The sequence below is a fragment of the Pseudoalteromonas sp. APM04 genome, assembly GCF_022809815.1.
Classification (GTDB): domain Bacteria; phylum Pseudomonadota; class Gammaproteobacteria; order Enterobacterales; family Alteromonadaceae; genus Pseudoalteromonas; species Pseudoalteromonas marina.
This window is the reverse complement of the sequence record NZ_CP094442.1, coordinates 230,686-461,371: the sequence shown is the minus strand read 5'-3', so window position 1 is coordinate 461,371 and position 230,686 is coordinate 230,686. Positions and strand designations below refer to the sequence as shown.

The 230,686-nt window shown below is 40.5% G+C and carries 192 protein-coding genes, 3 rRNA genes and 2 pseudogenes (1 of these 197 cut by a window edge); 101 read left to right on the top strand and 96 right to left on the bottom strand.

All coding sequences use genetic code 11. The features are described from left to right. From MTP24_RS17950 to MTP24_RS17930, 5 genes are all read right to left on the bottom strand, one after another. Positions 1 to 67, bottom strand: partial view of a serine hydrolase domain-containing protein gene (locus MTP24_RS17950; RefSeq protein ID WP_243533913.1) — the beginning only. The gene continues 1,343 nt to the left of window position 1, outside the view; only the first 67 of its 1,410 coding nucleotides appear in the window; the start codon lies at positions 65 to 67; its stop codon lies off the left edge, out of view. 127 nt (positions 68 to 194) lie between these two features. After that, entirely contained in the window at positions 195 to 578 is a 384-nt protein-coding gene (locus MTP24_RS17945; RefSeq protein WP_243533911.1) for a hypothetical protein, read from the bottom strand. 133 nt (positions 579 to 711) lie between these two features. Then, positions 712 to 1,083, bottom strand: a complete 372-nt coding sequence (locus MTP24_RS17940; RefSeq protein WP_243533909.1) for a DUF4288 domain-containing protein — start codon at positions 1,081 to 1,083, stop codon at positions 712 to 714. Positions 1,084 to 1,413: 330 nt separating this feature from the next. Beyond that, positions 1,414 to 2,502 carry an IS91 family transposase gene (locus tag MTP24_RS17935; RefSeq protein ID WP_243533907.1) on the bottom strand — a complete coding sequence of 363 codons (1,089 nt, stop codon included), beginning with the start codon at positions 2,500 to 2,502 and terminating at the stop codon, positions 1,414 to 1,416. Next, entirely contained in the window at positions 2,499 to 3,332 is an 834-nt protein-coding gene (locus tag MTP24_RS17930; protein ID WP_243533905.1) for a tyrosine-type recombinase/integrase, read from the bottom strand. The genes MTP24_RS17935 and MTP24_RS17930 overlap by 4 nt, the downstream gene beginning before the upstream one ends. A 675-nt stretch (positions 3,333 to 4,007) precedes the next feature. Between MTP24_RS17930 and MTP24_RS17925 the strand changes: the two genes are divergently transcribed. From MTP24_RS17925 to MTP24_RS17915, 3 genes are read left to right on the top strand one after another with little or no spacing between them, the layout of a single operon-like run. Continuing rightward, the gene (locus MTP24_RS17925) at positions 4,008 to 5,861 is read left to right on the top strand and encodes a CIA30 family protein (RefSeq protein ID WP_243533903.1); all 1,854 of its coding nucleotides are present in this window, start codon (positions 4,008 to 4,010) and stop codon (positions 5,859 to 5,861) included. Positions 5,862 to 5,888: 27 nt separating this feature from the next. Continuing rightward, a complete protein-coding gene (locus tag MTP24_RS17920) occupies positions 5,889 to 6,929 on the top strand; it encodes a histidine kinase (protein ID WP_010556810.1) in 1,041 nt (346 codons plus the stop codon). Then, a complete protein-coding gene (locus tag MTP24_RS17915) occupies positions 6,926 to 7,714 on the top strand; it encodes a LytTR family transcriptional regulator DNA-binding domain-containing protein (protein ID WP_243533901.1) in 789 nt (262 codons plus the stop codon). Before MTP24_RS17920 ends, MTP24_RS17915 begins: the two co-directional genes overlap by 4 nt. A gap of 17 nt (positions 7,715 to 7,731) precedes the next feature. Here the strand turns inward: MTP24_RS17915 and MTP24_RS17910 are convergent, their stop codons facing one another. After that, positions 7,732 to 8,136: a hypothetical protein gene (locus MTP24_RS17910; protein ID WP_243533899.1), complete on the bottom strand. Its 405-nt coding sequence runs from the start codon at positions 8,134 to 8,136 to the stop codon at positions 7,732 to 7,734. A gap of 195 nt (positions 8,137 to 8,331) precedes the next feature. On the opposite strand from MTP24_RS17910, the gene uvrA reads away from it, so the two are divergent. Further along, positions 8,332 to 10,914, top strand: a complete 2,583-nt coding sequence (gene uvrA / locus MTP24_RS17905; protein ID WP_243533897.1) for an excinuclease ABC subunit UvrA — start codon at positions 8,332 to 8,334, stop codon at positions 10,912 to 10,914. 53 nt (positions 10,915 to 10,967) lie between these two features. Here the strand turns inward: uvrA and MTP24_RS17900 are convergent, their stop codons facing one another. Both MTP24_RS17900 and MTP24_RS17895 read right to left on the bottom strand, forming a co-directional pair. Continuing rightward, entirely contained in the window at positions 10,968 to 11,585 is a 618-nt protein-coding gene (locus tag MTP24_RS17900; protein ID WP_008129686.1) for a LysE family translocator, read from the bottom strand. A gap of 71 nt (positions 11,586 to 11,656) precedes the next feature. Next, positions 11,657 to 14,119: a prolyl oligopeptidase family serine peptidase gene (locus tag MTP24_RS17895; protein WP_203988007.1), complete on the bottom strand. Its 2,463-nt coding sequence runs from the start codon at positions 14,117 to 14,119 to the stop codon at positions 11,657 to 11,659. Positions 14,120 to 14,283: 164 nt separating this feature from the next. Here MTP24_RS17895 and MTP24_RS17890 point away from each other — a divergent pair, with 164 nt between their 5' ends. The 7 genes from MTP24_RS17890 (at position 14,284) to MTP24_RS17860 (ending at position 24,712) form a co-directional block, all read left to right on the top strand. Continuing rightward, positions 14,284 to 15,288, top strand: a complete 1,005-nt coding sequence (locus MTP24_RS17890) for a LacI family DNA-binding transcriptional regulator (RefSeq protein ID WP_138739574.1) — start codon at positions 14,284 to 14,286, stop codon at positions 15,286 to 15,288. Beyond that, complete coding sequence (locus tag MTP24_RS17885) at positions 15,285 to 16,514, top strand: glycosyltransferase (protein WP_138739573.1); 1,230 nt, start codon at positions 15,285 to 15,287, stop codon at positions 16,512 to 16,514. Before MTP24_RS17890 ends, MTP24_RS17885 begins: the two co-directional genes overlap by 4 nt. A gap of 107 nt (positions 16,515 to 16,621) precedes the next feature. After that, on the top strand, positions 16,622 to 17,848 hold the full coding sequence (locus MTP24_RS17880) for a threonine/serine exporter family protein (protein WP_243533895.1): 1,227 nt from the start codon (positions 16,622 to 16,624) through the stop codon (positions 17,846 to 17,848). Between the two features lie 145 nt (positions 17,849 to 17,993). Further along, positions 17,994 to 20,042 (top strand): S9 family peptidase, encoded by a 2,049-nt coding sequence (locus MTP24_RS17875; RefSeq protein WP_243533893.1) that lies wholly within the window; start codon positions 17,994 to 17,996, stop codon positions 20,040 to 20,042. A 139-nt stretch (positions 20,043 to 20,181) separates the two neighbouring features. Next, positions 20,182 to 21,834 (top strand): RluA family pseudouridine synthase, encoded by a 1,653-nt coding sequence (locus MTP24_RS17870; protein ID WP_243533891.1) that lies wholly within the window; start codon positions 20,182 to 20,184, stop codon positions 21,832 to 21,834. 284 nt (positions 21,835 to 22,118) lie between these two features. Further along, a complete protein-coding gene (locus tag MTP24_RS17865; protein WP_243533888.1) occupies positions 22,119 to 24,038 on the top strand; it encodes a tetratricopeptide repeat-containing diguanylate cyclase in 1,920 nt (639 codons plus the stop codon). A 248-nt stretch (positions 24,039 to 24,286) separates the two neighbouring features. After that, positions 24,287 to 24,712, top strand: coding sequence for a hemerythrin domain-containing protein (locus tag MTP24_RS17860; RefSeq protein ID WP_006792655.1), 426 nt, complete (start codon positions 24,287 to 24,289; stop codon positions 24,710 to 24,712). Between the two features lie 85 nt (positions 24,713 to 24,797). Here the strand turns inward: MTP24_RS17860 and MTP24_RS17855 are convergent, their stop codons facing one another. Continuing rightward, positions 24,798 to 25,211 carry a hypothetical protein gene (locus MTP24_RS17855; RefSeq protein ID WP_006792654.1) on the bottom strand — a complete coding sequence of 138 codons (414 nt, stop codon included), beginning with the start codon at positions 25,209 to 25,211 and terminating at the stop codon, positions 24,798 to 24,800. Between the two features lie 246 nt (positions 25,212 to 25,457). Between MTP24_RS17855 and MTP24_RS17850 the strand changes: the two genes are divergently transcribed. The 10 genes from MTP24_RS17850 to MTP24_RS17805 all read left to right on the top strand — a co-directional run bounded on the left by MTP24_RS17850 (position 25,458) and on the right by MTP24_RS17805 (position 42,091). Next, the gene (locus MTP24_RS17850) at positions 25,458 to 27,812 is read left to right on the top strand and encodes a TonB-dependent receptor (RefSeq protein WP_243533886.1); all 2,355 of its coding nucleotides are present in this window, start codon (positions 25,458 to 25,460) and stop codon (positions 27,810 to 27,812) included. A 191-nt stretch (positions 27,813 to 28,003) separates the two neighbouring features. Beyond that, on the top strand, positions 28,004 to 30,157 hold the full coding sequence (locus MTP24_RS17845; RefSeq protein WP_243533883.1) for a bifunctional TVP38/TMEM64 family protein/FAD-dependent oxidoreductase: 2,154 nt from the start codon (positions 28,004 to 28,006) through the stop codon (positions 30,155 to 30,157). Position 30,158: 1 nt separating this feature from the next. Beyond that, a complete protein-coding gene (locus tag MTP24_RS17840) occupies positions 30,159 to 30,965 on the top strand; it encodes a DUF547 domain-containing protein (protein WP_243533881.1) in 807 nt (268 codons plus the stop codon). Next, positions 30,952 to 32,229 carry an ABC transporter substrate-binding protein gene (locus tag MTP24_RS17835; RefSeq protein ID WP_243533879.1) on the top strand — a complete coding sequence of 426 codons (1,278 nt, stop codon included), beginning with the start codon at positions 30,952 to 30,954 and terminating at the stop codon, positions 32,227 to 32,229. The genes MTP24_RS17840 and MTP24_RS17835 overlap by 14 nt, the downstream gene beginning before the upstream one ends. Next, the gene (locus tag MTP24_RS17830; RefSeq protein ID WP_243533877.1) at positions 32,226 to 33,980 is read left to right on the top strand and encodes an ABC transporter permease subunit; all 1,755 of its coding nucleotides are present in this window, start codon (positions 32,226 to 32,228) and stop codon (positions 33,978 to 33,980) included. Before MTP24_RS17835 ends, MTP24_RS17830 begins: the two co-directional genes overlap by 4 nt. Positions 33,981 to 34,002: 22 nt before the next feature. After that, complete coding sequence (locus tag MTP24_RS17825; protein WP_008131847.1) at positions 34,003 to 34,641, top strand: ATP-binding cassette domain-containing protein; 639 nt, start codon at positions 34,003 to 34,005, stop codon at positions 34,639 to 34,641. 27 nt (positions 34,642 to 34,668) lie between these two features. Further along, positions 34,669 to 35,313, top strand: a complete 645-nt coding sequence (locus MTP24_RS17820) for a CDP-alcohol phosphatidyltransferase family protein (protein ID WP_058553062.1) — start codon at positions 34,669 to 34,671, stop codon at positions 35,311 to 35,313. Continuing rightward, complete coding sequence (locus tag MTP24_RS17815; RefSeq protein WP_243533875.1) at positions 35,306 to 36,097, top strand: sterol desaturase family protein; 792 nt, start codon at positions 35,306 to 35,308, stop codon at positions 36,095 to 36,097. Before MTP24_RS17820 ends, MTP24_RS17815 begins: the two co-directional genes overlap by 8 nt. Before the next feature lie 262 nt (positions 36,098 to 36,359). Continuing rightward, the gene (locus MTP24_RS17810) at positions 36,360 to 39,023 is read left to right on the top strand and encodes a glycoside hydrolase family 16 protein (RefSeq protein WP_243533873.1); all 2,664 of its coding nucleotides are present in this window, start codon (positions 36,360 to 36,362) and stop codon (positions 39,021 to 39,023) included. Positions 39,024 to 39,097: 74 nt separating this feature from the next. Then, positions 39,098 to 42,091, top strand: coding sequence for a TonB-dependent receptor (locus MTP24_RS17805; RefSeq protein WP_010556831.1), 2,994 nt, complete (start codon positions 39,098 to 39,100; stop codon positions 42,089 to 42,091). Between the two features lie 54 nt (positions 42,092 to 42,145). On the opposite strand, the pseudogene MTP24_RS17800 reads toward MTP24_RS17805, so the two are convergent. Next, a pseudogene (locus tag MTP24_RS17800) lies at positions 42,146 to 42,607 on the bottom strand (peptidase); the annotation flags it as partial. 62 nt (positions 42,608 to 42,669) lie between these two features. Next, positions 42,670 to 42,969 (bottom strand): hypothetical protein, encoded by a 300-nt coding sequence (locus MTP24_RS17795; RefSeq protein ID WP_008130696.1) that lies wholly within the window; start codon positions 42,967 to 42,969, stop codon positions 42,670 to 42,672. Positions 42,970 to 43,169: 200 nt separating this feature from the next. Here MTP24_RS17795 and MTP24_RS17790 point away from each other — a divergent pair, with 200 nt between their 5' ends. Further along, positions 43,170 to 44,831, top strand: coding sequence for an asparagine synthase-related protein (locus MTP24_RS17790; protein WP_243533871.1), 1,662 nt, complete (start codon positions 43,170 to 43,172; stop codon positions 44,829 to 44,831). 54 nt (positions 44,832 to 44,885) lie between these two features. Here the strand turns inward: MTP24_RS17790 and MTP24_RS17785 are convergent, their stop codons facing one another. Further along, positions 44,886 to 45,302 carry a nuclear transport factor 2 family protein gene (locus tag MTP24_RS17785; RefSeq protein ID WP_243533869.1) on the bottom strand — a complete coding sequence of 139 codons (417 nt, stop codon included), beginning with the start codon at positions 45,300 to 45,302 and terminating at the stop codon, positions 44,886 to 44,888. A gap of 24 nt (positions 45,303 to 45,326) precedes the next feature. Further along, on the bottom strand, positions 45,327 to 45,629 hold the full coding sequence (locus MTP24_RS17780) for a hypothetical protein (protein WP_008127797.1): 303 nt from the start codon (positions 45,627 to 45,629) through the stop codon (positions 45,327 to 45,329). A 225-nt stretch (positions 45,630 to 45,854) separates the two neighbouring features. Between MTP24_RS17780 and MTP24_RS17775 the strand changes: the two genes are divergently transcribed. Beyond that, entirely contained in the window at positions 45,855 to 46,886 is a 1,032-nt protein-coding gene (locus MTP24_RS17775; RefSeq protein WP_006792638.1) for a LacI family DNA-binding transcriptional regulator, read from the top strand. Between the two features lie 52 nt (positions 46,887 to 46,938). On the opposite strand, the gene gtfA is transcribed toward MTP24_RS17775, so the two are convergent. Then, a complete protein-coding gene (gtfA, locus tag MTP24_RS17770) occupies positions 46,939 to 48,408 on the bottom strand; it encodes a sucrose phosphorylase (RefSeq protein ID WP_243533867.1) in 1,470 nt (489 codons plus the stop codon). A gap of 176 nt (positions 48,409 to 48,584) precedes the next feature. Here gtfA and MTP24_RS17765 point away from each other — a divergent pair, with 176 nt between their 5' ends. From MTP24_RS17765 to MTP24_RS17755, 3 genes are all read left to right on the top strand, one after another. Next, positions 48,585 to 49,814, top strand: coding sequence for an MFS transporter (locus MTP24_RS17765; protein ID WP_006792636.1), 1,230 nt, complete (start codon positions 48,585 to 48,587; stop codon positions 49,812 to 49,814). A 167-nt stretch (positions 49,815 to 49,981) separates the two neighbouring features. Next, positions 49,982 to 52,378: a TonB-dependent receptor gene (locus MTP24_RS17760; RefSeq protein ID WP_008127784.1), complete on the top strand. Its 2,397-nt coding sequence runs from the start codon at positions 49,982 to 49,984 to the stop codon at positions 52,376 to 52,378. Positions 52,379 to 52,505: 127 nt separating this feature from the next. Beyond that, positions 52,506 to 53,453 carry a carbohydrate kinase gene (locus MTP24_RS17755; protein WP_243533864.1) on the top strand — a complete coding sequence of 316 codons (948 nt, stop codon included), beginning with the start codon at positions 52,506 to 52,508 and terminating at the stop codon, positions 53,451 to 53,453. A 95-nt stretch (positions 53,454 to 53,548) separates the two neighbouring features. Here MTP24_RS17755 and MTP24_RS17750 read toward each other — a convergent pair whose 3' ends face one another. From MTP24_RS17750 to MTP24_RS17735, 4 genes are all read right to left on the bottom strand, one after another. Further along, positions 53,549 to 53,953 carry a hypothetical protein gene (locus MTP24_RS17750; protein ID WP_243533862.1) on the bottom strand — a complete coding sequence of 135 codons (405 nt, stop codon included), beginning with the start codon at positions 53,951 to 53,953 and terminating at the stop codon, positions 53,549 to 53,551. 170 nt (positions 53,954 to 54,123) lie between these two features. Next, the gene (locus MTP24_RS17745; protein WP_243533860.1) at positions 54,124 to 54,504 is read right to left on the bottom strand and encodes an STAS/SEC14 domain-containing protein; all 381 of its coding nucleotides are present in this window, start codon (positions 54,502 to 54,504) and stop codon (positions 54,124 to 54,126) included. Between the two features lie 103 nt (positions 54,505 to 54,607). Then, complete coding sequence (locus MTP24_RS17740) at positions 54,608 to 55,300, bottom strand: cupin domain-containing protein (RefSeq protein ID WP_243533858.1); 693 nt, start codon at positions 55,298 to 55,300, stop codon at positions 54,608 to 54,610. A 77-nt stretch (positions 55,301 to 55,377) separates the two neighbouring features. Next, positions 55,378 to 56,001, bottom strand: coding sequence for a glutathione S-transferase (locus MTP24_RS17735; protein ID WP_008128566.1), 624 nt, complete (start codon positions 55,999 to 56,001; stop codon positions 55,378 to 55,380). Between the two features lie 204 nt (positions 56,002 to 56,205). On the opposite strand from MTP24_RS17735, the gene MTP24_RS17730 reads away from it, so the two are divergent. Continuing rightward, positions 56,206 to 56,733: a TetR/AcrR family transcriptional regulator gene (locus MTP24_RS17730; RefSeq protein WP_008128564.1), complete on the top strand. Its 528-nt coding sequence runs from the start codon at positions 56,206 to 56,208 to the stop codon at positions 56,731 to 56,733. Positions 56,734 to 56,800: 67 nt separating this feature from the next. Here MTP24_RS17730 and MTP24_RS17725 read toward each other — a convergent pair whose 3' ends face one another. The 5 genes from MTP24_RS17725 to MTP24_RS17705 all read right to left on the bottom strand — a co-directional run bounded on the left by MTP24_RS17725 (position 56,801) and on the right by MTP24_RS17705 (position 63,574). Then, positions 56,801 to 58,267: a carbon starvation CstA family protein gene (locus MTP24_RS17725; protein ID WP_006792628.1), complete on the bottom strand. Its 1,467-nt coding sequence runs from the start codon at positions 58,265 to 58,267 to the stop codon at positions 56,801 to 56,803. A 301-nt stretch (positions 58,268 to 58,568) separates the two neighbouring features. Further along, a complete protein-coding gene (locus MTP24_RS17720) occupies positions 58,569 to 59,486 on the bottom strand; it encodes a carbohydrate kinase (RefSeq protein WP_008128560.1) in 918 nt (305 codons plus the stop codon). A gap of 2 nt (positions 59,487 to 59,488) precedes the next feature. Beyond that, the gene (locus MTP24_RS17715) at positions 59,489 to 61,009 is read right to left on the bottom strand and encodes a mannitol dehydrogenase family protein (RefSeq protein WP_243533856.1); all 1,521 of its coding nucleotides are present in this window, start codon (positions 61,007 to 61,009) and stop codon (positions 59,489 to 59,491) included. A gap of 40 nt (positions 61,010 to 61,049) precedes the next feature. Continuing rightward, positions 61,050 to 62,771 carry a hypothetical protein gene (locus MTP24_RS17710; protein ID WP_243533854.1) on the bottom strand — a complete coding sequence of 574 codons (1,722 nt, stop codon included), beginning with the start codon at positions 62,769 to 62,771 and terminating at the stop codon, positions 61,050 to 61,052. 134 nt (positions 62,772 to 62,905) lie between these two features. Further along, positions 62,906 to 63,574 carry an HAD family hydrolase gene (locus tag MTP24_RS17705; protein WP_243533852.1) on the bottom strand — a complete coding sequence of 223 codons (669 nt, stop codon included), beginning with the start codon at positions 63,572 to 63,574 and terminating at the stop codon, positions 62,906 to 62,908. A gap of 364 nt (positions 63,575 to 63,938) precedes the next feature. Between MTP24_RS17705 and MTP24_RS17700 the strand changes: the two genes are divergently transcribed. The 10 genes from MTP24_RS17700 to MTP24_RS17655 all read left to right on the top strand — a co-directional run bounded on the left by MTP24_RS17700 (position 63,939) and on the right by MTP24_RS17655 (position 74,811). Beyond that, positions 63,939 to 65,471, top strand: a complete 1,533-nt coding sequence (locus tag MTP24_RS17700; protein ID WP_243533849.1) for a catalase — start codon at positions 63,939 to 63,941, stop codon at positions 65,469 to 65,471. 63 nt (positions 65,472 to 65,534) lie between these two features. After that, positions 65,535 to 66,029, top strand: a complete 495-nt coding sequence (locus tag MTP24_RS17695; protein WP_243533847.1) for an ankyrin repeat domain-containing protein — start codon at positions 65,535 to 65,537, stop codon at positions 66,027 to 66,029. A 119-nt stretch (positions 66,030 to 66,148) separates the two neighbouring features. Further along, positions 66,149 to 67,018, top strand: a complete 870-nt coding sequence (locus MTP24_RS17690; protein WP_010556851.1) for an alpha/beta fold hydrolase — start codon at positions 66,149 to 66,151, stop codon at positions 67,016 to 67,018. A 171-nt stretch (positions 67,019 to 67,189) separates the two neighbouring features. After that, positions 67,190 to 67,843: a TetR/AcrR family transcriptional regulator gene (locus MTP24_RS17685; protein WP_058429912.1), complete on the top strand. Its 654-nt coding sequence runs from the start codon at positions 67,190 to 67,192 to the stop codon at positions 67,841 to 67,843. A gap of 3 nt (positions 67,844 to 67,846) precedes the next feature. After that, a complete protein-coding gene (locus tag MTP24_RS17680; RefSeq protein ID WP_243533845.1) occupies positions 67,847 to 68,329 on the top strand; it encodes a putative 4-hydroxy-4-methyl-2-oxoglutarate aldolase in 483 nt (160 codons plus the stop codon). A 340-nt stretch (positions 68,330 to 68,669) separates the two neighbouring features. Continuing rightward, positions 68,670 to 69,878: an amidase family protein gene (locus MTP24_RS17675; protein ID WP_243533843.1), complete on the top strand. Its 1,209-nt coding sequence runs from the start codon at positions 68,670 to 68,672 to the stop codon at positions 69,876 to 69,878. Next, entirely contained in the window at positions 69,875 to 71,440 is a 1,566-nt protein-coding gene (locus MTP24_RS17670) for a gamma-glutamyltransferase (RefSeq protein WP_243533841.1), read from the top strand. The genes MTP24_RS17675 and MTP24_RS17670 overlap by 4 nt, the downstream gene beginning before the upstream one ends. Before the next feature lie 11 nt (positions 71,441 to 71,451). Further along, positions 71,452 to 72,276, top strand: a complete 825-nt coding sequence (locus MTP24_RS17665; protein ID WP_243533839.1) for a sulfite exporter TauE/SafE family protein — start codon at positions 71,452 to 71,454, stop codon at positions 72,274 to 72,276. Positions 72,277 to 72,279: 3 nt separating this feature from the next. Then, on the top strand, positions 72,280 to 73,509 hold the full coding sequence (locus tag MTP24_RS17660; RefSeq protein WP_243533837.1) for an alanine--glyoxylate aminotransferase family protein: 1,230 nt from the start codon (positions 72,280 to 72,282) through the stop codon (positions 73,507 to 73,509). Positions 73,510 to 73,524: 15 nt separating this feature from the next. Then, positions 73,525 to 74,811: an allantoate amidohydrolase gene (locus MTP24_RS17655; RefSeq protein WP_243533835.1), complete on the top strand. Its 1,287-nt coding sequence runs from the start codon at positions 73,525 to 73,527 to the stop codon at positions 74,809 to 74,811. A gap of 424 nt (positions 74,812 to 75,235) precedes the next feature. Here the strand turns inward: MTP24_RS17655 and MTP24_RS17650 are convergent, their stop codons facing one another. The 4 genes from MTP24_RS17650 to MTP24_RS17635 form a co-directional block, all read right to left on the bottom strand. After that, on the bottom strand, positions 75,236 to 75,469 hold the full coding sequence (locus tag MTP24_RS17650) for a hypothetical protein (RefSeq protein WP_243533832.1): 234 nt from the start codon (positions 75,467 to 75,469) through the stop codon (positions 75,236 to 75,238). A gap of 132 nt (positions 75,470 to 75,601) precedes the next feature. Beyond that, the gene (locus MTP24_RS17645; protein WP_138739542.1) at positions 75,602 to 75,988 is read right to left on the bottom strand and encodes a hypothetical protein; all 387 of its coding nucleotides are present in this window, start codon (positions 75,986 to 75,988) and stop codon (positions 75,602 to 75,604) included. 319 nt (positions 75,989 to 76,307) lie between these two features. Continuing rightward, entirely contained in the window at positions 76,308 to 76,559 is a 252-nt protein-coding gene (locus MTP24_RS17640) for a Rho-binding antiterminator (RefSeq protein WP_243533831.1), read from the bottom strand. Between the two features lie 15 nt (positions 76,560 to 76,574). After that, positions 76,575 to 77,414 carry a DUF417 family protein gene (locus MTP24_RS17635; protein ID WP_243533829.1) on the bottom strand — a complete coding sequence of 280 codons (840 nt, stop codon included), beginning with the start codon at positions 77,412 to 77,414 and terminating at the stop codon, positions 76,575 to 76,577. Positions 77,415 to 77,887: 473 nt separating this feature from the next. Between MTP24_RS17635 and xdhA the strand changes: the two genes are divergently transcribed. From xdhA to puuE, 8 genes are read left to right on the top strand one after another with little or no spacing between them, the layout of a single operon-like run. After that, positions 77,888 to 79,396 carry a xanthine dehydrogenase small subunit gene (gene xdhA, locus MTP24_RS17630; RefSeq protein WP_243533827.1) on the top strand — a complete coding sequence of 503 codons (1,509 nt, stop codon included), beginning with the start codon at positions 77,888 to 77,890 and terminating at the stop codon, positions 79,394 to 79,396. Then, positions 79,383 to 81,722, top strand: coding sequence for a xanthine dehydrogenase molybdopterin binding subunit (gene xdhB, locus MTP24_RS17625; protein ID WP_243533825.1), 2,340 nt, complete (start codon positions 79,383 to 79,385; stop codon positions 81,720 to 81,722). Before xdhA ends, xdhB begins: the two co-directional genes overlap by 14 nt. Further along, on the top strand, positions 81,715 to 82,605 hold the full coding sequence (xdhC, locus tag MTP24_RS17620) for a xanthine dehydrogenase accessory protein XdhC (RefSeq protein ID WP_243533823.1): 891 nt from the start codon (positions 81,715 to 81,717) through the stop codon (positions 82,603 to 82,605). Before xdhB ends, xdhC begins: the two co-directional genes overlap by 8 nt. Next, positions 82,602 to 83,102: a 2-oxo-4-hydroxy-4-carboxy-5-ureidoimidazoline decarboxylase gene (gene uraD / locus MTP24_RS17615; protein WP_243533821.1), complete on the top strand. Its 501-nt coding sequence runs from the start codon at positions 82,602 to 82,604 to the stop codon at positions 83,100 to 83,102. Before xdhC ends, uraD begins: the two co-directional genes overlap by 4 nt. Next, entirely contained in the window at positions 83,099 to 83,449 is a 351-nt protein-coding gene (gene uraH, locus MTP24_RS17610; protein WP_243533819.1) for a hydroxyisourate hydrolase, read from the top strand. The genes uraD and uraH overlap by 4 nt, the downstream gene beginning before the upstream one ends. A 2-nt stretch (positions 83,450 to 83,451) precedes the next feature. Next, positions 83,452 to 84,816 carry a guanine deaminase gene (gene guaD, locus MTP24_RS17605; RefSeq protein ID WP_243533817.1) on the top strand — a complete coding sequence of 455 codons (1,365 nt, stop codon included), beginning with the start codon at positions 83,452 to 83,454 and terminating at the stop codon, positions 84,814 to 84,816. Between the two features lie 4 nt (positions 84,817 to 84,820). Next, positions 84,821 to 86,032, top strand: a complete 1,212-nt coding sequence (locus tag MTP24_RS17600; protein ID WP_243533815.1) for a urate hydroxylase PuuD — start codon at positions 84,821 to 84,823, stop codon at positions 86,030 to 86,032. 1 nt (position 86,033) lies between these two features. After that, entirely contained in the window at positions 86,034 to 86,966 is a 933-nt protein-coding gene (gene puuE, locus MTP24_RS17595; protein WP_243533812.1) for an allantoinase PuuE, read from the top strand. An 86-nt stretch (positions 86,967 to 87,052) separates the two neighbouring features. Here puuE and MTP24_RS17590 read toward each other — a convergent pair whose 3' ends face one another. Further along, a complete protein-coding gene (locus tag MTP24_RS17590) occupies positions 87,053 to 89,554 on the bottom strand; it encodes a S8 family serine peptidase (protein ID WP_243533810.1) in 2,502 nt (833 codons plus the stop codon). 505 nt (positions 89,555 to 90,059) lie between these two features. On the opposite strand from MTP24_RS17590, the gene MTP24_RS17585 reads away from it, so the two are divergent. The 4 genes from MTP24_RS17585 to MTP24_RS17570 are packed head-to-tail and all read left to right on the top strand — an operon-like array spanning position 90,060 to position 93,189. Further along, on the top strand, positions 90,060 to 91,562 hold the full coding sequence (locus MTP24_RS17585) for a curlin (RefSeq protein WP_243533808.1): 1,503 nt from the start codon (positions 90,060 to 90,062) through the stop codon (positions 91,560 to 91,562). A 43-nt stretch (positions 91,563 to 91,605) separates the two neighbouring features. Continuing rightward, positions 91,606 to 92,001, top strand: a complete 396-nt coding sequence (locus MTP24_RS17580; RefSeq protein ID WP_006792600.1) for a curli production assembly/transport protein CsgE — start codon at positions 91,606 to 91,608, stop codon at positions 91,999 to 92,001. Next, a complete protein-coding gene (locus MTP24_RS17575) occupies positions 91,991 to 92,416 on the top strand; it encodes a curli assembly protein CsgF (protein WP_006792599.1) in 426 nt (141 codons plus the stop codon). Before MTP24_RS17580 ends, MTP24_RS17575 begins: the two co-directional genes overlap by 11 nt. Beyond that, the gene (locus MTP24_RS17570; RefSeq protein WP_006792598.1) at positions 92,416 to 93,189 is read left to right on the top strand and encodes a CsgG/HfaB family protein; all 774 of its coding nucleotides are present in this window, start codon (positions 92,416 to 92,418) and stop codon (positions 93,187 to 93,189) included. Before MTP24_RS17575 ends, MTP24_RS17570 begins: the two co-directional genes overlap by 1 nt. 80 nt (positions 93,190 to 93,269) lie before the next feature. Here the strand turns inward: MTP24_RS17570 and MTP24_RS17565 are convergent, their stop codons facing one another. The 6 genes from MTP24_RS17565 to MTP24_RS17540 all read right to left on the bottom strand — a co-directional run bounded on the left by MTP24_RS17565 (position 93,270) and on the right by MTP24_RS17540 (position 98,176). Then, positions 93,270 to 93,959 (bottom strand): LuxR C-terminal-related transcriptional regulator, encoded by a 690-nt coding sequence (locus tag MTP24_RS17565; RefSeq protein WP_138739532.1) that lies wholly within the window; start codon positions 93,957 to 93,959, stop codon positions 93,270 to 93,272. 274 nt (positions 93,960 to 94,233) lie between these two features. Beyond that, positions 94,234 to 94,752 (bottom strand): hypothetical protein, encoded by a 519-nt coding sequence (locus MTP24_RS17560; RefSeq protein WP_243533806.1) that lies wholly within the window; start codon positions 94,750 to 94,752, stop codon positions 94,234 to 94,236. A 67-nt stretch (positions 94,753 to 94,819) separates the two neighbouring features. Then, complete coding sequence (locus MTP24_RS17555) at positions 94,820 to 96,376, bottom strand: EAL domain-containing protein (RefSeq protein ID WP_243533804.1); 1,557 nt, start codon at positions 96,374 to 96,376, stop codon at positions 94,820 to 94,822. 130 nt (positions 96,377 to 96,506) lie between these two features. After that, positions 96,507 to 97,127 carry an SGNH/GDSL hydrolase family protein gene (locus MTP24_RS17550; protein ID WP_243533802.1) on the bottom strand — a complete coding sequence of 207 codons (621 nt, stop codon included), beginning with the start codon at positions 97,125 to 97,127 and terminating at the stop codon, positions 96,507 to 96,509. After that, positions 97,127 to 97,636, bottom strand: a complete 510-nt coding sequence (locus MTP24_RS17545; RefSeq protein WP_138739529.1) for a DsrE family protein — start codon at positions 97,634 to 97,636, stop codon at positions 97,127 to 97,129. Before MTP24_RS17545 ends, MTP24_RS17550 begins: the two co-directional genes overlap by 1 nt. Before the next feature lie 66 nt (positions 97,637 to 97,702). Then, complete coding sequence (locus MTP24_RS17540; RefSeq protein WP_243533799.1) at positions 97,703 to 98,176, bottom strand: NAD(P)H-dependent oxidoreductase; 474 nt, start codon at positions 98,174 to 98,176, stop codon at positions 97,703 to 97,705. Positions 98,177 to 98,254: 78 nt separating this feature from the next. On the opposite strand from MTP24_RS17540, the gene soxR reads away from it, so the two are divergent. From soxR to MTP24_RS17520, 4 genes are all read left to right on the top strand, one after another. Beyond that, entirely contained in the window at positions 98,255 to 98,716 is a 462-nt protein-coding gene (soxR, locus tag MTP24_RS17535) for a redox-sensitive transcriptional activator SoxR (protein WP_243533797.1), read from the top strand. 250 nt (positions 98,717 to 98,966) lie between these two features. Further along, entirely contained in the window at positions 98,967 to 99,476 is a 510-nt protein-coding gene (locus MTP24_RS17530; protein WP_243533795.1) for a hypothetical protein, read from the top strand. Further along, positions 99,466 to 99,594, top strand: coding sequence for a zf-TFIIB domain-containing protein (locus MTP24_RS17525; protein WP_239104518.1), 129 nt, complete (start codon positions 99,466 to 99,468; stop codon positions 99,592 to 99,594). The genes MTP24_RS17530 and MTP24_RS17525 overlap by 11 nt, the downstream gene beginning before the upstream one ends. Beyond that, positions 99,591 to 100,550 (top strand): rhomboid family intramembrane serine protease, encoded by a 960-nt coding sequence (locus MTP24_RS17520; RefSeq protein WP_243533793.1) that lies wholly within the window; start codon positions 99,591 to 99,593, stop codon positions 100,548 to 100,550. The genes MTP24_RS17525 and MTP24_RS17520 overlap by 4 nt, the downstream gene beginning before the upstream one ends. A 57-nt stretch (positions 100,551 to 100,607) precedes the next feature. Here MTP24_RS17520 and MTP24_RS17515 read toward each other — a convergent pair whose 3' ends face one another. Beyond that, positions 100,608 to 100,994 carry a DUF1294 domain-containing protein gene (locus MTP24_RS17515; protein WP_243533791.1) on the bottom strand — a complete coding sequence of 129 codons (387 nt, stop codon included), beginning with the start codon at positions 100,992 to 100,994 and terminating at the stop codon, positions 100,608 to 100,610. 52 nt (positions 100,995 to 101,046) lie between these two features. On the opposite strand from MTP24_RS17515, the gene MTP24_RS17510 reads away from it, so the two are divergent. Further along, positions 101,047 to 101,577, top strand: a complete 531-nt coding sequence (locus MTP24_RS17510; RefSeq protein ID WP_006794431.1) for a hypothetical protein — start codon at positions 101,047 to 101,049, stop codon at positions 101,575 to 101,577. 63 nt (positions 101,578 to 101,640) lie between these two features. On the opposite strand, the gene MTP24_RS17505 is transcribed toward MTP24_RS17510, so the two are convergent. After that, positions 101,641 to 102,183 (bottom strand): carboxymuconolactone decarboxylase family protein, encoded by a 543-nt coding sequence (locus MTP24_RS17505; RefSeq protein ID WP_006794430.1) that lies wholly within the window; start codon positions 102,181 to 102,183, stop codon positions 101,641 to 101,643. A gap of 111 nt (positions 102,184 to 102,294) precedes the next feature. On the opposite strand from MTP24_RS17505, the gene MTP24_RS17500 reads away from it, so the two are divergent. Further along, the gene (locus MTP24_RS17500; protein WP_138739527.1) at positions 102,295 to 102,882 is read left to right on the top strand and encodes a TetR/AcrR family transcriptional regulator; all 588 of its coding nucleotides are present in this window, start codon (positions 102,295 to 102,297) and stop codon (positions 102,880 to 102,882) included. A 77-nt stretch (positions 102,883 to 102,959) separates the two neighbouring features. Here MTP24_RS17500 and MTP24_RS17495 read toward each other — a convergent pair whose 3' ends face one another. From MTP24_RS17495 to MTP24_RS17475, 5 genes are all read right to left on the bottom strand, one after another. Beyond that, positions 102,960 to 105,080 carry a methyl-accepting chemotaxis protein gene (locus MTP24_RS17495; RefSeq protein ID WP_243533789.1) on the bottom strand — a complete coding sequence of 707 codons (2,121 nt, stop codon included), beginning with the start codon at positions 105,078 to 105,080 and terminating at the stop codon, positions 102,960 to 102,962. Positions 105,081 to 105,183: 103 nt separating this feature from the next. Further along, positions 105,184 to 106,401, bottom strand: coding sequence for an organoarsenical effux MFS transporter ArsJ (arsJ, locus tag MTP24_RS17490; protein ID WP_006794427.1), 1,218 nt, complete (start codon positions 106,399 to 106,401; stop codon positions 105,184 to 105,186). A gap of 29 nt (positions 106,402 to 106,430) precedes the next feature. Beyond that, complete coding sequence (locus MTP24_RS17485; RefSeq protein WP_243533787.1) at positions 106,431 to 107,441, bottom strand: ArsJ-associated glyceraldehyde-3-phosphate dehydrogenase; 1,011 nt, start codon at positions 107,439 to 107,441, stop codon at positions 106,431 to 106,433. Positions 107,442 to 107,479: 38 nt separating this feature from the next. Next, a complete protein-coding gene (locus MTP24_RS17480) occupies positions 107,480 to 107,833 on the bottom strand; it encodes a metalloregulator ArsR/SmtB family transcription factor (RefSeq protein WP_006794425.1) in 354 nt (117 codons plus the stop codon). Between the two features lie 186 nt (positions 107,834 to 108,019). Then, the gene (locus MTP24_RS17475; protein WP_029773654.1) at positions 108,020 to 108,448 is read right to left on the bottom strand and encodes an organic hydroperoxide resistance protein; all 429 of its coding nucleotides are present in this window, start codon (positions 108,446 to 108,448) and stop codon (positions 108,020 to 108,022) included. A 134-nt stretch (positions 108,449 to 108,582) separates the two neighbouring features. Here MTP24_RS17475 and MTP24_RS17470 point away from each other — a divergent pair, with 134 nt between their 5' ends. Next, on the top strand, positions 108,583 to 109,041 hold the full coding sequence (locus tag MTP24_RS17470; protein WP_243533785.1) for a MarR family transcriptional regulator: 459 nt from the start codon (positions 108,583 to 108,585) through the stop codon (positions 109,039 to 109,041). Here the strand turns inward: MTP24_RS17470 and MTP24_RS17465 are convergent. Then, positions 109,030 to 109,929, bottom strand: coding sequence for a LysR family transcriptional regulator (locus MTP24_RS17465; RefSeq protein WP_243533783.1), 900 nt, complete (start codon positions 109,927 to 109,929; stop codon positions 109,030 to 109,032). The two genes, MTP24_RS17470 and MTP24_RS17465, sit on opposite strands and share 12 nt — an antisense overlap. A gap of 110 nt (positions 109,930 to 110,039) precedes the next feature. Here MTP24_RS17465 and MTP24_RS17460 point away from each other — a divergent pair, with 110 nt between their 5' ends. From MTP24_RS17460 to astB, 3 genes are all read left to right on the top strand, one after another. Continuing rightward, positions 110,040 to 111,056, top strand: a complete 1,017-nt coding sequence (locus MTP24_RS17460) for a zinc-binding alcohol dehydrogenase family protein (RefSeq protein ID WP_243533780.1) — start codon at positions 110,040 to 110,042, stop codon at positions 111,054 to 111,056. Then, entirely contained in the window at positions 111,053 to 112,156 is a 1,104-nt protein-coding gene (locus tag MTP24_RS17455) for a major royal jelly family protein (RefSeq protein ID WP_243533778.1), read from the top strand. The genes MTP24_RS17460 and MTP24_RS17455 overlap by 4 nt, the downstream gene beginning before the upstream one ends. A 412-nt stretch (positions 112,157 to 112,568) precedes the next feature. Continuing rightward, entirely contained in the window at positions 112,569 to 113,915 is a 1,347-nt protein-coding gene (astB, locus tag MTP24_RS17450) for an N-succinylarginine dihydrolase (protein ID WP_243533775.1), read from the top strand. A gap of 77 nt (positions 113,916 to 113,992) precedes the next feature. Here the strand turns inward: astB and MTP24_RS17445 are convergent, their stop codons facing one another. Beyond that, complete coding sequence (locus MTP24_RS17445) at positions 113,993 to 114,847, bottom strand: mechanosensitive ion channel domain-containing protein (protein ID WP_243534518.1); 855 nt, start codon at positions 114,845 to 114,847, stop codon at positions 113,993 to 113,995. Positions 114,848 to 115,192: 345 nt separating this feature from the next. Between MTP24_RS17445 and MTP24_RS17440 the strand changes: the two genes are divergently transcribed. Together MTP24_RS17440 and MTP24_RS17435 are read left to right on the top strand one after the other, a co-directional pair. Next, entirely contained in the window at positions 115,193 to 116,191 is a 999-nt protein-coding gene (locus MTP24_RS17440; RefSeq protein ID WP_243534516.1) for a DUF4382 domain-containing protein, read from the top strand. A gap of 227 nt (positions 116,192 to 116,418) precedes the next feature. Beyond that, on the top strand, positions 116,419 to 117,099 hold the full coding sequence (locus MTP24_RS17435) for an SDR family oxidoreductase (protein WP_004587015.1): 681 nt from the start codon (positions 116,419 to 116,421) through the stop codon (positions 117,097 to 117,099). A gap of 109 nt (positions 117,100 to 117,208) precedes the next feature. On the opposite strand, the gene MTP24_RS17430 is transcribed toward MTP24_RS17435, so the two are convergent. Further along, positions 117,209 to 117,742: a HEPN domain-containing protein gene (locus MTP24_RS17430; RefSeq protein WP_243534514.1), complete on the bottom strand. Its 534-nt coding sequence runs from the start codon at positions 117,740 to 117,742 to the stop codon at positions 117,209 to 117,211. A gap of 57 nt (positions 117,743 to 117,799) precedes the next feature. Further along, a complete protein-coding gene (locus MTP24_RS17425; protein WP_243534512.1) occupies positions 117,800 to 118,243 on the bottom strand; it encodes a hypothetical protein in 444 nt (147 codons plus the stop codon). A gap of 470 nt (positions 118,244 to 118,713) precedes the next feature. Between MTP24_RS17425 and MTP24_RS17420 the strand changes: the two genes are divergently transcribed. Then, entirely contained in the window at positions 118,714 to 120,027 is a 1,314-nt protein-coding gene (locus MTP24_RS17420) for a M20/M25/M40 family metallo-hydrolase (RefSeq protein WP_243534510.1), read from the top strand. A 65-nt stretch (positions 120,028 to 120,092) separates the two neighbouring features. Here the strand turns inward: MTP24_RS17420 and MTP24_RS17415 are convergent, their stop codons facing one another. The 3 genes from MTP24_RS17415 to MTP24_RS17405 all read right to left on the bottom strand — a co-directional run bounded on the left by MTP24_RS17415 (position 120,093) and on the right by MTP24_RS17405 (position 122,753). Beyond that, positions 120,093 to 120,890, bottom strand: a complete 798-nt coding sequence (locus MTP24_RS17415) for a response regulator (RefSeq protein ID WP_243534508.1) — start codon at positions 120,888 to 120,890, stop codon at positions 120,093 to 120,095. A gap of 133 nt (positions 120,891 to 121,023) precedes the next feature. Next, the gene (locus tag MTP24_RS17410) at positions 121,024 to 121,740 is read right to left on the bottom strand and encodes a Sir2 family NAD-dependent protein deacetylase (protein ID WP_243534506.1); all 717 of its coding nucleotides are present in this window, start codon (positions 121,738 to 121,740) and stop codon (positions 121,024 to 121,026) included. After that, the gene (locus MTP24_RS17405; protein WP_243534504.1) at positions 121,740 to 122,753 is read right to left on the bottom strand and encodes a kelch repeat-containing protein; all 1,014 of its coding nucleotides are present in this window, start codon (positions 122,751 to 122,753) and stop codon (positions 121,740 to 121,742) included. The genes MTP24_RS17410 and MTP24_RS17405 overlap by 1 nt, the downstream gene beginning before the upstream one ends. Positions 122,754 to 123,234: 481 nt before the next feature. Between MTP24_RS17405 and MTP24_RS17400 the strand changes: the two genes are divergently transcribed. Genes MTP24_RS17400 through MTP24_RS17390 form a run of 3 tightly spaced genes read left to right on the top strand, consistent with a single transcriptional unit; the run spans position 123,235 to position 127,848 of the window. Continuing rightward, positions 123,235 to 125,295, top strand: coding sequence for a TonB-dependent receptor (locus tag MTP24_RS17400; protein ID WP_243534502.1), 2,061 nt, complete (start codon positions 123,235 to 123,237; stop codon positions 125,293 to 125,295). Between the two features lie 9 nt (positions 125,296 to 125,304). Continuing rightward, positions 125,305 to 125,835, top strand: a complete 531-nt coding sequence (locus MTP24_RS17395) for a YfiR family protein (protein WP_006794400.1) — start codon at positions 125,305 to 125,307, stop codon at positions 125,833 to 125,835. Next, a complete protein-coding gene (locus tag MTP24_RS17390) occupies positions 125,836 to 127,848 on the top strand; it encodes an EAL domain-containing protein (RefSeq protein ID WP_243534500.1) in 2,013 nt (670 codons plus the stop codon). A gap of 7 nt (positions 127,849 to 127,855) precedes the next feature. Here MTP24_RS17390 and MTP24_RS17385 read toward each other — a convergent pair whose 3' ends face one another. The 6 genes from MTP24_RS17385 to yegQ all read right to left on the bottom strand — a co-directional run bounded on the left by MTP24_RS17385 (position 127,856) and on the right by yegQ (position 136,996). Beyond that, positions 127,856 to 128,491 (bottom strand): isoprenylcysteine carboxylmethyltransferase family protein, encoded by a 636-nt coding sequence (locus MTP24_RS17385; protein ID WP_243534498.1) that lies wholly within the window; start codon positions 128,489 to 128,491, stop codon positions 127,856 to 127,858. 791 nt (positions 128,492 to 129,282) lie between these two features. Next, positions 129,283 to 129,397: ribosomal RNA gene (rrf, locus tag MTP24_RS17380) — 5S ribosomal RNA — on the bottom strand. Between the two features lie 141 nt (positions 129,398 to 129,538). Next, positions 129,539 to 132,425 (bottom strand): 23S ribosomal RNA (locus MTP24_RS17375). Between the two features lie 295 nt (positions 132,426 to 132,720). After that, positions 132,721 to 134,256: ribosomal RNA gene (locus MTP24_RS17370) — 16S ribosomal RNA — on the bottom strand. Together the 16S, 23S and 5S rRNA genes form the textbook arrangement of a ribosomal RNA operon. 689 nt (positions 134,257 to 134,945) lie before the next feature. After that, complete coding sequence (locus tag MTP24_RS17365) at positions 134,946 to 135,191, bottom strand: YfhL family 4Fe-4S dicluster ferredoxin (RefSeq protein ID WP_006794873.1); 246 nt, start codon at positions 135,189 to 135,191, stop codon at positions 134,946 to 134,948. A 416-nt stretch (positions 135,192 to 135,607) separates the two neighbouring features. Next, on the bottom strand, positions 135,608 to 136,996 hold the full coding sequence (gene yegQ, locus MTP24_RS17360; protein WP_243534496.1) for a tRNA 5-hydroxyuridine modification protein YegQ: 1,389 nt from the start codon (positions 136,994 to 136,996) through the stop codon (positions 135,608 to 135,610). Between the two features lie 227 nt (positions 136,997 to 137,223). On the opposite strand from yegQ, the gene ndk reads away from it, so the two are divergent. From ndk to der, 9 genes are all read left to right on the top strand, one after another. Then, a complete protein-coding gene (gene ndk / locus MTP24_RS17355; RefSeq protein ID WP_008111339.1) occupies positions 137,224 to 137,655 on the top strand; it encodes a nucleoside-diphosphate kinase in 432 nt (143 codons plus the stop codon). A gap of 183 nt (positions 137,656 to 137,838) precedes the next feature. Next, positions 137,839 to 138,972, top strand: a complete 1,134-nt coding sequence (locus tag MTP24_RS17350; protein ID WP_006793574.1) for a bifunctional tRNA (adenosine(37)-C2)-methyltransferase TrmG/ribosomal RNA large subunit methyltransferase RlmN — start codon at positions 137,839 to 137,841, stop codon at positions 138,970 to 138,972. Between the two features lie 116 nt (positions 138,973 to 139,088). Further along, on the top strand, positions 139,089 to 140,960 hold the full coding sequence (gene pilW / locus MTP24_RS17345; RefSeq protein WP_243534494.1) for a type IV pilus biogenesis/stability protein PilW: 1,872 nt from the start codon (positions 139,089 to 139,091) through the stop codon (positions 140,958 to 140,960). Then, a complete protein-coding gene (locus MTP24_RS17340) occupies positions 140,957 to 141,817 on the top strand; it encodes a RodZ domain-containing protein (protein WP_006793572.1) in 861 nt (286 codons plus the stop codon). The genes pilW and MTP24_RS17340 overlap by 4 nt, the downstream gene beginning before the upstream one ends. Positions 141,818 to 141,822: 5 nt before the next feature. Further along, positions 141,823 to 142,941, top strand: a complete 1,119-nt coding sequence (gene ispG / locus MTP24_RS17335; protein WP_006793571.1) for a flavodoxin-dependent (E)-4-hydroxy-3-methylbut-2-enyl-diphosphate synthase — start codon at positions 141,823 to 141,825, stop codon at positions 142,939 to 142,941. A gap of 260 nt (positions 142,942 to 143,201) precedes the next feature. Next, a complete protein-coding gene (gene hisS / locus MTP24_RS17330; protein WP_243534492.1) occupies positions 143,202 to 144,482 on the top strand; it encodes a histidine--tRNA ligase in 1,281 nt (426 codons plus the stop codon). A 19-nt stretch (positions 144,483 to 144,501) separates the two neighbouring features. Next, a complete protein-coding gene (locus MTP24_RS17325) occupies positions 144,502 to 145,122 on the top strand; it encodes a tetratricopeptide repeat protein (RefSeq protein ID WP_006793569.1) in 621 nt (206 codons plus the stop codon). A gap of 10 nt (positions 145,123 to 145,132) precedes the next feature. Further along, a complete protein-coding gene (bamB, locus tag MTP24_RS17320) occupies positions 145,133 to 146,311 on the top strand; it encodes an outer membrane protein assembly factor BamB (RefSeq protein ID WP_243534490.1) in 1,179 nt (392 codons plus the stop codon). Positions 146,312 to 146,385: 74 nt separating this feature from the next. Further along, a complete protein-coding gene (der, locus tag MTP24_RS17315) occupies positions 146,386 to 147,852 on the top strand; it encodes a ribosome biogenesis GTPase Der (RefSeq protein WP_010556037.1) in 1,467 nt (488 codons plus the stop codon). 78 nt (positions 147,853 to 147,930) lie between these two features. Here der and MTP24_RS17310 read toward each other — a convergent pair whose 3' ends face one another. Next, entirely contained in the window at positions 147,931 to 148,434 is a 504-nt protein-coding gene (locus tag MTP24_RS17310; RefSeq protein WP_243534488.1) for a zf-TFIIB domain-containing protein, read from the bottom strand. A 27-nt stretch (positions 148,435 to 148,461) separates the two neighbouring features. Continuing rightward, positions 148,462 to 149,049: a DUF4202 domain-containing protein gene (locus MTP24_RS17305; protein ID WP_243534486.1), complete on the bottom strand. Its 588-nt coding sequence runs from the start codon at positions 149,047 to 149,049 to the stop codon at positions 148,462 to 148,464. A 218-nt stretch (positions 149,050 to 149,267) separates the two neighbouring features. On the opposite strand from MTP24_RS17305, the gene MTP24_RS17300 reads away from it, so the two are divergent. The 4 genes from MTP24_RS17300 (at position 149,268) to MTP24_RS17285 (ending at position 153,678) form a co-directional block, all read left to right on the top strand. Further along, positions 149,268 to 150,995 (top strand): DUF885 domain-containing protein, encoded by a 1,728-nt coding sequence (locus MTP24_RS17300; protein ID WP_243534484.1) that lies wholly within the window; start codon positions 149,268 to 149,270, stop codon positions 150,993 to 150,995. Positions 150,996 to 151,042: 47 nt separating this feature from the next. Next, complete coding sequence (locus MTP24_RS17295; RefSeq protein WP_243534482.1) at positions 151,043 to 151,753, top strand: winged helix-turn-helix domain-containing protein; 711 nt, start codon at positions 151,043 to 151,045, stop codon at positions 151,751 to 151,753. A gap of 155 nt (positions 151,754 to 151,908) precedes the next feature. After that, positions 151,909 to 152,247 carry a transcriptional regulator gene (locus MTP24_RS17290; RefSeq protein WP_243534481.1) on the top strand — a complete coding sequence of 113 codons (339 nt, stop codon included), beginning with the start codon at positions 151,909 to 151,911 and terminating at the stop codon, positions 152,245 to 152,247. Between the two features lie 120 nt (positions 152,248 to 152,367). Beyond that, on the top strand, positions 152,368 to 153,678 hold the full coding sequence (locus MTP24_RS17285) for a DASH family cryptochrome (RefSeq protein WP_243534479.1): 1,311 nt from the start codon (positions 152,368 to 152,370) through the stop codon (positions 153,676 to 153,678). A 26-nt stretch (positions 153,679 to 153,704) separates the two neighbouring features. Here the strand turns inward: MTP24_RS17285 and MTP24_RS17280 are convergent, their stop codons facing one another. After that, positions 153,705 to 154,781 carry a YeiH family protein gene (locus tag MTP24_RS17280; protein ID WP_243534477.1) on the bottom strand — a complete coding sequence of 359 codons (1,077 nt, stop codon included), beginning with the start codon at positions 154,779 to 154,781 and terminating at the stop codon, positions 153,705 to 153,707. 122 nt (positions 154,782 to 154,903) lie between these two features. On the opposite strand from MTP24_RS17280, the gene MTP24_RS17275 reads away from it, so the two are divergent. Further along, on the top strand, positions 154,904 to 155,782 hold the full coding sequence (locus MTP24_RS17275) for a LysR substrate-binding domain-containing protein (protein ID WP_243534475.1): 879 nt from the start codon (positions 154,904 to 154,906) through the stop codon (positions 155,780 to 155,782). Positions 155,783 to 155,990: 208 nt separating this feature from the next. Here the strand turns inward: MTP24_RS17275 and MTP24_RS17270 are convergent, their stop codons facing one another. The 3 genes from MTP24_RS17270 to MTP24_RS17260 all read right to left on the bottom strand — a co-directional run bounded on the left by MTP24_RS17270 (position 155,991) and on the right by MTP24_RS17260 (position 157,736). Further along, positions 155,991 to 156,179, bottom strand: a complete 189-nt coding sequence (locus MTP24_RS17270) for a hypothetical protein (RefSeq protein WP_006793558.1) — start codon at positions 156,177 to 156,179, stop codon at positions 155,991 to 155,993. Positions 156,180 to 156,231: 52 nt separating this feature from the next. Next, on the bottom strand, positions 156,232 to 156,693 hold the full coding sequence (locus MTP24_RS17265; protein WP_243534473.1) for a thioredoxin family protein: 462 nt from the start codon (positions 156,691 to 156,693) through the stop codon (positions 156,232 to 156,234). A 125-nt stretch (positions 156,694 to 156,818) separates the two neighbouring features. After that, positions 156,819 to 157,736, bottom strand: a complete 918-nt coding sequence (locus MTP24_RS17260; RefSeq protein WP_243534472.1) for a LysR family transcriptional regulator — start codon at positions 157,734 to 157,736, stop codon at positions 156,819 to 156,821. 165 nt (positions 157,737 to 157,901) lie between these two features. On the opposite strand from MTP24_RS17260, the gene MTP24_RS17255 reads away from it, so the two are divergent. Together MTP24_RS17255 and MTP24_RS17250 are read left to right on the top strand one after the other, a co-directional pair. Beyond that, positions 157,902 to 158,579, top strand: a complete 678-nt coding sequence (locus MTP24_RS17255) for a glutathione S-transferase family protein (RefSeq protein WP_243534470.1) — start codon at positions 157,902 to 157,904, stop codon at positions 158,577 to 158,579. A 43-nt stretch (positions 158,580 to 158,622) separates the two neighbouring features. Further along, positions 158,623 to 159,750: a zinc-binding dehydrogenase gene (locus tag MTP24_RS17250; RefSeq protein WP_243534467.1), complete on the top strand. Its 1,128-nt coding sequence runs from the start codon at positions 158,623 to 158,625 to the stop codon at positions 159,748 to 159,750. A gap of 383 nt (positions 159,751 to 160,133) precedes the next feature. On the opposite strand, the gene MTP24_RS17245 is transcribed toward MTP24_RS17250, so the two are convergent. The 4 genes from MTP24_RS17245 to MTP24_RS17230 all read right to left on the bottom strand — a co-directional run bounded on the left by MTP24_RS17245 (position 160,134) and on the right by MTP24_RS17230 (position 162,218). Further along, positions 160,134 to 160,520, bottom strand: a complete 387-nt coding sequence (locus tag MTP24_RS17245; protein WP_243534465.1) for a hypothetical protein — start codon at positions 160,518 to 160,520, stop codon at positions 160,134 to 160,136. Between the two features lie 58 nt (positions 160,521 to 160,578). Then, on the bottom strand, positions 160,579 to 161,154 hold the full coding sequence (locus MTP24_RS17240; protein WP_243534463.1) for a hypothetical protein: 576 nt from the start codon (positions 161,152 to 161,154) through the stop codon (positions 160,579 to 160,581). A gap of 190 nt (positions 161,155 to 161,344) precedes the next feature. Further along, on the bottom strand, positions 161,345 to 161,698 hold the full coding sequence (locus tag MTP24_RS17235) for a hypothetical protein (RefSeq protein ID WP_243534461.1): 354 nt from the start codon (positions 161,696 to 161,698) through the stop codon (positions 161,345 to 161,347). A 112-nt stretch (positions 161,699 to 161,810) separates the two neighbouring features. Continuing rightward, the gene (locus MTP24_RS17230) at positions 161,811 to 162,218 is read right to left on the bottom strand and encodes a hypothetical protein (protein ID WP_010556052.1); all 408 of its coding nucleotides are present in this window, start codon (positions 162,216 to 162,218) and stop codon (positions 161,811 to 161,813) included. Between the two features lie 126 nt (positions 162,219 to 162,344). On the opposite strand from MTP24_RS17230, the gene MTP24_RS17225 reads away from it, so the two are divergent. Beyond that, complete coding sequence (locus tag MTP24_RS17225; protein ID WP_138740772.1) at positions 162,345 to 163,499, top strand: IS110 family transposase; 1,155 nt, start codon at positions 162,345 to 162,347, stop codon at positions 163,497 to 163,499. Between the two features lie 401 nt (positions 163,500 to 163,900). On the opposite strand, the gene MTP24_RS17220 is transcribed toward MTP24_RS17225, so the two are convergent. The 3 genes from MTP24_RS17220 to MTP24_RS17210 form a co-directional block, all read right to left on the bottom strand. Then, positions 163,901 to 164,587, bottom strand: coding sequence for a RusA family crossover junction endodeoxyribonuclease (locus MTP24_RS17220; protein WP_243534459.1), 687 nt, complete (start codon positions 164,585 to 164,587; stop codon positions 163,901 to 163,903). A 336-nt stretch (positions 164,588 to 164,923) separates the two neighbouring features. Continuing rightward, positions 164,924 to 166,012 (bottom strand): IS91 family transposase, encoded by a 1,089-nt coding sequence (locus tag MTP24_RS17215; protein WP_243533907.1) that lies wholly within the window; start codon positions 166,010 to 166,012, stop codon positions 164,924 to 164,926. Further along, positions 166,009 to 166,842: a tyrosine-type recombinase/integrase gene (locus MTP24_RS17210; RefSeq protein WP_243533905.1), complete on the bottom strand. Its 834-nt coding sequence runs from the start codon at positions 166,840 to 166,842 to the stop codon at positions 166,009 to 166,011. Before MTP24_RS17210 ends, MTP24_RS17215 begins: the two co-directional genes overlap by 4 nt. A gap of 610 nt (positions 166,843 to 167,452) precedes the next feature. On the opposite strand from MTP24_RS17210, the gene MTP24_RS17205 reads away from it, so the two are divergent. Next, the gene (locus tag MTP24_RS17205) at positions 167,453 to 167,938 is read left to right on the top strand and encodes a hypothetical protein (RefSeq protein ID WP_243534457.1); all 486 of its coding nucleotides are present in this window, start codon (positions 167,453 to 167,455) and stop codon (positions 167,936 to 167,938) included. Positions 167,939 to 167,956: 18 nt separating this feature from the next. Here the strand turns inward: MTP24_RS17205 and MTP24_RS17200 are convergent, their stop codons facing one another. Continuing rightward, positions 167,957 to 169,162 (bottom strand): anhydro-N-acetylmuramic acid kinase, encoded by a 1,206-nt coding sequence (locus MTP24_RS17200; RefSeq protein WP_243534454.1) that lies wholly within the window; start codon positions 169,160 to 169,162, stop codon positions 167,957 to 167,959. Positions 169,163 to 169,309: 147 nt separating this feature from the next. Here MTP24_RS17200 and MTP24_RS17195 point away from each other — a divergent pair, with 147 nt between their 5' ends. The 3 genes from MTP24_RS17195 to MTP24_RS17185 all read left to right on the top strand — a co-directional run bounded on the left by MTP24_RS17195 (position 169,310) and on the right by MTP24_RS17185 (position 171,679). Next, positions 169,310 to 169,798: a GNAT family protein gene (locus MTP24_RS17195; protein ID WP_243534452.1), complete on the top strand. Its 489-nt coding sequence runs from the start codon at positions 169,310 to 169,312 to the stop codon at positions 169,796 to 169,798. A 180-nt stretch (positions 169,799 to 169,978) separates the two neighbouring features. Next, the gene (locus MTP24_RS17190; protein WP_243534450.1) at positions 169,979 to 171,007 is read left to right on the top strand and encodes an NADP-dependent oxidoreductase; all 1,029 of its coding nucleotides are present in this window, start codon (positions 169,979 to 169,981) and stop codon (positions 171,005 to 171,007) included. 54 nt (positions 171,008 to 171,061) lie between these two features. Beyond that, complete coding sequence (locus MTP24_RS17185; RefSeq protein WP_006793540.1) at positions 171,062 to 171,679, top strand: glutathione S-transferase; 618 nt, start codon at positions 171,062 to 171,064, stop codon at positions 171,677 to 171,679. Positions 171,680 to 171,833: 154 nt separating this feature from the next. Here the strand turns inward: MTP24_RS17185 and MTP24_RS17180 are convergent, their stop codons facing one another. Together MTP24_RS17180 and MTP24_RS17175 are read right to left on the bottom strand one after the other, a co-directional pair. Continuing rightward, a complete protein-coding gene (locus tag MTP24_RS17180) occupies positions 171,834 to 172,502 on the bottom strand; it encodes a response regulator transcription factor (protein WP_008130878.1) in 669 nt (222 codons plus the stop codon). Next, positions 172,495 to 173,820 (bottom strand): DUF4118 domain-containing protein, encoded by a 1,326-nt coding sequence (locus tag MTP24_RS17175; RefSeq protein ID WP_243534447.1) that lies wholly within the window; start codon positions 173,818 to 173,820, stop codon positions 172,495 to 172,497. The genes MTP24_RS17180 and MTP24_RS17175 overlap by 8 nt, the downstream gene beginning before the upstream one ends. Before the next feature lie 281 nt (positions 173,821 to 174,101). On the opposite strand from MTP24_RS17175, the gene MTP24_RS17170 reads away from it, so the two are divergent. Together MTP24_RS17170 and MTP24_RS17165 are read left to right on the top strand one after the other, a co-directional pair. Continuing rightward, on the top strand, positions 174,102 to 174,755 hold the full coding sequence (locus tag MTP24_RS17170) for a TrkA family potassium uptake protein (RefSeq protein WP_039037248.1): 654 nt from the start codon (positions 174,102 to 174,104) through the stop codon (positions 174,753 to 174,755). Between the two features lie 2 nt (positions 174,756 to 174,757). After that, entirely contained in the window at positions 174,758 to 176,122 is a 1,365-nt protein-coding gene (locus tag MTP24_RS17165; RefSeq protein WP_203987826.1) for a TrkH family potassium uptake protein, read from the top strand. A 36-nt stretch (positions 176,123 to 176,158) separates the two neighbouring features. Here the strand turns inward: MTP24_RS17165 and MTP24_RS17160 are convergent, their stop codons facing one another. The 4 genes and pseudogenes from MTP24_RS17160 to MTP24_RS17145 form a co-directional block, all read right to left on the bottom strand. After that, positions 176,159 to 176,467, bottom strand: coding sequence for a YkgJ family cysteine cluster protein (locus MTP24_RS17160; RefSeq protein WP_004586962.1), 309 nt, complete (start codon positions 176,465 to 176,467; stop codon positions 176,159 to 176,161). 140 nt (positions 176,468 to 176,607) lie between these two features. Next, positions 176,608 to 177,015: a phosphate ABC transporter substrate-binding protein gene (locus MTP24_RS17155; RefSeq protein ID WP_243534445.1), complete on the bottom strand. Its 408-nt coding sequence runs from the start codon at positions 177,013 to 177,015 to the stop codon at positions 176,608 to 176,610. A gap of 12 nt (positions 177,016 to 177,027) precedes the next feature. Next, positions 177,028 to 178,100 (bottom strand): annotated as a pseudogene (locus MTP24_RS17150) (porin). A 117-nt stretch (positions 178,101 to 178,217) separates the two neighbouring features. Further along, on the bottom strand, positions 178,218 to 180,146 hold the full coding sequence (locus MTP24_RS17145) for a RecQ family ATP-dependent DNA helicase (RefSeq protein WP_243534443.1): 1,929 nt from the start codon (positions 180,144 to 180,146) through the stop codon (positions 178,218 to 178,220). A 237-nt stretch (positions 180,147 to 180,383) separates the two neighbouring features. Between MTP24_RS17145 and MTP24_RS17140 the strand changes: the two genes are divergently transcribed. Both MTP24_RS17140 and MTP24_RS17135 read left to right on the top strand, forming a co-directional pair. Beyond that, entirely contained in the window at positions 180,384 to 181,688 is a 1,305-nt protein-coding gene (locus MTP24_RS17140; RefSeq protein WP_243534441.1) for an NAD(P)/FAD-dependent oxidoreductase, read from the top strand. Positions 181,689 to 181,798: 110 nt separating this feature from the next. Then, positions 181,799 to 183,298: a DUF2235 domain-containing protein gene (locus MTP24_RS17135; RefSeq protein ID WP_243534439.1), complete on the top strand. Its 1,500-nt coding sequence runs from the start codon at positions 181,799 to 181,801 to the stop codon at positions 183,296 to 183,298. Positions 183,299 to 184,000: 702 nt separating this feature from the next. Here the strand turns inward: MTP24_RS17135 and arfA are convergent. From arfA to MTP24_RS17095, 8 genes are all read right to left on the bottom strand, one after another. Beyond that, on the bottom strand, positions 184,001 to 184,201 hold the full coding sequence (gene arfA, locus MTP24_RS17130; protein ID WP_006793520.1) for an alternative ribosome rescue factor ArfA: 201 nt from the start codon (positions 184,199 to 184,201) through the stop codon (positions 184,001 to 184,003). A gap of 371 nt (positions 184,202 to 184,572) precedes the next feature. Next, on the bottom strand, positions 184,573 to 187,113 hold the full coding sequence (locus MTP24_RS17125) for a TonB-dependent receptor (RefSeq protein ID WP_243534436.1): 2,541 nt from the start codon (positions 187,111 to 187,113) through the stop codon (positions 184,573 to 184,575). 247 nt (positions 187,114 to 187,360) lie between these two features. Beyond that, the gene (locus tag MTP24_RS17120) at positions 187,361 to 188,272 is read right to left on the bottom strand and encodes an ATP-binding protein (RefSeq protein ID WP_243534434.1); all 912 of its coding nucleotides are present in this window, start codon (positions 188,270 to 188,272) and stop codon (positions 187,361 to 187,363) included. 120 nt (positions 188,273 to 188,392) lie between these two features. Beyond that, positions 188,393 to 189,520 (bottom strand): HDOD domain-containing protein, encoded by a 1,128-nt coding sequence (locus MTP24_RS17115; protein WP_243534432.1) that lies wholly within the window; start codon positions 189,518 to 189,520, stop codon positions 188,393 to 188,395. After that, complete coding sequence (locus tag MTP24_RS17110; RefSeq protein WP_243534430.1) at positions 189,517 to 191,523, bottom strand: EAL domain-containing protein; 2,007 nt, start codon at positions 191,521 to 191,523, stop codon at positions 189,517 to 189,519. The genes MTP24_RS17115 and MTP24_RS17110 overlap by 4 nt, the downstream gene beginning before the upstream one ends. 296 nt (positions 191,524 to 191,819) lie before the next feature. Next, positions 191,820 to 193,097: an ATP-binding protein gene (locus MTP24_RS17105; RefSeq protein WP_243534428.1), complete on the bottom strand. Its 1,278-nt coding sequence runs from the start codon at positions 193,095 to 193,097 to the stop codon at positions 191,820 to 191,822. Beyond that, positions 193,097 to 193,672: a chemotaxis protein CheX gene (locus MTP24_RS17100; protein ID WP_006793514.1), complete on the bottom strand. Its 576-nt coding sequence runs from the start codon at positions 193,670 to 193,672 to the stop codon at positions 193,097 to 193,099. The genes MTP24_RS17105 and MTP24_RS17100 overlap by 1 nt, the downstream gene beginning before the upstream one ends. Next, the gene (locus MTP24_RS17095) at positions 193,669 to 194,034 is read right to left on the bottom strand and encodes a response regulator (RefSeq protein WP_008133194.1); all 366 of its coding nucleotides are present in this window, start codon (positions 194,032 to 194,034) and stop codon (positions 193,669 to 193,671) included. Before MTP24_RS17095 ends, MTP24_RS17100 begins: the two co-directional genes overlap by 4 nt. 245 nt (positions 194,035 to 194,279) lie before the next feature. On the opposite strand from MTP24_RS17095, the gene MTP24_RS17090 reads away from it, so the two are divergent. Together MTP24_RS17090 and hemH are read left to right on the top strand one after the other, a co-directional pair. Further along, entirely contained in the window at positions 194,280 to 195,614 is a 1,335-nt protein-coding gene (locus MTP24_RS17090) for an HD domain-containing phosphohydrolase (RefSeq protein WP_243534426.1), read from the top strand. 74 nt (positions 195,615 to 195,688) lie between these two features. Further along, on the top strand, positions 195,689 to 196,708 hold the full coding sequence (hemH, locus tag MTP24_RS17085; RefSeq protein ID WP_243534424.1) for a ferrochelatase: 1,020 nt from the start codon (positions 195,689 to 195,691) through the stop codon (positions 196,706 to 196,708). Positions 196,709 to 197,204: 496 nt separating this feature from the next. Here hemH and MTP24_RS17080 read toward each other — a convergent pair whose 3' ends face one another. The 3 genes from MTP24_RS17080 to MTP24_RS17070 form a co-directional block, all read right to left on the bottom strand. Continuing rightward, positions 197,205 to 198,188: an IS110 family transposase gene (locus tag MTP24_RS17080; RefSeq protein WP_243530847.1), complete on the bottom strand. Its 984-nt coding sequence runs from the start codon at positions 198,186 to 198,188 to the stop codon at positions 197,205 to 197,207. Between the two features lie 503 nt (positions 198,189 to 198,691). Further along, positions 198,692 to 198,853 carry a hypothetical protein gene (locus MTP24_RS17075; protein ID WP_243534422.1) on the bottom strand — a complete coding sequence of 54 codons (162 nt, stop codon included), beginning with the start codon at positions 198,851 to 198,853 and terminating at the stop codon, positions 198,692 to 198,694. Positions 198,854 to 199,033: 180 nt separating this feature from the next. Continuing rightward, the gene (locus tag MTP24_RS17070) at positions 199,034 to 200,191 is read right to left on the bottom strand and encodes a benzoate/H(+) symporter BenE family transporter (RefSeq protein ID WP_243534420.1); all 1,158 of its coding nucleotides are present in this window, start codon (positions 200,189 to 200,191) and stop codon (positions 199,034 to 199,036) included. Positions 200,192 to 200,545: 354 nt separating this feature from the next. Here MTP24_RS17070 and MTP24_RS17065 point away from each other — a divergent pair, with 354 nt between their 5' ends. Then, positions 200,546 to 201,244 carry a hypothetical protein gene (locus MTP24_RS17065; protein WP_039037271.1) on the top strand — a complete coding sequence of 233 codons (699 nt, stop codon included), beginning with the start codon at positions 200,546 to 200,548 and terminating at the stop codon, positions 201,242 to 201,244. A gap of 159 nt (positions 201,245 to 201,403) precedes the next feature. Next, the gene (locus tag MTP24_RS17060) at positions 201,404 to 202,147 is read left to right on the top strand and encodes a reprolysin-like metallopeptidase (RefSeq protein ID WP_006793508.1); all 744 of its coding nucleotides are present in this window, start codon (positions 201,404 to 201,406) and stop codon (positions 202,145 to 202,147) included. A gap of 125 nt (positions 202,148 to 202,272) precedes the next feature. On the opposite strand, the gene MTP24_RS17055 is transcribed toward MTP24_RS17060, so the two are convergent. After that, entirely contained in the window at positions 202,273 to 203,496 is a 1,224-nt protein-coding gene (locus MTP24_RS17055) for an ectonucleotide pyrophosphatase/phosphodiesterase (protein ID WP_243534417.1), read from the bottom strand. A gap of 191 nt (positions 203,497 to 203,687) precedes the next feature. Here MTP24_RS17055 and dgt point away from each other — a divergent pair, with 191 nt between their 5' ends. After that, positions 203,688 to 205,154, top strand: a complete 1,467-nt coding sequence (gene dgt, locus MTP24_RS17050; protein ID WP_243534415.1) for a dGTPase — start codon at positions 203,688 to 203,690, stop codon at positions 205,152 to 205,154. A gap of 168 nt (positions 205,155 to 205,322) precedes the next feature. After that, positions 205,323 to 206,939 (top strand): cell surface protein, encoded by a 1,617-nt coding sequence (locus MTP24_RS17045; protein ID WP_243534413.1) that lies wholly within the window; start codon positions 205,323 to 205,325, stop codon positions 206,937 to 206,939. 704 nt (positions 206,940 to 207,643) lie between these two features. On the opposite strand, the gene MTP24_RS17040 is transcribed toward MTP24_RS17045, so the two are convergent. The 6 genes from MTP24_RS17040 to MTP24_RS17015 all read right to left on the bottom strand — a co-directional run bounded on the left by MTP24_RS17040 (position 207,644) and on the right by MTP24_RS17015 (position 215,784). After that, a complete protein-coding gene (locus MTP24_RS17040) occupies positions 207,644 to 208,627 on the bottom strand; it encodes an IS110 family transposase (protein ID WP_243530847.1) in 984 nt (327 codons plus the stop codon). A 692-nt stretch (positions 208,628 to 209,319) separates the two neighbouring features. Next, the gene (locus MTP24_RS17035) at positions 209,320 to 210,417 is read right to left on the bottom strand and encodes a Fic family protein (RefSeq protein WP_243534411.1); all 1,098 of its coding nucleotides are present in this window, start codon (positions 210,415 to 210,417) and stop codon (positions 209,320 to 209,322) included. A gap of 379 nt (positions 210,418 to 210,796) precedes the next feature. Next, positions 210,797 to 212,343 (bottom strand): IS3 family transposase gene (locus MTP24_RS17030; protein ID WP_086007399.1). Its coding sequence is split into 2 segments (ribosomal slippage): positions 210,797 to 211,863 and positions 211,863 to 212,343, totalling 1,548 coding nucleotides; the frame shifts between segments, so codons are not numbered across the junction. A gap of 664 nt (positions 212,344 to 213,007) precedes the next feature. Further along, complete coding sequence (locus MTP24_RS17025) at positions 213,008 to 214,075, bottom strand: hypothetical protein (RefSeq protein WP_243534409.1); 1,068 nt, start codon at positions 214,073 to 214,075, stop codon at positions 213,008 to 213,010. Positions 214,076 to 214,168: 93 nt separating this feature from the next. Further along, positions 214,169 to 215,299 carry a DUF1570 domain-containing protein gene (locus MTP24_RS17020; protein ID WP_243534407.1) on the bottom strand — a complete coding sequence of 377 codons (1,131 nt, stop codon included), beginning with the start codon at positions 215,297 to 215,299 and terminating at the stop codon, positions 214,169 to 214,171. A 2-nt stretch (positions 215,300 to 215,301) separates the two neighbouring features. After that, a complete protein-coding gene (locus MTP24_RS17015) occupies positions 215,302 to 215,784 on the bottom strand; it encodes a hypothetical protein (RefSeq protein WP_243534406.1) in 483 nt (160 codons plus the stop codon). Between the two features lie 461 nt (positions 215,785 to 216,245). On the opposite strand from MTP24_RS17015, the gene MTP24_RS17010 reads away from it, so the two are divergent. Beyond that, complete coding sequence (locus MTP24_RS17010; protein WP_243534404.1) at positions 216,246 to 219,371, top strand: DEAD/DEAH box helicase; 3,126 nt, start codon at positions 216,246 to 216,248, stop codon at positions 219,369 to 219,371. A gap of 9 nt (positions 219,372 to 219,380) precedes the next feature. Here the strand turns inward: MTP24_RS17010 and MTP24_RS17005 are convergent, their stop codons facing one another. The 3 genes from MTP24_RS17005 to MTP24_RS16995 all read right to left on the bottom strand — a co-directional run bounded on the left by MTP24_RS17005 (position 219,381) and on the right by MTP24_RS16995 (position 224,353). Then, positions 219,381 to 221,471 (bottom strand): hypothetical protein, encoded by a 2,091-nt coding sequence (locus tag MTP24_RS17005; protein ID WP_243534402.1) that lies wholly within the window; start codon positions 221,469 to 221,471, stop codon positions 219,381 to 219,383. Positions 221,472 to 222,161: 690 nt separating this feature from the next. Continuing rightward, positions 222,162 to 223,757, bottom strand: a complete 1,596-nt coding sequence (locus tag MTP24_RS17000; RefSeq protein ID WP_243534400.1) for a S24 family peptidase — start codon at positions 223,755 to 223,757, stop codon at positions 222,162 to 222,164. Further along, positions 223,754 to 224,353 carry a class I SAM-dependent methyltransferase gene (locus tag MTP24_RS16995; RefSeq protein WP_243534398.1) on the bottom strand — a complete coding sequence of 200 codons (600 nt, stop codon included), beginning with the start codon at positions 224,351 to 224,353 and terminating at the stop codon, positions 223,754 to 223,756. The genes MTP24_RS17000 and MTP24_RS16995 overlap by 4 nt, the downstream gene beginning before the upstream one ends. Before the next feature lie 332 nt (positions 224,354 to 224,685). Between MTP24_RS16995 and MTP24_RS16990 the strand changes: the two genes are divergently transcribed. The 3 genes from MTP24_RS16990 to MTP24_RS16980 all read left to right on the top strand — a co-directional run bounded on the left by MTP24_RS16990 (position 224,686) and on the right by MTP24_RS16980 (position 228,024). Continuing rightward, complete coding sequence (locus MTP24_RS16990; RefSeq protein WP_243534396.1) at positions 224,686 to 225,429, top strand: transporter substrate-binding domain-containing protein; 744 nt, start codon at positions 224,686 to 224,688, stop codon at positions 225,427 to 225,429. 39 nt (positions 225,430 to 225,468) lie between these two features. Beyond that, positions 225,469 to 226,206, top strand: a complete 738-nt coding sequence (locus tag MTP24_RS16985; protein ID WP_243534394.1) for a transporter substrate-binding domain-containing protein — start codon at positions 225,469 to 225,471, stop codon at positions 226,204 to 226,206. 219 nt (positions 226,207 to 226,425) lie between these two features. Continuing rightward, positions 226,426 to 228,024 (top strand): ABC-F family ATPase, encoded by a 1,599-nt coding sequence (locus MTP24_RS16980; protein WP_010556085.1) that lies wholly within the window; start codon positions 226,426 to 226,428, stop codon positions 228,022 to 228,024. A 211-nt stretch (positions 228,025 to 228,235) separates the two neighbouring features. On the opposite strand, the gene MTP24_RS16975 is transcribed toward MTP24_RS16980, so the two are convergent. After that, complete coding sequence (locus tag MTP24_RS16975) at positions 228,236 to 229,219, bottom strand: IS110 family transposase (protein ID WP_243530847.1); 984 nt, start codon at positions 229,217 to 229,219, stop codon at positions 228,236 to 228,238. A gap of 287 nt (positions 229,220 to 229,506) precedes the next feature. Between MTP24_RS16975 and MTP24_RS16970 the strand changes: the two genes are divergently transcribed. Beyond that, a complete protein-coding gene (locus MTP24_RS16970) occupies positions 229,507 to 229,953 on the top strand; it encodes a transposase (RefSeq protein ID WP_083830893.1) in 447 nt (148 codons plus the stop codon). Positions 229,954 to 230,686 lie beyond the last annotated feature (733 nt).

Below are 230,686 nucleotides of genomic sequence, written 5' to 3'. Positions count from 1 at the left end.
CACTGTCCAAAGCCAGTGAATAACTGACAAAGAATAAAAGAAAGATTAAAACTAAATTTTGAACCATTTGGCGGAATCCTTTCTGTCATAACTTCCAAATATGGGACGCAAACACGTGTGCAAAAATGGCGAAGCCGCACACGTTTTTGCGTCCCAACGAGCGCCAGCGAGTGCCATAATTTGTTTGTTATATTTCATTGGTAAAAGACTTCCTTGGTGACATCAAAGCCACAATCCTCACCGAATGTAACGACTATCAAGTGTTTTCGAACTAAGCCTGCGTCGATGTCAAACCAAGTTTTAAATTCACTTCCTTCTTCAAAACTTTCTAGGGCTGCCGCAAACGTTGGTTCGTTAAAACTGTCAGCGACTAAGTGGAAACCTTGAAACGGCTCAGAGTTAAGTGCTTTTGGGGCTGAAATCAACACTGTGTAGTTATGCTCAGATAGTTTTACATCTATTGATATTTGCTCTGCGTACTTGGCGTTATACATTTCTCTCATTTCATCTGAAATACTACACCCTGCTTGGGCGCCAAATGATAGTGAAATTAGAAGTCCAAAAAAGTATTTGAGCATCAATTGCTCCTTGAAATATAACGCCTTGCTCAGTTGCGCAGCGGCTGTAGTGGATTTTTGTGCGAAAATGAGCACCGCGAATGCACAAAAAGGAGCGTAGACCGATACGTCAACTGGAGCAATTTGTTAAGTGTTACCCCTCCAAACATTGACTTTTACTAAGAATATTTGATTTTAGATTCTTGAGTTTACGGGTAGATTCCGACCATAGAATTTCGCCCCCACCTCCAATTTCTTCGTAAATCGCTAGAACCTGTGTAACACCAATGAACTCCCATTTCACATCAACACCTTCGGGGCCACCTTTGTACGGATAGTCATGATCTCGACCAATTTTCTCGACCTTCTCATATGCTTCCGATTTTGAATCCGCTCGTACAAGCACAGTATTCTCCCAGGAAAGAAATCTCTTTTCTGGATCATCTTTTGCTGAGTCCTCAAGCTCAAAAAACCTCAACATATATGAACCTACGTACCATTCAACTGGTGATGTGTGTTGTGTCATAGTTTTTGCACTTAACATTTTAGTATTTATGCGACACGCTGTTTGTGTTGCATAATCGCTTGTTGGACTGAGCCGCTACCTGCTCGGTGTGTCAGAGTTGGTGTTGTTTATGCTATGGGAATTTGCTTTTTGGAGGCTCTCACTTTCCTAGCTGATTTAATCAGCTAGGAAAGTGTTATGTAAGCTTTCCCTGCATTGCTCAGCGCTTATTATGTATTCATTACACCTAAATTTGCCTTAATAAGCAATTATATTTTTTACACGTACAGAGGCCGCTAGCCTGAGCAGTTAAGCAGGTTAACTAATTGATTTTAAGCAGCTACCTAGCTGCTAACTCGTTCGCTCTACTTTGGTCGTTGTTTCATATAACTTGAATACGCCAATTAATCGCATGATACCTACCTTACAATGCTGGCAAGGCCAATGCGGTATCAGTGTTACGTTTTCTGTCTTTAGCTTCTCCACTTTACCTATGTGTGATTCTTGTGACCTTATTAATGCTAACTTTCGCTTGCGACATGCATTAGCTAAAAAACCATAGTGACGAATGCGCATAAACCCTTTGGGCAATACATGTTGTAAGTAACGCCGTAAAAATTCATCACAGCTCAGTGTCATTACTTTATCGCGGTTGTTATCTGCATAATCGCGGTATTTAAAGCTCACTGACTGCTCATTCGCTGACACTAATCGCGATTCTGACATCACGCCTTTTCGTGTATAACGAGCAAGGTAACTAACTAGCTTTTCACTGTACGTTAAACAGGCTTTGCTATACACGCACCATTTGGTTGGCGTGTTTATCTTCGCGAATGAACCATCGCCTTCATTGAGCGCCGCCAGCATTTTACCTCTAAAGACTGTTGATAACGCTTTTACGGGGTATAAATAGCCTTTTTCTATTTCATGCCAGTGCGTTTTTTCAAGTGCACCTGCGGGTATCAAACAATGCAAGTGGATATGCTGACTTAAGTTTTGCCCCCATGTATGCAGTACGCTTGTCATGCCTAACTGACCATGCCTCTTTCGTTTCGCAAATTTACACAGCGTTTGCCATGCGGCTTTAAATAAACACTGGTACAACGCGTTTGGGTTATAGTGCGCAATGATATTCAACTCATGGGGGAGCGTAAAAACAAGGTGGAAATACCGACACGGTAATAAATCCTCTTGCTGCCTTTGCACCCACTTAGCCGTAGCCATGCCTTGGCAACGTGGACAATGACGGTCTCGACAGCTACATCCAATCTTTTGTGACTCACCACAGTTATCACATTGCCATGCTTGGTAACCGAGCTGACCTGTTCTGCATGATTGAAGATGCTGACAGACACGCAGTTGTTGATAGCTCATCGTATGATGCTGGCGATAATTCTCAAGATTCGAGTTTAAAATATCAGCGAGGTGTAAAGCGCTCATTGTTTACCCCAGCTCGCAAGCAAATCAATGCCGCCATGACCTAACTCTGGTAACCAATGTAAGTAACTTTGTGTGGTTTTAATATCACTGTGACCAAGCTGATGTTGCAGTTGATGAAGTGGCATACCTGATTCAAGTTGGTGTGTTGCATAAGCATGGCGTAAAGCATGTGGATTACAGTGCTTTAAGCCACACGCTTGTGCATGTTTTCTCAATGGCTTTCTGAAACTTGAGGGTGACATGGGTTTATCCATTAACCATCGTGAATAAAACATCCAGCCTGTTGGGTGGTACATTTTCCAGTAACTGCGTAATTGGTTTAGTACGCTATCTGAAACTACAACATAACGCGATTTATCTCCTTTACCTTGTTCAATTAAAATGGTTTTACGCTGGCCATCGATGTCTTGCACTTTGATACGTAACAATTCGCCAATACGTAAGCCACACCCATAGCACACCATAATCAATGTTTTTAAGCGCATATCGGTGCAACTCTCTATAAGCCGTCGCATGTCATCGCGCGATAAATACGTGGGTGCACGCAGTTTTACTTTTGGCAGTGTAATATCTAAGTTCAATGGCCGGTGTAAAATATTCTTAAACAAGAACCAAATACTGTTTATCTGTATTTTTTGACTCGATCTGGAAAGTTCACGAATCGCAGGATCGTTAAAAAAGGCGTTAATCTCGTCATCAGTAATCGAATCGAGTGGTTTATTAAAATAATGACTGAGTTTTAGTAAATGTTCACAGTAGCTTTTACAGGTACTTTGCGAATAACCACGATAGGCTATTTCAGTTTTGACTTGTTCAATGAGTGTATTCATGACTTACCTCCAAGTTATGGGATAACCCCAAGGTAAGTGTGGCTCAAATGGTCAGAATAGGATCTCCGCGTAGCGGCTTAGTTCAACAATTTAATAGTGCGCTCATCGCGCATATTTCTACTGACGCCACGCTCAATTATCTACTTTATATAGTTTTAACAAATAACCTAAGGTATTACTATCTCTAAGTATTCTAAATTTTTTAGGTAAAGTTAAGTGAATCAATATGCGCGCAGCGCTCATTTTCATGAATATATGCGCAAAGAGCAGTTTAACGAATCAATTAACGACGATATTTAGCCAATCTACAAAGCCGAGGGTCAAATCTTGACTTCAAAAAAGTCGAGAAAGTCGAGGGTCAAATCTTGACTTCAGACATTGAGACTTTTGACTAACTATTTCTCGCTCATTGCAGCCCTTAATAACCATTCAAACATGATCTAATTTTATAGCTTTGCCTTAAAATAGCCCCCCCGTCTATGTAACCTATCGCTCATTCAAAACACTTAATTTAGTTAGCTTGGGCGCCCCACCACAACGCTTATTTACTTTTGTGTCGGTTCAACTGCCAATAATGTCGATTCAGATAAAAATTAATGAAGCAGGTTATAAAAGTCGCTAACTTTCTTATCAACAAAACGCCAAATACCTATTTTTTTGATAAGGAATACAGTCATGAACATTATTACAAAAACAGTTATAGCACTGAGCTTAGCAAGCCACTTTAGTGCTCACGCCATTGACCTGCGAGTCGATAACATTCGTTTATACCAAAGTAGTTCGCAAAGCTTTTCTGCGCCAAGTTCGCTGTATATTGATGAAGGTAAAATTGTAAGCATTACTAAAGCGACTGACCCACTACAAAACGCAGATAAAACAATTAACGCCAACAACCAGTATGCAATACCCGGTTTAATTGATTTACATGTACATTTAGGCTCATCGGGCAGTAACTTTACTGAATTTCAGTATTTGCCGGTTAAATCGCACTTTAATTCTAATTTGTATTTAGGCGTAACCAACATTGTTGATTTGTTTTCGTTTGAACAAACCCTAAACGAAGCTGCGCAATTAAAAGCAGCCCAACTAACCCCTAACCTTTTTTATGCGGGTACTTTGTTTACCAACCCTGGCGGGCATGGCACGCAGTTTGGTGGCCAAGCATACGAAATTGCCAAAGATGAAGACATAGCAGCGCTGTGGCAAAAACATATAAGCACTAATCCACATGTAACTAAAGCGGTTATTGAAACCTTTGGCGGTGTAGGTAAATCGTTAACTGATAGCCAACTGGCTGAGCTAGGTAAGCGCTCTAAAGCCGCTAATTTACCGTATTTTGTGCATGTTTCTACACTAAATGATGGTAAACGTGCTATCAAAGCCGGTGCAACGGCTTTAGCGCACGGTATTAATAGCGAAGCGATTGACGATGAATTTATTACGCTAATGAAACAACATAACGTAACTTACATTCCTACCCTCGCGGTGTACCACAATCATAGCGATGAAAAGCATAACCATACTATTAGCTCACAAAGCGAGTTACTAAAAACCATTCCTGAAAAGCTTCAAGGCTGTTTGTTTGAAAAGGTGCCTGCACCTTCAAAGTGGAAAGAGCACGCGTGGGATGAGCGCAAAACCGCTTATGCAAATATACAAAAGCTACATAAAGCTAATATTACTATTGGCACAGGCTCTGATGCCGGAAACCCTTACACGCTGCACGGTACAGGGTTACACAACGAGTTAGATGCGCTTAAAAAAGCAGGCCTAACTAATGGTGAAATAATTAACGCAGCAACGGTTAACGGCGCAAAAGCGATTAATAAAGCCGAGAGCATTGGCAAACTTGCTAAAGGTTTTGAGGCAAGTTTTGTACTGCTTAAACAAAACCCACTTAATGATATAAATCATATTCACACTATCTCACAGGTGTATAAAACAGGTTTAAAAGTAGACCGCCCAGCGCTTATTGCTCAAAACAACGCCATTACACCACAAGGCCCTACCTGCAATGAAGAAGTTAAAAGCAGCCAAGCACAGCATACTATTGATGATTTTACCGGTGATACACCATGGCAAGCTATGAGCGATTCGGTAATGGGTGGGCAGTCTGTTGCAACGCTTACCACGCATAAAAATAGCTTAACTATTGATACAACCATTACAAAGCCTACAAGCTTTGGTGCATGGGCAGGCGCTGAAATTAAGTTTTCGTCACCGGCTGATGCCTCAACATTTAAAGGTATTCGCTTAACCTATAAAGGCTCAACTACACCTTTTGCTATGTCTGTTTATCATAGTGATGTAAAAGATTGGGATCACTTTAGTGTACTTTTAAAACCACGCGATGAGTGGACCACGCTTGATATACCTTTCACTACATTTAAACAGTTTGGGTTTGGTAGCCCCGTTACGTGGTCGGCAACAGAATTAACAGGGGTTAACTTAATGTGGCGTAAAATGCCAGGCGCAAGCAACGAGCCGTTAAAAAATACATTACAAATCAAAGAGCTAACTTACTTCTAAATAAGTGACAGTCAAAACACAAACTCTTTGGGTTTTGACTGTTTTTTGTTATGGTTTAATCACTTACAAAAAGAAGCACCTATTATGCTCAAACATCCTTTTTACAAATACAGCTTTTTTATTCTACTTATTGTTGATATTGCTTACGCCCTTGGGCTGATAATTGCTAACTCTGCGCCCTTAACAGGCGGCAGTGCACTCGCCGCAACCGTGTGGTTTATTACTTTTTATTGGGTTCCCGTATGGAGTGCGGCAGCGGTTATTTTTTATCTGCGCAATAAGCACATTAATAAAACAGCACTTGAATGGTTAATTGCCGTTGTATTTATGGCCCTCGGTAATGTGCTTACCGATGTATTACTGACACTGCTTTTTGATGGGCATAAATCAATGGGGATATTTGTTGTATTTAACGGCTTACTTTGGGGCTCGTGTATTTACCTTACCAGTATTTTTATTGAAAGCAAAAAACGCGTAACAGCCGAAAAGCATGCGCTTAAACAAGCCCAGCTTGCTACATTGCGATACCAGCTAAACCCTCATTTTATGTTTAATAGCTTAAATACAATTTCCGCTTACATACACACAAAACCCGATTTGGCCGATGAAGTACTGCATGAACTGGCTGATATTTTAAGGTACTCGCTTGATACCGCAGAGCAACAGCAAATACCTTTACAGCAAGAGCTTACCATAATAGAAAAGTACCTAAATATTGAAAAAGCACGCTTTGGCGATAAGCTTAAGGTTAATTACCACATTCCTAATACCCTTAAAAACAAAACGCTACCACCTCTACTTATTCAACCTATTATTGAAAATGCAATTAAGCACAATGCTAAACAAACTTCACTTACACTTAATATTACCCTGAGTGAAATGTCTAACGGGGTAAAAATTGTGATAAGCGACAACGGAAAAGGCTTTACTGACGATGTATTAAAATGTGGCTACGGAAAAGGTATAGGGATGAAAAACATTATGCTACGCGTTAATCAACTTGGACAAAGTAAAGTATTACTCAGTAATGATAATGGTGCTGTTGTTACGCTGGAACTAGCGTTATGAACAATATAAACCTGCCAAATACAACGGCTAAAATGCGCATACTGTTTGCCGATGACGAGCTCCCTGCTCGCGAAAAATTAAACCATCAATTAAGCTTAATGGAGCATGTTGACGTGGTAGGTATTGCCACTAATGGCAAAGAGGCCATTGCATTAATTAATGAGCTGACTCCTGATGTGGTATTGCTTGATATTCAAATGCCTGAAATTAATGGCCTTGAACTTATTGATTTACTTAACTACCAACCCATTATTATTTACACCACCGCGTACGACCAATTTGCGATTGAAGCATTTGAGCACGCCTCAACTGACTATTTACTCAAACCTTTTCCAATTGCACGATTAAAAAAAGCGTTAGCCAAAGCGCAGCAGCAATTAGAGCAACAACGAGCGCATACTCATGTAACTAGCTGCGCAGGTGAACCCGCTTTTACACTCACCGAAAGTTCATTAAACAAGCTAGTTAGTAAAAGTGGCGAGCGCATATTTTTGCTTTCCCCAAGCGACATTAAATTTATTAAATCAGAGCAAGGAAATAGCTTAGCGTGGAATGGAGAAACGTTTAATCATTTGAGCGACACGCTCGATCAGCTTGAACACGCCCTAGCCACGCACAACTTTGTGCGTATTCATCGCAGCTATTTGGTTAATATTGACCATATAAAAGAAATACAGCGCTGGTTTAACGGCAAATTGATGGTGATTGTAAACGACGATGTAAAATCGGAGCTAAGCACCAGCAGAGCCGGTGCCGATAAGCTAAAACAATTACTGCATATTTAGGCTTATTTTAAAGTTAGCTACTGATCATTATTTGAGTAAACACTTAAAATAGGAAATTTATATTTAGCAAACGAGACAGTTACCGACTGCGTTTCGTTACCCTTAAAACTTAATTTAAAAGGTTGAGGAGGTAGTCGCGTTCCATCAGCGAACAAAGCCAGTAAGTGGTCTTCGTTAAGCTCACGATTACCCGTCGATAAATTAGTGAGTGTTATTACTGCCCAGCGTTCACCCTCGTTATTACTCATTAATATGTAATTTAAAACATTGAAGTCGCCTTTTTTAGGCGTAATGTTAGCATCGTTTGGAAATGCTAAATGCAAGCTATTAGGTATGGCTCTGTCTACGTTTATAACGTTCTCAGTATTTGCCAAGACCGAAGACGACAGTATAACCAACATTAAAATCCATGCTTTAATCATATTAATAACCTCCTTCAAGCGTACTTAATGACGTTTGTATAGTCTACATAGTTAAGCATACTCTCAGCATTTACCTATTATGTAAACATACACAACAAATTCAATAATGCTCACTAAGCGCTCATTCAGCGTTGCTTGTGTAATCTTAGCTTTAATTTCACCTAATAAACATGGCGATTAAACGGAGAAAATTACATGGCAACCACATTTAACAGTTTAGGCGCGATTGAACATTCGCAATCGGCTTTATTAAACACTGAGCACAGCATTCAAGTAAGAGGCGCACGTGTTCATAACTTAAAAAATGTGGATGTAAACCTGCCCCGTAATTCGCTTGTGGTGTTTACTGGTATATCGGGCTCGGGTAAATCATCGCTCGCCTTTGGAACATTATTTGCTGAATCGCAGCATCGTTACCTTGATTCGGTATCGCCTTATGCACGCAGGTTAATCGATCAGGTTGACGAACCCGACGTAGACTCAATTGAAGGACTGCCACCAGCAGTAGCAATGCAGCAACAGCGCGGTGCGCCTTCTGTTCGTTCATCGGTTGGCAGCGTAACTACTATTTCTAACGCGCTGCGAATGCTTTACTCACGCGCTGGCGAATACCCTAAAGGGCAGAGCATTTTGTATGCCGATGCGTTTTCTCCAAATACCCCCGAAGGTGCATGCCCACAATGTTCGGGCATTGGCCGCACTTTTGAGGTAACCGAACAACTACTTGTGCCCGACAATACAAAAACGATACGCGAAGGCGCCATAGAAGCTTGGCCACCAGCATGGCAAGGTAAAAACTTAAGTCGCATACTGGTATCACTTGGTTACGACATCGACATACCATGGTATGAGTTACCGCAAAAAGCACGCGATTGGATTTTATTTTCAGACGATACCCCCACTGTGCCTGTTTATCCAGACTACACTATTTTAGAGGTTAAAAACGCCATTAAAAATGGCGAAAAACCTCGCTATAAAGGTACTTTTACCAGTGCTAAGCGCTTTGTTCTTAAATCTTTTGCTACAACACAAAGCCCTCGTATTAAAAAACGAGTGTCGCAGTTTATGCAAATATCCCCATGCCCAAGCTGTAAAGGTAAAAAGCTTAAAAAAGAGTCGTTATCGGTTAAAGTCGCGGGCCTTGATATAGGCGAAATTTCGCAGTTAACATTAAACGAACTTGCAGATAAATTAAGCATTGCTCCTAATCTACCTGCTAAAAGTAACGCTACACACCCAGAAAAAGCCATCGTCGCTAAGCGTATTACAAGCGATATTATTAAACGTATAGAATCATTGACTAAACTTGGCCTAGGGTATTTATCGCTTGAGCGCACCACCCCATCGTTATCACCAGGGGAGTTACAACGTTTGCGGCTAGCAACGCAACTTCGCTCAAAATTATTTGGTGTTGTGTATGTGTTAGATGAACCTTCTGCTGGTTTACACCCTGCCGATACACAAGCACTTTTAAGCGCATTAGATGAACTAATAGCCGCTGGTAACTCAGTATTTGTGGTTGAGCACGACGTAAGTGTTATTAGACATGCCGACTGGGTAGTCGATGTTGGACCAAATGCGGGCTCCCATGGCGGTAACATAGTTTATAGCGGCCCCGTTGAAGGCTTAAAGCAAATTAGTAGCTCACACACTAGTCAGTATTTATTTAAAAATAACCAACCCCAGCAGGCTCCCATACAAAACAAGCAGCGCCAACCTAAAGCGTGGCTAGCGCTTAAAAATGTTGAACGTAATAACTTACAAAAGCTTAATGTAGAATTTCCGCTTGGGGTTATTACAAGTGTTACGGGAGTATCTGGCTCTGGTAAATCGAGCTTAGTAAGCCAAGCACTTGTTGACTTGGTTTACGATGCACTTGGGCAAAAATCGCAACCACAAATGCCAACCGACGAAGCAGAGTTACTCGAGCAAGAGCTCAACGTAGCAACCGACGGGCAAATAACTCTGGGCATTGAACACATAAAGCGCCTAATAACGGTTGATCAAAAAGCCATTGGCCGTACGCCTCGCTCAAACCTTGCAACGTACACGGGCTTATTCGATCAAGTACGTAAGCTATTTGCAAACACCACTGAGGCAAAAAAGCGAAAATACGATGCTGGTCGCTTTTCGTTTAATGTTAAAAAAGGCCGCTGCGAAAACTGTGAAGGCGTAGGCTTTGTAAGCGTAGAGCTGTTATTTTTACCCAGCGTGTATTCGCCTTGCCCTGTGTGTAATGGCAAACGCTATAACCAAAAAACACTCGACATTACCTATAAAGAGAAAACCATTGCCGATGTGCTTAATTTAACGGTAGAGTCAGCACATACATTTTTTACCAATGAACCCGCTATTTTGCGCGCGCTCAATGCGCTTTTACAAGTGGGCCTTGGCTATTTACGTTTAGGACAACCTGCTACTGAACTTTCGGGCGGTGAAGCCCAGCGCATTAAACTTGCCACTGAACTACAACGTACACAGCGTGGCGATACGCTTTATATTTTAGATGAGCCAACCACAGGCCTACACCCAAAAGATGTAGCCATGCTAATGGCGCAGTTAAATGGCTTAGTTGATGCTGGCAACACCGTCATTATGGTTGAGCACGATATGCAAGTAGCCAGTAACAGTGATTGGGTTATTGATATTGGCCCAGGAGCCGGCGACGAAGGCGGGGTAATAGTTGCACAAGGTAAACCTGAAAAGGTCGCTGAGTCACAAAAAAGTAAAACGGCGCCATTTTTACAAGCACAGTTAAATCACGCAGGTTCTAATTAAAAAATTAATAGTCGTTATACGCAAAATAATAAAGAGCCACGGGCTCTTTATTATTAATCTAAGGCTAACCAAACACCTACAAGCATCATTAAACTGCCTGCAATCCGGTTCATCCATTTAATATTATCGCCTCGGGCTAAAAACAAGCGTAGGCTTTTACCACCTGTTGCATACGCTAACATACTTACAAATTCGGTTATCATAATTACGCTAAGTAAAATAAATAACTGTGGCGCAACAGCCTGGTCAACATTAATAAACGGCGGCAATAGTGAGATCATAAACGCCCACCCTTTTGGGTTAGCAACAGCGGTAATAAACCCTTGCGTAAAAAGCGACTGCCTACTTACATCACTTGGGCTATGTGTATTAACCGACATTTTACCTTTGGCGCGCCACATATTTATACCTATATAAATTAAGTAGGCACCACCGACCCATTTTAAAATAGCGAACGCATCAGGATAATTTAGCATGACACTTGCAACCCCAAGTACCGCCGCAATAGCTACACTTGCAACCCCTAACAGCTCACCTATCATCATCCACAGGGTGCGGCGCACACCGATGCTCATACCTAATGTCATGGCAAGGGTCATACACATACCCGGTGTGATAGATACAAAAAAGAACGTAGGAATAAAAACTGCCAGTGCTGCTACATCAATCATTAATTTACTCTCGTATTCATAACAAAAACGCGGCTATAAGTAGCCGCGCTGTTGCTTACCTATGTGTATTGTTATTGCTGGGTATTAACAGCAGGCTCGCTAACGACCTCTACTGGCTGTGGTGTATCATTTAACAAATACTTATCTAGCCACTGCTCTTGCTCCCACAATACATGTAATAAGCTTTTACGTGCGCGGTAGCCATGAGCTTCGTAAGGCAGCATAACTAAACGGGCATCTTTTCCTAAGCCTTTAAGCGCGGCATACATGCGCTCACTTTGCATTGGAAAAGTGCCTGAATTAGGATCCTCTTTACCGTGTATCATGAGCATTGGCTCATCGATTTTTTCGGCGTGAAAAAACGGCGACATATTAGCGTATACACTTTGCGCCTGCCAAAAATCACGTTCTTCCCCCTGAAAACCAAATGGTGTTAACGTACGGTTATACGCACCACTTCGAGCAATACCTGTTTTAAATAAATCACTATGCGCCAATAAGTTAGCAACCATAAATGCACCGTATGAATGCCCTGCTATGGCTATTTTGTCTTTATCAGCAATCCCTTTATTAACTAACACATCTACTGCTGCTTTGGCGCTAGAAACCAGCTGTTTTCTGAAGTGATCATTTGGCTCGCTGCCATCAATACCAACAATGGGCATTTTAGGATCGTCAAATACGGCAATACCTTTGGCAAGGTACGGCATTGGGCCCCAGTAACCAATATACGTAAACTCGTAAGGCGACTCGCGAACTTGCGACGCTACTGCTTTGTCTTTGTATTCAAGCGGGTAAGCCCACATAAGCACAGGCAAAGTGCCTTGTGTTTTGTCGTACCCTGGTGGTAAATATAACGTGCCAGAAAGCTCAACACCGTCGTCGCGCGTGTAACGCACTTGTTCTTTTGTTACCCCTTTAAAAGCAGGGTATGGGTGTTCAAATTGCGTTAGTTGGGTTAACGAATCGTCATCTAAATCACGAATGAAAAAGTTAGGCTGCTCAGTTTTAGACTCACGAACAGTAATAAAGCGTTCGCCTTCGTCATCAAGCAGCGCCCTTACACGCTCGTAATAAGGCGCTTTAGATTGCCATAAACGCTTGCTGCTATTTGTTTTTACATCGTACCTGTCTAAAAACGGGATGTTACCTTGTTCTGACGCACCATTGCCACGCAGGTAAATATAACGCCCACCAACCACTTTAATTACATTAGCGCCTAAATCGTTACGCTCGTAAATAGCATTACCGGGATCTTTATAAGCATCGTTATAACTGCGCTCTGAAAACAGCACACGGTTACTATCGGCATTACGTGGCTGAATAACATACGTACGCAATTGACGGTCGCTAAAGCGCCAATCGCTCAGCATAGCAATGTCGTTATTAGCCCACTCCATACCCGCATAACGACGTTCTACTTTTGCAAATAACTTTGGCTCGCGTTTAAACGGTGCACGTAGGCTATAAATGTAATCATGGTGCGGTACGTCAGTTTTCATGTCGCCGCCATCTTGCGCTTCTGCCCAAATAACTTCAGCACCCTGGTCTGCTCGCCATTCAAAATTACGTCTTCCTGTACGTACACTGTCGTAACCTTGTGGAATATTATCGGCCAAAGGTTGCTTAGCAAGCTCGGCTAATGCAAAACCACGCATACCCCATATTTGCCACGTTGTCGCAAAGCGGCTGTAAGGCACTTGATACGAAAACGGCTCGTTAATTCCCGCCACCAAAATATTAGTCGAGTCGGGCGACACCGAAAACGATTTAAAAAGTGCAGGACTGCCAATAGCTTGGGCTTTTCCATCAAGGGTAATGTAAGCCAACTGGCCTTGGCCAAAAAACTTAAATTGAGCTTCATCAAATGGGCTCGTTAATAAATTTTGATACGTGCGTGCGGGGGCTTTTTCACCAGTACTTTGCTGAATAACTGGCACAACATTTTGGCTGTTGTTTTCTAGTCGTGGTTTACCCACATTTACAGCTAGGTTTGCAATAATGGCTGTGCTGTCTGGTAACCATTGGTATGGCGATGCCGTTAAAACTGAATTTAACGCAGCACTTGAAAGCATTTTTGCTTGTTTACTTTCAACACTATAAAGCCATAAATTTGCTTCGTTTGTTTGTTCAACAATAAACGCCAAGTATTTGCTATTTGAAGACCACTTAGGCGAGCGAATAATACCATTTGGTAAGTTATTAATATTAATAACAGTGCCACTTTGCACATGTTTAAGTTCTACAGCACTAAAATTTGCGCGCACCCGTGTGCGTGAAAAATTAGCCGGGTTTAGTTTAATCCCCGCAAGCTTTAACTCTTCAATTGCAAGCTCATCAAGCGATACAACACGCCTGCGTTCAAATAGCGCAAGCCACTGACCATCACTTGATAAGTAACTTGTGGGCGCCAATTTAGCATCTACCACTGCCGCTAAATCAGGCGAAGGAGTTTGGTAGCCCTGCTCTGCATGACTAAATGGTAGTAATACAACACAACAAATAAAGGCAACTAACAGCCTAAAAGCGTTCATGTTTTTATCCTTTTGTTATTTTTTACACAATTAAGTGTATATAAACACGTTTTGCTTTGTTCATAAAGCATTAAGGTGGCTCAACACATGGCAAAAGATGACTTAACAGCCCAGTTTAAGCTACACTAACGCGTTTTTAATTTATCACTGCGACAAACACTACTATGCATAACAAAGCTAAATCTGTCACAATTTTTGATGTTGCCGACCTTGCAGGTGTGTCTAAGTCAACGGTGTCTTTGGTGCTGACTCAAAGTAAAAAAGTCAGCGATAAAAGCAAACAAAAAGTATTAAAAGCAATTGATGAATTAGGCTACGTTTATAACCGCGATGCCGCAGCTATGCGCTCAAAGCGCTCTAATTTAATCGCTGTGGTTATAAATGATTTAACTGACCCTGTTATGGCACAGTTGGCCAACGAGCTTGAGCTAACATTAAACAATGAAGGTTTTCAGGCCGTTATTGTTAGCAGTAACAATAACGTTGAGCAGCAAACACAGGCAATTAATAAACTAAAAGAATACAACGCCGCCGGATTTATAATTTGCCCTGTGACTAATACATGCACCCAATGGTTAGACACATTAAGTTCTCAGCATAGCGTTGTTACCTTAATGCAAGAGCTTGCATTTAGTAATGCACCTTGTGTGTTACCCGACTACAAAAAAGCTAGCCATATAGTTAGCATGCATTTACTTTCTCAAGGGGTTACAAACATTGCGTTTATAGGCAGCAATTTACAATTAAGCAGCTGCTTAACACTTCAACACGGCTTTAATACCGCATGTGCACAACACAGTATATCGCCACTAAACGCAATCGAATGTGGTGAAAATTCCGCTCTTAGTGCCAAAAATGCTTTTGCACAGGCTTATAAAAGCACCCCTGCTATTAACGCCATTGTGTGTGCGAATGACATTATCGCCCACGGCGTGCTAGCAAGCATTAACACATTAAACTTAGCAGCTAATCAACGCATTAAAGTAGTAAGCTGTCAGCAAGTTAAAAATAGCGCCTTACTTGACGACACATTAACGAGTGTTGCAATCAGCACGCATGAAATCGCGAAACGTTGCCTTTTAGTACTACAAGAACTATTACAAAATACAGCCCCACCGGTTAAAACACTGGTAAATGTTAACTTACAAATTAAAGAGTCTAGCCAATGAAAAAAGTGCTGGTAATTGGCTACGTATGGCCAGAGCCCAACTCATCCGCTGCGGGTACGCACATGATGTCATTATTGAACGCATTTACAGCACAAAACTGGCAAGTGGAGTTTGCTACTCCCGCTCAACGCACAGAGCACATGGTAAACCTTGACGACTTTGGTATAACAAGCCAAAGCATTGCCCTTAATTGCGAAAGCTTTGACGAATACGTTAAAGCCTATAACCCAGATATTGTAATGTTTGACCGGTTTATGATGGAAGAACAATTTGGTTGGCGCGTTGATAAGCATTGCCCCAATGCCATTAAGATTCTCGATACCGAAGATTTACAGTGCCTGCGAAACGCACGCCATGAAGCGCACAAAGGCGAGCGTGAATTTACAACCAGCGATTTACATTCAGACATAGCTAAACGCGAAATAGCGGCTATTTTGCGTTGCGACCTAAGCCTAATTATTTCAAGCTACGAAATGGAATTACTCAATAGCGTATTTAAGGTCGAACCAAGCTTATTACACCATTTACCGTTTATGGTCGATTTAACCTCGTTGCCCGAAACCACAAAAAGCTTTGATGAACGTCAGCACTTTATGACGATAGGTAATTTTAGGCATGCGCCAAACTGGGATGCAGTACTTTACTTACAAAAAATATGGCCGCTTATTCGCAAGCAATTACCAAAAGCAGAACTACATATTTATGGCTCTTACCCGCCACCTAAAGCCACAGCACTTAATAACCCTAAAACGGGTTTTTTAATAAAAGGCTGGGCCGATAACGCCTATGATGTAATGCAAAGTGCGCGCGTATGTTTAGCCCCTCTTAGGTTTGGCGCAGGGATTAAAGGTAAATTACTTGAAGCCATGATAATGCAAACACCCAGCGTTACCACCAGTATTGGTGTAGAGGGCATGCACAACGATTTACCTTGGTCTGGTAAAGTGGCTAATAATACCGAAGACTTTGCAAATGCAGCTGTTGAGCTTTATACCAATGAAACCGATTTTAATCATGCCCAGCAAGCTGGCAATACGCTACTTAACACCGTATTCGACAAAGTAAAATTAAGCGCGGCGCTCATTAATAAAATAGATGCAATAAGCAGCGATTTAAGCACGCATCGTGAAAAAAACTTTACCGGACAAATGCTCAAACATCACACAATGCGAAGCACACAATACATGGCGCAATGGATAGCGGAGAAAAATAAAAAATTAGATTAAAAATGACTAGACACGCACCAATTAGTCTTTAAAATCGCGCCCATTACATATGGGCGTTTTAGCCTATACTTTTAGCTAATTTATTTACACACTGGCCTAAATAAGATTTGAAAACTGCAACCTTTACAGAAAAACGCAAATTTATCGTTAAGTTGGGTAAAATGCTTCATAAATACGGTACGCCTGCCTACCGCCTAGAAGCACACTTAATGGAAGTCGCCACATACTTAGGCCTCAAATCGTCGTTTGTTATGTCGCCCACCTCGGTCACCTTTGTCATTTGGACCGACGGCCATGAAGATGAGTATACGCATGTGGCACGAGTTGACCCAGGCGATCATGATTTAGGATCACTTGCCGATACCGACGACCTTGTAAATAAAATGCTTAACGAAGAATTGTCTCTTCAAGAAGTAGACCAACAGCTAGATATAATTTTTGATGCCCCTAACCCTTACAATAAATTAACGACAGGTATTGCATTTGCAACCTCGGGCGGCGCATTTGCAATGCTTATGGGCACCAGTTGGACCGATGTAACTTGGTCTGCGTTACTCACCCTTGTGGTGTATATATTTGTATTGTGGTCTATGCGCTCTAAACGTGTAGCGCATATGCTTGAACCACTTGTTGCTATTGTTTCAGCAATTATGGCTTGTGCTGTAAGCGTTTATATAACACCCGAAGTAAACATACGCTTGGTGGTGCTTTCTGCCATTATTGTATTTATACCGGGCCTTGCGCTTGCACTTGGATTGGCAGAGCTTGCAGCTCGCCACTTGGTATCGGGTACAGCAAGAGTAATGGACTCATTTATGTTGCTGTTTAAACTCTATTTTGGTGGCTTTATAGGTATAGGCATTGGCTTTGCACTTTTTGGCCAAGCAGACTTTGTTCAACCGGAGCCTTTACCCAGCTGGACACCTTGGCTTGCTATATTTTTACTGTGTAGCAGCCTAATAGTTATATTTAGAACCAAACTAAAACATGCGGGTTGGTCTATTGCATCAGGCTTTATAGCCTATGGCACAAGTATTGGGTCAGCAATGTATTTAGATTACACATTGGGTACCTTTGTTGGCGCGTTATCGGTGGGTATTTTTAGTAATTTATTTAACCGTGTTGCTAATGCGCCGGCTTCAATTGTGGCAATGCAGGGCTTGATTGTATTAGTCCCAGGTAGCAAAACCTACATTGGCTTAAATTCACTCATTGAAGGCCAAGACTTTATATATGCAGAGCATATAGGCCAGCAAACATTTTTAATATTTATGTCGCTTGTAGCCGGGCTTATATTTGCAAACGTTGCCTTACCGCCTAAAAAAAGTTTATAAAAAGCAGCGCGGTACATTCCGCGCTATTCATTATTTATTTTATCACCTTCATTTAACGCCCTCTTTTGAGCATTAATCGCATTTTTTAGTTTATTAACCTTAGCTTGTTATACTAATCTGGATTTTAAAAATAAAGGATATAACAATGCTTAAGACAAGCTTAGCGCTAGCAATCGGGCTTTCAAGCAGCCTTGCATTTGCGCAATCAGCAATCACAGTTGAAGACATTCCAAAAGTAAAATCGGTAATACAAACAAGTATTAGCCCAGATGGTGAAAGCGTTGCATTTACACGCTCGTTACCACGCAAACTTTACGTTGACGAAAATGGCAGCAATTACAGCGAACTTTACGTTGTAGACGATGAAGGTGTTGAACGCCCATTTATTACCGGCTCGGTTAATATTAAAAGCCTACAATGGTCAAACGACAGCAAAACAATTTACTTTTTGGCAAAGCTTAAAGACGATAAATTTACTTCGCTTTACCAAATTCCTGTTGATGGCGGACAAGCACAAGCAGTTATGTCATTAAAAGGGACTTCTATTTCAAGTTATCAACTAAGCCCTGACAACAAACAGCTTGCGTTATTAGCGATGCCCGCTGCCGACAAATCAGATAAAGAATTAAAAAAACTTGGTTTTAAAGCAGAAGTATACGAACTAGGTTTAAAAAACAAACAACTCTTTGTTGTTGATTTGGCCAAAGAAGATAAACCATTATCGCCAACAGCCATAAACATTGATAGCTATGTAAGCGATGTTAACTGGTCAGCCGACAGTGAAAAGCTACTCGTTAAAACTCAACCTACAGCACTTATTGACGATCGCTATACTAAATCAATGTGGCACCTTTATGATATTGCTAACGAAAAAGTAACTTTATCGTTTAAAACACAGGGTAAATTGGGCGATGCCGAGCTGTCGCATGATGGTAAATACGTCGCTATTTTAGGCGCAGAAGATAAGCATGACCCAGCAACTGGCCGCTTATTTATTGCTGACACTGAAACCGCAAAAATCACTGAGTGGCTACCTAACTTTATGGGCCACGTCGTTGATTTTGAATGGTCGCATAAGCGTAACACGCTTAACTTTATTGCCAATGTAGGTACGCAAAGCTTTGTTGCCAGTATCAAAGCAGGCTCTAATAAATACAAAAAGTTAGTTGATGAAGGCCAATTTATTGCAACGCAGTTAAGTGTTTCTGACTCAGATAAAACATTGGCACTTCGTGGTAACAGTGCTAAGCACCCTAACGAAGTGTTTATTGTGCGTAGTAAAAAAGCAAAGCGTTTAACAGACTCAAACAGCTGGCTGAACGATAAACGTTTTGCTAAACAAGAAACGATTAAACTTAACGCGCGTGATGGCGTTGAACTAGACGGCGTACTTGTATACCCGCTCGATTACAAAAAAGGCACACGCTACCCACTTATAATGTCAGTACATGGCGGCCCAGAAAGTCACGACAAAGATGGGTGGATCACCAATTACTCTCGCCCTGGCCAAATGGGTGCTGCACGTGGGTACGCGGTATTTTATCCAAACTATCGTGGTTCTACAGGTAAAGGCGTTGATTATTCAAAGCTAGGGCAAAACGATTACGCTGGTAAAGAGTTTGACGACCTAGTGGACTTTAAAAACCATTTAGTCGACATGGGTCTAGTTGACAGCAAACGTGTTGGTATCACAGGTGGTTCTTACGGCGGTTACGCCTCTGCTTGGGGTGCAACAAAACTAACTGAACATTTTGCAGCAAGTGTTATGTTTGTGGGTGTCACTAACCAACTTTCTAAGTTTGGTACCACTGATATTTCAAACGAAATGCACTTAGTGCATGCCCGTTCATACCCGTGGGATAAATGGCAATGGTATTTAGAGCGCAGCCCAATTTACTGGGCTGGTCAGTCAGAAACACCGTTGCTTATTATGCACGGTAAAGACGATCCACGCGTGCACCCTGCACAGTCAATGGAGCTTTACCGCTACATGAAAGTACAAGGTAAAGATGTACGCCTTGTTTATTACCCGGGTGAAGGCCACGGCAACCGTAAAGTGGCAGCACAATACGACTACAGCTTACGTTTAATGCGTTGGATGGATAACTATTTAATAGAGGGTAAAAAAGACATGCCTGATTACGAAATAGACCACGCAGCAAAACTTAAAGCAGTAAAAGATGCCAATAAATAATTTGTGGTAAGTTAAAATATCAAGGCCGGCATTGTTGCTGGCCTTTTTTTATTATTTGTAGAACCAATATCCCCTAGCAAGCTCATGCTGTGATAAAATCTAAATTAATTCTTCGCCTCAATTTCATGATTCGACCGCTATGTCTAACAGCCCTTGTTTTACCCCATTTGCTCAACCTGTTTCCACTATTCCTTTACCGGAACAGTTTACTTACCCCTTTTTTTACGAGCCACACCCGTTAACTATTGCAGCAAGCGAACAATTGCAACAGCAGCTCGAAACACTGCCACATTTAAAAGCTGAAAACGCGGGTAAAATGTTTGGCGTGTTAGTGGTTAAAAATGAGCAAAACGAACTGGGCTTTTTAGCAGCCTACTCAGGGCAAGTTGACGCAAACAAGGAAAATATTAACTTTGTGCCCCCTATTTCAAGTATGCAATTAAACGATGAAAATTACTTAGCTAAAAGCAAAATAATAAATGACATAAACGCGCAAATAAACGAACTTGAAAACAGTGAGCAGCTAAAGAGCATTAGCCAATTATTAGCTACCGCCAACGAAGGATTTGAAAAAGAGCTGCAAGCGCAGCATGCTTTAATGCAAAAAAGCAGAAAAAAGCGTAAAAAACAACGCAGCGACGCTGAAAAAAAATCGAGTAAAACCAAAATTCAACAACTCAAAAAAAAGCTAGCAACACAAAGCATTGAAGAAAAAAAGCAGCTTCAGGCATTAAAGCAAAAATGGCAAACACAGCTAGTCACACTTGAACAAGCGCATAGCAAAATAAACGATGAACTTGAACATTTAAAAAAACGCCGTAAAACGCTCTCCAAAAGCTTACAAAAAATACTATTTGCTCAATATCAATTTCTTAATATTGATGGCGAAATAGAAGACCTCAATGCTATTTTTGCCAAATTACCTGAGCATACGCCGGCATCGGGGGCAGGTGACTGTGCAGCCCCTAAATTACTTCAATATGCGTTTAAACATAACTTAACACCTATAGCCATGGGTGAATTTTGGTGGGGAGCCCCGCCTAAATCTGCGGTTAGGCAGCATAAAAACTACTACCCATCTTGCTTTAGTAAGTGTCAGCCTATTTTAGGCCACATGCTAAAAGGCTTAAATGTAGAACCTAGCCCACTGTTGAATAACCCTGCACAAGGTAAAGAGCTTACTGTTGTTTACCAAGATGACGATTTGGTCATAGTGAATAAACCGGCAGAGTTTTTATCGGTCCCGGGCATTACCATAGACGACTCTGTATTCTTGCGTATGAAAACACAATTTCCAGAAGCTACAGGCCCACTTATTGTGCACCGATTGGATATGTCAACCTCAGGACTATTAATTATTGCCCTAAATAAACGGGCACATAAAGCCATTCAAAAACAATTTATTGAGCGCACAATAGAAAAGCGCTACGTTGCTTTAGTCGATGGGAATATAGAACAAGAAAGCGGTACTATAGAGTTACCCCTAACACCAGATTTTGATGATAAGCCGCGTCAAAAGGTGTGTTACCAAAAAGGAAAGCCTGCACTTACAACATGGCAAGTACTTGAGCGAAAAAACAACACAACTCGCTTGCAGCTTTACCCTAAAACAGGGCGCACACATCAACTGCGTGTGCACTGCGCACATGTATTAGGTTTAAACACCCCTATTATTGGTGATACACATTATGGTAAAAAAGCAGACCGGTTACACCTGCATGCTGAGTATCTAGCATTCACGCACCCGATTAATCGCGAGCGCTTAGAGTTTAAAATTGATGCTGATTTTTAACAGATAAATACTAAAACCACCATAAATAAGGCTGCTATCACGCTTATACTAGGATTATAGGCGTAGATATTTTTATAAAATAACTTTTATGGTAATGTAATTGGATAATTAATGGTTAACCAATACTTAATAGAGATTGAAAATGCTAGATATAAAAGTCTCTCAAGGCCACAACCTGCTTAAGTTTTTGATTACTAAAAGTATATGGATGAGGTTTAGCCAAAATTTAACTAACCCTACGTTTTTCAAAAAAGCTACACGTATCAAGTTAGTAAGGGCTTAATATGACTAATAACATGCAATTTAAAGCAAGTTACCTATCGGTGTTGGTTAAACAGCTTGTTGTTGTGTTTTTTTTATTCGCCGCCTTTCAAAGTATTGCTTATTCAAACAATTCCACTCCCCCTGAGCTTAGTCAGCAAGACGTACGCGCGCTGATTAAAAGTGTAAGAACAGATAAACTTGATTACCTGCAAAACAAAAAACAAATCACTCAAGCTTACGAGCAAAGTAAATTAAAACAGAATGACGCTTTGCATTTAGAAGCTGCAGCCATTTATGCCGAACTGCTTTTTAGGGAAGAAAAGTACGAAAAATTAAATAAACACCTCACTGTTTACTTATCAAATCGGCAATTATCTAAACAACCTGACGTATTACTGCTATTTCTGGAGTCACAATTAAAACTGCTTAGCCTACAAAAAGAACTCCAAAAGGCAAACGATGTTGTTAATCAACTAAAAACGCGATTTTCTCAATCTACACCGGCTGAAAAAATCATTATTTTAAGAGCCTTTGCATACTTTTATACCGAAACAGATGAACTGAAAAAAACCTTGAGCGTGGCACTTGATGGATTAGAACTGGCGATGCAAAACAACGATATTGCATCGCAAGGCTATTTTTACAGGAAGATAGCCGATGCGTATAATTATTTAGAAAACAAAGAAAAAGCAATAACATACGCTAAAAAAGCGCTGATCGCATATCAGCAAACTCAAGATGGCTTATATACAGCTAAAGCTTACTGGAGCTTGGGCAATGTATTACTTGAAATAAATAAACCAAACGAATCCCTCATTTATCTAGACAAAGCACTCTCTTACTTTGAATCTGTTAACATGCAAAAAGGACTGTCTTTTGCTCAGTATTCAATTGCTAATATTTTATACAAACAAGAAAACTACGAAGATGCGCTCGCCTTAGCCACAAAAAATATTGAGGTTGCCCACCTAGCCGGAATAGGTGATATGAAACTCGCATCGATGATATTGATGCTAGATATTTATAAAAAACAAGGTTTACTTGAAAAAGCCGATAAAATGAACGATGAAGTATTTTCGATGATCGATGATTTTAGCCGCAGCATTTATAAAGCCGATTACCTTCAAAAGCGATACCAGTTAAAACGAAGTCTCAACAAAACAGACGATGCATTTGACGCAATGGAGCAAATGCTTACATTTATGAAAAAGCATTACGAAGCCACCAGCGAAACAAACATTAAAACGCTGCAAATAAAATTTGAAGTAAAAGAAAAAGAAGAAAAAATACTCCAACTAGAATACGACAAAAACATTAACGAATTACTCGCTAAAGAAGAGTATCAACAAAAAATAATTTGGCGGTTAAGCGCAACAATTGCGTTTATTTTAGTTATTGTGTCGTTATTACTTATTTATAAACAAGTACTACAACGTAAAAAATATTATAACATTGCGCTGACTGACTACTTAACTAGCAGTTTAAATCGACGCGGTATTATGCAAAAAGCGGCTCAAAAACTTAAGCAAAGCAATGCTACAATTGCCATAGTCGATCTAGATTTGTTTAAGCACATTAACGACTCTTACGGCCACGATGTGGGTGACTCCGTTCTTAAAGCTTTTGCTCGTGCAGCACAAAATACACTTGCTGGTGACGACCAATTTGGCCGCTATGGTGGTGAGGAATGGTTATTTATTTTAAACACCGTTGATAAACAAAGCGTTAAAACAACGTTCGATTCTATTGCCAATTCACTGATAGATATTTGTAGCGAAATAGAAGGCTTAAATAATACTGAAACCATTACGTTTAGCGCAGGTGCAGCAATTAGCTCCTCCTCTAACCGCTCACTTGAAAAACTGATCATACATGCTGATGAGCTTCTTTATAAAGCCAAACAAAGTGGCCGCAATCAGGTTAATGTTGAGCAGCCCTAGGCGTATTAAAGCTTAACAAACACATACCCCCCAAATATGTTTTTAACAAGCTAATTGTAAATAGCTGCACGTGAAGTATTAGCTCGTATTAAAAGTAAGAAATTATTTCACCCTCTCGTCTGTAAAAAATACACAAACAATCCAAAAACATAGCCTAAAACCTATAAATCTATTAATTTCAACAACTTAAAATTTGGCACTACGTTTGCTTATTAGTTATTAAGCAACGTAATTGATTAGGATGATTTATGAATATTTTTGAAGCACTACGTAATGATCATGACAAACAACGCAAACTAGTTGACGCGCTTATTCAAACCAAGGGCGACACAAAAAAACGTCATAGCTTAATGGATGAGCTAAAAACAGAGCTAGAAGAACATGCAAAATTTGAAGAGCGCTACTTTTATAATCCATTAATTTGTGAAGATTTAACGCAAGAAAAAGCACGCCACAGTGTTGCAGAGCATCATGAAATTGATGAACTAATTGAGCAACTTGAAGACACCGAAATGAGCTCATCAGCATGGTTAGTCGAAGCTAAAAAGCTTCACCATTTAGTGCATCATCACTTAGATGAAGAAGAACATGAAGTATTTCAACTAGCAGGTAAAGCGCTGTCTGAAGGGCAAAAAGAGCGCTTAGGCGACAAATACAACGACGCAATGCATTAATCGTAAAAGTAAGAATTCATACACCTCCCTGTGTACTTTTGGTTATAAGCTAATTGGCTTATAACCATTTTTTTGTTTGGCTGTTTTATTTAACAGTATATTTTACGTCTTGATCCCGTAATAAATAAAGTGCAAAACACGCTGCCCACATTGGCCACGCAGTAAAAAATAATAAGTTATTAAAGCCATCAATGTACTGATTGTAAGATGAAAGCGTTGATAAGCCGTGCATTATGAAAATAATACCGTAAGTTATACGTTTTTTAATACCTGCTAAAAACGCTAAAACAAGTACTAGCTGCACCGCACCAATAATGTAAGCCACCATATCTGTAGAGCCACTAATCCCATAAAAATGCTCAAAAATACGTGCGCTATGTCCAGGGTTAACAAACTTATCGAACGTCCACATAACCATTACAATAAACACACCTACACGCAAAGATAAAAGTGACCACTGCAAACGATTTTGAACATCACTACTTAAAGAATCCGTCATAAAATTTCCTTTAAAAATATATAAATAAACCAAGAACAGAACAAGACCGTATAAGGTATGATTAATTTCAAACTATTTAGATTTAATCCAAGTAGGTATTCAACAACATTTAAAGCTTAAGACTATAATAAGAATAATTTGCACGCATCCATTCTAAAAATTAAAAAAGTTATACTTTAATTGAAAGATATTTTTATTCCTTTCGGTCTTTATCGCCAATAACTAATTACACTAGAGAGACAACCCTTGAAACACGCATACTTAGCACTATCGTTAGCCACCATATTAAACACTCCCCTTGTTGCTTTTGCAGCTGAAAAAACGCAAGTAAAAGATTCGATTGAACACATAGAGGTGGCTGGTCAAGTTATAAAGTCTCAAGGTCTTTCTGTTAAAAATGAAACAATTGACGGTCCTTTTGGTGATAACTTAGCACTTCAAGACATAGCACGCTCAGTTACGCCTATTTCAAGCGAACTTATAGAACAGCTTAACATTACTACTTTACAAGATGTATTAGCAGTAAGCCCAAACACATACTCTGCAAGTGGCTTTGGCGCGCCAAGTTTACCTACTATTCGCGGTCAATTGGGTGAGCTTTTTCAAGATGGTACACGTCGTCAAGCAGGTAACAATGGGTTTGGCGTGCCGTTATCGTTCAATTCTGTCGAACAAATAGATGTAATAAAAGGCGCACCGCCGGTTTTGTTTGGTTCAAGCCAACGCAACGGTGGGTTTGTTAACTTACAGTCAAAAGTAGCGTCAACGGACGAAAGTAAAGGCAAAGCGAGTTTATCGGCCGGTCGTTGGGACCAATACAGTGCGCAAATAGATTACACTGCGCCAATTATTAAAGACAAAGTTGGGTTTAGAGTAAGCTATGAACATCTTGACCATGGCAGCTACTACGATTATTCAGGTACTAAAAGCGACAGTTTATTTGCAGCACTACGCATTTTGCCAGACGATAAAAGCACTTGGGATATTAACTTTGAGCTATACCAAGTCGAATTTACCGACAACGCCGGTATTAACCGCCCTACCCAAGCTTTAATTGATGATGGCCTTTATATTACTGGCCAAGGCGTGCAAGCAAATGGCAGTACAGTACCGGCGGCGGGTTCGATTGTGTCGCCTACTGGGCAAGTAAACATTGATCGCAGCACTGTACTTACTGACCCTGATAACCAAAACGAAGCTACAACCTATTTAATTCACAGTATTTATAAACGTGAGCTAAGTGCAAATGCCTCACTTAAAAACATCACCTACTTTCAACATTTACAGCGTGAAGAGATTGCCCAAAATAGCTTTGTTGAAATTATTGACGGCGCCGACACGGCGCAAAATCGAACAGAACTAACGTATAGTTGGAACGACGAACAACAAACTATTTTTGCTTTTGACGTACGCTATAACAAAGTGCTTGGCTACAGCCAGTTCACCACAGAGGCCGACTTACCTATTGATTTAACTGGCCCATTATTAAATCGCCGCATTCCTTTAACAGACGCACAAAAGGCACGTTTGGTTGAGCTTCGCCCGGGTGTGTTCGTATCACCTGGTGCACAGTACGATATAGATAACGATGGTAGCGGCGACTTTAACCTGTCAGACACCACTGACTCACGTTCATGGCAAACAGGTTTTGCTATTCAGCAAAACTCGGATTGGACAGATAAACTTCATACAAGCGTAGGTTACCGAGTAGATTATTATGATGTAGAAGCACGTGATCCTATTGCACCACAAGGCCAAACTGCAGCAAGTGATAGCATTAACGACACACTTCAGTCAGGTCAGTTAAGCTTTAATTACAAACTAAATGCTGATTTCACAAGCTACGGTGCTGCAAGTTATAACGAGGCCACATCAAATAGTATGGCTGGCGGTAATGTGCTGGGTGGCGGCAACGTAATTAGTGCACAAAACTTTGCAACAGAAAACACACTCGTAGAATTTGGTTTAAAATATGCCCCAATCGACAGTGATTGGTATGCTGATGGCGCTGTATTTAGTCAACGCCGCAGCTTGCGTAATCGCGATGGCAGCAATACGGGTATTCGTACCACGGGCTTTGAAAGCCAAGTATTTTATGATGCTTACCCTTATTGGCTAAGTGCGGGCTACAGCTACATAGATGCCCGCTACGATAACTCTGCAAGCAGCCAAGATTCAGCTCAAGTCGCTGATGCGTTTGATAACTCACGCCCAGACATTATTGCTGGTACGGGCGTTGGCGCGCCAAGCTTTACACCATTTGCACCGTCAAACAGTCAAGTACAAGGTATTCCAGAGCAATCGTTTAGTTTTAATGGTAATTATTCAATTACCTCGAAATGGCAAACTGGTTTTTCAGGTCTATATACAAAGAGTTACCCATTAGACTTTTTACAAACAGTTAAAATTCGTGATCAATACACGCTAAACGTAAATACTAGCTATGCATTTACGCCTAGTACCAAGTTACGTTTAGATGTAAATAACATCACAAACCAAAAAAATTGGCGTCCTGTTTTTGAAGGCGGCTACTTTGGCGCAACCTTGGCATTCCCTGAATTGCCAATAAATGCCAAGCTGACTCTGACCCATAAGTTTTAAAATTTATGAATATTTAGCTTTAAAGGTTAAATATACATAAATTTGCTTCTTATAAAGCTAGGTAAAGCCTATGTGGTGTGGTTATCCCTCATAGGCGTTTTAAAGTAAAATTACTGCTAAACAGGCGCAGCCCAAAGGATTTACCTAGTGCAATCCAAAAAGGTTAATAGGGCCTAATTAAGAGAGAGAACATGATAAAAAAATTATTATTAATAGTGATTGCCGCCGCTGCTATTGGCGCGTTCTTTCATTTTAATTTACACCAGTTACTAACACTTGATGGCTTAAAAGGGTCAATGGATCAATTTGATCAGTACAAAGCAGAGTCACCGTTGCTTGTTATTGGCGGCTTCTTTTTGCTTTATGTGGTAGTAACGGCTCTCTCTTTACCGGGTGCAGCTATATTAACACTGGCCGCAGGTGCATTATTTGGCTTAGTTGAAGGCTTATTGGTTGCCTCGTTTGCCTCTACGGTAGGTGCTACGCTTGCCTTTTTAGTATCGCGTTACTTACTGCGCGATACAATTAAAAAACGTTTTCCTGAACGCTTAGACGCTATTGACGCAGGCGTTGAAAAAGAAGGTGGGTTTTACTTATTTACCCTTCGTTTAGTACCCGTATTCCCGTTCTTTTTAATTAACTTACTAATGGGTGTTACTGCAATTAAATCGTGGACCTTCTACTGGGTAAGTCAGGTAGGTATGCTCGCAGGTACTTTTGTATTTGTAAACGCGGGTACGCAACTTGCGCAAATTGAGAGCTTATCTGGCATTTTATCGCTCGATCTTATTTTATCGTTCGCTTTATTAGGTGTGTTCCCTTTTATTGCTAAAGGAATCCTAAACGTGTTTAAAAAACGTCGCGTATACAAAAATTACACTAAACCTAAAAAGTTCGACCGTAACATGATTGTTATTGGCGCAGGTGCTGGCGGCTTAGTGACAAGCTATATTGCAGCAGCGGTTAAAGCCAAAGTAACCCTAATTGAAGCCGGCGAAATGGGCGGCGACTGTTTAAACTACGGGTGTGTACCAAGTAAAGCCGTTATTAAAAGCGCTAAAATTGCCGAGCAAATTCGCCACGGTGAACACTACGGCTTAGAAAACATGGCACCGCAGTTTTCGTTTAAAAAAGTAATGGCACGTGTACATAAAGTAATTGCCGACGTAGCACCACACGATAGCGTTGAGCGCTACACAAACCTTGGTGTAGATGTGGTTAAAGGCTACGGTAAATTATTAGACCCGTGGACTGTAGAAATTAAACTTAACGATGGCGGCACGCAAACACTCACAGCCCGTACTATTGTTATTGCCACTGGTGCACGCCCATTTGTACCGCCATTACCTGGTATTGAAGAAACAGGCTATGTAACAAGCGATACATTATGGACTAAATTTGCTGAGCTTGAAGAAGCCCCTAAAAAGCTTGTTGTACTTGGCGGTGGTCCAATTGGGTGCGAACTTGCACAAAGTTTTGCACGCTTAGGCTCAAATGTTACGCAAATTGAAATGAGCGAACGCATCATGATCAAAGAAGACCTAGAAGTGTCTACCTTTGCTAACGAAGCGCTAACAGAAAGCGGCGTAAACATTTTAACCTCGCATCAGGCACTACGCTGTGAAGCGCGCGACGGTAAAAAATTCATTGTGGTAAAACATAACGATACCGAAATCGATATTGAATACGATGAGCTACTATGTGCTGTGGGCCGAAGTGCTCGCCTTAAAGGTTACGGCCTTGAAGAGCTTGGCATAGAAACTAACCGCACTGTAGTCACTAACGAATACCTTGAAACGCTTTACCCTAACATTTTTGCCGCTGGCGATATTGTAGGTCCGTATCAGTTTACGCACGTAGCCGCTCATCAGGGTTGGTACGCAGCTGTAAATGGCTTATTTGGTAATCTTAAAAAGTTTAAAGTCGATTACCGTGTTATTCCGTGGACTACGTTTATTGACCCAGAAGTAGCACGTGTTGGCTTAAACGAGCAAGACGCTATTGATAAAGGCATTGACTATGAAATCACTCGCTTTGAATTTGAAGAGCTAGACCGCGCCATTACCGACAGCGCCACCAAAGGCTTCATTAAAGTAATTACACCAAAAGGCAAAGACAAAATACTGGGTGTTACAGTGGTATCTGAGCACGCTGGCGATTTAATAGCTGAGTTTGTACTGGCAATGAAACACGGTTTAGGCCTTAACAAAATACTAGGCACTATTCACAGCTACCCTACTTGGGCTGAAGGTAACAAGTACGCAGCAGGCGAGTGGAAACGCGCTCACGCACCTGAAAAAGTACTTAACATGCTTGAAAAATACCACACATGGCGCAGAGGCTAATATGTTTAAAACACCTTTAAAAGCGCTATTGTTAGGGTCTGCTTTGCTTGCAACATCGTTTGCAAGCAAAGCTCAAAATATGCACGAGGGCTGGAATACATTATTAAACAACCATGTTGTGGCTATAAACCATGGCCACAGCACTGAGGTTGATTACGCAGCAATAAAAGCTAAGCACAGCGAGCTTAAAACCTATTTAGATTCGCTATCGGCTGTTACGCAAAATGAGTTTGATACATGGGAAAAACCTAAGCAGCTGGCGTTTTTAATTAACGCATATAACGCCTTTACTGTTGAGCTTATATTAACAAAATACCCAGATCTTAAGTCAATTAAAGATTTAGGCAGCTTTTTTAGCTCACCATGGAGCAAAGAGTTTGTGCCATTACTTGGTAAAACGCGCAGCCTTGATGATATAGAACATGGTTTAATACGTGGCAGTGGTAAATACAACGACCCACGTATTCACTTTGCTGTAAATTGCGCAAGTATTGGCTGCCCAGCACTACGTGAAGAAGCTTACACAGCCACTGATTTAGAAAGCCAATTGCAAGCGCAAACGGTACGTTTTTTATCAGACATGACCCGCAATATAGCGCAAGATAACACGCTAAGTGTGTCTTCAATATTTAAGTGGTACGGCGATGATTTTGAACAAGGCTTTAAAGGTGCGCATACGCTGCAACAGTTTTTTATGCAATACCCTGAAGCACTAAAACTGATACCCGCTCAGCAAAAAGCGCTTAAAAATAACGACATGAAAGTTAAATTTTTAGACTACAACTGGGATTTAAATGCTCGCCAATAAATGTTGGCAAACATTATCGCGATACAGCTTTTGCTATGTCGCGTTTTGCATTTGCCTTGTTATTAGCTTTAAAAGCCTAGCAAGTACACAATTACAAAGCCGTTGGCAGCAAGTTGAAAGCTTAGGCAAAGACCAAAGCGTATATTTTTATGCATGGGGTGGAGATTCGCAAATAAATGCGTATATTCAATGGGCTGCGCAGCAAGTAAAAGCCAAATACAACATTAACTTAGTACATGTAAAGCTAAGCGATACCAGTGAAGCAGTAAGCCGCGTACTTGCCGAAAAATCAGCAAACAATAACGATAAAGGCAGCGTAGATTTAATTTGGATAAACGGTGCTAACTTTGCCACCATGAGCGAGCACTCATTATTACTTAAACAATGGGCTAATAAGTTGCCTAATTTTAGCTACACCGACCCTAGCAATAATCCCGCTGTTAATTTTGATTTTGGAATACCCACTAATGGAATGGAAGCACCTTGGGGTCAAGCTTCACTCACCTTTTACTACGACAGTTTAGCAATTGACGGCACTGCAAATAACACACTACCAATAACCCTAAACCAATTACTTAGCTGGAGCGCCCAAAACCCAGGGCGCTTTAGCTACCCAAAGCCGCCTGACTTTTTAGGCATGAGCTTTTTAAAATACGCGCTTGTTATGCTACATCAACAAAGTGATGACACACTTAAAGCACAGTTAAATCAGCCAGCTACTGCACAAAACACAGCCCAAGTATTAAACCCGTTATGGTTTTTTTTAAATAAACTGCACCCAACACTTTGGCGTGGCGGTAAACACTTTATGCAAAGTGGTGCACAAATGCGCCGCTTAGTAGGCGACACAGAGCTAAGCATAGCGTTTACGTTTTCAGCGCCCGAAGTCCCCGCCGCTGTTAAACGTTATGATTTACCTAAAAGTATTCGCAGTTATGCAATGCAAGATGGCAGTTTAAGTAACACTCACTTTGTAGCCATACCTTATAATGCAAGCCACCAGCAAAGTGCGCAGTTAGTGGCTAATTTTTTATTAAGCCCAAAGGCGCAAGCTCAAAAACAAAAAGCGCCTATATGGGGCGATAAAAGCGTACTTATTCAGTCAACGCTAACACCACAGCAACAAGCCTTATTTAACACAACGCAACCGCATCCAAGCGCGCTGCCTTTGAATAGTATTAAACGCACGCTAAGTGAGCCACACCCAAGCTGGGTAAACGCTATTATGCAAGGGTGGCAAACACGTTTTGGAGTAAGCCAATGAGTGTTGTATCAAATAAGCTAGCAGCAAGCCCAACGCTTAAACCACATAAAAGCGCCGACATGTTTAGTAAATTAGTTACATTAAGTCCACGCTTTTTACTGGCATTGCTTATTTTACCTGTAATAGGGGGCTTAATTAGCGTGCTATTACCCGCTTTTGGCTATGCGCCGGTACTTGAGCACACAACACTTGGCCTACATGGCTTTACTATGCTCATGCAAACACCCGGCCTAACACACATGGTTATGCTAAGTGTTGGCAGCGGATTAATAAGTACCTTACTTGCCTTTATCATAACGTTAATGATTTTAGCGGCATTTTTTAATAGCCCGTGGCTTAACCGTATTCAGCGTTTACTCAGCCCAATACTCGTAATACCCCACGCAGCAGCAGCTATTGCGGTTGGTTTTTTAATTGCTCCTTCGGGTATGATCTCGCGCTTAGTATCGCCTTGGCTTAGTGGGTGGGAACTTGCGCCTAATGGCATGTTTCCGCATGACTCGTTTGGTATTAGTATAATTTTAGGCTTAACGCTTAAAGAGTTGCCTTTTTTACTGTTAATGGCGCTAGGTGTGCTTGCCCAACCTGAGCTTGGCAAAAAGCTGCGCCAGCAACATAAAGTCGCGCTTAATTTAGGCTACTGCCCTATGACTGCTTTTTTTAAAGTAGTATTACCAAGCCTTTACCCATTACTGCGCCTACCCATTTTAGCCGTATTGGCTTATGCCAGCGCAAGTGTAGAAATGCCTCTTATTTTGGGGCCAAATACCCCACCTACATTGGCTGTCGCTATTATGCACTGGTTTAACGATGTAGATTTAAACCTGCGTATTAAAGCCTCTGCGGGGGCGTTATTGCAGCTTGTACTTACTGGCGGTTTGCTAGCACTTTGGCTTGGCGGCGAAAAAGCGATAAAAGCATTATTTAGTGATTTACTCACCAATGGCGAGCGAGAATATGGCGGTGTTTATTGGCAAAAAATAACAACCGTATTAACAGTATTTGTAATTGGCTTTATTTTGCTCTCGTTAATTGGCTTAATTATGTGGTCGGTTGCCGGATTTTGGCGTTTTCCGGCGGCACTGCCCGATCAGCTCACGCTACTTCACTTTAAAAGTGCGCTAATGCAAATGCAAAGCCCGCTTTATAATACCCTTGCTATAGGGCTAGTTACTACGTTATTTGCCATTATTATTACCCTTTTGTGCTTAGAGTCAGAGCAGTTAAGTGCAAAACCCATGTCGCGCTTTACCAGCTTAATTATTTATTTACCGTTGCTTGTACCAAGTATTGCGTTTTTATTTGGCCTAGTGTGGCTGCAACAACTAGTAAATAACCAAGCCGCGTTTTTTAATGTGGTATTTACCCATTTATTGTTTGTACTGCCGTATGTGTTTTTATCGCTTGCGAGCAGTTATAGGCGATTAGACCCTCGCTTTGCTCATGTAGCAGCAAGCCTTGGCGCAACACCCTGCAAAGTGTTTTTACAAGTAAAATTACCCCAGTTATTTGCCCCTATTTTAATTGCGGCCGCACTTGGTTTGGCCATTAGCTTTGGCCAATATTTACCGACTCTTTTAGCCGGTGGCGGGCGCATAGCAACAATTACAACCGAAGCGGTTACCCTTGCAAATGGCGCAAGTAGGCGCACCAGTGCAGTGTATGCCATTATGCAAATGGCATTACCACTAATTGGCTTTATACTGGCGTGGGTTTTACCTAAGTACTTTTTTAAAAGCGCACATCGCTAACCCATAAATTAAAAGGTTTTTAATGCAGTCATCTTTAGAGATTAAAAATTGTGAGCTTTATCGTCAACACGAGCAATTACTAAGCTTAAACGAGCAAGTAAAAGGCGGCGAAATACTTACTATTATGGGGCCATCAGGCAGTGGTAAATCCAGTTTATTAAACTGGCTTACCGGCACATTACCCAGCGGCTTTAACGCAAGTGGCGAAGTGTGGCTTAACGGTAAAAGTATTAATGATTTACCCGCACATTTACGCCACATAGGTGTGCTTTATCAAGATGCGTTATTATTTTCGCATTTATCGGTAAGCGGTAACATTGCCTTTGCTATGCCTAAAGGCAATAAAAAACAGCGCCTTGAAAAAATAGAGCACGCCCTTGAACAAATAGGATTAAAAGGCATGGCTAATCGCCACCCCGACAACCTCTCTGGTGGGCAACAAGCACGCGTTGCTTTATTACGTATGCTATTAAGCGAGCCAAAAGCGATTTTGCTTGATGAACCCTTTAGCAAGCTCGATACCCAATTAAGAGTAGATACGCGCGAGCTGGTTTTTAGCCAAATACGCGAGCATAAATTGCCCGCTATTATGGTCACCCACGATCATAGCGATGCAGAGGCCGCAAACGGCAAACTGATCACCTTAAATTTAGCCAAGTAAACGCACAAAAAGCACAAGGCACCAAGCATGTTAGACAAATACATCACCCCAGTAATAAAGCCACTGTTAACTCCCGTTGTAGCGTTAATGCACAAGCGTGGTATAACGCCCGACCAACTCACTGTGGTTGGTTTTTTAATAGGGCTATTAGCTGTACCATTAATTGCGTTTGAAATGTGGTACGCAGCGTTAACAGCTATTGCTTTAAATCGTATTTTAGATGGGCTAGATGGCGCATTGGCACGCCATGCAAATTTAAGTTCAAGCGCTGGCGGTTTTTTAGATATTACCCTCGATTTTTTATTTTACGCGGCAATTCCGCTAGGTTTTATTTTGGCAAACCCGGAGCAAAACGCCATTGCAGGTAGCATATTACTGGCCACTTTTATAGGTACAGGCTCAAGCTTTTTAGCCTTTGCCATAGCCGCCGAAAAATTTAAGCTCGAAAAACCTCAGTTTAAATACAAAAGCTTTTACTATTTAAATGGTTTAACCGAAGGCACAGAAACTATCGCGCTATTTATAGCCTTTTGTATTTGGCCGCAGCACTTTGCCATAATGGCGAGTATTTTTGCCACTGCGTGCGCTATTACTATTTTTACACGTATACATGGTGGTTATAACACGTTAAAACTCCAAGAAGCTGATGAGGTTACACAAGCCAATGAGTAATGAAATTTGGTGGCGTTTAGGGTTCTTTTTTAGCATTTTGGTTATTATGATGCTGCTAGAATCGCGTATGCCCGCACGTAAATCGCCTATAAAAAGTAACACCCGATGGTTTGCTAATTTTGGACTCGTGTTTGCTTCATCACTAATTGCCCGCTTAAGTGTACCCATAGGCTTAACCGCCGTAGCGCTTTATAACCAAGAGCACGGTATTGGTTTATTTAATCAAATAGCCACACCAAGTAGTGTTGCTATTATTTTAAGTATATTACTGCTTGATATACTTATTTATTGGCAGCATAGGTTATTTCATAACGTGCCTATTTTGTGGCGTTTGCATCGCGTACACCACGCCGATGCCCATGTAGATACCAGCACAGGTTTGCGTTTTCACCCTATCGAAATTGTACTTAGCATACTTATAAAATTGATTGCCGTTACCGCTTTAGGGGTACCCGCTATTGCAGTATTAATATTTGAAATAGCACTTAATGGATTAGCATTATTTAATCATGCAAATATACGCTTACCACAAGCAATAGAAAAACCACTTCGGCTCATATTAATGACCCAAATACTACATCGTATTCATCATAGCCAACGCGTGAACGAAACCAATTCAAACTATGGATTTAGCGTTATTTGGTGGGATAAACTGTTTGGTAGTTACAAAAATGAAGCGCAAAAAACCGATAACGACATAGATGTAGGCCTAAAAGAATACCCAAGCGAAAAGCAAAACGCGTCTCTTTGGGCTTTGTTAACCATGCCATTTCATAAAAAGTAACAACTATCCTCTTAAAAAATAAAATCATTAAACAAAATTATGTAGTTTAATGATTTTAGAACTACTATTTATTCGTCAAACAGTAAATTAATTGTAAATAATTTAGACAAATATGTTGACCAAATCACAACTGCACAATACTATTTGTAAGCGCTTACAATTACACACGCAAATGTAAGCGCTTACAGAAAGTATAAAAGCTATAAAATCAACTAAACTTAAACACATATTCTGACAATTATCAGTTGAACGGGGTTCAGTTATGAACATTGAAACAACACGCATTACACGCCTTCTGGCAGCTATTTCATTAGCGTCTTTGGCCGGCTGTGGTGGTGACGCTGCAACAACAAACACAAATACAGAAGTCGTTAATTCTTCAGAGCCAGTCTCAGACTGGCGCATGGTATGGAATGACGAATTTGACGGCACTAGCATTGATACAAACAAATGGAACTTTGAATTAAACTGTGCTGGTGGTGGTAACAACGAAAAGCAATGTTATACCGATAACGAAGAAAATGCCTTTATCAAAGACGGCATGCTGAACATCGTCGCACTCCCTGCAGAAGAAGGCGCAGCTAAACCTTACACATCAGCCCGCTTAAATACCCGTTACAACGCAGACTTTACATACGGCCGCTTTGAAATGCGCGCAAAATTACCGTCTGGTCAGGGTAGCTGGCCTGCATTTTGGATGATGCCAACTGATGAAGAGTATGGCACTTGGCCACGTTCTGGTGAAATTGATATTTTAGAAGCTGTAAATCTAAAAGTAGCCGCTGAAGATGGCACTATTGAATCTTACGTGCACGGTACTCTTCATTACGGTCGTGAGTGGCCAAATAACTCTAGCTCAGGTAAAGCTTATTTGTTACCTGAAGATATGAACCCAGCTGATGATTTTCATACTTACGCTGTAGAGTGGCAAGAAGGTGAAATCCGCTGGTATGTAGATGATTACCTTTACGCTACACAACGTCGTTCTGAAGTTCGTTTCAATTCAAAAGACGAAGCTGTTGGCCTTAAACACAAAGGCTGGTTTGCAGAATACTTTGAACAAGGAAGCGGCGAACTTACAACACATTGGGATAACGCCCCTTTCGATAAAGATTTCTACCTTATATTAAACCATGCAGTGGGTGGCGATTGGCCTGAAAACGTTAACAACCTAGGTATTGATGCAGACGCATTTGCACAAGGCCAAAGCTTTGAAATTGATTACGTTCGAGTATACGAATGTGCATCAGACCCAAGCACAGGCAAAGGTTGTGAAACAGTTCGCCCAGGCTACGACAGCCTAGACGACGCACTTGTAGAAGGTGCAGCACCTGTACCTACCCCACCTAGCGACGGCGTAGCCCGAAACCTTGATGTATTTAACGGTAGCCTAGACGCTAACTGGATTGCATGGGATTGTTGTGGCGGCACTGTACCAGAGGTTATTACTGATGCAGACAAAGGTGACGCAGTTAAATTTAATATAAACGATAACAACGGAACTGTGCTTGGTTTCTCTACTCGCGGCGGTCACTTTCCAGACGACTTTACAGGAACATCGTCTCCATTTGATGCATCTCCATTACTTGAAGTAAACGGCCGTTTAACGTTTGACATGAAAGTAGTAACGCCTCCAACGTCGGATACTACATGGATACTTAAAGCAGAAGCAGGTGACGGTGGCCCAAATACAGGCGACGTACCATTAAGTGAAAGCAATGAAGGTGTAACACCTGTAACTGGTGAATGGCAAACATATACCTTTCCATTATCACTACTTCAAGAAAAAGGCCTAGATTTAAGCGCAATTGATGTGCTTATGGTATTCCCGGCATGGCAAACAGGTGAAGGTGCTGAGTACCTTATTACTAATGTAGCAATTGAAGGTGACTTGGGTGCTTCTCCTGAGGTTGTCTTATTCGACAACGGACAAAGTTTAGATTGGCCTATGTGGGATTGCTGTGGTGGTTCAACACCAGTTGAAGCATTAGACGACGAAGAACACGGTTTAACTGCAGAGTTTAGCATTGGTGAAGCACCTACAGTAATGGGCTTTAACACACGCACTTCTGCAGGCGGAAGCGGCACACCATTCGATGCGACTAGTATTTTAGAAAATGGCGTTCTGCAGTTTGAACTAAAAGTAATGTCAAACCCTAACAACCCTGACTCAACTTGGTTAATGAAAATTGAATCTAATGAGGGTGACTCAGCGGTAGAACTTCCGTTAACAGACGCAGGTGACGCGCCAGTTGCAGGTGAATGGAAAACTTACACTTACACCTTAGCCGACCTAGCAGGTGCAGGTTTAGATGTTAGCGCGATAGATGTTGTCATGATTTTCCCAGCATGGGGAACGGGTGAAGGCGCAGTTTACCGTGTAGATAACGCTAAAATTTATGACCCAAGTGCAGCATCTACTGCAGGAAGTGAAATTACAATATTCCAAGATACTGCTGCTGAGCAATGGAGCATATGGGATTGTTGTGGTGGTTCAACACCTACTGAAGAAACAGACGATAGCGATCACGGTACCGTTGCTGAATTTGTAATTGGCTCAGCGCCAACTGTTATGGGCTTTTTAGCCGATGAAGGTGTTTCTTTTGATGCCTCGTCTATCCTTGCAAATGGGGTTGTACAATTTGAAATGAAAATGGTGACTCCACCTAACGCAACAGACGCTCAATGGTTATTTAAAATTGAATCAACTGGCGCTGCGTCTGCAGTGGAGCTTCCTCTTGCAGAAAGTGTTGAAGGTCAAGTACCGGTTATTGGTCAATGGCAAACGTACACATTTACATTGCAATCACTTTTTGACGCCGGTTTAGACATCAGTGATATCAACGTGTTAATGGTTTTCCCAGCATGGAGTACGGGTGAAGGCGCGGTTTATCGTATCGATAACGTAATTATCGCAAACCCGTAGAACAACCATTGAATGGTAGGTGCCTTTAAATAGGCACCCACTAACTGTAATAAATTTAGAAAAGCAGAGCAATTATGAACACATTCACTTTTAAAAAGAGCCAGTTAGCAGCTTCTGTGTCACTTATCATCGCTGCAAGTACATTTAATTTAGCCTATGCAGCAGAAGAAAATACTGCTGAACCTGAACTAGAAATCATTGAAGTAAAAGGTATTCGCGGATCATTAATCCGTTCAATGGATGTAAAACGAGATGCTTCTGGTGTAGTTGACGCCATCTCAGCTGAAGAAATGGGTAAGTTCCCAGATACAAACTTAGCAGAATCATTACAACGAATTACTGGCGTATCTGTCAGCCGATCAAACGGTGAAGGTAGCCAAATTACTGTTCGTGGTTTTGGTCCATCGTTTAACTTGGTAACACTTAATGGTCGCCAAATGGCGGGAACAGGTTTTACACGCTCATTTAACTTTGAAAACTTATCATCAGAAGGTGTAAGTTCACTTGAAGTAATGAAAACTGCACGCGCTGATTCACCAACCGGTGGATTGGGTGCAACTGTAAATATTGTTACCGCAAAACCATTACAAAAGCCTGGTGAGCGCTTTTCTTTTATGGCTAAAGGTATTCACGATACATCTGTAGAAGAAGGCGATAAAGTAACACCTGAAATTGCAGGTATCTACAGTAATACCTTTGATGACGAGCGTTTTGGTGTGTCGGCTAACTTTTCATATCATCGTCGTGATTTTCAACGACAAGCAGCAAATGTTCGCTCTTGGTTAGTTAATCCAAATCTCTCGGTTGATGCAGCTAATATTGTTGATAACCGCCCAATGGATGCTGAAGGTAACCCGGCTAAACAATTCTTTGACCCAAACGCTGGGGAAAATGGTGAATTTGTTTCAGCCGCTTTCTTTCCGCAAGAAGTTAGTTTTGCAAAAGATGACATTCAACGTGAGCGCTTAAATGCGCAAGCAACATTTCAGTTTGCACCAACAGATAACCTAACTTTTACGCTTGATCATACAATTTCACAAGCAACGACCGGGAATAACTCATTGTCTTGGGGTATTTGGAACGGATCGTTTGGTGGTAATGCCAATGCTTATGAACTTGATGAAAATGGTACAGCTGTTTATTACAACTCTGCAGGTGACGATGCATCCTTTACTGCATTTCGTGAAACATCAGAAGTAGATTCAAAAGCAACAGGTATTAACGTTGAGTGGTTAGCAACCGAAAACCTGAGCTTTAACTTTGATGCTCACACATCTAAAACAACGACCGATAATGGTAAAGATCCTGGCTTAGGCGCTAACGCACGAATCATTTTAGGCTCGGCAGACATTTCAACTAAAGAGTACTCTTTCCGTGAAGGTGACGTACCTGGTTTTAATGTAAATTGGAATAACGGTACGCAAGAAGTTGATCCAAACCAAATTGGCTCTAACTTTAGTATATTTACAAGAACACCCGGTGAATCAGAAGTATCTCAAGTACAACTAGACGGTAAACTATTTACTTACACTGACATTGGTTTAGAAACAGTAAAGTTTGGTGCTGCATACACTAAGCAAACACTTAGTGGCTGGGGTGGCTCTAATAATGCCAATGCACCGGGCTTTAATAACGGTACATTTGCTGAGATATTCCCAGATAGTATGTTCGAGCGAGTTGATTTAAGTGGCTTTCTTGACGAATTTTCATTTGGTCCTAACGGTGTAGCGCCAGGCTATGCTTACACTTATGATCTTGATGAAGCATTTGCTCGCCAAAGCGCTTTTTTAACTGAAGACGTAATAGGCAGTGATGTTTACCAAATAGGCACCTTTGATGGCTTCCCAACTAACAAAGTAGAAGAAGAAACAATCAGTGTTTACCTGTCTACAAATTGGGTATTTAACGTTAGCGACTACGATGTTTTTGTAAATTTAGGCCTTCGCTACGAAGAAACTGACATTGTAAGCCCAGCTAAAAGCCGTGTTGCTCAGCAAGTATATTGGGCAGGTGGTTCTGAGTGGCTAACTGAATTTGCCAGTGGCGGCGAATTAGTTGAGGTTGATTACAAAGGTAATTACGATCTTCTTCTACCTATGATAGATGTAAAAGTCGACCTTTCTGATAACTTAGTGTCACGTGTATCTTGGGGCCAAACAATCACACGCCCTACCCTTGGCGACATGCTTGGCAACTTAAGCTTAACACCGTCACCTAAGTTAAATTCAAGAAGCGGTAGCCGTGGTAACCCAAATTTACAACCGTTTAAATCAACAAACTTCGATCTTAGCCTTGAATATTACTACAATGAAGGTAGCTACGCTGCAGTGGGTATGTTCTGGAAAGATGTAGATAATTGGATTGATAACACACAAGTAACGACCACGTTTGAAGGCCTGCATGATGTTTATTTAGGTCAACGCTGGAATAATGCAGTAACCGCAATTGAAGGACGTGGCGAGCAGGCAACTGACTCTGCTATCTATAATGAGATTGTGGCAAATGGCGTAGGAATTGGCGAAAACAACCGTGTACTTCCTGACTCAGCAACTGATCCATTAATAGAGTGGACAATCAACTCACCAGAAAACGTAGGATCTCGTAAAGTAAATGGTGTTGAGTTTGCGATACAGCACTTATTCGGCGAGTCAGGTTTTGGCGCTGGTTTTAATGCCACTATTGTTGACGGTGATGTAGAGTACGACAACTATTACCTTGCATCTCAAGCTGTATTAGCTGGCCTGAGTGATTCTGCCAATCTACAAGGTTTTTACGAAAAAGATGGCTTATCAGTTAAAATTACTGGTGCATGGCGTGATGAATACCTAATTGCGCAAGGCCTACCAGATTCGGGGGCTACGGCTCCTCCACAATATGCTGAAGAATATTTACAGTGGGACATTAGCGTTAACTACGAAGTGAATGAAAGCACTACCGTATTCTTTGAAGGCGTTAATTTAACAAACGAGACAGAGCGTTCGTTCAGTCGTTTTGAAAGCCAGTTCTTAAGCGCTGCACAATACGGACCGCGTTATGCATTTGGTTTTAGATACTCAATGGGTAACTAAACTTAAATAAATACCAAATAAAAACCGCTCTAAGAGCGGTTTTTTATTTTTGAGCTATGGGATGCGCTTAATCTGCTCTAATAGTATATTCGTTGTCCAATCAACGCCGTTATACGCAATATCTGGCTTGTAAAAATCACCTGCCCCTCGCGCTCTATTTACATATACTTTATTTGGCACTACAACTTTACCTAAGCCTGAAGGTAAATCGGCTAAACGTACCTCCATATACATCGAGTCAGCGCTACTGGGTGCACCAAACAACGTGGTATTTTCAAAAAGCTTAAACTTATCAAGCGCATCTAAACAAGCACTAGCGCATTGCGGCGGCACTATAACAAACACCTTGGTTTTAAAGTCACTCACTAACGGCTCTTCTGGTAGGATATTTAGCGTAGTAGACTCTCGTTATACATAAGATGGATCACCACTTTTAAGCGATAAAGCCATGCCCGCAGCTACAGCTTTAAGTACTTTAAATATTTCGGGTTGATCTTTTATTATGTCCAATAGAGACATTGCATGATACCAAACAGACTGCTGCAAATTTAACCTAAAGGTCAACAGACCCTAATCATTTAATGCTTGAGTAAACGAATCCATTCATCGGGGTTTGCTATAATAAAATCATAAGTATCTTCATTTTCTAAGGTGATTGTTATTGCATCGCTTGTTAGTGGTAAAATGCCAGCACCTGTACCTACTGACTTTTCAATTTTTACGATTGCGCTGCGTGTTAAAGTATAAGGTCCTAAACCAGCACGTTCATTGTATGGCTCAAAACGTACCTCACCTTGCGTTACATAAAATTTACCATCGGCTTTTGCCACACCGCTTTGGTACGTAGCAGTAGATGATTTGAGTATTTCATTGTTCATTCGGTTTTCCTGCTGATTGATAAATTTACTTTTATAAAATGTATGCACCTTAATACGTTATATAATTTTGTGTTGTGAGGCAATTAATTTGTACCCAAAAAGCAAAAAGTTAGCACGGCGTCTCTTTAAAAAAATTTTCATTAATCTTGGTACAAACCTTGATACCTAATTAATATCAAAACGAATTACAGGTACGGGTTATGGCGAAATTTTTTGGAATTTATTATGCATCTGGGCTAACTCAACATCATGATTTTATTATTAATAAATTTAAAGCTGAAGATGCTAAAGTAAACAGTGGCACAATAAACGAAGTACATGAACAGGCTCTTTACTTAGCTAGTTTAGATTATGAAACCTTTGGCCCACATGCTTTTTTGCAAACAGATTCGCATATTGCAACACTGGTTGGTCACCCACTTTTAAGCGCGAACCGAAATAATGATTTAAACACCCTAAACTCACATTATACCAATGCAATGCTTACAGAATGTGAAGGTGTTTTTTGTATGGCACGGTATAACAAGGTTACGAATGTATTAAACTTAGTTACCGATTCCCTTGGGGTTCGCCCTTTTTATTATATGTATTATGAAGGTGCTTTTATTTTTAGTACCCAATATAGCATACTCAAAAACTTAGGCTTACCACTTACCTGTAATCACGAAGGAATGATGGAATATGCAACACTTGGGTATTACCTATTTGAGAATACCCATTACAACGAAATTTCGTGTATTCGCCCAGGAACTCGCCTAGAAGCATCATCTAACGGGGTTACTAAAACACAGTATTTTGACTGGTGCAGCTTTACTAAAAATAATGATAATTACGAAAAAACACTGCATAGCTTAAAGCAAGACCTATCTAACAATGTAAACAAATATATTGATAACGATAATCACGTGCTCACTACGCTATCGGGTGGATTAGACTCAAGGTTGATTGCGTGTTTACTTAAAAGACAAAATGTAAACATCACCGCCCTTAATTTTTCACAGCACCAAACACAAGACTTATACTGCGCAACAGCGTTCGCAAAAAGCCAGAAAATTGAGCTTGATGTTATTCGTGTTAACGATACGCAGGCAAAAACAATTGAAGACAGACTAGGCGAGCATTGGTTAAACGGCAAACATCCAGACCACCCTAAAGTAACACGTCCTCGTTTAGCATGGTCTGGCAATGGTGGAAGTGTTGGGCTGGGTGTTATTTACTACTCAGATGAAGTTTACGAAGGGGCTTTAACACAAGAACCTGAGCACCTTGCTGACGCTTATTTATCGCAACAATTTGCTTATATCCCCAAATCAATAATCCATAACGCTGATAAAATGCAAGCCAGACTAAAAGCTAATATCGTAACTTCATTAAAAGAGTTTGGAGATATTCCTCTTGAAAAAGCTTACTATCTGTTTTTATTACTTAACGATCAGCATCACCATTTAGCCATTCCATTCGAAAAAGTGGACGAGTATCAAATGGATTTTTGCCTGCCCTTTTATTCCTGGAAAGTACTTCGACATGTTTTGTCGCAACCAACGTCACAAGTAAGAAAGCATCGCTTTTATCATGATTTTCTACGCTATGCATTCCCCGAAGCCCTAGATTCGCCTTGGCAAGCATATCCTGGCCATGTTCCATGTTTATTACCAAAAGAAGGTATTGATCAATGGCAAATTAAACGCCCCAAGCAGTTTAAACCCACTAAGGTGTACCAAATTTTCAGTCAGTTAATGACAAGCCAACATAAGCAGTTAGTTAACCTAGCCTCGTTTAGTGCGGTTGCGTTACTACATGCTTCTGGCATTAAAAGCTATAACGATAAGCTAAAGGTTATTGAAAATATGCTTAAGCGGTAACATTAAAACACCTTGCTGTAGGCCTCTACTCAAGGTGTTTTAAGCAAGCTGTTTTTATTTAGTTGGTGGGAACCATACGCTAACAATTTTGCCATTACGCACTTCATACACCGTAACGGCAAACATATCATCTCTACCGTCACCAAGCCTAGTTAACCGCTCATAATCAACAACCACAGGCCCATTCACAATTCGATTTTCAAGAATCACTTTAAATGATTTTGGCGCTGTTTTTAAAAACTGATACGCTTTGATTAAGCTTTCTTGCCCAATAATGTCAGGAGCGCCTTCTTGGCTATTTTTAATTTTTATATCGGCCGAGTGACAGCTTACAAATAGCGCTATATTTCGTGCGTTATAAGCCTCTAGTTGCGCTTGCACTACTTGTTCAGGATCGGTACTTGCCGAGCACGCTGACGCATCACTCGCATAAAAGAGGCTAAATAACATTAGCATTGAGACAGCTTTCATAACAATAAACATCCTTGAAAATGACTACGAAAACTTAAAAAATACAATACTAGCAAGCAAAACAAACACAACATAAAATATAAACAGCTTACCAGCTTGGCGATGCTTAATAGCAAGCCTACACACTCTTTTATCGGTCGCACCTTTTAAGTGATTTAAACCATCCCCTGAGACGAACATTATGGGAATCATTAAAAATTTTGGCTGCCCAAGCGCTTGCCATATTTCAGGCTCAAACATTTTAACTGCTTGATAATATTTATATTCAGCAATTACTGCGCGAGCCATAAATAATGCCCATAGCAAAATAACAATTGTTATAATCATTTGCTTAGCTCCTCAATACTCTAAAAGTAAGTATTCAATCAAGCCTAAATTAAAAACACGAACTTTAATTAATAATTTTTGTGAAAACACGTCCAAACATAATAACGTAACCTCCTTATTAGCCAAATCAATACATATATTAGCGATAAAACCTAAACTTTTTATTATGTTTAACAGTTCAGTATGTTAATTTGTGTAGTGTAGTTTTACGGCAAAGAGTAGTTAATGAGTAAACAAATTCGGTGGACCTTAAAAAGTATTGCCAAAGAGTTAGGTGTGTCTAATGCAACGGTATCTAATGCATTTAATCGACCAGATCAGCTCTCAGAAAAACGCCGAGAAGCGATACTCAAAGCCTGCAAAGAGCTTGGTTACTTTGGCCCAAATAAAGCAGCGCAATCATTAAGAAACGGTACATTTAACATTGTCGCTTTGGTGCTACCCGACAGCGTTGAATACATGGTATCAGACCCAGTTGCCAGCAGCTTTATGCGAGGCGTGACTTCTGTACTCGAAAAAAACAATATTAACGTTTTATTGTTCTCTGGTAGTAACAATAACCTCAATAGTGTTGTTGATTTTGTAGATGGTTTTATTTGCTACGGTCGCCCTCGTAACCACGCATTAGTAGAACAACTTAAAACTACGCCAAAACACGTCGTCACAGTCGATTTTGACATTAACCGCAATGCGTCGGTTAACATTAATAACGAACAAGCTAGCTACGAAATTGCCAAGCATGTTTTGCACAATATAAACGATAAGGTCGCCATTCTAGGGCTAAGACTTCTCGATGAAAACGTATTATGCCGCGTTTATGAACATCACGAGTTTCAAACCGGAGAGTCAATTTCTCATCAGCGTTTACGTGGCTATCAACGTGCATTAGTTGAGGCAAATATTAGTGTTGCTGACGACCGCATTTGGAACATACCTGAAAGCAGTGAGCGCTTTGCTAATATAGCTGCAAAAGAAGTATTATCAGCCTCACCTCGCCCTAACGTTATTATCTGTATGAGTGATTTAATTGCACTCGCCACAATGCGAGAGGCAATCAAGCAAGGTATAAAAATTGGAAAAGACCTACGTATTGTTGGATTTGATGGGATTGATGAAGCAGCACGGTTCGTGCCTAGGTTAAGTACTATTCATCAAAACAGTGAAGAAAAAGGCGTAATTGCTGCAAACTTATTTATTTCTAAAGAAAACAAAATACAAGAAGTCAGCTACGAACTCGACATTGGTGCCAGCAGTTAATAAAAAAGCCAAGCTAACTAGCTTGGCTTTTTGTTAAGCAAAACTCTATTCGTTACAATAAAGAATCTAAACTTATCGATGTTTCTTCTTCACCATTTACTTGCGTTATGAGGGCGGTTCTTGCTTCAAAATCAACACTTAATGAAATAGATTGCTCACCAAGTTGCCATGTTAAACAACACATACTGCCTTCACCTTGCGCTGAAAACTCCCCAGAAAACGCTGGGTGTTCATTTCGGATTTTAATCAGTTCAATTAAACCTTTTACAACGGCCTTATCGAGTGATTCGCTTATTTTATCTGCATTTAAATATGGGCGGTTAATATCACGGCCAACATTTGTTTTAGCTAAAAGCTCCATGTCGTTTTCGCATGCAAATAAACCACCGTAGTAAACTTGTGGAACACCTGGTGCAAAAAACTGAATGGCGCGAGACAATAAATAATCAAAATCTTTAGCCCCCAATGCATTGTAATAAGTACAGTTAACTTGGTACAAATCAACATTACTGGCTGCAGCCCCAGTTGCTTGTCGGCTTTCGTTATTACTATTTGCATGCATTGTTTCAACAAGGTTATCAATTTGCTCAGCGTTTAATAAACCTGGTTTGTCGCCCATTGGCCCAGCATCAATAATACCAATGCCATCATGTGTATCGAGTACAGTTAAACAGTTACGTGGTGATATTTTTAGCCACTTTAAAAGTGCATCAACGTCGTTATTAAACAAGCTATGTAAAATAAGCGGCGGCAGTGCAAAGTCATAAACCATGTTAACGCGTTTAGCCACTTCAACCTGAGTTTGATAATGGCTGTGTATTTCAGCAATTGTTTCCATACCTAATTCATTTGCTTGCTTAGATAAGTTATCTAAGTAACCAAACGTTTCATCTAGCATAAAACAGTTAGTACCCGCTTGCTTAATAGCGTAACCCGCTGCATCTAAGCGAATAATATTTACATTGTTAGCAGAGAACTTGGTGAGTACATTATTTAAATACGCAACGCCAGCCTCTACCTTTACATTAATGTCAATTTGATTATCGGTAAATGTAGTCCAAAAATCATACGTTTCACCATCACCACATTTCATTGGTGTAAAACAACTACCAGGGCGAGGACGATAAATTGCTTTTTGCTCTGCGTCGCTCATGCCATTTGGAAATACGTCTTCTTTGGTTAAAAACAAATCCCAAAATTCAGAGGCTTTACCTTTAGCAAGCACATCCTGAAACTGAAAAGATTGCGCCGAAACATGGTTAACAATTAAGTCAGCCATTAAATCATGGTTGTTACCAAGCGCTTTGATGTCCTCCCAAGAACCTATTCTTGAATCTACTTCACTATGGTCTATTGGGTCAAAGCCAGCATCACTGCCGTCAATTGGGTTATAAAATGGCAACAAATGCACACCGCCAAATACGCCTTTTAAAGATCCATTTAAAAGTGTAGTGAGTGCATTAATGTCTTGGCCAGTGATTCGATCAGCATATGTGATCAATTGAACTTTGTTTTGCATCATTGTGTGATTACCATGTTGAATCTTAATCGATTAAGATATATCTTTAACTAGAGAGTAAGAATTTACAAGTAATTTTTAAAAATTTTACATACAAATATCGTTGCATGAATAATACTTCACTAAGTAACTAACTGACTTAGCGCGTATTAGTCTGCATTTAACGAGGATTAAATAAAATGACAAAACCACACACACAAGTAAGCAGCGATCCGTTGCGACAAATACGCTGGCTCACATACATGATGTTTTTTATGTTTGCCATGACCTCTGATGCGGTCGGCATGATCATCCCTGAGCTTATAAAAGACTTTGGCTTGAGTATGACCCAAGCCAGTGCCTTTCATTATGCGCCAATGGCTTTAATTGCTTTTAGTGGACTATTTTTAGGCTTTTTAGCCGACAGCCTTGGACGAAAGCAAACCATTATGCTGGGGTTACTCATTTTTTCTGCAAGTTGTTTTTTATTTGCAGTAAGTTCTAGTTTTAATTTTTTCTTGGTACTTCTTTGCTGTATTGGTTTGGCAATCGGTTTATTTAAAACAGGTGCATTAGCTTTATTGGGTGATATTTCACACAGTAACGAAGAACACACCAAAACAATGAACAAGGTAGAAGGCTTTTTTGGAATAGGTGCTATTGTTGGTCCTGCACTGGTAGGTGTTTTACTCGTTCAAAATGTTAGCTGGACATACCTTTACATTATTGCTGGTGTTATGTGTTTGATCCTTGCGCTTCTGGCGTGGCGCGCAGATTATCCGCCAGTTGTAAAAACAACCGAAAAACCCGCTTCACTTGCCACCACCATGAAAATGATTAAAAACCCTTATGCACTGGGCTTTTCAATGGCTATCGCACTATACGTTGCAACCGAAGTGGCTATTTATGTATGGATGCCAACACTATTACAAGACTACACAGGTTCATGGCCATTACTTGCAACCTACGCATTAACCATATTCTTTATACTTCGCGCGGCGGGTCGTTTTATAGCGGTATGGTTACTAAATCGCTTTAGCTGGCAAGGCGTAATGACCTACCTAAGCCTTGGCATAGCACTATGTTATGTAGGCACATTAATTGGCGGTGTAGATTGGGCCGTTGGATTGCTTCCGCTTTCAGGTTTATTTATGTCAATGGTTTACCCTACTTTAAACTCTAAGGGCATTTCCTGTTTCCCTGTTCAACAACATGGTGCTGTAGCCGGCGTTATATTATTTTTTACCGCATTGTCAGCAGCATTAGCCCCGCTTTTGATGGGCATGATCAGTGATTACTTTGGTCATGTGCGTTACGGTTTTTACTTAGCAACTGGTTTTGCAGTTATTCTATTTTTGGCTATGCTATTTAATTATTTACGTGACCCATCAGCATCAGCTTTAGAGCAAAATAACGTAGTTACTAATTAATTTGATAATTATTTAACAAAAAAATTACCCTATAAATCAATGGGTGAGTAAAAAAAGAGCAAATTAATAATAAAATAATTTGCATCTTGTAAAAATTTTGTTATTTTTACTTAATCGATTAAGTAAAAATAAATAACCATTTAGGTTCAACATAACGAGGCGTTCACATGACAACACACAACACTCCTTTATATTTAATCAGTGCATTAGCACTTGCAGTAAGCCAAGGCATTAATGCTCAAGAAGCAGAAACTACACAGCCAGAAGCATCACAAAACAAAGGACTTGAAACAATCGTTGTAACCGGTGTTCCACGCCGTACAACAATTATGGCTTCAAGCGTATCTGTAAGCAGTGTTTCGCTTGAACAAGTTCAAGTTTCAACACCTCGCTCTACCGCTGAAGCATTTAGAATCATTCCGGGTATCCGTTCAGAATCTACTGGCGGTGAAGGTAATGCAAACATTGCAGTTCGTGGTCTACCGGTTGCATCAGGTGGCGCTAAATTTTTACAGTTACAAGAAGACGGTTTACCTGTACTGCAATACGGTGACATCGCTTTTGGTAATGCTGACATTTTTATGCGCCTTGACAACACGGTACAAACGGTTGAGTCAATTCGTGGTGGTTCAGCGTCTACAGCAGCAAGTAATGCACCGGGCGGTATCATCAACTTTATCTCTAAAAACGGCGAAAACGAATCGGGCAGCGTTGCAACCACTGTTGGCCTAGATTTCGATAGTGTCCGTACTGATTTTGAATACGGTACTTATTTAACCGACAGCGTTCGCTTTCATGTAGGTGGCTTTGTACGCCAAGGTGAAGGCCCACGTGAAACAGGTTACACGTCAAATAAAGGTGGTCAAATAAAAGCTAATTTGACTAAAGATTTCGAAAACGGCTATGTGCGTCTTTACTACAAACACTTAGACGACAAAAGCGTTGGTTACCTTCCAATGCCAATGTACTCAAATGGTGATTCAGTTCCTGGGTTTGATTCTCAGTCAGATACACCTCATTCAGCACTGTTCACTAAAACAGTTCGCTTAAATGGTCAAAACCAAATTAGCAATGGTGACATTCGCGATGGTATGAACCCAAATGTTGATTCTATTGGCTTTGAAGCTGTATTCGACTTAGACAACGATTGGCGTATTGAAAACCGTTTTCGTAAATCGTCAGTTGGCGGAAACTTTAATTCTATTATTCCAGCTGAAGTAGGCGATGCATCGGCAATGGCTGCAAGCATTGGCGGAGCAGGCGCAACACTGAGCAATGCAAACACAGGTGACGCATTCAATGGCGATTTAGCTATGCGCATTCATACGTTTGACGTAACAATGAATGACTTTGACTCTATTGTTAACGACTTTAAACTAACAAAATCGTTTGACGATGACACAAGCCTTACGTTTGGTTACTACGCATCAACGCAAAACATAGCGATGTCGTGGTTGTGGAACTCTTACGTTATGGAGCTTAAAGGTGACAACGCAGCACTGTTAAATGTAACGGCTGCCGACGGCACTGAGTTTTCAGAAAATGGTTTATACGCATACGGCACGCCATTTTGGGGTAACTGTTGTCAGCGCGACTACGACACTGAATACGACACACGTGCACCCTATGTTGCTTTCTCAACTAAACTTGGTGACTTAAGCATTGATGCAAGTGCGCGTTACGACAGCGGTGAAGCACGCGGTAACTACGCAGGAGCAGTAACATCTACTGTTGATATGAACCGTGATGGTGTTATTTCAGTACCCGAGCAGAATGTTGTCGGTATTGATCATGCTAACTCAAGCCCAGTAAATTACGACTGGAGCTACTCGTCTTACTCAATTGGTGCCAACTACCAAATAGACCCTAGCCTTGCAACATTTGCGCGTATCAGTAAAGGCGGACGTGCAAACGCTGATCGTCTTTTATTTGGTAAAGTACGCTCAGATGGCTCAGTAGCTGATGAAGATGCAGTTGATGAAGTAAACCAATTTGAGTTTGGTGTTAAAAAACGTTTTGACTCACTATCGGTATTCGCAACAGCGTTCTACGCAGAAACTGAAGAACAAAACTTTGAAGCAACATCACAAAAGTTCTTCGACCGTGAATACGAAGCCAAAGGTATTGAGATTGAATCAACGTACTTCATGGATGCGTGGGATTTTCGTGGTAACTTGACGTGGACTGATGCTGAAATTGCTAAAGATGCACTATCTCCCGACGTTGTAGGTAACACACCACGCCGTCAAGCGGATTTAATTTACTCACTAATGGCTCGCTACAGCTATGAGAAAGGGGCAGCAGGTCTGAGCTTTATTGGTACAACTGACGCTTACGCTCAAGATAATAACGACCTTAAATTCGATGGTTACACACAGGTAAATGGCTTTGTAAGCTACGACCTATCTGAAAACCTTAGCCTAGCACTGAATGTAAATAACCTATTTGATACAGTAGGTATTACAGAAGCAGAGGAAGGCTCTGTACCAGCAAACGATATTATACGCGCACGTACAATTAATGGCCGTACAACATCACTAACGCTTAAATACGCGTTTAACTAACCGAGTCTGAGTGTGTTGAGCGCTGAAATGCAGTTTTATTTCAGCGCTTTATTCCCTACTCAACTTAAATTTTATTACTCTCCCTTACATTTAACCTAGCCTTGCTAGGTTTTTTAGGATTTATAACATGACCAAATTACTAAGCCTTGGCGAGCTGCTTATTGATATGTTGCCACAAGACTCACACAACACAGCGTATTTACCTATTCCTGGTGGCGCACCTGCAAACGTAGCAGTAGGCTATGCAAAGTTAGGTGGTAGCGCTGCATTTTGTGGTGGTATGGGTGATGATTACTTTGCCAAACAACTTACCGACGCGTTAAAGCAATATAATGTCGGCACCGAGTATTTATTTACTATAAAAAATGCGCAAACAGCGATGGTTATTGTCAGCTTAGATGAAACTGGCGAACGCAGCTTTAATTTTTACCGCCATAACACCGCCGACCTACTCCTTGCTCCTGAACATTTACAGCAAATTCAGTGGGATGAAATAAGTACCCTACACTTTTGCTCAAATACGCTAACAAGTATTGCCATTGCAAACACAACATTGAGCGCTTTAAAACAAGCAAAAATTCATAATAAACTTGTTAGCTTTGACGTAAATTTACGATACAGCCTTTGGCATAATATTCGTGATATTGAGCCTAATGTGCGTGCCTGCTACGCCCATTGCGACATTATAAAACTATCACGTGATGAGTTAAATTTTTTAGCGGAACAAACCCGTCAATCAGGTGATGAATATTTACAATCGCTATTAGAGTTAGGCGTTAGTTTAATTTTCTTAACCGATGGACCCGAGCCTGCCACCGTTTACCATAAAACGTTTAACGTAAGTGAAGCTGCACCGATTATTAATGCAATAGATACAACCAGTGCCGGAGACGCGTTTATTGCAGGTGTGTTATATCATTTAAATCATTACAACGAGACGCTATTACCAAGCGACAAACTCAATAATAAACAAGTAATTAAAGACGCATTAAGTTTCGGCCTTCGCTGTGGCTCAAAAGCCTGTTTATCAAAGGGTGCTTTTCCTGCATTGCCCGTTTTAGACGATGTACTTTGAGCTAACACACCCTGCAACATTTTAAAAATTAATCTAAAAAAGCCCCTGTAGATAAATACCTACAGGGGCTTTTTTAACTATTGTTAATCTGAGTGCTATAAAGCAAGCTCTTCTTTAGCGCGCGTTAAGTTATGCGATACCATATCGTTGTTAGATAGTTGTTTTGCTTCGTATAGGTCAGCAAGGCCGGCCGTTTCGTTTTTAGCTTTTAGGCGCGCTACACCACGATTGCTTAATGCAAATGATGTAAGCTGACGAACTTTAAATTTAGGGGCATCGGCATCTTGTAATAGTGCAATTGCTTTAGTACAAATTTGTTCTGCTTCAGCATAGTTTTTTGACTTAACATTAAGTGCACAGCTATTAAAAGATTGCTCAAGTGGCTGCGGCGCGATTTGCGCTTCAATAACCATTAATTTGTAATCACTTTGATCAGCCATTGCAGCAGCTGAACATGTTAATAGTGAGCCAAGAGCGATAGTTTTGATAAGTGTTTTCATGGTCATAATCCTGTTAAGTTAAGTCGTGCTTGTTGCCGACAACTGAACTTTAGAGGATCCCTATAAAACCGACAAACGATAAAAACAAAACTAATAAGTGAAGAAATCTAACCTATAGACTTTAGTCTAATAACACTAGCCTAAACCCAAAATAATAGGCCCATTTAAAACTAGTGTTCAAGCCAATCAATTGCCGCAGTGGCATTTTCAAAGTAAGCCATTTCACCACAAATAATACGATTTCCAATGTTTGCAGCGGTTGCTTGCCATGTTTTATTACCGTAAATAGCCACTTTACTTAGCGCTTTATTATGCTTTATCCCTAAATTCAAATCGTCTAATATCGATTTAAAACCCACGCCCTTTAACTCAATGCCGTCTATAAATAAATTAATAATCGGGTTGTTTACCTTTAAAAGCGCGGCTTCAATTTTAGGGGTAATTGCATTGTAATCAGTGTGCTTTAAATTACCCACAGCCTTTAACGTTATAAAAATTTCGCGTCCAGCGCCTTCTATATCAAGTGTTAAACTAGGAATTAAATTTGCCATTACATTTGCTCATTCTTATAGTAAGTTTTGAGCATAAAGCACTTTATATTAATCAATGATGAAGCAAATCAACAAAACCGTATTTAAGCTGAGCTTAAGTTAGTTAAGCTTGCTGCACTCGTGCAATTTGGTTATCTACATCGTTTAAATGCCCTTCTTTAACCCATAACTTAGCACCCATCTTGCCTGCTTTTGCTAAAACATTAGAATTTACAGGCGTACGCAACCAGCTAATTTTTTCAAGCAAATCTTGCCCTTCTATTACGGCGCCTTCTATTACTAACAACTCAGCTCCGCACTCAGCATCTAAAACAAACTGCGCATTAGGCGCTAAATGAATTAAGCTAACTTCCTCAAACTCATCTTTGTATAAAGGTGTTACCGCAACCCCTTGTTGTTTTGAGTGTTCAACGCTTCCCATAAAGTGAGTTTGCAACCGAACGTGTGTTCTATCCTGTGGCTGAAACTGCCAAAGCTTAACAAAAATAATACATCCCTCTTTTGAACCCGGCTTATGTTGTGATTGCGGCGGGTTTCTAATGTACGAGCCAGCAGGAAAATCGCCATGTTCATCCTGAAAAACACCTTCTAACACAACAAACTCTTCCCCGCCGGTATGAACATGTGGCGAAAACTCACTACCTGGTGCATAACGAACAATACTCGTTGCACGCGCAACCTCATCGCCTATGCGATCAAGAGGTCGCCTATCAACGCCTGCCATAGGCGATTTTACCCACGGTAATGTATTACTGTTCACCACTATACGCTGACTAAAATCGGCTGCTATTTTCATGCTTGCCCCTTAAATTTTTGTTTTGCCAATGAAACTCAATATACCGAGTTTAATTGGCCTATTGAACCCACTTTTACTTATAAGCCCGCTACGCTTGGTCGAGCTGCAACTGCTTTTTGCCACGCTAGCAAATGAGTTAAATGACTCGGTAGCGCAATGTTGGCAAACCCAGCAAACACTAATCCAGCATAAAGAGTTATATCGGCAATGCTAAAATTATCGCCCGCAACAAACCTTGATTTAGCAAGTATATCGTTAAAATAATTTAAGTTAGTACGCGCCTTTTCACCTTGCTTTTCGCCCCATGCAATATTTTGATATGTTTCAAGCTCTGGGCCTAATCCATCAGTAGCATGATGAAAATACGTTGCAACAGCATCAAGTACCATAGACTCAGCACGTTTTTGCATCATATTTATTACTGCGCGCTCTTTTGCCGAAATGCCCATCAATGATGGTCCTGTAAAAGCAGCATCAATATATTCAGTAATTGCTGTGCATTCTGATATAAATGTTCCGTCATCAAGCTCTAATACTGGCACACCAGCTAATGGGTTTTTAGCTATAAAAGCCTCTGTCCGGTGTTCACCATTAAGCAAGTCAACCGCAATAAATTCAACTTCAGTTGTCGCATTTTTTTCTGCTAGCGCAATACGAATGCGAAGCGGGTTTGGAAAGTTTTCTACATCATAAATTTTCATTGAGTGTGACCTTTTTTAATTTAACTACCTACTGATAGGTATTTATATTCTTTATACCAAACTAAGTCAAACTTTAAAATAACTACATAAGCAGAGTAGTTGCTAACCGCATGAAACTTAATATTTTATTTATAAAAATAATAAGGCTTGAAAATAACTACCTACTGGTCGATAATTTTATGGTCAACAATAGGATGAAGATGTATGAGCAAAAAAGAGGCCCTACTCAAAGCGGCAGAGAATAAAGTACGCCTAGGCGGATACAGCAATTTTAGCTTTAGAGAACTTGCTAACGAAGTAGGTATAAAAAGCGCCAGTGTACATTATCACTTCCCAACTAAAGCCGACTTAGGCGCAGAGCTTGCACATCAATATACTGATGCGTTTTTGCTTTCATTAGGGGAACCCGCTGAGTTAAAAGCGCAAGGAAAAAATCCTATCGACTTTTATACGTCGCTATTTAGGGGCGCATTGGTGACCGATAAAAAAATGTGCTTATGCGGTTTACTTGGCGCCGAGAGTGACAGCTTACCTGAAAAAGTACGTGAAGAAGTAAAGCGCTTTTTCACTCAAAATTTAACCTGGCTAAGCGCAGCGCATTCGGTCAACGGTGAAATAAACCCACAAAAAGCAGCTATTCAAACGGTAAGTATGCTTGAGGGTGCGATGATGATCAGTAAAACACTCGACGATCACAGCTACTTTGATTTAGCAACGCGAGACAGTATTTAACCAGACGATTTGACGAATAAAAAAGCGAGCTTAATTAGCTCGCTTTTTAGTTTTACACGGAAATAATTTAAACTGCTGGGCTCGCTTTATGCTTAGCATGCACGATGGCAAGTATGATCAGGCCAACCACCGCGACCCCTGCACCTATGGGTTTACCTAAATCGCTCGATAAGTTAAAGCCAATTGCAGCTGTTGTGATATACGACAAGGTCACAGCCGTTGCAATAACCGCAGGTATACTTGCAATCCAATGAAAGGTGCCACGGTCAAACAAATACTTAGTAGCAAGCCATAGTACACTGGTAGAAAGCAACATATTTGAAAACGCAAAGTAACGCCAAATTAATGAAAAATCCAACTTGGTCATAAAGTAAGCAATAGTTAGAATAGGTAAAGCCAACAACAGGCGATTACGTATACTTTGCGGAATATTAAAGGCATCAACTACCGTTAAGCGCAGTGAACGAAATGCGGTGTCGCCTGAGGTAATAGGGAAAACAGCAACCGCAATAATTGCCATAATACCGCCAAATACACCTAAGTAACTATTTGCAATATGGTTTACAACTAAGCCTGGACCACCTTGATCAAGCATTGCTTTTAAACCAGCATAACCTTCAGGGAAAGCCGCAATACCAGCCAATGCCCAAACACAACCAACAATGCCTTCACACATCATGGCACCGTAGTACACCGGGCGTACATATTTTTCGTTTGTTAAGCAACGAGCAATAATAGGCGCTTGCGTTGAATGAAAACCACTAATAGCACCACAGGTAATGGTTATGAATAATAGGGGCCAAGTTGGTAACCCGTCGGGGTTTGGTGCTAAAAAGTCATGCGCGTGATCGGCTTCAAAATACGCCAAAAAGTCGCCAGCAACCGGTAAATGTGGCGCGTTAATAAGTAACGACACGGCAACAGCGACTGTCATAACAATCATTAACAAACCAAAAATAGGGTAAAAACGTGTAATGATCTTATCAATTGGTAGCAGCGTCGCTAAAAAGTAATAAGCCAAAATAGCCAATACCCAAAAAGTATTATTGGCTAAAAATGTACCTTCAAATAAATTTAAGTTACTAAGTAAACCCGCTGGGCTCATTATGAATACTACACCAACAAAAAATAACAGCATTGCGGTGAAAATAAGCATAAAGCCTTTAAATACAACATTGTAATAGTGACCAGCTATTTCAGGTAAGCTTTTACCGTCTTCTTTTATACTCATTACACCTGAGAAAAAGTCGTGAACAGCGCCACCTAATACATTTCCTAACACAATCCATACGAGCGCAACCGGACCATATAAAGCGCCCAGTATAGGGCCAAAAATTGGACCCACACCCGCAATATTTAAAAATTGAATTAAAAAAGCACGAACAGGGTGAATAGCCACGTAATCAACACCTTCACTAAAGCGTTTTTGTGGTGTATCAACCGTTGAATCCATGCCTGCTTGTTTTTCTACAAATGGGCTATAAAACTTATATCCCAGAATTAATATGGTGAGGCAAATAAAAAAGATAATCATAAAGCACGTTTCTCTTTTGTATGGGTATTTAGAAGCGCAGTGTGTATCGCTTCGCATAAATGTGACTTAATAACTTTGGAACAATATCAAAGCTATTTATTACAAACAATTAGACGTTTAGCTAATACCTTAGTCGCAATCGTTCATGATTTGTTCACTTTATGAAGTAATTTGATAACTCGTTTAGAAACCTGACGAATACCGCTGTCTAAACGTTCAAAATGTATGTTTACCACACTATTTTTAGGCAAAAAAAAGCGGCTAAGCATATTGCTTAAGCCGCTTTCAACACACAATTTTTTTAAAGAGGACGCATAAATTCGTTAATTTTTTCATGAGTCAATGTAGGTGTAGCACCTGCACTTTCTGCAACCATAGCCCCTATCGCACAGGCAAAATCAACCGCATACTGAGCACAATCGCTGCTACATAACTGATATATCAATGAACCTAAGAATGAATCCCCAGCGCCCACTGTGTCTACAACACTAATTAAATAGCCTGAATTATAATAATTTTGGCCCTTAACAGTTAACAGTGCGCCGTGACTGCCTTTGGTTACACATAAATATTCAGTGTTAGTTTGCTCTGCAATAAATGCTAGGTTTTGCTCAAGCGAATGGAACTTACACCCCATTGCTTTGGCAATTTCGTAAAGCTCTTCATCGTTTAACTTGATAAAATCTGCTTTATTCATTAAATCTACTAGCGTGTCTAATGTGTAATGCGGGGCGCGTAAATTTACGTCAAACACTTTAAAGTTAGCTACATCAACTAGCTGGTTTAGCGTAGCAAGTGAAGCTTCACTGCGGCCAATTAGGCTGCCAAATACAAATACATCACTGGCTTTTACTTTTTCAATAAGTGAATCAGTAAGAGTAATGTTGTCCCATGCCGTATCAGCGACTATTTCGTAGCTGGCTGAACCACTTTTGTCTAAAGTAACTTGTACGGTGCTGGTTTTTTTGTCGTTATTAACGGCAATATAATCGCAACTAACGCCTTTTGCTTTAATTTCGCCAAGAAGCTCAGTACCTAATTCATCGTTACCTACTGCGCTTATCATGTCGGCTTTAATACCTAATGAGTTAATGCGCACACACATGTTTAATGGTGCACCACCTAAGCGTTTACCTGTTGCAAAACAATCCCATAGCACTTCGCCAAAACAACTTACGCTTACGTCTTTACCTTGTTTAGAATCAATTAAAATGCTCATTATTAGTTACCTTTAGGCTCAAGCACGTTTTTCATAATTGCTTTTATTTTGCTTGCTGGTGCGTATAACGCGTCTACATTGTTTTTGTAGTGAGACGTAAAGGCGCTTTGCGTGTTTAAATCGCCAAATAAGCTTGTTAGCGATAAAAATGCAAGGTTATCAGTCGTCGTTTTAGCAGCAGCTTCATGAAGCTCGCTTTGCATTGCATCAATGACTTCAAGCGTATTGCCTTGCTCATCTTCCCCTTTGTCGCTATAAAAACACCATGCAGCAATAACGAGTGTAGCTAGTGATACATCTCGCCCTTGCGCTAGGTTTTCGTTAATAGTGGCAATTAAAAACTTAGGTAGTTTAGCTGCACTCTCCGAACAAATACGCGATAAGCTGTCTTTAATATTAGGGTTTGCAAAACGCTCAATAAGTGTGTCTTTGTAGATTTCAAGATCAATGCCTTCTAATTGCTCTAGGTTAGGCGTTACTTCTTTATCCATAAACGCACGTAAGTACTTTGCAAATAAGGGATCTGATACTGTTTCGTCAATTGTGCCATAGCCATGTACAGATCCCAGTAAACCCAGTACTGAGTGGCCTGCATTTAATAAGCGAATTTTCATGGTTTCAAAAGGGGTTACATCTTTTACAAATTGAGCACCAGCGTTATCCCAATTTGGCCGCCCGTCACAAAATGAATCTTCAATTACCCATTGTGTAAACGATTCACACGTTATTGGCCATTCATCGCTAACACCGTAAGCATCAACAACGTATTCAATATCACTTTGTTTAGATACTGGCGTAATTCGGTCTACCATAGCATTGGGAAACATTACATTAGCAGCAATCCATTCACTTAATGCTGCATCTTGCTCTGCGGCAAAAGCGAGTAACATTTTGCGCGTTACATTGCCATTATGTTGAATGTTATCGCAAGACTGTACTGTAAACGCATTAAGGCCTTGTTCTTTACGTAGCTTCAACGCAGCTGCTATATATCCAAATGCAGTAATAGGATCGTTTGGATTATTAATGTCATTAATTATGTCTGGGTTTGCATAATCAAACTCACCCGTTACTGGGTTAAAGTTGTATCCGCCTTCAGTAATAGTTAAAGACACAATTTTAGTATCAGGGTGTGCGAGCTTATTAATAACAGCTTGTTTGTTTTCAGGCGCAAACAAAAAATCAATCATAGAACCTATAACGGTATTGTCTATTGTCCCATTTGGGTGTCTTACCGTTAATGTGTAAAGGTAGTCTTGCTGCTTTAATACATCGCGAAGTCCACGATTTGCTTCAAGCAAGCCTACACCACAAATACCCCATTGCTCAGAACCTGGCGTTTTTAATAACTCATTAATATACATGGCTTGGTGAGCACGGTGAAAACCGCCAACGCCAATGTGAACTATACCTGCTTTTACTTTACTGCGGTCGTAGCTAGGGGTGTCTACATGGCTTGGCATATATGCCAAGCTTTGTTGGTTTAGCCCTTTAACAAGGGCATTAGTGTGATGTTGTGTCATGGTGCGGCCTTACTAAAACAAAAATTAAAAAACGTGTAAATTACAATGCAGCATTGAGCGCTTTATGGCGTTTTAAGGACCAATAAGCGGTAACAAAATAGATAACCGTACAGACGAAACACGCTATCTCAAACTGCAATTTGTTTGCGCTATATATGCTCATTGTGTCGCTAAAAAACATGACTTGGCTTGCAAATATACAAATAATGACAAGTGAAATAGTCGAAACCGCATTAAGCACTTTAGTAAACATAGAACCATCAACTACAGGTTTTGGAATGTCTTTCGCCTGCGCTGCTTGATACGCTTTAATATCACGTTGCTCTTGTTCCTCGGCAGCTATATGTTGTTTGTAGTCTTCACCAGCGCCATACTTTTTCGCTAACAGCGTGTAAACAACAATGGTAAAAAACCAGGTAGGTATAAATAAGTAATAAAACGACATAACATCTAGCGCATTTAAACCAAAGCCAAACACTAACGCTAACGCCCAAGACGCAATGGCCGGCACACTTCGAGTTATGTTTTTGTATTTAGCCCAGTAGCGCGTTAAGCCAATTTTAGGAAATAATACATGCTCGGCAAATACAATCGCCCCAACAGGCACAACCAATAAGCCAGCATAAGTAAGTAAAGGTAGCATTTGAGAAAATACGAACGGGAAACATGCAATAACTACGGTCACAATCCCTACAATAGCGGTTGTCCGCTCACGAGAGTGGTTTACAAAAATAGATTGCGCCGCAAGCCCCGCACGATATAGGTTTGCGTTAGCAGTAGTCCAACCGGCAATAATTACAATAACAAACCCAGTCCAACCTAATGCGTGGTAAGCCACATCGCCTGGATCGAGTGATGAAATAGTTGTTTTAAGTAATACCGCAACACCTGCACCCATAATACCGGCAGAGATCCACGCTAAGTAATGACCAAAAAACATGCCTACGCCCGAGAACAAACCATAGCTTTTGCGCTTGGCGAATCTAAAAATCGCCATATCAATTAAACCAAAGTGAGTAATAGAGTTAGCAGCCCACGCAAAACCAATTACCTCAAGAAGGCCAATCCCCTGCTCACCTTCTGCGTTCGTACCGGTCCATATGGATGAGTCGCCAATGGTCATAAAGTCACTAAAGCTGGTTAACGTGGTTGACCCAATTACATGATTTGAAAGTTCAGGGAAAAGTGCAAACGAGCCCGCAATAAAAATAACAAATAGCCAGGGTGCACAAATTTTAGAAAAGTCAGCTACAGTAGAAAAGCCATACATAGCCACAAATACAACAATAGAGCCAACGGCTAAAACAATACCCACAAACGCTAAACTATTTGGGTACCAATCTAACTGTGCAGGAATATCAAATAAAAATCGAACCGCAGTGGACGATACCGTAATCATCGCCGCCGATATAACACTAAAAATAATGACGTTAGCCCAGTTATAGAGCTTAGTCATTGAGTTACCAGCAATTTTGTTCAAATAATTATATAAGCTTAAACGCGTCTCTACTGCAATTGGCGCTGTAATTAGCCACCAAGAACACATTGCTAATAAATTACCAATTAATAGACCTAGTAAAATGTCGATGGTTGATGCACCCAGTGCAACAAATGTTGCACCAATAACAAACTCAGTGGCTGCAACATGCTCACCCGCGTATAATCCGGCAAAATGCTTCCAACCATGAAGCTTATTATTAGCAACGGGAAGTTGCTCTTCGTTTACATCTTTAAATGTGTGTGTGTGTGGACTCGTTGCCATGGTACTTCCTATTGTTTTAACACGATAATAATCACAAAAACGTGCATTTAGTTGTGTGTGCGGCTAAGCACACAACCTCGAAAATTCTTAAACAACGTCATTCATGTCAGTGTGGGACTAAATCAACGCTGTTTTTATATTTTTAGGGTTGGATACATTTCATAAAACGCTTTCCAATCTGTTAAATGAGCAACCTCGGGGTATGCCTTGTGAACAAAATTAACAGCTCCTTGCATATGCCCTCCACCGCTGTAATGAAGTACTTGCATATTTGCGGCAAGCGCCGCACTCACGCCCGCTATAGAGTCTTCTATTACCAAGCAATGGGCTGGACTAACCCCCATTTTTTTAGCGGCGTGTAAAAATAAATCCGGCGCAGGTTTGCCATTTTTTACTTCACTTGAAGTAAACACCTCATCAAAATAATGACTCAATTTAACGACGCTTAATGCTTTTTCTGTTCGTGCAGGGCTACTACTAGTTGCTATACAGCTAGGTGTAGTTAAATTAGCCAATACCTCTTTAATGCCATTTGTGGGCATTAGGGCTGTTTCAAACTCATGTAAAAGTGCATTTCTATAATCAGCTTCAAATCGCTCTGGCAATTCAACATTAAAAGCATCAGCTATCTTTTGAGTAACCGCTTTAAAATTGCACCCTAAAAAATGTTCTTGTACATAAGCACGGTCAATAAACACCGCTTTATCAACAAGCATATCGATGAGCACTTGCGCACTTAAAACTTCGCTGTCAATTACAACGCCATCACAGTCAAAAATAACCAGTTCAATTTTAGGGTTCATTTTTTTACCTTATTGCATTTAGTTTTATGCAAACACAAACCTGAGCATAAGCCCAGAGATTGAGCATATTCTCTTTATTATTATAATATGTCAACACGTTGTGAACTTAAAAACCCGCCACATAGTTCAAATAATCAACACCTCAATAAAAAAGCTGTTGATTTTCATTAGTTTTGATTTTAGCTGTTACGACTAAAATCGCATGCCGTATTCACAACAAGTGTATTTACTGCAGATGCCAATCTACTTTTTTGATTGTTGTAATCTAAACAATCAATTTTACCGAAATAAATTTAACCCATACACTCGTTAACAGTTAAACAGCCAGCAACACTGCCGGCACTTTTAAATAATGAGGTCGACAATGAAAACTCAAATAAACACAACAAAAACTAAATTAACTTTAAGCGCATTAGCCCTTGCAGTGGCATTACCTGCAAGTGCGGTTACCACTCTTACAAAAGACAACGGCGCAGCTGTTGGCGATAATCAAAACTCAATGACCGCCGGTGAGCGCGGCAGTGTATTGCTTGAAGACGTACACCTAATTCAAAAGCTGCAACGTTTTGCACGCGAGCGTATCCCTGAACGTGTAGTGCATGCGCGAGGAACTGGCGCACACGGCGTGTTTGTAGCCTCAAAAGAACTAGACGATTTAACAATTGCGGCGCCATTTGCAGAAGCAGGTAAAGAAACAGACGTATTTGTTCGTTTTTCATCAGTAATTCACTCAAAAGGTAGCCCTGAAACGCTGCGTGATCCTCGTGGTTTTGCTACAAAATTTTACACAGACCAAGGTAACTGGGATTTAGTAGGTAACAACTTACCTGTGTTCTTTATCCGTGACGCGATTAAATTCCCAGATATGGTTCACTCATTAAAGCCATCTCCGGTAGATAACATTCAAGATCCTAACCGTTTATTTGAGTTTTTCTCGTACGAGCCGGGCTCTACTCACATGTTAACGTGGGTATACAGCGACTACGGTACACCAGCAAGCTTACGTAAAATGGATGGTTGGGGCGTGCATGCATATAAAATGATTAATAAATCAGGCGATGTTAAATACGTTAAGTTTCATTGGGTAAGCCAACAAGGTATCGACAACCTAGATTCAAAAGAAGTAGCCGAAGTACAAGGAAAAGATTTTCAACACTTAACACGCGACCTGTACACCGAAATTGGTAAAGGCAACTTCCCTAAGTGGGACCTATACATTAAAACACTTGACCCATCGCAGTTAGATGACTTTGATTACAACCCATTAGATGCAACAAAAATGTGGTTAGACGTTAAAGAAACAAAAGTGGGTACAATGACCTTAAACCGTATGCCAACTAACTTCTTTCAATCTACAGAACAAGTTGCAATGGCACCGGCAAATGTAATCCCGGGTATTGAGCCATCTGAAGACAGACTATTACAAGGGCGTGTGTTTTCATACTCAGATACACAAATGTACCGCTTAGGTGCTAACCACCAACAATTGCCAATTAACCGCGCAAAAGTTGATGTGGTTAACTACAACCAAGATGGCGCAATGAATTACGGCAATACAACAAGTAATGTGAACTACCAACCAAGTCACGAAAACGTAGCAGAAAACCCAATTGCACGTAGAAGCGACACTGAACTTAAAGGTTTTGTACAACAAGCCGCGATTAAAAAGCAGCAAAACTTCGCACAAGCTGGCGTACTTTACCGTGGCTTTAGTAAGCAAGAACGCACTAACTTAGTTAACAACTTAGCCGGCGATTTAGGCAAAGTGAAAGACAGCAAAGTAAAGCACAAAATGCTTAGCCACTTCTACAAAGCAGATAGCGAATACGGTACACGCTTAACTAACGCTGTAAACGGCGACATGAAACAAGTTAAGCAACTAGCCGCTAAACTTTAATATTTTACCCAACCTAGAGGAAGGACCGACTCTCCCTTCCTCTTTTTTTAAAAGGTAAACCGTATGCGTAAATTACTTATAATATTTACTTTAGTGATGAGCTTTTCAAGCTTTGGTAATGAACAACAAAGCACTGTAAATGAGCCAACAACCGCCCAAACACAGTACGAAAGCCTACTTGCTTATTACTTTGCAGCCGCACGCACCGACGACACCGCCGTAATAACGCAGTTTGTTGATGCTGGCATTCCTATTAATAGTTACAACAACAAAGGTTACACCGCGCTAATGATTGCCACTTATCACGGTAATAAAAGCACAGTTAACACGCTTTTACAGTTAGGCGCTAATGCCTGCCTTGAAGATAAGCGTGGTAATACGGCCCTAATGGCCGCTATATTTAGAGGCGAATTTAGTATAGCTAAAACACTTGTCAGCCTTGATTGCGATAACGCCCATCAAAACAAAGCTGGCCAAACAGCAGAGCAATTTGCACAAACTTTTGGTCAACAAAAAGTACTCGACTTACTAGCGCAGGTGAATAGTGACGCAAAATAGCTTGTTTTTGATTTTTTGCCATTAGGACATGAACACGGGAAAAATAGTATTATTGCCTCTACTGGTCTAACCAGCTATTCTTTTCACCTGTGTACTTTATATGGAAAATAATAACTCTAATGGCCACACCACACTTTGATCACATCACTATTACCTGCAATAACAGGCAAACATTAAGCGCGCATGTATTTAAACCAGAAGACACCATAAAAGGCGCAGTAATGATTGCACCTGCAACGGGGATTAAGCAGCAGTTTTATGCAAACTTTGCTACTTACTTGCAGCAAAATGGATTTGCCGTTATTACGTTTGACAACAGCGGGATAGGCCAATCACTTAAAGGCAGCATTAAAAATAGTAAAGCGAATTTGCAATCGTGGGGCGAGCAGGATATGCCCGCAGTGCTAGAACAACTTCAAAAAACATTTCCGAATACCCACTACCATTTGATAGGTCACAGTGCCGGCGGGCAGCTAGTAGGTTTAATGCACAATGCCACTCAACTCAGCTCACTGTTCAACTTTGCGTGTTCGTCGGGCAAGTTAACCAATATGCGCTTAGCGTATCAGGTAAAAGCACACTTTTTTATGAATGGGGTTATTCCGGTGAGTAATGCACTATTTGGCCATACTAAATCACAATGGTTTGGTATGGGCGAGCCTTTACCTAAAGGCGTAGCTCAACAGTGGCAAAAATGGTGTAACGCACAAGGGTATGTTAAATCAGCATTTGGCAATACAGTATTTCAACATTTTTATAATGAACTAGCCATGCCTTCGCTTTGGATTAATGCCAGCGATGATGATATAGCAAATAACGATAATGTTGCTGATATGCTTTCTGTTTTTCCAAAACTTAACGCACAAACGCTACATTTAACGCCCAGTGAATATAACCTGAAAGATATTGGCCATATGAAGTTTTTTAGTAAAAGGTCTGCCGCTTTATGGCCTTTAGCACTAGACTGGCTAAACAAACATAGTATTTAACACCATGGTGTGTTTAGCTCCCTATACGCTAAACACACACCTGCTAACTCCATCTAACCTCTGCATACCTAAGCATATTTACGTGCTGTTAAATTTAAAGCCACTTTAGTAATTGACCTTTCGGTCAGTAAAGCTACAATCAATCAACACGTTAAACACGCACAATCAATAATGACCACACAAATAAAACCAAATAAAAAAGAAGTCACTCGGGAAAAAAACCAACTGCTCATATTAAATGCCGCCGAGCAATTATTTTCTCTTAATGGGTATGACGGCGCAAGCATGAGCATGGTTGCAAAAGAGGCTAGCGTTCCAAAAGCTAACATACTGTATTACTTTAAAAGCAAAGATGGCCTTTACGAAGCGGTAATAGACAGAATAATAGCAAATTGGAACTTAGGCCTTGATAACGTCACCGCTGAAGACGACCCCGCAGCAGTGCTTTATAACTACATAAAAAGTAAAGTAATACTTGCCGTAAACCAACCTCTTCAATCTCGTTTATTTGCCAATGAAATTTTGCGTGGCGCCCCCTATTTACAAAACTACTTTAGAACAAATACACGGCCTTGGGTTAAACAAAAAATTGATGTGTTTCAATCCTGGATGGACGCAAAAAAAATAGACCAAGTGGATCCCCATCACCTTTTATTTACTATTTGGTCAACAACACAATACTACGCAGACTTTCAAGCAGAAGTACTGCTAGTTATGAACAAATTAGAATATGATGAAACCGACGTGGCACAAATAACACAATCAATTGCCCACATAATTTTAAAAGGTATTGGCTTAAAAATACCCGCCCCAAACGAGGCCTAACACATGGAAAACTTTACAACCCCTGACCTATTCGACGATCACCGCAACTCGGTTCAAGTAGCAGATAGTGGCTTGCGCCACTTTGGTAAAAAAACCACCTTTAGTGGCCAAGCAGTAACGGTAACCTGCCCAGAAGACAACTCGCTTGCCGCCGATGTTCTCCATCAAGATGGTAAAGGGAAAGTGTTAGTAATTGATGGGTTTGCTAGCAAACGTTTTGCTTTTATTGGCGACATTATGGCCGAACGCGCGCTACAACATGGCTGGGAAGGTGTTGTAATAAATGGTTGTTGCCGCGATATAGAAATACTTGCCACTATGAATTTACCCGTAATGGCAATTGGTTCAACCCCTCGTAGCACACTTAAGCGCGGTTTTGGCGATCAAGACCAAGTTATTAATATGCTAAATACCGCAATAGCACCAAACGATTGGTTGTATGGCGACGTAAATGGCCTAATAATTAGTAAAGCCCCCCTTATTTAATAAATTCGTGTAAATAATAACAACCAGTTTGGTGCAGCAATGCACCAAGTTGGTTTGTTTTGCGGTTAAAAACACCCACTTTAAAACTTCAAAATTATAAATCCTCCTCTACAACGCCCAAAAACCTGACCAGTCGGACAGGATTTTACTTTTGGCATTTGTTTTGCTTGTATTAAGTTCGCTAAAACCACAACCACCGATGCAAAGTACAATTAGTGCTCAGTTAATAAAAATAAGATATTACGTAGAGAGTCGAAAAAAATAACAACACTATTCTCTTTTACTCAATTTAAAATTAGTAAATAACCATTTGGTCAGTTTTATGTAGATGGGTTACAAAATGAACACGCAATTGAAAACTAAAAACACAGGTATATTTTGTGACCATGGACCCAGTAATTGGCAATCAAGTCAAACGGGCACACTAAGCACTAAGCGCCTAGCCGTAAAAGATGTATTTGCCGTTAAAAAGCAAAAAAACAGTGCAGGTAATCCCTGCTGGTTTAAAACACATCCACCAGCCCAGCAAACAGCAAGTAGTGTAAACAAATTAATGGATGCAGGCTGTATTTTTAAAGGTTTTACCCATACCGACGAGCTTGCCTATAGCTTAGAGGGAAATAACATTCACTATGGCGCAGCACAAAACCCCAAAATAAAAGGGCATGCATGCGGTGGTTCTAGTATGGGAGCAGCCGCCGCGGTAGCCGGCAATTTAGCTGACATAGGCTTGGGCACCGATACTGGCGGCTCTATTAGAATACCCGCAAGTTACTGCGGCTTATTTGGTATTAGACCAAGCCATAACGTGATTGAAAAAGACGGCCTAATTCCGCTAGCTCCCCCTTTTGATACCATTGGCTGGCTTACCCAAAGTGCAGAACTACTAGAAAAAGTAGGCGACGTATTGTTACCAAGCCAAGCTATTAATAGTGTAAATACCTTGGTTATTTGTGAGCCCTTATTTGAGCTAGTCAGCCCAGCTTTACAAGCACCACTTAAACAATTGCTTAAAAAAACCAAACCTTATTTTAAACACCACAAAGAATTTGAACTACCTGACATCAGCTTATTAAGCGAACTCGCTGATAGTTTTAGAATATTGCAAGGACGTGCTATTGCTAAAGCGCACAAAGATTGGCTTCAGTTGCCGGAGCTGCCTCCCCAGTTTGCTCCGGCAATTGCAGCCCGTTTTAAAATGGCATTGGCACTAACCACTCAAGAAGAAAAAGAGGCACTTAACGTTCAAACTCAATGGCAAACATTAATTGCTAAAAACCTAAATTCAACTAGCTGCTTATTTTTGCCAACAACCCCAACAACCGCACCTAAATTGGGCGCCGACACAAGCGCCTTACGCATGCAAATAATTACGCTATCGGCTATTGCGGGCTTGAGCCGCTCGGCGCAAGTTCACTTACCATTGACTAATCTAGCAAATGGCCATCCATATGGGTTTTCACTCATGATGAGCCACAATAACGATAAAAGCTTACTTGCCTGCGCAACACAACTAGCTGCATATTTTAAACAGGAAACTCTCACATGAACGCACACAACATTGCCTTTACGGCCCCGCACTTCTCAGCGACAGAGGCAGGTACCTCAATACTAAAACAAGGCGGCACCGCCACCGAGGCTATGGTTGCAGCAGCCGCTGCTATTAGCGTGGTTTACCCACATATGAACTCAATTGGTGGCGACAGTTTTTGGCTTATTGACAACCCAAACCAAAGCACACCCACCGCAATTGATGCATGCGGACGTGCACCAAACGACATCAGCGCCTACAGCAATGAGCAACAAATACCAGATCGTGGCGGTTTAAGCGCATTGACTCAAGCGGCTACACTTCGTGGCTGGCAAAAAGCCCTTGAATTAGATGAGCACGCAGCCCTTTCGCTAAGTACTATTTTAGCCCCAGCTATCAAACTTGCCCGCGAAGGGTTTACTGTTACCAAAAGTTTGCAAGCAGGCTGTGAAAAACTCGCGACGGTTACCAATACAAATGATGCATTTAAAGCACTATACATCCCAAATGGCAAACCGTTAAAAGCAGGCCAACATTTTAAAAACCCAAAACTTGCCGATACCTTTGAGCATTTAGCTAAACATGGCTTAAATGCATTTTATGAAGGCGAACTTGCCGACTCGTTTTCAGCCGATTTAGCCAAAGCTAGCAGCATTATTACCCCAAATGATATTGCCAACACGCAAGCCGATGTAGTAAGCCCGCTAAATGCTAATTTGTCGGGTATTAATTGCTATAACTTACCTGCACCTACTCAAGGCGTACATTCGCTACAAATAATTGGTACCGTTAATAAGCTAAAACACACCGCTAACACCGAAGCCGATTGGACCCACTTAATTGTAGAAGCCACCAAGCAAAGCTTTACGCACCGCCCAACGCTTTGGGCCGACCCTAAAGCGCTTGGCGATGATTATAAAAACGCACTAACAGATGAGCGCTTAAGCGAGCTTGCCAACAATATTGATATGAATACCGCCAAAAAATGGCCGTTTGATGCCCAGCCCGGCGATACCGTTTGGATGGCAGCACGTGATAAGAACGGCCAACTAGTGAGCTTTATTCAAAGTATTTACTGGGAATTTGGTAGCGGCATACTCATGAGCGAAGGCGGATTTGTATGGAATAACCGCGGGCTAAGTTTTAGCTTAAACACTAAAGATACCAATGCACTAGCGCCAAATAAACGCCCAGCACATACCCTTAACCCGGCTATGGCTAAGTTTGACGATGGCAGACGCCTTGCCTATGGCACTATGGGTGGTGAAGGCCAACCACAAACTCAAGCCGCTGTATTTGCCGGATACGCGTGGCGAAATAAGTCAATTAACCAAGCGGTAAGCGATCCGCGCTGGTTACTTGGCCGCACATGGGGCGACACCAGCACAAATTTAAAAATAGAACACAGCCTCGCTGCCCAAATAGACAATGAATTAAATAAACGTAGCCACGACTGGGTAAGTGTCGAGGACAATAACGAAATGATGGGTCACGCAGGTGCTATTTTAGATACACCTACAACCCTTGAAGCTGCAACGGATCCTCGCTCTGATGGCCGTGCAACTGTTTCATCAACGTAGTAGGAACACACATGACAGAAATAATGAATCAATGGCCAATTATTGTGGCCTTAATAGCAACCGGTATTTTTGCCGGAATTTTAGCAGGACTTTTTGGTGTAGGCGGCGGTATTGTTATCGTACCTGTGCTGTACTTTTTACTGCAAGGGTTTGGTGTAAGCCCTGAGTCGGCCATGATGATAGCTACAGCGACATCGCTTGCCACCATAGTGCCTACGTCTATTTCGTCTATTCGCTCGCACCATGCAAAGGGCAACATTGACCTTGCTTTAATTAAATACTGGGCGCCGTTTATTTTAGTAATGGCCGTTGTAGGCAGCTACTTAGCGCACTCAATACGCGGTAATGCACTGGTACTTATGTTTGCTTGTATTGCTATTTTAGTCAGCCTTAACATGTTATTTAGAGCCGGCGCCCCTGCCCTTGTAAGTAAGTTACCGGGTAAATTTGGCCAAGGTATGATGGCAAGTATTGTCGGTGGCTTATCGGTAATGATAGGCATTGGCGGCGGCACAATTGGTGTGCCCATGCTTAACGCATTTAACGTACGTGCCCATGTTGCCGTAGGCACTGCAGCCGTATTTGGCTTATTGATTGCGCTACCTGGCGTAATTACCTTATTAAGTATTGGCACAACGCCAACCGATGCTCCCCTAGGTACGTGGGGGTTAGTTAACCTCCCTGCCTTTTTACTTATTATTCCACTCACTATTTTGTTTGCGCCTATTGGCGTAAAAATTGGTAGCAAGCTGGATCAAAAACAATTAAAACGCGCTTTTGCCATTGTCTTAATGATAACGGGTATTCGCATGCTTATTCAGACTCTCGGAGCCTAAAACATGTTTAGCAACACGCAAATTCAAACTTTAAATCCACCGCAGCGTTTACTCATGGGGCCTGGGCCAATTAACGCAGATCCACGCGTACTGCGTGCTATGTCGGCGCAGCTAATTGGCCAATACGACCCAGTAATGACCGGTTTTATGAACGAAACCATGGCCCGCTATCGCGAAATATTTAAAACCAAAAACGAATGGACCATGTTAGTTGACGGCACATCGCGCGCAGGAATAGAAGCCGTTTTATGCTCTATTTTACGCCCGGGCGATAAAGTGCTGGTGCCAATTATGGGGCGCTTTGGCCACTTGCTTGTTGAAATAGCCGAGCGCGTAGGCGCAAAGGTACACACCATAGACGTACCCTGGGGCGAAGTATTTACCCCCGAACAAATAGAAAAAGCCATTGTTGATGTAAAACCCCATGTACTTGCCATGGTGCAAGGCGATACTTCAACAACCATGAACCAGCCGCTTGAACACATTGGTGATATTTGCCAAAAGCACGATGTATTATTTTACTGCGATGCCACCGCCTCAATTGTGGGTAACGATTTACCCGCCGATGAGTGGAAACTCGACGCGCTGTCGGTTGGTTTGCAAAAATGTTTAGGTGGCCCGTCTGGCTCTGCGCCATTAACACTAAGCGATAAATGCGCTAATTGGATCCAAAAGCGTAAAAAAGTAGAAGCGGGGATCCGCACCGCGGAGCATACCGACGGCACCGAGCCATTTGTACGCTCTAACTACTTTGATTTAGGCATGATCATGAATTACTGGGGCGAAGAGCGCCTTAACCACCACACCGAAGCCACCAGCATGCTGTATTGCGCATCAGAATGTGCACGCATTGTTATTGAAGAAGGCGTAGATAACTGCGTTGCCCGCCACAAATTACACGGCGATGCCATGCTAACGGGTATTCAAGCGCTGGGCTTAAACGTATTTGGCGACATTAGTCATAAAATGAACAACGTAGTGGGTGTGTATATTCCCGAAGGAATTAACGCCGACCATGTACGCGGACAAATGCTAACCGACTTTGGTATTGAAATTGGCACCTCGTTTGGGCCACTGCATGGCAAAATTTGGCGTATTGGCACCATGGGCTACAACGCCCGTAAAGATGCCGTATTACAAACATTGGCAAGCCTAGATGCCTGCCTGCATGCCAACGGTTACAAAGGCCCTAAAGGCGAAGCAGCTATTGCCGCCCTTTCCCATTACAAATAATAAAAAGGATTTAGCATGCCGATTGCAAGCCCACTCCATGAGCCATTATTAAACAGCGAGCTGGCTAATAAGTTTGCTGCACGCGCCTTAGTGCGTTGTAAAACACTAAGCAGCCTATCGCAAATGCAAGGCGGCATTCACCGTGTGTATTTATCTAAAGAGCACAAAGAATGCAATAGCGTTACTACCCAATGGATGGCTGAGGCAGGCATGCAATCGTGGCAAGACGAAGTCGGCAATTTATGGGGGCGCTTGGCATCATCAAACCCAAACGCTAAACGCTTAATTATAGGCTCACACCTTGACACCGTACCCAATGCCGGCGCATTTGATGGCATTTTAGGGGTGTTACTCGGTATTGAAATAGCCGCCATTGCACATGAATTAGAGCTAGATCTACCCTTTCATTTAGATGTTGTGGGTTTTTGTGATGAAGAAGGCACCCGCTTTGCCACCACTTTAATTGGCTCAAAAGCACTGGCAAACGAGTTTGACCCGCAGTGGTTAAATATACAAGATACAAACGGTATTACTATGCGCCAAGCCATGCTGGATTTTGGTTTAAACCCAGATGATTACGCAAAAGCTGCGCTCAACAAAAACGAGTTACTCGGTTACTGGGAAACCCACATAGAGCAAGGCCCTGTGCTTGAATCGGTAAATCAGGCGCTAGGCGTAGTAACCGCTATTGCTGGCGCCAAACGCGCTATGATCACTTTAACAGGTCAAAGCGGCCACGCGGGTACAACTCCAATGAACTTGAGGCAGGATTCACTAGCAGGCTGCGCTGAATTAGTAACCGAAATTGAAAAACTAGCAAACAATGCTAAAAATGGCGAAGTTGCCACCGTAGGACAAATACAATCGCGCCCCGGCGCAACAAACGTTATTGCCGGTAAAACGACTATAAGCCTAGATGCGCGTGCTCAAAACGATGACGACCTAGCAGTATTACTTAATGCAATACATACTCGCGCGGAGCAAATTGCAACTAGCCGTGATTTAACGCTTGATTGGCAATGGACGCATGCAGCCGGTGCCGTTGCATGCGACACCACTATTCAACATTTGTTTTCAAGCGCATGTAAACTCAACAACCAAGCATCGCCTTCACTTGCCTCTGGTGCAGGGCACGATGCAATGGCAATCGCTCCAATTTGCCCCGTTGGCATGCTATTTATACGCAGCCCTGGCGGCATAAGCCATCACCCAGCAGAAGCTGTTATTGATGAGGATGTAACAAAAGCACTCAGCGTAATGTACAGCGCACTTGTACTGTATACACAAACGTTAAAAGAATAGTGAAACTAATGAGTAATACAGGGGTTAAAATGTAAGTATTGCTCTATTTAACGATTAACTTTGTGAGGTTTTACTCGCATATCTCCAAGATGAGTTACAGCTACAGCTACAGCTACAGCAGTAATAGTAAATACCTGCTTTTTATATTCAATTGTAATATTACTGATGTTTAAACAGCGCATTTACGTCAATTATTTAATAATGTAACTAGGTGGTAGGTTAGCAATCAGATTGCGGCTGTGTTTCCATGTATTCTTCCACAATTTCTAGCTGCCCCTTCTCCGTTCTTTTTAGAAGCATATAATAGCGTTAATCGGTATAACATTTATTTTCAGAATATCGGTGTGCCTTGATCTTGTAGCCATTTCCTTCAGACTTTATTACTATGTTTTTGAATGTGCTTTTGTCATTTTTGCCAATGGCATTACACGTTGGACAAGCACCTTCCATGCTCACCCGTAATTTCCATTTGACGCTCCGTACCATGCGGGTAAACGCGATAGGAATGAATTTTGGCATCGTTTGCATATAAAGAAGCAACTTTCACGTCAAAATTACTGCCTAACTTCGTATATTCATCAAAAATACTTTTCGCATTTTCCGATGCATGTGAAATGTTCGACATTAAAACTGCAACAGCGAGTATAACTTTTTTCAAATGTTGGCTCCTTACTAAGATTGATGATTGCTAACGATCGCATATAATGCGGGGATGCTTGGCTATAATTAGCAGAGAATGAGTCTCAAAAGAGCATTTAACGCCATTTTTAATGCGCTTGATATATGGTGACTATGCCTGCTGCGGTAATTTTAATTGCTTATAAACTTTCTTACACTTACCACAGGTGATATCTAATTCGAACTTATAGTTAACGCACTGAAAAAAGAAGCCATACACTTTACTTCCAATTTTTATAAACGTCAGAACAAACGCTGTTGCCACCATAAAACTAAATTCATAAGCGCCATTTTCGTAGAGTGCTGAATCTATACACAACTCAACAAATAAAAGTGCCACAACCTTATAGTGCTTGCCAATTACCGCAATAACAAATGTAAAAAAAGCTATAAAATAAGCAAAACCTTGTGACTCTTCAGCTAAAAAAGCCAAGAAACCTATTGGAATAGATAAACAAAGGCTAAGAAAAAGAAATCCCACCATATCGATTTTTGACATCCAAAAATCAGTTTTAAAACTATTTTTTGTTTTGCACTTACTACACTTTAACAACAACTACTCCAAATAAAGGATATGACGCTTGCCGTAAACGGCACACATAATATAGCTTAATAATCCCACCAAATAACTGCAATGTAAACAAGCAATTAGAGGTTATAAAAGTGATTTTTTATAAGATACAAAAGCCGTATTGATAAGGTTATTGGGTTGGGTTGCGAATTAGAGTAAAAGTTGCGGGTTGTATACATTGTTTGTTTTTAACAGGGGTTTACAGCGCTGCCTTTGCAGCATTATTAATAAAGCTACAGCAGAGAGTTCAATTAGCCTCAAAGTTTACATTATCAAAATACGGGTTGTGAGTGAGCGCTTTAATTACACTAATGCCGGTAAGTTCTATGAGCTTTAGCTCGCCACTTGCATTCATGGAAATGCACTCTTGTTTGAGTGCATTGCGTTTTGTATCAGTTGCTACACCACATACACTATCACCATTTTTTAATACAAGCTCAATATTCAGCCTGTGCATACAAGCAATTTCGATGTAATCGTAATGGTTGCAACTGATCATAAAGTTCTCTTTACATTATTTAGCTGGCTTAAGTAGCATTAAAGTAGCAATAACAATTAAGTTGCCTATATACCATAAATCTTTAATTACAAATTGGCCTAATCGATCTAATAACGCGCCTGAACTTAATGCGCCGGTGGCGGTAATTAAAAATGTTTGGGTCATTAAAAAAACACTTAAGCACGCTAAACCACTCACTATAATGAGCTTTTTATTATTAAGTAAAATACCCACGCCAAGAAGCACTGCAAATAATATATCAAACCCGCCAATTACGTTTGATGCGCCTTGTACGCTAAATACAGTGTATAACCACGACATAAACGGTGAGGTTTCTACTAAGCCTACAATGGCTTTGGCTTCAAACTCATAAAATTTCATGCAGCCAATCCACAGTAAAACCATCGCAACCGGTATAAAGTTTAAAAATACATGTTGTTTGTCGGTGAGCTTATTTTTATAAAACAGAAATAAATACAAAGGAATAACAGCAAAGTATTTAATAATGCCTTGCCCACTGCCAATAATTGGAAAGCCGCCTAACTGTGCCATCCAACGGTTACTGGCCAATAAAGTAAGTAAAGGCACTATGCAAACAATTAACGCTAAAACCGCTACAGGCAAAGGCTTTAGTAATTTAAAATGTGCAGCGAAAGTGGCGAGTGCCAATGCAATCATAGCGGTGCCTGTGAACAAACCTAACGTATTTACACTGAATAACGTATCAAGTTCATAAAAGCTAAAGGTCGCTATGAGTGTGTTTGGGTTTGCACCTAGCGCAAACGATACGCCAAGTAATGCAAAGCTAAGTGTAAGTATGAAGGTGAGTGCGTTATTTGTGTGTGTTAAGTTCATTGTGTGCTCATTAAATTTGTCATGCCTAATAAAGACCTTGTTCTTTATAAAAAGCATTCAACCTAGCCAAACAAATATTCACTCATATGTAACTTAAAAAGTTATATAAGCGCACTTTTCAAAAACAAAAAACTCACATAAATAAACATATCCTTTTGGTCAGGTTGATAGATAAAAGCTATTAAAACTCCAACTAAAAACTAACAAAAAAATTTAAAAACCTCATATAAAAAAGAATAAAAACAAACTAAATCACTGATATAAAATATAAAAATAAATACACCCCCTTGCTTTTAATGCTTGTTAAATTAACTAAACACCAAAAAGCTAACCGATCGGTCAGATATGGCATATTAACTGCAAAGTATTAATCATAATAAAACAGCTTTTTTCTTACTTGCGCAATAACAATACGAAAAAGCAAACAATAAACCTTATTAAAAACAGGGTGTTAAAAAGCTAAGGGGGTCTGTGTGATTCAGTTTCTATTAAATGACACGCCAATTGAAGAACAAGAATGCTCGCCAAGTCTCACCATTTTGGACTGGCTACGCACCAAAAAAGGGAAAGTGGGCACTAAAGAAGGGTGTGCTACAGGCGATTGTGGCGCGTGCACAATTTTAGTCGGCGAAGAAAAAACAAACTTAAACGGTAACCCTGTTTGGCACTACCAAACCATGAACAGCTGCCTGCTTTTATTAGGCAATGCACACGCAAAACACATAGTAACCGTAGAAGCTGTAACAGCGGGGCTTTACCCAACCCTTGATGATTTACACCCAGTACAACGCGCATTAGTAGAGTGCCATGGTTCGCAATGCGGTTTTTGTACCCCAGGTATAATAATGAGCATGTTGGCGCTTTATATTAATCAACCGAGTTACCCAGGTAAAAAAGCTGCTATTCATGCTTTAGGTGGCAACTTGTGCCGTTGTACTGGCTACAGCCCTATTTTACTCGCAGTAGAAAAAGCCTACAGCTATGAGCGCAAAAATGAGCCTTACTCAGCCATGGCCGCTCAGTTTAAAGCCTCACTTAATACGCAATATGATGACGATGTTCCATTTTTAAAAAATGGCCCACGCAAATTCTACTTGCCTCAAAATGCTAAGCAGCTAGTTGAACTAAAAGCGCTATATCCGCATGCACACTTGGTTGCTGGTGGCACCGACTTTGCCATTGAGCTTAGCCAAAACATGCTATTGCCCGATGTAATAATATCCCTTAGCCAAACCTGTGAGCTGTGCACATTAAGCGATAACAACGGCGAGCTACATATTGGTGCAGCACTCCCTTACAGCCAATTTGTTGAAGCGTTTTACACTTACTACCCTGAGTCTAAAGAGCTGTTTGAACGCCTAGGCTCTAATCAAGTACGTAACAGTGGTACCTTAGGCGGCAGCATAGGAAATGCCTCTCCTATTGGCGACCCAGCTCCATTATTAATTGCACTTAATGCCACCATGGATTTATTAAGCGCAACAGGCACACGTACCATAAACGTGGCTGACTACTTTGTTGATTACAAAAAAACAGTCATTAAAAGCGACGAAGTCATTAGCAAAATTACCGTACCTAAACGCCCAGACTCGTTAAAGCTTGCGTGCCATAAAATTTCAAAACGCTTTGAAGACGATATATCTACTGTGTGTTTAGTACTGGCTATTGAGCAAACACAAGGCGTAATTAGCAATGCCCGCTGTGCCATGGGCGGTATGGCTGCAATACCCAAACGCGCCGCGCACATAGAGCAAAAGCTTAATGCTCAGCCCTTACAAGTAAGTACGTTTATAGATGCCGCAGCCGCTATAAATGACGACTTTTCCCCAATGAGCGATGTACGCAGCAGCGCACATTACCGCACTACAGTAAGCAAAAACTTGCTACAGCGTATTGGTATTGAGTTTTGCGGTGCACAGCCTAGTAGTAATAAAAATAATAACAACATTGCCATTACGAGGATCTCACATGCGTCACTTTGAAATGGATAAACTAAAAGCCCAAGGCGGAAGCGTTGGCCAATCTAAGTACCACGAAAGTGCAATAAAACAAGTATGTGGCAATGCAAACTACGCCGACGATAACCCAGAGCCTCATGGCTGCTTAAACGCCTACCCTGTACTTGCGCCCATTACCAGCGGCTTTATTAAATCAATTGATACAAGCAAAGCGCTTGAAGTGGCAGGTGTTAAGCGTATTTTATCGGCTGATGATGTACCCGGTAAGCTTGATATTGGCCCAATATTCCCAGGTGATGTGCTATTAACCAATCACGAAATTCAATACCACGGGCAACCTGTGCTGGTAGTCGTTGCCGACAGCTACGAAATGGCGCGCCGCGCTGCTCGCTTAGTGGTTATAGAGTGCGAGCAAACCACCCCCATACTTGATATTAAAGAAGCGATAAAAAAAGAGCACTGGGTAAGACCGCCACATTCACTCAAGCGCGGTAATAGCGAGCAAGCCATAAATAATGCAGCCCACCAACTTAAAGGTGAAATACACGTAGGCGGGCAAGAACACTTTTACCTTGAGGGGCAAATAGCACTCGCTCAGCCCGACAATGATGGCGGGATTCATGTTCAATGTTCTACACAGCACCCAACAGAGGTGCAGCACTTAGTTGCTAAAATTTTAAAAAAGCCATTTAGCTTTGTAAATGTAGAAACCCGCCGCATGGGCGGAGCCTTTGGCGGTAAAGAAACCCAAGGCGCACCGTGGGCTTGCCTTGCAGCCCTTGCAGTTTTCTACCTTGGCTGCGCCGTTAAAATGCGCCTAGCCCGCAGCGACGACTTTAAACTTACCGGCAAGCGCCACCCATTTTATAACCAATACCATGTAGGGTTTGACGAAAATGGCCTAATTGAAGGCGCTGATGTAACCGTAAATGGGTTTTGTGGTTATTCACCTGATTTATCTGATGCCATTGTCGACCGCGCAATGTTTCATGCAGATAACGCGTATTACTACCCAGCGGCCACCATTAAAGGGAACCGCTGTAAAGTAAACACCGTAAGTCACACTGCGTTTAGAGGATTTGGTGGCCCGCAAGGCATGATCATGGGCGAGCTAATAATGGACGACATAGCCGCTAAATTAGGTAAAGATCCGCTTGAGATCCGAAAACTTAATTTATACAAAAAAGGCCGCGACACCACGCCGTACCATCAAACCGTAGAGCAACATATTTTAAAAGATATGATAAGCCAGCTTGAGGAGTCGGGTGATTACTGGGCGCGAAAAAAGGCAATTAAAACCTTTAATGCATCATCGCCCATTATCAAAAAAGGCCTTGCGATGACGCCGGTTAAATACGGTATATCGTTTACCGTACAGCACTTAAACCAGGCGGGTGCACTCGTGCATGTATATAGCGATGGCTCGATTCATTTAAACCATGGCGGCACCGAAATGGGCCAAGGCTTAAACACTAAAATAGCGCAAATTGTAGCTCATGGCTTTGGCGTTGATTTTGACGCAATAAGCATAAGCGCGACCCGTACCGACAAAGTACCAAACACCTCGCCAACCGCCGCATCAAGCGGGACTGACCTAAACGGTATGGCAGCGCTTAACGCCGTAAATACCATAAAAGAGCGTTTAATAGGCTTTATAAGCGAGCACTTTGAAGTAGACAGCCAAAGTATTGTATTCAAAGATAACCTCATTACCTTTAGCAAAGGCGAAATTAGCTTTAGCGAACTTGCAAACCTTGCTTACATGAATCGAATATCGCTTTCATCAACCGGTTATTACGCCACCCCTAAAATTCATTACGACAGAGCGAAAGGCGAAGGCCGACCGTTTTTTTATTACGCGCATGGCGTAGCACTGAGTGAAGTAGAAGTAGATACGCTGACAGGCGAAAACACAGTAACCCGTGTTGATATTCTGCACGATGTGGGCAGTTCAATAAACCCAGCACTTGATATAGGGCAAGTTGAAGGGGCTTTTGTGCAAGGTATGGGCTGGCTTACCACTGAAGACTTACAATGGAGCGATAAAGGCCAGCTTGCCAGCTTTGGCCCTGCTAACTATAAAATACCTGCTATTGGCGATACCCCTGCCGAATTTAACGTAAATTTATATAACTCTGCCAACCCAGAAACCACCGTTTTTAGATCAAAAGCAGTTGGCGAACCGCCGTTTATGCTGGCCTTTAGTGTGTGGAGCGCTATTCGTAACGCCATAAGCAGTGTGGCCGATTACAAATACACTGCCCCACTTGATACACCTGCCACACCAGAGCGAGTACTTAATGCAATTGAGCAAACCGCCAGCTGGTTTAAGGAGCAGCAACATGGCTAATTTAAATGAGTCGTTTCAGGGTTTTCATACTCAAAATTGGGCGCAAGCTATAAACGAGCATGAGCAGAGCGGCACTAACTATGTTATTGCGACGGTGCTTGGCACCAATGGCTCAACCCCCCGTGGCACAGGCTCTAAAATGGTAATAAGCGGCGAGCACATTTACGATACCCTTGGCGGTGGTCACCTTGAATACGTAGTAATAGAAAAAGCACGTGAGCTACTTGCTAAAGGCGAAGCAGCCCAAGTGATAGAGCAATTTAACCTAGGCGCAAATTTAGGCCAATGTTGCGGCGGAGCTGCCACCGTTATGCTTGAGTGCATGCAATGCGAGCGCTTTACGCTTGATATTTATGGCGCAGGCCATGTAGCACAGGCGCTTATTGGTATATTGGCGCAATTACCGATGCGCATACGTTGGATAGATAGCCGCGCCGATGTATTCCCACAGGTTTTTCCTAATAACGTAATAAAAGTGGTTGATGAAGAGCCAACAGAGCAAGTAAAAAGCGCGCCCAAAGCTAATAATTACTTAATATTAACCCATAACCACCAGCTCGATTTTGCACTCACACAAGCCATTATTAAACGCGCCGATGCCAATTGGCTTGGTGTTATTGGCTCAGATACTAAAGCAAAACGCTTTAAACAGCGCTTAGCCCATCGCGATTTTACCACCGAGCAAATAAAGCAAATGACCTGCCCTGTCGGGCTTGAAAATGTAACGGGCAAGCTCCCTATGGAAGTAGCAATATCAATTAGCGGGCAGTTAATTGGCCTTTATCAAGCTATGCAAACCCATGCGCCCAAACGCCAAGGCCTGCAATGGCGCGTACTTAAAAATGCATTAATTAGCACCACGCACGAGGAAGAAAGCGCATGAGTAGCTTAAAAATTAACGACCTAAATGCAGCGCAAGCGCATCAAGCATTAGAGCACTGCTGCGCCGCTCCTAACTGGGTACTCGGTATGCTAAATATCATGCCATTTGAAAATAAAGATCACCTCTTTCACAGTGCGCAAACCGTATGGGATAGCCTAAGTGAGAGCGATTATTTGGCCGCTTTTGAAGGCCACCCGCAAATAGGCGATTTATCAACATTAAGTAAAAAGTACGCCGCTACCGCAAAAAAAGCGGGGCACGAACAATCGGGTATGAGCAAAGCAAACGAGCAAACCCTAAAAAAAATGATTGAGCTAAATAAACAATACCTCAGTAAATTTGGCTTTATTTTTATTGTGTGTGCCAGCGGTAAAAGTGCTGAGCAAATGCTTGAGCTAATAGAGCAGCGCGTACACAACACCCGCGAAAAAGAGCTAACAATTGCCGCGAGCGAACAAGCCAAAATAACAAAAATAAGATTGGAGTCCCTGATATGAATAAAAGTATGAACAAAAGCCCTATCACTACCCATATTCTCGATACCAGCACCGGTAAACCTGCAGCAAATTTAGCTGTACACTTGTTTGTATACACTAATAACAAGTGGGAATTAATTGCCCAAGGTAACACAAATAGCGACGGGCGCATTACCGACTGGCTAAATACAGACGTAGAATTTGCAACCTATAAGTTGGTATTTGATTTAGATAGTTACTATAAAAACCAGCCTACCCCAGCGTTTTATCCAGAAGCGCAAATAACCTTTAGATTGCAAGATCAAAAGCATCATCACATCCCGTTATTGCTTAGCCCGTTTGGCTACTCAACGTACAGAGGCAGCTAATTATGAGCACGCAAAACAATAATAAACTAACCGTAATTTGTGCCAACATACTCGATTTTGTTGACGACCCCGCCATAGTAGGCGACAACGCCCACCGCTATTTTGAAAAAGGCGCATTAGTTATTCAAAACGGTAAAGTGGTTAACCTTGGTTACGAGCAAGACATACTGCCAAGCTTAGATAAATCAGCCACTATTATTCGCCACGATGGCAAATTGGTTATGCCCGGCATGATAGACACGCACATACATTTACCACAAACCGAAATGGTCGGCGCGTATGGCGAGCAGCTTTTAAGCTGGCTTACAGAATATGCCTTCCCAACCGAAAAAAAGTTTGCCAGTGAAGTTTACTCAAGTGAAGTCTCAAATCGCTTTTTAGATGAGCTACTACGTAATGGCACCACCACCGCGCTAGTGTTTGGTACGGTACACCCACAATCGGTTGATGCGTTTTTTAACGAATCTCAAAAACGTAATTTACGCATGATTGCCGGTAAGGTAATGATGGACCGTAATTGCCCTGACGATTTATCCGATTGCGCACAAACCAGTTACGAACAATCAAAAGCACTCATAAAAAAATGGCACAACGTTGATAGGTTGAGCTATGCGGTAACGCCACGTTTTGCACCTACATCTACCCCTGAGCAACTACAAAAATGTACTCAGCTATTAGAAGAATACCCCGACACTTACCTGCATACGCACTTATCTGAAAACAAAGACGAGTGTGAATGGGTAAAAGGGTTATTCCCAGAAGCTGATGACTACTTAAGTGTTTACGAGCAAGCTAAAATGGTGCGTAAACGTTCGGTATTCGCTCATAGTATCCACTTATCTGAGCGCGAGCTTTGCTGCCTTGCAGATAACAACGCGGCTATTTCTCACTGCCCTACCTCTAACTTATTTTTAGGCTCTGGCTTATTAAACTTAAAGGCCTGTGAAGAGCACGGTATTAATGTAGGCATGGGAACTGATGTGGGCGCAGGAACAAGTTTTTCGATGCTGCAAACAGGCAACGAAGCGTACAAAATTCAGCAGCTTCAAGGTCAAAAATTCTCAGCTTTTAAGGGCCTATACTTAGCGACTCTCGGCGGTGCGCGAGCCCTTGATTTAGAGGGCACCATAGGTAATTTTGCAATAGGTTGCGAGGCTGACTTTATTGTAATGGATTACGCCGCCACCTCGTTTTTAAAATTCAGAATTGGCCATGCAAAAACCCTGCACGAGCAACTCTTTGCCATGATGATGCTAGGCGACGACCGCTGCATTGAACAAACCTACATCATGGGTAAAAGCGTGTATAAGCGCGATGATAAAAAACAATTTACAGCCACCCGCTCACCGCAATTAGAAGAGGCTTAACCTAATGGAAAATTATTTATTTGAGCTTGCTCACTTAGTATTGCGTTATTTTCATGTAATTGCGGGCATAGCCTGGATTGGGGCATCGTTTTATTTTGCATGGCTTGATAACAACTTACAAACACCACCCCAGTGGAAACAAGACAAAGGTATAAAAGGCGATTTATGGGCCGTGCACGGCGGTGGCTTTTACGAAGTGGCTAAGTATCAAAATGGCCCTGAACAAATGCCACACACCCTGCACTGGTTTAAATGGGAAGCCTACACAACGTGGATCACGGGTATTTTATTATTTAGCCTACTTTATTATGTTGGCGCCGATGTTTACCTAATCGATAACAGTAAAAGTGAGCTCAGTAAATTGGCTGCTATTGGCGCATCGCTTGGCTTTATTGGCTTAGGTTATGGTGTTTATCGTTTGTTGTGCAAAACCCCGCTCGTTGAAAACGGCAAAGCGTTTATTGCTGTGGTTATTGGTATATTGGCCCTTTGGACTTACGGAGTCGATCAGCTATTCAGTGACCGCGCTGTGTATATTCATGTAGGCGCGCTTATTGGTACGTGTATGGTTGGCAATGTGTACCACATTATTATGCCAGGGCAACGCTACATGGTAAGCGAAGTAGAAGCTGGCCGCATTCCTGATTCAGCACCGGGTTTAAAAGCAAAGCTGTGCTCTATTCATAATAACTACGCCACGTTACCTGTGGTATTTATTATGCTGAGCAACCACTTTCCATATACCTACAGCCACAGCTTTGGCTGGCTTATATTAATTGCGCTATTTGGCATTGGCATGTGGATACGCCATTACTTTAACTTAAAGCATCAAGGCGTTAATAAACCCTCGGTACTTATAAGTGGTATTGCCGCCTTTTTTGCCTTAATGCTTACTATCGCTCCATGGCCTAGCAGCCCAACAAATGCAGACGAAAACGCACCTTTACAAGCGAGCATTACCGACACTCAAGTGTGGGATATAATCAGCAAGCACTGTACACAGTGCCACAGTGAAACACCTACATCTGAGCTTTTTCAAACAGCGCCCCTTGGCTTTAAGCTCGACTCTATCAATGATGTAAAAAAAGCCAGCACGCTTATTCATACCCGCGCCGTTATAACCAAAGACATGCCATTGGCAAATATGACCAAAATGACTGATGCAGAGCGCGAAACGCTAGGCTCTTGGCTCACAGCGCTTAAAAAGGAGCAATAACATGAGCGAGCAATTTAAACACTACCCGCGCGATTTAATTGGTTATGGCTCACAGGTGCCCCATGCAAATTGGCCCAATAAAGCCCGCATAGCGGTACAAGTGGTATTAAATTACGAAGAAGGCGGCGAAAACTGTGTATTACACGGTGATGCAGCGGCCGAAACATTTTTGTCTGAAATAGTCAGTGCTCCGCATGTAGAAGACCGCCACATAAGCATGGAGTCTATTTACGAATATGGCTCGCGCGCAGGCGTGTGGCGCTTACTTAAACTCTTTAAAAAATACGATATACCGGTCACCATTTTTGCAGTCGCAATGGCCCTTGAGCGCCATCCCGATGTAGCTAAAGCGTTTGTTGAGGCAGGACACGAAATTGCAAGCCATGGTCTGCGCTGGATCAACTATCAACATATAGATAAGCAAACCGAGCGCGAGCACATGCAAAAAGCCATTGAGATCATTCAAGCACTTACCGGTAAAAAGCCTAAAGGCTGGTACACCGGACGCACAAGCCCAAATACTGCTGCCCTAGTAGTAGAAAATGGCTCGTTTTTATATGATGCCGATGACTACAGCGACGACTTACCCTTTTACAGCATTAAAGAAGGTAAACCACAGTTAATAGTGCCCTACACACTTGATGTAAACGACATGCGCTTTGCTGCTGTGCAAGGCTTTAATGCCGGAGATCAGTTTTATAATTATTTAAAAGATGCATTCGATACGCTTTATGAAGAAGGCGACCCACAAGGTGAAAACGCCCCAAAAATGATGTCGATAGGGCTGCATTGCCGCTTAATTGGCCGCCCTGGGCGCATTAAAGCCCTCGCACGGTTTTTAAAATATGCCCGCTCGCATGAACAAGTTTGGTTTGCCACGCGCGAGCAAATTGCGGAGCATTGGCTTAAAACCCATCCATACAAACAATTATAATTATGACGGCGCTTCTAAAATAATGGCATTGTAAAACATAAAAAGCCCAGCTTAGCTGGGCTTTTGTTACTCTAAGGGGGTGTTACTTAATTAAATGTTACTGTGACGATGTTAGAACATACGTTATCAGAAACACATAATTGGTAATCGTAGCTGGAAAGTGAAGCACCACGCTCGTAATCACGGTAGCGGCCGTTATCCGACGTAGTATCAATTAGCTCACCATTACGGTAAACGTTCATCGATTCAGCTCCTACTGTGCCCCAGCTAAGATCTACACGCATAGTACCCAAGCGTGATTTATTAGCGCGTTTTAATGTAAGCTCAATATCTACATCACTAACAACAACCGTTTGCATATACGTATTCGTATTACCTTCGCTGTCTGTTACGGTTAGTTCAACGTTGTAGCTGCCAGAGCCGGCATACACATGAGTTGGGTTTTCATCAGACGATGTTGCACCATCACCAAAGTTCCAGCTCCACTGTGTAATATCGTTATTAGCATCAGTGCTTGAATCTGTAAACATGGCCGTTAAGCCTTCTATTTCAGTGTCAAAGCTCGCTTGTGGTGGCTGTGGAGTAACTTCTCCAATCGCACTAAATGTAAGAGACCAACCATTGATGTTACCAACATCAGCTCCCGCTGTATCTACAACGTGTAACGTCCAATCACCTGTTGCAACTTCGCCGTTAAATGCGCTTGATGTAAATGTTTTAACAATATCGTCGTCACTGCCACCTTGGTTACTTTGTAACGTAACTTCAGAACCTTGAGCTGATGTTAGCGTCAGTACCAAGTCACCAGACCACGTGTGAGTAATGTTTACATCGGCGGAAGTGCCAAAAAGAGTTAAATCATCAGCAACGGTAATTACAGAGCTTGCACCTTGTGGATCGTTATCTGGAATAGATACGTTTTCATCACTGCTATATGTAAAATCGTTTAAGCCTGCAGGCTGTAGCATTAATGACACAGTTTGTGTTTTTAACTGCTGATCTGTACTTGCCTCAACCATAAAATCATAATTACCCCAAGGCGTGTCATCAAACGTATTTACAGTTAAAACAACCTCATCACCTGGGCGTGCCGTAGAAGCACTAAGTGAAGCCCCCTCTAGACTAGAACTAAGCGAAAGCGCTACATCGCCATCCCACTGCGCAATCGAACCAATCTCAAACGTGTAGGTAACCGTGTCACCAACAGTTGCTTGCTGAGTTGTTGGAGTAACCGATAATTTAAAGCCAGGTGTAGGGTCAGCATCTAATAATGCCTGGTTTGCATTTAAACGCGTACCTGCAACAGTTTTACCCGTTAAAGCAGTATTGGCATCGCCGCTGCTCATTAGCAGCTCTTTTAACTCTACTGTTGTTAAATCTGGGTTTACTGAAAGAACAAGAGCAGCCACACCTGCAACATGTGGTGTTGCCATTGAAGTGCCAGAATAAGTAGCGTAACCGCCACCTGGAATAGTTGAAAGAATAGCGCTACCCGGCGCGCCCATATCAACACTTTCTAGACCCCACTGCGAAAAACCAGACATATTATCACTGCTATCTGTACTTGCAATTGATAGCACGCTGTCGTTTTCGTAGTTAGATGGGTAGTGCGGGTTTACATCGTTATCTACTGCGTCATTCCCTGCTGCTGCTACGAATAAAATGTCTGCGTCTTCACTGGCCGTTATTGCATCGGCTAAAGCTTGGCTATAACCGCCTCCACCCCAACTATTATTTAGTACGCGAAGGTTAACACCTGAGTTTTTAAGACCAACCATGTAGTCAATACATTTAATAGCATCAGACGTTGAACCACTACCTGAAGCATCTAAAAATTTACAACCAGCGATAGATACATCATGATTTACACCCACAATGCCTTCGTTATTGTTGCCACTTGCACCAATGGTTCCTGAAACATGCGTACCATGCCCTTGGTCGTCCATCGGGTCGCCTGAGTTAGTAATTGCATTGATGCCATGAACATCATCAACATAACCGTTACCGTCGTTATCAATTCCATCGCCAGCTATCTCACCAGGGTTAACCCAAGCATTTGCTAAAAGATCGGGGTGACTATAATCAACACCGGTATCAATTACACCAACAACCACATCTCTACTACCCGTAGAAATTGACCATGCTTCAGGTGCATCAATATCGGCGTCAGCTACACCACCGGTTTGACCCTCGTTATTTAAACCCCACAGGTCACCAAAACGCGGATCATTTGGCGTAGTGGCAATGCTTACACGGTAGTCTGGTTCAACATATTCAATAGCCTGATGAGTTTTAAGACGTTTTATTGCCTCTTTAGTACTCATACCCGTTACTTTAAATTTAGCTAAGCGGCCTGAAAGTAAAGACTTATAGTTATCATCAACCTCATCGCTGTTCATGTCAGAGATTTTGGCTCTTACTAACGACCGAGCTTGCTTACGCATTTTAGCTGACACATTTTTTTTGTATTTAACAATAAGCGAATCACTGCTTGCAGTTACTGATTGCTTAATACTTGTTTCTGGTAGTTGCGCAGCAGCTAAACAAGGAACAAGCGCTAGTGTAATAATAGATAATTTTGTTTTCATTGTTCTATCCATAGTTGATTAAGCTTAAAAATTTAAGCAAGTTTACTGACAACATTGAATAAGAAAGATCACATGGCATGTACCCAGCAAACTAACAAATCAAAAATTACTCAAGTCTTTAAATTGGAAACAATAAAAAATCAACACTTTTGACCAGTAGCGCAACTAAAAAAACACTAAAAGCAGTCTTTTTTATGAGCCAAATTCTTATAATCGGACACTTAAATAGATCAACAATTTTTACTGGTTTTTTAATAAAACAGTAAAAATAAAAATATAAGCACCATAACCAATTGTATTAAAACAATAAAAAAATTGGTAAAAAAAGATGATTTAAGAATTAACAATTCAAGAATACAGTGAATGTGCACTTAAAAAACGCAACACAACATTGAATAACATTTAGATCACAACTTTATACCGGCACGGCATGCTGGAAACGCGAATACTCTATATAAACAAAATAACGTAGAGCATTCGGTATTTTTATTTCAAGGAGAAAATAATGAAGTTAAATAAATCACTTTTAAGCTGTGCAGTGGCAATTGCAATGGGCACAAGCTTCTCTTCCTTTGCAGATACAGCAACTAAATCTGGCTCAGTATCTGATTTAAGCACAAAAGTGTCTGTGCAAAGCACGAGCAATTCAATGGTACTTGCGCAAACCCAAGTAGGTAACACAGCATTACTGCTGCAAGATGGTGATGGCAATGCAATGCAGGTTACCACCATTGGTAATGACAACACGACCGAGGTATCGCAATTCCAAACAGGTAACTTTGTAGAAGTAACCACCGTTGGCGATAACAACGTACAAATATACTCTCAGGACGGTTTGTACAATGGTGCTTTAACTACAGTCACCGGCAACAATAATCAGCTTTATGTTTCACAAGAGGGCGAAGGTTTATTTTTTAACAATGAAGCAATCAACTCTATTGTGGGTGATGACAACACTGTTGATATTGAACAAGGTACAGGTGGTCATTGGTTTTACAACATGGACATGCAAGGCAGTGGCAATGAGCTAAGCGCATTACAAACTGGTGAATGGCATGAAGCTGTAATTACAAGCGCTACAGGCGACGATAATGCAGTAATGGTAGAGCAAGACGGCTTTTATAATACGTTCAGAGTGACCTCGCTACAAGGTAACGATAACGAGTTAGATATTGAGCAAGTTGGCGACCAAAATGCTGTAACACTTACAGATCTTTACGGTGACAATAATGAGTTTGGTGTTGAGCAAGAAGGTGCTGACAACACCGTTAATTTCACAGCTATTGTAGGTAGCGATAACGAAGTAGGTATAGACCAAGAAGGCTTGGCTAATAATGTTGATTCAGCTTTATTTGAAGGCGAAAACAACGAAGTAATGGCGATGCAAAATGGTGACTTTAATACAACAACTGCTGAGTTAATTGGTAACGACAACGAGCTTACAGCCATTCAAAATGGTAGCGAAAATGAAGCATACATGGGCGTATTAGGCTCAGATAATGAATTTACAATTAGCCAATTTGGCGATGTTAACTCAGCTCATTTAGTAAACTTTAATGGCCTAGGAAATGATGTAAACCTTACCCAACTTGGTGAAGAAAACATCGCCGTTGTTGAATCATCTTACCCTGACGTTTCGCTTACATCTAATGAAAACGACATCGAAATTACACAAGATGGCTTGCAAAATGAAACCATGGTTACACTTGCAGGTATTCTTGATAGTAACTTTAACCAAATTGATATTGCGCAAAATGGCGACTTTAACCTTATCGATATGATGGTTGAAGGCAGTGGCCACAGCATAGATATTTCTCAAGAAGGTGAAAATAACTGGGTTGTTGGTACTGAGCAATCACCGTTTTTAGTAGGTGGTGAAAACGTTACATTCAATGTAACTCAACTTGGCAATGACAACATTGTTGAGGGTGGTGTTATTGGTGTTAATAGTACTGTAACGGTTACTCAAATTGGCGACGGTAATACAGCCACAATTACACAAATGTAATTAATAACAATAAAGGGGAGCTTCAACTCCCCTATTTTAAACTATGAAAATAAATAAAAAAATCACTCTCCTGCTATTACTCGCTTTGTATTTGGCCCCTCCAGGTGTTGCTGCAGATGAACTTGAAATTGATGGGCTGTTACTTGATAGAAGCATTAGCCGATTTGGTCATCAATTTTACTATGAATTTTCAAATTACTGGCGAGACTTGCCTTCAACGGCTGGTTTTAACATTGAAATCAAAGAAACAGTAATACCCAAAGCTGGAACAAAGCTTACCTTAGTGATGAACAATCAAACTATATATGCAACCTATTTAGGACGCAGATTAGAGCCATTAGATGCACGCGTTGAACAAGCGGTCTATACGGTTATTGATGCAATGGCTCGCTCAAACATGGCTACATCTTCTAAAGATATGGCTTTAAATGGATGGTAAAATGAAAAAAATAATATTTACAATAATAACAACATTATCCTTTTGCGCATCAGCAACTGAAATGGTTTATACCCCAATAAACCCAAGTTTTGGCGGCAACCCACTTAATGCCAATATGCTATTGAGCAAAGCACAAGCCCAAAATAAACATAAAGCGCCTTCAATCGAAAAAGGCTACGCTGAACAATTTCAGGACTCACTTGAGCGTACTTATTTAAACCGTATGGTACGTGAAATAACAGACATGGCCTTTGGGGAAGATATAGAAGACAGTATTTTTGACCAAGACTCAATTTTTATGAGTGGCGATTATCAAATTGAAGTCATCACCAGCACCGCTGATACCATTACAGTCAAAATAACAAATATTATTGATGACACCGTCGTGATTATTGAAGTACCGAGGTTTGGATAATGAAAAAAATAATAACAATAGCAATACTATTACTGCTAAGCGGTTGCTCAACGTTAGGCAAATTAATTCCACCGTCACAACAAAATGCAATGAGCCTTGAGCCAACAGAAATATTCAGCGATCTAAAAAACTTACCAAAGCCAGCAGGCAGTATACCGGTTTCAGTTTACTCATTTAGAGATCAAACAGGTCAATACAAACCCCAAACAAATGTAAGCTCTTTTTCTACTGCCGTAACACAAGGCGCTAATTCTATTTTAGTACAAGCGCTTCATGAATCAGACTGGTTTACACCTGTTGAACGAGAAGGTCTGCAAAATATATTAACGGAAAGAAAAATTATTCGGGCAGCCCAATCAGAAAACCCAAACAGTGTTGAACTTCCTCCATTAACCACCGCTAAAATAATTTTAGAAGGCGGTATTATTAGCTACGATACCAACGTAAAAACCGGTGGTTTAGGGATGGAGTACTTTGGTATTGGCGCCTCTGAGCTTTATAGAGAAGATGCTATTTCAATATATTTACGCGCCGTAGACGTACGAACAGGCCAAGTGCTATTGAGCGTTGCCACCAGCAAAAAAGTACTAAGCCAAGAAATGAGAGCAGGCTTTTTTAGATATGTAAGCTACAAGCGCCTTGCCGAAGCCGAAGGTGGCTTTAGCGACAACGAACCCATGAGTATATGCGTTACTCAAGCAATAGAAAAAGCACTGACCGACCTGGTTACAAAGGGCATTGATAAAGGCTTATGGGCTCAAAAAGCAGCTTAATATTTTATTTAAAAAAACTAAAAAGGCTACATTACGTAGCCTTTTTTATGTGGTTTATGTTGTTATTTAGCCGCTATAAGCTACTTACTCATAGGTAATAATACCGCTACATAACGCTGGGCCCAGTTTGCAAGCTCTATTCTATTTCGTGAATTTGTTTTTTTGAAGGCACTATACAAATGCGTTTTTACGGTGTGATCACTTATATTAAGTTTATCCGCGATCGTATTATTACTCGCGCCTTGAGCAATTAAATGAATAACCGACTTTTCGCGTTTGGTCAGGTGAGCATAATCGTCTTGCTTTAAAGTAATATCGTCTTTTAAAGAGTTAAAAGAAGAAGCAACTAATAAAATATCACTAAATGCTTTAGAAATTACTTTTCGGGTAAACCACAGTTCATCGGATGTGACCCTAACTAACCCCTTAAAAATAACTTCTGGCGCATCCGATTTATAAAAAACACCATTAACATGATTTAATAGTAAGTTTTTTTCGCAAACAGCTTCTTGCTCAACATTAAATAAAACAACCTTATGCTTTTTTGCTAAACAAAGTAAATCAGCAGGTAATAAATCAAGCCAGTTATTTTTAGCACCATCAATTAAATATAAATCAAACTTGTCGCGCGCGTCAGGTTTAGGCAATGCATCATCCATTTTTATATCACCAAAAATAGCCTGCATAGTTTTTAATATAATTGTGTAACTTTCACAGTGAAAAGAAGATTGAAAGGTGGTTTTAACAAATACGGTGTGCGGTTTTAGCATAGATTTCATCCTTGAAACTTTGATACTAGATTAACTAAAATACCCGAGGTTTACAATGCGATTTTAGTATTAAGAATAAAGAGAAAAAAGCAGCGAAAAAATTAATACATATAAATAACAATAGCTTAAAAATTAATTTATACTATACCTCATATATTATACTGCTCTGATCTGTTGAGCATTACCTATTAGCTTTATCTCAATACTCAGTACTGAAAAATTATACTGAGCCGTTATTTAAATTTTCCATAAATAACGACCACACTTTAAAACGTTATATTTTTGCCTTTAATTTATTGAGCGCATCAACAGAGAAACCACGGTCGTAAAAATATAATATTTTCCCTGTGCTATCTATAAGAATAACGCGCGAATTGTTAGGACTTTGGTTACCAGTAAACTTTTGCACCGCTTCACCGTCTTTATAAATAGTAATAACACCACCCCATAACTCTTTAGGAATCCCTTTGCGCATACCATTATCAATAAACGTGCTAAACATTCGCGGTGCCATGCCGGCAATAGTAGGTAACTCATAGGTAGGGAGTGTTACACCTACCATATCTAAACCGATTAACCAGCGATCAATATCAAACTGGCTATCTTGTTTATAGCCTATAAGCAGCAAGGTTTTTTCAGTGTTAAAATCACTCGGAATAACAAATTCTTTCTTCTCTAAGCTTTCGCCAGTAATCGTTGGAAATTGCTTTCCGACAACTTGCTGATTAGGGTATTGCGATGCGCAGCCAGTTATTAAGAGTAACAAAAGCATTGTAAATATTGATCTAATCATTCTAATTAGCCTGTTTTTATAATAAATTTAACTGCTTATACGCTTTAAAAAAGATCGTCGATCTTTTTTAAAGCGTTTGCTGTGCTATATACCGTTTAAATTTTTCGACCTTCATTGGCCGGCCGTATTTCCAACCTTGCCCATAATGTACACCCGCGCTTTTTAACATAGCTTCTTGTTCAGTTGTTTCTATTCCTTCAGCTACACAGGTGTAATTAAACTTACGCACTAACTCCATTATATTAGGGATCATAGACGCCTTTAAACCTTGCGTGGCTATATCTTGTACAAAAGTTCGGTCTATTTTTAACTGGTGGAAACTTAAATTTTGTAAATTTCTTAAATTAGAATAGCCAGTACCAAAATCATCCAGCGACAAATTAAATCCAGAATCAACCAGCGTTCTAAAATGAGCATGTGCAATGCTAGTATCGAGGTACTCGTCTTCGGTTATTTCTAGGCAAATAATAAAGCGTGAATTAATAAGTGCAGGTTCTTGTGTCAACAGCGATACATTTCCAAGCTCTACATCGCAAGGAAATATATTAATAGACACCTTAAAACCCGTTGGTAAATCGTCCAACTCTGTAAGCTCTTTAAGTACTTTCGCTACCATTGCTTGAGTAAACGACCACGTTAAATTATTTTTTCGTATCACCGGAATAAACTCATCGGGGTAAAGTGGCCCGTATTTGTCTTCAAAGCGAGCTAGCACCTCACAACCAATTACTTTACCTGTGTGCAAACAAATAATAGGTTGGTAAGTCCAATAAAATGAGCCCTTTGTTAAGCCTTTACGCACTCTATTATTAGTAGAGCGACGAGCGGCAATTTGATAATCCACTATTAGCGCGCTCGACACACCCGTTAGGCAGGTTAAAATAAGAGAAATAATCAGCAAAAATTGATTGTCAGCGAAAAACTCACTCCAAGGCGTTCTAACCGCAACGCAATATCCTTTATTTTTATTGCTGCACATAAGTGCGGTTTCAAATGGTATTTGTTTGTGGCTTACAAGCTCTTTACTCAAGCCACTTTTACCTGCCAAATGAAATGACTCAGAACCCGTTTTATACGTTATTTCCCAGTACGGTGCTGCAATATTACTGCGACTAATGGCTGCAGTATCCATAATTAAATTATAGTTACCCTGCCTTACAATCACGACCTGCATTATTCGCTCTTCAAAAAGTAAAATTCTTAAGTTTGGCTCAAACCGAACTCTGATGTTATTGTCGTTTTTACTTTCAAGATTGTTACGAATATAGTCGGGGGTTCTATCGTTTATTGGGTTTTTTAGTACACCCGAACCTGTGGTACAAACAAGCTGATTATTTTTAAAAAAGCCTATATCTACAACATACTTGGCATCAAAAAGTGCACGCCGCATTTCAAGCAGGTTTTCGTTGCTACACTCAGAGAAGTTTAATGCATTTAAAGGAAAAAGAATTTGGCGTCGCTCGCTTACAGCTGCGTCTATGTGGTTAACAATTTGCTTTGCATCTTTATGTATTGCAGCCGCTAATTTTTGCCCCGCAAAATACAGTAAAACTAGGCTACCTACCACAAAAACCAAAACACCGGTTAAAACTGCAATTAATGACTTTTGTTGATATTTTTTCATTATGTCCTTATTGCCTATAAAGCATTCACTATCAGTGTGTTTTCCATCATTGCATAATCAGCCTTAAATGCAAATAAGCTCACAATATTCATAGTAAATAGCGTACTTATAATTTAAGCGTTAGCGTTCATTAAGCATCAACTTCATTTATTAAATTACACACTAAACCCGCTATTTTAGCATGGCTATTGGCTTCTATATGTACCCCATCAATGGGTGAAACAGAAACGATTTTTTGTAAATCATAAAAGTTGGCATTTTTAATACACGCTACATTTTCAAACTCTTTACTCAAAGCTAGGTTTTTACTCGGTGCGCCCTCGTAAACATGTTTATATTGCCCTACACAACTAACATAGGGTGGGCTCAATATTATGAGCTTAGGTTGTTTATAACCCTCGTAAAACCCTTCAATACCGTCTATTAAATTTGCTAAGCTATTCCCTATTTGCTCAGGCGTTAATTTAAAGCGCTTTTTTAAATCGTTAGTACCAAGGGCTATCACTATAGCAGTCAAAGAGTGCGCTTCTAAAAATGGTTTTAAATAACTTACCCCCGATAAGTCCCCATTAAATGGTGGATTATTCACAAGCGTTCGATTAGGCTGCCCTGCTTCTATAATAGCAAATTGGTCACCTAGCCTTTCTGCTAATACCGACGGCCACCTTACTTTTTCCTCAAAACGCTTTCCCGTTGCGGGGTTTAACCCCCACGTATTTGAGTCACCAAAACATAAAATAGATTTTTTCATTAAAATGGATTCAAAGTGTAACCTTGCTGCTGAAGTTGAGCATGCGCGGTCATAGCAGATAAAGACATGGTAACGCCTTGTATAAGCTGTTTAGGCGTTACTTTAAAGTGAGTAGCCGACTGCCCGCAAACAAATACCTGCGTGTTATTTGCCAATAATTGTTTTATTAAGCTCGCGTTTTTATTATCAACGTTAAAGCGTTTTTTATATTCATCGTTCGATAGCACATCTACACTTGCACCACCATGTACAACTAATGCTAACTTAATGTTCTCTGGTTTAATGCCATGTGCAACATGCATATTTATAAAGCGGGCAAGTGAGTTCATCGCATTATTTTGCTCGCCTTTTTTAGCGCCATCGGCCACATCAAACGCTATTTTAAATTGAGTCGAATCATTAATCGCTGCATGCTCTGGTACTTTATAGTAATAACCAAAACCGTTAATAGGTTGCTCATTAGCGAAAGATAATGGGCTTAACAACAAAAGTAATAGTAAATATTTCATAAACAATCCTTTGGCTTTTTTAGTGTATAAATAAAGTACCAGATGCTTTGTACAAAAGGCAGTTATTCACGATAAAGTGTGCGAACTTTTATGGTGATGCGTTAAAAAACGCATGCCTAAATAACTAAATGTGTTTTTAAACATCGCAACAAAAGCATCTGGCGCCTCACTCGACGACGCATTAGACAGCAACGAAAAATCTTTACTGCGCAGTAAACGCAACTTTGGTTTTAAATGTTCGTCATCCATGTAATCGGTAATTCTGTCTATGAATGTTTTCATTTGTGTTGTGGTGCTATACCAATACACTGGCGAAGCAAATACCCAATGGTCGTAATTTAAAAGTGATTCAAAAAGCGAGAAAAATTCATCATCAGTATATTTTTTACTGTAACTGTAAGGCGGTATTTTAAATTCATCTAAACACACAACATGCAGCTCATTTTGCTCAGCAAAACTTTTAACATGTGCGGCTGTGTTACCATTTTTTCGTGCCGATGAATAAATAATAACGGTGTTACAACTAAGTTTTTGTTGCATTTTTCCAGCTCCTTTTTTAATGTTGAAGGGAGCTCAAAACCTCAAGTTATATTGAGGTCAATACATGGAATAAAATTAATGTCTGCTGAGCAAAAAAAGCTGATCGACGCCACTTTAACAGTAGGTTACGTAGCAAAAAGAAGTGGTGTAAAAGTGTCTACATTACACTTTTACGAAACTAAACATTTAATAAAAAGCTGGCGAAACAGCGGCAATCAACGCCGCTACAAACCCGACGTACTTCGCCGAGTGGCCGTTATAAAAGCAGCACAAGCCATGGGCATTTCGCTAGACGATATAAAACAAAAACTTGCCTCACTCCCCGATAACCGCACGCCCACTAAAAAAGATTGGTCTGCGCTTTCAAAACGCTGGCAAGCTCAATTAGATGAACGCATAGCGTATATGCAACGCATACGCGACCGCGTAGATGGATGTATTGGCTGTGGGTGTTTATCACTTAAAAGCTGCCCTATTTATAATAAAGACGATCATTTAGGGAGTGAGCAAAGTGGAGCAGTATTGTTAAAAAGTGGTTAAATCAAGCAATGTGATTAGTGAAAAAAACTAGTGACATGAATATTTAATAAATCATTGATTATTAAATATTCATTCATTAATATATTTCGCTTCAAAGGAAGTAAAAAAAGGATTTTGCAGTGAACCCCACAACTCCGTCATCTCAAAGTGAGCCCAAAAACCCTGCGGCCACTCAAAAACTAGCTCAAGCACTTAAAACAGTTGATAACAAGAGCTAAAGAGCACAGGCTTTTGGTTAAATCAACTTTTTATGGTTATCTCTACCATATTTGGCGTGTATTTAGCCGCTCAAAGTGGTTTAGAACAAGCTTTAAAATTTGATTCTTTTAGTAAAATGGAAGATAACTATTATCTACGTACTTCTTTATTTGATGAAGTTAACGATAACGTAAATGCCGTTACGGAATATGCAGAGCGCTTAGCAAAAAGCCCACCAAAATCTGAAATGGAATTTTTTAAACCTACTTTAGATAAGTACATATGGAAAACAATGCAGTTTTCACGTACTACACTTGAAACACCCAGTGAGTTTTTAACTAAAATTCGTCGGTTTTATTCTAGAGCAGACTTTGTAATCAATGCAGCAATATCAAGGAAAATGTCAGCTAAACAAGCCGCAATTGAACTAAAAAAAATTACTCATTTAATAAAAGATGAAACTTTACCCGCATTAAAACAAAATGCGGAACAGTTAAAAATGGAATTAAAACAAAATGATATTTCTGTTGGATCGCTAAAGGAGCTAAAAAATGCCAACTAAACACTGCCCACATTGTAAAACACACGCTTTAGAAGCTACAAACTACCAAGGTGAAGAAATAGACATCTGCCTTGAATGTGGTGGCCTTTGGTTTGAAAAAATGAAGTTAATCGCATGATTGACGAAATCAACGATGGTCCTGTCGGTGAGAAATTTGAAACCAGCTTTGGTGATTCATTAGGTATTTCAGAACTTGGCTGTCCTGATTGCAATAAAAGCTTGGAACGTTTTCATCTTCTAGAAGATTTTCATACCGAAATTGATATTTGTAGGCATTGTGATGGTACCTGGATTGATAAAGATGAGCTTGAAAGCGTTAAAAAAAGTCCAGAATTAAAAGCTACTCTAAACGAGCTAAATCAAAGAACAAGCTGGAAAACGTATTTTTTTCAATTTTTAACTCAAATGCCTGTTGAATATAATATAAAACCTCAGCGAAAAGCATGGGTCACTTTCAGTTTAGTAGCACTCAACACATTAATTTTTGCTTTATACTTTTTCAATAGTGAAGCATTTGGCTTCGCCATTGAGTTTTTTGCCATGACACCGTCAGATATAAGTGAAGGCAATGAAGTATGGACACTACTCACTTGTATGTTTTTGCATGGCTCAATAATGCATTTGCTAGGGAATATGTATTTTTTATATGTGGTAGGTGACAACTTAGAAGATGTTTTAGGGCACAAGCGCTTTTTAATCTGGTATTTAGTGTGTGGGCTAATAGCTTCTCTCTCTAGTTACCTTGTTAGCCCAACATCAGCAATACCTAGTGTAGGTGCAAGTGGTGCAATTGCGGGCTTATTTGGTATGTACTTAATGTGGTTTAGGCATGCCAGCCTCACTTTTATGATTATTATCTACCAGAAAAAACTGTCAGCTGCTTGGTTTTTTGCAATTTGGTTGATTATAAATATATCTGGTGCGTTAAGCGGCCCTGATGGCATTGATTATGGCGCACATATTGGGGGCTTTGTTGCCGGGTTATTGATTGGCTATTTTTTAAAAAATAAAATATTAGAACAAAACCCTATTATTAGATTACTTAACCAAAGCGAAGCACAGTTAAAACGCTAATGTTGTTATTCAACCATCGCCCCACTGATTTAGTTGTTTTTCAGTGGGGTCGTTTTTTTAAAGGCTTACCTTAGCTATTTCCAAATACCCACGAAAGTCTAAAGCAAAAAAATATAAAACTACATTTAATAAAATGCATACCCAAAGTACCGTTATAAAACGCTTTTTTTGTGATTTATGACGCAACAATTGCTGAGCAATTAACGCCCCTGGCCAGCCCCCACATAGTGCTAATAAATGAAGAGTTCGCTCGCTTGTACGAGTTACTTTTTTATTTACCGACTGCTTAGCTTTGTGTTTATCCCACGCATACATAATAAATGTTATGGCACTAATAGCAGTTATATAAGTAGGCGCCAAAATAGTTACGCCCCACTGAAAATGTACAAACCATACTATGGATATAAAAAGTAAGGATAGAATTATTAAGATTTTCTTTATCAAGTAATTATCGCCTATACTGGTCTGTATCAATTCAAATAATAAGAGAATAATTATGACATATTTTAAAGTGCTATTTTTTACTTTGTGCTTTTTAGCTTTTACAACTCACGCAAAAGAACAACCACTTAAACTTGATAAACACCTTAGTGTATTTCAGCCTTATTTAGGCTCGTGGCAAGCTGATTTTGATGTTGCACCAGGCACTAAACCAGTTCAAGACGTAGGCTTATGGGAGCGTGCGCTTAATGGTAAGGCAATAAGAACAAAGCACTCTATTAATGAGGGTGAATATGGTGGCGAGTCGATGATTTTTTACGATAGCAAAAAAGACTCATTGGTTTTTTATTATTTTACAACAGCCGGTTTTTATACAAAAGGCACTATAAAAGTACTCAGCCCTACGCAGTTTGTTGCTTACGAAGAGGTTACAGGTAGTAAAGAAGGCATTACTAAAGTGAAGTCGACCAGCGATTTAAAAGATGGGAAATTGGTTGTGTCTACCTCCTATTTAAAAAAAGGTGAATGGACCAAACCAGAGTCACGCATTTATACGCGTAGCAATCAAGCCGTAAAATTCAAATAGCTCCCGGTGCTTACGGCACAAAAAAGGCAGCTTTCGCTGCCTTTTTAATTAATTATAACGCGATTATTTTGCGAATTTTTTAAATGGTTCGTCCACTGGCGTATTTGCTAGGTGGTTAGTGTAGTTGCTCATTACCTTTTGCGATAAACCTACAATAATCTCTAGTAGTTGCTGTTGACCGTAACCTGCTGCAAAAAACTTTTCAATTTGCTCGTCACTAATTACGCCACGTTCACGCGTCATAGCCAGTGTTGTTTCACGTAATGTTTCGAGTTTTGCATCTGCAAGCGGTGTTTTATTCACTAAAGCATCAACAATACCTTGATCAACTTTCATTGACGCTGCAATTGCACTGTGTGCTGGTACACAGTAATGACAGTCATGCTCAACGTTAATTGATTGCCATACCACTGTTAACTCTTCTGCGTTAAACGAAGTGTTTTGAAATAATTCGTGAAGTACTTGGTAACCTTTTAATAGCGTTGGTGCTTCAGCCATTACTGCGTGTAAATTAGGTAACATGCCAAATGCAGCAACTGAATCGGCTAATAAAGGTTTTGACTCTTCAGGTGCATTTTCTGCTGTATATAAAGTAAATTCTGCCATTGTTAGCTCCAAAAATAAGTTGTTTAAGTAACGTCGAAGCACATACTATTTGATTTTGAGCGATCGCTCAAGTTAAAATTGAGCAAATGTTCAAATTAATTGAGAAACAGCATGGTCAACAAAGTTAAATTTGAGCGCGAGACTGTTGTCCGCCTTGCCAGTCAGCTATTTTGGGAAAAGGGATTTAATGCCACTTCGACCCGCGATCTACAGGACGCAATTAATATGCGCCCAGGTAGTATCTATTCTGCGTTTGGCTCAAAGGAAGGGTTGTATATCGAGTCTTTAAAAAATTACACCATGCAAATAGAAGATCAAATAAAAACGTGTTTATTGGCTTCGCCTACTATTATTGGTGGTTTACAAACGTTTGTTGAAAACGTCATCATTAAAGATAAAAAAAATGCCCCGAGCGCTATTTGTATGCTAGTAAAAGCAAATTGTGAGTTTGCCGATGAAGACAGCTGTTTGTATTCATTAAGCCTTGATTTATCAGACAAATTTGAAGATTATTTAAGCGATTTATTTGCACAAGCCATTGCGCGTGAAGAGCTAAAAGGCGAGGTTAGCCCAAAAGACTATGCTCGCTTTTTTAAAGTGCAATTTACAGGGCTACGCGGCTATTTTAACCGCCCGGGTGTTGAAGAGCTTGCACAACCTATGATCGATCAAATGTTTAAAATTATGAAAACGCTCTAAACTAAACAACTCAATTAATGAAAAAACGGCGGTAATATAATTACCGCCGTTTTTTATTTTTAGGAATTATGTACCTGTTAGGTTTTTAACTTATTGAGTTCGCTATCTTGTTGAGCAACCAGCTTATTAAGAACTTCGCTACTATCGCCTGCCTGCGAAGATAAACCAGACAACTGAGATGCCGCATCAGAAATAAGCGTTAAATTACGATTTATTTCTTCTGTTACTAAGCTTTGCTCTTCAGCAGCTGTTGCAATATGCGTTATTTGATTGGTTATTTCATCCACTTTTACAACCACACTGTGCAACGCGTCAAAGGCGACAGAGGTTTCGTCAACCGCGTTTTGTGCTCTTACAACGCCTTTTTCTATTACGGTGGAAGCATTACCAACCTCATGCAGTAGGCTGTCTATTAGGTTGCTAATGTCATCAGTAGATGAACGGGTTTTAGAAGCAAGTGCTCTTACTTCATCAGCAACAACTGCAAAACCTCGGCCGTGTTCGCCAGCCCTTGCTGCCTCAATGGCTGCATTGAGTGCCAGTAAATTAGTTTGCTCTGAAATGGTTCTGATCACATCTAAAATTTGCGTTATGTCTTTACTACGTGTCGCTACTTTTTCAACTGCCTGGTTTGCCTCTTTTATTTCTTCAGACATGGTTTTTACTTGCGTCATAGCCGACGACAAGCTCGACTCACTGCTTACCACTAAGCCGTTTATTTCGTCAGCTTGCTGCGCTGACTGTTCTGAAGCTCTTGCTACCTCAAGCGCTGTTGCGCTCATTTCGTTCATAGCGGTAACAACGCTTTCTATTTCTTTAAACTGCGCCTGCACATTATGTTTTGTGTCGATGGCTATATGCTGAGCAATTTCGCCTTGCTGCTTAGTCTGATCTGATACGGCTTTAAGCTCAGCAATTAGGACGCGTAATTTAGTTAAAAAGCGGTTAAAGCCACCAGCCAGTGCAATTAGTTCGGCATGGCTGTCTACATGTAAGGTGTGTGTTAAGTCGCCTTCTGAACTGGCTAGGTTATCAACGCGTTCTTGTATTTGTTCAAGTGGGGCTATAACACCTGCTACAACAAATTTCATAACTACAAAAGCAACACCCGCAATAATTAAGCCGGTTACTAAAATAATAGTGCCCAATGCTGCTGCGGTACTTTGCATATTTTCACTCAAAGCCTGTGGGCCAGCCAGAGCTAAATTTGCAGGTACTTCAATAATGAGCGACCACTGAGTGTCTGCATGCTTTATATTTATGGGGTAATTAACCAGGTAAGTGTCATCCGCTTTTAAAAGATTATTTTCACCTCGTACCTTTTCAACTTTACTGGTAATAGTGGATGACATTGCTTCTTTGTAAGGCCGGCCAAGCTTGGTTTTGTAGTGGCTACTGCCTACGATTAAACCAAAATCACTTAATAAGGTAACCTTAGCTTGACCGTTATACAGCTCTTTTGAAAGCTGCTCTGTTAATTTTTGAAAAACCGGCAACGTTAAATCAACGCCAGATATACCAACAAACCGACCGTCTCTGACAATAGGAACCGTAAGAGACGTCATCATTTCTGAATTGCCTGGTGTAATTTCGTATAAGTAAGGTTCCATAATACACGGCTTTACGTTGTCTTTAGCACACAAATACCATTCAGACTCTCGTAGGCCAAATTCATTAAGCTTAGTAAAATATTTTTCGGCAGGGTCGTCTACAACTTGCTGCTCGACCACGCCTTCTTTACTGCGAGTAAAATAAATTTCGAGTGTACCAGCACCGTCAACAGAGTGACTGTAACCGTTTGTAAATTGAGTATCTTTTGAATCATACCCATTTACTTCAAACTGGGAATAGATGGAAGAAAGCGACTCATTATTATTTAATATGGATTTATTAAGATTAACAACGGATTCGCGGCTAAGTGCGTCATTACCCGCCGTGCCACTTAATATGGCAGCTAGTGAAAAAGGGACACGGTATGCTTCGTTAATAAACCCTGCAATTCTTTCACCGTATACAGCCGCGTTCGCACTTAGTTTTTCTTCAACTTCTGCCACTATGTATTTTTCTGATTGGCTTGATAGCTCATCGTTACTCGACGACAGCTCCCACCACAGAATGCTCGATAGCAGTAACACGGTTATAAATATGCTACCTACTGTAAGCCATAATAGTTTTTTTGCTAACGATATTTCTCGCATTGACCTGCCCTTTGTTTAAACTACAAGTACAGTTTAGACGATTTTACTAATCAAGCTATCGATAACCGCGAACAAAATTTAATTTAATACAATACGTTGAGTTTTAACGCTTAGCCAAAATAGCTGTGGTTATTGAGGCACCTATGAGTAAAGCAACGCTCACCCACAAACACGCTACAAAACCATAAACCTGAAACACCCACCCCGAAAGCACCGTACCCAGTAAACGCCCCATGGCATTGGCCATATAATAAAAGCCAACATCAAGCGATACACCATCGCTTTTAGCAAAGCTGACAATTAAATAACTATGTACTGATGAGTTAACGGCAAATACACCGCCAAATATAAGTAAACCTATAATCAAGGTGGCATGCACAGCCACATCAAATTGCATAAGTAGTGCTAAAAGTGCTGTTACACCACTTAGCAGCAATACCCATAAATAGGCGTGTTTAACGGTATCAACGTTTGAATTGCTGGTGCCGGTAATACGCGGCGCTTGCGATTGCACACCACCGTAGCCAATCACCCAAAGTGCCATAAAGCCACTAACCCACCAAAAGTTCCAGTTAAACTGCTGGGCTAAATAAATAGGTAAAGCCACTACAAACCATACATCACGCGCGGCAAACAAGCATAATCGTGCTGCACTTAATAAATTTATTGCACGAGATTTAGAAAATAGCTCTTTAAACTTGGGTTTATTTTTAGCTTTACCCATGTCGCCTTTTAAAAATACAACGCTAATAATCCACGCAATAGTGAGTAATAAAATTAGGGCTTTTAAAGCACCTACAAAACCCAGTACCGTAAGAAGTAAACCGCCTAAAAAGAAGCCCACCCCTTTTAACGCATTTTTAGAGCCCGTTAAAATAGCCACCCACTTGTAAAGCTGCCCTTGGCCGCTTTCTCCCTCGGGCACTAAATGTTTAATGGCGCTTTTGGCACTCATTTTATTTAAATCTTTGGCTATACCGCTAAGCGCTTGCGCCGCCATAACATAAGCCACTGTAAGCCACTCACTTGGCGCGCATAACATGGCAAGCGCCATTATTTGCAGCGCCAAGCCAAAGTTCATGGTTTTATTCAGGCCTAAATGAGCCCCTAGCCAACCGCCCACTAAATTGGTGATCACACCAAAAATTTCATAAAACAAAAACAGCATGGCAATGGCCAATGCACCATACCCTAACTGATGAAAATGCAGCACCACCAGCATGCGTAGTGCGCCATCGGTTAAGGTAAATGCCCAGTAATTACCGGTAATAATTAAATACTGTTTTATTGCTGTAGGTAAATTAGCAAGTTGCTCAAACATAGTTAAAGCCCTTTAAACCTTATAAATGGTTAAACCAAGTCGCTTTTAGCAACTTTAAGCATAAGCTCGGCGGTACGATTAGCGTAGCCCCATTCGTTATCGTACCAAGCGTATAATTTAAGCTGGGTGTTATTAATAACCATGGTAGAAAGCGCATCAATAATGCTACTGCGTGGATCGGTTTTGTAATCAATCGATACCAGCGGTTTTTCTTCGTAACCTAATACACCTGCAAGCTCGTTTTTAGACGCCTGAGCAAACCATTCATTCACCTCAGTTGCAGTTACTCCACGCTCAAGCTCAAATACACAGTCGGTAATAGATGCGTTAGTTAAAGGTACGCGCACGGCATGGCCATTTAACTTACCTTTTAACTCAGGGAATATATGCGTAATGGCTGTTGCACTACCTGTTGTGGTGGGTATTAAACTTGTCCCGCACGAACGAGCACGGCGTAAGTCTTTATGTGGCGCATCAATAATAGTTTGGGTATTGGTAATATCGTGAATAGTGGTCATTGAGCCGTGCTTAATGCCTACTTTTTCTTGCAGTACTTTTACAATAGGCGCTAAACAGTTAGTCGTACACGAAGCCGCAGTCACAATTTTGTGCTCATCTGGGTTATATAAATCATCGTTAACGCCCATAACCACATTTAAAATGCCGTCTTCTTTTACCGGAGCGGTTACCACAACGCGCTTAACACCTTGGGCTAAATATTGATTTAACAACTCAGTGGTTTTCATTTTACCGCTGGCTTCTATTACTACATCGCAATCAGACCAATCGGTGTCGTTAATGGTTTTGTTATTGGTAACGGCAATAGTATGTTTAGCCACACTAAAGCTATTTTCGTTTGCTGTAACGCTGTGCGCTAAACGCCCGTGCACTGAGTCAAACTCTAATAAATGGGCATGTGTTTTAGCATCGCCCGCTACATCGTTTACTTTAATAAATTCTACTTCTGGCCACTCTAGTGCTGCGCGCAGTGTTAAACGTCCCATACGGCCAAAGCCGTTAATACCTACTTTAATTGTCATAATAAATACCTTTAGTAAAGTTATATCAATTTGCTTAATTAACAGCAGCTTGCTGCACGCTCAGGGCGATTACCCATTGCATTGAGTCGATTTAAATCGTCGTTATAAAACGCAGAATTTTCGTTTTTGGTTTGTGCTATTACGCTAAGAGCCCACTCTGGCAAGGCTTTATTAATGCTGTAATACACCCATTGATTTTGCTTACGGTCGCTCAATAAGCCACATTGCCTAAGCTGCGCTAAATGGCGCGACACTTTAGGTTGGCTTAGCTCAAGCGCAGCAACAAGCTCACACACACATAGCTCTTGCTCATGGCTAATTAATAACATGGCTTTTAAGCGCGTATCGTCGGCTAAGCATTTGTAAAATTGAAGTGGGTTGAGTTGTTCCATAGCATCCTCGTTTAGTTAGTGTGCATACAATAAAACAAAATTAGAATATATGAAATAGTGAATATATGATTTTCCGTATATTTATTTAAAGCACGCTTCAATTAATGTGATCTCTAGTAAATTGCAGCGCACAAAAAAGCCCAGTGGCAAACCACTGGGCTTTTACAATGCTAAGTAATCAGTTAATTAAATAACCGAAAGCTCTACTTCAATGTTACCGCGTGTAGCGTTTGAGTATGGGCATACTTGGTGTGCTTTATTTACAAGTTCTTGCGCTGCTGCTTTATCCATATCACCTAGTGATACTGCTAATTTAACTGCAATGCCAAACCCGCCTTCAATTGCGCCAATAGATACTTCAGAATTAATATGTGTATCACTTGGTAGCGCAATTTTTTCGCTACCGGCTACAAATTTTAGTGCACCAATAAAGCACGCTGCATAACCAGCTGCAAATAATTGCTCTGGGTTTGTGCCTTGTCCGTCGTCACCACCTAGCCCTTTTGGGGTTGATAAGTTTACATTTAAACGGCCATCGTCTGATTTAGCTACACCTTCACGGCCACCGGTTGCAGTTGCTTTTGCTGTGTAGGCAACGTTTTGTAATACATTCATAGTGAACTCCAAAGTTTATCAATTAATTTAATTTGCATGCAAAATAATAGGCCAAGTAATTAGAGATTGCAAATACTTTGCATGCAAATTAAAATGTTTTTGAGTTTAAAGTATTAACGCGTTGGGAGTTGGGCATGTCGTTTGAGCAATTAAAATTAAAAAATCAGCTTTGTCATAGGTTATATATGGCATCAAATAGCATTGCACGTGCTTACCGTGAGCCTTTGGCTGCGCTTAACTTAACGTATCCGCAATATGTAGTAATGATGGCGCTGTGGGAGCGAGACAAAATAACCATAGCGCAGCTAATAGATAAAACCGCTATTGATGGCGGCGCTATGACCCAAATACTCAAAAAAATGACCGAAAAGTCTCTGCTGGCTGTTATTAAAGATGAGCACGATAAGCGTAAGCGCCTAATTCAGCTTACCCAAAGTGGGCAAGCCCTTAAAAACGAAGCTGCTGATATTCCAAAAAATATATTATGTAAGTTTGAAAGTGTAGACCCCACACAAGCTAAACAGCTAATGCAGCTACTTGATTTAGTAATAAGCGATTTAACAACTAAAAACGATGATGAGTTAGCCAACTAACGCGGTTATTTTTTGTTGAATAAACGCCCTAAATGCGCTGATCACCGGGGTCATTTGTCGCCGGTCGGCGTACATCATATAAAGCGGTAGCGGATCGCTTTGCCACTCGGGGCATAAATGAACGAGTTGCCCGCTTGCTAAATCATCAATTACATCCAAGTACGACTTATACGCAATGCCTTTGCCCTCTAGCGCCCAGCGCCTAACCATTTCGCCATCGTTAACTATGTGTTGGCAATTTAGCTGCACTTTTTGCACTGCGCCATTTTTATAAAATCGCCACTCTTTAAACACTTCGCCAAAGCGCATAAAGGTAATGGTGGTGTGCTGCGTTAAGTTAAGGGGGTGTGTAAGCAACCCATTGTTTGCTACATATTCAGGAGAGGCCACTAAAATACGCGCATTATTTAAAAAAAGTGGCGCTGCAATTAACTGCGAATCTTTTGGTACACCAAAGCGCAGTGCAATATCAATTGATTGGCTGTAAATGTCGCTTACTTCGTCACTTAAGTGCAGTTTAAGTTTTACATGCGGGTATTGCGCTAAAAACTCATTAAGCCATTCACTTAGTTTATTACGCCCTAAATCGCACGGGGCCGATACCTGTAGCGTTCCCGTTACTTCGCCCACAGCGGTTTGTACTGCAGCTACCCCTTGTTGAATAAGCGAAAGTGAATCTTTGGCGTAACTTAAAAACTGCTCCCCTGCCACACTTAATCGTAAGCTGCGGGTAGAGCGAATAAACAGCACGTTTCCTAAATCTTTTTCTAGGCGCTTAATAGCTGCACTTACCGCCGCTGGTGTTTGCGCGTTTTGCCGTGCGGCTTCAGAAATACTGGCGCAACTAGCTACATCTATAAAGGTTTGAATATCGTTAAATGATCGCATATTTTCAATTAAAATTTGAAAGTGCTTTAGTTTTTCATGTCTTTTTCTATTTTTCAACTGAGCTATAGTGCTTACATATTAAAAAGTACTTAAAATCATCAGGAACCCACATGAAAGCATTTGGCTACACCAAAAACTCTAAAACACTCACAGCAAGCTCTATACAAGCAATTGAGCTTGATACCCCACCCGCTACAGGGCACGACCTACTTATTGAAGTAAAGGCTATTTCGGTAAACCCTGTAGATACAAAAATACGTGCAAATGTAGCGCCAGAGCAAGGCTACAAAGTACTAGGTTGGGACGGCGTAGGCATAGTAAAAGCCGTTGGCGAGTCGGTTTCGTTATTTAATGTGGGGGAGCGTGTATTTTACGCCGGCGATTTATCGCGCCAAGGCAGTAATGCGCAATTTCAATTAGTTGACGAGCGTATTGTAGGGCGTGCGCCTAAAACATTAACCGACGCACAAGCCGCAGCGCTGCCGCTAACCAGCATTACCGCCTACGAAATGCTGTTTGATCGCCTGCAAGTGCCAAAAAATAAGCAAAATACTCAGCAATCTATTTTAGTTATTGGCGCCGCAGGTGGCGTTGGCTCTATTTTAGTACAGCTTGCCAAGCAGCTTACTGGGCTAAACGTAGTAGGTACTGCATCGCGCGAGCAAAGCGTAACTTGGCTTAAAGAGTTAGGAGCCGATCACGTGCTCGATCATTCTAAAAACTTAAACGAGCAGCGCAAAGAGCTAGGTTTAGCTGAGTTTGATTACGTTATTGGCTTAACCCATACCGACCAATACCAAGATCAAATAGTGGAGTGTATTAAACCCCAAGGTAAATTTGCGCTAATAGATGACCCTTCATCGTTCGATATTTTAAAGTTTAAGCGTAAATGTATTTCAGTGCACTGGGAGTTTATGTTTACCCGCTCGCTATTTACTACCGCCGATATAACGGCGCAGCACACCTTACTTAATGAAATTAGTGAGCTGATAGACGCTGGTACACTTAAAACCACGCTAGGGCAAAATTTAGGATTAATTAACGCTGCTAATTTATATAAAGCACACCAAATTTTAGAATCGCACACCGCACGCGGTAAACTTGTTTTAGAAGGCTTTGAAGCATGAACCAGATTAAACAAATACTTTTAGTTGCAGCCTGTAGCACTGCGTTTTTAACCAGCAGTGTGTTTGCGAATACCGCTAATCAAAATGCTGATTTAAAAACAGTAGCCACATTCGACGCGCAGCACCCACCAGGTAATATTGCTATTACGCCATCGGGTCGCAAGTTTTTATCGGTACATGGTTTTTACGGCCAAAAACAAAAAATTATGGAGCTATTAAGCGATGGCACCACCAAACCCTACCCTAATGAAGAATGGGCATACGCGTATAAAAACGGCAAAGGCTTTTACGATGTACTTGGCATAAATGTATCTGCCGATGGCGTATTATGGATGCTTGATACATCAGGCCCTGATCATGCTGGGCGTTTAGTCGGTTGGGATACCAACAAAGAGCAGCTGCATAAAATAATTTATTTAGCTAAACCCACCATTACCGACACCTCGTTTTTAAACGATTTAGTTATCGATAATAAACACGGCGTTGTATACATTGCCGACACCGCACAAGGCAGCCAAGCAGCTATTATTACCGTAAATTTAAAAACAGGTGAGGCGCGCAGAGTATTACAAAATAGCCCATACACCACAGCCGAAAATATCGACATGGTCATTGAAGGGCGTACCATGAAACTAGGCGGCCAACCAGCTCGTTTAGGCGTAAACCCAATCACACTCGACCCAAGTGAACAGTGGCTTTACTTTGGCTCTATGTCTGGCACGTCGGTTTATCGTATTGCCACAAGCGATATTAACAATAAAAGCCTGAGCGCAAGCGCCCTTGAAAGTAAAGTAACGCGTTACGGCACTAAACCCATTTCAGATGGCATTATTGTTGATGGCGGCGGCAATGTGTATGTCACCGACATAACTAACGGCGCGATTGGCGTAGTAAAACCAAGCGGTAAATACCACGTATTATTTAAAGACGAGCGCTTAAGCTGGCCTGATGGCTTTAGTTATGGCGCCGATCATAAAATATATTTTACCGTAGATGAGCTACATCGCTCGCCAGTATTAAATAACGGTAAAAATGCCAGCCAAGGAAAATTTAGTGTGCTGTCGTTCGACCCACTAGTTAAGGGTAAAGTAGGGCGCTAAATACAGCGTATAAACCATACGCCACGCACCCGCTGCGTGGCTTTTTGGTGCAACTTTTAAGCCTTTTAGCCCCAAAATGGTGCTAAGCGCTCAAAAGTTATTTTTAGTGTTTTAATAAATATCTGATTTGTATTCATAAAATATTCAATTAACAGTTGGCATAATTCTTTCAAAGTACAGATGTGTTCAGTGAAACTTTCAAGGAAAATACCATGGCTAACCTATACCACACCCTTTACCTACTATGGCGTTTAGACATTAGCGTATGGCAGGTAAACGATCCGAGCAATACCCATACTACGTGCGACAAAGAGCGAGTTTACAGCCGATAAATTTCGTATTTATAGGCTTTGCAAGCGCGGCCATTGCGTTGTATTGTTAAGTTACTAAAAACAATATGATTGGAACGTGTATGCACGCCTTAGAAGTAAATTTTGATGGCTTAGTTGGCCCTACTCACAACTATGCGGGTTTATCGTATGGTAACGTTGCCTCGTTAAATAATGCGGCAAGTTTTTCAAACCCTCAAGAAGCTGTGTTACAGGGCCTTGAAAAAATGAAAGCCATGCACGACAAAGGCCTAACACAAGGTGTGTTTGCGCCCCACGCACGCCCCGATTTAAACGTACTTCGTCGCCTAGGTTTTACCGGCAACGACTCGCAAGTTATTCATAAAGCATTTAAAGCAGACCCTATTTTATTGCGCGCCTGTTACTCGGCCTCTGCAATGTGGACTGCCAATGCCGCTACTGTTTCACCTTCGCCAGACACCCTCGATGGCAAAGTACATTTTACCTCAGCTAATTTAAACAATAAGTTTCATCGCTCCCTAGAGCCTGCTACAACTACCCGCTTACTAAAAGCCATGTTTAATAACGATAGCTACTTTGCACATCACACGCATTTACCCGATCAGGGCTTTTTTGGCGACGAAGGCGCGGCTAACCACACCCGACTTTGCGACAGCCACGGCGAGCAAGGCCTAGAAATGTTTGTATTTGGTGCAAGTGCCTTTAACAGCCAATTACCAAAACCGGCTAAGTTTCCTGCAAGGCAAACACTTGAAGCCTCAGAAGCCATTTGCCGATTACATAACTTAAAAGAATCGAGCCAAATTTTACTGCAGCAAAACCCAGATGTAATAGACCAAGGCGTGTTTCATAACGATGTAATTGCAGTAGGTAACGCAAACGTATTACTTTGCCACCAGCAAGCATTTTTAAACCAACAAGATGCCCTGCAAGAAATTCGCGATGCCTACACCGGCAGCAAACAGCTATACATAATTGAAGTACCTACCGATAAAGTAAGCATTAGCGATGCAGTAAGCAGTTACTTATTTAATAGCCAATTAGTAAGCCTAGATGATGGCTCAATGCTATTAGTAGCGCCACAAGAGTGCCAACGTAATAGCGCAGTAAACGCCTACATTGAAGAAATGATTTTAGCCGATAACCCAGTCAACCAAGTGCAGTTTTTTGACCTGCGCCAAAGTATGCAAAATGGCGGCGGCCCTGCATGCTTGCGTTTACGCGTAGCCCTTAACCAACAAGAGCTAAGCGCTGTAAACCCAGAAGTTATTTTAACCGATACTAAATACACACAGCTTTGTGACTGGGCAAAACGTCACTACCGCGATAAATTAGGCGCAAACGACTTTGCCGATTCAGCTCTACTTACCGAAAGCTACCAAGCACTGGATGAACTATCCCAACTGCTTAACTTAGGCTCGGTATACGACTTTCAATTAGAAGGTTAATACTCGTCAGCAAAAAGCTGATACAAAAATAGCGAGCCAAGGCTCGCTATTTTTATTTGTGCTTATGCTAATAGAGTTTAAGTTTCTTTACTTACTGTTACTGCCGATGCCATCGACTCAGATATATGCAACGTACGCTGCGGAAACGGAATGCTCAACCCCGCGCCTTCTATAGCCTCTTTAACGCGCTTATTTAAATCCCACACGGTTTGCCAGTAATCGCCATTTACAGCCCATGCACGTAATTGAATATTTACTGCGCTTTCGCCTATTGAAGTAACCATTACTTTAGGCGCTGGCTCTGCAAGTAGTCGGCTTTCTGATTCGGCGAGTTCTTTAAGTACATTTAAGCCTACATCAATAGAGTCGGCGTACGAAATTCCCACCACTATATCCATGCGCCTTTTACCGTTGCGGGTAAAGTTTTTAATGTTGCCGCCCCACACTTTACCGTTAGGCGATGCGATATAAAGGCCGTCGGTGGTTTTAAAAATGGTCGTAAATAAGTTTATTTCGTTCACTGTGCCAAGCGTGCCGCTCGCATCTACAAAATCGCCTATTTTAAATGGCCTAAGTATTAATAACATAATGCCAGCGGCAATATTACTTAAGGTGTTTTTAAGCGCCAAACCAATAGCTAAACCCGCCGCGCCCATTAGCGCTATTAAGCTTGCCGTATTAACGCCAAAAATATCTAAAATAAACAGCCCAGCAATTATGTAAACTAAATACCCCGCAATGCTCGATAGAAGCGGTAGTAGCGTTTCGTCTACTTTTTTTAATGGCGATTTAGAATTTTTAATCGCTTTTTTAACCGAGCGTGCAATAAGCGCGCTCGCAACTAAAATAGCCAAAGCTAATACCACTTTGTAACCTAAAGTGATGATAGTTTCTGAATGGCTTTGCCAAAACACAATAAGTTTATCTTTCATACATATTCCAACTATGGGCTGATTATCAGCAAGAATTAAATCTATACACTTCAAAAGAAGTGGCGGGAGTATATAGTAAAAATTTTAAAGCGATAGCATTAAAATAAGTGGAAGGTGTGCCTATATCAGCAAATTAATTGGGCAAAGTTTTTCTTTTTTCGCTTAAATTTTCACACTTAAAACCTTAGTGCTCACAAACTAGTTAACCTATGGCGTACATACTTTTGTTCCAAAATGCGCAAAGTAAAATAAAAATTAATTTCAAGTAACTATTCTAAAAACCAGTTCAATTTAAATTCAGCTTAGCTCTTCTACAATCCGCTTTATAAACTAAAGGAGTAAATCATGAATTTTAAATCAACATTAGTCAGCAGCGCCGTTCTTTTTGCATTAGCCGGGTGTGGCTCTTCAAGTGATGACAATGACACAACACCGCCACAATCTAGCGACAAATCAACCTTTAGCCTTGGTGTGTCAGATGCGCCGGTTAGTGGTTTAAAAGCGGTTAACGTCGTGTTTGATTCAATCACTATTAAAACACAAGGCGATGAAGAATTTAGTTTTGAAACCCGAAGTGAAGCTGACGCATCTCAACCACAAATGGTTAATTTGCTCGATTACACCGGGGACGATGTTTTTGAGCTGCTTGACGATCAAGAAGTGCCAGCAGGCGAATACTCGTGGATCCGCGCTCAGGTTATAAATGGCGATACTAATAACCTTAGTTTTACATCTCACGTAGTATACGAAGACGACAGCATTGCTCCGCTCGTGGTTAAAAGAAAAGGGAATGATGGTGTAGGCGAAATACAACTCGATGGCTTTACACTTAACCAAACTGATAACGACTTTGTTTTAGAATTTGACCTAAAAAAATCGCTGGTCGATCCCCAAAATAATGAGGAGATCTTTTTAAAACCTAGAGGCGTACGATTACAAAATCTTTCTGAGTCACAAGAAATTGAAGGCACAGTAAGCCAAGCGCTTATTAATAACTGTGAAACAGACAATATCGCCACTGCTGCTGCAGATTCAACGTTTGGACACGCCGTATATTTATATTCATCAGATGCTCAAATACCTAAAGATATATACGAAATAGATGAGCAAACCCCAGAAGATGCCCCACTTGCGACCGCAAATGTTGTATTTGACCAAGACGATAACCAATATGAGTTTGAGCTTGCTTTCATTACACCGGGAGACTACCAACTTGGCTATACGTGCACCGCACATATAGACGATGCAGAGCTAGAAGATACTGATTTCACTGTTTATCAACTTGAGCAAATTAGTGTACAGCAAGCTGAGGACCTTTCAGTTAGCTTTGACATAACACAATAAACGTATAGCGCACTTTAAGGTGCGCTTTTTTATAAAAAGTATAACAAAAACGAACACTCCACCTTTGCAAAAACCCATTAAAGCCACTCACCTAACATCATCCAAATAATTCATTCGTAAAGTGACCTGCATTCAAGCCCCGTTAACCCAGAACTGGTACAGTTAATAGCACGTATTAGTTAAACCGTTCTTATCATTTTGAATATGTAAACATAGGAGAAATAATCATGGCGAAAGAAAAAGTAGTTCTAATTACAGGTGCCTCTAGTGGCATAGGTGAAGCGAGTGCAAAAACATTGGTTAATAACGGCCATAAAGTCATTCTTACCGCCAGAAGTGAAGATAAATTAGCTGAACTAGTTGAGTCGTTAGGTGAAGATAACGCACTGAGTGTACCCGCAGATGCCACCGACTTTACCGAACTTGAAAACGTAGTAACAAAAGGGCTTAAAAAATTTGGCCGACTAGATGCCGCATTTGCCAACGCAGGTATGGGCGTTTCAACCGCAGGCACCGAAAAAGGCGACCCCGATGAATGGTCAACCATGATAGATATAAACATTAAAGCCCTGCTGTGGACGGCAAAAGCAACCCTGCCCCATTTACGCCAAAACAAAGGCCACTTTATATTAACCAGCTCAGCCGCTGGCCGTAAGCCAATAAAAGGCTCTATTTACGGTGCAACTAAATGGTTTGCTTACGGGTTTGGGCAAAACTTAGCTGAGGAAATGAGCGAGTGGAACGGCCGCTGTACCACCATAGCCCCTGGCATGGTAAACACTCCATTTTTTGATGAAGCAAAACCCGACAAACTCGACCCACAAGATGTGGCCGACGCCGTACTGTTTGCCATTGAAGCAAACCAGCGCAACAACGTGCGCGAGATATATTTAATGCCGACTAATTAACGCTGATTGGTTGAGTTTGAGCTATCAGGTTTAATGCTAATGGCGTTAAACCTGATGGTTGTTTTTGATAAATACTGGCTGGATAGAATGAAGAATTTAAGATAGGTGTCTAGTCTATTTCTTGATCTTTCCCCTGGCTTGACTTGTTATAGCTTTCCAAGTCATCCTCGATAATATCCGTTTGTATGAGAAACTTTATCAATGAATACCTTATTATCCGTTCCATCCCGATGAATGTAGGCGAACGTTTGATTGATTTCTGCATGTCTTTATCTTCGATTACAGGATTACTGTGTATGACTTCCTCATTATCACGTAAATAGTTCACCGCCATCCAAGAAGACGGTAATTTCCCAGCATGAACATACTTACTACGCAAATTATAGGCGGCTTTTAATCTCTGTTTTATATCCGACTCTGAAAGCTTTTGGAATTCATGCTTTGCTTCAGTTCTATTGAAAAAATCACTATCTAGGCAATCAATAATAAACTTACAGAATGCCTCTGAAATCCCCATTAATTTAGAGCTAACTTTTTTGTGCAGTTTCTCCCCATCTTTACCTAGCCCCTTGAGTTGTTTTAATAACTGCTTTGTATTTTCGTCAAGCAACTCTTCTATTGGGTATTTGAAGTGAGACGCCAATATTTCACCAGCAGTTATAAGACTAAGAAATGCTAACTCTGGGCTTTCTTCAACTATTCAAATTGCCTGTATATAGTACCTACCCGCATACCAAAATGTTGAGTGAGCATCAGCGTTATCGCCATCATGCTCAAACAAAACGTGTTCAATGTATTTAATGTTTTCTAGGCTTAGTTCTATCTGATAATCCGCTCTTTTATTAACACTATTGAAGCTCAGGTTCTTGTTATATATTTGGTGGCTAGATTCAACTGACGGAACGTAAGGCCATCCGTGTTGTTGTATTAATCCATGAGAGTCGAACCGTTTTCCAAATAACACAGAGAGTGCGATACTAAAGTTCTCACCAATTTGGCTATAATCAGGTATTACGATGGTGTCTTTTTTGTACTCAGGCGTTGCAACGGTAATTTCAATGTATTCCCGATAAATTCTTTCATCTGCCTTTGGTGTGTATACGCTTACTCGTGCATTCTCGTTTGCATTGACGATTCGAAACACGTCATTTTCATATTGACCTACAAAATGAGATGGAGTCGATAAAAGCAGTTTTGTGATATCCGTTCTTGGCTTAGGTAATGCCATGGTTCTCCCTTTTGCTATAACAATTTAGTCTACGACATTTGCCGTTTATAAACTGCCAAATGTCCCTATTTTATACTGATTTCATCCTAGCTATAAAATAAACACCTGTAAACAAATAGTTAGCTTCACCTTACCTTTCCTAAATGCAGCAAAACCCCAAAATGGTGGAGTTCAGTAATATCAGACATATTGATATGCAATAATACAGACTGCTTATTAGTAAGAGGTTTATTTTAAATACGTGTGCTTAAATTAGTAACGTATACACCCTTTACCCCTTAACCTTGTAACTCGTTGTTGTTTATACAAGATATAAAGCACGCCTATTGAACCCTTTGCATTTTTACTTCATATTAGCTGAACTATTTTTCAATTATTAGGCTGTTATGTCACTTTTAAAATTTAGCCAAGCACTTATTTTTACCCTTGCGAGTACCCTACCGTTTACAAGCCACGCGGCGCTTAATAAAAACGAGCGTGAAATAGTAAAACAGGTTGAGCAAAATATGCCGCAAGCGCTTGAAGAGATAAAACAAGCGGTAAACATTAATAGCGGTTCACTAAATATTGAAGGCGTAAAAAAGGTGGGCGCGCTTGCAAGCGAGCAACTAAAAGCCATTGGTTTTAAGGTTGAGTGGTTAGATGGCAGCGCGTTTAACCGAGCTGGGCATGTATTAGCTGCGCACAAAAGTAAAAACCCCGATGCAATAAAAATACTGATGATCGGCCATCTTGATACCGTGTTTGCTAAACACGATAACTTTACTACCTATAAACAAATTGATGAACACACCGCGAGCGGCCCAGGTGTAGCCGACATGAAAGGTGGTAACACTATTATAATTACCGCACTTAAAAGCCTGCAAGCGCTCAATTTACTTGAAAACGTAAGCGTAAAAGTGCTGCTTACCGGCGATGAAGAAAGCAGCGGCCGCCCACTGAGCTTATCTAAACAAGCCATTGTTGATGGCGCAATTTGGGCTGACGTAGCGCTAGGTTTTGAGAACGGCGATAACAATATTAAAACCGCGATGGCGGCGCGCCGTGGCTATACCGGCTGGACGTTAAATGTAACGGCCAATGCTGCACATTCATCGCAAATATTTAGTGACAATGTGGGCTATGGCGCTATTTACGAGGCGTCGCGTATTTTAAATGACTTTAGAGAGCAACTAGCTACACAACCTAATTTAACCTTTAACCCCGGGCTTATTGTAGGCGGTACAAATGCCGATTACGACAGCGCTAACTCGTCAGCCACGGCGTTTGGTAAAAGTAACGTAATTGCGCAAACCGTGCATGTAGCGGGTGATTTACGGGCGCTTTCGCCAAAGCAGGTAGAAGGCGCTAAAAAAGTGATGCAGCAAATAGTGGCTAAAAGCTTAAATGGCAGCCAAGCTGAGCTTATTTTTGAAGACGGCTACCCACCAATGGGGCTCACCGAGGGTAATAAAAAGCTGCTTGCACTGTATAGCCAAGCAAGCCAAGACTTAGGCTATAACAAAGTGGAGGCTGCAAACCCACGTAATGCCGGTGCTGCTGATATTTCGTTTGCTGCAAACCATGTTGATATGGCGCTTGATGGACTAGGCCTAATGGGCAATGGCGCACACACTAAAAACGAAACCGCCGATTTAACCTCACTTAATAAAAACACCGCTAAAACAGCGCTGCTTGTATATAGATTAGGCCAAATGTAAAAGTATTTAAAACGAGTGCTGTTACTTTTGCACTCGTTCAAATATATGTGATGAAAAAATGTCTATCACGACATTATTTTGAAAAGCAAATCTCGCACTGTGGCGGGTTCAAACGGTTTATCGCAAATGGCATCAACGCCCGCTTGCGCAATATTGGCAAGATGGGTGTCGTTCGCCTCTGAGCTCACCATTAAAATAGGAATATGCGAGTAAGCATTTGAGCCACGTACAGTTTCGGTTAGTTCGCGACCATCCATTTCTGGCATGTTGTAATCGGTAACGATTAAATCGAATGACTGTTCGTTAAGTTTTTCAATTGCTTGTTTACCATCTTGCGCCTCAACCGGGGCTGGAATTCCCATACCAGCAAGCACACGAATAATATGCTTGCGCGCAAAACGACTATCGTCAACAACCAGAACTCGTAATAAAGTGACATCAAAATGCTCTAGTTCGACCTCTTCTTCTGTAATTATGTCGAGCGTCGCTTTTAACGCGCGTGTAATTGCATCAGCACTAAATGGTTTAGGTAAAATGGCTAATACGCCCGACTGCCTTAATTGCTCAAGGTATTTTTTATTGCGTTCGCTCGAGATCAACATAAACGCTTGGCTTTCTGTGCGCGGGTTCGAACGAATGCTTTGTAACAAAGAGTCTGCAGTGCCATCGGCTAAATACATACTACTAATAACTAAATCGGGCTGATATTTTTCTAAAAGGGCTAACGTTTGCGCTTGATTGCTTGAGGTTTCTACTTGGGTTACACCACATTGAGTTAGTGATTTGATTATCAGTTTTTGCTGAACCTCTGAAGGCTCTACTAATAATATTGATAAATTGGCTATTGCAGTTAAATCACTCATGTAACTCTCTTGGGTTATGTTATTGCTAAACGATTTCGGTTTTACGGTTTCATTATAAAACAACATGTATCACTGGGGTTAACAAAACGCTTATTTATATGCATTTATTTGTAAGTTTTAAATTACAAATAAATCAAAACTTTTGAATGTACTCAAGCGCGGTCATTTTTTTATAACTTACATTTGGGTGTAGTATGTGAGCAGGTTTAGGATCGACCACCTCGATAGGTATGTTATAAGTACGGGCTATTTCTAATGCCATTTGGGTGATATTTACACTAAACGAGGTGCCCATAAATACAATTTTATCAGCGTTGAGCATTCGCTGCTGTGCTTGGGTTATTCTGTAAAGCTCGGTGTAAAATTCATCAAACAACAACACAAAAGGCTTAAACGAGTGGTTAAGCTCAGGTGTTTGGTTTTGAATATTAAACAGCTCAAAAAGAGATTCATGCAGGCGGCTTTCATCTACATTATCCCACGGGGTCATTAGCGGTTTAACGGCTTCGCCTTGCTCATGAAATAGCGTCATTTGATCCAGCCTGCCGTGTATAGCAATGTAATTTTTGTTACCGGCTTTGCCATCAAGCCCATCTATATTTTGGGTTATTAAGTTTTTATCACTCAACCAATGATGCACGTCATTAGGGCCATGGTTACGATACGTTGCAAAACGGTTGTAATACCAAGCCAAAAACTCACGCGGATTATTTTGATACATAGCGCGCGTTGCCATTTCCATAGGCGTATAGTTTTTACTGCCTATAGTCCAAAAGCCTTCTTCCCCTCTAAACGTAGGTATACCACTAGCCGCGCTTACCCCTGCGCCGGTAATATAAAGCGTATTCATTATTTGACCTCGTAACCTAGCACATCATTAATAACTTGCTGTTGGTTATTCATTCCACCAATACGATATAAAATACCGTTATGCTCTAGTAAGCCTCGGTGATCCATCGTTGCAGTTTTAAGTGGCTGCATTACTTGCCATGTATTATTTTTAATATTAAAGCGCCATACATGACGACTTGCTGGAGCTGGCTGTTTGTTATAACCAATGCCATCGTAATTATAGGGGTTGCTTGAGCCAGCTAGCATGTAAATATGGCCATTATAGCTTGTAGCAGCCATACGATAATGTGCTTCGCCTGTTGGGTGTGGCAGCGTTCGCCAATCTATTTTTTGTGGGTTGTTGGCATTTATTGTGCCTTTTAAACATTGTGCAACCCCTGAAAACGAGCGGCGTGAATTTGGATTTGCTTGGGTTTTTACGCCATCACAAATAACAATAGTATTACCACTAATTGCAGCCGCTTGGCCAAAAACAGGCTCACCTAAAAACGGTGAAGCTTGCTGCCATTTATTGGTATGTGTGTCGTAAACTTGTACTAAATTTACGTTGCCATCGTTATGCCAACCGCTAATAAGGTATATGTAACGGTCTTTGTAGCTTAGCGCTACGCTGTCATCTACTGGGACTGGCATAGACTTGAGTTGCGTATAGCTATTTGTGGTTATATTGTATTTATACACGTCGGGGCTCGATATTTCCGTGTGATCTGCAGCAACAGTGTAGCCACCAAATACATAAGCGTATTTGCCTATACCAACCGCTGTACTTGCTAAACGCCCCTTAATTGGCAAGCTAGAAGGTACTGCCAATTTAGCCTGCCATTGCCTTTCTCCCAGCTTTAATGCCCACACTTTATTATGTACATCACTAAATTGTTTATTTGAAGCTAAGCCCATAAAGCTTAAGAAATAGGTGTTATTTTGCGCTGTAACTTTAGCTACTGCGTTGTTTGCAACAGGCTCAGGTAAAGCAGGAATGCTAGCTAGCAGTGCAGAAAAAATAAAACTCATATAAAAATAATCTTATTAAAGGTTAATAAAGTAAGGTTAATTTATTTTTCAACGCTGAACCAGTTTTGATAAGCCTTGTGATGCACTTACTGCTTTCAACACCTCAAAATATAAAATAAGTCAAAGCTACTTTTTTGTTAAATTAACTTTATGAACTTACGTTAAGTGTAAAAATCATCCGCTTTTGTTTGATAAAAAAACAATTGAACATGGACTTAATACTTTTGTTTAAAGATAATTTATATTATTAATCATTTAAAATTAATATTAATGAAACTGTGTATACATTAGCTGTGGTTTATTTTTTATTATGGTTACTTTATAAGCTAATGATATATTGAAAAAAGTTAAAGGCTCACATAAAAAGTAGCAGCGTATTTTTGCTATATTTACACCATTCATAATGTTAATGTAATGTTCTTCAAATGTTTAAGAAAAGCAATTTCGCTTATATAACTTATGACTAGGTAGGAGTTCCTTAGTGAAAATTTCGCATCAATCACTATGGCCATTATTGTTTTTATCACCGCTTGTAATTGCAGATCCTTTTGAAGATGCTGAGCTCGATCTTAGCGCATTAATGGAAATGGATGTTCAAGTAACGTCTGCAATGAAGCGAGCTCAATCTGCATTTGATACCGCCTCGTCTATTTATGTTTTAAGTAAAGAGCAAATTAATAAATCTGGCGCAAACTCAGTACCAGAAGCATTAAAAATGGTACCTGGACTTATTGTTAGGCAACTTGATAATAATCAATGGGCAATCTCTTCGCGCGGTGTTGCGTCTCGATTTTCAAGTAAGCTTTTAGTTATGGTTGATGGGCAAAGCTTATATACACCTAAATTTGCTGCTGTTTATTGGGAAACACTGAATGTCCCACTTTATGATATTGAACGAATAGAAGTTATTCGCGGTCAAGGCGGCCTACTGTGGGGCACAAATGCAAATAATGGTGTGATCAATATTATTACTAAAAACAGTATTGATACTCGTGGTGCCTACGCGAATGCGACTACCGGTAATCAAATAAATATTGATGCAAATGCGCGATATGGCGGCGACTTAAGTAATAAAGGCAGTTACCGTATTTATGGTCATGTAAAAGACGCTAATGAGTCAAAAAAAGGAATTTCACTCACGCCTAGTGACACAGCCAAACAACATTCTTTGGGTTTGCGTGCTGACTTTACACCAAGTGACGAATGGTCTGCTTTAATACAAGGAGATGTTACACACTCTAACTTAGGCCAAAACTACCGTGGAGTTATTGACGAGACCAATAAAAACGTTTCATTTTCTGGGGACTTATCACGTACTGATTCTCGTGTTATGGCGCGTCTCGAAAATAGAATATCCCCCGACGCAAACCAAATGTTGCAAGTGTCATGGCTAAAGCAAAGTGGCAACCAAACATATATAAAAGAAAACTTTGAATCTATAGATATAGACTACCAAATGAACTTTTTATATGACTCTTTGCAGCTAGATTGGGGCTTGAATTACAGATATAACAAAATATCTTTCGAGGAAAGTGTATTTTTAGACAGTGATAAAGACCTAGACAATCTTCAACAATATGGTGGATTAATCCAAGCCCAATATAATGTTTTACCCAATTATCTTGATTTAGTTGTCGGCACTAGGCTCGACCACAATGATTTAACTGGCTGGGAAAACCAACCATCGGCTAGGGTTATCTATAAGCCACAAGAGCGCCATCTAATATGGGGTGCTATATCTAGAAGTGTACGTACACCTACCCTGATAGAGTTTAATGATGACTACAAAGTGAATGGGACAGTTGTAGAAGAGGCTCTTGGTGGAAGTACTGGCATTAAAGCTATTGATGAATATGCGATTGCCACTTACCTCAATGGCAACGACAAAGTTGAATCAGAAAACTACGTCTCATACGAGTTAGGCTACCGCTTTGAAGGAAATAACACCTCTCTCGATTTGTCCGCATTCCATACAGATGCCGATAATATAGCAGCGATTAGATTTAACACCGCCCCCAATCAGTTTCTGCCTGCTATACGTTTTTTTCAGCTCGGTCAATTTGAACAAGCGGCATTTGCGCTTACTCAAACTCGTGTCGATCTTGATGTTGTTTCGCAGGGTGAAACAACAACTAACGGGTTTGATATAGTTGCAACCTGGCAACCGCTGAATAACCTAAGTACAGAACTAGGGTATAGCTATACAAAAATTGATTATGATTTACCCGAGGGAACAACACCAACTATAGGTTTTGATTCAACTAATAGACAAGTATTTGGCAAAGTAAACTATACGCTTTTTAATAAACATAATATTTTTGCAACGCTTAGAGTTGAAAACTCAGACGCTTATAATACCGACCGTTACACTACAATGGATATAACATGGAATTATCAAATTAACCAAACATGGTCTACGGCTTTGTCGGGTAAAAACTTGTTTGCAGGCTCTCACATAGAGTATAACAACACTCGTGAAACCTACACATTGCCTAACTACATTGATGAATGTATAACATTTTCAATTAAAGCCAGTTTTTAAGATTATTTAATGCAGTTATTAAAACTTTTACTCAACGGGCTATTAATTACATTAACACTATTTTTTAGTGCTAAGAGTGCTGCGACTGAGAAAGAGTATATGCTCAAGGCTGGTTTTTTATATAACTTTGCTCGATTCGCTCATTGGGTAACACCGACGTATCATAATAATAACTTTACATTATGTAGCCCAGATAAATCATTCATCGACATTGCTGATGTTGCACTTACTAAACGAAATATTCAAAAACGCCCACTAATAAACAAACATATATCGCTTGAGCCAAACTCAATTAAACTGTGCGACATGGTATTCATAACTTCAAAAACGTATGCAAACTGGAAGAGTACCCCTAATTTGACTTACAAAAATATTTTACTTGTTGGGGAAAATGACGGATTTATAGAAAGCAATGGGCACATAAGGTTTTTTCTCTCAAGCGGAAAGGTCCGTTTTGAAATATCACCAAACAACCTTAAAATCGACGGCTTAACAATGAGCTCTAAAGTACTGCGCCTTGCGCGAATTGTGGATGGCTAAATGAAAAAACTATTTACGCTAGACACAATAAGTAAAAAGCTGCTTTTTATACTGATGAGCGTAGCATTTATATCAAGTAGTATTGTTACTGTTGCCTTTAGCGCCTATGAACTCAACAGCGCACAAGTTGAGCAAATAGAAAGCTTAAACACATTATCAAAAATGATGGCACCAAATATAACTACAGCGCTTATTTTTGAAGATTCAGATGCGATACAGGAGCTAATAAATCCTATTCTCACTCGATCCGATGTAATATCAGTCTCAGTTAGTAACCATGAGGGTAAACAATTAGCAATTACACAATCGCTGATATTTTCAGATAGTATTAAGCAAACTGTTGAAATAAAAAAACCATTAAAAATAGATGGAAATAGCCTTGGAGAATTAATAATTCGGGCTAACAACAGCTATATAGATAATCGAGTAGCGTTTTATATAAAGTTTATCATTAGTCTCACGCTACTATCCTTTGCTGTCAGTCTAATTATTTCATTAGTACTCAGACGTCGTTTTTTAAGCCCTATCTTATATTTAGCTCAAACAGCTAACGATATCACTAAATCAAATGACTATAGTTTACGTGCCGAGCAACTTTCTAATGATGAGGTTGGCGAATTAACCGTATGTTTTAACGATATGCTCTATACAATAGAGCAACGTGAACACGCTTTAGAAAATCAAGTTAAAACACGTACCCAAGAGCTTGAAAATGCTAACAGCGAGCTTCACCGCTACGCATATCAAGATGGCCTTACGGACCTGCCTAATCGTCGCTATTTCTACGAAAAGATACAATCATTAATCAATACGCATAATACAAATTTCGCATTAATTTTTATCGACCTTGATGGGTTCAAAGAAGTAAATGATAGTTTAGGCCATGATTACGGTGACTTACTGTTGCATCAAGTTGCAAATAGGCTAAAAGCATGCATTAGTGAACAAGACATTATTGCGCGACTCGGGGGGGACGAGTTTACTTTAATACTTCAAAACGTCACCGACCTAGAAAGAGCCGCAAAAGTTGCAAATAGCGTACAACATGCCCTATTAACTTCAATTCAAGTAAAAAAAGAGACAGTGTATGTTACCGCAAGTATAGGTATTACTCTTTACCCAGAACATGGTAAAACAGTTGAAGAGCTCGTAAAGCGTGCCGACCAAGCAATGTATTTGTCTAAAAAGAAAGGTAGAAATAGGTACGAATTTTTCTCTTATTCAATTGAAGAAAAAGCTACTGAGAAAAGAAAACTCATAGAAGAAATAAAACTTGGTTTAAAAGAAAATCAGTTTGAATTGTACTATCAACCTATTTTTTCTGTTGATGGTAAGAGTATTACTAAAGCCGAAGCATTGATCCGCTGGAATCATCCACAAAAAGGATTAATAGGGCCTAATGAATTTATCCCTATGGCAGAAAAAAATGGCTTAATAAGCGACATAGGCCGCTGGGTGAAATCGCAAGCAATACAAGACTGTACTTTATTCAATAAATTATCTAAACGCCTTATACAAGTTAGTGTTAATACCTCACCACTGGAGATTGATCGCTCTGGTGAGTGGGTTGAGCAATGGATACAGGCAAGCGAACAATTCAATTTACCCGGACACTCTGTCTTAATAGAAGTAACAGAGAACACTCTAATGGGAACTGATTCAGAAATAAAACGACAGCTCAAGCGCCTAAGTGAATTTCAAATAGATGTTGCTATTGATGATTTTGGCGTGGGTTACTCATCACTGGCATACTTACAACGATTAGATATCGACATCCTTAAAATAGATCGATCATTTATAAAGGATATAGAAAAAAATGATAATAGCATTGCACTAGTAAGGGCTATTATCACAATGGCCCATAACTTAAATGTGGAAGTAGTTGCTGAGGGAGTAGAAAAACAAGAGCAGTACATGTTACTAAAACAGATGCAATGTGATTATATTCAAGGCTATTACTTTTCTAAACCAGTTTCAAAAAAGGTGTTTGTCAGCGAATTCATTGAAGAATAACGCACAATTAAAACCAGCGAGGCACTACCTGTGAATATTGTTTATATTCAACTGTAAAGCTCTCGGTTAAATGTTTTTCCTCTACCAGAGTTTGCCTGTATATAGCTGCGACCCCAACGACTAAGCATATTAAACTAAATAAGCTTGGCAACGCTAAGAAAAATCCAATTTGAGCGGCTATCACCCCCAAATACATAGGGTTTCTAGAAAACTGATATAACCCCTTTGTTTTTAATTCCCGTGGACCGTTTGGATCAATCCCTGAACGCCACAATGAGGCCATATTAAAATGAACAAGCATCGATAAAGCAAAACCTGCTGTCAAAATCACATTGCCAAACATAACACCGGGCCAATCATTCAAACCGGTAAAAAGCCCTAAGTAATTATCAAGTGAAGGAACAAACACTCGCAATACACATACAAACCATATCAAGGCTCTAAAGAACTTAAACACAGTATGGTTCCACCAACTTGCACAATACTTAACTCCAGGAAAAACAATGTTTTCTTTCTCAGTACGTGACATATAAATAATTCTATAGGTATAAAAGCCTGCTACAAAGGTATAAAACAAAGCAAGGTAGATACGAGTAAACTCTATTAAAGAAGGTGAGTCATCGATAAATAAGGGGAAAGACATAGAGGACCCTAAATGAGTAAAAACGTTAACAAAAGGAGAGCATAAAGCCCATAAGGACTTTTAACAAGTAAAGTTAAACAAAACCAATAATAACTTATCTCTATAAAAGTATTAGCCAATACGCTTATTTAAATCGCTAGTATTTTTTATATTGTTATAAATCTTAAATCAATACATAGAGAAGTAAATCTGTAAAAGTCACCATGAAATAAAAATTATTATTATGTAAAGGCTGACTTGTGCGGATCTCGCTTTGACGTTGTTATGCATAATGTATGGGAATTAAAATACCGTTGAGCACAGGATATGCATCAGCAGCCGCTATTGAGTTCGGCATAGGGTTTTGGCTATTTACTAAACCCCAGACAGAAAAAAACGACTATCGCTAGTCGGGCTCTCTACAATTTTAAGCCTGCGTAATGTCGTGGTGCCCACAGCGGTAGAGAGTCACATAGCAAATGTTACCTATCATAGGTCAGTGTATTGAATAACCAAGACACTGTCCACAAAGAGGCGCTTCGCTCAGGAGACGCTTCGCTTTAGAGAAGGAAATACTGAATATTACTTTTCTATAAACGTAAAAAAATTTAGCGAATTGAGCTTTATTGTATTTGAAGCCTGCGGCCTGCGTAATTTCTTGGTGTCCACAGCAGTGGAAAGCCAAAACACTGTTCACAAAGAGGCGCTTCGCTTAAGAGACGCTACGCTTTAGAGAAGGGAATGTTGACTATTACTTTTCTGTAGACGTAAAAAAGCCGCTTCATTTCTGAAGCGGCTTTCTACAATTTGAAGCCTGGTAATGTCCTACTTTCACATAGCAAATGCTACACTATCATCGGCGCTGTTTCGTTTCACTACTGAGTTCGGCATGGAATCAGGTGGGTCCAAAACGCTATTGTCACCAAGCAAATTTGGGCGTTAATCCGTATCTCTACGCACTAACTGAATTTGGAAAATATCTGATAATATTTTTTAAGTCTGTCAGTAATATCTACTTTAGTTATTAACTTCTGTCTTAACTGTCACACAAAACGCGTTTGGCGTTGTATGGTTAAGCCTCACGGGTAATTAGTACAAGTTAGCTTAATGGCTCACACCACTTCCACATCTTGCCTATCAACGTTGTAGTCTTCAACGGCCCTTCAGAGACTTTAAAAGTCTAGTGAGAACTCATCTCGAGGCCTGCTTCGCGCTTAGATGCTTTCAGCGCTTATCAGTTCCGAACGTAGCTACCGGGCAATGCCATTGGCATGACAACCCGAACACCAGCGGTTCGTTCACTCCGGTCCTCTCGTACTAGGAGCAACCCCTCTCAATTCTCAAACGCCCACGGCAGATAGGGACCGAACTGTCTCACGACGTTCTAAACCCAGCTCGCGTACCACTTTAAATGGCGAACAGCCATACCCTTGGGACCGACTTCAGCCCCAGGATGTGATGAGCCGACATCGAGGTGCCAAACACCGCCGTCGATATGAACTCTTGGGCGGTATCAGCCTGTTATCCCCGGAGTACCTTTTATCCGTTGAGCGATGGCCCTTCCATTCAGAACCACCGGATCACTATGACCTACTTTCGTACCTGCTCGACGTGTCTGTCTCGCAGTTAAGCTGGCTTCTACCATTACACTAACCGTACGATGTCCGACCGTACTTAGCCAACCTTCGTGCTCCTCCGTTACTCTTTGGGAGGAGACCGCCCCAGTCAAACTACCCACCAGGCACTGTCCGTAACCCCGATTCAGGGGCCAACGTTAGAACATCAAAACTACAAGGGTGGTATTTCAAGGACGACTCCAACAAGACTAGCGTCTCATCTTCAAAGTCTCCCACCTATCCTACACATGTAGGTTCAATGTTCAGTGCCAAGCTGTAGTAAAGGTTCACGGGGTCTTTCCGTCTAGCCGCGGGTACACAGCATCTTCACTGCGATTTCAATTTCACTGAGTCTCGGGTGGAGACAGCGTGGCCATGGTTACACCATTCGTGCAGGTCGGAACTTACCCGACAAGGAATTTCGCTACCTTAGGACCGTTATAGTTACGGCCGCCGTTTACCGGGGCTTCGATCAAGAGCTTCTCCGAAGATAACCCCATCAATTAACCTTCCGGCACCGGGCAGGTGTCACACCGTATACGTCATCTTGCGATTTTGCACAGTGCTGTGTTTTTAATAAACAGTCCCAGCCACCTGGTCACTGCGGCTCCCGTCCGCTTAGAGAGCAAGTCTCATCACAGATAGGAGCGTACCTTCTCCCGAAGTTACGGTACGATTTTGCCTAGTTCCTTCACCCGAGTTCTCTCAAGCGCCTTAGTATTCTCTACCTGACCACCTGTGTCGGTTTGGGGTACGATTCGGTATAATCTGAAGCTTAGAGGCTTTTCCTGGAAGTATGGCATCAGCAACTTCATCACCGTAGTGACTCGTCTCGTGTCTCAGGTTTAATGTTCGTCCGGATTTACCTAAACAAACGCCCTACTCACTTTCACATGGACAACCATCGCCATGCTTGCTTAGCCTTCTCCGTCCCCCCATCGCAATTATACCAAGTACGGAAATATTAATCCGTTTCCCATCGACTACGCCTTTCGGCCTCGCCTTAGGGGTCGACTTACCCTACCCTGATTAACATGGGATAGGAACCCTTGGTCTTCCGGCGTGCGGGTTTTTCACCCGCATTATCGTTACTCATGTCAGCATTCGCACTTCTGATACGTCCAGCATACCTCCCGGTACACCTTCAACCGCTTACAGAACGCTCCCCTACCACTCATACAAAGTATGAATCCGCAGCTTCGGTGCATAGTTTAGCCCCGTTACATCTTCCGCGCAGACCGACTCGACCAGTGAGCTATTACGCTTTCTTTAAAGGATGGCTGCTTCTAAGCCAACCTCCTGGCTGTCTGGGCCTTTCCACATCGTTTCCCACTTAACTATGACTTTGGGACCTTAGCTGGCGGTCTGGGTTGTTTCCCTCTTCACGACGGACGTTAGCACCCGCCGTGTGTCTCCCGGATATTACTTTACGGTATTCGGAGTTTGCAAAGGGTTGGTAAGTCGGGATGACCCCCTAGCCTTAACAGTGCTCTACCCCCGTAAGTATTCGTCCGAGGCTCTACCTAAATAGATTTCGGGGAGAACCAGCTATCTCCCGGTTTGATTAGCCTTTCACTCCTAGCCACAGGTCATCCCCTAACTTTTCAACGTTAGTGGGTTCGGTCCTCCAGTTGATGTTACTCAACCTTCAACCTGCCCATGGCTAGATCACCGGGTTTCGGGTCTATACCTTGCAACTATTCGCCCAGTTAAGACTCGGTTTCCCTACGGCTACCCTAATCGGTTAACCTCGCTACAAAATATAAGTCGCTGACCCATTATACAAAAGGTACGCAGTCACAGAACAAGTCTGCTCCTACTGCTTGTACGTACACGGTTTCAGGTTCTATTTCACTCCCCTCACAGGGGTTCTTTTCGCCTTTCCCTCACGGTACTGGTTCACTATCGGTCAGTTGGGAGTATTTAGCCTTAGATGATGGTCCACCTATATTCAGTCAAAGTTTCACGTGCTCCGACCTACTCGATTTCACTTAAAATGTCTTTTCATGTACGGGACTATCACCCTGTATCGTGGCACTTTCCAGAGCCTTCCATTAACACATAATAAGCTTAAGGGCTGTTCCGATTTCGCTCGCCGCTACTTTCGGAATCTCGGTTGATTTCTTTTCCTACGGGTACTTAGATGTTTCAGTTCTCCGCGTTCGCCTCGTTAACCTATGTATTCAGTTAACGATACCTGCAAGCAGGTGGGTTTCCCCATTCGGAAATCCTAGTCTCAAGTGCTTTTTACTAGCTTGACTAGGCTTATCGCAAGTTAATACGTCCTTCATCGCCTCCAACTGCCAAGGCATCCACCGTGTACGCTTAGTCACTTAACCATACAACCCAAACGGGTCTTTGTTTTGTGACAGTTTAACTTCGCCAGAAGTTAATATTGAATACTAAAGTAGATACCAATCAATCAACTCATAAGAGTGATTAAATGGCACTGAATGATACTGCTATCATTCTTTTTTACTTTTGAAAACTCTGTACAAATACAATTGTATTCATACGAATTTTATTATCAGCTTTTCCAAATTTTTAAAGAGCATATTAATTAACCAAGCCAGTGACTTAACTAATTAACAATCATCTGTGTGGACACTACGAACAAATAAGTTCTAAATCGTATAAGGAGGTGTTCCAGCCCCAGGTTCCCCTAGGGCTACCTTGTTACGACTTCACCCCAGTCATGAATCACTCCGTGGTAAACGTCCTCCCGAGGGTTAGACTATCTACTTCTGGAGCAACCCACTCCCATGGTGTGACGGGCGGTGTGTACAAGGCCCGGGAACGTATTCACCGCGTCATTCTGATACGCGATTACTAGCGATTCCGACTTCATGGAGTCGAGTTGCAGACTCCAATCCGGACTACGACACACTTTAAGTGATTCGCTTACCTTCGCAGGTTCGCAGCACTCTGTATGCGCCATTGTAGCACGTGTGTAGCCCTACACGTAAGGGCCATGATGACTTGACGTCGTCCCCACCTTCCTCCGGTTTATCACCGGCAGTCTCCTTAGAGTTCTCAGCATTACCTGCTAGCAACTAAGGATAGGGGTTGCGCTCGTTGCGGGACTTAACCCAACATCTCACAACACGAGCTGACGACAGCCATGCAGCACCTGTATCAGAGTTCCCGAAGGCACCAATCTATCTCTAGAAAGTTCTCTGTATGTCAAGTGTAGGTAAGGTTCTTCGCGTTGCATCGAATTAAACCACATGCTCCACCGCTTGTGCGGGCCCCCGTCAATTCATTTGAGTTTTAACCTTGCGGCCGTACTCCCCAGGCGGTCTACTTAATGCGTTAGCTTTGAAAAACAGAACCGAGGTTCCGAGCTTCTAGTAGACATCGTTTACGGCGTGGACTACCGGGGTATCTAATCCCGTTTGCTCCCCACGCTTTCGTACATGAGCGTCAGTGTTGACCCAGGTGGCTGCCTTCGCCATCGGTATTCCTTCAGATCTCTACGCATTTCACCGCTACACCTGAAATTCTACCACCCTCTATCACACTCTAGTTTGCCAGTTCGAAATGCAGTTCCCAGGTTGAGCCCGGGGCTTTCACATCTCGCTTAACAAACCGCCTGCGTACGCTTTACGCCCAGTAATTCCGATTAACGCTCGCACCCTCCGTATTACCGCGGCTGCTGGCACGGAGTTAGCCGGTGCTTCTTCTGTCAGTAACGTCACAGATATGAGGTATTAACTCACACCCTTTCCTCCTGACTGAAAGTGCTTTACAACCCGAAGGCCTTCTTCACACACGCGGCATGGCTGCATCAGGCTTTCGCCCATTGTGCAATATTCCCCACTGCTGCCTCCCGTAGGAGTCTGGACCGTGTCTCAGTTCCAGTGTGGCTGATCATCCTCTCAAACCAGCTAGGGATCGTTGCCTTGGTGAGCCATTACCTCACCAACTAGCTAATCCCACTTGGGCCAATCTAAAGGCGAGAGCCGAAGCCCCCTTTGGTCCGTAGACATTATGCGGTATTAGCAGTCGTTTCCAACTGTTGTCCCCCACCTCAAGGCATGTTCCCAAGCATTACTCACCCGTCCGCCGCTCGTCAGCAAAGTAGCAAGCTACTTTCTGTTACCGCTCGACTTGCATGTGTTAGGCCTGCCGCCAGCGTTCAATCTGAGCCATGATCAAACTCTTCAATTAAAAAGTTTTGTGTCTTTCGACAGCTCAATGAATTCTGAATTTATTTAATATCTTTCGATATTGAATTGACTGTGCTGCAATTCTTTTCTTAAGTAAAACCTAAGTAAGTTATTGCTGTTGGTCACTCAGTTTCAATTGAGACTCTAATTTGTTTGCCTCACTACCTAAGTAGCTTGGCTGTTAGAACTCAATCTGTACGAGTGCCCACACAGATGATTGCTTTATATTGTTAAAGAACGTTTGAGTTGCCTTAGCGACTCAAGGGAAGCGAATCTTACGCTTTCCTGTGTTTTTGTCAACACTTAATTTTAAATTTTATAAAAATCTAAACTCAAGTTTTACTCGACTCACTAAGTGGTTTGCTTGCCTCGCTAAGCGTTGCCTGCTCTGCCGTCTCAGTGGGGTCGCATTATAGGGATATTCGAATGATGGTCAACGTTTATTTCACGCTTATTCAAAAGAATTTGGTTTTAGTACAAAATACATACAAACCGCGGTTTGAGGGGGTATAATTTGCATATAAAAAGACCTTTCAATCAGTTTATACAAAGGATGAGGTTATTTACTTTGAACTAATTTCACTTTTACGAAAATAATAACTTTGAGCTTCCTCATAAATATTCATCTTAAGCACTCACACAAACTGCCTTTATATATAACTGTATGAGTGAAATTGTTAGGTACTATTACTAACCATTAATACGTATATATTTATCAGCTAACTCATCAATAGTTTCTCGGCAATTTGGATCTGGTTTAATGCAATCTATTGGACATACACTTATACAGGTTGGCTTTTCATAATGCCCTATACACTCGGTGCACCTTTCAGAATCTATCTGATAAATTTTAGCGCCCATATAAATTGCTTCATTTGGGCACTCTGGGTCGCACATATCACAGTTAATGCATTTATTATTTATTAGTAGTGCCACTATTACCTCCTTCGTTGACCTTGAATAAAGTGCGAATACTGAATCGCACTTGTTTTATATAGTTTATAAGTTACTTAACGCTTTTCATCTCTAAAAAAATACACCGAGCACCCATTAACTTTTTATTGCAAACCGCTAAGAAAACATTAATCTTAATGTCATTAATTAAGTTTTGGAGTTAAAAACAATGGCTGATTATGTATGGATATTCCCCGCAGTTGTACTTACTATCATTTTGGTTAAACTGGTTATAACTCATATAAACACTAAGAAAGAAGAGTCTTGATTTAACAGACTGCATGTAAATTAGTTCATTTCTTTAATAAGTAGCTTGTATTATGAATAAACTTTTTCGTTTTATTTAAGCAATAAAGTTCACAGTGATATACAGATACCTTCATTACTAAGTTTAATCGTTAAGTTACTACTGTATGCTTATGGGGGTTACGTGTATCTTGGTGCTCGTCTAAATTACGCATCAATATAGCGTGCTCTAAATTAATACCTTCATCTAACTGAACTTTTACAATATGCCCCGAGCCTTTGGCATCGCTAATACTTTCGCCCTTTTTGTTTTGCATGTATTCAAGCTCAAACGTAATGTTTCCTTGCGGTGTCATCAGCTCTAAAGAATGCCCAACACAAAATTTATTTTTAACGTCTATTTCAACTAGTCCATTTTCGCAGCGCCCTAGTACTTCACCCACAAATTGCTGCTTAGTAGACACCGAATGACCGTATTCGTAGTTTTGATATTCTTGGTGAGCATGGCGTTTTAAAAAGCCTTCGGTATAGCCTCTATGTGCTAAGTTCTCAAGCGTCTTAAATAAGTTTGTATCGAATGGTTTACCCGCAACCGCATCATCTATTGCTTTACGATACACTTGCGCGGTGCGCGCAACGTAATAAAATGATTTAGTACGCCCTTCTATTTTTAAACTATGTACGCCCATTTTTGTAAGCTGTTCAACATACTGCACAGCACGCAAATCTTTTGAGTTCATAATATAAGTGCCATGCTCATCCTCAAATGCAGGCATATACTCACCTGGGCGACCTTGCTCTTCAAGCATAAATACATCGTTACTTGGCACGCCTTCGCCAAGAGTAGGAATTACCTGTTTCGGATCAAACTTATGTACCATTTCGCCGGTTTCGTTCTCAGTACCGGGTTTAACATCGTATTCCCAACGGCATGCATTCGTACATGTACCTTGATTTGGATCGCGCTTATTTATATAACCCGAGAGTAAACATCGTCCAGAATAAGCCATACATAATGCACCATGCACGAATACTTCTAGCTCGGTGTCTGGACACTGTGTACGTATTTCCTTTATTTCTTCAAGCGATAGCTCGCGAGATAAAATAACACGCTCAATACCTTGTTTTGCCCAAAACCGCACACTAGCGTAATTAACGGCATTTGCTTGCACCGATAGGTGAATAGGCATGGCTGGCCATTTTTCACGAACAAGCATAATTAAACCCGGATCGGACATAATCAGTGCATCGGGCCCCATTGCTATTACTGGCTCAATATCACGTAAATACGATTTAACCTTAGCGTTATGCGGTGCAATATTTGATACCACATAAAACTTTTTATTTAATGCGTGAGCTTCATTAATACCTACTTGTAAGGTCTCTAAGTCAAACTCATTATTACGCACACGCAAACTGTAGCGAGGCTGGCCGGCGTAAACAGCATCGGCTCCATATGCAAAGGCGTAACGCATATTTTTTAAACTGCCTGCAGGGCACAATAGTTCAGGTATAAAAGGGCTTGAAGAAACAGGTGACATTTGCGCTCCCTACAACAAAGGGCATTAAGCCAATTGTGTGCGTCATAAATTTAAATATAAAATCAAAGCGCGGCAGTATAAATAGCACTAAAAATTTCCCCTTGATCAAGATCATAAAATTGTAATTGAACTGGTTTTTAATAAAATTAGGATTTTTCAGCTAAAGCGCGTATAATTCGCGCCCGTTAATATTCACACTTTTACTTATAAATTATTGGAGCATAAAGATGGCTTTAGAGCGTACTTTCTCAATCGTAAAACCTGATGCAGTAGCTAAAAACCACATCGGCGCTATCTACAACCGTTTCGAAACTGCTGGCCTTAAAATCGTTGCAGCTAAAATGGTTCACCTTTCACAAGAGAAAGCTGAAGGCTTCTACGCTGAGCACAGCGAACGTCCTTTCTTTGGCGCTTTAGTTTCTTTCATGACTTCTGGCCCAGTAATGGTTACCGTTCTTGAAGGCGAAAACGCTGTTCTTAAAAACCGTGAAATCATGGGTGCTACTAACCCTGCTGAAGCACTAGCTGGTACTTTACGTGCAGACTACGCTGACAGCATCGACGAAAATGCTGTTCACGGTTCTGACGCTGTTGAATCTGCTGCTCGCGAAATCGCATACTTCTTCGCTGACGAAGAGCTTTGCCCACGTACTCGTTAATTTGAGTTTCACAGTTAACCCTGTGATGCAAAGTATGAAAAGGGCTTTCGAGCCCTTTTTTAGTCATTAATTAAAGTATTACACTGGCATATTTGATGTTTTACTTAATGATTAAAGTGAGTGAATTGTGTACAATTCGCCCTTGTAAATTTTATCACCACCGTTACTGATTAAGGTTGTTTCATGACCACTGCGCAAAAAAAGATTAACTTATTAGATTTAAACCGAGATGCAATGCGTGAGCTATTTGTATCGTTCGGTGAAAAGCCGTTTCGTGGCGATCAGGTGATGAAATGGATTTATCATTTTGGCGTAGATAACTTCGACGAAATGAGCAATGTAAATAAAAAGCTTAAAGAAAAGCTTAAAGCTGAATGCGAAATTGTAGCCCCTGAGATATCAGTTCGCCAACAAGCGAGCGACGGTACAATCAAATACGCATTAGTCCTTGAAGGCGGCCAAGAAGTTGAAGCCGTGTGGATACCAGAGAAAGAACGTGCAACGTTATGTGTATCTTCGCAAGTTGGCTGTGCTTTAGAATGTACGTTTTGCTCTACCGCACAACAAGGCTTTAACCGTAACTTAAAAGTTTCAGAAATTATTGGCCAAGTATGGCGTGTAGCTAAAGATATTGGCCTTGATGGCAACAGCGAAAAGCGCCCGGTTACTAACGTAGTAATGATGGGTATGGGCGAGCCATTACTTAACGTTAAAAACGTAGTACCTGCTATGGAATTAATGATGGACGACTGGGGCTTTGGTTTATCTAAGCGCCGCGTAACATTAAGTACATCGGGCGTGGTACCGGCACTTGATTTATTAAAAGAGAAGATTGACGTAGCACTTGCTATTTCACTTCACGCGCCAGATAACGCACTGCGTGATATTTTAGTGCCTATTAATAAAAAGTACCCTATTGAAGAGTTTTTAGCGGCATGTCGTCGTTACATTGATGGCTCTAAAGCCAATAAAGACGTAACAATTGAATACGTAATGCTTAACGGCGTAAACGACAGCACTGATCAAGCTCACGAATTAGTTAAAACGTTAAAAGGCACGCCTTCTAAGGTAAACCTTATTCCGTTTAATCCATTTCCGGGTAACGAATACACACGCTCGAGCAATAGCCGAATAGACCGCTTTTCTAAGGTTTTACAAGCTGCTGGCATTACCTGTATTGTGCGTCGTACTCGCGGGGATGATATTGATGCAGCGTGTGGGCAATTAGCCGGCGATGTAGTTGACCGCACTAAACGTATGGCGAAAAAGAAAATGCGTGACGATAACAAAATCTCAGTTAACATCCAGCAAGCCTAAATTTAGTTAAATTACTAAAAGCCCTCCTGTTAAATCGTTTATTATTAAATAATTGATGCAACATGAGGGCTTTTAGGTAATATAGGCAATATGGACAAAAATAAAGAGATAAGGTAATGCGATCTATACTTGCTATAACACTATCGGCACTGGCTTTAAGTGGCTGTGTTACCGAAAGTAGTTATAACGGCAGTAATAAGCCCGTTGTCAAAAATAAAATCAATAACGCCGGGGCAGCACGCACTCGAATAGCTTTAGCCTTACAGTACCTAAAAACAGGTAATAATTCACAAGCAAAATACAACCTAGAACGCGCTGCTGAATTCGCTCCCAACTTACCTGAAGTTCATTACTCTATGGCCTATTACTACCAGCAAGTAGGTGAAAACCCATTAGCCGACAGAGCCTATCAAAAAGCATTAGATATAAAGCCTGATGATCCTAATACACTCAACAACTACGGTGTATTTTTATGTGGTATTGATGAATACGACCGCGCCACTGATCAATTTTTAAAAGCCATTGAAATTCCAACGTATATTCGTGTTGCCGAGAGCTACGAAAATCTAGCATTGTGCGCCATTGAATTTGATGATTTTGAAAACGCAGAAACTTACTTTAAGCAAGCGCTTAATCACAGCTCTCAACGAACCTCTACTCTTATAAGCTTAGCGGCTCTGTTTTATGCAAAAAGTGACTTATACAAAGCGAACGACATTCTTAAAAAACATGACGACACAGGCCGAGTATCTTCGCGTGCTTTAATGCTTAGCTATTTAGTTAAAAATCGCATGGGTCGAATAGAAGAAGCCGAGAAAGTAGCAAGCACACTTTTACAAACCTATTCTACTAGTAAAGAAGCATACGCAATTAGAGAGCAACGCACACGATTTAACGAATTTGAAATGCTGCGCGAGAAATATCGTAAGGCAAAACTCAACGAGTTAAAAGCTGATGCAGACGGCACATATATAAGTGCAAAACCAAAAATAAAAATAGTAAGAAAAAAGGCACCTAATCAAGACAGCACAACAAGCCTGGTTATTAAGCAACCGGCGCAAATAAGTCCAGCAAAGCCTGAACAAAACACGCAAGATGCGAATCCGGTCATAGCCAGAAATGATATGAACACAAGCGCAGAAACAGCTGTTAATGAAGTTGAAACAACACCAGAAGTCACTCCAAAAAAAGTTACACCTAAAGCACCTGTAACAACAATTGTAAAACAGCCAGTACAAGCTGAAACACAACAAATTAAATCCTCTGGGCCATCAACAGATACGTCTGCGGTATTACTTGCGTTAACAACTCAACCAAATACAACAAATATGCCTGAGTCAGTTATTGAAGAGCCTGCTACTAAGTCAAGCACAGCAGCTTCAACAGTTACAGCTAAAGTCGTACCAGCAGCACCAAAAGAAGAAGTGAAAATTATTTCTTTTGGGGCGCCTAAAACGGCTAACTTTAATTCACCTCAAACAAATCAGCCAGCAGTCACGACGAACACGACAGCTGCCAGTAACGACTCAAATGTTGTTTTTTACGAAGCCACTAAAAATGAAGATATTTTTGAAACGAGTCGTTACCAAAACGGTAGTGACGTTACATTTACAAACTTATCATCAAATAAGCAAACAGCGTTACCTATGTTAAATCCTAAAGTCGCTACATTACGAGTGCCTTTTCATATCATTGAGTTTGGTGAAAACCTATTTAGCATTTCGGTGCGATACAATGTTAAACTACAAAAACTCCTGCAATGGAATGGATTAAAAGAGTCGGATCGGGTAATGAATGGCAGTAAAATTTACTTAAACGATCCTAATATTTATTACGAAATTAAATCTGGCGACTCCCTTTACGATATTGCTACCCAGAAGCAAGTATTAATTGATGAATTAATGCGATGGAATAAATTAAGTCCTGATATAGAGCTAAAACCAGGACATAGACTTTTACTAGTGGATCCAGACTCATACCTATTATGAATGAAGAAAATACGCAAAGCGAACAGCCTACAGTAGGCCAAATTTTAAAAGCACACAGAGAGCAAGCCAAGGTAAGCATTGAAACCATCGCTAAACCACTAAAGCTATCTGAGTTTCAAATTAAGCACCTTGAAAATGACGACTTTCAAGCGTTAGGACCTATTACTTTTGTTAAAGGCTACATAAAGAACTATTGCCGTGAATTAAAAGTAGATAGCGCACCTATATTAGCCATGTTGCCAGCACCACCTGAACCAGCAAAACCAGCTAACATGCAAAGCTTTTCTCGTCGTACAGAAAAAGAAGCAAGCGATAGCCGTTTAATGTTGGTAACTTACATTATTATAGCCATTGTTATTGGCTCGTCTGCTTTATGGTTTTGGCAAAACGCCACCCCAATTGAAGAACAAACCACAAATATAAATATTGGCAACACCATAATGAGTGAACGCCAAGCCATTCAATCAACTAATATTGAACAGCAGAAAACAGCAAACGATGTTGATGAGTTACGCCAAGAGTCTATTGAGCAAAGTACAGATTTAACAAATAACGAAATAACACAAGCAGTTAACGAACAAACTTCAGAGTCAGATACCGATAAAGCCGACATCAGCACAATAGAAATGCTATTTAATGACGAAAGCTGGGTCGAAATTCACGACGGCGAAGGCGAAAAAATAGCCTTTGGCGTTAAAAAAGCAGGTTACAGAATGACTGTTTCTGGTACACCTCCTTTTGCTGTTGTGCTTGGTAAGCACAATGTAGTTAACATTACCTTAAACGGTGAGCCAATAGATATTTCGGCTTTTCCTAAGAACCGTTTAGCCAAATTTACATTACCATTAGCAGAGTAGTCGCTATGTTTTCAGAATCACCAATTAAACGCAGAAAATCCACCCGTATTAATGTAGGCAATGTGCCTATTGGCGACGGCGCTCCAATTGCCGTGCAGTCGATGACTAATACCGACACCATGGACGTTGATGCAACCGTTGCACAAATTCAAGCCATACAAGATGCTGGCGCCGACATAGTACGAGTATCGGTACCGACTATGGACGCAGCTGAAGCGTTTAAAAGTATAAAAGAGCAAGTAAGTATTCCGCTTGTTGCCGACATTCATTTTGATTACCGCATAGCCCTAAAAGTGGCAAAGTATGGCGTAGATTGCTTACGTATAAACCCTGGTAATATCGGAAGCGAAGAGCGCATTAGAGCTGTTGTTGATTCAGCTCGCGAGCACAACATCCCTATTCGTATTGGCGTTAATGGCGGCTCACTTGAGCGCGATTTACAGGAAAAATATGGTGAACCAACACCTGAGGCGTTATTAGAATCAGCAATGCGCCATGTAGATATATTGCGTCGCCTTGATTTTGATCAATTTAAAATATCGGTAAAAGCATCAGACGTGTTTTTAGCGGTAGGCGCATACCGCTTGCTTGCAAAAGAAATAGACCAGCCTTTGCATTTGGGTATCACTGAAGCTGGCGGCATGCGTTCAGGTTCGGTTAAATCGGCTGTTGGCTTAGGCATGTTACTAGCTGAAGGCATTGGCGATACATTACGTGTATCACTCGCTGCCGACCCGGTACAAGAAATAAAAGTAGGCTTTGATATATTAAAATCACTGCGTATTCGCTCTCGTGGTATTAATTTTATTGCCTGCCCTAGCTGCTCACGTCAAGAATTTGATGTAGTAAGCACTATGAACCAACTAGAAGAACGCCTTGAAGATATAATCGAACCGGTTTCTGTATCGGTTATTGGTTGTGTAGTAAATGGCCCTGGTGAAGCACTTGTCAGTGATATTGGCCTTGCCGGTGCAAATCGCCGTTCTGGTTTGTATATTAATGGTGAACGTCAAAAAGCCCGTATCGACAATAACAATATTGTTGAGCAACTAGAGGGCTACGTTCGCGATTTCATAGATAAAAAACAAAGCCAAACCCCTATCGATGTAAAAATAGTCGAATAAATAACGTATAAACCGCCAAGCACTCGTGCTTGGCGTTGACCTGTATAATAATAGATTGACCTAAGCATTCTTAAGATACAGAGTTCAACGCTTCATTTGGACTTTATATCAAAGAAATACTTTTAATAATGGTAGTTTCTTTTAATTCCACGACGCTCGCATCTTGGGGTCGTTTGGGTATATAATATCGGGTCAATTTTTAGCATTCTCGTTGTGTAAGCATTTTTTTATTACACATAAACAGTAATTAGGATTTATCAGTGGCAAAACAAATTCAGGCAGTTCGCGGTATGAACGATTGTCTGCCGGGCGATACACAAATTTGGCAGAAAGTAGAAAACATTTTACGCGAGACTGTAGCATCGTTCGGTTATCAAGAAATTCGTTTTCCTATTGTAGAATCAACCGATCTATTTAAACGCTCTATTGGTGAAGTAACCGATATAGTAGAAAAAGAAATGTACACTTTTGCAGATCGCAACGGCGATTTACTGACTCTTCGCCCTGAAGGCACTGCAGTTTGTGTACGCGCTGGTAACGAAAACGGCTTATTGTATAACCAAGAGCAACGTCTTTGGTATATGGGCCCTATGTTTCGTCACGAACGTCCGCAAAAAGGACGTTATCGTCAATTTCACCAATTTGGTTTAGAAACCTTTGGTATTGCCACAGCCGATATAGATGCTGAAGTTATTTTATTAACAGCACAGCTGTGGGAAGCATTTGGCATTACCGAGCATGTACGATTAGAGCTTAATTCATTGGGGTCTAATGAAGCTCGCGCACAATACCGCGATGCGCTTGTTGCTTACCTTGAACAACATACTGACGTACTTGATGAAGACTCAAAACGCCGAATGTATTCAAACCCATTACGTGTGCTTGATAGCAAAAATCCTGACGTACAGGCAATATTAGTTGATGCGCCTAAACTGTCAGAACATTTAGATGCTGAATCAAAAGAACATTTTGAAAATTTATGTGAACGTTTAGACGCTGCTGGCGTCTCATACACGGTTAACGAAAAATTGGTACGCGGTTTAGACTATTACAACCGCACAGTATTTGAATGGGTAACCGACAGTCTTGGCGCGCAAGGCACTGTGTGTGCTGGCGGACGCTACGATGGCTTAGTTGAGCAACTTGGTGGAAAGGCAACCCCTGCAGTTGGCTTTGCAATGGGCCTAGAGCGCTTAGTATTGCTACTACAAGCACTTGAATGTGTTGGTGACATACGTCGTAATGCTGATGTATATTTAGCGGCAATGGGCGATAAAGCAAGTATTCAAGCCCCAATTATCGCGTCAGAACTACGCCGTGATGTGGCTGGCCTTCGTGTGATGGTTCACGCGGGTGGCGGAAACTTTAAAAAACAATTAAAACGTGCCGATAAAAGCGATGCACTTGTTGCCGTAATTATTGGTGAAGATGAATTAGAGCAAGGCGTTGTGACCATAAAGTATTTACGCGAGCGTAAAGAACAAGTCACATTAAAATTAGAACAAGCTAAAGCGCTACTAGCTGAGCTTATAATCGGCTAAGCAGATATTAGAGGTAATCATGGATATACATTCAACAGAAGAAGAACAAGCAGAAGCAATTAAACGCTTTTTCCGTGAAAACGGTCTTTCACTGGCACTTGGTGTAATTGTTGGCTTAGGTGGCTTATATGGTTGGAAAGCTTATAACCAAAACCAAATTACAACCGCTGAGCAAGCGTCAGATTCTTACACTAAATTAGTTGAAGGTGACGATGTTTTATCGTCAGCTGATGCTTTTATCAGTGAAAATAAAGACACAAACTATGCTGCACTTGCGGCGTTTGTTGCCGCTAAAGATGCGGTAGAAGCACAAAAATTAGATGTCGCTAGTGAAAAGCTAAGCTGGATTGTATCAAACGTTGATAATGCAGAATTAAAAGCAATTGCGATTACACGTTTAGCGCGTATTCAAATTGCACAAACTAATTTTGACGATGCTTTAAGCACACTCAATGCACCATTACCTGAAGCATTTAATGCAAACGTTGCAGAGCTTAAAGGCGATATTTATGCTCAGCAAGGTAATAAAGAACAAGCACGTACTGCTTACCAAGCCGCGGTAGATGCCGGTGGGTTAACAGGCAACCCTCTATTACAAGTTAAGTTAGATGACCTAGCAGTAACTAGCCCAGCGGCATAAGGTTTTAGGTATGAAAAAATTAACGACCGCAACCCTTGCCCTATGTATGGCAACGCTAATGGGTTGTTCATCAAGTGATGAAGAAGACGAACTAGTCCTTCCTGAAATCGTCAATCAGTTTGAAACTGATGTGGTTTGGCAAGAGTCGGTAGGTAACGGCGTAGAGCATTATTTTTCTCGCTTAACACCTGCTGTTTACAAAGACACTGTTTATGTTGCTAACCGCGAAGGTCAAGTAGAAGCGTTATCGCTTACTAACGGCGATGTACAGTGGGACACCGACGTACGCCAAGACACCTCATTTTGGCCTTGGAGCGACGACGGTTCAGCAAAATTATCAGGCGGTATATTACAAGCTTATGGTAAACTGTATATCGGTTCTGAACATGGCTTTGTTGTAGCACTCGATCGCGAAACCGGCGAAGAGGTATGGCGTAAAAACGTACCAGGTGAATCACTTTCAAAAGCAGCAGCAGGCGATGGCTTAATATTTGTAAACTTAGGTTCGGGTAAATTACTAGCACTTCACCCAGATACTGGTGAAGAGCGTTGGAGCTTTGAACAAGAAGTACCAGCACTTACATTACGCGGACAAAGTGCACCTACTGTTGCAAACGGTGGTGTTTTAGTTGGCCTTGAAACAGGTAAATTAAGCGTATTAATTTCAGAAAGTGGTTACTCAGCTTGGAGCGCAGAAATTGCAGCTGCAAAAGGTGCTTCAGAATTTGAACGCCTAGTTGATGTAGATACGCAGCCGCTTATTAGCGGCCCATACGCTTATGCAATTGCATACAACGGCAACTTAGCAGCAGTTGATATTCGCTCTGGTAATGTTGTTTGGAAACGTGAATACAGCAGCTACCGCGAAATTTCGATGGATGCGCAAAGTATTTATGTAGTAGACAGCAACGGCGTTGTTTATGCATTAGATAAAAATTCAGGTATTGAACGTTGGAGCCAACCCGCACTTCGTGGTTGGTACTTAACAGGTCCTGCTGTTACAGGTAACTATTTAGCCTTAGGCGACCAAGAAGGTAACCTACACTGGCTAAACAAGGAAACTGGCGAGTTAGTAGCGCGTGAAGACTTTGACAGCTCAGGCTTCTTTGTTGAACCTGTTGTTGCCGACGACAAACTGATATTATACACCCGTGACGGTGAAGTAAGTGCGGTAACAATACCAAACTAACTAGCTAACACTTAAAGGTTTTTTGTAAGGCTTCGCTCTGCGAAGCCTTTTGTTGTTTTTTAAAGAGGTAGTTTATGCTTCCCGTGATCGCTCTAGTTGGGCGACCCAATGTGGGCAAATCCACATTATTTAACCGTTTAACACGTACTCGTGATGCACTCGTAGCCGATTTTCCAGGTTTAACACGAGATAGAAAATATGGCCAAGCTAATTACGATGGCTATGAATTTATCGTGGTGGACACGGGCGGTATTGATGGCACAGAAGAAGGCATCGAGATCGAAATGGCTGACCAATCGCTACTTGCAATTGAAGAAGCCGACATCGTACTGTTTTTAGTAGACGCACGCGTAGGTATGACCGTTGCCGACCAAGCTATTGCCAATCATCTTCGCAAGCAAGACAAAAAATGTTTTGTTGTTGCCAATAAAACCGATGGCATTGACGCTGATTCAAACTGTGCTGAATTTTACCAGCTATCACTGGGTGAAATTCATCACATAGCAGCAGCGCATGGTCGTGGTATTACACTTTTACTTGAGCACACACTTCAACCTGTGATTGCCGAACTAGCAGCACAAGATGAAGACGTAGCCGATGACGATGAAGAGCTAATAGACCTTTACGAAGAAGGTGAAGGCGATGATACCGACCACCAAGCATTTGCAGATAAGCCGGTAAAGCTTGCAATTATTGGTCGTCCTAATGTAGGTAAGTCAACACTTACAAACCGTATACTAGGTGAAGAACGTGTAATTGTGTACGATATGCCAGGTACAACGCGCGACTCTATCTATATCCCTATGACACGTAACGAAAAAGAGTACGTGTTAATCGATACAGCCGGTGTACGTAAGCGTAAAAAAGTAAGCGACGTAGTAGAAAAGTTTTCAGTTATTAAAACACTGCAGGCTATTGAAGATTGTAATGTTGTTTTACTGGTTGTTGATGCGCGCGATGGTATTTCTGATCAAGACTTAAGTTTATTGGGTTTTGCGCTTAACTCAGGTCGTTCATTGGTTATTGCCGTGAACAAATGGGACGGGCTTGATGATTACGTTAAAGATCGTATCAAAACCGAGCTTGACCGTCGTTTAGGCTTTATTGACTTTGCACGATTGCACTTTATATCTGCACTTCATGGTACAGGTGTTGGCCACTTATTTGAATCGGTTGATGAAGCTTACGAGTCAGCAACTAAACGTATAAGTACTGCAATGCTACGCCGTATTATGGACATGGCACAGGCCGATCACCAGCCGCCACTTGTTCGTGGTCGTCGTGTTAAGCTTAAATACGCGCATGCCGGTGGTTATAACCCGCCGCGTATTGTAATTCACGGTAACCAAGTTCACGATTTACCAGATAGCTACAAACGCTACCTTATGAACTACTACCGTAAAGCACTTAAAATTATGGGCACCCCAATCAAAATTGAATTTAGAGAAGGTGATAACCCATTTGCAGGGCGTACTAATAAAGTAACGCTTTCGCAAAAACGTAAAATACGTGCTTTCGCAAAAGAAAACCGTAATAAATAAACGGCATAAGCGTTAATTTATTACAAAAAACGGCGTACTTTTTAGTACGCCGTTTTTGTTTTAATACATTATTAAACGTTACAAGCTAAGTAAAGCTAAGCGCACTAAGTTCTCAACCGTGGTTTCGTGCGCACTTTTATTTTTATTAGTTGGCATAAACCTAGAAGCAGGCGGTTTAATAGTTACAAACCCATGATTGGTGGCCATTTCGTGGGCTAACAACTTTCTCGCTTTGGGTGTTAAATGGTTTTCGTGTATTTTTGCAAGCTCGCCGCTATCAAGCCATATGCCAGCGCAACTTGGGCACTCGTCTATCTCAACCACTTTGAGCGGTGAAAAAAACCGGCGCATCATCACCACTTTTTTGCACTTCGGGCAATTAATTCGTAGCGATACATCGTATTCACTCTCGCTATATTCACTCAAATACTTAAGTAGAACCTGACCATGCTTTAACTCAGGCGAGCTAAACTTAAAAATTTGGCTGTTATCAAAAAACACGGCGCCTTGCGCTGACGTAAAAACAGTAATCCCGCCAACGAGTAAAGGTTCAAGTGGCGTATTACTACGAGGACAATACATTTAAAATTCCTTTTTATTTATGTTCATTTACTCAAGCGCTTTATGAATAAGCCCAACAAGCGGCGCTGGCAATGTAATATTACCTGCAAGTACAAACTCATGCGCGTCATCTGACATTTTTTGCCATGTACGGCGAATAATCCCTATCCATTTTTGCTCATCGTAATCAGGCTTACTATTAGCAAACCCCAACATGTAATGCTCAATAAATACGAGGCTTGCTACGTCTTCTACTAATTGGCTGTCTGGGTTACGTTTAATATTTTTTTTAGCTACCGCATCGTACACTCTGTTTTGCTCAGCTTCGCCGTAACCAGCTTGCTTCATGAGCGCAACAACACTACTTGCATGAAATATATAAAGTGCACTGCGCCATTGATGATAACCCTGCTTGTTCATTTCAAAGTCACTACGCGGCGACTTCCAGCGTTGTATATGCTGCCCACGCACTGCAATTTGCATAAGCTCGCCAGCATCGGGGTTAAAACGGCTAAGCATGTCGCTCATTCGAGTAGCATAAAGGCTTTCTTTGGGCACGCTTTGTCCATTAAATTGCTCACTATTTGGGTCTTGGCTGTTTGCTTCATCAATTAAGGCGATTACTTTATTAAACATGACGGTCATTTTTTATAATAAGTTTTAATCATTCTAAACGCTGATAAAACAATAAACTAGAGCTGCTGTAAGTTATGCAGTGAAATTTGCTCAACCTTAAAATACAATCGATAAATACATATGAGGAAAAGTAAGCGCTTTGCTTAAGTTAACTTGGTACTATATTAAACACAAATTAAAATAAAAAAGCGCGACTAACTCGCCAATAACGGATGACTATGTTTAAAAAACGTATTTTAGCTATTTGCTTAGCAGCCACTTCGCTACCAAGCCTTGCCGACAGCAACAGCGATTTAAAAACCATTATTGATAACCACTGGCAAAATGCCAAAGCTGAAAAAATATTCTTTCGAACCGACCCTGACGGTTGGAAACCAAACGGCACATTACCAAATTGGAGCGAGCAAGCCATTGCTAAGCGCCAAGCGTATAACAACAGCGTACTAAAAAGCTTAGCCAACATTGACCCAAAAACGCTCAATAACGAGCAGCTAATGAACTATCGCTTATTTAAATATGAGCGCGAAACCGAGCAGCAAAGCTACCTTTATCAAGATAAGTATTTTCCGGTTAATTTTTTAAGTGGCTGGCATACTTACTTTGCAGAAGCACCCGCTAACATGGCTTTTTTAACAGCAGATGATTACAACTCATTTTTAATCAGCCTTGCCGACTACCCGCGCTTTAATCAGCAAAATATTGATTTAATGAAAGAAGGTATAAAAACAGGCTTTACTCATTACTGTAAAACCTTTGAAAATTACAGCCAAAACATAAGCGCGCATTTAGTTAAAAACCCCGAAAAAAGCGCCCTTTACGAGCCCTTTACGCGTTTACCTAATACCTTTAGCGCAGCGCAAAAAGCAAGCTTAAAACAAAAAGCACAAGCGGTAATTGAAGAAAAAGTAATTCCTGCCTATCAGCATTTTTATGACTTTTTTAAAAATGATTACATGTCACACTGTAGAGCGAAGCCGGGCATTGCAAGCGTTGAAGGCGGGCTTGATTATTACAAATACACCGTTAATTACTACACCACAACAAGCGCGACGCCTAAACAAATACATGAGCTGGGCCTAAAAGAAGTCGCGCGTATTAAAGCGCAAATGCAAGCCATTATTGATGAAGTAGGCTTTGATGGCACCTATAGTGAGTTTTTAGAATTTTTAGCAACCGATGAGCAATTTTACGCAAAAGACGCGCAAGACCTACTTGAAAAAACTGCTTATATCACGCAAAAAATGTATGGCAAATTGCCCACTTACTTTGGCCACTTACCGCGTAACACCTTTACTATTAAAGGCTCAGCAAGTCGTGGCGCGTTTTATATGCCACCGCCAGATAACCGCTCTCCTGGTACTTATTTTTTAGCCTCAACACCTAAACTGCAGCCTTTATATAATTTAGAAGCACTCAGTCTGCACGAAGCCATACCCGGGCATCATTTACAAAATGCCATTGCTATGGAGTTAAATGTACCCGAATTTAGGCGCACACTTAGCCACTCTGCATTTGGCGAAGGTTGGGCGCTTTATACAGAACGTTTAGGTAAAGAAGCGGGGTTTTATCAAAGCCCTTACAGCGATTTTGGCCGTTTAGGCTACGAAATGTGGCGTGCAGTACGCTTAGTGGTTGATACCGGTATTCATGCATTTGGTTGGAGCCGCCAAAAAGCAATTGACTACTTAGCTAGTCACACCGCGCTGCCGCATAGCGCGGTGGAAGATCAGATAGATCGTTATATTTCATGGCCAGGCCAAGCGCTCTCTTACAAAATGGGCGAAATAAAAATACGAGAGCTTCGCGCAAAAGCCGAAAAAGAACTCGGCCCACAATTCGACATACGCAGCTTTCACGACACCGTTATTGGCCAAGGCTCCCTACCTATGGCAGTACTTGAAGACGTAATAAATGATTGGATAGCAAAACAAAAATCGGCTATTTAACATTAAAGGAGGCGGTATTATTTGCCGCCTTTTTCTAAATGGACTTTATGATGAAAAAACTACTTATTTTTATGTTACTCATTTTATTTAGCAGCCAAGCGAATGCTTTTTGTTTAGACGCATCAAACTACATAGAGGGCGTAAAATATGGCGTTTGTGGGGAGCAAACAGATTCAATTTCTCTTACGCCTTATTTTATTATATGGATGCTTTTAAACGTGTTATTCGGACAGACTCTTAATAAACCAAATATACACGTAGGTTTTAAATATTTACTTTTTCTCTGTGCATTCCCACTCAGCCCGCTAGTGCTTTTAATGAATTTAGCCGGAGTGATGATATCTCGCATTTATAAAAAATATTCAAATACCTCAGTAGATAAATCCCAAGCTAACTATGCTTACACAGAACCTGTTATTGAAAAGCCGAGTGTTAACCAGCTAACAATTGGCGAGTACACTTTTGACAGTCTGCAGCAGTCTTTAATTAAAGAAGATAACCTCTACACATTAGAGCCCAAATGCATGCAGGTACTTAGCTATTTAATAGAGCAAAGACCAAGGATAGTTAGCCTTGAAGAATTACACAATAATGTATGGGAGAATCAAATAGTAACCGACACCGCAGTTAGGCGAGTTATTAGCAAACTACGTGTGGCCCTTAACGATAACGACACAAAAAACCCCAAATATATAAAGTCAGTAATGAAGCGAGGTTATCAGCTTATAGCTGAAGTGAAAACACAACCTATTGAATAGTAATGACTTACAAAAGTTATAACCAAGGTAATACCGTGGTTATAACTTTATAATAACTAGTTAACGGCTTTGTTATCGTCATTTTTTGCCAAACGTTTTAATTTGTTTAGGCGCTGTAGAGCGACCCATAAAATTAAATAACTAAGGAAGAAAATATGAAACATTTACTACCGCTAACACTATTATTAATTACTACATTAGTTACCATCAGCCTCATAGGTAACGCTCAATGTATAGAAATAGGTAACGCATCTATTGCTAGTATTTCATTTGGTACATGTGACTTATCAAGCACTAAAATAACGCTTTCACCACTTGTTACTATTTTTTGGTTAGCAATTAATATGCTTTTTGCAATTATACTGCCTAAGCCATCTATTGCTAAAAAGTATAAAGTTACTTTATTTATTTGTAGTTTACCGCTTAGCGTATTTGTGTATTTAATTGCTTATGTATCTACCAACCTAACTAATACGATCAAACCCGTTAAATAAAACCTAAACAGGTGAGTAAGAAATACTTGCTCACCTCTTCATCACTAAAACTTGTAGCTAACTAAACCCTACCCACTTTTGTTTCGTAGAGTTAATGATTATAAAAACCAGAGCAAAAGTATGAGCAAACGCATTTTATATTGGCTACAAAACGATTTACGCATAAACGACAACCCAATTTTTAGCAAACTTGCACTACAGCAATGCGCACTAGACGTGGTGTTTGTAATTAACCCCAACTGGTTTAAAAACACAAATTATCAGCAAAAGCAGTATGGTGAAAACAAGTACACCTTTTTAATGCAAAGCCTTTATGAGTTACAGCAAGCATTAATTGCGCGTGGCCAAACTCTGCACGTGCTAGAAGGCGAACCAGTTAGTATTTTAAAGCAACGTATTAAAGAGCAACACATTGATGAAGTGGTTTACAGTGAGCAATTTGGTGTGTACGAACAACGCGAAATTAATTTATTAAAAGCTCATTGTCCTGAAGTCCAGTTTACCGGTACCCTGCAGGATACCTTGTATCAGCAAAACGAACTGCCATTTAACTTAACAGATTTACCCAAAAGCTTTACCCCATTTAAAAAGAAGGTTGAAGCTGCCAACATACCAATCACGCTGTCGCACATTACAACCGAGCTATTGCCTAAACCTATTACGCTGTGCGCTAAAAACCCAATTGAGTTACCAAAAGCAATTAACAACTCAATGCATGGTGGCTTAACAAGCGCACAAAAACACTGTGAACAATACTTTGCAGGCGAATTACCTAGCACGTACAAAATAACTCGCAACGCGCTTGACGGCTTTGACAACACCACTAAATTTAGCCCATGGCTTGCTTTTGGGTGTATTAGCGCAAAACAAATATACAATGCGGTTGAGCAATACGAACAAACATATACCGCTAACGATTCAACCTACTGGATTAAGTTTGAACTACTGTGGCGCGAATACTTTAAATGGCACGCGCTAAATGTACAAAGCAGCTTGTTTAGTTTTAAGGGGCAAAAGCAAACTAAGCCACTTACTACGTTTATGCCAAACCGTTTTGCTGCTTGGTGCCAAGGCACAACGCCTTACCCCTTGGTTAATGCCATCATGAAAGAGCTCAATGCCACCGGCTTTATAACAAACCGCTCAAGGCAAATTGTGGCAAGCTGCTTAGTTAACGAGCTGGCACTCGATTGGCGTTACGGCGCAGCTTATTTTGAGCAGCAGCTAATTGATCATGACGTAGCAGCCAATTGGGGCAACTGGCAGTACATAGCGGGAGTAGGCGTTGACCCACGTGGCGGGCGGCACTTCAATATTGAAAAGCAAACACAGCAGTTTGACCCTAAATCCATTTACACCAAAAAATGGGGAGGTAATCAAAGCCCTGATGCACAGCTCGATCACTTAAACGAGGTAGATTGGCCTATTTAAGCCAATCTACTTCCACCTAGTTATATTTAAAACAGCTGAGCAATGCCTACATTAATGGCAAAGCCACCTAAGGTTAAAAACAAAAATAAACAGCCAGCTAATAACAGCGGTTTTATACCGGCTTGGCGAATAGCGCCAATATGTGTACGCAGCCCAAGTGCGACCATGGCAATGGTAAGTAGTATATTGTCAAACCATACAATGGCGTTTGTACCACCTTGAGGGATAACCGATAACGAATGTATCCCGCTTGCCACTATAAACAAAACCGCAAACCAAGGGATTGTAATTCCCGCTATTTGCTCGCCGCCCTGTGCGTTTATGTTTGCATGCTTTTTACTTTGCCAAAATGATAAGCCTACTAAAAATGGCGCAAGCATCATTACGCGTAGCATTTTTTCTATCACGGCGGTGTCGGCTGCATTGGCACTTACCGCAGTCCCTGCTGCTACCACTTGTGCGACTTCATGAATGGTTGAACCAACAAAAATACCATATGCGTGCTCACTCAGCCCCATGTACTCAAACATAATAGGGTAGGCAAACATACTTAACGTGCCAAACACCACAACCGTTGCCACCGCTACCGATACTTTATGTGCCTGAGCTTTTATAACCGGCTCTGTTGCCATTACCGCTGCAGCGCCACAAATAGAGCTACCCGCCCCTATAAGTATGGTTGTTTGTTCATCAAGCTTAAAAACGCGCTTACCTAGCTGTACTGCTAATATAAACGTACCTAACAGCATTACCACATCGGTTAATAGGCCATGCCAGCCTACACCCGCTACTTGCGCAAAAGTAATTCTAAACCCAAATAAAATAACGCCCGCTTTGAGTAATATACTTTTGGCGAAATCAACACCTACATCGGTACGCGTAGCAATGCGCGAAAACACACTGTTGCCCACAATAATACCAAGCACAATCCCAATAGTTAAGGAGCTAAATTGCGCACTTTGCATTATAGGTAACTTACTTAGTGCAACAGATGCCCCCGCTAACACAACCACCAGCAGCATACCTAACCACCAGCGCATATCGCCGTATTGCTTAGTATTAATAACCAAAGGCTGAAAACTATTTTTAATAGCGCTAAGCATAATATTCCCTCACTTAAACCAAGTTGATGTGTTGACTTAATTGTAAGAAAGCTCAAAATATAACTCCAATATATTAAAATAATGATTTGATAACTTAAGGTTATACAATTTAAGGGTGTTCAATGAACTTACATGCACTTAGGGTGTTTTATACAGTCGCTAAATTGGGTAGCTTTTCAGGCGCAGCCGAAGCGCTTTTTATAAGCCAGCCCGCTGTTTCTAAGGCGCTAAAAGAGCTAGAGCATCAGTTAAATATGCAACTTATTGAACGTGCATCTAAGGGTAAAAAGCTCACCTTAAACGAAGGCGGCCAAGCCTTGTATGATCACGCCCGTAGTATTTTTGCTATCGAAAAAGCCGCCATTGACGATATAAAATCGCGCACGGGGCTCAAACGCGGGACATTAGTTATAGGCACCAGCACAACCATTGCCAGCTATTGGCTACCGCCTTATTTAGCCAAATTTTGTGCGCAGTACCCGCATATAAAAGTAGAAGTACAAGTGGCTAATACCGCGCAAATTGAGCACGCATTGCTAGAATGCACTATCGATTTAGCACTGGTTGAAGGCACACCTACCGAGCAGCATATAATAAGTAAGCACTGGCAAAACGATTTAATGAGTGTTGTTATACCGAGTAACTTTAAGCCCACTAAAGACTTAAAAGCATGGTTAAACGAGCAGTTTTGGTTATTACGCGAGCCAGGCTCGGGCACGTTAGAAATGTCGGTAAAGTTATTAGTAGAGCATGGCGTGCAAGCTGAGCGTAGTATGCAATTAGGTAGCAACGAAGCCATAGCAAGGGCCGTTGCGCAAGGTATGGGGGTCGCTTTATTGCCAAATGTAGTCACAGAAGATTTAGTGCAGCTAGGTAAATTAACGCGCCTGAGCCAAAAAAATAACGAGCAACTCTCTCGCCCACTATACCAACTGCATTATAAAGACAGACCGTCCTCGCATGCTGCGCAAGCGTTCGAAAAAAGCCTGTTTAGTGAATAGAAGTTATGCGTGTAAAACTATGATTAGATTGTAAGTCACCTATAAGCGAAAAAACTTTAGCTAAATACAATTTGTTGGCATTTATCAAAAACCACAATTGAGTTTTTTCAGATCGCATTAATGTCATAAGCCACATAACTTTAAGTAAAAGACTAATAATCAATACCACAGTATTATTCATTCACATGTGTGGATAATATAACTAAGGTTAAGACAAATACTTTGATGCTAAACCAATACCAATAATTAAAATAATTAATAAAACCCAATATTTTTTTGAACCATCTAAATTTTCACCGCACACAGGGCACGTTGATGATGTTATTGGTGTACCATCAATATTTGTTGTTTTAACTACTGGTGAGGTAATCCCTGCTTTACACTTTTTACACTTCATAAATATCCGTTTTAATTATAAATAAAATAACTGGTTGATGCTCACATAACACTTACAGACCCTGTGTTAAATCTTCTGCCAATGACCCCGTGGGCTTTTCAATCACACGCACCAACTCTTTACCATTTTGTTTAACAATAAATGTAGGGGTGTATTTTAAATCATGTGCCTCAGCAACACCTGCATCATCTTGCTTGTTGTAACCCACTGCCACATAGTTAACACTTGCCAGTTCAACTTTTGACTGTTCAAGAAGTTTAATGAGTTTAGGTACTTCGCGGTGGCTGTCGTGACACCAAGTACCAAATAAAACAACTAGCTCTTTACCTTTAAGCTTTTGCATTAACGCAATATCTTTAGAGGTAGGGGTAAACGTTGTGTAATATTCGCTAAATTTATCGTAATCGTTTAGTAAAGCCTGCGCGCTTATCTCACCTGAAAATGGCGTAACATCGTCAGCACACGCTGCCAATGGCATGCTTAAGGCGCATAATAAAATTAATTTTTTAATCATAAGGATACTTTATAAAAAAATTTGTTTAACTATACCCAATGTTGAGTGCGGAGTGAATAAGAGTGATTTTAAATGCAACTTTAAATATAAATGCGGTGATACGGTTGCTACTTCTATACTCCCTATTATCCCCCTTCATTATTAATAACTTGTAATTTTTGTACTAAAAAATCCACAGCAGCTTTAACTTTAGGCACTAAATAGCGTTGTTTTTGATACAGTAAATAAACCGCCATTTTTGTATTTTGGGTGATAGCTAACGTATGCTCAAATTTAAGCTCTTTTAACTCACCCGACCCCAAATACGATTCAAGCGCCCATCGGGTCGACATTAAAATACCCTCACCATTACACGCTTTTTTAGCAAGCCAAGGCCCATTATTTGAAATAGCGATAGCAGGTGCAGATACGTCGTGCCACTGCTCGTTTATTTTACACAACCACGGCGTAGGGCCCGATGGCGTTTTATAATAAAGCCCAACATGGTCTTTTAATTCTAAAACATGAGTAGGCTCCCCGTACTCTTTTAAATAACTTGGCGACGCAACAGGTATAAACTCATTATCCATTAGCTTAATTGCTAATACACGCTCGTTAGGTGCATATCCCCCGCGAATAGCTATATCAACATCGTCCCGCCCCAGGGTTGAAAGTTCATCGCTTAAGCTTACATCTAATATAATTTGCGGATACAAAGCACTAAATTCATCAAGCAATGGTATTAAAATTTTGTCGCCAAACCCAACCATGCAACTTATAGATAACCGACCCATAGGCGTTGTTTGGTAGCTTTTAACTGTTTCGTGGCTTTGTGCTAGCTGCCCCAATATTTGCTGCACATCGTTGTAATAAATGCGTCCAACCTCTGTGAGTTTAACAATACGGGTAGAGCGCTTTAAAAGCGTGGCACCTAAGCTTTTTTCTAAATCAGCCACTCGGCGCGATAACGACGAGGGCGGTACACCAAACTCTTTTGCGGCTTTGGTAAAGCTACCTGTATCAACCACCTTAATAAAATACCGTATAGCTTTAAGCTGATCCACATTGCACCTCCATCATACACACCAATTATTGCCTAAAAGACAAAGCTGATTCGCATTTTCTGCTATATATGCATCAATTAAAACAAGTAATAATAAATTTAACGTATTACACACTTTAGTAATGCCTTATGGCACAAAAATAAAGCTAATAACATGGACTAAATTATGATTACTTTGCACGGCTTTGCGTCAAGCAACTATTACAACTTAATAAAGCACGTACTTTTACACAAAGCACTGCCATTTAATGAGCACCTTATATACAACAACGATGAGCCATTTTTAGCAATTAACCCAATGGGTAAAGTGCCCGCCATTACTACAACAGATGGGCTAAATATTGCAGAGTCGAGTGTTATTTGCGACTACCTTGAGGAAACCTACCCAAGCAAGGCGCTATACTCTGAAGATTCAACCGAGCGCGCTTTTGTTCGCCAAATAATGAAAATAAGTGAGCTTTACTTTGAATTACCAAGCAGGCGCTTAATCCCATATGTATTTTCAGGCTCACCTACTCCAGAGCAAATTAAAAACGAAGTACGCCAACTATTAGAGCGTGGCGTAAATGCGTTTTGCGAATTAACGCATTTTTCGCCGTGGATAGCTGGCGAACAATTCACCATGGCAGATATTTACGTTTACTACGTAAATTCCGTTGTGAACGCGTTTGCTCCAAAAGAGCTTAATTGGGATGTACTGGCCGAAATCCCTGGTATGAAAGAATGGCAAGCAAAAATGAGCCAGTCGACTATTGCACAGCAAATAGAGGCAGATCGCCAAGCAAATATGCCTGAGTTTATGCAAAAGGTAACAGCACAAATACAGGCAGCTCAAAGCAAGTAATTACGCTATACGCTACCCATTCTCAATTTATAGGAACAGTATTATGACAGATACAAATACACAACTTACTTCAACAATTAACAACGACAACACCCTAACGCTTGCTTTAAAAAATATTGATATGCCAACACCACAGGCCGACGAAGTAGTTGTACGTATAGAAGCCGCACCGCTAAACCCGTCTGATTTAGGTGTGCTATTTAGCGCAGCCGATATGGGCGCAGCAAAACAAACCGGTACTGATCAAAACCCTGTTATAACAGCCAACGTACCCGCGCAATTTATGCCGTCGCTTGAAAAACGCGTAGGTAAAGCCATTCCTGTTGGTAATGAAGGTGCAGGCACTGTAGTCGCAACGGGTACGTCGCCTGCGGCACAAGCATTAATGGGTAAAACAGTGGCTGTTATTGGTGGTGGTACTTATCGTCAGTATTTATGCACCAAGGTACAAAGCTGTTTAGAACTAAAAAAAGGCACTACCGCTAAAGAGGGGGCATCATCTTTTGTAAACCCACTTACTGCACTAGCCATGGTAGAAACCATGCGCGCCGAGGGCCATAAAGCAATTATTCATGCAGCTGCGGCTTCTAATTTAGGGCAAATGTTAAACCGTATTTGTATAGCCGATGGCGTTGATTTAATTAATATTGTACGCAAAACAGAGCAAGAAACCCTACTGCGTAATATGGGTGCTAAATACGTTGTAAACTCAAGCAGCGACACTTTTCTTGCTGACCTAACAGCTGCAATAATCGAAACCGGTGCAACTATCTCGTTTGACCCAATTGGTGGCGGCCAATTAACAAGCGATATACTAAACTGTATGGAAGTAGCGGCCGCACGCGATATGAAAGAGCACAGCCTGTATGGTTCAGACACATTTAAACAAGCTTATATTTACGGCGCATTAGATCGCGGCCCTATTACACTTAATCGTAATTTCGGTTTTGCATGGGCTGTAAGTGGCTTTTTACTATTTAATGCCTTAGGTAAGTTAGGCACTGAAACTGTAATAAAAATGCGCAAACGCGTTGCCGATGAAATAACAACTACTTTTGCGAGCAACTACACGCACGAAGTGTCATTAGCTGAGGTATTACATTTACAATCAATTGCCGCTTATTCTAAACAAGCTACCGGCGAGAAGTACTTAATTAAACCTCAAGCTTAATTAACGCCTAAAACTTTAAAAAGCAGATACTTGTGCGAGTATCTGCTTTTTACGTTTACCACAGAGTTTATTTATATTGAGCTTTTATAAACACTAGAAGTTCCCTAAAGGTAACCTATCAGGCTGTTGCCTATTCCATTAGCTTAAAATCTTGAGCTCCCTTCCAAGCCAAGCTCTCTCTGTGAGCGGACAACTGAGGATTAATATATAAAGTTAAAATTTGACCTATTGACCCAGACCCCATTGGCCTTTTCTAGGTGAGTAAATCTAAACATTTTATTTTCCTGAAATTGATGAGGAGGTGTCCACTAAAACGGGTGAGGGAGATTGTTATGTTAAATGCATTGTTATGCTTCATTCTTTTCAAAGTAACAACATATATGTTAATGATACAACCCAAAATAATATGCTGGTAAGGAGAGGGCTATAAATAAAATACCTAACCCCGCACCATTACCTTCAGCTAGACGAGCATTTTCTTCATCACCTTTGTGGTATAAAACATCTGCATAATGACCTACGGGAATGATTTTAGAATGAAATGAAGTTTTAGATTTAACAACATAGGTAGAGCCATTAACTGTAAACTCAAAGAATGGCCTATACACTTTCCTCTTAATGTTATCAGTATCTTTAGCAATGTATTCCTCATAACGAAGAACTCTGCCTTTAATCTTAAGTGCGTTCTTATTGAAGCGTCGGTAGTCGTAGCATACATAAATACCTAGCGCGCTAAAAATAACCCCGCCAAATAATGGAATAATATTCATTTGTCTCTCCTTGACAGTATTCAGAGTGTAAACCGACCCTGCGATGAAACATAATGCCTTAAGAAGAGGCGTCGCTTGCGCCGCCCTTCTGGCTTAAATTGTTATGTGGTAATGGTCTGCTTATCATTTGCCAAATACTTAAACAGTATACAAAAACAATAGAAACGCCTACTGCCAAAATACGTGATTCTGGGAATGAAAACCACATAACTAAAATTAACGCAGTACGTAATCCCGCATGAATTAGCCCTAAAGGGTGTTGAATAATCCACGAGTACACTACCCAATGCAAACCTAAACCAATACCAAGACTTAAAGTTAGGAACTCAGGAGCATATAAAAATAATGGTATATGGACTGCCCATAACAAGTTTACCATTAAGACAGAAGCGCCCATAAGTTTTGCCAAAGGATTTTTTGAAGAGAAAACAACTTCTTTGGTTATTTTTGATATCAATAAAGCAATTGGAAAAATTAACCCTGAACCAAAAAGTAACACTAACAACCCCGTACTAACAGGAACCTGAGTTGATACTATTGCCACCACAAGCCAATAAATAGCTCCCGCTAAAGGCATAGATAATGATCGTTTAGCAGACCATTCAAAGTCCGCTCTTAATTCTTCCAATGTCATACTATCTCCTCAATCCTTCATTTTACATAACGAGACTGTAGAACAACTCCAACTGGCTATTTTTTAAAAAATGAGTAAACCTACTGCCTCAACAACCGCATAAGGGGCTGATAATAACTTGCTAAAATGTGTTGCGAAGCGGAACTGAGCAAGCTGTTAGCAGTCCCATTTCTTAATGCGCTTGTTATATTTACCTTTTTAACTCTTCGTAAATTTTATTAGCGTAATTATTCATTTCCTGAGTAACTTCAACTTTGTTCCAAGAATCTGATTCAGCCCACGCATAAATGCCTATATCCGAAGAATATAGGATAATTATGTTTGACTCTTTAAACCAATCAACTCCCCAATAATGAACATGGGATGCGCCAGTTCTGATTAAATCACATTTCTCAGATTGAGCTTCGCATACATTGAGATAAACAATCGAGTCGACTACTTCAGGTATTAAAACATAAAAGTCGTCATTGGATTTGATGGGAGCAAGTTTGTAGTTTGAACATCCAGACAAAACGAAAATTAATAGAAAGAGAATTTTACGCATAAACTTCCATGTAAATACAACTTGAACCTAACGGACAATAATACTGCGGTAAAGTGCGCAGCACCGCAGTATTATTACCCCAGTGACCGCAGGGAACGAGTTAAGCGCCTTGTCATGTTTTGCTGTTTCTGACTAGCAAATACACTCCAAAAATTACTGAACATATTCCAATTCCTGCAGCTAAATAAACGTGAAAATAAAATTTATCTGGGTTATCTGCCAATGTAACTAATACTTCTTTGCTTCTATGTTTATGAATGATGCCTTTTTCTTCTGCCAAAAAGCCCCAAAGAACAAAAAACGCCCCGACAGCAATTATGAAGTAAGATTTGAAATCACTTTCTTGGTTGCCCATTTCAGCTTCTAACTCGCTGAGAACTTCATCATTAGACCTTTCTGGTTTAGAAAGCTCATCTTTAAGCTGTCTGTAGTTCTCAGGAAATTTTTCACTATCAATGCTATCCAAAGCTTCGTATAGCTCTTTTAGGGAGTATTTTGAATAGTCTATTTTTTTACTCAAAACAACCTCTGAAAAACATAGACATAATGACTCCCACACGGTGTTAGCCTCCGCTTTCGTGGGTTAGCTTAATTCAAAGCCAGAGCCATAATTAGTTTGTCAATTAACTAAACAGCAGAGGCTAACATGAATAAACATAGCATACTTTTTATCGGTCTTGATACACATAAAGAATTCAATGAAGTTGCCTATATTGAAGAACATAGAGGTGCGCAACCTGTTCATCTTGGCCGAGTTTCGTCTTCCAAAATGGCCGTTCAAAAGCTTGTTCGCCAGTTCGAATCGAAATACCCTGGCGCAACACTTCATTTTGTTTATGAAGCTGGCCCATGTGGTTATTGGATTTACCGATTAATTACCAGCCTTGGCCATTGCTGTTATGTGGTTGCACCTTCTCTTATTCCTAAAAAACCTGGTGAGAAAATTAAAACCGATAAACGTGATGCCCTTAAGCTTGCTAAATTACTTAAGTCTGAAGATTTAACACCTATCTATGTTCCTGAGCCTGAAGATGAAGCTGTACGTGATTTATCTCGTGCACGCGAAGTAGCCATGAAGGATTTAAAAGATGCCAAATATCAATTAAAGGCGCTGCTGCTTCGCAATAATATTAATTACAAAGGCACTGCGAATTGGTCACAAAAACATTTACGTTGGCTCACTGAGCTTGTGTTGCCACACCCCGCTCAGCACATCGTCTTACAAGAATTTTTACACACAATTACCGAACGAATAAGCCGACTTGAGCGGCTAGATAATGAACTAACACACCACGTTCACCAGTGGCGTTATTATCCTGTAGTAAAAGCAATACAAGCTATGCGTGGTGTCCGTTTGTTGGTCGCCACTGGCGTTGTTGCTGAGCTTGGCGATTTATCGCGTTTCGACCATCCCCGCAAATTAATGAGTTATCTCGGTCTTGTACCCAGTGAACACTCGAGTGGTGGCAAACGCCATATTGGCGCCATCACAAAATGCGGGAACGGCCGAGCAAGGCGCCTTCTTGTGGAAGGTGCACATACTTATCGCTATGCAGCAAATATATCCACAGATATGCAAAAACGACAAGAAGGTTTACCAAAGGACATTATTGATATTGCGTGGAAAGCACAGATTAGGCTCTGCAAACGCTATAAAAAAATGATAGCCAAAGGGAAACACTACAATCTGGTTGTTACCGCCATTGCCCGAGAAATGATTGCGTACATATGGGCTATTGCAAGAGAAGTGGTGCTTACGCCAGTGAATAAAAAACTTAGATTGGCAAGAGTACCCGCATGATAAAAGAATTAGAGTTAATGCATGGGATCAAGCATCGGGTGTGGCACAACCACCGACGGCGTTAGGATGGCAATGCAGCTAACGCTGCATTGAACCACGAACATAGACTGAAGACAGGTGCCACGACGAAATAAGTAAGGTCTGCTCTGTTACTAGAAATAGTAATAACCAACGAATATCAGCAAGATAACCGACGACATTACTTGCTTCATCCTATGTATTAACTCGCTCTAATTCGAGCTAAAATAATTATGGCTTAAAAAGTTAGGCAAGGATCAGTGCGTTTAACTTGACAATGGGAGTCATACCAACGCCGTTTTAAGAGGCAAATTGCTGTTGGTTAAAATAAGTGAGGCACGAACAAAAAGCCAACTGTAATTTGTCCGACTTGAAAACCCTTGTTATAAGGCTTGTTCCAAGTATTCGTTTTGATCACCTTTTTGGAAATCATCGTCAATACGGCTCACATGAAAAAACCTTTGCATTCTATTTTTACGCCTTGTAGCTCTATCATAGCCATCTGATTCAATTGCTTCTTTTCTTATTTCATAGGCTGAAAGAACTTTTTCGAGTTCAGCCTCTCTTGATTCTTTATCCGAATGGATTTTTATTGGCATGTAGATATTTTGCTCTAACTGTAAGAGAAATAAAGAGTCTTTGGGGATTAGTTGGCCGGGTTCATATGTTATTGTTACAGTAAATTTATCATTATGATAATCATAATAATGAGCCCACTGAGCCTGTACGTCATCAATCTGATTATCATCAATAAGCAATGCATCAAACCCCGTAAAGCCATCGATAATCGGTTTTAATATATTATCAATATCAGCCGCACCATCAGTTTCTATTCTTTTATGCTCATGCAAGTTCCATTGTAAGTGGAAGGTAATATCACCAACAATATAGAAATTAATACTTTTCAATACATCACGAATAGAAGCTTGTAGCTCTCTTTTTCGTTCCTTAGCGGCGGCACTCTTACTTTGATGAGAAACAGGCGAAATGTTTAAATTGAAGTAAAATTCACATTCACTTTCAACATGCTCCATAAAGCCTAAATTATTATCTAGATCAATTATACTCACCAAGCCTCCGCAGCCTTATAACATTTTAGTATTTATGCGACACGCTGTTTGTGTTGCATAATCGCTTGTTGGACTGAGCCGCTACCTGCTCGGTGTGTCAGAGTTGGTGTTGTTTATGCTATGGGAATTTGCTTTTTGGAGGCTCTCACTTTCCTAGCTGATTTAATCAGCTAGGAAAGTGTTATGTAAGCTTTCCCTGCATTGCTCAGCGCTTATTATGTATTCATTACACCTAAATTTGCCTTAATAAGCAATTATATTTTTTACACGTACAGAGGCCGCTAGCCTGAGCAGTTAAGCAGGTTAACTAATTGATTTTAAGCAGCTACCTAGCTGCTAACTCGTTCGCTCTACTTTGGTCGTTGTTTCATATAACTTGAATACGCCAATTAATCGCATGATACCTACCTTACAATGCTGGCAAGGCCAATGCGGTATCAGTGTTACGTTTTCTGTCTTTAGCTTCTCCACTTTACCTATGTGTGATTCTTGTGACCTTATTAATGCTAACTTTCGCTTGCGACATGCATTAGCTAAAAAACCATAGTGACGAATGCGCATAAACCCTTTGGGCAATACATGTTGTAAGTAACGCCGTAAAAATTCATCACAGCTCAGTGTCATTACTTTATCGCGGTTGTTATCTGCATAATCGCGGTATTTAAAGCTCACTGACTGCTCATTCGCTGACACTAATCGCGATTCTGACATCACGCCTTTTCGTGTATAACGAGCAAGGTAACTAACTAGCTTTTCACTGTACGTTAAACAGGCTTTGCTATACACGCACCATTTGGTTGGCGTGTTTATCTTCGCGAATGAACCATCGCCTTCATTGAGCGCCGCCAGCATTTTACCTCTAAAGACTGTTGATAACGCTTTTACGGGGTATAAATAGCCTTTTTCTATTTCATGCCAGTGCGTTTTTTCAAGTGCACCTGCGGGTATCAAACAATGCAAGTGGATATGCTGACTTAAGTTTTGCCCCCATGTATGCAGTACGCTTGTCATGCCTAACTGACCATGCCTCTTTCGTTTCGCAAATTTACACAGCGTTTGCCATGCGGCTTTAAATAAACACTGGTACAACGCGTTTGGGTTATAGTGCGCAATGATATTCAACTCATGGGGGAGCGTAAAAACAAGGTGGAAATACCGACACGGTAATAAATCCTCTTGCTGCCTTTGCACCCACTTAGCCGTAGCCATGCCTTGGCAACGTGGACAATGACGGTCTCGACAGCTACATCCAATCTTTTGTGACTCACCACAGTTATCACATTGCCATGCTTGGTAACCGAGCTGACCTGTTCTGCATGATTGAAGATGCTGACAGACACGCAGTTGTTGATAGCTCATCGTATGATGCTGGCGATAATTCTCAAGATTCGAGTTTAAAATATCAGCGAGGTGTAAAGCGCTCATTGTTTACCCCAGCTCGCAAGCAAATCAATGCCGCCATGACCTAACTCTGGTAACCAATGTAAGTAACTTTGTGTGGTTTTAATATCACTGTGACCAAGCTGATGTTGCAGTTGATGAAGTGGCATACCTGATTCAAGTTGGTGTGTTGCATAAGCATGGCGTAAAGCATGTGGATTACAGTGCTTTAAGCCACACGCTTGTGCATGTTTTCTCAATGGCTTTCTGAAACTTGAGGGTGACATGGGTTTATCCATTAACCATCGTGAATAAAACATCCAGCCTGTTGGGTGGTACATTTTCCAGTAACTGCGTAATTGGTTTAGTACGCTATCTGAAACTACAACATAACGCGATTTATCTCCTTTACCTTGTTCAATTAAAATGGTTTTACGCTGGCCATCGATGTCTTGCACTTTGATACGTAACAATTCGCCAATACGTAAGCCACACCCATAGCACACCATAATCAATGTTTTTAAGCGCATATCGGTGCAACTCTCTATAAGCCGTCGCATGTCATCGCGCGATAAATACGTGGGTGCACGCAGTTTTACTTTTGGCAGTGTAATATCTAAGTTCAATGGCCGGTGTAAAATATTCTTAAACAAGAACCAAATACTGTTTATCTGTATTTTTTGACTCGATCTGGAAAGTTCACGAATCGCAGGATCGTTAAAAAAGGCGTTAATCTCGTCATCAGTAATCGAATCGAGTGGTTTATTAAAATAATGACTGAGTTTTAGTAAATGTTCACAGTAGCTTTTACAGGTACTTTGCGAATAACCACGATAGGCTATTTCAGTTTTGACTTGTTCAATGAGTGTATTCATGACTTACCTCCAAGTTATGGGATAACCCCAAGGTAAGTGTGGCTCAAATGGTCAGAATAGGATCTCCGCGTAGCGGCTTAGTTCAACATGTTTATAGCGAGCGAATCGCGCGTTTTTCTACCACGGCGGAGCTCGTTTTTCTTGTTTGTTTATTAGTAACAAACTTGCCAACTAATTGCCAGCGTTATTAAAATCCTTCAGTTATCGCTTTTCTTCATAGTATAAAACGAGCAACGGGGTCGTTTTATTGACTATGCGAGCGACCGTACTATGGCTGTATATATACAGCTAAAATTCATAGAATTGAAAATGAAAAATCGCTCTGCGTATATAAATTATATTGCTGCCTACATGCTTACCCCACAATATTTATAAGCACTATTTATAAGCACTATTTATAAGCACTATTAATACCCTTTTAGGCTGGATCGAAAATTTCACCTACTTTGACAACAAACGTCACCTAAATTCAATGAAAACCTTATAACGATCTTTTTTGATCAAAAAGCAGCGATTATCCGATTAAGTGCAATTTGTCATAAAACTGCAATCTAAGTAGGTGATAATTTAAACTCAAACTGTATTTTTTATAATCTAGAAGACGAAGTAAATGACCACACCTCTAGTGCAACTAACATTTGCACTGCAATCACTTGATGATCCGATGTCTGCGGCTATGAGCCACACCATGGAATACGAAAACCTTTCGGTACAAGCTAATGCGCTTCATGCAATTACATTGCAATGCGATTTGCCAGATGCTGTACATGAAGGTGATGTTATTTCGCTTAACGCAACACATCCAAGTGCACGTGGCGCTCAGTATTTTACTGAGAACGTTATTACGCAAGCCGATTTAGAGCGCGGTTACGTTAACCTTACTTTAAACAAAATTACCCATAACCAATGTTTTGTAATGCAGCTTATGTTGCACGGAAAATACGCTACATTAAAAAATAGCCTTCAGTTTGATATGAATATTAACGCATTTGAGGGCGGCTATAACGCGCCACTTGTAAATATCGAGCAGTCAAAACCACAAGGTTTTCGCCGATATTTTGCAGGGGTAGGATCGACTTTTTTATCATTGTTTTAAAACGCTTATCAATAGCGGTTAGTCGGGAAAGCTTATTTTTCCCATAGTCACTCCCGCAATACCTTGCGCGGTATTATTAAGGTGTTGCTGCTCACCTGCTAAGCATTCGTTGGCTAAAATAGCAAATAACACGGCTTCTTTAGCATCGGGGTCTATTCCTAATACCTGTGTGTTTTTAAACGCTTTAACCTCTGGGCAAAGGTTTAAAAGCTGCTCCATTAATAGTGGGTTATGTATTCCACCACCACTGGCATACACCACACAATTTGCCTCGTGTTTAGCACACTTTTTTATAGCATCGCTTATTACATTAGCACTAAATGCATTGAGTGTTGCCATTACATCGTGGTGAGTTAAGTCTAGAGTATTGGTGAGTGCTTGAGCCGCTTTTAAATACGCTAAATTAAACACTTCTGGCCCTGTTGTTTTGGGCATGCTTAAATTAAAAAAGTCATCTGCGCATAATGCATGAAGTAAAGGTGTATTTACTTTCCCTGCTTTTGCTATTTTTGCACCGTCGTCAAAATGCATCCCCTCAAAATATTTTTGTACATAGGCATCCATTATTGTATTACCCGGGCCAATATCAGAGCTAAATACACTGTTTGCATCACCGCTTTTGGGTAAAAAAGTTAAGTTAGCTATACCACCCATGTTAAGTAAAATACGGTTTTCAACAAGGCTTGAAAAAAACAAGTAATCGCCATATACCGCAAGTGGGGCACCTTCGCCTCCTGCGGCTATGTGCTTTTGCCTAAAATCGCCAATGGTTGTAATGCCGGTAGTAACGGCTATTTGGTCGCTGTCGCCAATTTGTAACGTGCCATTAGTAAAGCTTTTATGACTATGTTGCGACTGTGGGCAGTGGTAAATTGTTTGCCCATGACTGGCTATAACATCAATACTTGCTGGATTCACCTGCCAAGTATGTAAGCACTGATTAACCATATTGCCATGGAGCTTACCTACCCACGGATGCAGTAAGGTTACTAGTTCTAAATCGCACTCTCGCTTTGCAAATACCTGCTTTATTTTAGTTTTATAATTGTCGCTATATTCAACGGTGGTAAAATTTAATATTTCAATATGTGTGTTTAAGCCCGCGCCGCTTACCTTACACAGCGCTACATCGAGCCCATCTAACGAGGTACCACTCATTAAACCTACAATTAAACGGCTTGGCTTTTGGGCAGTATTATATAGGGCGGCTATGTGTGGGTGCATAAAAGGTATCTTAAACAGTATTATATTTTGCTTATATTAGAGTACTTTAAAACAAAGTTATAGGCGTAAGCGGTTAATCTTTGTGATTGTGCAATCTCTAATTGCTTGCTAAGTTAAACCGTATTCAGCCCATACTTAATTAAAACAATGATTACCCTAAGAGACTTTAAACCAAAGGACGCGCCACACATTATTAATACCTTAAACGATGAACAGGTGACGCGGTTTTTATCGTCTAAAATTCCATTTCCGTATACTCAAGCCGACGCCGACTGGTGGATAAACCAAGGATCTAAAAGTGGAATAGTTAAGGCCATTGTTGTAGATGAGCAATTTGCGGGGTGTATAGGCATAACGCGCGGAGAGTTCGAGTATAGCCGCAGTGGCGAAATAGGCTATTGGCTTAATAACCACTTTTGGGGGCAAGGAGTAATGACTCACGCTATTACACAAATTTGCGATGACGCGTTTAAAACCTCAAACCTAAACCGTATTTTTGGCGCTGTATTTGCTGGTAATACTGGTTCTATAAAGGCATTGACTAAATGTGGTTTTAAGGCCGAGGCTATTCTTAAACAAGCCATTTATAAAAATGGCGCATTTTACGATAGCCATATTTTTAGCAAGCTCAAATAAACCGTTTAGAATAATTACTCCGCTTAAGGTTGAATTAACAGCCCCTCGCCCAAAACTCCTGTTATAAGGTACAAATTTGTACATACATTTACTACTTAACGCGCATTATTGTTTATGCCAATCGGGTTATTAAACGCATACACATTCGTTAAGTGGGTTCATATTCAAAAGGAGAATTTTATGTCTGCAACTAGTCGTCAACTTACTTTGGCATCACGCCCACACGGTGCTCCAACCGATAAAAACTTTGAGCTTAAAACAGTCGATTTACCAGCCCTTAAAGATGGCGAGGTGCTGCTGCGCACTATTTACTTATCACTTGACCCATACATGCGTGGCCGCATGAGCGACGCAAAGTCGTACGCCGATCCGGTAAACGTGGGTGACGTAATGGTTGGCGCTACCGTGTGCCAAGTAGAAGAGTCTAAAAACGATAAATTTAGCGAAGGCGATTGGGTACTCGCCTACACAGGTTGGCAAAGTTACGCCATTAGTAATGGCGAAGGCCTTATGCAATTAGGCAAAGAGCCTGCTAATCCATCGTACGCGCTAGGCATTATGGGTATGCCGGGCTTTACGGCGTATATGGGCCTACTTGATATTGGCGCACCTAAAGAAGGCGAAACGGTAGTCGTAGCCGCAGCAACGGGGCCAGTTGGTGCAACCGTTGGCCAAATAGCTAAAATCAAAGGCTGTAAAGTGGTAGGCGTTGCTGGTGGCAGCGAAAAATGTGCCCATGCAGTTGAAAAACTAGGGTTTGATGCCTGTATTGATCACAAAGCCGATGACTTTGCAGAGCAACTAGAAAAAGCCTGTGATAACGGCATAGATGTTTATTACGAAAATGTGGGCGGTAAAGTGTTTGATGCCGTATTACCATTACTTAATACCGCAGCTCGTGTACCGCTGTGTGGTTTAGTATCGCAGTATAACGCTACAAGCTTACCTGAAGGCCCTGATCGTATGGGTATGCTAATGGGGCAGTTGCTTACTAAACGTATTAAAATGCAAGGCTTTATAATTTTTGACGACTACGGTCACCGCTACGATGAATTTGCGCAAGACATGCAAAAGTGGCTGCAGGATGGCAAAGTACAATACCGCGAGCACATGGTAGAAGGTATTGAAAACACTGTAAGCGCATTTAACGATATGATCAGCGGTAAAAACTTTGGTAAAACCGTTGTTAAAATCAACGATGCACTTTAACTAAAATATAAAAACACAGCGTTGCTGCAACCAGCAACGCCAACAAGGACTGACATGATAAAACTACACCATTTAAATAAATCGCGCTCAAAACGTATTATTTGGCTTTTAGAAGAACTAGAAGTTGATTACGAAATTGTTGCTTATCAACGTAACAAAGACACATTTTTAGCCCCTGATGAGCTAAAGCAAGTTCACCAACTCGGTAAGTCGCCAGTTATTGAAGACGATGGGTTAATTGTTACCGAATCTGGCGCTATTACTGATTACTTAATTACTAAATACGGTAACGGAAAGTTTGCACCAAAGGCTGGCACCGCTGACTACGTTGATTACCAACAATGGCTACACTTTGCTGAGAGCTCTGCAATTTTACCGCTACTACTTAAAATGTTTGTGCTTAAAGATGGCGCTAAAACACAATTTTTAGAAGGCTACGCCGACGCCGAAACCGCTAAAGTTATTAGCTACTTTAACGACCGGCTAGAAGGTAAACGTTATTTAGTTGGCGACACCCTAACCGGCGCCGATTTTATGATGTCGTTTATTGTTGAAATTGTTAAAAACTCAGGCCAGCTAGGTCACTTTAAAAACCTAGTAAAATACGACGAGCAATTACAAAGCCACGAGAAGTTTCATACGGCTAATGAGCTAGAAGCTAAATACGACTAATTTTATACGCCTATGACTGTGGAAACACAGTCATAGCAAACATTTTTGCTGCTCTGTTTTATTTACACTAATTTGCTCAAGCGTATTAAAATTCAATTAAAAATAATTTATCTGGATCATTGTGCTGTAGAGTAAAACTCTAAAGTTCTCATTTTTAGTCAACCAATCGATAACCCACGGCCGGTTCAGTTAAAATATATTTTGGACTCGCAGGGTTAGCCTCTAGTTTTTGTCTGAGCTGTGCCACATGGACTCTTACGTATTCAGGACGCTCTACATACTGCGCCCCCCAAATATGGCTTAAGATTGCATTATGGGTGAGTACTTTATTTTTATTTTGAAACAGCAATAAGAGTATTGCGTACTCTTTTTTAGTGAGTTTTACCTCACCTCCAGAAGCAGTAACACTGTGCTTTTGCGGATCTATTTTTATATTCCCGCAGGTAAATGCCACACTCGGTTGGCTTTGGGTGCGTAATAAAACCCGAATTCGGGCTAGCAACTCATTCGCGCTAAACGGTTTAGTAATATAGTCATTTGCCCCATTATCAAGCGCTGTGACTTTTTCAACTTCGCCATCTCGAGCTGAGAGTACTAAAACAGGTAAGGCACTCCATTGTCTAAACTCAATTAACCAGTCTTGACCATCCATGTCTAACAGGCCCAAGTCTAACAATACAAGATCGTAACTTTGCTCACTTAAACGTGCAAAGCCATCTAACCCTTTATCACAAATACTTAGCTCGTAGCCACTGGCTTGCAACAAAGTTTTTAAAAAGCTTTGTAGTGGGGGAGAATCTTCTAATATCAAGATTTTAGTCATTACTTTTTTCCCAGATTAACTTTGCGTACGCCATATTTGTTTCGTTATTAATTGTTAATGTAAATGTGCCCTGATGAAATTTAGCAACCACATCACAAATAATGCTGCCTAACCCAACGCCTTCATTGCTTCTTGTTTGCGCTTTAGTGATCACGTTATTAGTGAGAATTAGCTGATAACATATCTTTTGCTGATTGATACTTTGCGTAAATTCAACGCTCACCTTTTTATCACCATAACGCCATGCATTTTCGAGCATATTAGCCAGCGCAATTTCTAACAAAGTCACATCCCCTTCGCATGTTGTCTGAGCGTCTATATTGGTATTTATGACAAAATCAGTGAGTTGCTGCTGCCTTCTAGCTTTAGCTTCACTAAGTAGTGCTTGTAAGTTTATTGTTTGCCAACTTAGGTTTTCACCCATTTTATTAACTCGGCTTAACTCCATTACTTTATCAAAGTGCTCATTTAGTATTTTACTTTGCTCATAAATATTACTCGCTTGCTCTTTTATCACGATGTCACTGAGGGTAATCTCATCATCTGCAAGCATGCTCGATGCGCCCATAATAGTCGCCAGTGGTGTGCGTAAATCGTGAGACAAACTGCGTAAAAGTGCATTTTTAGCGCGCTCTAATTCCGCTTGCACCGAAATAGCAGCCGACTGTTGGCGTAATAACGTTTTTTCATGTACCTGATAAAGAAGCGAAATAGCGGTGTCAGCAAAGGATTTTTGCCCTTGCGTTAACCGTTTAGTAAAATTAAACCCGCCCCAGCTAGGGTTAACTTCACTAAGCAATATAAACTCACTATTGCCCTGCGATGCTGCAGGTATAAATGTACAAGATGCGTTTAAATGCTTACTGATGCGCTGCACAAAGTACTTTTTTTGTTCATCCAGCGTATCTAGGCTGTTTAAGTCTTTGGCCAGTTCGTACAAGGTGCGACTATTACTTGCATGTAATTGCACATCCCTAACTTTAGTACTGAGCTCCCCTGCCAATTGGCTGATCACAAAGCCAACAATCAGCATAACCATAAAGGTTACTAAATATTCTATGTTTTCAATATGAAAAGTAAAATTTGGGGCAACAAAAAACCAATCTGTACACGCCACACTCACTAAGGTGGTCAGTATGGCAAGACGACGATTACTGCGCACAGCAACCCAAGTCACCCATAATAACTGAAGCATCACGATATCGGTGGTAGTAAACCAATTACGCACAGGGTAAATGGCAATAACCACAATTAATGGCATTATTACTGCCAAAAACAATGCGTTATACCAACGTGGTTTAGCCTCTGCCTGATTCATTAATTATTCCTCTAACATTTGAGCACCTAGATTACTGCCTTTTCGATATTGCCTCTATAAAGTTTTTATAAAGTTTTTTATCTGATTCGTTAAATCTTTATAAAGCTTTTAACGCCTACCTTCATTGTTACTTTAATAACTCATATTCTAACTTCAGCAGAAGGAGTAATAGGTGTGTTGGGTTGGATAAAAATAGTGATGCTTACAGCCTATGTATTAACTGTTTATTGACCAAATGAACTTTACCACTTCTCTCTTTTAACTTTAATTTAGGTATCAACATGGCACATTTTACAGTGATCGGATTAGGTCGATTTGGCATTGCAGCAAGCCTTGAGTTAATTCATTTAGGGCATACAGTCACTGGGGTTGATAGTAACCCTAAACTCGCTGAAAAATATGTTGAGCATTTATCTGAAACCGTTGTTTGCGACTCCACTGATGAAGCCGCACTTAAAGAGCTTGATTTAGCGAGCAGTCAGGCAGTTTTAGTGGCGATTGGAGAAGACATGCAATCGAGCATTCTGTGCACCCTTGCATTAAAAAACCTAGCTGTTAAGCAAATATGGGTAAAAGCGAGCACCAAAGCCCATCACACAATTATTTCTAAGCTAGGTGTAACACGCATCATTCATCCTGAAGAAGAAATGGGCGTGCGCGTTGCACAAGCGCTTAATTACCCTGTAGTAAACGACTATATTTCCTTAGGCAATGGCTTATACGTTGTTGAAGTAAGTATAAAAGCGCACTTACATAAAACAAAACTAGGGCATTTACTTAAAGAAATAAAAGGCACTGTAAACCCATTATTGGTCAAGCGCGCAAAGCAAACGTTTGTCAAACTTGATGACGACTTTGAGTTACTTACCTACGACACTTTACTGTTATCAGGTAATCGAGTCGAACTAAACTATCTTGCACCAAGGCTTTTATAATTATGGTTTTATGGCACCCTCTCAAAACACCTATAGATCGAAAAGCCAATGGGCATAAAAAACTCAATGCGGCTCCACCGCTTGTTCTTTGCTGTAGTTTTTTAATATTAATAACGCTAGGGGCCTTGGCGTTAAAACTACCTTTTGCAACCTATGCGCCTATTTCATGGATACAAAGTGCGTTTACAGCAACCTCCGCGGTGACTGTAACCGGATTAGTTGTAGTCGATACTGGTTCAGTGTTTACTCCTTTTGGACAAGGCGTTATTGCGCTATTAATTCAACTAGGTGGTCTAGGTTTAATGACCTTTGCGGTTGTAACTTTAATGGCACTGGGTAATAAAGTTGGCTTTATTCAAAAAACAGTGACCAAAGCTGCTTTTAATCAAACAGATACATCTACTTTGGTAAATACCGCTAAGTCTGTTTTGCTGTTTGCGCTAATCGTTGAATCTGTAGGCATTATTATTTTAACGCTGTATTGGCTACCCGAAATGGGCTTACAAAAAAGCTTTTTTCATGCACTTTTTTATACTATTAGCGCTTTTAACAACGCAGGGTTTGCATTGAGCCCCAATAGCTTAATGCAATATGTAGAAGACCCCGTTGTAAATTTAACAATTACCTGTTTGTTTATTATTGGTGGCCTAGGCTTTACCGTATTAACCGATTTATATAAATCAAAGCGTTGGGCTAAGCTCAGTCCCTACAGTAAATTAATGCTGATCAGCACTGTTATTATTAACGTTATTGCATTGTTGCTTATTTACGTAATTGAATACGATAACCCAAAAACACTGCAGCCGTTATCTGAAATAGGGAAATGGCTAGCAGCTTGGTTTCAAGCCGTTACTCCTCGCACTGCGGGGTTTAATACCATTGCTATTGAAGAGTTAAAAAATGCCAGTACCGCTTTAACTATGATGCTTATGTTTATTGGTGGCGGGTCTTTGAGTACTGCAAGTGGCATAAAGGTCGTTACGTTTATCGTTTTAATATTAGCAACCTATAGCTACTTAAGGCGTGACAAGGGCGTCACCGTGCTACGCCGAGAAATAGACAAAGATTCAGTGTATAAAGCATTAGCCTTAACCGTTATTTCAGCGGGAGTCACTTGGTTGGCTATTTTTACATTACTGGTCGTTGAAGATGCACCTTTTTTAGATATTGCTTTTGAAGCGGTATCGGCACTGGGTACGGTAGGACTTTCACGCGGTTTAACGTCATCGTTATCACCGCTGGGGGAGTTTATCATTATGTTTTTAATGTTTATGGGCAGAATAGGCCCGCTCACTCTCGCCTACTTTTTAGCTAGTCCACGAAGTAAAAAACTAAGATACCCAAGCGCACAACTCTCTATTGGTTAAAAACACAAACGCGGGTTTATTAGTTAGTCCGTATTTTTAAATACCCGCTATTTCGCGCTCTGTAATACACTCGTTCGAGGCCATTTCAAACTCACGGCAAGTAAGTGGGCGGTTTTCATAAATGGTACACATTAGCGTATTGCGGTCGAGTGCTTGGCACCAGCCATCGTCTGCGCGTTTCATTACTTCGCTGCCCCACTTGTCGTAATCAATGTACTGAAAAGGCACACCGGTGTCGGTTACTATGCGCACTTCTAATTGGCAACAACACGCTTGGCAGTTAGCGCAGGTTACGGGTTCAGGTGTAGAGGAAATAGTTTTACTTGGAATAACAGTGTTAGGCATAGTGGCTTAAATAAAAGAAACACACTAAGTAGGATACACGAGCTGGCTAAACGCGCTAGTTAATTTTAATGGTGAATAAATAGAATAATAAAAAGCGTGCTACTGGCTAACACGCTTTATTGTTGGCTTTTAATTTTAAATTAAAAGTTTAATACCACCTTCACATCATCAGACACAGCAGATGTCGCAACAAACCCAATCGTATTTGGGTTAGCTGCAACCATTTTGATCACCTCTGAGTCATTTTCTAGCTCTTTGGGTGGTGTTCCTTTTCCCGTAAAAATAAGCTTTGACCAATAGGCTCTTAACTGCGACGCACTTTTATTAAGCAGTTTACTGTTAAACTGCTCCGTAGTCGGATTTTTTGAATCTTGTGATATTGGAATGATCGTATTGCCATTACTAAACGACTTTTCTTTTCCGGTATAAATTCGACTAATGACGGACTCATCAAAACTACTCTCGTTTGAAGGATGTACAATAATAGCAAAATCAGCAAAGGCAACATTGCTAAACAAAAACAGTACACATAACATTAATTTTTTCATTTTTAATTCCCCTTAAAATACAACATCAACACCAAGCGTGATTGCTTTACTATCACCCGCTACCGCCAACTCGAATGAATCATCTTTTACCCTGTCGTACTGTATTTTGAGTGCCGCCGAAGGATGAAAATCCCAACGAACCCCCACCGCAAAGGTATTATGGCTTTCAGTATCTCCCTCACCTTCTTGCTCAAAATCTGAAAACATCACATAAGGCGTAATTGCATCAAACCGATACCCTGCACTGATCATATAAGTGTCTAGGTTTCCGTCTAGATCTAAACGGTTAAGTTCGCTTAGTACAAAAAAGTCGCCAAAATCAAAATTGGCAGCTAAGCCATAGAATTTGCCATCACGGCTATCTTTTCCATCCCATAAAACCGGCTCTCCAGAACGAAAGCGTTTATTAGTGTATTGCATATGCGTTACTCTCAATTCAAGCCAATCATGGCTTAACGAAAGTACACCACCTAGCATATCTTCCCAAATTTCTCGGGTAGGCTCTTGAAAGAAAAAGTCTGATAGCAGTTTGTTGTCGTCATCATCTTCTTTACCAGCATACACATTAGCAGACACACCCCACTCTCCAATCGAACCAGAATAGAGAAGGTTTATGCCCTCATAGTTAAATACTTGCCATGTATAATTGTCGGCAGGTGCACGCATCCATACATATGCGTAACCTACGTCAAAAAAATCTGAGTAATAAAAAAGAGGCAAACGCTTTTTACCTGCTTGAACCGTCCAATTATCATTTATTTCGTACGAAATATATGCCCACTCAAAATTAGCATCAAAATCGTTTACACCTCGGGCAACAATTTGACCTGTGACAGATAAGCCCTCACCAAGATCCCCCGACACTTGTTACCAATTAACGACTCTGGAGAGAAAGATAAATCTTCTGTGTAGCCACTCACATTAGGGTAGTCCGCCAAAAAGGTTGGCTCAACACCATATTGAGGCACACCACTTCCACTGAGTACTTTACCCGCGTTAATACTTGCAAAGCCTGAAATATTAATTTCAGCGTAACTAGTCCCTGAAATAAATACTCCTAACAGCATCAATTTTTGCAGTTTCATCGTTCACCTCGTTTTATATGACCTTAATAGTCATGTTGAGTATAGTTAAACGCTGAAAAAACAAACAAAAATTTAACATTTTTTATAATTATGCAGGTTTGATCATTACTTTAATGGCTATCTGCCAAGCAGTGTAGCTTTTATATCGCTATACCGCTGTTGCTCACAAAGCGCAAATCCGCTGAGTTGGCGTACCTTATTACGAGCAAACAATGGCACGCTCATACCTGCTAAAAAGCGGCACTGGGTTTCAACACCCACGTTATGAACTCCCTTTGTGGCCATATGCGCCAAAAACTCATCTACTTTTTGATAAATAACCTCATCTGCAATAGTTACAGGCGCTAGTGAGTATTCTAGTTTTACAGCATTACCACGGCATACACTGCAATGCCCGCATTGCGCTGGCGCGTTTTGGTCGTCAAAGTAGCGCGCTAAGTTATAACTCAGGCAAGTTTGTAGCTCAAAAAAGCGCACTAAAGCAGCAATTCGTTTTATTTCAGCTTGTTCTTTATCAGCAAAGTAGTGGTGTAACTGCTGGGCAAGCTCTGGGTTATTTATAACTTCACTATGCACTTTATATACTTGGGTAATGCGTTTGGTTTCAAGCGTTATAAGGTTTTTTTCGGCTAGGTAGTCAAGCGCGGCCACAACCCGTTTACGGTCAACCTGCGCGGCTTGGGTAAGGGTGTCAAAATTGAGCGTGCCCCATATTTTTTTAAAATCGGTATGGCTAAATATTTGCGTTAAAAAGGCTTGGCGCTGCTCGTCAAACTGGCTAAGTAGCTCGTTTTTATCAACCAAAAACTTGTATTTAAAATCGGCATAATAGGCGTACTGCGGCGTAATTGCGCCTTGCATTTCAAGTTGAACCAGTAATGTTTTAAGTGCTAATTGGCGAATATTACTTTCGCTTGAAAGGCTGAATTCTTGCATTTCCCATTGCTGTTGGGCTTGGCGAATATCGTTAATTACATATTCAATGCCACTCAGCTCAGGGGTGTCGCCATATACAAAGTTTTCTACTGTGTTTAGGCCATCTAAATTAGCAAGCGTGTAGCAGTTTGATGGGTTGCCATCGCGCCCTGCGCGGCCAATTTCTTGGCTGTAGTTTTCAATCGATTTTGGTAAATCGTAATGAATAACAAAGCGAATGTCTGATTTATCAACGCCCATACCAAAGGCTATAGTTGCTACAACTACGTTAATTTTACCCGCCATAAAATCATCTTGAATTTGCCACCGGAGTGTATCTTCAAGCCCTGCATGATACGCAACCGCCTGAATACCTTGCGCACTTAGCGTGATAGCCACTTGCTCAGCACTTTGCTGCAGTGTTACATACACAATACCTGGGCCATTTTGCGCACGCACTATGTTTGTAAGTTCGGTGTTTTTATCAGCCGTTTTTACACTTAGCACGCTTAAATCGAGGTTAGCGCGGTAAAAGCCAGTTTGTACAATGCACTCAGGGGCAATATTAAAACGCTCACTCATGTCGCGTTTTACTTTTTTAGTGGCGGTGGCGGTAAGCAATAGTACTAGTGGAATATTTAGCTCTTCGCGATATCGCGGTAGTTTTAAGTAGTCAGGTCTGAAGTTATGCCCCCATTCAGATATACAGTGCGCCTCATCTACCACCAGCATAGACAGCGCAACCTGGCTTATAAACTCTCTAAATCGCTCGTTTTTAAAGCGCTCTACCGACACCATTAACACTTTAATTTTACCATTTCGCACATCGTTCATTACGGTGCTGCTTTGCATTTGGTCTTGGCTTGAGTCTAGGCTTGCCGCGTAAATACCTTTGCTATTTAAAAAACTAATTTGATCTTTCATTAAGGCTAGTAATGGCGACACCACTAACGTTAAGTTTTCTAAATGCATAGCCGTTAGCTGATAACACAACGACTTACCCGACCCTGTAGGGAATATAGCAAGGGACGATTGCCCATTTAAAAGCTGCTCTATAGTTTGCTGCTGCCCTGCTCTAAACTGGTTAAAACCAAAATGTTGCTCAAGTGATTGTAAAAGCGGCGTATTCATAAAAATGTCCTTTTTGGCGTTGATAACACAGGGCTATAACAGAAAAATGCAGCCTAGATGAAGTATTTGCAAGTTAGTATACCGTAAATTAGGTGATTTACTGCTGACATATCCATTATTTAGGCGCACACTATAGCCCCATAAAAGTGAGCTTTGCCAAAATAATTTTCGATACCCAAGTCATTTTAAAAATAATAAAACAGATTGCTTGGGTATATTATTTTTAAGGGCATAGTCATGAACATAACCACTCCTAAAATCGTCGTTATTGGCGGCGGCGCTGGCGGATTAGAGCTTGCAACTCAATTAGGGCATAAACTAGGAAAGAAAAAACACGCAGATATTTTATTAATAGACAAAAACCGCACCCACATATGGAAGCCTTTACTGCACGAAGTAGCCACAGGCTCTATTGACCCCGATTTAGATGGCGTAGTTTACTCTGCCCATGCCGCAAAACATCATTATAATTTCCAACTTGGTACCTTTTGTAATATCGACCTAAGTAATAAAACAATTACCCTCGCACCACTTTTTGACGAACTTGGCCACACTATTTTGCCCAAACGCACTGTACGCTACGACCACCTTGTTATTGCTATTGGCAGTGTAAGTAACGACTTTAATACCCCAGGCATAAAAGAGCATTGCTACTTTTTAGATTCAAACCAGCAAGCTGAGCGTTTTCAGCATTCTTTGCTCGATAGCTTTACCCGCCTTCACCAAGACGACAACCAGCAACAATCTCTTGATATTGCCATTGTTGGCGGCGGCGCAACAGGCGTTGAGCTCTCGGCAGAGCTGTATCACGTGTCTGAATTACTAAAGCTTTACGGCCTTACAAACATGTCGTCTAAACGTTTGCACATTCATTTAATTGAAGCCGGTCCACGTATTTTACCTGCATTACCAGAGCGTATTGCCGTAAGTGCCAAACGCGAGCTGTTAAAATTGGGCGTAAACGTGCGAGAACAAACCCAAGTAAAAGAAGCCACAGAGCAAGGGTTTATTACAAAAGACGAAGAACATATTAATGCCGATATTATGGTATGGGCGGCAGGCGTAAAAGCGCCAGATTTTATTAAAGACTTAGGTGTTTTTGAGCTTACTCGCAGCAACCAAATTCAAGTAAACAAGTTTTTACAAAGCACCGTAGATAAAAGCATTTTTGTACTTGGCGATTGCTGCGCCTTTACCCAAGAAGACGGAAAGCTTGTACCACCGCGTGCGCAATCGGCCCATCAAATGGCACAATGTGTTGAAAAAAATCTTATTGCAACACTTAAACACCAGCCGCTAAGCGAGTTTAAATACAGCGACCACGGCTCTCTCGTTAACTTATCGCGCTACAGCACGGTAGGTAATTTAATGGGTAACTTAACCAGCAACACCTTTTTTATTGAAGGTAAAATAGCCCGCTTTATGTATATATCGCTTTATCGCATGCACCAACGCGCCATACATGGTAGCGCAAAAACCTTTGCGTTATGGATAAGCGAAAAAGTACTGCGTGTTGTGCGCCCTAAAATGAAATTGCACTAATAAATAACCCATGGCGGTAATAAGCAGATTTAATAAATTTTTATTACCGCTGTCTTTGATTTTTCACAATTCCCATGTAAATTTATACAAACCACTTAGGGAATAAGGCAATGACGGGAAAAACACTAGTTTTTAACTTTGATGGCACAGGAAATGAGCCCCGTGACGCAGACCAATTTAGCTCAGACCATTTTAAAGAAGACAGTAGTATTTCTAACATTGTTAAGCTGCACTTATTATTAGGCGGCAAACTTGATGGTTCCCCCACTACACCTTTCTCGCAACAATTGAGCTTTTATTATCAAGGTATTGGCACTAAAGGTAGCCGGTTAAAACGCATTTTAAACCAAACTTTAGCGCCACGTGGTGACGATGTTGCCAGTATTTTAAATCAAGCCATGCGTGATTTTAAAACGCATTACCAACTAGGCGATACCCTTTTACTTACCGGTTTTAGCCGAGGTGGCGCTCTCGCTAGGCGTTTTGCAAAAATTCTGGAACCTTTGATTAGTAATAATGTGTACGTATGTGTATTTGATACCGTGGCCTCAATTGGCTTATCAAAAGTGAGTAAAGCTACACGCGGCGCAGAGCACGTTATTTTTGAAAACCACACCATTGCTAATAATATTTCACAAGCACTGCACTGCGTGGCACTTGATGAAAAACGCCGTGCGTTTGAGCCTACGCTGATGAACCATCAAAATAACATTACTGAACTGTGGTTTGCAGGCGCGCATTCAGACATTGGCGGTGGATACTACCGTGATGGTTTAGCTGATATTTGCTTACGTTATGCACTTGAGTGGATTATTGAGCAGCCGTTAGCTATTTCATTGTTAACAAGTCACGATATTAACTACAAAACTCTTCTTCCAGATAGTAATTTAATTGCACAAGACGATCTCACTGTTATCCCCGACTCACTTGCACTGAGCCACCAGCAAAATTACTTTTGGTTAAACTCGTTCTTCAAGCTAGTAGATAGAGAGTGCTTTGTGCTGGTGGATAACGAAGCGAGTAATATTAAGCCATTAGTTCACCACAGTGTAGCTACACGAATTAATAAACTCACCAGCTACCGTCCAGAGTCACTTAAAAAACAGTCATACAACGTTAGCTACAGTGACAACAGCACCTTAAGTTTTACCGGCTTAAGTGCGCACATTACGCTTGCCAACCAAAATATGAGCGTATTAAGTATTGGCCAAAGCCAAGATGTGGTGGTATTCGCCAGTGAGTTTTATAACAAAACGGGCTTAATGCTCGAGCAAGGTGCAACCTATCGCTTTACTCCCTACCCTGATCAACATTGGTTTGACGACGGCATAAAGTGTACACCTAAGGGATGGCATCGCGATGACGTGCAATTAGGCGTTAAAGAAATTCCAATGGCGTTACTTGAACCATTCAGACGACTTCCAGATGCTCAGTGGTTCTCATTAGTTGGTGCAATTAATAATAACGAAGAATTTTTATTTAAAATAGCTAATGACGCTACGGTGACTATTACTAAATCAGGTGAATTTAGTCCCTTCGCCAATGACTTAAGCCGCTTTTATGGCGCCAATGCAGGAAAAATAAAAGTAAAAGTAAGCCGCATAAGTTAAATGGGCTGAAGACGCGCAGCTTGATGGCGTTTAAAAGCAACGCTTTAACTGGGAACCACCGAGAAGCGAAGAAGAATACCTAGAGAAGTGACTAAACGATACGGGTGTTTTCACTGTGCAGCGCGAAGCACCTCGGTTTACTCGGTGGTCATATACAGATAACTTATACTAATTTGCTTTGGCTGCTCGTTTACTCCTCTCTCTTCTCTTTGTGCATTTTTGTATTAAAGATCAATAAATCACAAAGAGGTTTAGAGACGCTTCACTTTTAGAGAAGTAAATAGCATCTTGCGCGAGCAAGCTTCGCGCCTACAGCTTTCACTTCTCATTTGCTCCTCATTTACTTCTCTTTGTGCATTTTTGTATTAAAGATCAATAAATCACAAAAGGGTTTAGAAACGCTTCGCTTTTAGAGAAAAAAATAGCATCTTGCGCGAGCAAGCTTAGCGCCTACAGCTTTCACTTCTCATTTACTCCTCATTCCCTTCTCTTTGTGCATTTTTAATAAAGATCAATAAATTACAAAAAGGTTGAGACGTGCTTTGTTCGGGCTAGAGCTCATACAGCAAATGCACTTCTTATCGCGTTAAATTTACATATCGTGGGCGCCTTAAAGCACCATATTATAGATAAAGACAACACACTTACCCGCATGCTGCGGCAAAAAGTAGGCAGTTAAAAGTCTTATTTGATCGGTGCTATTTAAGCCGCGATTAAATAAGACTCTCGTCCTACGTGTTTGTTATTGCGTTTAAATGAGCCTTTCCCTTTTTTAGCTTTTACCACTTGAGGTTTAAACACTTTAGAGGTTACTAAAGCCGCCAGCGCATTATGATTAATAACACCCCTACCGGTGTCTACCGCGCTATTATTTGCGGCTTTGCTTTTCGATTTTTTAGCCATTTTATTTCCTAACTATTTATAACAATAAGAACCTTAAGAAGTGGCGATTGTATGCCTAATTTTCAAGCTTGCAAGTATTTTTATCATTACACAACGCTCTTTTTTCATAATAAATAAACATAAAAAAAGCGCAGTAAATAACTGCGCTTAGTAGTAACCTGAACACTGGATAATAAATCTATCTCTAGCAGCTATTTCCAGCGCTAACAGCGTTGAATTTACTTGAAATAGGCTAGCTATTGACGCGTAAATTCGCCTTGTTTCCACTGAAAACCTCTTGCTAGAGAAATAAGCTTAAATATCATCATGATGAAATATGTTGGTATATCTCTTAACCAGAGTTCAGGTTAAATAATTTTTAGCTCAAGTAATTAAAATTCAAAGCTTACTTTTGCATAATATGTACGCCCGTCAAAGCCATAAGGCAATGCACGTACAGGGTATTTAAACGCACCATTGGTAATAAAGTTAAGTACTTCGTCATCACCTAACTCATCGGGTGTTTCATCAAATACGTTGTCGGCACCAACAGAAAGCGTAAACATCTCATTAATGTCATAACTTACGTTTACATCAACCAACACTGCTGATTCAACTGTACTTGTTGGTTTAAACGACCCCGTTGGAGAAAGCTCACCCGGCAATGAAATATGGTCGTTACCAAAGTATTTTACATCGGTTTCGCCAAAGTAATTAAAACGAAGTGTTGAAGTATATGCGTCGCGCGCATAATCAAATGTCAGCGTGGCACGCTCACTTGGCTGTCCATCAGTAAAAAAGCTACGTTGTAAGTCATCAAAGGCAACCGCTTCTGGAATACCTTCTTCTGCATTTACGTTATCAATTTTAGTGTCGTTCAAATTACCAGCAAAAGTAACACCCAAATTAGCCCCGTCGATCTCAGTACGATACGAAGCAATAATATCAACACCTTGTGTAGTAGAATCAACGGAGTTTGAGAAGTAATTAGCCTGTACTGCGCCTGTAGCTTGAAGCGCAGCAAGCGCATCTGGGCTAAACGATACGTCGTCAGCCGATAACAAACTTCCTAACGTTATGCGGTCTTTAATTTCCACACGGTAAAAGTCAACTGTAAGCGAAAGCTCGCTGCTTACATCGTAAACAAATCCCGCGCTGTAGTTAGTTGAAGTCTCAAGCTCTAAAGTATCAACCCCTAACGCACTTGGAAATGCCGTGCCTGTGTTAGCAGTAAACGACTGAGTTAACGAGCCATCCGATCCTAGGTTGGTTGTAAAAGCTGTATAACCGCTTTGCTGAAGCGAAGGCGCTCTAAAGCCAGTTGATACCGCACCACGAACAGCAAAGTCATCATTAAACTCGTAACGTGTCGCTAGTTTACCAATTAAATCGTCACCCGCATCTGAAAAGTCTTCATAGCGAAGTGCACCACTAACGTTCCATGCATCTGTGATCATCGTTTCTAGATCTACAAATATCGCGTAGCTATTTCGATCACTTTTATTTGCCGCTTCTGGGCGTAGGCCGTTATACGCCTGAAATCCACACTGCGCAAATTGATTTTCGTCATTGACTGACGGATAAGAAGTATCAGTATTAGCTAAACCACAAGCATACGACGCTTGGCTGCCTGGTACTATTTCGTAATTTTCTTTTCGGTATTCTGCGCCAATAGTTACGTATAGTGGTTCACTGCGACCAATATCTACAATGCCGTTAAAATCAGCATTAAATGTAGTTTGATCAAATCTAAATCCACCTGAATAGCCACCGGTTGGGCCTGCATTAGCTGCAATATCAGCATCGCTTGCATCAGGGTTATTAAATAAGTACTCGGCAGCGTAAGACGCATTTAAGGTATTACGCGAGGTAAAATCGTATTGGTTTTCACCATATACAGCCGACACATCGTAAGACCAATCTGGGTTTATATCCCCTTTAAACCCTATTGCAAACGAAAGATCTTGTGCTTCATTGTATATACGCGGTAAAAAACCATCACTGTATACTTGAGTCACGTTTTTAGACGCTTCGTTAAAGTTACGATAAAAACCATTACCTAACGCGCTTCGCTCTGAGAACCCACCAAACGAGTAAAGCTCGCTATCGCCAACAGGCAGTGCCATATTGTAAAACAGCGATGTGAATTCGCTATCAGCGTTACCCTGTCCCCAGCGAACATCCTCTGAAAGCGTTCCGGGCTCTACATTTAACGACCCCCCCGTATCGCGTTCTGCACGGTTAGTCCCGTCAGCATCTCGGTATTCTAGTGATAAATTAATAAAACCACCTTCGTTACCTAACTCAAAACCACGGTTTAAACCTGCGGTAACTGTGTCGCCGTCGCCTTCGCTTGTGCCGCCATACTGAACAAAGCCCGTTGTTACACCTGTTGAATTATTAAGTGATAAGTTGATTACACCCGCTATTGCATCGGAGCCATATTTTGCCGCTGCGCCATCACGAAGTACTTCAACGCCTTTAAGCGCAGTTAACGGAATTGCGTTCATATCGGTACCGGCAGCACCAGCACCAACCGTCCCATTAAGACCAAAAATAGATTGATTATGACGGCGTTTACCATTGACCAATACCAGCGTTTGATCGGGTTGTAAACCACGAAGTGTAGCAGGTCTAAATAAGTCAGAACCATCTGACACCTGCGTACGCGAAAAGTTAAATGACGGTGCTGTAGCTTGTAGGCTTTGGCCAAGCTCAGTGTAACCGCCTTTATTTAAATCATCTGAGTCTATTAAATCTATTGGTGAAGATGACTCTGTTGAGGTGCGATTAGACACCCGAGAGCCTAATACAGATATTTGTTCAATATTTTTAGCAGCTTGAACGGGGGCTTCTTGCGCGATAACAACGCCTGGTGCGCATACTGCAAATGCAACTGCCGCTGCAAGTGTATTTAAACGATATGTTGACATAGTGACGACCCTGTTTATGTGTGTTCTTATAGTTTATTTGGCGATTTAGCATCGCCAATGAGGAACATCCTAGCAACATTAGCAAATAAAAAGAAATGAAAATTTTAAATTAAAGGCCTAAGTATGCAAATAAAGTTCAACTTAAGAAAAAAATACACCAAAAAGGCTAAAATTAATGCAAACAAGGAATTAAAATTACAAAATACATTTTTAACAAACTGTTTACAATGAGTATTTATTTATTAACTTATTCTTTTAAGGGGAGTGAGCATAAAATGGACGTACCTGTCTCTATTATGCTGTTAACTTGTATCTTTCCTGCGTGTTCTTGCACTATTGAGTGCACAAGCGTTAGCCCCATCCCACTATTTTTTCCTACTTCTTTGGTCGTGAAAAAAGGGTCAAACATCTGTTCTTGTACATGGTTTGTCATGCCACAACCGTTATCTTTTATCTCAATACAAATAAAGCTATTTTGTTCAAAAACACGCACTTCAACAATGCACCCTTTGGTGTCATTATGCTCACAGGCTTCTCGGGCATTAATGAGTAAATTAACAAAAAGCTGATTAATTGAAGCTAAATTACAATAAATAGGCGGTACATTTTCAAAATCGGTTTTTATAGCGCACAGCGATAGCTGACTTTCAAGAAGCTTAAGCATATTTACAGCAACATCGACTATGTTGACGAGCTGAACTGCATGGCATTCATTAGATTCAGAAAAATTAAGTAAATTTTGAACGCAATAGTTAACCTGCCTTAAGGTGCTCGCGCTGTCTTTTATTTTGGCCGACAAGTCATTGCTAATCCAAGCAAATGGGTGTTGTAAATTAAGTAAGTCGAGCTCGTGTTTAAACTGGCTTTCTTTGAGTTCACCGTTTAAGTATTGCTCGCTGATATTTAGTAATGTGGAGATTATTGGGCTGCTATGGCTAAGGTTATCTATCGTATTAATTGCTTGTGACAATGGGGTGCTTATTTCCGAAGCCGCATCAACACTTAGCGTACCCAATGTTGCCATTTTAGTACTTTGGACAAGCATTTTTTTATACCGTGCTAATTCGGACTCTTTTTCACTTAGTTGCTTTTGTAACGACTTAAGGTTTTTTTCATCGTTTAAACATACACTTTCTAAATGACTCTCTACTTCATTCATGCCAGTATCCCTATAGCTTGTATAACTAATATTTAGTTGCCAAACTGAAAATACGCAACCAGATCTCCTTTTTGTTCTGTAAATAAATGTGTAAATTGACAATAAACAGGCAGGTTAAGCTTAAAACACTTCCCACTCAAACGTATTTATTGCTTCACAAAAGGATGAACAAACCCCCTGTTGCTGACAACCAACAATAAGGGCCTCGTTAGACTGCTTATTAAATAGCTTTTGATGAACAATATAAAGGGTATTACTCAAATTATCAGCGGGGGTTTTTAACTCATTGGAGTTTAAAATTAATGCGCACACCTGCGTACTCTGCCCCCATAATTTCATGATATAAGCAGATACATGGAGGTAATTTATACTTTGCTCAGGCTCAGTTAATTTGTGTTGGTCCGTCACTTCTTCAACATTTATTAATTTACCAACAAAACTCAATAGCGCCACTGAAAATAGCAAAGCCTGCTCTTTTAAGTTCATACCTATATGTTGTGCAAATTTTTTAACACAACTAGCATAATGTGTTGCAACATGTATTTGCTTTTCGTGATCGATGGCCGATATAGAAGGAGGCAAATTTTCTGCCATTAATAATGATGTACTAATTGACAATAAAATAGTCGTACCAAGGCGAGAAACGGCTTCTTCTATAGAGACTGTTTTACGTGTGAAGCCCAAATAGGCCGAGTTAGCAAGTTGCAGCAACTTAGCAACAATAACAGGCTCCTTAGAGACAAGCTCGGCTACTTCAGTTAGGTCAAACTCTCCACTATCAATAAGCGTATTGAGCTCTTGCAGCAGTGAAGGATAAACCGGAAAGCTAGACATTGCCCCCAGTTTTCTTCTCATACTTTCTGAAAACGGGAGTGCTTTTAATTCTGCCACATTGTTAAACAAAAGTATTAAATCGTCTTTATTAAATGGTTTAGCAAGATACATATGCACAACGTTACATTGACGCATTTTTTCGGTTAACGACGGGTCCCCCGTGAGCAAAGCCCTCACTGGGTACGAATTTTCAATTAAACAGCGCTCTAACACATCTAATCCATTAACGTGCGGCATTAAGTAATCGCTTATAATTAGGTCTATTGATTTATTATTTTTAAGCACAGACCAAAATTCATTTATTTCACTCACCGTAATAACGTCAGCAGCGGGATATATTCTGTTAATAGTTCTATGTAGCGCCTTTAATATAAAAAGCTCGTCGTCAAATAAAACTACTCTCATTGTTTTCATTCATCACCGCGCACATTTGTATTTATTAAGTAATCATAAAACTCATCCGCAGGCAAAGGTCTAGAAAAATAAAAACCTTGAATATAATCACAGCCAAGTCTTTCTGCCAATTTACATTCGTGAGCCGTCTCGACTCCTTCTGCAATCACCTTTAAATTAAGATCATGGGACATACGCACAATGTTTCTGATCATACTTTGCATTTCAAGGGATGAATCTAAACCACTTATCAGCTCCTTATCTAATTTTATGCCATCGATTGATAACTTTGAAAGATACGCAAGTGATGAATAACCTATACCAAAATCATCAATTTGGACTTCAAACCCTAAGCTTCTTAATCTGGTTATTTGCAGTTGGCATTTTGTTAGATCATCCATTAAGTAGGTTTCTGTTAACTCAAACTGAATGTTTGATGCACTGAGGTTGTTCTCATTTAGAGACTCAAGCATAAAGTCTATCCATTCAGGGTCTTCTTTAATTTGCCGAGCAGAAAGGTTTATAGCGAGTTTACCTACTTCAACTTTTTGCATGTTCCATTGCTTAAGCTGTTTAAAACTCTGTGAAATTACAAATCGACTTATAGCGATAATTTGGCCATCACATTCAGAAATAGGTATAAATAAACTAGGAGACACCCACCCATACTTTGTCGGCTCATACCACCTAATAAGCACTTCGGCACCACTTACCTTATGTGTTTTTAAATCTATTTTTGGCTGAAAACATAAACTAAATTCTTCGTTATCAATTGCTTTAAAAAGCAGCCTACTTAGTTCAAAGTTTTTTCGGTAGTCATTCACAAGCTCTGCATCAAAGCGGGTAAAAAATCGTTGCTGTTTTTTAGCCAAGTAGTTCATATTCAAACTAAGATGATTTATAAGCTCTTTGCCCGACAAAACATCGTCAGGAAAAATGCCGTACACACCATAAAGCTCTAAACTCATTCCTTTATAACGCTGGGGTATCGCATCGCTAAATAAGCTCATAGTTTTATTAAGAGCGGCAAGTAATGTGGCATCGTTACTTGCGTGAGGTACAGATAACATAAACTGGTTAGAATGCTTTTGACACATTCTCACCTTTTCACCAAAGGTATTGTGCAATACTTTTGCAAGCAAATGTGTAAACTCGTAAGCGCTTTGGTAATCTAATAAATCAGCAATAAGTTCAAATTTAGCAATACCGATAAAAATAACCGTGTAGCTAGTGTTTTCACTTTCATACTCATTTAGCTGTTGATAAAAAGCAGGTTCTTTAATTAAAAAATCACCAAAGCTTTCTATTAAAAATTTGTCACTCGACTTACTAGGGTTAACCGACAGCTTGAGTAACTGACAAAAATCATCAGACCAATAACGTTCCAAAATAAACTCGTATTCTTTTTCGCTTTCTGCGCATTTACGAGCAATAAATAACATATTGGTTTTATTACTTAAAAAGGCCGTCAAATCGTCTTTATTTGGCTGTGCGTCTATATTAATTATGTAATCATCAACAAAGCTGTATAAACCTGAAAACAAAGACTGCGCAGGCGCATTAAAACGGTTTATTTTACCATTTTCGTCTATTTCAATAAGCGCGGTAACGCTACCTAAAAGTAGTTGGTCACGCTCGTGCTGAGCAATACGCTTGCAATAGAGTTGTTGCGCTTGTTGAATGGTTGTTATCAGTTCATTTTCATTCCAAGGTTTTTGTAAAAACTTAATCGCCAGTCCTTGGTTAAGAAGCTCAACCACCGAATTAAAATCAGAATGACCGCTAAGCACTATATTTATTATTTCTGGCCAGTGAATTTTAACTTCTCGAAGTAAATCAGCCCCAGTCATATTAGGCATTCGGTAGTCAGTCACAATAATAGATACGTCGCTTGTTTTTAAGTATTCAAGCGCCTCAGGGCCACTTTCGGCTACACTTACCTTAAAGCCGGCACGCTGCAATACACGCCGTAAAGAGCGCAAAACATTAACTTCATCATCAACCAAAAGGATACTAGGTTCCACTATTGGCTCCTATTGTTATTCAATCTTAAAAAAGATCAAAACAGCTAATACAACAGTACTTAAAAAAGTACTGCCGTCATTAAAATGATAGGGTAACAGTAATTTACATTTAAATAACATGTAACCCTAATGCAAATATATCACTTGCTATCTACAAACCACCAACCCAACCATAAAGAATTAATATAATAAAAATACCAACCCAATATAATTAGCTAATAATAAACAATACCAGCAACACTATTCAATCAACCTTTAGTCACAAAACATGCCTCTCTTAGCGCTGTTTTTTTAGCTCATGAACTTTTTGGGGTATTGAAAACAAACACAAAGCGACTGCCTTCACCCACTTTACTCAGTACATCAACACTTGCTTCGTGCTCTTCAGTGATGGTGTACACCTCAGACAAGCCTAAGCCAGTACCTTGCCCAACCTCTTTGGTTGTAAAAAAGGGGTCAAAAATTCGCTCTAAATCAGACTCAGCAATACCTGCGCCAGTGTCTTCAATAATAAGTTTTATTTTGTCTTTTTCTTGCTTACACTCAATGGTCAGTGTTCCTCCAGAAACCATCGCTTGTAACGAGTTTAAAATAGTATTAAACAAGAGTTGCCGTATTTTACTGGCCTTACCCCATAAAAAAACAGGCTCTGCAGGGAACTGCTTTTCAATTTGAACTTTATATTTGAGCTCATTCTTTAACACAATTAACGTCGACTCAATCTCAGCGCATAAGTCCACTTCCATCCAGCTTTCTTCATCGCTTAATGCAAAATCTCGTAAGCTATTAACAATTTTTTTAACTCGCTCTGCACCATCTAGCGACTCATCGAGTAGCTCCGGTAAATCTTCTATTATAAAGTCAACACCCTGGCGTTCGTATACATCCTCAAGTAATTTAATAAAGCGATCTTCAGCCTGTTTTACAATGATTTTTTTTTGCGTCTGCGTTGTTTTTATTAGTTTTAACGCATAATCCTTGAGCGTTTCTAGGTTTGAGCTCACAAACCCTATTGGGTTATTAATTTCATGTGCAACCCCTGCGGCCAACTGACCTATAGACGCCATTTTTTCTGATTGCAGCATTTTCTTTTGCGCTACTTTTAACTCTTGATGCAGTGCCTTTAATTGTTGATGCTCGTCTTCTAGCGCATTTTTTAAATCAGTTTGCTGAATAAAATAACTGGCCTCTGCGGTTACATCTGTCACAAAAATACTGACATGCGTAACCTCTGCATTTTCATTTGATAGCGGCATAAATTGCACATTTTGGTACATTTGCGACTCATCCCCTGTAATGGGACGACTGCTTCGCATGGGAAATACATGGGGGCGTTGTTGCCAGTAACTAAAGCTTGGGTTTTTTAAAATAAATACACTGTCAATTTTACGTTTTAAAAAACGCGCTTGTTCTTCAAATACAGTTAATAGAGGTTGGCCAACTAAATCGGGTTGGCGAATAGTTAATCCACCTAAAAACGTAGGGTTAGCGAAAGTGATTGTCATATCCTGATTTATAATACAGGCACCAATAGGAAGTTGCTCAATGACGCGTTCAAACTCGCTTTTTTCCATCAATCCTCCAATAAGGCTTTGATTGGTATTAACAGCTGTTCAATAGACCCTTCACTTAAGCCAATGAGTATGCGCGCATCAAATTGCATTTGCTCAATAAAAAATTCAACTTCTATAATTAAAATAGACGACCACTCATTACTGTGAGCAGATTGCACCGGATAATAAAACGCAGGCATATTTAATTGCGTTGATAACTCAAGCTGACTGGTAAAGCCTTGTAGGCAAGCAGCAGATAAAATATTGGTAATTTCTAAAACAAGTTCTTCTGTTGCGGCTTCATCAAGCGGTAAGTCAAAATCCATTACTTCAGCCAACGCATTGCAACCGTCTTTATGCATACTCATTATCACTTCACCACGAATAGTGCCCGTGAACGACTGTCGTGCAAACCAGTTATTTGAAAGACTATTAATCATTCCCTGAAAGTCTTCAGGAGACATTGCTTGAATAGCAGGAATAGACAAAGACACTTTGGTTTGAATAAGTCGAGCAAGCGCATCGGCCGCTTGCCCCATAGAAATGTTCATTATTTCTTGAAGCGCATCGCGCTCATCTTCGTTTATTTCAATCATAACAAGCCAACATCCAGCAAGGTTTCGCGTAATTGGTCGGCTTTTAAAGGCTTTTGTAAAAACCTAAAAGCGCCCATAGAGCTAACAAGCGCCTGTGCTGCAGGTTGAATATCTGCACTAATTACTATAACAATGGTTTTTTGATGCTCTTGCTGCAGCTCTTTTAACACTTCAAAGCCATCCATTTGTGGCATTTGCAAGTCTAAAAACAGTACCTCCGCTAACCCAGCATGCACAGCGTCTAGCGCTTCAACTCCATTTTTAGCTTCGTGAATCGTAATATCCCAATCTTCAGGAAGTGCGCGTTTAATTGTTTTTCTTGAAAGTGCTGAGTCATCAGCTATTGTAACCGGTATTGGCATACAGTCCTCGCTATACAATATTAGTACGTAACCTTCTGTTTTAGAGTAGAAGTAATTAGTAATTTCTGCAAAAAAATAGCCTAAAAATTCGCTTTTTACGCTGGGTTTTTATTGTTTTTTTATGCATTTTAAATTCACGCATTAATAAAATTTGTTGTGGTTAATAAAATCTGCTAATTCAGTTGTTTATAAGCCGAGGTTAGACTAAATTTAACCGTATATCAGATTTGGCTGGCTTTACTTTTATGCAAAAAACCTCTGAACTAGAAGAATTTAACAACAGACCTGCCCACATTTTATGCCTAGACGACGAGGCAAGTGTTTTAAAGTCACTTGTACGGCTGTTACGAATGAACAAATTTAATGTGGTTGTATCGACCGACGGACACGACGCACTTCAAAAAATGACAGCCACACAGTTTGATGTGGTCATAAGTGACATGCGTATGCCCAAAATGAGCGGCGCAGAGTTTTTAGCAAAAGCAAAAAAGCTAGCTCCTGACACTCAACGTATTTTGCTAACGGGCTATTCTGATCTAGAGTCAACGGTTAGTGCAGTAAACGATGGGGGTATTAACGCCTACATTCAAAAGCCTTGGCAAAACGATCACTTAATCGGGGTTATAAAATCAGCAGTTGAAAAGTTTCGCTTAAAAAAGCACAACGAACTACTTCAAGCGCATGTCAAAAAACAAAATGCGCAATTAACCGAACTGAATCAGTCGTTAGAACTCAGAGTAGAAAAGCGTACAAAGCAAATAAAACAAGTGCTCAGGCAGCTTGAAAAAGCAAATGAACGAGAAAAAAACGAGCATAAATCTACCGTAGAGCTGCTCTACAATTTTATCAATGCAAACCCTTATCTCGATGGCAACAGAGCACAAAACATTGCCAATACCTGTACGCATATAGCCTTGTATCTAAATGCATCGCAAAAAAGTATCGAACTTGCGCCAACTGCGGGTTACCTAGCACAAATAGGATTGCTAGCCATGGACCCCGATCTTTATAAAAAACCAGTGAATAAACTAACCGAAGTACAACGCAAAACCTTTTACACACATCCAAGCACCGCGCAGCTAATGCTTATGCCTGCACTGCATTTACAAGATGTATCTGATGCTATTTACTATCAATATGAGCGCTATAACGGCAACGGGTTACCTAAAGGGCTTTCGGGTAACGAAATACCCATTGGTGCCATGGTATTAAGCGTTGCACGTGATTATTGGGAAGCCTATGAACAAAGTGTGGGCGACAACGAGGCCGAACATCACCAGCACGCACTCGACACTATAAAACTTTACAGCGGTACGTTTTATCATCCAAAAATTGTGCGAGCACTTGAAGCCAGCCACAACAAAATGAAAGAGAAGAAAAGCACAGCGGGTTCGGTCACTATTTGTAATGCTCAAGAGCTTAAAGAAAATATGGTATTAGGGAACTCGATACAAAGCCACACTGGCATTATATTACTGCCCAAAGGCCATGTGTTTAGCCGTAAATCAATTGAAAAGTTACAACAACTTGAAGCAAAAAAACCAACCCCCTTTAGAATTATGATTAAAAGCGCTAAATGATTGATCTAAAGCAGGCTTTTTTTCGTTACAATAAGCCTAAAATATACATATAACTTTGCTTGAAGGAGCACAACGTGTCGCGATTTTCTGCCGTAACCGACAATCCCCACGACGGGCGTTTTAATCAAAAAACGGGAATACTGCTTACTAACTTAGGGAGCCCAGACGCCCCAACAGCCGCGGCACTGCGTATCTACTTACGCGAGTTTTTATCTGACCCACGCATAGTAGAAATACCACGCATTGTTTGGATGATCATATTACATGGCATTATTTTAAGAGTACGTCCAAAACGTTCAGCAAAGTTATACAAAAGTATTTGGACAGAAAACGGGTCGCCTCTCACTCACATTACGCGCCAGCAAAGCGAAAAGCTCAACACATTGTTAAAGCAAAAAGGCTACACAAACACCGAAGTTGTTATGGCCATGCGTTATGGCAACCCTTCAATAGAAGCTGGCCTTGAAGAGCTAAGAGACAAAGGCCTTACACGCATAATTATCATGCCAATGTATCCTCAGTATTCAAGCCCTACAACAGGGTCTACATTTGACGCTGTATCAAGCGTGCTACGCAAATGGCGCTGGGTGCCTGAGCTTCACTTTATAAACGGTTACCACAAAAACACCACTTACATTGAATCATTAGCTAATAGCATAAGCGAAGATCTAGCAGCCAACGGGATGCCGCAAAAAATTGTTTTTTCGTACCACGGTATGCCAAAACTATTTTTAGACAATGGCGACCCGTACCATTGCCTGTGCTTACAAACAACGCGACTTGTTGTTGAAAAGCTTGGCCTTGATAAAGACAATGTCATTAGCACTTTCCAAAGCCGATTTGGTAAAGCAGAGTGGTTAAAGCCCTACACAGATGCAACGCTAGAAAGCCTGCCAGCCGAAGGCATTAAAGATGTGGCAATCATAAGCCCTGCTTTTAGCGCCGACTGCCTTGAAACACTAGAAGAGTTAGAAGGCGAAAACCGCGAAATATTTGAAGAAGCTGGCGGCGAAAAATACCGCTACATCCCAGCTTTAAACGACAGAGACGACCACATTGAAGCCATATTTGATGTGTTAAAACCAATGTTGTAATCAACTCAATATAAAAAAGGCGTTAATATTAACGCCTTTTTTTATGCCCATTATTCACAAAGAGGGTAAGAGACGCTGCGCTTTTAGAGTTAGTGAAAAGCCCATCATTTGCAATGCCATGGCTGAATTTACCTGTAGACGCGCAGCTTGCTGGTGTTTAAAAGCAACGCTTTTACGGGGTATAAAGTAATTAACTCACCACCGAGAAGTGAAGGTGAAGATCAGGAGAAGTGACCAAACCAATATTTTTTTAACTCTGTATAGCGCAAAGCGCCTCGGTGTGCTCTGTGGTAATATTTATTTTTAAATAACAAGAAGCTGCCGCTTCTAACGTGAGCAAGCTCTACGTCTACAAAAATAAACTAAAACACCGCTTGTCACTTTAGCTGCTCATTTACTCCTCATTCACTCCTCTTTGTGCATTACAGTTTTATAAGCCATTATTTCTAAATTTACTGGTAGATACCATCTCTCATTTTAAGCTTCAAGGCCGTATTTAACTTTCTTGGAGCTTAAACGCTTCCTGGTTTTTTATTACACCAAAACATATATGAATTAGCTTTCGCATATTTGCACACACAGCTTGCATCGGTGTTTTACCATTGTTTATTAACGTTAACTTGTGTCTCTTTATTGTTTTATTCCATTGCCCTGCAACAATGGCCGCCATATAAAGTTTGCATCGAATTCTGGCTGGCCCAAGTTTACTGATTGATGTTCGCCCTTTTAATTTACCCGATTCATTATGCCGTGGAATTAATCCACAATAAGCGGCAGCTTCTTTGGCTTTATTAAATTTTTTAGCCGCAAACAAATACGTTAGCTCTCTCGATAATACGGGCCCAATACCAGGGATAGACTCAAGTAGTTTCCTGTTTCTTTTTAAATCAGGTTCATTATCTATGTGGTTATCAATGTCAGATTTAAGCTGTTTAATTTCATCGTCTAAAAACGCGATAGTCACTTTTATCGATTGGCAAACACGCGCGGAAACGTTGCTGAATTCACTTGCTTCTAATCGGTTAGCCTCTCGTTGTCGGTTACTCTCAAGCGCATCTAAACGACGAATAAGGGCTTTAAGCTCTCTAATTGCTAATGCTTCAGGTTGCCAATAATTAACGACTGCGTGCTTAGCACAGCCATAATGAGCAAGCATCGTTGCATCAGATTTGTCTGTTTTGTGAATTATGTTTAAAGCGTCTGCATACTTTTTAGCTTTACTGGGATTCGCTAAAATAATATTAAAGCCTTGCTCGTGTAAAAAATACATCAGCGCTTCATGATAAACACCCGTTGGTTCGAGGGTGATAACGAGCTCACTAGCAGCGCTTTTAGTTGTATTTAAAAGCCATTTTTCTATTGTTACAAAGTCTTGGCGCTTGTTTTTAAAGACTTTAGTTTTAATTTTATTTGTAAGTTGGTCTCTCAACCACGATAAATCAATCTTCTCTTTACTAATATCAATGCCGATAAACATCATCTCTACTTACTCCCCTTGTACATACAGCATCTACTTAAATAAAAGTGTGCTTGGATACCATTCAGTTTCTGAGAATAGAAAATCAGGGCCTTATCTACGGAGCAGTATTAAATACTAGACGCACAGGCAAGCTCACTGACTTCGATGTGATAAATGATAGCTAATCATTTATCAATGAGAGATACAAGACGCGCAGCTTGCTGGCGTTTAAAAGCAACGCTTTTACGGGGTATAAAGTAATTAACTCACCACCGAGAAGTAAAGGAGAAGATCAGGAGAAGTGACCAAACCAATATTTTTTTAACTCTGTGTAGCGCAAAGCACCTCGGTGCGCTCTGTGGTCATATTTATTATTAAATAACAAGAAGCTGCCGCTTCTAACGTGAGCAAGCTCTACGTCTACAAAAATAAACTAAAACACCGCTTGTCACTTTAGCTGCTCATTTACTCCTCATTCACTTCTCTTTGTGCATTACAGTTTTATAAGCTCATTATTTCTAAATTTACTGGTAGACGCGCAGCTTGCTGGCGTTTAAAAGCAACGCTTTTACGGGGTATAAAGTAATTAACTCACCACCGAGAAGTGAAGGCCAGAAGAAGTGACCAAACCAATATTTTTTTAACTCTGTGTAGCGCAAAAGCGCCTCGGTGTGCTCTGTGGTCATATTTATTATTAAATAACAAGAAGCTGCCGCTTCTAACGTGAGCAAGCTCTACGTCTACAAAAACAAACTAAACATTGGTATTGCCCTGATCATTCACTTCTCTTTGTGCATTACGATATTAAAAGCCCATTATTCACAAAGAGGTCAAGAGACGCTGCGCTTTTAAGTAACCCACCGTCATTAACCCTTACGAGTGATCATTACTGTACATACGCCCGCTATAATTCCCCAAAAAGCAGATCCTACTGAAAACATCGTTAAATCAGACGCCGTAACCAAAAACGTCACTATTGCAGCCTCGGTATATTGCGAACCCGTTAACGCTTGCTGCAAACTATTTGCAATAGTGCCAAACAAAGCGATACCCGCTAACGCCAAAATAAGTGCCTGCGGCAAACTTGCCACCAAACCGACTAAAGTTGCAGCACACAACGCCATTAAAATGTAAAACACACCGCCTGCAATACTTGCCCAATAGCGTTTATCCGGGTTTTTATCAGCCTCATCACTCATACAAATAGCCGCCGTAATCGCAGCTAAATTAATTGAATACGCCCCAAACGGCGCACAAAGTACATTTACCAGCCCCGTCACATTAAGTGATGCCGAAATAGGCGCTTTATAATTATGCGCCTTTAACACAGCAATACCTGGCAAGTTTTGAGAGGTCATTGTCACAATATATAAAGGCAAACCAATGCTTATACAGGCTTGTAAATTAAACGAAGGCGCAATATAGGTAAAGTGACTCATTTTCCACTGCAATGCGCTTGTATCTACATGGCCAAATTGCCACGCTAATAACACCCCCACAATCAGCACGCTTAGCATGGCAAAGCGCGCAAAAAAGCGCTTACCAACAAAATAAACCAATACCATTAACCCTATAACTAAGGGCATATCATTCATAAAATTAAATACATCAATACCAAAAGTAACCAGCACGCCCGCTAACATGGCACAGGCAAGTTCGCTGGGTATTCGGTTCATTATTTTTTCAAACCAACCCGTTATACCCGACAAAAACACCAACAACGCGGCAAACATAAATGCTCCAACCGCCTCGTTTAGGTTATATCCCTGTGCGCTTGATATAAGCAAAGCAGCCCCGGTGGTCGACCATGCAATTAAAACAGGAACTTTGTAATAGTAAGATAAACCAATTGAGGTTGCTCCCATTACTAAACCTAGCATTAAAATCCAGCTCGCAACTAAATCAGGCGTCCCCCCTAGGGTGATCACAACCTGATAAATTAATGCAATGGAACTTGCAAAACCAATAATCACGGCCACTAATCCAGCGGTTGCTCGGTTAAGTAATTGATCTGAAAACGCCATATATCCCTCTTGCATTTATTTTTATGCACACAACATACGTTGCTCATTTTTACAATGCAATTAACTATTAGTGTAAGAATCGTGAATTATTTTCATTTTTATTTTAAAAAGTTTTGAGCCTTTAAATTATTGCACTTTAAAAAACAAACAAGTACCTATAAAAGCGCCACAGACCGCATAAAACCTACAAAAAGCAATACCTAAAATGTACTAAAAACAAGCTAACTATTACTTTACAACAACTTAAAAAATCAAAAAACAATACATTAATACTATAAAACCAAACTTGATCTAATCACTCACTTAGTATAAAACGTAACAAATAGTTAACCAAAAACACCAAAAGAGAAACAAATGAAGCGTTTAATCATTGCTGCCATTGCTACTGCGGTACTCGCATTTGCCATTTACAAAGGAGTAATTGAGACCAAAAAAGCCGAGGAGCCTACTGCTCCAATAGCGATCGATTTTGTTCCTATTGATCTGCAAAAAACACGCACAACCAAAGCGCCAGCGCCTATTGATATGAGTAAAGACCCTATAAAAACCACGCCAAAAATAGAACAAACAGCCCCATTTGAAAGCTTTGACGCGGTAAACCGCTTATCAGATCGTGCCAAAGCAGTTCTTACCAATGCCAAAGTACTGCCTACCGACCTTAATAACGAAGCGTACATAGAGTTTGATTTAGCCACTTTACAAGCACTAAAAACAGGCGAAAACTTTGATTTAGCTATTCCACAAACAACCGAAACTTATACAGCCGAAGTCACTAACGTTATTGAGTCGGCCAATGGTGACAAAAGCATTTTTGGAAAAGTACTTGGCGTTGACGGACGTATGCACAACACGGTACTTACCGTTGGGAAAGACGCTATATACGGTCAATTTACCGCGCCTTCTGGAAACTATGTATTTGAAAGCAAAGGCCAATACGGCTGGATAGCCGCTAAACGCGATTTATATAAAAGCCATATTGAGCACGACGTAAGTGCCCCACAACCAAAAACCGATAACACTGGCGATATGTTTGCGCCTAAAACCGACGGCTAATCACTTATTCCGCCCGCTTAATTAAGTGCTATCGCGGATTGCTATTACCTAATTTTTTATATTAAGCCCCATTAAATGGCTGCTTAAGCGTGCTCGTTATGCTTAAGCAAAATTTAATAATAACTATATTAACCACTACAAGAGTAAGGAAATACAACAATGAAGAATGTAATCATCAAAACAGCAGTAGCAGCTGCATTGTGCGCTGCAAGCACAGCTCAAGCAGAAACAATCGATATTGGTATTTTATATACCGACCAATCGGCTGCAGCAACCAGCAATATTAATACAAAAATTAACCAGCTTATTGCGTTTAGTAATCAAGTTTACAGCCAAAATGGCGTAGACATTACGCTGCGTTTAGTGGGCTCGCAAAACTTAGGCGACTACGCAATTACTCCATCTGAAGATTGGCTTAATGCAGTAACAAACAGCAGCTACGTAGATAACCTACGCACAGGCTGGAAAGCCGACATGGTAGCAGTGCTAGGTATGGGTCAAAGTGCAGGTGCTGGCTTAATTTCATGTGGTTTAGCATGGGTTGGGCAAGGTACAAACGGCAACCTTTACAGCTCTATGAGCGATCGTATGTACTCAATTACAGCGATTGATTGTGGCGCAAGCACATTTGTACACGAGCTAGGCCATAACCAAGGCTTAGCGCATTCACGTAAACAAGGTGATACATCGGGTGGTGTTTACACTGACGGCATGGGCCACGGTGTACAAAACGAGTTTGCAAGTATCATGGCGTACCCACAAGTATTTGGTAGCGCAACACAGTACGATTACTTCTCTAACCCAAATTGGAGCGTAAACGGTATTCCTTACGGTATTACAAACCAGGCATACGCAATTCGCACTGTAACGGCTACAAAAACAAGTATTGCTAACTTTAAATAAATGAGCACAAAAAAGCGGGCATATGTAATGCCCGCTTACGTTATTTTGTTAGCCCAATCTGTTTAATTAAGTGATCTATTTTGCGGATTAGCCTTAGTCCCTTTGGAGCGCGTTATGCGCTCTTTTTAATGCACAACAACCTTTTGCTTAATAGCCGGCATTAACGTTTTACCATCGCCATCTACTTTATTTAATAGCTTTAAGCCCATTACTTTTGCAAGCACCGGGTAAATGTCGAGGTTATTTACTTTTTTAAGGCTTACACCTTGTTTAAATGCAGGCCCAGTTGCAATAAACGTGGCTGCCATGTCGTCTGTGTAAGCGTAACCGTGTGTGCCAACATACGTCGATTTACCCTTACTTGTAAATACAGCAGGCGCGTTAGTTTGCACTATAATATCGCCCACTCGGCTCCCTTTATTATAATGATACCCAGCCAACTGCTCATCAGTTAACACTGTATAACGGCCATTTGCCGCCTCGCTTAAACGCGCTTTGTAATTGGCTATGTCGGCTACGCTGGTTTCGGGTTTTGCATATATTAGTAAACGCGGCCCCGTATTTTTAACTATAAAACCATCATCACTAGGTAAGGTGTTTAACAAAATGCTTTTATCAGGATCAACAACCGCCATACCATGGTCCGACACAATCACTAAGTTCACATCTTGTTCTAATTTATTTAAACGCGCGTGTAACTGCCCCATTAACGTATCGAGCTGTTTAACTGCATCACGTGTTTGTGGTGCATCGGGGCCAAATTCGTGCCCCATGCTATCGACTAACGAAAAATAACTCGCAACAAACCGAGGGCGCTGCGCTTTAGGTAAGCTCAACCACTGAATAATTTGATCTACCCGGCCTTGGTACTCACTATGCTTAGAGTAATGATAAAAATAGTCGGGAGTCATACCATTAAAACGCGCATCAGACTCAGGCCAAAAATACGCCGCCGACTTAAGCCCCTGCATTTTAGCTAAGTTCCACAGCGGAATGCCTTTTACCCACGTACTGTCGCCTAATGCTTTACCCATGCTGTAACATTCGTTATTACGCGCTTTGTCACAAAATTTGTTATCAACAATGCCGTGATTCACTGGCAATAACCCAGTCACAATAGAAATATGATTAGGAAACGTTTTTGTGGGGTAAACCGGTATTAACTTTTGTGCCCTTACGCCTTTATCGGCCATAGCTTTTAAATTAGGTGCACCGTGTTTTTCAATGTAGTCCCACCTAAAACCGTCAATCGACACAAGTACTACCGTTTGCTCTTTTGCTGCAAACGCCGTATGGCTGGTTAACACCAAAAGTGCCCACATCATCGCCTTTACAAATCCATACTTCATTACAAATACTCGCCTACATTAAAATACGTTAAATACTGAAAAATATAACTTTATAATACAATTGCCAGGCCTTAAATGATACAAGCACCTGTACCTAACTCCTCTAGGTGTATATATTAGCTAGTAAGTATTAAAAACGAATGACAACGCGCATTTACCTCGCCAGTCATCGCCACAAAACAAGGACACCGATGACCATCGACTTTAGTAAAAAAATAACCCCCGCGCGTATGTACCGAACCACCTCTAATTTACAAATGGCGCTCGAAAGCGACCGTGGCCGCATAATGAATAGCGCCGCTATTCGTCGCTTGCAACAAAAAACACAAGTATTTCCGCTTGAGCGAAACGCCGCTGTGCGTTCAAGGTTAACCCACTCACTTGAAGTACAACAAGTTGGCCGATTTATTGTACAACGTATTTTTGCCAACCTAAGCTTTGAGCAACAAAAAGATTATGGCTTAACCGATCTAGAACGCCCACTCGAAAGCCTAGTAGAAATGGCTTGCCTAATGCACGACATTGGCAACCCACCTTTTGGCCACTTTGGCGAAGCCGCAATAAACCACTGGTTTAATAATAATTTAGCCAGTGTAACTCCCGAGCGATGCCGCGAGCCAAACACTGGCATAGGCGTTATTTTTAAGCACCTAGCGCAAGACATTTGCAACTTTGAAGGCAACGCCCAAGGCATTCGTATTATTCATTCGTTGCAAACCCTTAACCTAACCTACAGCCAAAGTGCAGGTATTTTAAAATACACCCGCCCAGCAGGGCTTGATGTAAAAGACATACCCCAAAATAAAAACTACTTAATGAAAAAAGTAGGCTACTACTACAGTGAAAAAGCCTTTATTGAAGCATTACAAAACGAGTTAACCATAGAGCCATACTGTCGCCACCCTGCCAGTTACATAATGGAAGCCGCCGACGATATATCGTACTGCCTAGCCGACATAGAAGACGCCGTAGAAAAAGGCATAATAACCATTGAACTACTGTGCACCGTGCTTAAAAATCACTATCAAAAAGTACTTATAAACCTAACCATTGACGACACCGAACACCAAGACTTTGTTAGCAAAGCGGTAAACTACGCACTAGAGCGTGGCAAAGCACAACCGTATAATTTTAATAGCGAATTTTTTATATACCTGCGTGTAGCCCTGCTGCACCCGCTAGTTAACCATGCCGCAAAACGCTTTATAGAAAACATAGAACCCATTTATCACGGCGACTTTAACCATGCCCTACTAGAAGACCGAAGCCACTTGCACGCCGTAACACAAACGCTTAAACAAGTTGCCCAAGCGCATGTGTTTTCAGATAAAGAAGTAGAAAAGCTTGAGCTACAAGGCTACAGAATCATTAACGGCCTACTCGACAGCTACAAACCACTACTGCAATTAACAAGCGACGACTTTAAACGCGCACTAAATGGCGACAAACGCCTACTAATAGAATCAAGGCTTGTTAAAAAGCTCTCTAAAAAGCACTTAAACAGCTACCAACATGCCATAGACGCCATGCAAGAAGAGCCCGACCACTTTGCAGCCTACGAATTTTATTACCGATGCCGGTTAATTCAAGATTACATTAGCGGCATGACCGACCAATTTGCCTACGACGAATACCGCAGCCTCATGGTAATAAGCTAATAAAATAGCGCTCACTCAGCGCCATTTATTAACTGCCTGGCTAAGCTTTAATATAAAAGCAAATAAGCTTAGCCATATTCGCCCGCCATTAAGCGTAATACTCCCCTAGATAATTTTTAATTTTACGCTTAAAATCAACTTATTAATGTTTAAACGCTAACCGCCCTTATGACCACTTTATTCACACGTCTGACGCTTTGTTTTGCCTTATTTTATAGTGTAAATAGCGCTGCTTATAACGAAGCAATGTGCATACTTATAAAGCAAGAAGTACAGCAATACAGTAATAACAAAACAAGCGAAAAATACCGTAAAGCGGCGCGTGACTACAAAAAACATTGCAACAAGCCTAAGCAAGTACTTACTCAGCCTAAACCAGTAGTAAAAGAGCCAGAGCCAAGCGTAATAGTAACCCAACCACAACCAAACAATGTGCAGCCTGCTCCGGTTATTGAGCCCACCAACCAAACCACCGATGGGTTAATTGACGAAAAAACACTAAACTTAACCGATGAGCAAAAACAGCAAATTAGCGACATGATTGACGCTAACGCAAGTGAAGTAACCATTAATGTAGAGCCTACACAAGCTACACCTACTGAAAAAAACGAGCCTAACAACACAGCTGATAACCAAACGCTAGCAGAGCCAATAACAACTCAAAAACGTGAACAAGCTTCAGCACAAGTGCTTGAGGAAGAATCAAAAAAAGTACAAGAGCCAGCGCAAAGCCAAGTAACAGAGCAAGCGACACCGGTTAAACAACCCTCAGAGCCATCAGTAGTACCGGTGATAAAACCAGCGCCAGTGATTGCCCCGCAACCAGCGCGCGAGCAACCTAGCTCGTTATTATTACCAAGTTTTGTATTAGTACTGGTTGTACTTATTGGCGCAATGGTGATCATTCGTTTGCGCCGCGCAAAACAAACCAATGCCAGCGCAGCCGTTACAGCGGTTAGTACGCAAACACAAAATACACAAAGCGCCAAAAAACAAACAGCTAATGTAACCTCAGAGCAACAGCAACCAAAAACTACACACAAAACACCGGCACCCAGTGAGCAATCGGCTACAGAAACAGCCCAGCCAAAAGCCCCTACTAACAACGCAGTTACTAATGACAAACCACGCGAAGAAAAACCACAACCTAATACCGCCGAATTTGAAGCCGCAGCTAAAACTACGTTAGAGCGTATTAAAAACGCCAGCAGCTTTAACGAACCGCAAGTACGCGACTTTGATCCAGATGCAAAACCTGAAAAAAAACAGCGCAAGCACAGCCCAGTAAAACCAGAGCCAACACCAGCAGAGCCTGTTGAAAAAACTGAACAACCAGCAGAGCAAACACCTGAGCCGCTACCAAAAAGTACACCTGCTAAATTAGATAAACCCGAGCCAGAAGCGCCTGCATTTAAAACTGAACACGACTTTAAAGAGCCCGAAGTACGCACGTTCGATCCTAATGCACCACTACCAGGAAAAAAGAAAAAACCACGTAAAACAGAGCCAACACAAACTGAGCCGGAGCCACCAGCGCCACAAAACACCCTTGAAAAAATCCAACCAGAGCCAAAAGCATTTGAAACAAAAGCCGAACTTAAAACCCCTGCAGCTGAGCCTAAAAAAGCAGATACCAACAACCCATTTGCCAACCTATCACTTGATGCAAGTTGGGACCCAAACTCAGCCGAAAAACCCAAAATAGAAGAAAAACAACGCGCCCCTAAATCACAAGCACTAATAGACGCAGAAGAACGCGCTAAAAAGCTACAAACAAAAGAGTAGCAACCTCACTCACTCCTCTTTGTGCATTAAAGACCTAAAATCCATTATTCACAAAGAGGTTAAGAGACGCTGCGCTTTTAGAAAAGTGATCAAGTGACTCGTTATTAAAACCAATAACTTAAATGGCTTGGCTTCTCATTTACTCCTCATTCACTCCTCTTTGTGCATTACAGTTTTATAAGCTCATTCTTTCTAAATTTACTGGTAGACGCGCAGCTTGCTGGCGTTTAAAAGCAGCACTTTTACGGGGGTTAATAAAATGATTGTGTTACCACAGAGAAGTGAAGGAGAAGATCAGAAAAAGTGACCAACCCAATATTTTTTAACTCTGTGTAGCGCGAAGCGCCTCGGTGTACTCTGTGGTGATATTTATTTTTTAGCAAGAAGCTGCGCTTCTAACGTGAGTAAGCTCTACGTCTACAAAACCAAGCTAAAAATAGCCCTATTCACTTTGCCTCCTCATTCGCTTCTCTTTGTGCATTAAAACCCTTAAAAACCATTATTCACAAAGAGGGTAAGAGACGCTGCGCTTTTAGAGTAGTAATTAAGTGACTCGTTATTAAAACCAATAACTTAAATCAAGTAGCTTTGCTCTTCTCATTTACTCCTCATTCACTCCTCTTTGTGCATTACAGTTTTATAAGCTCATTATTTCTAAATTTACTGGTAGATACCATCTCTCATTTTAAGCTTCAAGGCCGTATTTAACTTTCTTGGAGCTTAAACGCTTCCTGGTTTTTTATTACACCAAAACATATATGAATTAGCTTTCGCATATTTGCACACACAGCTTGCATCGGTGTTTTACCATTGTTTATTAACGTTAACTTGTGTCTCTTTATTGTTTTATTCCATTGCCCTGCAACAATGGCCGCCATATAAAGTTTGCATCGAATTCTGGCTGGCCCAAGTTTACTGATTGATGTTCGCCCTTTTAATTTACCCGATTCATTATGCCGTGGAATTAATCCACAATAAGCGGCAGCTTCTTTGGCTTTATTAAATTTTTTAGCCGCAAACAAATACGTTAGCTCTCTCGATAATACGGGCCCAATACCAGGGATAGACTCAAGTAGTTTCCTGTTTCTTTTTAAATCAGGTTCATTATCTATGTGGTTATCAATGTCAGATTTAAGCTGTTTAATTTCATCGTCTAAAAACGCGATAGTCACTTTTATCGATTGGCAAACACGCGCGGAAACGTTGCTGAATTCACTTGCTTCTAATCGGTTAGCCTCTCGTTGTCGGTTACTCTCAAGCGCATCTAAACGACGAATAAGGGCTTTAAGCTCTCTAATTGCTAATGCTTCAGGTTGCCAATAATTAACGACTGCGTGCTTAGCACAGCCATAATGAGCAAGCATCGTTGCATCAGATTTGTCTGTTTTGTGAATTATGTTTAAAGCGTCTGCATACTTTTTAGCTTTACTGGGATTCGCTAAAATAATATTAAAGCCTTGCTCGTGTAAAAAATACATCAGCGCTTCATGATAAACACCCGTTGGTTCGAGGGTGATAACGAGCTCACTAGCAGCGCTTTTAGTTGTATTTAAAAGCCATTTTTCTATTGTTACAAAGTCTTGGCGCTTGTTTTTAAAGACTTTAGTTTTAATTTTATTTGTAAGTTGGTCTCTCAACCACGATAAATCAATCTTCTCTTTACTAATATCAATGCCGATAAACATCATCTCTACTTACTCCCCTTGTACATACAGCATCTACTTAAATAAAAGTGTGCTTGGATACCATTCAGTTTCTGAGAATAGAAAATCAGGGCCTTATCTACGGAGCAGTATTAAATACTAGACGCACAGGCAAGCTCACTGACTTCGATGTGATAAATGATAGCTAATCATTTATCAATGAGAGATACAAGACGCGCAGCTTGCTGGCGTTTAAAAGCAACGCTTTTACGGGGGTCGAAAGGTGATTGTTTCAGCACCAAAAGTTAAGAAAAAAGATGCGGAGAAGTAACTAATATTACTAATTTTTTCTCTGTGTAGCGCGAAGCGCCTCGGTGTGCTCTGTGGTAATAAAAAGATCACTTAACACCATCACTTGGCTTCTCATTTACTCCTCATTCTCTTCTCTTTGCGCATTTAAGCCCTTAAAATCCATTTTTCACAAAGAGGTTTAGAGACGCTGCGCTTTTAGAGAAGTGATTAAGTGACTCGTGATTAAAAAACCAACAAATCAAATGGCTTGGCTTCTCATTTACTCCTCATTCGCTTCTCTTTGTGCATTAAAGCCCTAAAAGCAAAGCTTTTAATTTATGGACGAAAGTTTACCTTTCGCTTTAATTAAAGCATTCAGCACTACTCGTTTAACTTAAACACACCTATTTACCTCAATTAATGAGTCAAATAGCCATTTAATTGCCTCATTGAGCAACTGTGTAACGTGTACTGCGCCCACCGGCAGCTGTTTTTGTTATGAAACCTAATGTCTGTAAATCGGCTAAATGCCGTGTGGCAGTCGCACGACTGACTTTAGCTACCTTTTGATACTGACTGGCACTAATTCCGTGCTCAAATTGGCCATCGAGTAATTTATTAATTACTTTTACTTGTTGCTCACTTAGTTTTGTTTGCTCTTTACTTGCCCAGTAATTAGTTTTAAAAACTGTTTGCTCAATATTTTTAAGCGTATGGTGTATCGCATTATTAAGCGTATTTAAAAACCATTTAATCCACTGTGTTATACAAAGCCCGCCACGCTGCGTGGCTTCTAGCACCTCGTAGTAGCTTTTTCGATCGTCTAAAATAGCCACCGACATAGCATAAAACCGAATAGACTCTGCATACTTTTGTGCTAAAGCCAGGTCGGTTATAAGTCGTGTTATGCGCCCGTTACCATCTTCAAGCGGATGTATTGTTACAAACCACAAGTGTGCGATAGCAGCACGAATAAAAGGGTCTATTTGTGGATCGTTTTGCGTGTTGTTAAACCAATCAAAAAATACCGACAGCTCTTTGTTTACTAACTTTTTAGGTGGCGCTGTAAAATGTAATACCGGTTTATCTAAACGCCCTGATACCACCTGCATTGGCTCACCGCCACGCAACTGCCCGCCCTCAATATTAGTAAACAAGCTTTGCTCATCTGCAAATAATAAACGATGCCAGTTAAGCACCCTTTCTAAACCAAGCGCTGAATCTGTGTTAGTTATTGCATCAAGCATAATTTCTGCAAGATTGTCGCTTTGCACAGTTGTGGGATAAGGCTTCTCGTTAATATTGAGCTTTTTAGCGAGCGAAGAGCGAACCGAAAATGCATTAAGCTTTTCGCCCTCAATCGCACTAGAGTGAATAATATTTGCTAATAAAGTATCAAGAGCTTGCTGCTTTTGATGGGCACTTTGCACGCCCATACGGCCCACTAATAAGCCATGGTTATATGAAAGTTCACTTAGTAAGGGAGCAAGCGACGCATAATCCCACGTAAAGTTTGGCCAGTTTTGTTGTTGCCATATCCACATAGTCTTTAGCCCTTAAGTTAGTTAACTTCAGTCTATATGATTTAATTGCCTCATTCAATGAGGCGATTAATGGCATTAATTGCCTCATTGTTTTGCAAGCACCACCGCTTTTTAAATTATAGGCAACCGTAATTTAAATATTTGTAGATGCAATTTTACTTCGCGCTTTGACTACTCATTTACTCCTCATTCGCCTCTCTTTGTGCATTACAGCCCTAAAAGCCCATTATTCACAAAGAGGGTAAGAGACGCTGCGCTTTTAGAAAAGTGATTAAGTGACTCGTGATTAAAAAACCAATAAATCAAATGGCTTGGCTTCTCATTTACTCCTCATTCGCTTCCGGAGTTTTTCAAGTTAGTTGTCGCCTCAAGTTAAATTTTATGCCGCCCGCATTTCTTCTTTTTTCTCAGGGTTTAAATTTACTTCATTTATCATTGACCAGTCTCGTGACTTCCCTGACCAACGGCTTGGGTTATTCAATTTAGCTGCGTCGTTTACCTGCTGACGCTTAGCTAATATTTCTTTATCTAAACCTGAATGACGTTGGTTTGGCGTCACAAATTTTATACCACTGTGTAGGTGCTCATTATTGTACCAATCAACGAACCCACTTACCCATTCTCTTGCTGCGCTTATATCTTCAAATGGCTTTTCTGGGTATTCTGGGCGATACTTTAACGTTTTAAATAACGACTCAGAGTATGGATTGTCATTACTTACTGACGGTCGACTAAATGATGGCACAATCCCTAACTCCTGTAATGTTGCCAGTAATGTCGCGCCTTTCATTGGGCTGCCATTATCTGAGTGTAACGTAACTTGCTCGCGCTTTATTTGCTCCCGACTGCAAATATCCTTCATTAAATCTGCGGCTAATTCACTTAACTGTGAGTCGTAAACTTGCCAGCCAACAACCTTTCGACTAAAAATGTCCATCACTAAATATAAGTATAAAAATTGCCCTTTTACGCTCGTTGGTAAATAGGTGATATCCCAAGTGTAGACTTCATTTGCACGCACTGCTTTCAATACTCTTGGCTTTTTTATCGGCTTAGCTGGCTTTACTTTTTCTCTATGCGTTAATAAGTTATGTGCCTTCATGACACGATAAAACGAACTTTCAGACGCTATCCATATGCCCTTATCAAGCAGCTTAGGGACTATTTTACTGGCCGGTAAATGCCCATATTCGGCTGAATTAGCCGTATTAATAATGCGCTGCCGCTCTAACTCTGTGAGACGGTTAGGCGGCTGTTTTTTCGTACTCGTCCGTTTGTCAGTCATATCGTCTGCTTCAATCCACCGCTGAACGGTTCTTAGTGTCAGTCCAAGTAACTCACATGCCTTTTCTTTCCTTGCCCCTGAAGCCTGTGCGTTTGTGATAAGCGTTATTAATTCATGTCGCTCAGTCGCTGTTGTTAATCGTCCTCGTTGAAACCCCAAAGTGCATCCGCTTTTTTTTTGAGTACAAGTAGAGCGGCAGTTTCAGCTAAGGCCTTATCTTTGCGATTCAGTTCTTTTTGCAGTTGCTTTATTTCTTGCTTAAGCTGTTTACTGTCTGACTTTACTGTTTTATTTGAAGGTGGTGTTACTAAGTCTTTCTTCCATTGCTGAATATGATGCGGATAAAGCCCTATATTACGGCAGTATTCATTTATGGCGGCTTCATCTAAACTTCCACACTCAATTACTGCGTTGAGTCTTTCTTCTAAACTCCAGTCTTGTGGTCGTTTTTCTGCTGTCATTTGGCTACCCGTCTGGTGTATTTCAAGTTGATGCTTTTTTGCCAGTGCTATCCAACGTTGTAACGTTGAATAACCGACACCTAAGTCATCTGCAATATCTTCTAAGCGAACATCATCACATTGAGATAATGCTTTTTCAACAGCTTGAACTTTAAACTCTTGTGTAAATTGACGTTTCATTTTATTTGCCTCTGCTAAATGTTAGAGGCGACAACTATCCTGACACAGGGGGCTTCTCTTTGTGCATTAAAGCCCTAAAACCCCATTTTTCACAAAGAGGGTAAGAGACGCTGCGCTTTTAGAGTAGTAATTAAGTGACTCGTGATTAAAAAACCAATAAATCAAATGGCTTGGCTTCTCATTTACTCCTCATTCACTCCTCTTTGTGCATTACAGTTTTATAAGCTCATTCTTTCTAAATTTACTGGTAGACGCGCAGCTTGCTGGCGTTTAAAAGCAGCACTTTTACGGGGGTTAATAAAATGATTGTGTTACCACGGAGAAGTGAAGGAGAAGATCAGAAAAAGTGACCAACCCAATATTTTTTAACTCTGTGTAGCGCGAAGCGCCTCGGTGTACTCTGTGGTGATATTTATTTTTTAGCAAGAAGCTGGGCTTCTAACGTGAGCAAGCTCTACGTCTACAAAACCAAGCTAAAAATAGCCCTATTCACTTTGGCTCCTCATTCGCTTCTCTTTGTGCATTAAAGCCCTAAAACCCCATTATTCACAAAGAGGTTTAGAGACGCTCTGCTTTTAGAGAAGTGATCAAGTAGCTCAGCTCTTTTCATTTACTCCTCATTTTGTTCTCTTTGTGCATTACGCTTTTAAATAACTAACACACTTTAATAAACAGGAATAAACTCGCCCTCAACCTGCTGCGATGCCTTTAACCACACTAAATACGCCTGCTCGTAATCTATAAAATAGGTAGAAAGCGCATTTAAAATCACCTCATTCTCAAGCGTATTGCACGGGTTTTTAGCCTCAGCCTGCACAATCGCCTTTAACACCCTTCTGCCCTGCTTATGCTGAATAAAAAATGCCAACCAATTATTCGCATTTGCATATAAATCGCCACGGTAAGACTGCTGCTCCCACAACGCCTCTGAATCAATTAACGACCTAAACTCCATATACGTACGGCGTACACGGTAGGTAGGAATAGCAATAGTTCGGTTAGTTTTATAAATCAGCGTATTTTCAAAAACCTCAGCTATTCCCTCGTTTAACCAACTAGAGGTACTGCCAATTAAATTAAAATTAATAACATGCATAGCCTCGTGAATTGCTACGCGTAAACTACTTTGCGGATCTGCCTTATCAAACCTCACTAACGCCGTATTATTTTTACCAAAGTAAATCCCCGCATTGTTGCTTGGTAAAGCCCCAAAGCGCGACACATAATCGTCGTAATAATTATTAGGTAATACAACCAAGTTCATTAAAATGGGTTTGTTGGGGTATAAACCAAATAAGTTTTGATACTTTTCGTATGCTTCAAATAAACGAATACGCAGCGTTTTATGATAATCGCTATTTACATTAGGGGTAATTAATTTAACCGACGTATATGGCCCAATATCAAACGTTTCGCTAGTGAAATCGAGATTATCGTTTAATTGCGACAACTCACTTTGCGCGTATTCAAGTTCTTCTGGGTCGTGCACCAACTCGCAACTATTTTGTTGCACTGGAGCAGATTTTGGCTGGGCTTTAGCTTTATTGGCTACATTACCAACACGCTGGTTATTAACGGTTTCAGCGTTATAAATAGGCGTATAACGCTCACCACTTTGGGCTTCATGCGTGTCATTATTTACTACAATCACTGCGGTATTCGGTTTATAAAAAAAGTGTAAAATCAGCAGTATTACAGCTAACAACACTACATGACGTGTTTTTATTTTCATTAAATTAGCCCATCATAATAGTTAAACAACAATACTTAAAAAACAAAACTCACACTAGGGCTAACGGTAAAAATAACTAAAATGTCTTTGTTATTAAAAGTTATGCGCCTTAAACGGTGTTTTTAACCACTGGGCATAAACCTTACTTAAATTAGGAAACTGAGAGTGCAGCATGTTTTTTAACTGCTTGGGCTGCAATTTATTACAAGGGGACTCCTGCTCGGCTAGCATTATATTTTTAAGTAATATTCTCCCCTGCGATGAATCCATCAAAAAGTAAATTGTCGCCCAACTACTTGCGTATAATTTACTCGTATTGTTTTGTTTCCACGACTCTTCTGAACCTATTAACCTGCTAATATTAAAAACGCCCTTAGCGAGTTTATTATTTATTGTCCACGAGGTATTAGGCTCTACAATACCGGTTTGCATATGGTTTTTAGTAATTTCAAAGTACTCTGCAAACCCTTCATTTAACCACCTAGGCGTATAACCTAGTACAGCTTTATTAATCGCATGAACCGCTTCATGCACCGCTGTGCTCATTGCATTTTGAGTATTTCTATACTCTATAAACGCAGAGTTACTAGCATGAAAATACATCCCCACTGAATTTCTAGGGTCGCCACCGCGCTGCTTAATAGCCACCTCATAAGAGCCTCTAGTAGGCAAAACAGTCAAATTTAGCTTCACTTTTTTAAGTGCGTGCACACCAATTATTTGACCATAAACCTTAAAAACAGTATTAAGCTTTATGCGTAAAGCTTGGTTAAAAGACGACGGTAACTTAGGGGTATTTAAGGTTAAATCAAAGTAATCGAGCGGCGCTTTAAAACCTGAATCGTACGTTGCAACTGCAAAGTTAGGTTTTTCATCGGTAAAATGCACAACGCCTTGGCTATCTGTCCAAGTATAAATATCGCCATTGCGTTCATATTTAACTTCCCCTAAAGAGGTATCAACACACCGAGTAATATCAGCCTGCGGAAAATGAAAGTCAGTAGACGTTTTATTGCCCTGAACTTTAATAGCACTTTTATTTATTGCTGTTTTTGTTACCGATGGTTCTAAATTTTGTGTGCTTAAACTTTTATAAATGCGCTTAACTTCACCAATCGGATCGTAAAAATTAAATACACGCCCCGTCAAATGGTTAGCCACTAAACCACAAGCAATTACAAACACAAAAAACATAAACACAACACGCAACTTAGTTTTAAACATAATTACGGCTTCCCTTTCCACTGCGCTTCAAACAATGCTTTTTGTTTACCCCTATATTCACTGCACCAAACAAACTCTGATGTGTTCATTCCTTTTTTACGGCAGCGCTCAGGCAACTTATAAAATTTTGACCATGCATCTAGCTTTGCTTTATTACTGTAGCTATCGCTATATAAAGACATACTCGGCACTTTTTGATTCAGTAATGTACTGTTATTTGAAGTGTAAACCCGTGCAGGTTTAACGTATTGGCGTGTAGCTGCTTTTTTAGGTTTATCGCAATGATTAGCAAGCTGTTTAAATAAAAAAGTAAAGCGAGTTTTGAGTCTTTCACCTTCAGCGGCTTTGTAACCATGGCGCATTTTTGCGCGAATATGTTCACGCTCTTTTTTAATGCCATCGCAACGCGATTGCGAATAAGCATCGCCGGCAAAAACTTCAGCGGTTAATAAAGTAGTTAAGACTACCAACATCCATTTAATCATCACTTTTCCTTAACTTACAGTGCTTAAAATTTACTTTTATAAAGCAGAATATAAGTGATTGCTGTTAATTTATAAATACAATGATTAATAAATCTGTAGGCGCAAAGCTTGCTTGCGCGAAAAGCGCAGCTTTTAAATTGTATTTACTTATATCGCGTTGGCGATGGCAACCAAGGGGCGGATACCGCCGACCGCCCCTTGGAACCCCACGGCGCCCCGAGTATTTTGCAATTACCTCAAAGTCTAAATCGATATGAACGTCACTGCCGTGTATTCGCCGTCCATAGCGAAGTCACGGCTTCGATTGCTTCCATGCAATCAATTACTCATCAATTGAGTCTTTTCAGGCAAAATGACGGGGGAATTGTCTTAGCATTAGTCTTTAATTCAATAATGAGTTAATGCTTGTTTACAATGCACTTTTTAGTAAACTAACTACTCGCAAACAGGGAGTGGTTTTAATGCAGCAAATTGGTATTTACGAGCAGTTAATTACACAAGTAATTAAGCAAAACTTAAATCGTGATCAATTTTATGTGGGCGAGCGCCAGCTTGAAACGGCCGAAGCCGCAACATGGCTTTCGCGCTTTTTGGGTAAACTTGTTGAACATGCCATAAATGCTATTCCCAACTCTAAAGAGCGTTTGCAGGAGCAAATTAGCCTAGCTAATAGCCTTGTCCTTTGGCTTAAAGATCATATTCGCGATGACGAGCTAATCAACGAAAACCTTATCGACAGCCAAGGCCGAATACTTACCGCACTGTTTAATACCCAAAACCCGATTGCGGCCAACCTTAAAGATTACTCAAGCGATATATTTCCACTCACAGGGCTTACACAAAGTGAGTTATTTAGCGGTGCTAATGCAGGTATATCGCTCGAAACCGAGCTAAAGCGCGAGATTAAATCGTCCGACACTATTTACTGGCTTGTTTCATTTATAAAATGGACGGGGCTGCGCATATTTAAAAATGAGCTTGAAGCCTTTACTAAAAGCGGCAATAAACTCAAAGTAATTACCACCTCGTACATGGGTGCAACGGATGCGAAAGCGGTGGAGTTTTTAGCAAACCTACCAAACACTGAGGTAAAACTTAGTTACAACAACCAGCAAGAGCGCTTACACGCAAAGTCATACTTGTTTATGCGTAATACGGGTTTTCATACCGGTTATATTGGCTCGTCTAATTTATCGCATTCGGCTCTTACCAGCGGCCTAGAGTGGAACTTAAAAATTACCGCGCAAGAAATTCCACACATAATAGCTAAAACCAAAAGTACCTTTGAAACCTATTGGCAGTCGCCAGATTTCGAGCTATTTACTGGCAAAGCTGAATGTAAAGAAAAGCTCATAAATTCACTTAACGAGCAACGCGGTGTTGGGCAATCAAGCAGCCAGTTTTATTTTGATATAACACCAAAAACACACCAGCTCGCTATTTTAGAAAAACTAAGCGTTGAACGTGGCGTGCATAATCGTTTTAAAAACCTAGTGGTAGCCGCAACAGGCACGGGGAAAACCATTATATCGGCGTTCGACTTTAAAACCGTTTACGATAAAAAACCAAACGCACACTTTTTGTTTGTAGCCCACCGAGAAGAAATACTAAAACAAGCACAAAGCGCTTACCGTGGTGTGCTTAAAAATAACGACTTTGGTGAGCTGTGGGTGGGTAATTATAAGCCACAACGTTACAACCAATTATTTGCGTCAATCCAAACATTAAACAGCCAAATTGAATCGCTCAACTTAACAAGTGATTACTACGACTATATTGTAATAGATGAAGTGCATCACGTAAGCGCTGCAAGTTACCGCGCTATATTAAATCACTTTACGCCCACAATATTACTTGGCTTAACTGCCACACCAGAGCGACAAGATGGTGCCAATATACTCGATGACTTTTGCGGGGTAATAGCCGCCGAAATTCGCTTGCCAGAGGCAATCAATCAACGTCATTTATGCCCGTTTCAGTACTTTGGACTAGATGACAATACCGACCTAAGCCAAATAACATGGCGTGGTGGCCGTTACGATATAAGCGAGCTAAGTAACCTTTATACAGGGGAGAACAGCCGCGCTAACAAAATTATATCCAGCCTTGCTGATATAGTGACTAATGTTCACAACATTAAAGCCTTGGCATTTTGTGTAAGCCAAAAGCACGCAGAGTTTATGGCCTCTAAGTTTAACTTAGCAGGCATAAACGCCGATGTACTGACCAGCAAAAACACTAATGAGCGCGCGGCCAAACAACAAGCACTGCGACAAGGTGAAATACAAATATTGTGTGTGGTTGATATTTTTAACGAAGGTGTCGATATTCCTGAGGTCGATACACTTTTATTTTTACGCCCAACCGAGAGCCTAACGCTGTTTTTACAGCAACTCGGCCGTGGTCTGCGCCTGCCCGACAACAGCCAAAAGCAGTGCTGCACCGTACTCGACTTTGTTGGAAATGCTAATTCAGAATATGACTTTGCCAGTAAATTCCGCGCACTCATTGGTAAAAGTAACCAACCAATAAAAACCGAGATTGAAAACAACTTCCCACATTTACCACTAGGTTGCCGTATTGAGCTACAAAAGCGTACACAACAAACAATATTAAAAAGTATTAAGGACGCTATAAATACTAAAGATCGCTTAATAAAGCTTATAAATAGTTACTCTCAACATACAGGTAAAGAATTAACTCTAGGTAACTTTCTGCACATTTACCCTCAAGTAACTTTGGAAGATGTCTATAAACGTGGCGGATGGAGCTTACTAAATAATATAGATATACCTGATATTTACACTGCATATTACCGCGCTATAAACAATCAACTATTTGTTTGCAATTCAATTAGTTACTTATGCTTTTTACGTGATTTATGTAACAACGATTTTAGCTTTACGCCAACGCCACAAAACCAACAGTACGCGCTAATGGCGCATTACAATTTTTGGGATAACACAGGCACAAATTTAGGGTTTAAAACCCTTGAGCAAAGCTTACAAGCACTTAAACATAAAGAGCTACAGCAGGAACTTGCTCAAGTTATTGCGCTTTTAATAAACCGTATTCACCAGCAAGAAAGTGATTTAGTGTGTTTACCTAATCACGCAATCAAATTACACAGCCGCTACACACGTCAGCAAATACTCGCAGCTTTTGGCGCGCACTCGTTTGATAAAAAATCGACCGCCCGCGAAGGCGTTTTAGGATTTAAAAACCAAAATCTAGAGCTTTTATTTGTAACACTTAATAAGTGCGAAAAAACCTACTCGCCCACTACGCTATACCACGACTACGCAATCAGCCCCACCCTGTTCCACTGGCAAACGCAAAACAGCGCCCGTCCAGAACGCGGCCGAGGCCTTAGTTATATTCAGCACCAGCAAACAGGCAAAACCATCCTGTTATTTGTGCGCGAACAAGGCAAAGACGAAAACGGTCGAACTATGGGGTTTGTAAACTACGGCGAGGTTAAATACCAAAGCCACAACGGCAGCCAGCCGATGAACATAACGTGGGAGTTAACCAACCCCATGCCAAGTGAAATGTGGCATGAGGCAGGGAAATTGGCGGTTGGGTGAGCCGTCATATTATTGCTCAGGTGACAAAATACTATAAACATAACCACTAATTTTTTTTATAGGCCAGCCCAATAACCACTCAGGAAATTTCCAAAAAGTTAATAGCATAATAAACCAAGGTAACTTTTCTGCTAATCCAGGTTTTATCGCTATATATTTATTTTCTACACCATTAGCCAAAATAACTTCCGTTAGGTTAAATAGTAAAAAACAAAATATGACAGAAAAAAATAAGATTAAAATGTTCTCGGTAATGTTTTTACATCTTTCTGCCGTAGCAACCATTGCTTTATACTTAGAGCTGATTTGCTCATTTCCCTCTACATTGCTTTCTTGTTGCTTATTAGAAGCTTCGGCCTTTAATAAATCCACTTCGTCCCGTTTTTCTTGCAATTCAATTTCTAGTCTATTCTCAATGTTAGCTTTTTGTTTAATAGTATTAATGGCTTTATCAAACTTTGATTCTAGCATTTCAAAACTGTCTTTATGTTGAGCAAAATCAGATTGAATTGCCTGTATTTTATCTGTTGCCTCTTCTTTTACCTCTTCTATCAACTTATTTAAGGACGATTCAGCTATTGAGCTTATATTTTCTTTGGTTACCTGAGTAATATCACCAGCGACTTCATCCATAAAACAATTTAATGCTCTATCATTATTAATTATATCCTCGAATATTTTTTCTTGTTCTTCTGTAAGATCATTTAAAAAGCTAGAAATACGAATAAAAACATCTCTATGCATTTCCATAACTTTGGAGCAATTGCTCAAGAGACTATTTGAAGCTATGTCTTTCCCTTTTCCACCTGTAAGTACCCATAAAAAAACAGCAAAGTTTTTTTCACTTAAGATAGTCGTTATATCAGGCTTTACAAAAATATTATGGCTATATAAGTAGTCATTGACGGTATTAACTTGCTTGCAGTTATGTGTGATATAAAATGATTTAGATTCAACTATCTGCTCAACAGACTTATAGCCATGATCAGAAACTACATAAGCAACAGTTTCAGCATCATGTAAAGCTGCTTCTTCATGTTTATACCAAGATGATAATTTTGAAAGTATATTATCTCTTAAAGTAGTCGCTCTTATTGAGCTTATCTTATTGGATATATTTGTAAGCTTTGGCGATATATCGATTCCGCTGTCTTCCAAAAGACTTTTAACCCTAGTCTGAGAGTGCCTTACATCTATTACTTTATTAGGGTTTTTTGACATATATAAACTTATGCTACTCGTTCTTTCTCCCTTTTCATCGTGATTTTTTATTGCACGCCTAATAGAGTTATTAACTTCTGCAATATAAGATTCAGTGGTCGTTGCAATACCCTTGAGGTCCTTAATTTGTCTTAATATATCCCTAGAACATTCGACAGAGTAGCTGTCATTAAAACCTAAAATATTAATTAGAATTGATGTATCAAGATAGAACTTCTTCCCTTCTATGCAATCTTTTTCAAAATTAGGCTCTTTCAAACTTAAAATAACTTCAGCCAATAAAGCACCTGAGTATGCAGCCTCCAACACTTCTAAAGATTTACCTCCTTTTTCAATTAGCAAGCCTACTAATCTATAGAACGCATAATCGAGTGTTGATTCATAACTTTTTTCTATTGTTCCGAATGAAGTCTCATTACCAATGAAACCAGCTTCATTATTATAATCGGCTCTTGCTAAGCGTTTTGAAAACTCTTGACCATAATCAAAAGCTTTTGGCTGTAAATTAACTCGCTTTGCATACTCGGTACATAGCTTTTCGTAGTTTTCAAATATAGACTTAATCTTACTTTCTAACTCCTTGTCTTCAGTAGGCTCAATTTTTCCTATTATAAAATTCTTTTCATACTTGTTAGAGGGAGCTTCAAATAGTAAACCAGCTTGAACCATCTTTGGCACAAACTGCTCGGCAACATAAGGATGCAGTTTTAATCCATAACTTGTTTCTAAATCATCAATAAACATTTTTGGTTCAAACTTTTGGCCATATTTACCAGTTAGTATTGGAGAAAATAATGGTATGAGTCCTTTAAATAAATCTCCACTATTACCATATTCATTGTGAACCATTGCAAAATGAAATAAATGCTTACTAAGCATACTGCTTCCTTATTAATTTATTATTTTTCTAATTAAAAAATACATAGTTATCTTATTTAGATTGCAAGCTACTGAATAATGACAAATCTTGCCAAATATAAGCTAGCCAAAGCGAAGTTTGTTCATGAAAAACGAATACACGGCATTTACGTTCACACCAATTTTTAGCTTGAGCAAATAGTGTGCTCCTCGGTTTCGTCCTGGGGTTCCCAAAGGCTGCCGCCCCCTTCGGTTGCCAACGCCAACGCGACTTAACCTCAAATAGAGGTTTTAAATCCCCTAAACCTCCACGATAAAACCAATTTATGAGCGTGTTATAAACTCCCGCCCTCATTCATAAACACCAATCTACCAACACACTCCAACTCTCCGTGATCACACCCGAAAGTTATAAATTGATGAGTAATCACTTGCATGGATGCAAGTTAAGCCGTGACTTCGCCATGGATGGCGAATACACGGCGCTTACGTTCATATCAATTTTTAACTTGAGGACACAGTGTGATCCTCGGGTGCGCCGAGAGAGTCCAGAGAGAGGTCGGCGGCAGCCTCTCTTTGGTTGCCATCGCCAACGCGATAAAACCTCGAATAGAGGTTATTAATCCCTTTCCCAAACCATGTAAAAATCATGGTAAAAGCGCTTTTCGCGCGAGCAAGCTCTGCGCCTATAAGTTAAAGCGCGACTACAAACTACTCAGCAACCACTTGTTTAAACCGTGCGAACGTTCGCATGCTTTCATCTGCAATCATTACCTCATAATCTGGGTTTTGAGCAATTAGCTCATATTGCCCATTAGATAATTTATTAACTTTTCGCAGTAAATACTGCCCTTCCCCACCTATATCATCTCGCTCTATAGCGACTATTTGGCCGCGCAGCGAGCCTGCTTTATCGGACGTTATAAGCTCAAGTAACAATAAATCACCATCAAGTATTGGGTGTTTACCGCCGTTCATTGAGTTACCCGATGCGTGCGCTAAAAAATGCACATTTGGATCAAGCTTGCCTGCACCAAGTGGCGCGTCTAAATATTCAACATCGCTGCTATCGCCTGTTTTAAAATGTCCGCAGGCTATTTTAATATTTGGGAAGTAACGTAACTTCAATGTGTTAATGATAGTTTTTAAATTAGCCTTCGGCTCAGCAGCCAAGTTTGTCTGCTCTGAATTATTTACAACTTTTGAAAATTTAAAAACCTCAGCTTTCGGTTTTGCTTCTTCAAAACTGTTTTTTCCTAACCATAATTTAGCATTGCTTGATTCAGCTACTTGATACGCCCAATTACTCACGGCAAGCGATTTATTTGTATCGCAATAGAAGTAAGGTTGAAGTTTATTCGTAATTTCGGCTTTATGAATATCAAGGTTTTGTTCTAGCCAGCGGTCACGGTGAGCAAAAGCTGCGAGGTGGTCTCGCTTGTTGTTATTACAATCAGCATGCGCAGCGACAAAGTTATGTGCCAAGTCGTTTGGGTAGCGCCTAAAAGGAATAAAGTGATCGATCTCTGGCGTTTTTTTTGTTTCTTTTTCGTTTTTTAGATTCATCGGCTTTTGGCAGTAAAAGCAAAGCCCGTTTTGAATATCTATCAATAGTGGAGTTACCACTTTTAACGCAGCTCTATTACTGCCAAACAAGAACTCTTGTAGCTGGCTTTGCGATCCTAATAGTGTTTGATTCGCTTTTATAGTTTGTACCTTTTCTACCCACTCAGTAACACTAAGATGCACAACCAAATCGTAAAAACGCCTAAAACACTGAGCTATACCAGCATTTAAAACAATTCGCTTGGGCTCTCTGCCTTTACCTAAAAGTATATGGGGATATAAAAAACATTCTTCTTTACCCGACAGAAACTGCAAGCGCCAAAGAGGGCCCTTAGTGAATGTTTCTCTTAAAGAGCTAATTACTTGGCTATATTTTTGGTAGTTTTTAAATGCGTTATAACTTTTCACACCTGCATTTTGTAGTTTAAAAATTACGGTGATGAATTTTGCCTGTCCTTGGCTATTTTGCTTTAACAGCATATCTTCAGTATTAGTAATAATATCGGTAGAGTGAGCAGCGTAGGGAATTGAGTGGTTCCAATAAAGTTGAATAAATTTATCGACTAGCGTGTCGATTTTTATTTCCATTGGAGCACTCTGATCTTCACTTTGCTGTTCTACGCAAATATCAGCAATAGCATGTAATAGTGCATATTTATAAGTCGCTGTAAATTCGCCCTCAACTAGCATACGCTGTATGTATGCTATGAAGTCGAGCTGTTGCTGCATTGCACCAATCATAAAACCGGCACTGCTTTAATTAACGCATTGAGCCATACTTCACTCTCGCGCTCAGGGCGCTGATCAACCGTTTGCCATTGTTTTATTATTTTAAGATCTGTGTAGTGGTTAATTAGCGCGGTTAAGCCATCTTCATTTAAATCGGTAAATTCACGGCCATTATGTACACGCTCTTGCGTGCCGTATTTAAACGACACATACAAAACACCGTTTGGTTTTAGGGCATTTTGCAGCTTTAAAAACACCTGCGGTAACTCTACTTTTGGCACATGTAATAAACTGGCGCAGCACCAAATGCCGTCGTACATATTTGTACAATTAAGCTGCTGAAAGGTTTTAACCTCTACACTTTGTTGTAAGTAATTACTGGCTAACTTTGCAATGTTCTCGCTTGCATCAAACGCGCTAACAGTAAAACCTTGCTGTTTAAAATACATAGCATCGCGGGCACTGCCACAGCCAGCATCTAAAATATGGCCATGTTTAGGGATAAGCGGTAAAAACTCAGCGTAAAGCGCCGACATATCAACATTAAGCGTTGAGTCGCTAAAAGTTTGTGCGTTGTTATTGTAGTAAGTGAGTGTGGTACTTGGCACGATACACCCGCTCCTTGGCTAATCGTTTAACAGCTAAGCCGCTGTTAATATTAAATTCATTGGTGTTTAATCTACAGGAACAAATAAATAAAATATAGACTTAGTAGTAGAATATTTTAAATTAATACGCCCTTTTTATTAATCACATATACGCAATACAAATTTAACGGTTACAAAATTGAACATGTTAGCTTAGCCCTCCCAACACATTGATTATAAATACATAACTTTTTACAGCCAGCAATGTTATTTACATGCTTATACAAAATTTGCTACCAAATTTTTAGGCTGGTTTATACTGTACATATTGCGTCGCTAGCATGAGGGATATAATGCATAGTTTTAAAAAGTACGGTTTGTATTTGTTAGTAGCCCTCTCTTTTGGGAGTTCGGCTTGCGAAAAAAAGTTTTTTGTCGCGTCGCACGATACCTATTGGCCGCCTTACGTAGTTAATGTAGACGGCCACGCACAAGGTAAAGAGGTAACGGCACTTTGGCTTATATTTGCGGGGTCGCCTTATTGTGTTCAGGTTGAGTTTTTACCCAATACAGAGCGTGCATTTGTTGAACAAACTAAAGGCCGAATGGATTTAGGCTGGGCTGCCAGCTTTACTGAAAAACGTGCAGAGCATGTTTATTTTTCGGATAGTTACCGCAACGAGGTGATGTGGCTGTATCAGCATAAAAATAAACAATATAATGTTAAAAATCTGCAAGATGCGCTTGAACAGGGCTACACCGTGGCCGCTCATGTAGGGAGTTATTACGGCGAGCAATTTGAGCACTTAAAAAGTATTTATCCAAAACAAATTATTTTTACCGGTGCGGCAAAAACGCGTTTTGCTTTATTAGCTAAACAACGGGTCGATTTTATAATTGAAGACCAGTTAGTGGGTGAGTACTTTATTAGCCAGTCAAACACTATTAAGCGAGTTAATACTACAACCTATGTTAACAAGGGCTCTATTCATTTAATGCTGAGTAAAAATACCTCCACTATGCAAGATGTCATTGAGGTTAATAAATTAATACAAAGCCATAAGGCACAATTAGAAGAACTGTTTGAAAAATTATAACTAAATACACACTAAAAACCGTTTACAAAAGGCTGTAGTTTGAAAATATTATTGTTTATAACCCTTTTTACTTTTAGTGCATTTAATGCCTGGGGATGCACTAAAACGTTAACAGTAGCTACTAACGAAAGTTACTGGCCACCTTATGTAATTTTAAAAAACAATACGCTGGGCGGGGTTGAAATAGACGTACTTAAGGCTATTTTTAAAAGCTCACCTTATTGCTTAAATTTTAGTGTGTTACCTAGCTCGTTACGTGCATTTGAAGAACTAAAACAGGGCCGTGTTGATTTAATTTTTGCCGCCAGCAAAACGGCTGATCGCGCTGAGTATGCCCACTTTACGTTACCCTACCGTGTTGAAAAAATGCTGCTATATAAACACGCCAGTTCGCCTAATGTGAATAGCATTAACGCGTTATTTAAAAAATCGCTTACGGTAGGTGTAAACAGAGGAAGTGTTTTTGGTAATGTGTTTGAACAACTACGCACGCAGTATGCAAACCAAGTGGTGCTTACGGAGGAGTCTAAAAAGCGTTTTATTTTGCTTAACAAGCAGCGCATTAATTTTTTAATTGATGATTCGTTAGTGGCGCAATATTTTACAAAGCAGTATTCAAACATTATGCCTGCGGCATTGGTTGAGCCCATAAATATTAATAATGTGCATTTTATGCTGAGTAAAAAAACGGTTACTGCCGACGATATAGCAGCTATTAATTCGTACATTACTAACAATAAAGCGGTTATTGAGCGTATTTACCAATCACACCAGTAAATTTACTTAGTTAACCTCCTTTACTTGCTAGGCAAATTTTAAGGCTTTTTGCACCGTTTAAGTGCGTTTAGGGTTGGTTATAAATTAGCTGCCTTTTACCTTTCAATAATTGTGGCTGATCTGTATAATTCGCCAGCTAATTTACCCTATTGCTTGATGTTGTTTGTGGCCTTTTGCTACAGCAAGCTCCTGTCAGTACTCATTCTAGGATTACCCTTTTTGATCTCCACCGCAAATATTACGATGCAGTTTGGCGCAGAGCCGTTGTTTGAAAACATTTCAGCTAAATTTGGTAACGGTAACCGTTACGGTTTAATTGGCGCTAACGGCTGCGGCAAGTCGACCTTCATGAAAATTTTAAGCGGTGCGCTTGTGCCTAGCGCGGGTAATGTGTCGATTACCCCGGGGTTAAAAGTAGGTAACCTTAGCCAAGACCAGTTTGCATTTGAGCAATACACGGTGGTAGATGCGGTAATTATGGGCGACGTTGAGCTTTGGAAAGTAAAGCAAGAGCGCGAACGTATTTATTCGTTACCCGAAATGAGCGAAGAAGACGGCATGAAAGTGGCCGACCTTGAAAGCGTTTTTGCCGAAATGGACGGTTACACCGCCGAAAGCCGCGCTGAAGAAATACTAATAGAAGCGGGTATAGATAAAGAGTTTCATTATGGGTTAATGGCAAACGTTGCTCCAGGTTGGAAACTTCGTGTGCTTTTAGCGCAGGCCTTGTTTGCAAACCCAGATATACTGCTACTCGATGAGCCTACCAATAACTTGGATATTCATACCATTACGTGGCTTGCTGATGAGCTTAATAAACGTAAATGCACCATGATTATTATTTCGCATGACCGCCACTTTTTAAACTCGGTATGTACACACATGGCCGACATTGATTACGGTGAGCTGCGTATTTACCCAGGTAACTACGAGAAGTTTTTAGAAGCGGCAGGCTTGCAGCGCGAGCAGCTGTTAGCCGAAAACGCTAAAAAAAGTGCCGAGATTGACGAGCTACAAGACTTTGTTAACCGCTTTGGTGCTAACGCGTCTAAAGCTAAGCAAGCAAGTTCGCGCGCTAAAAAAATGGATAAAATTAAGCTTGATGAAGTTAAAGCATCAAGCCGTATGAGCCCATCGTTAAGTTTTGACGAAGGCAAAAAAATGTACCGCCAAGCGCTTGAAGTTAACAAACTTGGCCATGGTTTTGATGGTGAAACATTATTTAGTGGCGGTGAGTTTTTACTAGAAGCCGGTGCAAAGCTTGCGGTAATTGGCGAAAACGGTGTGGGTAAAACTACTTTTTTACGCTGTTTAGTTAACGAGCTTAAAAGTAACGAAGGCGAAATTAAGTGGTCTGAAAATGCGAGCTTTGGTTACTGCCCGCAAGACAGCACTAAAGATTTTGATAACGATTTAACGTTATTTGATTGGATGTCGCAGTGGCGTACGGCCAAGCATAACGATTTAATGGTACGTGGCATGTTAGGCCGTTTGTTGTTTACCGCAGACGATTCAAACAAAAAAGCGCGTAACTGTTCAGGTGGTGAAAAAAACCGTTTGTTATTTGGTAAGTTAATGATGCAAGACGTGAACGTGCTTGTAATGGACGAGCCAACAAACCACATGGATATGGAAGCCATTGAAGCGTTAAATAATGCGCTTAAAGACTTTGCTGGTACGCTTATTTTTGTAAGCCACGACCGTGAGTTTGTGTCGTCGTTAGCTACGCGTATTATTGATATTAAAGATAAGCAGGTTATTGATTTTCAGGGTACGTTTGACGAGTACCTTGCAAGCTGCGAAGAGAAAAAAGCATAAACCCTTTGGTGTTTAGTGTAAAAGGCGCTTAGTTAGCGCCTTTTTTGTGCTTGGTTAAATGCATAAGTAATAGCAATCCGCACTAATACTTGTGTTTTTTGTGTAGCGCTGAGAAGCTGTCGCTTCTAACGTGAGCAAGCTCTACGTCTACAAAATAGTGTTTAAAGTGACTTGTAGATACCATCTCTCATTTTAAGCTTCAAGGCCGTATTTAACTTTCTTGGAGCTTAAACGCTTCCTGGTTTTTTATTACACCAAAACATATATGAATTAGCTTTCGCATATTTGCACACACAGCTTGCATCGGTGTTTTACCATTGTTTATTAACGTTAACTTGTGTCTCTTTATTGTTTTATTCCATTGCCCTGCAACAATGGCCGCCATATAAAGTTTGCATCGAATTCTGGCTGGCCCAAGTTTACTGATTGATGTTCGCCCTTTTAATTTACCCGATTCATTATGCCGTGGAATTAATCCACAATAAGCGGCAGCTTCTTTGGCTTTATTAAATTTTTTAGCCGCAAACAAATACGTTAGCTCTCTCGATAATACGGGCCCAATACCAGGGATAGACTCAAGTAGTTTCCTGTTTCTTTTTAAATCAGGTTCATTATCTATGTGGTTATCAATGTCAGATTTAAGCTGTTTAATTTCATCGTCTAAAAACGCGATAGTCACTTTTATCGATTGGCAAACACGCGCGGAAACGTTGCTGAATTCACTTGCTTCTAATCGGTTAGCCTCTCGTTGTCGGTTACTCTCAAGCGCATCTAAACGACGAATAAGGGCTTTAAGCTCTCTAATTGCTAATGCTTCAGGTTGCCAATAATTAACGACTGCGTGCTTAGCACAGCCATAATGAGCAAGCATCGTTGCATCAGATTTGTCTGTTTTGTGAATTATGTTTAAAGCGTCTGCATACTTTTTAGCTTTACTGGGATTCGCTAAAATAATATTAAAGCCTTGCTCGTGTAAAAAATACATCAGCGCTTCATGATAAACACCCGTTGGTTCGAGGGTGATAACGAGCTCACTAGCAGCGCTTTTAGTTGTATTTAAAAGCCATTTTTCTATTGTTACAAAGTCTTGGCGCTTGTTTTTAAAGACTTTAGTTTTAATTTTATTTGTAAGTTGGTCTCTCAACCACGATAAATCAATCTTCTCTTTACTAATATCAATGCCGATAAACATCATCTCTACTTACTCCCCTTGTACATACAGCATCTACTTAAATAAAAGTGTGCTTGGATACCATTCAGTTTCTGAGAATAGAAAATCAGGGCCTTATCTACGGAGCAGTATTAAATACTAGACGCACAGGCAAGCTCACTGACTTCGATGTGATAAATGATAGCTAATCATTTATCAATGAGAGATACAAGACGCGCAGCTTGCTGGCGTGAAAAAGCAAGGCTTTTTAAAACTTGTTTTAGATTAATTCTTATCTATGTTTATACAAAGCCAAAATATATTCCTTTCCTATGCATGACTCCTCAAAATTATTAGCACATCGTTTTTCAAATAATAATCAGTTCTACTCTGTGACTATATGCTGCATAAATAGAGCACCTCTATTTAAAGAATTTGGCAATGCATGTATTGCAGCAAAGGCTATTGTGGATATGCAAAATAAAGTAAATACAATTTGTTATGTATTAATGCCTGATCATCTCCATTGGTTATTTCAGCTTAAAGACTGCTCACTAGCTAACGTAATAAAAATCTTTAAAAGTGTAACGACTGTAAAAATAAATAAGCTAAATGAAACAACAGGCAAGATTTGGCAGCAAAATTATTTTGAGCATCAGCTTCGTTCTGAAAAAGACTTAATTAATCAAGCTCGTTATATTGTTGCTAACCCACTAAGAACTGGCATAGTAAAAAGTGTCGGGCAATATCCATTTTGGGATTGTATTTATTTAAATTAAATAGCATGTAAAACAAGAAGCTGTCGCTTCTAACGTGAGCAAGCTCTACGTCTACAAAATAAGTTAACCCTACTTACTTTGGCTACTCATTTACTCCTCATTCGCTTCTCTTTGTGCATTATGTTTTTAAAAGCTCAGCTTTCAAAAGCAGTGGCTGAATGTAGCCTGCAGGTGCGCTTTGCATTCATTTAATAGCAACAGCTACAAAAGTGATTGTTTTACCACCGAGAAGTTAAGGAGAAGAGCAGGAGCAGTGACTAACCAATATTTTTAACTCTGTGCAGCGCAAAGCGCCTCGGTGCGCTCTGTGGTGATAAAAGATCACTTAACCTGTCATTTTGGTTGCTCATTTACTACTCATTCACTTCTCTTTGTGCATTAAGATTTTAAAAGCCTATTAATCACAAAGAGGTTAAGAGACGCTGAGCTTTAGAGGTAGAGCTTATTGAACTGACATAGTTGCATGAGCAAACTCGGCGTGTAAAAACCAAATTTAGGATTGGTTTTGCTCTTCTCATTTACTCCTCATTCACTTCTCTTTGTGCATTACGGTCTTAAAAGCCCATTATTCACAAAAAGGTTAAATTAACCTGCTGACGTGCTTTGCTTTCGTTTAATACCAACGTTTTACATTTAGTTGATTTATTCGTAAAAGTGATTGTTTTACCACCGAGAAGTTAAGGAGAATAACAGGAGCAGTGACTAACCAATATTTTTAACTCTGTGTAGCGCA

Coding starts and splice junctions, on each gene's coding strand:
- MTP24_RS17875 (WP_243533893.1), top strand. CDS start 17,994: ATGCTTAAGACAAGCTTAGCGCTAGCAATCGGGCTTTCAAGCAGCCTT.
- MTP24_RS17810 (WP_243533873.1), top strand. CDS start 36,360: ATGAACATTGAAACAACACGCATTACACGCCTTCTGGCAGCTATTTCA.
- MTP24_RS17665 (WP_243533839.1), top strand. CDS start 71,452: ATGACAGAAATAATGAATCAATGGCCAATTATTGTGGCCTTAATAGCA.
- MTP24_RS17885 (WP_138739573.1), top strand. CDS start 15,285: ATGAAAAAAGTGCTGGTAATTGGCTACGTATGGCCAGAGCCCAACTCA.
- MTP24_RS17555 (WP_243533804.1), bottom strand. CDS start 96,376: ATGAAAAAATATCAACAAAAGTCATTAATTGCAGTTTTAACCGGTGTT.
- MTP24_RS17585 (WP_243533808.1), top strand. CDS start 90,060: ATGAAGTTAAATAAATCACTTTTAAGCTGTGCAGTGGCAATTGCAATG.
- MTP24_RS17305 (WP_243534486.1), bottom strand. CDS start 149,049: ATGTTTAATAAAGTAATCGCCTTAATTGATGAAGCAAACAGCCAAGAC.
- MTP24_RS17465 (WP_243533783.1), bottom strand. CDS start 109,929: ATGCGATCATTTAACGATATTCAAACCTTTATAGATGTAGCTAGTTGC.
- MTP24_RS17285 (WP_243534479.1), top strand. CDS start 152,368: ATGAGCAAACGCATTTTATATTGGCTACAAAACGATTTACGCATAAAC.
- MTP24_RS17010 (WP_243534404.1), top strand. CDS start 216,246: ATGCAGCAAATTGGTATTTACGAGCAGTTAATTACACAAGTAATTAAG.
- MTP24_RS17395 (WP_006794400.1), top strand. CDS start 125,305: ATGCAGTTATTAAAACTTTTACTCAACGGGCTATTAATTACATTAACA.
- MTP24_RS17715 (WP_243533856.1), bottom strand. CDS start 61,009: ATGACACAACATCACACTAATGCCCTTGTTAAAGGGCTAAACCAACAA.
- MTP24_RS17670 (WP_243533841.1), top strand. CDS start 69,875: ATGAACGCACACAACATTGCCTTTACGGCCCCGCACTTCTCAGCGACA.
- MTP24_RS17865 (WP_243533888.1), top strand. CDS start 22,119: ATGACTAATAACATGCAATTTAAAGCAAGTTACCTATCGGTGTTGGTT.
- MTP24_RS17575 (WP_006792599.1), top strand. CDS start 91,991: ATGGATGGTAAAATGAAAAAAATAATATTTACAATAATAACAACATTA.
- MTP24_RS17040 (WP_243530847.1), bottom strand. CDS start 208,627: ATGATGTTTATCGGCATTGATATTAGTAAAGAGAAGATTGATTTATCG.
- MTP24_RS17890 (WP_138739574.1), top strand. CDS start 14,284: ATGCATAACAAAGCTAAATCTGTCACAATTTTTGATGTTGCCGACCTT.
- MTP24_RS17925 (WP_243533903.1), top strand. CDS start 4,008: ATGAACATTATTACAAAAACAGTTATAGCACTGAGCTTAGCAAGCCAC.
- arsJ (WP_006794427.1), bottom strand. CDS start 106,401: ATGTTTGAGCAACTTGCTAATTTACCTACAGCAATAAAACAGTATTTA.
- MTP24_RS17805 (WP_010556831.1), top strand. CDS start 39,098: ATGAACACATTCACTTTTAAAAAGAGCCAGTTAGCAGCTTCTGTGTCA.
- MTP24_RS17325 (WP_006793569.1), top strand. CDS start 144,502: ATGGATATACATTCAACAGAAGAAGAACAAGCAGAAGCAATTAAACGC.
- MTP24_RS17065 (WP_039037271.1), top strand. CDS start 200,546: ATGAAGCGTTTAATCATTGCTGCCATTGCTACTGCGGTACTCGCATTT.
- MTP24_RS17195 (WP_243534452.1), top strand. CDS start 169,310: ATGATTACCCTAAGAGACTTTAAACCAAAGGACGCGCCACACATTATT.
- MTP24_RS17895 (WP_203988007.1), bottom strand. CDS start 14,119: ATGAACGCTTTTAGGCTGTTAGTTGCCTTTATTTGTTGTGTTGTATTA.
- soxR (WP_243533797.1), top strand. CDS start 98,255: ATGTCTGCTGAGCAAAAAAAGCTGATCGACGCCACTTTAACAGTAGGT.
- MTP24_RS17935 (WP_243533907.1), bottom strand. CDS start 2,502: ATGAGCGCTTTACACCTCGCTGATATTTTAAACTCGAATCTTGAGAAT.
- MTP24_RS17185 (WP_006793540.1), top strand. CDS start 171,062: ATGATAAAACTACACCATTTAAATAAATCGCGCTCAAAACGTATTATT.
- MTP24_RS17915 (WP_243533901.1), top strand. CDS start 6,926: ATGAACAATATAAACCTGCCAAATACAACGGCTAAAATGCGCATACTG.
- MTP24_RS17590 (WP_243533810.1), bottom strand. CDS start 89,554: ATGAAAACAAAATTATCTATTATTACACTAGCGCTTGTTCCTTGTTTA.
- MTP24_RS17385 (WP_243534498.1), bottom strand. CDS start 128,491: ATGTCTTTCCCCTTATTTATCGATGACTCACCTTCTTTAATAGAGTTT.
- MTP24_RS17485 (WP_243533787.1), bottom strand. CDS start 107,441: ATGACAATTAAAGTAGGTATTAACGGCTTTGGCCGTATGGGACGTTTA.
- MTP24_RS17350 (WP_006793574.1), top strand. CDS start 137,839: ATGACCACTGCGCAAAAAAAGATTAACTTATTAGATTTAAACCGAGAT.
- MTP24_RS17435 (WP_004587015.1), top strand. CDS start 116,419: ATGGCGAAAGAAAAAGTAGTTCTAATTACAGGTGCCTCTAGTGGCATA.
- MTP24_RS17540 (WP_243533799.1), bottom strand. CDS start 98,176: ATGCAACAAAAACTTAGTTGTAACACCGTTATTATTTATTCATCGGCA.
- MTP24_RS17550 (WP_243533802.1), bottom strand. CDS start 97,127: ATGAAAAAATCTATTTTATGTTTTGGTGACTCAAATACGTGGGGGTTA.
- MTP24_RS17060 (WP_006793508.1), top strand. CDS start 201,404: ATGAAGAATGTAATCATCAAAACAGCAGTAGCAGCTGCATTGTGCGCT.
- MTP24_RS17310 (WP_243534488.1), bottom strand. CDS start 148,434: ATGTATTGTCCTCGTAGTAATACGCCACTTGAACCTTTACTCGTTGGC.
- MTP24_RS17200 (WP_243534454.1), bottom strand. CDS start 169,162: ATGCACCCACACATAGCCGCCCTATATAATACTGCCCAAAAGCCAAGC.
- MTP24_RS17855 (WP_006792654.1), bottom strand. CDS start 25,211: ATGACGGATTCTTTAAGTAGTGATGTTCAAAATCGTTTGCAGTGGTCA.
- MTP24_RS17745 (WP_243533860.1), bottom strand. CDS start 54,504: ATGGCAAATTTAATTCCTAGTTTAACACTTGATATAGAAGGCGCTGGA.
- MTP24_RS17645 (WP_138739542.1), bottom strand. CDS start 75,988: ATGTCAAAAATCGATATGGTGGGATTTCTTTTTCTTAGCCTTTGTTTA.
- MTP24_RS17785 (WP_243533869.1), bottom strand. CDS start 45,302: ATGAAAGCTGTCTCAATGCTAATGTTATTTAGCCTCTTTTATGCGAGT.
- MTP24_RS17160 (WP_004586962.1), bottom strand. CDS start 176,467: ATGCCTAACACTGTTATTCCAAGTAAAACTATTTCCTCTACACCTGAA.
- MTP24_RS17210 (WP_243533905.1), bottom strand. CDS start 166,842: ATGAATACACTCATTGAACAAGTCAAAACTGAAATAGCCTATCGTGGT.
- MTP24_RS17570 (WP_006792598.1), top strand. CDS start 92,416: ATGAAAAAAATAATAACAATAGCAATACTATTACTGCTAAGCGGTTGC.
- MTP24_RS17705 (WP_243533852.1), bottom strand. CDS start 63,574: ATGAACCCTAAAATTGAACTGGTTATTTTTGACTGTGATGGCGTTGTA.
- MTP24_RS17945 (WP_243533911.1), bottom strand. CDS start 578: ATGCTCAAATACTTTTTTGGACTTCTAATTTCACTATCATTTGGCGCC.
- MTP24_RS17755 (WP_243533864.1), top strand. CDS start 52,506: ATGACCAAATTACTAAGCCTTGGCGAGCTGCTTATTGATATGTTGCCA.
- MTP24_RS17340 (WP_006793572.1), top strand. CDS start 140,957: ATGAATGAAGAAAATACGCAAAGCGAACAGCCTACAGTAGGCCAAATT.
- astB (WP_243533775.1), top strand. CDS start 112,569: ATGCACGCCTTAGAAGTAAATTTTGATGGCTTAGTTGGCCCTACTCAC.
- MTP24_RS17685 (WP_058429912.1), top strand. CDS start 67,190: ATGACCACACAAATAAAACCAAATAAAAAAGAAGTCACTCGGGAAAAA.
- MTP24_RS17155 (WP_243534445.1), bottom strand. CDS start 177,015: ATGAAAAAATTAATGTTATGTGTACTGTTTTTGTTTAGCAATGTTGCC.
- MTP24_RS17270 (WP_006793558.1), bottom strand. CDS start 156,179: ATGAAGTGTAAAAAGTGTAAAGCAGGGATTACCTCACCAGTAGTTAAA.
- MTP24_RS17215 (WP_243533907.1), bottom strand. CDS start 166,012: ATGAGCGCTTTACACCTCGCTGATATTTTAAACTCGAATCTTGAGAAT.
- MTP24_RS17475 (WP_029773654.1), bottom strand. CDS start 108,448: ATGAATGTATTACAAAACGTTGCCTACACAGCAAAAGCAACTGCAACC.
- uraD (WP_243533821.1), top strand. CDS start 82,602: ATGAGTAGCTTAAAAATTAACGACCTAAATGCAGCGCAAGCGCATCAA.
- MTP24_RS17480 (WP_006794425.1), bottom strand. CDS start 107,833: ATGGAACAACTCAACCCACTTCAATTTTACAAATGCTTAGCCGACGAT.
- MTP24_RS17075 (WP_243534422.1), bottom strand. CDS start 198,853: ATGACCACAGAGCACACCGAGGCGCTTTTGCGCTACACAGAGTTAAAA.
- MTP24_RS17730 (WP_008128564.1), top strand. CDS start 56,206: ATGAGCAAAAAAGAGGCCCTACTCAAAGCGGCAGAGAATAAAGTACGC.
- MTP24_RS17940 (WP_243533909.1), bottom strand. CDS start 1,083: ATGACACAACACACATCACCAGTTGAATGGTACGTAGGTTCATATATG.
- MTP24_RS17410 (WP_243534506.1), bottom strand. CDS start 121,740: ATGAATACGCTTTATATTACCGGCGCAGGGGTAAGCGCGGCTAGTGGT.
- MTP24_RS17405 (WP_243534504.1), bottom strand. CDS start 122,753: ATGAGTTTTATTTTTTCTGCACTGCTAGCTAGCATTCCTGCTTTACCT.
- MTP24_RS17740 (WP_243533858.1), bottom strand. CDS start 55,300: ATGAAAATAGCAGCCGATTTTAGTCAGCGTATAGTGGTGAACAGTAAT.
- MTP24_RS17560 (WP_243533806.1), bottom strand. CDS start 94,752: ATGATTAGATCAATATTTACAATGCTTTTGTTACTCTTAATAACTGGC.
- ispG (WP_006793571.1), top strand. CDS start 141,823: ATGTTTTCAGAATCACCAATTAAACGCAGAAAATCCACCCGTATTAAT.
- MTP24_RS17095 (WP_008133194.1), bottom strand. CDS start 194,034: ATGCCAATACCGGTTACAATAGCTGATGACTCAGCACTTTCAAGAAAA.
- dgt (WP_243534415.1), top strand. CDS start 203,688: ATGACCATCGACTTTAGTAAAAAAATAACCCCCGCGCGTATGTACCGA.
- MTP24_RS17835 (WP_243533879.1), top strand. CDS start 30,952: ATGCTCGCCAATAAATGTTGGCAAACATTATCGCGATACAGCTTTTGC.
- MTP24_RS17525 (WP_239104518.1), top strand. CDS start 99,466: ATGCCAACTAAACACTGCCCACATTGTAAAACACACGCTTTAGAAGCT.
- MTP24_RS17035 (WP_243534411.1), bottom strand. CDS start 210,417: ATGTGGATATGGCAACAACAAAACTGGCCAAACTTTACGTGGGATTAT.
- pilW (WP_243534494.1), top strand. CDS start 139,089: ATGCGATCTATACTTGCTATAACACTATCGGCACTGGCTTTAAGTGGC.
- MTP24_RS17825 (WP_008131847.1), top strand. CDS start 34,003: ATGCAGTCATCTTTAGAGATTAAAAATTGTGAGCTTTATCGTCAACAC.
- MTP24_RS17520 (WP_243533793.1), top strand. CDS start 99,591: ATGATTGACGAAATCAACGATGGTCCTGTCGGTGAGAAATTTGAAACC.
- MTP24_RS17900 (WP_008129686.1), bottom strand. CDS start 11,585: ATGATTGATGTAGCAGCACTGGCAGTTTTTATTCCTACGTTCTTTTTT.
- MTP24_RS17760 (WP_008127784.1), top strand. CDS start 49,982: ATGACAACACACAACACTCCTTTATATTTAATCAGTGCATTAGCACTT.
- MTP24_RS17735 (WP_008128566.1), bottom strand. CDS start 56,001: ATGAAAATTTATGATGTAGAAAACTTTCCAAACCCGCTTCGCATTCGT.
- MTP24_RS17255 (WP_243534470.1), top strand. CDS start 157,902: ATGATTACTTTGCACGGCTTTGCGTCAAGCAACTATTACAACTTAATA.
- MTP24_RS17180 (WP_008130878.1), bottom strand. CDS start 172,502: ATGACTAAAATCTTGATATTAGAAGATTCTCCCCCACTACAAAGCTTT.
- MTP24_RS17000 (WP_243534400.1), bottom strand. CDS start 223,757: ATGATTGGTGCAATGCAGCAACAGCTCGACTTCATAGCATACATACAG.
- MTP24_RS17145 (WP_243534443.1), bottom strand. CDS start 180,146: ATGAATACGCCGCTTTTACAATCACTTGAGCAACATTTTGGTTTTAAC.
- MTP24_RS17765 (WP_006792636.1), top strand. CDS start 48,585: ATGACAAAACCACACACACAAGTAAGCAGCGATCCGTTGCGACAAATA.
- MTP24_RS17120 (WP_243534434.1), bottom strand. CDS start 188,272: ATGAATGAAGTAGAGAGTCATTTAGAAAGTGTATGTTTAAACGATGAA.
- MTP24_RS17165 (WP_203987826.1), top strand. CDS start 174,758: ATGGTTTTATGGCACCCTCTCAAAACACCTATAGATCGAAAAGCCAAT.
- MTP24_RS17420 (WP_243534510.1), top strand. CDS start 118,714: ATGTCACTTTTAAAATTTAGCCAAGCACTTATTTTTACCCTTGCGAGT.
- MTP24_RS17635 (WP_243533829.1), bottom strand. CDS start 77,414: ATGAACTTAACACACACAAATAACGCACTCACCTTCATACTTACACTT.
- MTP24_RS17415 (WP_243534508.1), bottom strand. CDS start 120,890: ATGAGTGATTTAACTGCAATAGCCAATTTATCAATATTATTAGTAGAG.
- der (WP_010556037.1), top strand. CDS start 146,386: ATGCTTCCCGTGATCGCTCTAGTTGGGCGACCCAATGTGGGCAAATCC.
- MTP24_RS17015 (WP_243534406.1), bottom strand. CDS start 215,784: ATGATTAAATGGATGTTGGTAGTCTTAACTACTTTATTAACCGCTGAA.
- MTP24_RS17020 (WP_243534407.1), bottom strand. CDS start 215,299: ATGTTTAAAACTAAGTTGCGTGTTGTGTTTATGTTTTTTGTGTTTGTA.
- MTP24_RS17840 (WP_243533881.1), top strand. CDS start 30,159: ATGTTTAAAACACCTTTAAAAGCGCTATTGTTAGGGTCTGCTTTGCTT.
- MTP24_RS17510 (WP_006794431.1), top strand. CDS start 101,047: ATGACATATTTTAAAGTGCTATTTTTTACTTTGTGCTTTTTAGCTTTT.
- MTP24_RS17795 (WP_008130696.1), bottom strand. CDS start 42,969: ATGAACAATGAAATACTCAAATCATCTACTGCTACGTACCAAAGCGGT.
- MTP24_RS17070 (WP_243534420.1), bottom strand. CDS start 200,191: ATGGCGTTTTCAGATCAATTACTTAACCGAGCAACCGCTGGATTAGTG.
- MTP24_RS17225 (WP_138740772.1), top strand. CDS start 162,345: ATGAATAAACATAGCATACTTTTTATCGGTCTTGATACACATAAAGAA.
- MTP24_RS17090 (WP_243534426.1), top strand. CDS start 194,280: ATGCAAAAAACCTCTGAACTAGAAGAATTTAACAACAGACCTGCCCAC.
- MTP24_RS17080 (WP_243530847.1), bottom strand. CDS start 198,188: ATGATGTTTATCGGCATTGATATTAGTAAAGAGAAGATTGATTTATCG.
- MTP24_RS17545 (WP_138739529.1), bottom strand. CDS start 97,636: ATGAAATATTTACTATTACTTTTGTTGTTAAGCCCATTATCTTTCGCT.
- MTP24_RS17580 (WP_006792600.1), top strand. CDS start 91,606: ATGAAAATAAATAAAAAAATCACTCTCCTGCTATTACTCGCTTTGTAT.
- MTP24_RS17280 (WP_243534477.1), bottom strand. CDS start 154,781: ATGCTTAGCGCTATTAAAAATAGTTTTCAGCCTTTGGTTATTAATACT.
- MTP24_RS17245 (WP_243534465.1), bottom strand. CDS start 160,520: ATGAATATTATTCCATTATTTGGCGGGGTTATTTTTAGCGCGCTAGGT.
- MTP24_RS17135 (WP_243534439.1), top strand. CDS start 181,799: ATGACGGGAAAAACACTAGTTTTTAACTTTGATGGCACAGGAAATGAG.
- MTP24_RS17455 (WP_243533778.1), top strand. CDS start 111,053: ATGAACCAGATTAAACAAATACTTTTAGTTGCAGCCTGTAGCACTGCG.
- MTP24_RS17275 (WP_243534475.1), top strand. CDS start 154,904: ATGAACTTACATGCACTTAGGGTGTTTTATACAGTCGCTAAATTGGGT.
- MTP24_RS17105 (WP_243534428.1), bottom strand. CDS start 193,097: ATGGAAAAAAGCGAGTTTGAACGCGTCATTGAGCAACTTCCTATTGGT.
- MTP24_RS17700 (WP_243533849.1), top strand. CDS start 63,939: ATGAAAACTCAAATAAACACAACAAAAACTAAATTAACTTTAAGCGCA.
- MTP24_RS17750 (WP_243533862.1), bottom strand. CDS start 53,953: ATGAAAACACTTATCAAAACTATCGCTCTTGGCTCACTATTAACATGT.
- MTP24_RS17045 (WP_243534413.1), top strand. CDS start 205,323: ATGACCACTTTATTCACACGTCTGACGCTTTGTTTTGCCTTATTTTAT.
- MTP24_RS17505 (WP_006794430.1), bottom strand. CDS start 102,183: ATGGCAGAATTTACTTTATATACAGCAGAAAATGCACCTGAAGAGTCA.
- MTP24_RS17775 (WP_006792638.1), top strand. CDS start 45,855: ATGAGTAAACAAATTCGGTGGACCTTAAAAAGTATTGCCAAAGAGTTA.
- MTP24_RS17655 (WP_243533835.1), top strand. CDS start 73,525: ATGCCGATTGCAAGCCCACTCCATGAGCCATTATTAAACAGCGAGCTG.
- MTP24_RS17055 (WP_243534417.1), bottom strand. CDS start 203,496: ATGAAGTATGGATTTGTAAAGGCGATGATGTGGGCACTTTTGGTGTTA.
- MTP24_RS17845 (WP_243533883.1), top strand. CDS start 28,004: ATGATAAAAAAATTATTATTAATAGTGATTGCCGCCGCTGCTATTGGC.
- MTP24_RS17170 (WP_039037248.1), top strand. CDS start 174,102: ATGGCACATTTTACAGTGATCGGATTAGGTCGATTTGGCATTGCAGCA.
- MTP24_RS17815 (WP_243533875.1), top strand. CDS start 35,306: ATGAGTAATGAAATTTGGTGGCGTTTAGGGTTCTTTTTTAGCATTTTG.
- MTP24_RS17115 (WP_243534432.1), bottom strand. CDS start 189,520: ATGAAAACAATGAGAGTAGTTTTATTTGACGACGAGCTTTTTATATTA.
- arfA (WP_006793520.1), bottom strand. CDS start 184,201: ATGGCTAAAAAATCGAAAAGCAAAGCCGCAAATAATAGCGCGGTAGAC.
- MTP24_RS17710 (WP_243533854.1), bottom strand. CDS start 62,771: ATGGCAACGAGTCCACACACACACACATTTAAAGATGTAAACGAAGAG.
- MTP24_RS17675 (WP_243533843.1), top strand. CDS start 68,670: ATGAACACGCAATTGAAAACTAAAAACACAGGTATATTTTGTGACCAT.
- MTP24_RS17530 (WP_243533795.1), top strand. CDS start 98,967: ATGGTTATCTCTACCATATTTGGCGTGTATTTAGCCGCTCAAAGTGGT.
- MTP24_RS17830 (WP_243533877.1), top strand. CDS start 32,226: ATGAGTGTTGTATCAAATAAGCTAGCAGCAAGCCCAACGCTTAAACCA.
- MTP24_RS17695 (WP_243533847.1), top strand. CDS start 65,535: ATGCGTAAATTACTTATAATATTTACTTTAGTGATGAGCTTTTCAAGC.
- MTP24_RS17660 (WP_243533837.1), top strand. CDS start 72,280: ATGTTTAGCAACACGCAAATTCAAACTTTAAATCCACCGCAGCGTTTA.
- MTP24_RS17860 (WP_006792655.1), top strand. CDS start 24,287: ATGAATATTTTTGAAGCACTACGTAATGATCATGACAAACAACGCAAA.
- MTP24_RS16970 (WP_083830893.1), top strand. CDS start 229,507: ATGCATGACTCCTCAAAATTATTAGCACATCGTTTTTCAAATAATAAT.
- xdhB (WP_243533825.1), top strand. CDS start 79,383: ATGCGTCACTTTGAAATGGATAAACTAAAAGCCCAAGGCGGAAGCGTT.
- MTP24_RS17235 (WP_243534461.1), bottom strand. CDS start 161,698: ATGCGTAAAATTCTCTTTCTATTAATTTTCGTTTTGTCTGGATGTTCA.
- MTP24_RS17910 (WP_243533899.1), bottom strand. CDS start 8,136: ATGATTAAAGCATGGATTTTAATGTTGGTTATACTGTCGTCTTCGGTC.
- gtfA (WP_243533867.1), bottom strand. CDS start 48,408: ATGATGCAAAACAAAGTTCAATTGATCACATATGCTGATCGAATCACT.
- MTP24_RS17445 (WP_243534518.1), bottom strand. CDS start 114,847: ATGAAAGATAAACTTATTGTGTTTTGGCAAAGCCATTCAGAAACTATC.
- MTP24_RS17100 (WP_006793514.1), bottom strand. CDS start 193,672: ATGATTGAAATAAACGAAGATGAGCGCGATGCGCTTCAAGAAATAATG.
- MTP24_RS17500 (WP_138739527.1), top strand. CDS start 102,295: ATGGTCAACAAAGTTAAATTTGAGCGCGAGACTGTTGTCCGCCTTGCC.
- MTP24_RS17250 (WP_243534467.1), top strand. CDS start 158,623: ATGACAGATACAAATACACAACTTACTTCAACAATTAACAACGACAAC.
- MTP24_RS17300 (WP_243534484.1), top strand. CDS start 149,268: ATGTTTAAAAAACGTATTTTAGCTATTTGCTTAGCAGCCACTTCGCTA.
- MTP24_RS17175 (WP_243534447.1), bottom strand. CDS start 173,820: ATGAATCAGGCAGAGGCTAAACCACGTTGGTATAACGCATTGTTTTTG.
- yegQ (WP_243534496.1), bottom strand. CDS start 136,996: ATGTCACCTGTTTCTTCAAGCCCTTTTATACCTGAACTATTGTGCCCT.
- MTP24_RS17790 (WP_243533871.1), top strand. CDS start 43,170: ATGGCGAAATTTTTTGGAATTTATTATGCATCTGGGCTAACTCAACAT.
- MTP24_RS16990 (WP_243534396.1), top strand. CDS start 224,686: ATGCATAGTTTTAAAAAGTACGGTTTGTATTTGTTAGTAGCCCTCTCT.
- MTP24_RS16975 (WP_243530847.1), bottom strand. CDS start 229,219: ATGATGTTTATCGGCATTGATATTAGTAAAGAGAAGATTGATTTATCG.
- ndk (WP_008111339.1), top strand. CDS start 137,224: ATGGCTTTAGAGCGTACTTTCTCAATCGTAAAACCTGATGCAGTAGCT.
- MTP24_RS17565 (WP_138739532.1), bottom strand. CDS start 93,959: ATGCTAAAACCGCACACCGTATTTGTTAAAACCACCTTTCAATCTTCT.
- MTP24_RS17640 (WP_243533831.1), bottom strand. CDS start 76,559: ATGATCAGTTGCAACCATTACGATTACATCGAAATTGCTTGTATGCAC.
- MTP24_RS17690 (WP_010556851.1), top strand. CDS start 66,149: ATGGCCACACCACACTTTGATCACATCACTATTACCTGCAATAACAGG.
- uvrA (WP_243533897.1), top strand. CDS start 8,332: ATGGCAACCACATTTAACAGTTTAGGCGCGATTGAACATTCGCAATCG.
- MTP24_RS17440 (WP_243534516.1), top strand. CDS start 115,193: ATGAATTTTAAATCAACATTAGTCAGCAGCGCCGTTCTTTTTGCATTA.
- MTP24_RS17820 (WP_058553062.1), top strand. CDS start 34,669: ATGTTAGACAAATACATCACCCCAGTAATAAAGCCACTGTTAACTCCC.
- puuE (WP_243533812.1), top strand. CDS start 86,034: ATGAGCGAGCAATTTAAACACTACCCGCGCGATTTAATTGGTTATGGC.
- MTP24_RS17290 (WP_243534481.1), top strand. CDS start 151,909: ATGAAACATTTACTACCGCTAACACTATTATTAATTACTACATTAGTT.
- MTP24_RS17870 (WP_243533891.1), top strand. CDS start 20,182: ATGTCTAACAGCCCTTGTTTTACCCCATTTGCTCAACCTGTTTCCACT.
- uraH (WP_243533819.1), top strand. CDS start 83,099: ATGAATAAAAGTATGAACAAAAGCCCTATCACTACCCATATTCTCGAT.
- MTP24_RS17780 (WP_008127797.1), bottom strand. CDS start 45,629: ATGATTATAACAATTGTTATTTTGCTATGGGCATTATTTATGGCTCGC.
- MTP24_RS17680 (WP_243533845.1), top strand. CDS start 67,847: ATGGAAAACTTTACAACCCCTGACCTATTCGACGATCACCGCAACTCG.
- bamB (WP_243534490.1), top strand. CDS start 145,133: ATGAAAAAATTAACGACCGCAACCCTTGCCCTATGTATGGCAACGCTA.
- MTP24_RS17205 (WP_243534457.1), top strand. CDS start 167,453: ATGACCACACCTCTAGTGCAACTAACATTTGCACTGCAATCACTTGAT.
- MTP24_RS17930 (WP_243533905.1), bottom strand. CDS start 3,332: ATGAATACACTCATTGAACAAGTCAAAACTGAAATAGCCTATCGTGGT.
- xdhC (WP_243533823.1), top strand. CDS start 81,715: ATGGCTAATTTAAATGAGTCGTTTCAGGGTTTTCATACTCAAAATTGG.
- MTP24_RS17460 (WP_243533780.1), top strand. CDS start 110,040: ATGAAAGCATTTGGCTACACCAAAAACTCTAAAACACTCACAGCAAGC.
- MTP24_RS17600 (WP_243533815.1), top strand. CDS start 84,821: ATGGAAAATTATTTATTTGAGCTTGCTCACTTAGTATTGCGTTATTTT.
- MTP24_RS17005 (WP_243534402.1), bottom strand. CDS start 221,471: ATGCTTAGTAAGCATTTATTTCATTTTGCAATGGTTCACAATGAATAT.
- MTP24_RS17295 (WP_243534482.1), top strand. CDS start 151,043: ATGATGAAAAAACTACTTATTTTTATGTTACTCATTTTATTTAGCAGC.
- MTP24_RS17495 (WP_243533789.1), bottom strand. CDS start 105,080: ATGCGAGAAATATCGTTAGCAAAAAAACTATTATGGCTTACAGTAGGT.
- MTP24_RS17720 (WP_008128560.1), bottom strand. CDS start 59,486: ATGAGCATTTTAATTGATTCTAAACAAGGTAAAGACGTAAGCGTAAGT.
- MTP24_RS17190 (WP_243534450.1), top strand. CDS start 169,979: ATGTCTGCAACTAGTCGTCAACTTACTTTGGCATCACGCCCACACGGT.
- MTP24_RS17725 (WP_006792628.1), bottom strand. CDS start 58,267: ATGATTATCTTTTTTATTTGCCTCACCATATTAATTCTGGGATATAAG.
- MTP24_RS17240 (WP_243534463.1), bottom strand. CDS start 161,154: ATGACATTGGAAGAATTAAGAGCGGACTTTGAATGGTCTGCTAAACGA.
- guaD (WP_243533817.1), top strand. CDS start 83,452: ATGAGCACGCAAAACAATAATAAACTAACCGTAATTTGTGCCAACATA.
- MTP24_RS17025 (WP_243534409.1), bottom strand. CDS start 214,075: ATGAAAATAAAAACACGTCATGTAGTGTTGTTAGCTGTAATACTGCTG.
- MTP24_RS17470 (WP_243533785.1), top strand. CDS start 108,583: ATGTCGTTTGAGCAATTAAAATTAAAAAATCAGCTTTGTCATAGGTTA.
- MTP24_RS17390 (WP_243534500.1), top strand. CDS start 125,836: ATGAAAAAACTATTTACGCTAGACACAATAAGTAAAAAGCTGCTTTTT.
- MTP24_RS17265 (WP_243534473.1), bottom strand. CDS start 156,693: ATGATTAAAAAATTAATTTTATTATGCGCCTTAAGCATGCCATTGGCA.
- MTP24_RS17140 (WP_243534441.1), top strand. CDS start 180,384: ATGAACATAACCACTCCTAAAATCGTCGTTATTGGCGGCGGCGCTGGC.
- MTP24_RS17125 (WP_243534436.1), bottom strand. CDS start 187,113: ATGTCAACATATCGTTTAAATACACTTGCAGCGGCAGTTGCATTTGCA.